Below are 223,721 nucleotides of genomic sequence, written 5' to 3' on the forward strand. Positions count from 1 at the left end.
ACAGTCGCACGGCCGATCCGAAGGTCCTCAGCCACTTCGCTGGTCGGCACGTCTTCGCCCTCGCAGGCCAACACGATCCGCGCTCTCAGCGCCATCGCCGCAGGCAACGAGCGCGAGCGTGCCATCGACGTCAGCTGCGCCCGCTCGTCGTCCGTCAGTGCAATCAGAACTCGCTTGTATGCATTCGCCATCGGCACCCCCAAGGATGCCTCAGCTCATGCAGATTCTGTGCCTACGAATTTATGGGACAGGACACTAGCCCAGCAGTGGACGGCGGCAAATGTGACTTTTCTTAACGCGGCCACTGTCCTACAGCGAGAGCTCGCCCCGGGGCCGACACTGAAGACTTGGTAACCAGTCGCCCCGCGCAACACGGCGCGACAACCCTGACCCGCAAAGTTGAATTCTCCCCAGGAAGCCGAACGGCTTCGGCTCTTCATCTCGCGCATCACCGATTACGCGATCTACATGCTGGCGCCGGACGGCACCGTGGCCAGCTGGAACGCGGGCGCGCAAAGGTTCAAGGGCTATGCCGCCGAGGAGATCATCGGTGAGCACTTTTCGCGCTTCTATACCCAGCAGGACCGCGATGCCGGCGTCCCGGCGAACGCGCTGAAGCAGGCCCGCGAGTCGGGGAAATTCGAGGCGGAAGGCTGGCGCGTCCGCAAGGACGGCACGCAGTTCTGGGCCAGCGTGGTCATCGACCCGATCCGCGACGAGTCGGGCGAGCTGGTGGGATTCGCCAAGGTCACCCGCGACATTTCCGAGAAGCGGGCGGTCCAGGAAGCGCTGCGCGAGAGTGAGCAGCGCTTTCGCATGCTGGTCCAGGGCGTCACCGACTACGCCATCTACATGCTGTCCCCGGCCGGCGAAATCACCAACTGGAACGCCGGCGCCCGCCGGATCAAGCAGTACGAGCAGGACGAAGTTCTCGGCGCGCACTTTTCGAAGTTCTACACGGACGAAGACAGGGAGCGGGGCCTGCCGGCCCACGCGCTGGCGCAGGCGGCCTCCCAGGGGCGCTTCGAAGCCGAAGGCTGGCGGGTCCGCAAGGATGGAACGCGGTTCTGGGCCCACGTCGTCATCGACCCGATCCGCAACGAGGACGGGGAGCTTGTCGGGTTCGCCAAGATCACGCGCGACATCACGGAACGCCTGGAGGCCACGCAGGCACTGGAGAAGGCGCGCGAGGTGCTGTTCCAGTCCCAAAAGCTGGAAGCCATCGGCAAGCTCACCGGCGGCGTGGCGCACGACTTCAACAACCTGCTGAGCGTGATCACCAACGGGCTCGACCTGCTGCGCCCCATCGTGAAAGACCTCGAGGCAGTGAGCCTGATCGACAGCATGTCCAAGGCGGCCATGCGGGGTGCTTCGCTCACGAACCAGCTCCTCACATTCGCGCGCCAGCAGCCGGTGACGCCGGAGCCGCGCGAACTGAACCGGCTGATCGCCGGCTTCGCGCCGGTGCTCCGGCGAGCCGTCAGGAGCTCGGTGAAATTCGAGATCGAGGTGACCGGGGTGCTGCCCGCGGTGATGATCGACGTGGCCTTGTTCGAAGCCGCCCTGCTGAACCTGGTGGTCAACGCGAATGACGCGACCCTGGACGGCGGGAGCATCCGGGTCGCCACGCAAGTGAGCGATTTCGCCAATGGCCAGATCGGATCGCTGCCCGACGGCAGGTATGTCGTCGTCTCCGTGCAGGACACCGGCTCCGGGATGAGCGAGGAGGTGCTGGCCCGCGCGGTCGAACCGTTCTTCACCACGAAGGCGATGGGGAAGGGGACCGGCCTCGGCTTGAGCCAGGTCTACGGCATGGTGCAACAGTTCGGCGGCGAGCTGAAGATCGTCTCCCAGCTCGCCCAGGGCACCACGATCTGCCTGTATTTCCCCGTTTCCTCCGAAGAGGCGCTGCCCGATCCCGCGCCACCCCCAACCGACAAGGTCCTGATCGTCGATGACCAGCCCGACGTGCTGGAGATGGCGTCGGAGATGTTCCGCACCCTCGGGTTCCATGTGATCACCGCGAATTCCGGGCGGCAGGCGCTCGAGGTCCTCACCAGCACCCCGGACATCCACCTGCTGTTTTCCGATGTCGTCATGCCCGGGCTGAGCGGTGTGGAACTGGGCAAGAAAGCCCAGGAGTTGTCGCCCAACACCAGGGTCCTGCTCGCTTCCGGCTACACGACGCCGGCCGGCAGCCTGAAAGGATTCGAGTTCCTGCCCAAACCCTACCGGATCGCGGACATCCTGAAGAAGCTGCGCGCGCTGGGTTAGGGCGTTAAGCTTCCACCATGCTCCGCGCCCTGAAAGACCTTTTCGATTCGATCGCCGCTCCCGCAGCGGGCGCCTCCACGACAGAACACACGCTCGAACTCGCCACGGCGGTGCTGCTTGTGGAGGTGATGCGCGCGGACCCGGCGCTTGGTGCCGAGGAGCGCCTGGCCGTGGTCGAGGCATTGCGCGCGCATTTCCATCTGGCCGAGGATGAGCTCGCTCGGCTGGTGGAGCTCGCGGAAGAGAAAGCCCGCGGCTCCAACGACTTCTTCCAGTTCACGAACGTCATCAACGACCGCTTCAGCCACCCGCAGAAGGTGGGCATGGTCGAAGCGATGTGGCGCGTGGCTTTCGCCGACGGACACCTGGACGCGCACGAGAACCACCTCATCTCCAAGGTGGCGGGTTTGCTGCACGTGACCCACGGCGAGTACATCGCTGCCAAGCTCCACGCTCGCGGCGGCTGAGCTCACATTCATTTACTTCCGTCCGCGTTGACAGGCGCTTTTCTTCGCGCCTATACTGAACCTGTTGGTTAAGTGTACGTCAACCGCGAAGGAAGAAGAGATGGTGCACAAGGGCAGTTGCCACTGCGGGCGCGTCGCGTTCGAGGTGGAGGGCGAGATCGATTCGGGCATGGCGTGCAACTGCTCGATGTGTTCGCGCCGCGGTTCCCTGCTGTGGTTCGTGCCGCGCGAGAAGCTGCGGCTCACCACGCCGGAGAGCGATGCGTCCATCTACATGTTCAACAAGCACGTCATCAAGCACCGCTTCTGTGCGGCCTGCGGCATCCACCCCTTCGGCGAAGGCACGGATCCCAAGGGCAACGCGATGGCGGCCGTCAACCTCCGGTGCATCGAAGGGCTGGACCTGGACCTGGGCCAGGTGCCGGTGACCCATTTCGACGGCCGGTCCATGTAAGGAGAACACCGATGAAATTCAATTCCAACATCGTCCCCTGCCTCTGGTTCGACAGCCAGGCTGAAGAAGCCGCGAAGTTCTATACGGGCATCTTCCCTGATTCGAAGATCGCCGAGATCTCGCGCTACCCCGACGTCGGCCAGGAAGTCCATGGCCAGCCAGCAGGCAAGGTGCTGACCGTCGATTTCGAGCTGGCCGGCCAGCGCTTCACCGCGTTGAACGGCGGGCCGCACTTCAAGTTCAGCGAGGCCATCTCGCTGCAGATCATGGTCGATTCCCAGGCGGAACTCGACAAGTACTGGGATGCACTGCGGTCCGATCCCGCGTCCGAACAGTGCGGCTGGCTCAAGGACAAGTTCGGCCTGTCCTGGCAGGTGGTGCCGACGGCCATGATCGCGATGCTGCAGGACCCGGACAAGGCCAAGGTGAATCGCGCCTTCCAGGCCATGCTGCAGATGAAGAAGCTCGACATCGCGGCGCTGCAGCGCGCCTTCGACGGCAAGTAAGGAGAACACCATGGATCCCGTTGTTCACTTTGAATTTCCGTTCGACGACCGTACGCGCATCGCGAAGTTCTACGAAGCCGCGTTCGGCTGGAAGATGCAGATGCTGGGCGAAGACATGGGCGACTACGTGGTCGTCACCACGGCCGACGAAGATATCAAGGGGGAGGGCACCTTCAAGGGCGCGATCGGTGGCGGCTTCTTCCCGCGCAAGCCGGACTGGCCGGCCCAGTATCCCTCGGTGGTGATCGCGGTGCAGGACATCCAGGCTTCGATGCGCAAGGTGGCGCAGGCCGGCGGCGAGGTCTTCGGGGAGCCGATGATGATCCCCGGCATCGGCGACTACGTGGCTTTCCAGGACACCGAGGGCAACCGCGTCAGCATGCTGCAGCCGCTGCCTCGCCAGTAGCTCAGCTGGAACCCATGGCAGACGCCGCCGTCCTCGACCAGGTCTTCTGGGCGTTGTCCGACCGGACGCGCCGGCAGGTGATCGAGCAGCTGACCAAGGGGCCGACGAGCGTGAGCGAGCTGGCGCAGCCCCACGGCATGTCGCTGCCGGGATTCATGAAGCACCTGAAGGTGCTCGAGGACGCGGGCCTGGTGGTGCGCGCCAAGGAGGGCCGCACCGTGCACTGCGAACTGGCGCCCGCCGCGCTGGAGGATGCCGCCATGTGGCTGGCCCACTACGAACAATTCTGGAACGCGCGGCTCGATGCGCTGGGCCGTTTCCTGTATCACGAAGAGGAGGTCAACCCATGGCCCAGGGCCCCGTCCAGCAGAACGCCGAACTCCGCCTCACGCGCGTCTACCCCGTCCCGGCCGAAAAAGTCTGGCGGGCCTGGACCGACCCGCAAGCGCTGAGCCGCTGGTTCGGCCCCGCGGACACCGAGTCCGTCACGCAAGCGCAGCTCGATGTGCGCGAGGGCGGCACCTACAGCATCCGCTTCCGCACGGCGGACGGCGAGGAACATGGCGTCTCGGGCGTCTACCAGGCGGTGGAGCCGCAGCGCAAGCTGGTCTTCAGCTGGGCCTGGCAGAGCACGCCCGAACGCGTCTCGCGCGTCACCGTGCTGCTGCGCACGGTGCAAGGCGGTACCGAGCTCGACTTCCGCCACGACCGATTCTTCAACGATGAAGCCCGCGTGAACCACGCGCGCGGGTGGACCGGCACTTTCGCCAAGCTCGATGCGTGGATCGGAGAACCCTGAACATGTACGTCGATGGATTCGTGCTGCCCGTCCCGAAGGACAAGCTGGCGGCTTACCGCGCGATCGCCCGCAAGGCGGGCAAGGTCTGGATGGAATACGGGGCCGTCCAGTACGTCGAATGCGTCGAGGACGACGTCAAGCCCGGCAAGTCGACCTCGTTCCCGCAGGCCGTCAAGCTCAAGCCGGGCGAGGTGGTCGTCTTTTCGTACATCGTCTACAAGTCGCGCCGCCAGCGCGACAGCGTGAACGCCAAGGTCATGAAAGACCCGCGGCTGAACGCCATGATGGACCCGAAGGCCATGCCCTTCGACGGCAAGCGCATGTTCTGGGGCGGCTTCAAGCCCATTGTCGAAATGTGACAGGAGTGAGCCCTCGGCATGCGATGGGGTCTTTGAAGGCTGGCTAACATCGCCGGCTTGGCCCGCGGACCCGCGGAGTACGAGCCACATCTCAAAAGGATGACAACGATGAGAAACTTGCAGGCGCCTGGAGGGCGGGGATTCGCATGGATGATCGCGGCGCTGCCGCTGGTGCTGGCGGCATGCGGCAAGAGCCAGGGCGAAGGCGCGCCACCTGGTTTCGGGGGCGGCGCGCCGGCGCAGGTCAACGTGGTGACGGTGCAGCCGCAGACGCTGCCCGTGAGCTTCGAATACACGGGGCAGACGCAGGGCTCGCGCGAGGTCGAGGTGCGTGCCCGCGTCACCGGCATCCTGCTGAAGCGCAACTACGCGGAGGGCTTGCCGGTGAAGGCGGGCCAGTCGCTGTTCTCCATCGATCCGGTGCCGTTCCAGACGGCGCTGGCGCGCGCCGAGGCGGACCAGGCCGCCGTGCAGGCACGGCTCGCCAACGCCAAGCGTTTGCTCGAGCGGATGAAGCCGCTGGCGGACGGCGGCGTGGTGAGCAAACGTGACTACGACGACGCTTTGTCGGCGCACGATGTCGCGGCGGCCGACCTGAAGGCGGCGAACGCGCGAGTCACTGAGGCAAAGCTGAACATCGGCTACACGCACGTCGTCGCGCCCGTGTCCGGGCTCGCAGGTGGTGCAGCCAAGTCCGAGGGCAGCCTGGTGTCCGGCCCCGATGTGCTGCTCACCACGATCGTGCAAACCAATCCCGTCAAAGCGGTGTTCGGCATTCCCGAAGCGGAGCATGCCCGCGTGCAGGCCGACCTGCGCGAACGCAAGTTGTTGCTGCCGCCGGGCGGGATGACGGTGCAGGTGCTCTCGGCCGACGGCACGCCGCTGGCCGGCGGCGGCAAGCTGCAGTTCAGCGAGCCGCAGGTGGACGCGGCCACCGGGACGGTGCGCTCACAAGCCGAACTGCCCAATGCAGACGGCCGCATCAAGCCGGGCCAGTTCGTTCGCGTGCGCCTGAGTGGTGCAACGCGCCCCGATGTGATGCAGGTGCCGCAACGCGCCGTGATGGAGGGGCCTCAGGGCAAGTTCGTCTACGTGGTGGCGCCCAGCGACAAACCCGAGATGAAGGGGGCGACGGTCGCCACCGTGAAGCCGGTGCAGGCCGGCGAATGGGTGGACCTGCCCGATGGGAAGGGCTGGGTGATCCGGCAGGGCCTCGCGCCCGGCGACAAGGTCATCATCGACGGCCTGATGCGCATCGGTCCCGGCGCGCCGGTCCAGATCGCGCAGGCCCCGGCCGCGGCCGCATCCGCGCCTGCCAAACCCGCATCGAAATAGGGAGAGCGCATGTTCTCCCGCTTTTTCATCGACCGCCCGATCTTCGCGGCGGTGCTCTCGATCTTCATCATGATCGCGGGCCTGGCCGCCATGCGCGGCCTGCCCATCGCCCAATACCCCGAGATCGCGCCCCCGGTCGTGACGGTGCAGGCCGTCTACCCCGGCGCCAGCGCGCAGGTGCTCGAACAGACCGTTGCCGCGCCGATCGAGAACGCCATCAACGGCGTCGAGCGCATGCTCTACATGAGCTCCACCTCGGCCGGCAACGGCGTGGTGCAGATCCAGGTGACCTTCGAGATCGGCACCGACGTCAACCAGGCGGCACTCAACGTCAACAACCGCGTGAAGCAGGCCGAAGCCAAGCTGCCGCAGGAAGTGCGCCGGCAGGGCGTGACGGTGGAGAAGGGCTCGTCGTCCTTCCTGCAGGTGCTGGCGTTCTATGCGCCGGACGGCCGCTACGACGACATCTACACCAGCAACTACGTGACACTCAACGTGCTGGACCAGTTGAAGCGGGTGCCGGGCACCACGAACGTGCAGATCTTCGGTGCCAAGGACTACGCGATGCGCGTCTGGCTCAAGCCCGACAAGCTGGCGCAGCTGAAGCTGACCACCTCCGACCTGGCGCGCGCCATCAACGAACAGAACGCGCAGTTCGCGGCCGGCAAGGTGGGGCAGTCGCCCACCGGGGGGCCGCAGGAGCTGGTCTACACGATCATGACACAGGGGCGGCTGTCGGAGCCGGCGCAGTTCGAGGACATCATCCTGCGGTCCAACCCGGATGGCTCCTCGGTGCGCTTGCGCGATGTGGCCCGCGTCGAGCTGGGCGGCAAGGACTACGACTTCATCGGCCGCATCAACGGCAAGCCGGCCACGTTGGTCGGCATCTTCCTGCAGCCGGGGGCCAATGCGCTGGACGTCGCGGGCGAGGTCAAGGCCACGATGCGCGGGCTCGAGAAGCGCTTCCCGGCGGGATTCGCCTATTCCATCCCCTACGACACCACGCGCTTCGTCGAGGTATCGATCCGCGAGGTGCTGATCACCCTGGCCGAAGCCATGGTGCTGGTGTTCCTGGTGGTGTTCGTCTTCCTGCAGAACTGGCGCGCGACACTGATCCCGACCATCGCCGTGCCGGTGTCGCTGATCGGCACCTTCGCCGGGCTGTTGCTGCTCGGCTATTCCATCAACACCCTCACGCTGTTCGGCATGGTGCTGGCCATCGGCATCGTGGTGGACGACGCCATCGTGGTGCTGGAAAACGTCGAGCGGCTGATGCACGAGGAACACATGCCCGCGCGCGAGGCAGCCATCCAGGCCATGAAGGAAGTCACGGGCCCGATCATCGCGATCGTGCTGGTGCTGTGCGCGGTGTTCGTGCCGATCGCCTTCCTGGGCGGGTTGACAGGCGAACTCTATCGCCAGTTCGCGATCACCATCTCGATCGCCGTCGTCATCTCGGGGATCGTCGCGCTGACGCTCACGCCTGCCCTGTGCGTGCTGATCCTGAAGCGCGAGCACAAGGGCGACAGCCGCATCTTCACCCTGTTCAACCGCGGATTCGCCGACGTGACGCGGCGCTACACCGGTGGCGTGGGCTTCATGATCCGGCGCGGCGGCATCGCGCTCGTTCTGTTCGCGGCAATGGTGGCCCTCACCGTGGTTCTCTGGCGCGCCACCCCGGGCTCGCTGGTGCCGGACGAAGACCAGGGCTTCTATATCGCGGCCGTCATCCTGCCGGATGGCGCTTCGTTGCAGCGCACCGACAAGGTGGTCAACGAGGTGCTCGAGATCATCAAGTCGAACCCGAACAACCTGGACGCGGTTTCCTTCGCGGGCTTCGACTTCCTCGGCGGAGGCTTCCGCAACAACGCCGCCACCATCTTCGTCACGCAGAAGCATTGGGACGAGCGCAAGGTGCCGGTGCAGGCCCTGGTGGGTGAGCTGTTCGCGAAGACGGCTGGCGTGAAGGAGGCCCTGGTGCTGGCCTTCAACCCGCCGCCGATCTTCGGCCTGGGCAACGCCGGCGGCTTCGAGTTCTACATCCAGAACCGGGGCGACGGCGGAGCGGCCCGCCTCTCGGAGGTCACGCAGCAGTTCCAGGCCGCGGTCGGGAAGTCCAAGCAGCTGGCGGGGGTGCAGACGCTCTGGCGCGCGGCCTCGCCGCAGCTGTACGTGGACGTGGACCGCGCGCGCGCGAAGGCGTTGGGCGTTCCGGTCGACAGCGTGTTCGACACATTGGCCGCCACGCTGGGCTCCTACTACGTCAACGACTTCAACAAGTTCGGGCGCACCTGGCAGGTGCTGATGTCGGCCGACCCGGCTTACCGCAAGCAGCCGGACGACATCGGCCGCATGTGGGTGCGCTCCGAGCGCGGCGAGATGGTGCCCGTTTCGGCCATCGCGAGCGTGCGTTACTCCGCCGGGCCGGAAACGCTGGACCGGTTCAACAACCTGCCGGCCGTGAAGCTGTTCGGGCAGGGCGCGCCCGGCGTCAGTTCCGGCCAGGCCATCGCGGAGGTCGAGCGCATCGCCGCCGAGACGCTGCCGGCGGATTTCAGCTACGACTGGGGCGGTGCCTCGTACCAGGAGAAGCGCTCCAGCGGCACCTCGGGCATGGCGCTGGCCCTCGGCGCGGTGATGGTGTTCCTGATCCTGTCGGCGCAATACGAGAAATGGTCGCTGCCGTTGTCGGTGTTGCTGGCGTTGCCCTTCGGCACCTTCGGCGCGCTGGCCGCGGTCTGGCTGCGCGGCATGACCAACGACGTCTACTTCCAGATCGGGCTGGTGACGCTGCTCGGGCTGGCGGCCAAGAACGCCATCCTGATCGTGGAATACGCGTCGCTCAAGGTGGGCGAAGGCATGAGCGCATCGGCGGCAGCGCTGGAGGCGGCGCGGCTGCGCTTCCGGCCCATCGTGATGACCTCGCTGGCCTTTATTCTGGGCGTGGCGCCGCTGGCTTTCTCGTCAGGGGCTGGCGCTGGCGCGCGCGTGTCCGTGGGCACGGGCGTGATGGGCGGCATGCTGGCCGCCACCTTCCTGGCGATCTTCTTCGTGCCTTGGTTCTTCCGTGTGCTGGTCGACAAGCGCCTGCGCGAACGGCGCAGCACGGACGAACTGCGCACGGAGGCGCGGCTGGCGCACGAACAGGCCGGGAGTCAGCCGGCCTGATCGCGCGCCTCAGGCGCCGCAGTTAGCTGCGGTTCGGGTTGTTCGGGTAGTCGTCGTCCCGGTTCGACACGCCGTCGCCGTCGCGGTCGCCGTAGGGGCCGTCGCGGCCGCGGTCGTAGCGGTTGGGGATGCCGTCGCCGTCCCGGTCGCGGTCATAGCGGTTGGCGATGCCGTCGCCGTCGCGGTCACCGTTCGGACCGCGGCGTTCCCAGGTGTTGCCGGCGAGATACCACGAGCCGTCAGGGCGCTGGATCCAGCGGGCCTGCTCCCAGATGTAGCCGGGGCGTTCCGACACCCAGTAGCCCGGGCGCCATTCGTAGCGGCCGTTGCGCCACTCGTAGTGGCCAGGGGCCCAGACGTAGCCTTCGCGCACGCCCGGGGCGGCTTCGAAGATTGGCGGCGGCGGCGCCTGCCGGACGACCACGGTGGGGCCGTAAGAGGGCGTGGCCACCACGGCAGGGACGGCCTGGGCCGCGCCCGCCAAGCCCATCAAGGCGCTGGCGGCGACCAGGGGGGCGATCAAGCTGTTGTGTTTCATGGCTGTACTCCTGAAAAGGGGATACCGCCAAAGATGCGGCCGGGCAGGGTGCGCGAGCATCGGCGCAGGGAGCCAAGGCGCGTCGGACGCGGCTTGCAGTCTCCGATGAGCTGGCAAGCCGCGCTAGCTCAGGGCTTTCGGCAATCCGCGGTGCCGCTCGGCTGGCACGGCTGAGCGGTGTGGGCGAGGGCAGGCGCGACTGCGGTCGCGCGGGCCGGCATGGCCGTCAGGTAGAGCGCCGTGACGATGGTCCCCAGGGCCAGCAGCATGGTGCCGAACAGCAGGTACCAGGGCCAGCCCGTGACCGGGTTGAAAAACGTCCACGCAGATTCGTGCCCCGATGCCAGGGGCATGGGCCGGCTTGGCCGCTCCGCGCGCTGGATCCAGCGATCGTGTTCGGCGCGCCGTTCGGCATCCGACAGCACGGCGTAGGCCGCGTTGATGGCCGACATCGCGCGCACCGCGTTGGCATTGCCGGGCATCTTGTCGGGGTGGTACTTCTGGGCGAGTCTTCGGTAGGCGGTGCGTACGCGCTCGGGCGTGGCGTGGCGCTCGACCTGGAGCACGTCGTAGTAGGTCGGATTGGCGGGCTGCCAAGACTGTGAATGAGCCATCAGCTACGAATTTTATAGCTGAGGCGGCTTGATGCGAAGCAGGACCGCGCCCGCGGCGCGGCACCTGTGGGCCGCCCGCGACAGCGCGGTGTCAGGCCAGGCGGTGGCGGAAGAAGGCGGACACCAGCAGATTGGGGACCGCCGTGTGGTCGCGACGCCGCCGTTCCGCGATGGTGCGCGCCTGCGGCGGCAGGTGCGACGTCTCGCTCCGGGCGACCAGGGTTGCCGCGCCGAGCGCCGTCTCCAGCGAGTCGTGGTTTTCACCGGCGAACACCTTGAAAGCGCAGTCGGCTTCCCAGTAGCTCTCGGGCTTGGTCCAGCAGACTTTGGCGTAGCTGCAGAAGCGGTCGCCATCGCCCACCGGGGCGGCGTAAGCCGCGAAGTAGAAGCCGTTGACTGGCCCCCAGATCCGTTCCATGTCGTGCTCCCGAGTACTGCGTGGAGCCAAGTGTGCGGCGTGCCGCAACGCTTGTGGCGTCTGGTTACACGAATGCGCCTGCGTCCTACGGCGATGTCAGCCAGCGACGGGGGGTCGGCTGTCAGACAACAGCGCGCCGTCGCTCGGCCGTTCACGCGGCTTCGAAGTACTCCGGATGCCGCAGCAGGATCGCGTCCAGGAATTCCATGGGCGAATGGATGTGCACGCGCATCGCGGCGCTCGCCGCCGGGGCGTCGCCGGCAGCGATGGCGTCGACGATCAGGCGGTGGTGGTCGACCGCGATCTTGTGGCTGCCCACCGCCGGGATCGCCAGGTGGCGGATGCGATTCATGCCGGTGCGCGCGAGGCGCAGAGCAGTCCAGGCGTGCGGGTGGCCCGCCAGCACCAGGATCCGGTGGTGGAACTCCTCGTCGGTCGAGAGGTGCGTGGCGTAGTCCTTGCGGGCCGATGCGCGCGCCTGCCGCGCGATGATCTCGGCCAGCTGGCGGCGCTCTGCCGGGTCGGCGCCGGCGGCCAGTTCGGCGGCGCGGCATTCGATGGCTTCGCGCACGAAGATGGCATCGGCGATCTTTTCGCGGTTCAGGCGCGCGACGAAGGTGCCGCGCTGCGGCACGGCCTCCAGCAGGCCCTCGACGGCCAGTTGCCGGAACGCGTCGCGCACGGGCGCGCGGCTCACTTGCAGTTCCACCGAGACCGCCTGTTCCGACAAGGCCATGCCCGGCAGGAAGGTGCAGTCGAGGATGGCGCTGCGGAGGGTGTCGTAGACGTCGCGGCCCATCGCACCGCGCGCCTGCGGCACGGCGGCGCGGCCTCGGGCCGCTGCTGCGGTGCTGGCGATCTCGGGGATGTGCGGTCGGGCTCGGGCCATGGGGGAGGGTTTGCGCGAAGTTGCGGTCGCAAGCCCGAAGGCTAACATACTAGAATGTTACCAACCGAGGTTCCCATGACCAAGCGCATCAATCGCCGTGTCGCCGCTGCCGCGGCATTCGCCTGCCTGCTGCCCGCTGCCGCCTGGGCCCAGGCCGATTTCCCGAACAAGCCGCTCAAGCTGATCTCGCCCTTCCCCGCGGGCGGCACCAGCGACGTGATGGCGCGGATGATCGCCGAGGAACTCGGCAAGCAGCTCAAGCAGCCCGTGGTGGTGGAGAACATCGGCGGGGCGGGTGGCGTCATCGGGACCGACCGGGGGCTGAAGGCTGCTGCCGACGGCTACACCCTGATCCAGACCGGGGTGGGCCAGAACGCCGTCGCGCATGGCATCAGCAAGAGCGTGCCCTACGACTCCAACCGCGACTTCATCCACCTGACGCAGGTGCACTCGGGGCCGAATGTGCTGGTCGCGCACCCTTCGGCACCGTTCAACAATTTCCAGGAGTTCCTGGCCTACGGCCGCGCCAACCCCGGCAAGCTGAACTACGGTTATACGCCCGCGGCCTCGGGGCACATGGCGATGGAACTGCTCAAGCAGACCGCCAGCACCTGCGTCGGCGCCCGCAAGGAAAACTGCAAGCCGCTCTTCATGGTCGGCATCCCCTACCGCGGCGGCGGCCCGATGATGGTGGACCTGCTCGGCGGCCAGATCCCGGTCATGTTCATCAACCAGGACGTCGCCTTGCAGCACGTGAAGGCGGGCAAGCTCAAGGCGCTGGCGGTGAGCAGCCTGGCGCGCAACCCGCTGTACCCCGACGTGCCGACGATCCACGAGGCCGGCTTCCCGGGCTTCAGCGCGCTGTCGTGGTCCGGCATCTCGGTCGCCAAAGGCACGCCCAAGCCTGTCGCCGACAAGCTCGAAGCCGCCCTGGTCGCCGCGATGAGCGCACCGGCCATCCGCCAGCGCATGGAGTCGCAGGGCTTCGTCGTCCCGCAGCAGGGCTCGCACGCCTACACCGGCTTCGTGGCGCGGGAGCTGGACCGCTGGCCGCGCGTGATCAAGGTGGCCGGCATCAAGGAAGAATGAAGAAAGAGCCTGTGACACGCAAGAAGTACGAAGACCTGCGCTCCGCGCGCTGGTTCGCCCCCGACGATTTCCGCTCCTTCGGCCACCGGTCACGCGCCATGCAGATGGGCTACGACCACGCCGACTGGACGGGCCGCCCCGTCATCGCCATCCTCAACACCTGGAGCGACATCAACAACTGCCACTCGCACTTCAAGCAGCGGGTGGAGGAAGTGAAGCGCGGCATCCTGCAGTCGGGAGGCTTTCCGCTGGAGCTGCCGGCCATCTCGCTGGCGGAGAACTTCGTCAAGCCGACGACCATGCTCTATCGCAACCTGCTGGCGATCGAGTCGGAGGAACTGCTGCGCAGCCACCCGATCGACGGCGCGGTCCTCATGGGCGGCTGCGACAAGACGACGCCGGGGCTGCTGATGGGGGCCATCAGCATGGGCATTCCCTGCATCTACCTGCCGGCCGGCCCCATGCTGCGCGGCAACTGGAAGGGCAAGGTGCTGGGTTCCGGCTCCGATTCCTTCAAGTACTGGGACGAGCGCCGCGCCGGCAACATCACGCAGGCGCAGTGGATGGAAGTGGAGGGCGGCATCGCGCGCAGCGCCGGCACCTGCATGGTGATGGGGACGGCCGCCACGATGATGGGCATCGCCGAAGCCATGGGCATGACATTGCCCGGCGCATCCAGCATCCCCGCCGTGGACGCGAACCACCAGCGCATGGCCACGCAATGCGGACGCCGCATCGTCGACATGGTGTGGGAAGACCTGACGCCGGCCAGGGTGTTGACGCGCAAGAACTTCGAGAACGCGATCACGGTGGCGATGGCCGAGGGCTGCTCCACCAACGCCATCATTCACCTGGTGGCGATCTCGCGCCGCGCTGGCGAAACCTGCGCCGTATCGCTCGACGACTTCGATGCGTTCTCGCGCAAGGTACCCGTCATCGCCAACATCCGGCCCAGCGGCGACAAGTACCTGATGGAGGATTTCTACTACGCGGGCGGCATGCGCGCGCTGATGAAGAATCTGGCCGATGGCGGCCTGCTGCACCTGGACGCGCTGACGGTCAGCGGCCGCACGGTCGGCGAGAACCTGGAGGGTGCGGAGGTCTACAACGACGACGTGATCCGGCCCTTGTCGAATCCCATCTACCAGGAGGGCGCGCTGGCCGTGCTGCGCGGCAACCTGGCACCCGACGGCGCGGTCATCAAGCCCAGTGCCTGCAGCCCGGATCTTCTGCAGCACACCGGCCCCGCGCTGGTGTTCGACGATTACCCGTCCCTCAAGAAGGCGATCGACGACCCCGATCTCGACGTCACCAGGGACCACGTGATCATCCTGCGCAATGCCGGCCCGCAGGGCGGCCCCGGCATGCCGGAATGGGGCATGGTGCCCATTCCCACCAAGCTGGTGAAACAGGGCGTGCGCGACATGATGCGCATCAGCGACGCGCGCATGAGCGGCACCAGCTATGGCGCCTGCGTGCTGCACGTCTCGCCCGAAGCCTATGTCGGCGGCAACCTCGCGCTGGTGAAAACGGGCGACATGATCACCGTGGACGTGCCGGCGCGCCGCATCCACCTGGAAGTGAGCGACGCGGAACTCGCGAGCCGCCGCGCCGCCTGGACGCCGCCGCCGCGCCGCTTCGAGCGTGGCTATGGCTACATGTTCAGCCAGCACATCCAGCAGGCCCACCAGGGCTGCGACTTCGACTACCTCGAAACTTCCTTCGGCGCGCCGGTCGGCGAACCGGCCATCTACTGAATCCCATGCCGCTCAAACCAGAAACCAAGGCCAAGCTCATGAACGTGAGCACGGCCACCCTCTGCACCGCGTTGTTCAAGCGCGGCCTGCGCAACCAGTTCATCCAGGACGTGCATCCGCTCAATCCCAACCTGCCCAACATGGTGGGCGAGGCGTTCACCCTGCGCTACATCCCCGCGCGGGAGGACCTGAACCCGATCTCGGTGTTCCAGGACCGCCAGCACCCTCAGCGGGCCGCCGTCGAGCAATGCCCGGCGGGCGCGGTGATGGTGTTCGACAGCCGCAAGGACGCCCGGGCCGCGTCGGCGGGGTCCATTCTCATCACGCGCCTGATGGTGCGGGGCTGCGCGGGCGCCGTCACCGATGGCGGCTTCCGCGATTCGCCCGAGATGGCGGGCATGCCGTTTCCGACTTATCACCACCGCCCCAGCGCACCGACCAACTTGACGCTGCACCAGGCGCTGGACATCAACGTCCCCATCGGTTGTGGTGACGTCGCGGTCTTCCCCGGCGATGTGATGGTGGGCGACAAGGAGGGCGTGTTCGTCATTCCGGCACACCTGGCGGACCAGGTCGCCGACGAGGCGGTGGAGATGACCGCCTTCGAGGACTTCGTGACAGCGGAGGTGCTCAAGGGCCGCAGCATCCTGGGCCTCTATCCGGCGACGGACCCGCAGACGCAGGACGACTTCGCGGCTTGGCGCAAGGCCAACGGCCGGTAGCCACCCGACGGGCGCCTGATGCGGCGCGGGCGCACAATGCGGCTCATCCATGAGCATCCGCCCCTGCGCGCTCCCGTCCACCGCGCTGCTGCTGCGCCACCAGCACGCCGGCGCCTATGCGGACTGCTACGCCACCGACATCGCCCGGGCCGTGACGCACGCCGAGTTCGTGGAAGCGTTCTACACCACCCGCCTGTTCAAGGCCGAACGCTTCATCCTGCGGTGGCTGGCGTCCAAGCCTTCCAGCGACGCGCAGGCGCGCCAGCTCGCCGCGGGTGAACGCGACACCTTCGCGGCGTGGACGGTGGAGGGCCGGGCGCCGGGCCAGCTGATGCTGGCGGACTTCAGCGGCCGCACACGGTCCTGGCTGATGGTCGGGCCGGTGGAAGGTGCCGCGGGCACGCGCCTGTATTTCGGCTCCGCCGTGGTTCCCGGGAAGGCCGCTGGCGATGGCGGGCGCGCCCGCATGGGATTCCTCTTCCGCGCCCTCCTCGGGTTCCACAAGTTGTACTCTCGCGCCCTGCTGCGGTCGGCGCGCGCCCGTCTCGCCTCCGGCGGGGGCTAGAGCGCGATCAAGCGGGCGCCCGCATAGGCCAGCAGCACGGACAGCAAGGAGCGGATCAGGCGATCCGGCGCGATGCGCACGAGGCGCGAACCCACCCAGATGCCGGGCAGCGAGCCGATCAGCAAGGTGCCGAGCAGCGCCCAGTCGACCGAGCCGATGGAGGCGTGGCCCAGCCCCGCGACCAGCGTGAGCGGCACGGCATAGGCGATGTCGGCGGCGATGATGCGAGGCAGAGGCAGGGCGGGGTACAGCAGCATCAGCGCCGTGACGCCGATCGCGCCGGCACCCACCGAGGTGAGCGAGACCAGCAGGCCGATGAGCGCGCCGAACAGCACCGGTTGCGCCCAGTGGCGTGGTTTCGTCGCCTTGGCGAGCTCGGCGGCTTCTAGATGGCGCGGTGCCTGCTTGCCCTTGATGGCCTTGTACAGCGTGGCCGCCGCGGTGAGCAGCAGCGCGGCGCCCAGTGTCGTGGTCATCACGGCCTGCACCGCCGCGTTGGCCGGGCCCACCCGATGCAGGATGAAGATCGTGATGAGGGCCGCGGGAATGCTGCCCAGGGAGAGCAGCCCGACGATGGGCCAGTCGATGTGGCGCGAACGGGCCAGGCCGACCGCGCCGCCGAACTTGGTGGCGGCGGCAAACAGCAGGTCGGTGCCGATGGCCAGGTACGGCTTGACGCCGAAGCCGAAGATCAGCAGCGGGGTCATCAGCGAGCCGCCGCCCACGCCGGTCAGCCCGACCACGAGGCCGACGGCGAATCCGGCGAAGACGAAGGCAAAGTCATGCATGCGCGCGACTGTGGGGCCGGCCCCGCCGGAAACCAACCATTTTTTGGTCCGCGCCTTATGCGGATATGCATATGCCCCAGTGCCGGCGCGGGTTGCGCCGGGCGTGCGAGCCGATCCCGGATAAGGCGGTTCCGGCCCTTTCCGGCCGCTTCAGGGCCGCTGTCCGAACTCCGCCAGATCGGCGCGCCAGCGGATCGCCTGCTCCGACAGCGAGAAGCCCAGCCCGGGGCGGTCCGGCACCCACATCCGGCCGTCCTTCAGCTGCAACTGCTCATTGAACAGCGGACCCAGCCATTCGAAGTGCTCCAGCCAGGGTTCGATGCCGTAGGCGGCGGCCAGGTGCAAATGAATCTCCATGGCGAAGTGCGGCGCGAGCTTGCGTTGCTTGAACTCGCCCAGGGCCATGATCTTCAGGAAAGGCGTGATGCCGCCGACGCGCGGCGCGTCGGGCTGGATGAAGTCCGTGCCCGCCATGATGAGGTGGGCGTGCTCTTCGAAGGAGGTCAGCATCTCGCCGGTGGCAATGGCGGTGTCGAAGCGGTCCGCCAGCTGGCCGTGGCCTTCGTGGTCGTGGGCGTCCAGCGGCTCCTCGATCCAGGTGAGGTCGAAGCCTTCGAAGGCGCGGCAGGCCCGCGTGGCTTTCTGCCGGTCCCATTGCTGGTTCGCGTCCACCATCAGGGGGAAACCATCACCGAGCAGCTTGCGCACTTCGCCGACGCGCCGGACATCGATCGACAGGTCGGGCTGGCCCACCTTGATCTTGATGCCGCCGATCCCGGACTCGCGCGACGTCGCGACGTTCTTCAGCACCTGGGGCAGTTCGGTGTGCAGGTAGCCGCCCGAGGTGTTGTAGCACTGCACGGAGTCGCGGTGCGCGCCCAGCAGCTTGGCCAGCGGCAGCTTCGCGCGCTTGGCCTTCAGGTCCCACAGCGCGATGTCGAAAGGAGCGATCGCCTGGGTCGTCATGCCCGCGCGGCCCATGGAGGCGCCGGCCCACTGCAACTGCACGAACAGCTTGCCGATGTCGCTCGGGTCCTGCCCCAGCAGGTTGGGCGCAATCTCCCTGGCATGCGCGAAGACGCCGCGCCCGCCGGCGCGTTTGCTGTAGCCGAAGCCGATGCCCTCGTGGCCGTCGCGCGTGCGGATCTCGCAGAAGACGAAAGCGATCTCGGTCAGCGGCTTCTGCACGCCAGTCAGCACCTTGGCATCGCTCACCGGTGTGGCCAGGGGCAGGTAGATCAGCGAAAGCTGGATCCAGTCGATGCGGTCGGCGCTGTCGGCCGCGGTCCGCGCCCCGGCCCCGACCTGGGCATACGAAACGATGTTGGATTCGACTGCGGCCATTGGGTTGATTTCCTGATTGAGGTCAAACACGCTCGAGAACGGCTTCCCACAGCGCCTTGCTCCTGACGTACTTGCGCGTGACGAAGTGCTGCAGCGAAATCTGCTTCCAGCCCTGGGCGAACAAAGCCTCGGCCGCGGACCGGTCGAAGAAGCGCTTCGGCTGGCCGTCCACCATGAAGAAGTTGGGTTCGATCTCGGGATGCCCCGCCGCGCCGAAATTGCGGTCTTCCGTGGAGTTCAGCCGGCACAGCAGCACCCCGCCCGGGCGCAACACGGCGTGGATGCGAGCCACGATGTCCTGGGTCTGCGCCCAAGGAAAATAGTGCAGCGACAGGCTGGCCACGACCAGGCCCGCGCTCTGGGGCGGCAGGGGCAAAGGCTCCCGGATGTCCCGCTGCTCGAACTTCGCGGACGGCACCCGCAGTTTCGCGACGGCGAGTGCGGCGGCCGACAGGTCGAAAGCCTGCACGCTCAGGCCCGCGCCGGCGAGAACCGCCGTGTCGTCGCCATGGCCGCAGCCGATTTCGAGCACCGGGTGGGCGCCCGCGTGCTCGACGGCCATGGGCAGCCAGCGTGCCAGCCAGGGATCTGCCATCACGGTTCGAAGGGCTCCACCAAGCTGAACCGCGGCATCAGCTGGCCATCGACCACGAGGCTGCCGAAGAACATCGCGTGCGGCCGGACCCACAGGCCGGTCGCGTTGTACAGCGGTCGGTAGACCACCAGCGGCTCGAAGGTCTCGCTGTGCCTGGCAACGCCGAGGACCTCGTACTCGCCGCCCTTGTAGTGGCGGTAGCGGCCAGGGCGTGCTGGCGGAAGCGGAGCAAGTTCTGGCATCAATGACCCGAAGACAGCTTGAGCCCCACGATCCCCGCCACGATGAGGCCGAGGCTCGCGATCCGGCCCGCGGTCGCGGGTTCGCCGAACAGGATGATGCCCAGGATGGCGGTGCCGACGGCACCGACGCCGACCCAGACGGCATAGGAGGTCCCGACCGGCAGCGACTTCATCGCGATGCCCAGCAAGACCACGCTGATGACCATCGCCGCGATGGTGCCGACCGAGGGCCACAACCTGCTGAAACCGTCCGTGTACTTCAGCCCGATGGCCCAGCCGATCTCGAACAGGCCCGCCAGGACCAGAAGCAACCAAGCCATCGATCTATCCGTGTGCATTGAACCAACCGGATTCTCCCGTATCCGACAACACCGCGTCCGGGCCAGAAAAAATCCCTCGGGCCATTGAAGGACCGAGGGATAAGTAGCCGGGAAAGAAACTTGAAAAAGAACCCGGCTCGTCTTGTCTGATTCAGCACATGGCGTGCCAGTTCCTTGCGGGTTTCCCTAGTCGGGCCGCGCGGTCGGTAAAGCGTTTGCCAATACGTGAAAAAGTCACGCGGGTTTCCCGGTGGCGCCACGGGCCGGATTTTGGACTGGCCTCACGAAACCTATCTCTGTAGGATAGCTCTGACAAGCTAGCCCGTTCAGCCAGTGTGCCCCCGGTCCGCCGCTGACCAACTTGTTCACCAATTCCGCCATGTGCCCCTCGCGCATGGCATGCACCCGCAGCAGGTACGCCATGTCAGATTTGTCTGCCCCGAAGGATCCCGCTGAAGGCAGTGCGCCCTCGGCGCCGGGCACGCCCCGTTTGTGGCTCGCCGCCAAGAAGTCCGCCAGCCGTTTTTCGGACTGGTTCGTCATCCAGACCACGGCGGTCAAGCTCATCCTGGCGGCCGTCGCCATCCTCATTCCGCTGACCGGCACCTATTCGTTCGTGCTGTGGCAGCGCCAGGCGGTCGTCGCCGAGCAGGTCAAGGCCATGTCCGCAGGGGGCGAAGCGCTCTGGACGCTCAATGACAAGCTGCCCGTGGTGTTCGGCTCCGGTTCGGTGCTGGGCTTCCTGGACAACCGTCCGGTCGAGCGCATCACCGTCATCTACAAGCCGCTGATGTGGAACGTGTCGGAGCGGATCGTCCTCATCGAGTCGCAGGGCAAGCAGTACGCCTACTACCCCAGCGACATGGAGACCAAGATCTTCGCGGACCGGGCCGTCGCCGCGCCCTGGGGCGGCAAGATGGTGTTCATCCCGCGCTCCGAGCTGACCGCGACCAGCATCGACATGCTCGAAAAGCTCGACGAGCGCTTCTCCGGCGCCCGCCCGCAGTCCGAGAAGGACGGCTGGAAGGCCGGCGTCAGCGGTGCGCTGTCGGCCGCGCTCACGCTGGGCCTGCTGGGGTTCCTGGCGTTCCACCTCAAGGGCCAGTTCAAGACGCTGCGCTTCATCGAGCCGGCCCAGGTGCAGGGCTCCATCGAAGACCTGGTCGGGATGGACGACATCAAGGCCGAGGTCGCCCAGATCAAGGACCAGTACCAGCGCCGCGCCGAATACGCGGAATACGGCATCAACAAGCCGTTCAACGTGATGTTCAGCGGCCCGGCCGGCACCGGCAAGACGAAGCTCGCAAGCTACCTGGCCAAGGAGCTGGGCCTGCCGATCCTGTTCCATTCGGCGGCCAACCTGGAAACCGGGTTCGTGGCGGGCGGCTCCAACACGCTCGCGCGCATCGCCTCCATGGCGAAGCGCCGCAAGCGCTGCATCGTGTTCCTGGACGAAGCGCAGGACCTGTTCATGAAGCGGGGCGGCCATCGCAAGTTCGATGACGACACGCAGAACTCGCTGCTGGCCATCCTGGATGGCGTGCGCACGCGCCACGAGGCCGAGATCATCTGGATCGTCGCCTCCAACTTCAACAGCGAATCGATGGCGATGGACGAGGCGATGCTGCGCCGCTTCCAGATGAAGGTGGACTTCCGCCTGCCGAACAAGGAAGAGCGCCTGGCCATCATCGAGCACTACCTCGAGCAGCGCGCGGGCAAGGTCGCGCACGACATGGACCTGCGCCACCTGGTGGAAATCACGGAAGGCCGCAGCCCGGCGGACCTGGAGACCATCATCAACCAGGCCGGCATCAGCGCGGTGCAGGCCGGGCAGATGATCGACGGCGCCACCCTGATGCAGGCGGCCGAACGCGTGATGGTGGGCAACGTCAACTCGAACACCACCAAGGAACGCGAGCGCGACCGCCGCATCATCGCCATCCACGAATGGGGCCACTTCCTGGTCGATTTCGAGCTGGAGCGCAAGCGCGCCGGTGGCGACTGGGAGAAGCTGCAGGGCGAGATGAAGACCATCAAGATCTCGCTCAAGGCCAACCCGCGCAACAACGCGCTGGGCTTCGTCTTCCACAAGCAGGGCGCGAACCTGCTGAAGACCAAGTCGGACATCGAGCACGACGTGCGCGTGCTGCTGGGCGGCATGGCCAACGAAGAGCTGTTTTTCGGCGAGGAGGGCACCACCAACGGCGCCCACAACGACATCACGCGCGTCACCAAGCTGCTGCACCACGCGGTGGCCGAGATGGGCATGTACCGCAAGACGCGGCTGAACTTCGGCGCGCTGAACGACAGCGGGGCCTCGCGCACGGTCGACGAGGAAACGCGCACCATCATGGAATCGCAGAGCGAGCGGCTCTACGGCGAAACCAAGACCTTGCTGGCGCGCCTGCAGCCTCTCACCGAGCACCTGGCGGGCAAGCTGATGGAAGCCGGGGAGATGAGCCTGAAGGAGGCGCTGTTCGAGATCCGCTCGTTCGAGGCCGCGACCTTCAGCTTCGACACCAGGCTCGGCCTGAACGGCGCCGCGCCGGCCGCCGCCGAACCGGGCACCTCGGCCTGAGCCAGGGGCGTCCGCGCGAAGCGGGCGCCCGTTGGCTGCTTATTTCTTGGCCGAGGCCTTCGGCGCCGCGGCGGGCGCCGCGCCGCCGGAACTGGCCGTCACGCCGAGACGGCGCGCGATGGTTTCCTCCAGCGCACGCACCTTCGGTTCCACCTGCGGCCGGGCGTCGGTGACCAGCTTGTCGGCCAGCACTTTCTGCATGTCGCCGCCGTGCAGCTGGAACTTCACGTAGACCGGGTTCTCCAGCATCGCGAGCACCTGTTTCAGCTCGTCCTCGGTGAACTTCTCTTCGAGCAGCGCACCGACCGTGGTCGGGGCGAGCCGGATGGCGCGGTCGCGCACCAGCGGCACGGTGGACTCCACGTACTTCTTGATGTCTTCCTGGATCTCCAGGGCGACGGCTTCCTGCTTTTCCGGGGCCACCCGTTGCGGCAAAGCCTGGGCAGCGCGGGACCACATCCGTGCGGCCGGTTCTTCGGTGAGCCCGCGGGCCATGGCTTCGATCCCGGGCTGCTGCAGCTTCAGGATCTTGCCGACGAGTTCTTTCTTGGCCGGTGTCGATTGCGCCTGGACCGTGCCGCAGGCGGCGACGATGGCGAGGAGGATCAGGGATTTTTGGAGCATGGGCGATCTTAAACGTTGGACCGCCGACACACCCCGTTACGCCGAGGGTCGCGCGGCCTTGCGGCTGCGCGAAGCCGGTGCCTTTTTCGCCTTCGTGGACGCCGCCCTGGGCTTGGCGGCGGCGACCGGGCGCGCCTTCACGTCGCTGACGTTGCCGCGTCCGCGGCTGGTGGCCTGGTAGTGGTCCCAGGCCTTCTTGGCCAGTCCCGAGCTGATGGCGAATGCGATGAGCTTGCCCAACATGGCGTTTCTCCTTGGTAGTTGTCGCAAGCCTAGCGCCGCGAGTGCCCGCCGGTGTGTAGTCGAGGCCCGATGCGGCGCGCAGGAAGTCCTACATCGGCCAATCGGTTCCCCGGACGAGGCGCGGCTCGCTTGTCCTGCTGTGCCCGGCCGGGCGCCCGCCTACTGTTGATCCAACGGCTAGGAGAGGAAACACACCATGTCCGAAGACGCAAGCAAGAGCAGCAACGAACAACTGCTGATCCACCTGGAGCCCGCCTGGGAGCGCCGCAATTGGTGCAACTGGCTCCACTGCAGCGAGGCCGAGCTGGAGCACGCGGTCACCTACGTCGGCCACGACCCGGACAACGTCCGCCGCTTCCTGCGCCAGGCACGCTAGCCGATCGGCACTGCGCAATCCGCGGGCCACCGCCAAACCGGCTTTGCCAGGCCGCTGGTGGCGCCCCCCCTTGGGGGGAGGCGCCGCAGGCGCTTCGAGGGGGAAAGTTACCCCGGATGTGCACCACTGGGCCTAGACTGGCGTTGCACATTCATGGACCCCACGACCCTGCGTCTCGATGAAGCCAGCGCCCGGCGCCTGGTGCTCGTGCGCGCCATCGACGACGTGGACACGGAGGGCCGGCTGCTCAGCAGCGTCGAGCGCGACCGGCTGGAGCAGGAAGCGCTGGAGGCGAGCCGGGAGTCCTCCCCGCCGTCCAGCCTGGACCGCGCCAGTTACCTGCAACAGCGGGCGCACCGTCTGCTGGCCGCCGTCGAGCACCGGCATCCGCAGCTGACCGCCCTGGAGCAGCCCGGGGCCTGGCGCCGCTGGCTCGCCTGGCTGCTGCCGCTGGCCGCCTGCGTGCTGGGCGCGGCGATCGACCGCATCGACAATCCCCAGCGCGTCAACATGCTCTCGCCGCCGCTGCTCGCGGTGCTTCTTTGGAACCTGCTCGCCTACGCCGGGCTCGTGGTGGCCTGGTTCCTGCCGCGGCGCTGGGCCGAGGCTTCACCGCTGGCGGCGCTGCAGCAGTGGCTGGCGCGCGAACCCCGCATCGGCGCGCGCCCCGGCCGCCTGCGCCGGGACGTCCTGGCGCGCTTCCAGCAGCAATGGCTGCGCACCACGGGTCCCCAGCAGGTGCTGTGGGGCAAGCAGGTCCTCCACGCCACGGCGGCGGGCTGGGCCGTGGGCCTGGCCTTGTCCATTGCACTGGGCGGCGTGGTACGCGAATACCGCGTCGGCTGGGAGAGCACGCTGCTCGAGCTGCACCAGGTGCACACCTTCCTGAGCGTGCTGTTCGCGCCGGTGGTGGCGCTGTTGCCGCTGGAGGGCTTCAGCCTGGCCGACTTGCAGCGCATGCGATTCAGCTCCGGCGCGGCGATCGGCGTCGAGGAAGCCCGGCGCTGGGTCGGCCTGTACCTGGGCCTCCTGTTGCTGGTGGTGGTGCTCCCGCGTGCGGTCCTGGCGGCAGTGGCCGGATGGCGCGCGAGGCGGCTCGGCAGGGCGGTGGCCTTCGACCTGCGGGACCCCTACTTCGTGCAGGTGCTGGCGCGGGTGAGCCCGGCACGCGTGACCGTGGGGGTCCTGGCATTCGACGAGGACGCCCGTGTGCTGCTGTTGCAGGCCATGCGGCAGGCGGCCGGCCGGGTGCCGCCGACGCGGCTGGAGGCGCCCTGGACGGTCCTGGCCACGCCCAAGGGCGATGCCTTGCGCCTGTTCGACATCCCGCTCGGGACGCGGCCGCCCACGCCGGTGGCGCCCGCGCTCGCCAGCGGCCCGAGTCCCGCGCGGGCCTGGCTGCAGGACCTGATGGGGCGCTTCCGCTCGTCCGCGCCGGCGCCCCGCGGCGACGCCCTCACGAGCGCGCTGCAGGAAGCCGACCTCGTCCTGCTGCTGCCCGCGCAGCCCGAGGACCTGCAGGCGGCATCGCGGCTGCTGCATTGGTTGGACCGGCCCGCCCTGGTGCTGGTGGGCGGCGGCGACGAAGGCGCCGACGAGCTGGCCGCCTACCGCGCGGCCGTCCGCCGCGCGGCCCTGCCGGCGGACGTGCTGGCGCTGCGCGATTGCACCGGCAACTGGAGCCGCGACGCCTTGCTGCTCGACGCCATCACCGGGCGGCTGCCGCAGGGCAAGCGGGCGGGGTTCGCGCGCATGGCGGAAGTCTGGAACGAGCGCAACGTGCAGCGGCTCGACGATGCCATGCAGCTCGTGGCCGATCTGCTCCTGCAGGCCGCGCGCGATACGGAGGCGGCAGGCGGCTCGCTGTCGCTGAAGCGGCTGGTGAGCACCGGGGACCGCGAAGCCGGGCAGCGGCTGCGCCAGGCTGCGCAGGACGCCATGGTGCTGCGCCTGCGGGAGGCGGAAGCGACGCACCTGGCCGAGCTGATGCGAATGTACGGCGTCGATGAGGCGCTGCCGACGGCGCCCGCCGCGCTGACCGGCGAGCGCTTCACGGTGCAGGCGCCGCTGGATTCGCCGCAAGCCGGCATGGCGGGCGCCGCGACCGGTGCCGCCATGGGGGCGGGCATCGACCTCGTCACCGGCGGACTGACGCTGGGCGCGGCCACCGCGTTGGGTGCCATGCTGGGTGGCGGCGCCGCCTACGTGGCCGCCGCCTGGCGCAATCGCGGCGGCTCCGCCGGGACCGCACAGGTCCAGCTGAGCGACGAGATGATGCAGTCGCTGGCCGAGGCCGCGCTGCTGCGCTACCTGGCCGTGGTTCACCGCAGCCGCGGTGGACCAGGCCTCGCCGCGGCCACGCCACCGGCGTGGCGCAGCGAGGTGGTCGCGGCGGTGGAAGGCGCGCGCGAGTCGTTCGCGGAATTCTGGCGGCAGGTCCGCGCGTCCGGCGACGCAGCGAGCCTCCGCCAGCCGCTGGCCGCCAAGCTCAATGCGCTGGTGCGGCAGGTCCTCGCGCGCCTCTAGCAACTAATTGGGGTCAGATTCCAATTGTTGGCTCGGCGCGGCCTGCCGGTCCGCGGCCTCGCGCAGCAACTGTTCGACTGCCGCCAAGCCGGCCGGCTTGGTGAGGTGGCGGTCGAAGCCGCTCTCGCGCGAGCGGGCCCGGTCTTCCTTTGTGCCCCAGCCCGTCAGCGCCACCAGGAAAGTGCGGTGCAAGGCGGGCAGGGCGCGCATCCGCTGCGCGACTTCGTAGCCGCTCAGGTCGGGCAGCCCGATGTCGAGGAACACGATGTCGGGTTCCATCTCGCGCGCCAGTGCCAGGCCCTGGGTGCCGTCGTGGGCGATGCGCGTGGCATGCCCTTCCAGTTCCAGCAGCACGCCCAGGCTCTCGGCGGCGTCCACGTTGTCGTCCACGACCAGCACGCGCAAGTTGCGTGCTTCGCCTGCGGGCCGCGCCGACGCCGGCCTTGCGGCGCCGGTGGCGACCCCGGTCTCCAGCAGCGGAAGGCGCACGGTGAAAGAACTGCCCAGCCCCGAGCCAGGGCTCGCCACCGCGACGCTGCCGCCGTGCAGTTCCACCAGGCTGCGCACCAGCGACAGGCCGATGCCGAGCCCGCCCTGGCCGGGCGCCCGGCCGACCTGCGCGAACATCTGGAACACCTGCGTGATCGCCTCCGCCGGGATGCCGATGCCGGTGTCGGTCACCGTCAGCTCGGCCTGCTCGCCGGCATGGCGCACGGTCAGCGAGATCGCGCCGCCAGTCGGGGTGTACTTGGCCGCGTTGTTCAGCAGGTTGCTGACCACCTGCGCGAGGCGCGTCGGGTCGGCATCCATGGCCATCGCTTCCTCGGGCAGGGTCACCGTCAGCCGATGCTGCCCGGCCTCGATCAGCGAGGCGCTGGTTTCCACGGCCGTCGCGACGACGTCCTTCAGGTCCACGCGCTCGCGCCGCAGTTCGACCTTGCCCGTGCTGATGCGCGCCACGTCCAGCAGGTCGTCCACCAGGTGGACCATGTGCTGCACCTGCCGCTCCATCATCTGTCGCGTCCTCTCCACCACTTCGGCCTTGCCGGCCGACAGGCGCATGAGATGCAAACCGTTGCTGAGCGGGGCGAGCGGGTTGCGCAGCTCGTGCGCGAGCGTGGCGAGAAACTCCGTCTTGTGGCGGTCGGCCTGGGCCAGTTCGTCGGCCAGGCGCCGCAAGTCCTGCTCCGCCTTCAGGCGCGCCGTGATGTCGGTGAACAGCACCGCGACGCGATCGCTCCCCGGCCCCCCCAGCCGAGCCGCATACACATCGAACCAGCGCCCCATGGCCTTGGCTTCCTCGACGAAGCGGACCGCCTCGCCGCCGCGTGCGACCTTGTCGTAGATTTCGAACCAGTGCGTCTCATGGCCCGGAACCAGTTCGCAGATGGTCCGGCCGACGACGTCCCGCAGGCCGGTATGCATGCTGAATGCCTCGTTGGCTTCCAGGAACCGGTAGTCATGCGCGACGCCCCGCGGGTCGCGCAGCATCTGGATCAGGCAGAAACCCTCGTCGATCGACTCGAACAGCGTCCGGTAGCGCTCCTCGTTGGCCTGCAGCCGCTGCTGGAAGAGCTTCTGCTCGGTGATGTCCATCGCCGTGCCGATCACCTGCCGCGGCCGCGCGCCATAGGCGGGCTGCAGGCGCCCGCGCAGCTCGAGCCAGCGCAGCGCGCCGTCGGACTTGCGGTGGATGCGGCCCTGGAAGAAGAACGGCGCGCCGGTGCGCAGCGTGTTGCGCGCGGCATCGCGGAACTCCTCCCGGTCGTCGAGGTGGATGAACTCGTTGCGGAACCGCTCGGCGTTGGGCGGCGGCTCGCTGCGCGAGATGCCCATCATGTCCGCGAGCCAGCTGTGCTCCCAGGTCACCTGGTCGCCGTCCGGTTCCCAGACCCACACGCCCAGGCCGCTGGCTTCGGTGGCGAGACGCAGGCGCTCGTCGCGGCTGGCTCGCAATTCCTCCTTGCTGCGATACAGGTCGACGAACACGCCGACCTTGGCCTTGATCACCTCGGAGCGCAGCGGCTTGGCCAGGAAGTCCACCGCGCCCAGCGCGTACGCCGACTTCATCGCTTCGTCCGGGTCATCGCCGGCGGTCACGAACAGGATGGGGGTGGACTGCGAACGCGGGCGCCGGCGGATTTCGCGCGCGACCTCGAAACCGTCCATGCCCGGCATCCGCACATCGAGCAGCACGGCCGCGAAATCCTGCTGCTCGACATGGGCCAGCGCCTCGGTGCCGGACATGGCGCGCACCAGGTTGACACCGAGGCTGTCGAGCACGGCCTCGAGGGCCAGCAGGTTGGCGGGCTGGTCGTCGACGAGCAGAACGTGGGCGGGCAGGGCGGACAAGGGCACGATGTGAGCTGCGTGTGCTTCGGAGTCTAAGCGGCGCCTGCTCGGCCATGGCGGCGCCCGAGCGCGTTGTGGGCCTTGTCCGGCAGAACGCGCGGCGCGGGTCCTACGGCCGAGCCTGGTCGCGGATTCGAAACTGCCGATGGGGCGCTTCCGTCCCGATGCCTTGGAATGTTCCGCCCGGCCCGCGTGCCGGGCATTTTTTGTCCCCCTTCACGCTTCTCCATGAGACTCCGAGCCCGCAACGACATCGAAATCCAGTGCGACGAGCCTTGTCCGCTGGTCGCCATCCTGCGGCCGCGCAGCGGCGCCAACCAGTGGGTGCTGGCGGAGCGCTACGAGATCGCGCCCTGGGTGCCGGCCAGCGAATACATCGACGGCTTCGGCAACCTTTGCCAGCGCTACACCCTGCCGCAGGGCGCTTCACGCGTCAGCGTCGAGTCGGAGGTCGAGGTCGAGGACCAGATCGCCATCGACCGCCATGCGCCGCAGGTCCCGGTCGCGATGCTGCCCGACGAAACGCTGATGTACCTGCTGCAAAGCCGCTACGCGCCCAGCGACAAGATGGAGGAGCGGGCTCGCGCCATCGTCCAGGGCTGTGCACCGGGCTACCCGCAGGCCGAGCGCATCCACGACTGGATCCGCGAGAACCTGGACTACCGCTACGGCGTCAGCAAGGAATCAACCTGCGCGCTCGACACGCTGGAATGCGGCGCCGGCGTCTGCCGCGACTTCGCGCACGTCGGGGTGGCCCTGACGCGCAGCCTGCAGATGCCGGCACGCGTGGTGGTCGGCTACCTGCTCGGACTGGAGCCGATGGACATGCATGCCTGGTACGAGGTGTTCATCGGCGGCCGCTGGTTCGCCTTCGACGCCACGCAGGACGCGCCGCGCGGCGGGCGCGTCCGCGTGGCCCATGGGCGCGACATCGCCGACGTGGCGTTTCTCTCCAACTATGGCCCGCTGGAAATCAAGCGCATGGAAGTGAGCGTGGCGGAAGTCTGACGGCGGCTCCAAGGATGAGCTGACGATCCGGCGTCCGGCGTGCCTTTCGGCTACGCTCCGCAGTGACCACTGCCAGAGATTTCCTTGCCGCCAGAAGCGCTGCCCCTGCCGGGCGGGTTGCCCCCGCCGCTGACCGACCGACCCGCCAAGCCTCCGTCCGAGTCGCTGCACGCGTTGCGCTACCTGGCCTGGCTCTGCGTGATGCTGCCGGTGCTGGCGTATGCCGGCGTGGGCTTCTACCGCTACCACCGGATCGCCGCGGACACGGAACTGCGTCTCGACCGCGCGTTGCGCGTCGCGCACGAGCACGCCCTGAAGGTACTCGACACCAACGACATCCTGCTGGCCCGCGTGATGGATGCGAGCGGGGTCGAGGATGCGGCCAGCCTGCGCGCGCGGGAACCCGCGTTGCACCAGCAGTTGCAGGCCATGTCCCGCAACCGCCCGCAGATCCAGTCGATCTGGATCCGCGACGCATCCGGCGAAGCGGTCGCCACCGACCGCGCCTCCCCGCCGCCGCCCGAGCCGGGCCTCGCGGACCGCGGCGACGTCGGCTGGCACCTCGATCACCCCGGCGGCCTGTTCGTTTCCGACGTCATGGTGGGCGGTGAATCGGGCACGAAGTTCTTCGACATGAGCCGCGGCCGGCGTGACCGCGAAGGCCGGTTCCTCGGCGTGGTGTCGGCGGGCCTGACGCCCGCCTATTTCGAGAAGCTGCACCGCGACCTCGTCGCCGACGAACCGGGCCTCGCGCTGACCATGTTCCGCGAGGATGGGAGCATCCTGTCGCGCTGGCCGCAGCTGCGCAATGGCCCGGGGCGGCTGGCACCGGACAGCCCGGTGATGTCGCGCGTCCGGACCGGAGAAACGGCTGGGGCGGCGCACGGCGTGTCCTCGGTGGACGGGCGCAAGCGGCTGCTGTTCTTCCGCAAGGTGGGCGGCTACCCCATCTACATCGGCACCGGCATGGACACGCGCGAAATCGCCAGGCGCTGGCTGGACGAAATGGCGTGGCTGGCGGCTTTCGGCCTGCCGCCGCTGTTGGGGCTGTACCTGGCGGCGCGAGCCGCGCTGCGGCGAACCCGCGACTCGCTGGAAGCGGCGCAGCAGCTGCACACGGAGACGGTGGCGCGGCGCCGCGTCGAGGAGGCGCTGGTGCAGGCGCAGAAGCTCGAGGCGCTGGGCCGTCTCACCGGCGGCGTCGCGCATGACTTCAACAATGCCCTCATGGTGATCAGCAACAACGTGGCGCTGATGAAGCTCAAGCATCCGGACACGGGCGGGCCGCAGCTGGAATCGATCGGCCGGGCCGTCGGCTCCGCGACCAAGCTCACGCGCCAGCTCCTCGCCTTCTCCCGCCGGCAGGCTTTGGTGCCGCAGGTGCTGCGGTTGCAGGACCAGCTGCCGTTGGTCAAGGATCTGCTGACGCCGGTGCTCGGCAGCCGGGTGGAGCTCGCCGTGGACGTGGCCCCTGACACACAGGCGATCCTGGTCGATCCGGCCGAATTCGAACTGGCGCTGATCAACCTCGCGATCAACGCGCGTGACGCCATGCCCGGCGGCGGCCGCTTCGCGCTGCGAGCGCGCAACACGCACGCCGACCAGTTGCCGCCCCTGCTGCAAGGCGCCATGGTGGTCATCGAGGTCAGCGACAGCGGCACCGGCATCGCGCCGGACGTGCTGGCCAAGGTGTTCGAACCGTTCTTCACCACCAAGCCGGTCGGCGAGGGCACCGGCCTGGGCCTGAGCCAGGTCTACGGCCTGTGCCAGCGCGCCGGTGGCACGGCCACCGTGGACAGCGAATTGGGTGTGGGGACGACGGTTCGGCTCTTCTTCCCGGCGGCCGTCGGCCGCGCCGCCACCGCGGGCGACCGCGGCCCCGCGCTCGAGCGCCACCTCGACCTGACGGTGCTGCTGGCCGAAGACAACGACGACGTCGCGGGCGTGCTGCGCCAGGTGCTCGACGCCATGGGTTGCAAGGTGACCCGCTACCACCGCGCCCAGGCCGCCGCCGACCATCTCGCGGCCTGCGCCCCGAACGAGTTGCCGGACGTGCTGCTCAGCGACGTGGTCATGCCCGGTGAGATGGACGGCATGGCGCTCGCCCTGCAGGTGCGCCGCCGGCATCCCGAGGTGCGCATCGTCCTCATGACCGGCTACGCGGAGCAGCTGGAAGCCATCGCGCAGCAGGGCTTCACGGTGCTGCCCAAACCGTGCTCCGCGGAGATGCTGGCGCAGGCACTGAAAGGCGAATGAACTGAACCTGGACTCGCGAGTTCAAGCGGCCTTCGCCAAGCGGGCGCGCAGCAAAGTGAGGACGGCGGCTTCCTCCGGCTTCAACGACGCCAAGTCCTCGCGCAACTGCTCTTCGACCTGTTCCTTCACTTCGAGCAGGAGTTCGCCCGCCGCGTACGCGCCCAGCACTTCGGGGTGGATGTAGCACTTGCGGCAGATGGTCGGGGTGTTGCCCAGCCGGGCTGAGACCTTCTCGATGGCGGTCCGGACATTCTTCTTCGCGGCCGCCTGGGTGTCGAAGCGCTCGAACTCCTGCAGGGCCAGCGCCGCCAGCACCGTGCCGGCCCAGGTCCGGAAGTCCTTGGCCGTGATGTCCCGCCCCGTCACCTCCTTCAGGTAGGCATTGACGTCCGCCGAACTGATGCTGCGCAGCTCGCCGTCGTCATCCTGGTACTGGAACAGGTCCTGGCCCGGCAGGTCCTGGCAGGCCTTGACGATCTTCGCCACCCGCCGGTCCTTCATCCGCAGCCGCCAGGTCTTGCCGCTCTTGCCCTTGAACTGGAAGCGCAGCTCGGCCCCCTCCACCTTCACGTGCGGATTGCGCAGGGTCGTCAGGCCATAGCTCTTGTTGGTGCGCGCGTAGTCGTCGTTCCCGACGCGGATGAGCGTGGTCTCCAGCAGGTGCACCACGGTCGCCAGCACCTTCTCGCGCGGCAATCCGCGCAAGGCCATGTGGGCGGCGATCTGCCGGCGCAACCCGGGCAGCACCTGCGCGAATTCCAGCATGTGCTCGTATTTCGTGCTCTCGCGCTGCTCGCGGAAATCGGGGTGGTACTTGTACTGCTTGCGGCCGCGCGCATCGCGGCCGGTGGCCTGCAGGTGGCCGTTGGCGCGAGGGCAGATCCAGACGTCAGTCCAGGCCGGAGGAATCGCCAGCTTGCGGATGCGGGCCAGGGTGGCCTCGTCGGTGACCGGCTCCCCGTTGTGCTTGAGGTAGCGAAAGCCTTCGCCCGCCGGCTCGCGCCGCAGGCCGCGCTGCGAATCGCTGGTGTAGGTGAGGCCGGCCGCTTCGGCCGCCTCCCGCGGGTCGTCGAGGGTCTCGGTGGTCGGCATCGGAAGCGATTGTGGACCAGGGGCGCATTCTCAGGTTGACGCTCTGTCCAGTATCCTGGAGACTTGCTCCAGCATGAAGGAGACCACCGCGCCCAACCTGAACGACCGCATCGCGCGGCGCGTGCGGGACTTGCGCTCGGGGCAGGGGCTCTCCCTGGACGCGCTGGCGGCGCATTGCGGAGTCAGCCGCTCGATGATCTCGCTGATCGAGCGCGGGGAGAGCAGCCCCACGGCCGTGCTGCTGGAGAAGCTCGCGGCCGGCCTGAAGGTGCCGCTGGCCTCCCTTTTTGATCCGCCCGAGCCTGCGAACGACCCGGTGTCGCGGCGTGCCGACCAGGTGGCGTGGAAGGACCCCCATTCCGGCTACGTGAGGCGCAACGTCTCGCCCAGCGGTGTGGCGTCGCCGATCCAGATCGTCGAAGTGTCGTTTCCGCCCAAGGCGCGTGTCGCTTATGAGAGCGGCGCGCGCGAACCGCTCTATCACCAGCAGGTCTGGGTGCTCGACGGCGCGATCGAAGTCACCGTCGGGGCCGACGCCCACCGCCTCGGCGCCGGCGATTGCCTGGCGCACGTGCTGGACCGGCCCGTCTCGTACCACAACCCCACCCGAAGGACGGCGCGCTATGCGGTCGTGATCGCCCGATGACCATCATCCAACGCCTGCGTTCCGTCGGCACTGCCCAACTGCAGGGCCTGGCCGACGTGCTGCTCGATTGCGTGGCAGGCGGCGCGTCCGTCAGTTTCATGCACCCCTTGTCGCGGGAGCGCGCGACGGCTTTCTGGGAGCACGTCGCCGCGAGCGCGGCGCGTGGCGAACGCGCGCTGTTCGTGGCCGAAGACGGACAGGGCATCGTCGGCACCGTGCAGCTCATCCTCGAGCAACCGGAGAACCAGCCGCACCGGGCCGACGTGGCCAAGATGCTGGTGCACCGGCGGGGCCGGCGCCAGGGCCTCGGGGCGCTACTGATGGCGGCGGCGGAGGAGGAGGCGCGCGCCCTGGGCAAGACGCTGCTGGTGCTGGACACCGCGAGCGCGGACGCCGGGCGCCTGTACGCGCGCCTCGGCTGGCAGCGCTGCGGCTTGATCCCGGGTTACGCTCTGCTGCCACAAGGCGGCTTGTGCGACACGACCTACTTCTATCGCCAGCTGGCCCGACCAGGAGCTTGACCATGCACCAGGAAGATTTCGACTCCGCGGGAGTCCACCGGTTGCGCGCCGACCTCGCGCTGGCCCTGCGTGCCGCGTCGCACCACGGGCTGTCCGAGGGTGTCTGCAACCACTTCAGCGTGGCGCTGCCGGACGGCTCCGGCCGTTTCCTGCTGAACCCGCGCGGCCTGCTGTGGCGCGAGGTGGGCACCGACGACATCGTGATGGTGGATGGCTCGGGCGAGCGGTTGGCCGGGCGCCACCCGGTGGAGCCGACCGCCATGTTCATCCACGCGGCCGTCCACAACATCTGCCAGCAGGCCTGCGTGCTGCACGTGCACATGCCGTACGCGACCGCCCTGACGTTGACGCAGGACCGGGCGCTGGACCCCACGCTGTCGCAGAACGCCATGCGCTTCGCCGGGCGCATCGCGATCGACGCCAACTACAACGGCCTCGCCCTCGACTCGTCCGAGGGCGAGCGCATCGCCCGCGCGATGGGCGGCAAGGACGTGGCTTTTCTCGGCAACCACGGCGTCATCGTTTGCGGCTCGCGCATCGACTACGCGTACGACGACCTGTACTACCTCGAGCGGGCGTCCATGGTGCAGGTGCTCGCGCAATCGACCGGCCGGCCGCTGAACCCGGTGGACCCCGCGCTGGCGCAGCGGGTGGGCGAACAGACGATGGGCGAACGGTTGCAATCCGAATTGTTCTTTGCCGCGCTGCGCCGGACGTTGTGAGCGCGATCAGGGAATAATCGCGGGTTCACTCCACCACAGAGCTCATCCAATGCGATTGTTTCTCCTCGGCGCCGTGCTGGCCGCCTGCTCCCTGACGGCTTGCGCGCAAACCCCCGCGGCCACGGCCAAGGTGACCACGGGCACCGGCCTGGTCTATGAATCCCTCAAGGAGGGCTCGGGTGCTTCGCCGGCTGCGACCGACACCGTCAAGGTGCACTACCGCGGCACGCTGACGGACGGCAAGGAATTCGACAGCTCCTACAAGCGCGGCGAGCCCATCGAATTCCCGCTGAACCGCGTCATCCCCTGCTGGACGGAAGGCGTGCAGAAGATGAAACCGGGCGGCAAGGCAAAGCTCACCTGCCCGCCGGCGATCGCCTATGGCGAGCGTGGCGCCGGCGGCGTGATTCCGCCGAATGCCACCCTGCAGTTCGAAGTGGAGCTGATTTCGGTCCGCAAGTAGGCGTGCCGCTTGCCTCGTCCTGATGGGCGGCCCAGAATGGGCCCGCACCACAGGAGGGGCAACCATGGGCCACACCGCATTCACCATCAAGGCTTTCGGCATCTACGTCGTCGTGACGGGCCTGGGCCTGCTGCTCGCCCCGAACCTCATGCTTGGCATGCTCGGGGTGCCGGAGGCACGCGAAGTCTGGATCCGCGTCCTGGGCTCGCTGGCAATCGTGGTGGGGTATTACTACATCGCTTGTGCCGCCGGCAATGCGCATGCGTTTTTTCGCGCCACGATTCCCGGCCGCATCGCGTTCTTCGCACTGGGGGTCGGGCTCGTGCTGCTCGCCGGCGCGCCGTGGACGCTGATCCTGTTCGGGCTGGCCGACCTGGCGGGGGCCGCCTGGACCTGGTCCGCGTTGCGCGCCGAAGCCCAGGGGCCGGGAACCGTCCCGGCTTCCTGAACCCGCCGGATCAGGCGGCCAGCGCCGCCGTCGCGTGGTTGGCCGCGACACCAACCTGCGCCTTGATGGCCAGCTCCGCCTGCGCCAGGGCTTTCGCCTTGGCCGCATCGCCCATGGCCACGCCTTCGGCGCGCACGAAGCGCACGTCGGTCACGCCGAAGAAGCCGAAGACCGTCTTCAGGTAGCTCTCCTGGTGGTCCATGGCGGAGCCCGCGGCGCTGGTCGAATACACGCCACCGCGCGTGGAAGCCACGATCACCGTCTTGCCGCCGGCCAGGCCTTGTGGGCCCTTCTCGGTGTACGTGAAGGTGCGGCCGGCTTGCGCGACGCGATCGATCCAGGCCTTGAGCTGGCTGGGCACGGAGAAGTTGTACATCGGGGCGCCCACGACGATCACGTCGGCGGCGAGGAACTGGCTGACCAGGCGCTCAGAGACGGCGTTCTCGCGCTGCTGCGCTTCGCTCAGGCCGGCCGCGTTGGGGCCCAGGCGGAAACCGAGCGAGTCCATGTCCAGGTGCGCGGGCGCGTCGGTGGCGAGATCCAGGTGCTCGACCGTCAGGCCCGGATGCTGGGCCGTCCACTGACGGACGATGTCGCGGGTGAGCTGGCGCGAAACAGACTGGCCGGCGAGCGGGCTGGAATCGATGTGAAGCAGTTTCATGGACCTTTTCTCCTGATGTTTGACCCGATCTGGGCTTGGGAATGATTGTGCGGATAGGTCGATCGATTGATAAGTCGGCAGTTTCAGGTTAGATTGTCCTGCTGATGGAACGAAATACATGCAAGACCTGAACGACCTGCTGTACTTCGCCGAGGTGGTGGACCACGGCGGCTTTGCGGCTGCGGGCCGGGCGCTGGGCATTCCCAAGTCCAAGCTGTCGCGCCGCGTGGCCGAGCTCGAGGCCCGCCTCGGTGTCCGGCTGCTGCAGCGGACGACGCGCAAGCTCTCCCTGACCCAGGCCGGCGAGCAGTACCACCGCCATTGCGTCGCCATGCGCGAACAGGCGGAAGCGGCCGACGAGGCGGTGGCGCGCGTGCAGACCGAGCCGCGCGGCACCGTGCGCGTCACATGCCCCGTCACGCTGGCGCAGAGCACCATCGGCGTGGTCGTGCCACGCTTCCTGGCGCATCATCCGCAGGTGCGCGTCGACATGCTGGTCACCAACCGCGTCGTCGACCTGGTGCAGGAGGGGGTGGACGTCGCGCTGCGCGTGCGTTCGAACCTGGAGGACAGTGGCTCGCTCGTCATCAAGAAGCTGGGCGTGACCAAGGGCCTGCTGGTGGCGAGCCCGCAACTGCTGCAGCGGTTCGGGGCGCCCCAATCCACCGACGATCTGGTGCATCTGCCCACGGTGGCGATGTCCGCGGTCGATGGGCGCGCCGACATCCGCCTCGTGGGGCCCGGCGGTGAGGCGTTCACGCTGGAACATCGCCCGGTCTACACCGCGGACGATCTGCACACCTTGAAGTTCGCCGTCGTCCAAGGCACCGGCATGGGGATGCTTCCCGACTACCTGTGCGGCGATGAACTGCGGCGCCAGGAGCTGGTGCCGGTCTTGCCGGGGTGGGCGCCGCCAGCGGCCATGGTCCTGGCCGCGTTCCCGTCGCGCCGCGGCATGGTCCCCGCGGTGCGGCGCTTCCTGGACTTCCTGGGCGAGAACATCGCCGGCGAACGCGTCGTTTCCCCGGCCGCGGTGTAAGACCGGCAGCATCGCGGCGACCATCCTGTATGAAGCGCATCCTCTTGCTGGCCCTGTCGCACCTCGCGGTGCTTGCGCTCGGGTTCGGATTGGGCATCTATTTCCTGCCGATCCTTTCGGCGCCGCCGCCCCCGAGCCAGACCGAAGTACGAGCCGCGGCGCAAGGCGCCCGCTATCAGGGCGCATTCAAGCGCGACCTGAAGGGCAGCGACCCCTTGCACTGGGGCGAGGGACAGGTCGCGATCAGCGCGTCCGCCGTCACCTTGACGGGCCGGGTCGCGCCGGGCCCCGCCTACAAGCTCTACCTGGTGCCGGAATTCGTGGACACGCACGAGGGCTTCGTGCGGCTGAAAGCACAGTCGCTCCAAGTGGGCGACATCAAGACCTTCGAGAACTTCATCGTGCCGCTGCCGGCCGGCACGCCGGTGGAACGCTACAACACCGTGGTGGTGTGGTGCGAGGCGTTTTCGCAGTTCATCACCGCGGCGAAGTACCGCTGACGGCCCGCGGGCCTGTCCCTACACGCCGAGGTACTGGTCGAGCAGTTGCGGCTGGGCGCGCAGCTCGGCGGAGGTGCCGGCGAAGACCACTTCCCCCTTCACCAGGATGACGTTGCGGTCCGTCACCTGGGTCACGTGCTTCCAGTTCTTGTCGACGATCACGCTGGAAATCCCGCTTTCACGGATCAGCCCGCAGATGCGCCAGATCTCGCGCGCGATCAGGGGGGCGAGGCCTTCGGTGGCCTCGTCGAGGATCAACACGTCCGGGTTGGTCATCAGCGCGCGGCCGATGGTGAGCATCTGCTGCTCGCCGCCCGAGAGTTGCTGGCCGCCGTGGCCCAGGCGCTCTTGCAGTCTCGGAAAGGTCTGGAGGACGCGTTCATACGTCCAGTCGCGCTGGCCACGCGTGCCTGGCCGGGCGGCCATCACCAGGTTCTCCTTCACGCTCAGCGTGCCGAAGATGCCGCGGCCTTCGGGCACGTAGGCCACGCCCAACTGCGCAACCTCGAACGGCGGCCGCCCTACCGTCGGTTTGCCCATGACGTGCACTGTTCCGGCCCGCGGCGGCACCAGGCCCATGAGCGATTTCAGGAGCGTGCTCTTGCCCATGCCGTTGCGGCCCATCAGCCCGATCGTCTCGCCGCGGTCGACGTGGAAATCGACGCCGCGCAACACGTGGCTGGACCCGTAGTAGGTCTGGAGCCCGCGGGCTTCGATGAGGCGGTCAGCCATGGGCCTCCTCCTCGCCCAGATAGGCGGATTGAACGCCCGCATCAGCCCGCACTTCCTGCGGGGTGCCGCTGGCGATCACCTGGCCGTTCACCATCACCGTGAGGTGGTCCGCCAGCGCGAACACGGCGTCCATGTCGTGCTCTACGAGCAGCATCGCGTGGTCTTTCTTCAGCCGCAGCAGCAGCTCGACCATCCGCTCGGCTTCCACGGTGCCCATGCCGGCCAGCGGCTCGTCGAGCAACAACACCTGCGGCTGCGTGGCGAGCGTCATCGCGATCTCCAGCTGGCGCTGTTCGCCGTGGCTGATCGTGCCGGCGATGGCTTCGCGGCGCGGCTGCAGGCCCGCGAGTTCCAGCGCGCGCTCGGCACGCGTGTTGACTTCGCCCACGCTCGCGGCCAGGCGCAGCCAGCGGGCGGCCTGCGGCAGGCGCGACTGCGCGGCCAGGCGCACGTTCTCCCAGACCGTGAAGGGCAGGAAGATGTTGGTCTTCTGGTAGCTGCGTCCCAGGCCCGCGCGCGAGATCTTTTCCGGCGACCAGCCGGTGACGTCGCGGGAGCCCAGTTGCACCTGGCCGGCCGTGGGCCGCAGGTCGCCGGAGAGCAGATTGGTCAGCGTCGATTTGCCGGCGCCGTTGGGGCCGATCACGGCGTGGATGCGATCGCGCCAGAGGTCGAGCGTCACGTCGTTCACGGCGGCCAGGCCACCGAAGCGCTTGGTCAGCTGGCGGGCGCTGAGCAGGACTTCAGCCATCGGCGTCTTTCCGGCGCAGCATGCGTTCGACCAGGCCCAGCAGGCCGCGCGGGGCGAAGGCGACGATCAGCACGATGAAGATGCCCATCCAGAGCTGCCAGTGCTTGCCGGTGTTGAAGCCGCCGATGGCGGGCAGGCCCTTGAACTCGTCGAGCAGCAGCTCGAAGGCGAAGGCACCGACGATCGCGCCCGCGAAGTTGCCCATGCCGCCCAGGATCACCATCATGATCGCGTGCGCGCTCATGTGAAAACCCATCAGCTCCGGGTTCACGAAGCCGGTCTGCGCGCCCCAAAGGTAGCCGGCCAGCCCGGCCAGTCCGCCCGCGAGCGTGAAGGCCGAGAGCTTGTAGCCGAAGGTGCCGTAGCCCATGGCGCGCATGCGGTGCTCGTTCACGCGGATGCCGGCCAGCGCGCGCCCGAACGGGCTGAACAGCAGCCGCCGCAGGAACAGGTAGACCAGCACCAGCATCGCGAGCGTGAAGTAGTAGAAGACGCGCTTGTTCTCCAGGTCGAACAGGCCCGCATTCGGCTTGAAGTTGATGTAGAGCCCGTCGGAGCCGCCCAGCGCCTTGTTGTCGAAGAACAGGAAGAACACCATCTGCGCGAACGCCATGGTGACCATGATGAAGTAGATGCCGTGGGTGCGGACCACGAAGAAGCCGATCACCAGCGCGGCCAGCGCAGATGCGGCCACCGCCGCCGGCAAGGTCCACCACAGGCTGACGGCGCTGCCGGCGGGTGTGAGGAAGGCGAGGGCGTAGCCCGCGAGCCCGAAAAAGGCGGCGTGGCCCAGCGACACGAGGCCGGTCACGCCTTGCAGCAGGTCGAGGCTCATCGCGAAGATCGCGAGGATCATCATGCGCGCGACCATCTGCACGTAGAAGTCGGGTGCGGCGAACGGGAACGCGAGCAGGGCGATGAGCGCCAGGACCAGCGCGACCTGCAATCCGCGCGGCAATCTCTCCAGATGTGACTTCGCGGCGCTCATTGCTTGAACAGCCCCTCAGGCTTCCACAGCAGCACCGCCGCCATCAGCATGTAGACCAGCATGCCCGCCACCTGGGGCAGCAGGACCTTGCCGAAGGTGTCGACCAGCCCGACCAGCAGCGCCGAGATCATCGCGCCGCGCACCGAACCGATCCCGCCGATCACGACCACGACGAAGCACATGATCAGCACCTGCGAACCCATGTTGGGATACACGCTGGAGATCGGCGAGGCGATCATGCCGGCGATGGTGGCCAATCCCACGCCCAACGCGAACACCACCGAGTGGATCAGCTTGATGTTGATGCCCAGCGACTCGGTCATCTCGCGGTTGAAGGCGCCGGCGCGGATCTTCATGCCCAGCCGCGTCTTCGAGATCAGCAGGTACAGGCCCAGCGCGAGCAGCAGGCAGACCCCCGACATGAACAGCCGGTAGACGGGGTAGGAGAGGTTGTCGGTGAGCGGGATCGACGCCGAGAGCAGCTGCGGGATCTGCACGCCATGCACGTCGTCACCCCAGAGGATGGACCGCATCTCCTCGAAGATGTAGATCAGTCCGAAGGTGAGCAGCACCTGGTCGAGGTGGTCGCGCTGGTAGAAGTGGCGGAACAGCACCCGCTCGAGCAGCAGGCCGAACAGGACCGACAGCGCGGTGCCGAGCAGGATGGCGAGCGTCAGGCTGCCTGTCTTCACCGAGAGCGACCAGGCCAGGTAGGCCCCCAGCATGTAGAAGCTGCCATGCGCCAGGTTGACCACGCCCATGATGCCGAAGATCAGCGTCAGGCCGGCGGCCAGCATGAACAGCAGCAGGCCGTACTGCACGCTGTTCAGCAGCTGGATCAGGAAGTTCGCGAGGTCCAAGCGGGCTTTGTGGAAGTGGCTCAAAAAAATGGGAGGCCGAAACCTCCCATGGTGGGGCCGTGAGGGATCAACCGAGCTTGCAGCCTTCGCCGGAATCGGCGAGGGCCTTGGCGGCGATGCCGATCACCTTGTTTTCCTTGTTCTCGACCCGGCGCAGGTAGATGTCCTGCACCGGGTTGTGCGCCTTGCTCATGGTCCACTTGCCGCGCGGGCTGTCGATGGTCTGCGTCTCCAGCGACTTGTACAGCGCCGCCTTGTTCCCGATGTCGCCCTTGACGGCGGCCATGCCCTGCGCGAGCAGCAGGCCGGTGTCGTAACCCTGCACCGCGTACACGTCCGGCTGCGTCTTGAACGTGGTGGCGAACTGCTGGCGGAACTGGCGGTTGCGCGGTGTGTCGAGCGAATCGCTGTAGTGCATCGTGGTCATGATGCCGTCCGCTGCCGGGCCCGCGGCGTCGAGCACGCCCTCGGTCAGGAAGCCCGAACCCCACAGCGGGATGCGGTCCTTGAGGCCGGCCGCCGCGTAGTCGCGGATGAACTTGGCCGCGCCGCCACCGGCGAAGAAGCAGGCCACGGCGTCGGGGCGCAGCGAGGCGATCTCGGTCAGCAGCGCCTGGAATTCGACGTTGGGGAAGGGCAGGCCGAGTTCCTTGACGATGGTGCCGCCGGCAGCGGTGTAGCTCTGCTTGAACCCTTCGAAGGCCTCGTCGCCCGCGGCGTACTTCCAGGTGATCCAGACGGCCTTCTTGTGGCCCTTGTCGAACATCGCCTTGCCCAGCGCCAGCGTGGGCTGGCTGTTGGTGAACGAGGTGCGGAAGACGTTGGGCGCGCACAGCGCGCGGGTGGCGGCGTGGACGCCGGCGTTCGGGATCAGGTTCAGCACGCCGGATTCGCGCGCGACGCGCTGGATGCCCATCTGCACGCCGGAGTGCACGGTGCCGATCAGCACGTCGACCTTGTCGCGCTGGACCAGCCGGTTGGCGTTCTCGACGCCCTTGGACGGCTCGGATTCGTCGTCGACCTTGAACCACTCGATCTCACGCCCGCCGAGCTTGCCGCCCTTCTCGTTGATGGCCATGCGCACGCCGTTCTCGATATTCACGCCGAGCTGGGCGAAGGTGCCGGTGTAGGGCAGCATGAAGCCCACGCGGATGCGGTTCGACTGGGCGCGCACGATTTCGGGGAGCAGCAGGCCGGTGGAGGCCGCACCGACAATGGCGGCGCCACGGGACAGGACGAGACGGCGGGTGGTCATCGGAGGGCTTCCTTCGTTCTTCAGTTGATTCGGTTTAGTTGAGGCCTAAAGCATTTTTACCGCAAGTTCGCGCCCAACGCCACAAGATTAACCCTCACTGGGACATGGCGCGCAGGCGGAACCGCTGGATCTTGCCCGTCGCCGTCTTCGGCAATTCGGCGGCGAACTCGATCCACCGAGGATACTTGTACGGCGCGAGCAGCGACTTCACGTGCGCCTGGAGGTCTTCGGCGCTGGCCTGCTGCCCTGGCTTGAGGACCACGTACGCCTTGGGTTTGATGAGGCCGTCGCTGTCGCTCACGCCGATGACGGCCGCCTCCAGCACCGCCGCATGGGTGGAGAGGCAAGCTTCCACCTCGAAGGGCGACACGTAGATGCCGCCCACCTTGAGCATGTCGTCCGTGCGGCCGCCGTAGGTGTAGTAGCCGTCGCCGTCACGCGTGTACTTGTCGCCGCTGCGGGTCCATTCGCCTGCGAAGGTGGCCTTCGTCTTGGCGCGGTTGTTCCAGTACATGATGGCGGCACTGGGCCCGCGGATCTGCAATTCGCCGATCTCGCCATCGGCGCAGTCAGTTCCGTCGTCGCCGACCACGCGCAGCTCGTAGCCGGGAACGGCCTGGCCCGTCGTGCCGTAGCGCACCTGGCCAGGACGGTTCGACAGGAAGATGTGGAGCATCTCGGTGGAGCCGATGCCGTCGAGGATCTCGCAGCCGAATTCCGCGGTCCAGCGCTTGCCGATGTCGGCGGGCAGCGCTTCACCCGCGCTGGTGCAGATGCGCAGGTTCAGCTCGCTCTTCTTCGGCCGGTTCGCATCCGCGAGCAGGGCGGCATAGAGCGTGGGCACGCCGTAGAAGATGGTGGGCTGAAATTTCTTCAGCACGCCGAAGACGTCCGTCGGTGTCGGCCGCGCGGGCAGCAGCACCGCCGTCGCGCCCACACTCATGGGAAAGGTGAGCGCGTTACCGAGGCCGTAGGCGAAGAACAGCTTGGCGGCCGAATACACCACGTCGTCCTCGCGGACGCCCAGCACCGCCCGGCCATACAGCTCCGCCGTCTGGATGAGGTGGCTGTGCAGGTGCACCGTGCCCTTGGGCGTGCCGGTGGAGCCGCTGGAATAGAGCCAGAAACAGGCGTCGTCGGAACAGGTGCTTGCGACCTGCTGATCGTTGCCGCCCGACGCGATGAGCGACGCGACCGAATGCTCGCCGTCCCCGGCCGCGATGAACATCTGCTTCAGGGTCGAAATCTTGCCGACCAGCGGCTCGAAGGTCGGCAGCAACGGCTTGGAAACGAACAGGGCCTGCGCGCGCGAGTCGCGCAGCATGAACTCGAAGTCCCGGGTGGTCAGCAGCGTGTTGGCGGCCACCGGCACCACGCCGGCCAGCATGCAGCCGAGGAACACCACGGGCCACTCGAGCGTATCGAGCATCGCCAGCAGCACCCGCGATTCGGGCTGGAATCCGCGAGCGCGCAAAGCGTTCGCAAAGCGGTGCGCTTGCTCGGCCAGCTGGCCATAGGTGAGTTGCTCGCCGCTGGCCGCATCAATGAAGGCGGCCTTCTGCGAACGGGCCGCATTGCGCTGCAGGAGATCGTGCGCAGCGTTGTAGTCGCGTGGGATTTCCACGCGAGGTGGGGTGGCGCTGTGGTCGGCGTGGCTCAGGTGCATGCGGCCTCCTCCTCGTTGTCTTAAGCCGCCGTCTTTTCCTTCTGCACCGTTTCCAGCGCCATGGGCAGCCATTCACGGCACCAGGTCGTGCCCAGTTCCTCGGGGAAGGTGCCGGCACTGGCATCGTGGATCCAGATGTCGCCGATGCGCTGCGCGCCCAGGTCGGTGAGGCGCGCGTCGAACTTCTTGCCGCCGAACGCGAAAGTCTGCACGTAGGTGCAGTCACCGAGCGCGATCACGCCGTAGCGCACGTGGCCCAGGAATTTCGGTTGCAGATCCAGCGAGTCGTACAGCACCCGCGCGTTGTCCGGCACGTCGCCGGAACCGTAGGTGGATGTGCAGATGAGATAAAGTGCATCTTCATCGAAGACGTTGATGTCGAGGCCATCCATCAACTGGACTTCGATTTCGTCCACGAGGTCGGCGCAATCCATCTGGATCGCTTGCGCCACATAGTCGGCGGTGCTGGTCATTGTGCCGACGAGGATCTTGAGCTTCATGTGGAGTCCTGATGCAGTAAACTGCTTGACAGTTCGATTTCAGGAAGTATACTGCAATCTTGATCTGGCGCAAGTCCCCGCAAGAAAAACCGGCTTACATCGCATGCAGCAGCTGATGAGTGAGAACGAAGCCCAGGCCACGCTCGCCGAACTCGGCGCACGGGTGCGGGCGTGGCGTGCTCGCCGCGGGATGACGCGCAAGCAGCTGGCTTCGGACTCAGGCCTGTCCGAGCGCTTCCTGGCCGACGTCGAAAGCGGCAAGGGCAACGTCTCCATCAACTCCCTCGCGCTCACCGCCCGCGCGCTGAACATCACCATCCTCGATCTCCTGCAGGACGCGCCGCGTCCGGCGCTGGCACGCGCGCAAGGTCTGCTCACTCGCCTGGACGACTCTCAGCTCGACCAGGCCTATGCGCTGCTGGCGGCCAGCTTCGGATTGGCGGACGCCAAGGGCCGGGAGAAGCGCGTGGCGCTTGTCGGCCTGCGCGGCGCCGGCAAGACGACGCTGGGCGAACAACTGGCCGTGCAGAAGAAAGTCCCCTTCGTCGAGCTCGACCGCGAGATCGAACGCGAGGCCGGCACCAGCATGAACGAGATCCTGCTGCTGCACGGGCAAGCCGGCTATCGCCGCTACGAGCGCCGCGCCCTGCTGCGCATCGCGGAGGAACATGCGGACGGCGTGGTCATGACCACCGGCGGCAGCATCGTGAGCGAACGCGAGACGTTTGATCTGCTGCAAAGCCACTTCCATTGTGTGTGGGTGAAGGCCAGCCCCGAGGAGCACATGAGCCGCGTGGTGGCCCAGGGCGACATGCGGCCCTTCGATGTCACGCGTGGAGCCACCGGCGAGGCGCTGGACGACATCCGCCGCATCCTGGCCAGCCGCGAAGCCCTGTATGCGCGCGCCGATTCCGTGGTGGACACCGCGGCGCGCTCCATCAAGCAATCCCTGAAAGACCTGGAGCGGGCCGTGCCCGCCGCGGGCAAAGACCAAGGAGACCGAACGACATGAATGCCATGACCGAACCCCTGCTGTTCAAGCAGACCCTGGACGGCGAGGAGCGCGAGCTGGTGAGCTTCGCCACGCACCCGTCGCGCTACCGCCACTGGAAGCTGGACGTGCAGGGCGACGTCGCGCGCCTGAAGCTCGACATCGACGAAGACGGGGGTATCAAGCCGGGCTACAAGCTCAAGCTGAACAGCTACGACCTGGGCGTCGACATCGAGCTGCATGACGCCATCAACCGCATCCGCTTCGAGCATCCCGCGGTCAAGGTCGTGGTGTTCGAGAGCGGCAAGGACCGCATCTGGTGCTCCGGCGCCAACATCTACATGCTGGGCCTGTCGACGCACGCCTGGAAGGTGAACTTCTGCAAGTTCACCAACGAGACGCGCAACGGGCTCGAAGACTCCTCGCGCAACGAAGGCCTGAAGTCGGTGGCCGCCGTGACGGGTGCCTGCGCCGGCGGCGGCTACGAGCTGGCCCTGGCCTGCGACCGCATCGTGATGGTGGACGACCGTTCTTCCACCGTGAGCCTGCCCGAAGTGCCGCTGCTGGGCGTTCTGCCCGGCACCGGCGGCCTGACCCGCGTCACCGACAAGCGCAAGGTGCGCCGTGACCTGGCCGACATCTTCTGCACCACCAGCGAAGGCGTGCGTGCCGATCGGGCCAAGGACTGGAAGCTGATCGACGCCTATGCGAAGCCGCAGCAGTTTGGCGCACTGGTTGACCATGAAGTGGACGCGCTGCGCAAGCAGTCGGACCGTGCGGGTCCCGAGCAAGGGATCGCACTCACCAAGGTGGAGGTGACCATCGACGGGCAGGGCTATCACTACGGCACGGTCGACGTGCAGATCGACCGCGCCGCGCGCACCGCGACGGTGACGGTGTCGGCACCGCAGGTCGCGATCGAATCCACGCCCGACGCGATCGTCGCCGCCGGCGCGAATTGGTGGCCGCTGAAACTGGCCCGTGAACTCGACGACGCCATCCTGAACCTGCGCACCAACGAGCTCGAGATCGGCACCTGGGTCATCAAGACGCGTGGCGATGCCAACCGCGTGATGCAGGCCGACGCCGTACTGGAAGCGAACAAGGGCCACTGGCTGGTGCGCGAAACCCTGGGCGCGCTGCGCCGCACGCTGGCCCGCCTGGACGTGACCAGCCGCACGCTGATCGCCCTGGTGGACGACGGCTCCTGCTTCGCCGGGACCTTCTACGAGCTCGCGCTGGCCTGCGACCGCATCTACATGCTGGACCTGCCGGACTCGCCCGATGCCGCACCCGCGCTGCAACTGAACGCGGCCAACTTCGGCCGCTATCCCGCGGTCAACGGCCTCACGCGTTTGCAGACTCGCTTCAACGAAGACGCCGACACCATCGCCCAGTTGCAAGGCCTGCAGGACAGCCCGCTGCGCGCGGACCAGGCGCTGGGACTGGGCCTGGTCACATTGACGCCGGATGACATCGACTGGGACGACGAGATCCGGTTGATGCTGGAGGAGCGCGCCTCCCTGTCGCCCGATGCACTGACGGGCATGGAAGCATCGCTGCGCTTCCCCGGCAAGGAAACGATGGAAACACGTGTGTTCGGCCGGCTCTCGGCCTGGCAGAACTGGATCTTCATCCGGCCGAATGCGGTCGGGGAAGAGGGTGCCCTCAAGCTGTTCGGCACGGGCAAGAAGGCGAAATTTGATTGGAAGAGAATCTGATGACCACCATCGACCTGCAAGCCAAAATCCCCAACAACGTCAGCCTGGGCGACAACCGCCAGCTGCAGCGCGCTCTCGAACACTGGCAGCCCGCCTTCCTGAACTGGTGGGACGAAATGGGCCCGAGCGACTTCAAGGCCAAGGAGGTCTACCTGCGCACCGCCGTCGGCGTGGACGCGCAAGGCTGGGCTCAGTACGGCTACACGCCCATGCCCGACTACCGCTGGGGGATCTTCCTGGCCGACCGCGAGCAGGGCCGCAAGATCGGCTTCGGCGACCACATGGGCGAGGACGTCTGGCAGGACGTGCCCGGCGAATATCGCTCCACGTTCCGGCGGCTGATCGTCACGCAAGGCGACACCGAGCCGGCCTCCGTCGAGCAGCAGCGCCTGCTCGGCCACACCGCGCCTTCGCTGTATGACTTGCGCAACCTGTTCCAGGTGAACGTGGAAGAGGGACGCCACCTCTGGGCCATGGTCTACCTGCTGCACGCCCACTTCGGCCGCGATGGCCGTGAAGAGGCCGAAGAGCTGCTGATGCGCCACAGCGGCGACGCCGACAAGCCGCGCATCCTGGGCACCTTCAACGAGCCGATGGACAACTGGCTGTCGTTCTTCATGTTCACCTACTTCACGGACCGCGACGGCAAGTTCCAGCTCAAGTCGTTCGCCGAGTCGGCATTCGACCCGCTGGCGCGCACCACGCGCTTCATGCTGACCGAGGAAGCGCACCACATGTTCGTGGGCGAGACCGGTGTGGGCCGTGTCATCAAGCGGACGCTGGAAGTGATGAAGGAGCTGGACACCGACGACTGGAAGCGGGTGCGCGAGCACGGCGCGATCGACTTGCCCACCATCCAGAAGTTCATGAACTTCTGGTTCACCAGCTCGCTCGACCTGTTCGGCTCGGAGGCGTCTTCGAACGCGGCCAACTACTTCAGCAACGGCATCAAGGGCCGGCCCGACGAAGCGAAGTTCGCGGACCACGTGGAAGCCGGCACCGAGATGAGCATCCAGGTGCCCGACGGCAAGGGCGGCGTGATGGACCAATCCATCAGCGTGCGCAACGGCATGAACGAAGTGACGCGCCTCGAATACGTGAAGGACTGCAACGTGGGCGTGACGCGCTGGAACATGGCGCTCAAGCGCGCCGGCGTCGATTTCCAGCTGAAGCTGCCTGCCACGCGTTTCCGCCGTGCCGTCGGTGTGTGGGCGGGAATCCCGACCAACCCCGAAGGCATCCCGATCACCCCGGCCGAGTTCGACGCGAAGAAGAACGACTGGTTGCCGACGCCGGATGACACCGCTTTCATCAAGAGCCTGATGCAGCGCGTGACCGAACCCGGCAAGATGGCCGGCTGGATCGCGCCGCCGGACCGCGGGATCAATGCGAATGCGGTGGAGTATGAGTACGTGAAGCTGTAGATCGAATTTCTCCCTCCCCCTCTGGGGGAGGGCTGGGGTGGGGGCACTGCATGTCGCAATCTCGTCGACGCGCGCGCCCCCATCCCGACCTTCCCCCAGAGGGGGAAGGAGGAATTCAAGTCCCGATCATCCCGCCATCTTCCCGCCGTACCACCACCGTCGCCGACCGCGGAATCCCCCCATCCGGCCAGCCCCGCCGGCTCGTCCCGCCGTCGTCGCTCGTCTCCCCCGGATGCTGGATGTTCACGAACAGCGTCCGCCGGTCGGGCGTCAGCACGCAACCCGTCACCTCGCATCCCCGTGGCCCGGTGAGGAAGCGCCGGATGCGTCCCGTGGCCAGGTTCGCGCACAGCAGCTGGTTGTTGCCCAGGCGTGTGAAGTCGCCCTTGTTCATCACCGAACCCGACATGTCGGTCTGGATCCACAACAGCCCACCGCTGTCGAAGTGCAGGCCGTCCGGCGCACCGAACGCATCCGCGTGTGCGGAGGGGTAGCGCGCGCCGGCACCGGCCACTGCCGGGTCGCCTGCGAGCACATACGTGTCCCACTCGAAGGCGCTGGCGCCCGCGTCGCCGCCGTGCTCACGCCACCGGACGATGTGCCCGAAGGCGTTGCGCGCGCGCGGGTTGGCCGCGTCTACGCCCGGCCGGCCCGGATCGCCGCGCTGCGTGTTGTTGCTGAGGGTCACGTAGACCTCGCCGGTCGTCGGGTGCACAGCCACCCACTCGGGCCGGTCCATGGGTGTCGCGCCCGCGGCATCTGCCGCCAGGCGCGCATGGATGCTGGCTTCGGCCGTGGCAGGCAACGCCAGCCACTGACCGCGCCCGCCGCCGTCAAAGCGTGCCGCGTACAGCGTGCCGTGATCCAGCAGGTCGCGGTTGGCCGCGTAGCCGCCCGGCCGCACCGTGTCGCGCGTGACGAACTTGTAGATGGATTCGAAGCGGCTGTCGTCGCCCATGTAGACGGCCACGCGTCCGTCGCGCGTCAACGTGCAGGTCGCGCTTTCCTGACGCTTGCGGCCGAGGGCGGTGCGCTTGACCGGCGTGGATGTTGGATCCATGGGGTCGATCTCCACCACCCAGCCGAAGCGGTTGGCCTCGTTCGGGTGTTTCGACAGGTCGAAGCGCTCGTCGAATTGCCACCACGGCAGCCAGGAGCCGTCGGCGGCCAGGCCGTAGCGGCGCTGCGCGGCATCCGGCCTGAAGCTGCCGGGCGCCGCGCCGAAATGGCCCTGGAAGTTCTCTTCGCAGGTGAGGTAGGTGCCCCAGGGGGTGACGCCCATGGCGCAGTTCTGGAAAGTGCCGAGGACCGAAGCGCCGGACGGGTCGTGCGCGGTCCGCATCCAGGCGTGACCGGCTGCCGGGCCGGCGATCCGCATGGGCGTCGTTCCGTGGATGCGCCGCGCGTACGGCGATGGCCGGATCAGCTCCCATTCGCCTCTGCGCAACGCCACCTCGACGACCGACACGCCCATCGCGAACTGCGACCGGCGCACTTTTTCAACCGTCGCCGGTTCCATCCCGTCGGGGTGCAGCAGCGTCTCGTCCGTGTACTCGTGGTTGAGGACCAGCAGCCCGCGGCTGCCGTCGGCCGAGAGCGGGAAAAAGTGCATGCCATCGTGGTGCATGCCTGCTTGCACGGCCTGGCCGGCGCCTCCCGTTCCGGCGATCCCCAGGGAATCCTCCCACTTCAGGAGGACGGAAGCCCGGTAGCCGGGCGGCACGACGACAGTGTCGGCCGAGGAGGGCGGCACCCCGGCGAAGCCCGGCAGCGCGGTGTCGGGGGTCGCGGTGTTCGGGGGCACAGCGCAGGCCGGCGCCAGCAGCGCCAGCAGCCCGGCGGCACCTGCCTGCAGCACGCCGCGCCGGCCGCCGGAGGCGGGTTCGGTGGGAGACATCGGGGAACAACTAGAATGGCGGCTTCGGAGCGTAGCGCAGTCTGGTAGCGCATCTGGTTTGGGACCAGAGGGTCGTAGGTTCGAATCCTATCGCTCCGACCACTTCGCCGCCTGGCGGCCGAAACGGAGAACAACATGGCAACGCCTGCCCCCGCGCCCGCGGACCCCAACAAAATCAATGTGCAAGACAAGGCCGACCTGGAGTCCTGGGCCAAGGTGTTCGGCGTGACGTTCACGCAGGTGAGAGCCGCCGTGGCCATCGTCGGTCCCAACGCCGAGGCTGTCCGCAAGTACCTGAAGAAGTAGCGGCGGCGGTACCATGGGTCTTCACTCCGAAAGACACCTGTGGCCACCGAACTCCGCGAACTGACCCATGGACAAAGCGCCAACCTGGGCCGCGCACTGGCCGTCGTCGACGACCAGATCAAGCAGGCCAAGGTGCTGATGGAAACGCATTTCCCCGGCACGCCGCACGAAGCGGGTATGGCCATGACGACCGCGATCGTCCAGGCACTGGCCGCCGTGTATGCCGGTCACGCTGCCACCAGCAAGACCTGACCAAGATTTTTTCTGCCCGTAGCTCAGTTGGATAGAGCACCTGCCTTCTAAGCAGGTTGTCGGGGGTTCGATTCCCTCCGGGCAGGCCACATTTGCACCACACGCCCGCGCGTGCCAAGACCTCAAGCGCCTGGCGCCCCCACGTCGTCCGACGCCCCCACCCAGACGGCCGCTTCAGCGGCCTCCGTGAAGGTGCGGAACACCAGGCCGTGCTTCTGCGCCGATTTCTCGCTGGTGCCGCGCCGGCTCGCGGCCGTCACCACCGATGCGGCCCGCTCCAGCTTGCGCAGGCTGTGGGCGGCGTGTGCACCCAGGTGCAGGTGCTGCGTGAAAGAGAGGTCGACCTGCGCCGCGACCAGGATGAAGAGCACCCGCCGGTGACCGTTCATCTCGCAGACCTGCGCCGCCAGGTCGAACATGCCGCACAAGTGCCCCAGGTCCATGGGACCGGCCGCCTCCACGAGGAGATACGTCGGTCCCGGGGTGACCTCGAGGGAGAAGCGCATTTCGTCGTTACCTTTGAAGCCGTGCGCCAAGGCCGAGGGCGTTCACGGCCCGGGCGCGATCACCGCGAAAGGTTAGCACGCGTCGGCCATGGGCCGAAGGCTCAGGAACTGGCGCTGCGCAGGTCGTGCTCGCGCAGCATCACCGGCTCGCGCGAGCCGCTGGCGAGGCGCCGCCGCACCACGGTTTCCAGGTGAGGGAGGTTGTGCCGGAAGGTTTCCATCGCGTCCTCGCCGGGGGTCGCGGGCCGGTAGCTGTAGTGCAGGGTCAACGGGCTGACGCTGGCCCCGACCAGCGCGTCTCCGACCAGCACCCAGAAACGGATGGTGCCCGAGGCTTCATGGAAGACGGCGGGTTCGGAGGTGGAATCGGCGGCGATGGCCCATCGTACAGTGTTGCCACCGCTTGTGCGGCCGTAGGGATGTCAAATGAACAGGGTAGGCGTGCGCGTCGTGGCGTGTGTGCTCGTCGCGTTGCAAATGGTGGCTTGCGCGACCTGGCGGGCCCACCCGCCAGCGTTCGCGCTGCATCGCCAATGGATGGCCGATCCGCCTGGCGTCGAAACCAGTGCGATCCGGACCGCGACGGCTCTCGCGGGGGCGGCTGGGTCCCCATCGCGACTGCTGGCCGCGACGGCCGGGCTTGCCGGCTGGCGCCCGCTGCCACAGTCCTTCCCGGCAACGGCAAGGCCTGCCTGGGTGGCGGCTTGCGGCGCACCCCCGTGGCCTGCGGGTGCCTTCGCGACGGCCGTCGACGAGGTGCTGTCCGCGATCGACGCCGCCGAGCATTCCCGCCGTGCCGCGCTGGGGAACCTGCCTCCGGGCCTGGACGCGCAGATCCTGATGCCCCAGGTGGCGGCCCGGCCGCCAGCGCAGCCCTCCGTGCCCGACTACCGTGCCGCGCTCGGCCGCATCGACCCGGGGCCGTTGCTCGCCGGCATGTTGCGGCTGGTCGCCGCGGTCGAGGCGCTGGATGCGGTCCTGTCCATCCCCATCCAGGTGCCCGCTGTGCGCTGGCAATGCGACACGACACTCGGCGGCCTCCTGATCGACACGACCGGCGCGGACAACGTGCACCTGCTCGCCAATCCCTTGCTCGTGATCGATGTCGGAGGCAACGACCAATACGTGTTCGAGCGCCGCGATACCCACAACCGGATCAGCGTCCTGCTCGACCGTGGAGGCAACGACCGGTATCAAGCCACTGCCCCGGGCAGCGATCCATCCGCCGGCGTGCTCGGCTATGGCGTGCTCTGGGACGCGGGGGGCGACGATCGCTACGAAGCCGGCGACTTCGCGCAGGCCGCGGCCCTGTTCGGCATCGCGCTGTTGCACGACACAGCCGGGGAGGACATCTACACGGCGCGCGGCTTCTCGCAGGCCTTCGCCATCGCGGGCCTCGCCATCCTGCATGACCGGTCCGGGGGCGACCGCTACAGCGCCGCGACGCACGCGCAGGCGAGCGGCGGGCCGGCGGGCGTGGCTTTGCTGCTGGACGCGGCCGGCAACGACCGCTATGCGCTGGTCAACGAGCCGCTGGTGCTGCCGTCGGCGCAATTGCCCGACCGGAACGCCTCGATGGGGCAAGGGGCCGGCCGCGGCCTTGCCATGCCGGCCCACGCCCAGGCCGTCCCCGGCGGCCTCGGCCTCCTGCTCGACCTGTCGGGAGACGACCACTACAGCGGCCAGGTGTTCGCGCAGGGCGTCGGCTACCTGGGTGGCGGCGGCCTGCTGTTCGACGGCGGCGGCAGCGACAGCTTCGACGCCGCCTGGTATTCACTGGGCGCGGCGGCCCACCAGGCGGTGGGCGTGCTGGTGAAGCGCGGCGCGGGCAACGACCGCTACCGGTCCACGCATGCCACCGCGCTGGCGGCCGCGCACGACGGGTCAGTGGCCGTCTTTGCCGACGATGGCGGGGACGACCGTTACGCGCTGGGTGAGTTCGGGCTGGGCGGCGAAAGTGATGGCGGCCGTGCCGTTTTCCGGGACGGCGGCGGCACGGACGTCTACGAGGTGCGCGGCCCTTGCGCGGGCGAGGCCGTCACCGCTGCGCGTACTGGGTCTTCCCGAACAGGACCTCCCGCGCCTTGTCGTCGGTGATCGGCTTGCGCAGGTCCGCCAGCACCTGCACGCCTCGTTGCACGGCCGGCCGGGCGGCGATGGTGTCCAGCCACTTCTTCAAGTGCGGATAGTCCTCGAGGACGATCCCCTGCTTCTCCCAGCTGCGCAGCCAGGGAAAGGTCGCGATGTCGGCGATCGAGTACTCGTCGCCCCCCAGCCAGGCACTCGCGGCCAGGCGCTTGTCGATCACCCGGTACAGCCGCTTCGCTTCGTTGCTGTAGCGGTCGACCGCGTAGGGCAGCTTCTCGGGCGCATACATGCGGAAGTGGTGGGCCTGCCCCAGCATGGGGCCCACCCCGCCCATCTGGAACATCAGCCACTGCAGCACCTCGTAGCGGGCGCGGTCCGAGGCCGGCAGGAAGCGCCCGGTTTTGGCGGCCAGGTAGAGCAGGATGGCCCCGGATTCGAACAGCGAGATCGGTTGGCCATCCGGGCCGGCGGGGTCGACCAGGGCCGGGATCTTGTTGTTGGGGCTGATCGCCAGGAAGTCCGGCTTGAACTGGTCGCCGGCGCCGATGTTCACCGGGATGGCCTCATACGGAAGGCCACATTCCTCCAGCATGATGTGGACCTTGTGGCCGTTGGGTGTGGGCCACGAATACACGGTGATCTTCGACACTGCGCGTTCCTTACGTTTTGAATTGATAATGGCACTTTAGGCCCAGAATCCCGTCCATGTTCGATCGCCTGAAGAAGGCCTTCTCCAAGGAGGCCAAACAGCCGGAAGGACCCTCGTCGCAGCTGACGGCCGGGCCCGCTTCGGAGTGGGCGACCCAGAATGGCGTGACCATGTCTTTCACCGCGCCGGGCGGCAAGGGGCCCACCATGCAGGGCAAGGTGGGCGGCAAGGCATGGCGGATGGAAGTCGGCCGGCCCTCCCGCAACTACATCATGGGCGAAGAACTGCGGGCGCGTGCGGAACTCGGCATCACTGAGGACATGGCCGCGATGGTGATCAGCCGCCCGCTGAAGGACGCGCTGGAAAAGAAGGCCTACAGCATGATCACCGACACGCTGCAGACCACCGCCGACCCCAACCTGCCCGAAGAAATGCGCTGGCTGGCCATGTACGACGAGGTCGGCTGGGACAGCCTGCCGCCGGAGTTCTGGAAGCGCTATGCCATCCTGTCCGACAAGCGCGAGCATGCGCTGGCCTGGATGGACGGCAATTTCGCCGAACTGCTGATGGCCTGGCCTGACCCGGCGCCCACGGCCGAGGTGCCGTTCATCGTCGCCCTGATGCGCGGCAAGTGCTACCTGCGCATGGAGTACCTGCCCCCCGAGAATTCGACGATGGAACACGCCGCGAAGATCTTCACGGCCGCCTGCGAAGGCGCGTTGAACGGCTTTCCTCCCGGCTAGTTGCGCCGCCGTCCCCGCGAACGGGGACGGACTCACGCTTGCGGCGCTCAGCCTCCGCGCGTCACGGCCGGCTCTGCATCACGGCCATAGGCGCCGTACTTGCCCAGCTCCCACTTGGCGATGGCGTTGCGGTGCACTTCGTCCGGGCCGTCCGCGAAGCGCAGCGTGCGTGCATGCGCGTAAGCTGAAGCCAGCGGGAAGTCGTCGCACATGCCGCCGCCGCCGTGCACCTGCATCGCCCAGTCGATCACCTGGCAAGCCATCGTCGGCGCCACCACCTTGATCATCGCGATCTCGGTGCGGGCCACCTTGTTGCCGGCCAGGTCCATGATCCACGCGGCCTTGAGCGTGAGCAGGCGCGCCATGTCGATCTTGCAGCGCGCTTCGGCGATGCGTTCCTGCGTCACCGTCTGCTGCGCCACCGTCTTGCCGAAGGCCGTGCGCGACATCGCGCGGCGGCACATCAGCTCGAGCGCGCGCTCGGCCAGGCCGATCAGGCGCATGCAGTGGTGGATGCGCCCGGGGCCGAGGCGTCCCTGGGCGATCTCAAAGCCTCGGCCTTCGCCCAGCAGGATGTTGCCGGCCGGCACTTTGACGTTCTCGAAGTACATCTCCATGTGGCCGTGCGGCGCGTCGTCGTAGCCCATCACATTCAGCGGCCGCACGATGCGGATGCCAGGCGTGTCCGACGGGATCACGATCATGCTTTGCTGCGAGTGGCGCGGCGCGTCCGGATCGGTCTTGCCCATGGTGATGAACACGTTGCAACGCGGGTCGCCGGCACCGGAGATCCACCACTTGTGGCCATTGACGATGTAGTGGTCGCCCTGCTTTTCGATGCGGGTGCAGATGTTGGTGGCGTCGGATGAGGCGACCTCCGGCTCCGTCATCGCGAAGGCCGAGCGGATCTGGCCTTCGAGCAGGGGCTTCAGCCACCGTGACTTGATCTCGTCGGAGCCGTAGCGCGCCAGGGTCTCCATGTTGCCGGTGTCAGGCGCCGAGCAGTTGAAGACTTCACTCGACCATGGCACTCGGCCCATGATCTCGGCCAGCGGCGCGTATTCCTGGTTGGTCAGGCCCGCGCCCTTGTAGCCCGAGGCATGCGCGCTGTCGACCGGCAGGAACAGGTTCCAGAGGCCCGCTTCACGCGCCTTGGGCTTCAGGTCCTCGATGATCTTCAGGGGCTGCCAGCGGTTGCCGGACTTCGTGTTGGCCGCCTGCTGCGCGTCGTAAGTCGCCTCGCTCGGATAGATGTGGTCGTCCATGAACTTCTGCAGGCGCGCCTGGAGTTCCTTGGTCTTGGGCGAATACTCGAAGTCCATCGTGTGTCTTCCTTTGGTGAAACTGTCGGAATGGGAGAGGTGCCTAAGCCTTTTGGGCGAAGGCCCAGGCCATCTCGGCCATGGGGCGCGCCCCGGCGCCGGATGCGGCGGCCTGGGCGCTGGAGGCGGTGCCGGCTTCCACCCGCTTGGCGATGCCTTGCAGGATGGCGGCGATGCGGAACATGTTGTAGGCCATGTAGAAGTTCCAGTCGGCCTTGAGCTCGTCCACCGTGGCGAGACCGGTGCGGTCGCAATACCGGCGGATGTATTCGTCTTCCGGCGGGATGCCGAGCGCGCGGTGGTCCAGCCCGCCGATGCCGCGCGACATCGCATGCGGGATGTGCCAGGCCATGCAGTGGTAGCTGAAGTCCGCCAGCGGGTGGCCGAGCGTGGAGAGCTCCCAGTCGAGCACGGCGATCACCCGGGGCTCGGTGGCGTGGAACATCAGGTTGTCGAGGCGATAGTCGCCGTGGACGATGGAAACCTTGTTCTCGTCGCGCGCTGCCGCGGGGATGTGCGCGGGCAGCCATTCGACCAGCTTTTCCATTTCGGGGATGGGCTGGCTCATGGGCCCGGCGCCGTCGGCCGAGGCCTTGTACTGCTTGCTCCAGCGGCCGATCTGCCGGTCGAAATAGTTGCCCGGCTTGCCGTAGCCCGCCAGGCCGCGGTCGGCGAACTTCACCGTGTGCAGCGCCGCGATCACGCGGTTCATCTCGTCGTAGATCTCGCCGCGCTGCGCGTTGTCCATGTCCGGCAGCGCCTGGTCCCACAGCACGCGGCCCTGCATGAACTCCATGATGTAGAAGGCGCGCCCGATGACGGATTCGTCCTCGCACAGCGCGTCCATGCGGGGCACGGGAACGCCGGTGCCGGCGAGGCCTTTCATCACCGCGAACTCGCGCTCGACGGCGTGCGCCGAAGGCAGCAGCTTCGCGACCGGCCCAGGCTTGGCCCGCATCACGTAGCTGCGCTCCGGCGTGGTCAGCTTGTAGGTGGGGTTGGACTGGCCGCCCTTGAACATCTCCGCGGTGAGCGGGCCGCGGAAACCCTCGACGTTCTTCTCCATCCAGGCGGTGAGCGCCGGGATGTCGAACAGGTGTTTGTCGGAAACGGGGCGAGTGCCCACGAAATGGTCGTAATTGCTCATGAGTTGTCGGTCTCGATGATGCGCATCAATGCGTCCCGGTTGCGCACCACGAGGCCGCCCGGCTCGATGCGGATCACCTCCTCGCGTTCCATCGACTTCAGCTCCTGGTTCACGCGCTGGCGCGAAGCGCCCAGCAGCTGGGCCAGCTCCTCCTGCGCGAGCTGCAGGCTGATGCGCACCTCGCGCCCGTCGGACAGCGACGGCACGCCGTAGCTGCGCACCAGGTGGATCAATTGCTTGGCCAGCCGGGCGCGCAAGGGGAGGGTGTTCAAGTCTTCGACCAGCCCGAACAGCTGGCGGATGCGCCGGGCCTGCAGCTTCAGCATGGCTTCGTACAGCTCGACGTGCTGGGACAGGATCTTGCGCAGGTCGCCGCGCGACACCGACAGCATGGTCGTCTCGCCATGCGCATAGGCATCGTGCGTGCGCCGGTCGCCGTCGAAGATCGCCACGTCCCCGAACCAGATGCCCGGCTCCACGTAGGTGAAGGTGACCTGCTTGCCCGTGATCGACGTGGAGCTCACCCGCACCGCGCCCCGCGCCACCGCGCTCCATGCCTCGGGCGGATCGCCGCGCGCGCAGATGAGTTCGCCGTCCTTGAAACGGGTGACGTAGGCGCATCGAAGGATGTCGTGCCGCAGGGAGGGAGAGAGGGTGGAGAACCAGCGACCACCGTTGATCGCTGCACGTTCTTCAATGGTAAGAATGGGGTCGTCCATGTTCTGTCCTGTGAGTGACTTTGGCGGCAGGGACATTGTCGCGTCCGGGACCAGCCGAAACCCTCGGGGTTGTCACCTGTGGGGCAGTTCACGGCCCCGATGAGCCGGAGAGGGCTATTCGAAGCGCGGCGGCTTCTTCGCGAGGAACGCTTCGATGCCGATGCCCCCATTGGCATGGTGGAGGTTCTTCACGAAATGCGAGCGCTCGGAGGCCAGCTGCGTGTGCAGCGGAGCCACCGCGGCATCGTTCACGAGCTCCTTCACGCTGGCCAGCGTGTTCGGCGCTCGCTCGTTCAGCTCGGCCGCGAGCTTCAGCGCTTCCTCGAGCGCATGGCCCGAGCGGGTGACTCGATTGACCAGGCCGAACTGCTGCAGCCGGGCCGGGGTGATGCGCTCGGCGCACATGAGCAGGTCGTTCACCAACTGGCGCGGCAGCGCGCGCGTCAAGGCCCAAGTGGCTCCTCCGTCCGGGGACAGGGCCACATTGGAATACGCCATCACGAACACGGCGTCGTCGGAAGCGACGATGAAGTCGCAAGCGAGCGCGAGCGAGAAGCCAGCGCCTGCCGCCGCGCCTTCGACGGCGGCGATCACGGGCTTGGGGAAGGCGCGGATCGCTTCGATCCAGCTGTGCAGCGCTTCGACCGATTCCCACTGCACTTCGGGCGCCCGGGCCCGGTTGTCCAGCAGCCGCTGCAGGTTGCCGCCGGCGCAGAAGTTCTTCCCTTCGCCGGTGATGACGACGCTGCGGACCTCGGGGTTGGCGTCCGCCGCGTTCAGCGCTTCGACCCCGGCCGCATAGATCTCCGGGCCGAGCGCATTGCGGAATTCGGGATTGCTGATGGTCAGCACCATCGTGCGGCCGTTGCTGGCACTCTTGAGTTCGGCGGGCATGGGGGTCAGGCTTCCTCGTGCAAAAGCGACAGGCCGATGGCCCCGCGCCGGCGCAGCCAGGGGCTGGGGCGGTAGCGCGGATCGCCATAGACGGTCTGCATGTTGAACAGGACTTCAAGCATGTTGTCCGGGCCCCAGCGGTTGCCCATGGCGAGCGGCCCCAGCGGGTAGCCCAGGCCCAGCGTCACCGCCGTCTCGAGGTCGGCGGGGGAGCAGACGCCCTGCTGGCACATGTCGGAAGCGATGTTCACGATGGTGGCGACGACGCGCTGGGTGACGAAGCCGGCGGAGTCGCGAATCACGCTGACTGCCTTGCCGTCGCGCGCGAAGAGCGCGTGCGCCGCGTCACGCATGTCGGTGCGCGTGGCGGGGTTGGTGGCGAGCACGCGGCGCTTCGTCGCCGCGTCTTCCACGAGCATGTCGATCCCGATCGTCCTGGCGGGGTCATGCCGGTCGACGACGGCCACCGTCGTGACGTCGAAACCCAGTGGCGCCACCAGCGTCAGGGCGTTCATCGACGGCGACTGCCCGGTCTCGACCTTCGCACCCAGCGCCTTCAGCAACTGGAACAGCTCTGCGCGCCGCGCGGCGCGCGTCGACACCCACACCGGAGGCAGTTCCTCCACCTGGGGCACGGGCGGCTCGGCCGGCACCTGCGCCTTGCCATCGATGTAGCGGTAGAACCCTTCCCCCGCCTTGCGGCCGACCACGCCGCCCGCCGCCCGCTGCGCCGCCAGCGCCGAAGGGCGGTAGCGTGGCTCGTCGTAGTACTGGCGGTAGATCGATTCCATCACGGGATGGGACACGTCCAGCCCCGTCAGGTCCATCAGTTCGAACGGCCCGAGGCGGAAGCCGACCTGGTCCTTCAGGATCCGGTCGATGGTCGCAAAATCGGCCACGCCTTCGGCCACGATCCGCAGGGCCTCGGTGTTGTAGCCGCGGCCGGCGTGGTTGACGATGAAGCCCGGGGTGTCCGCCGCCCGGACGGGCGTGTGGCCCATCTGCCGCGCATAGGCTGCGAGCCCTTCGCACACGGCCGGGTCGGTCTGCAAGCCGGCGATCACCTCGACGACTTTCATCAGTGGGACCGGATTGAAGAAGTGGTAGCCGGCCAGCCGCCGTGGCTCCTTCAAGCCCGCACCGATCGCGGTCACCGACAGCGAAGAGGTATTGGTGGCGAGCACGGCGCCGGGCGCCACGATGGATTCCAGCTCGGCGAACAGCGACTTCTTGGCGTCCAGGTTCTCGACGATCGCTTCGACCACCAGTTCGCAGTCCGCGAGATCCCGCAAGCCGGCGGCCGCGACCAGCCGTTGCTTGCAGGCTGCGCCGGCGGCCGCATCGAGCCGCCCTTTCTCCACCATGCGATCCCACTGGCTTCCGATTTCGGGGAGCGCGCGCTCCAGAGCAGGGCCGTGCGCGTCGAAGAAGCGGACGACGCTGCCGGCCTGCGCGGCGATCTGTGCGATGCCCTTGCCCATGGCCCCGGCGCCGATGACGGCAACCGTGCGGTATCGCGGCCCGGGTCCGGCCTGCGAGGTGTCCTGTGTTTGCATCAGAAGCGATTATGTCCTGCCCTTTCAGGGCCGATCGAGCACTTCCGGCCCTAGAATCCACAGCGTCCATGGTGCAAAAAGTCCGGTTTCGTTGGCTTGTGATGGCGGCAGCGGCCCTGCTGCCCGTCGCGGAGGCATCCGCCCTCACCTTGGGGCGGGCGCGGGGCGCCGTGCTGATCGGCCGTCCGCTGGACCTGGCGATTCCAGTGACCCTGGAGGCCGCCGAGAGCGAAGTCCCCTGCGTCGACGGCGAGGTCTTCTATGGTGACCATCGGGTTGACCAGCGCCTGAACGTGCGTTGGGAACCGGGCCCGGACCGCCAGGGCGTGCTGCGCGTCGGGATTCCCACGCAGGTGGACGAGCCCATGGTCACCCTTTATCTGCGCGTTGGCTGCGTCAGCCGCGTGACGCGCCGCTATGTCCTGCTGGCGGAGTTGCCGCCGGAGCAGGAACCGGCCGTGCCGCTGGTGAACGTTCCGCGCCCGGCGGCCGCGCAGCTTCCGCGCACGCCACCCAGCCCGTCCGGCACGGAGGGCCGTGCACCCGTGGAACGCAGGGGTGGTGCGGGGGCGTCCGCTCCCAGGACGCCGGCCGCGCCACCGATCGATGGGCCCCCGGTCGAGAAGGCCGCCCCTTCACGCGCTCCAGCCGCCGCTGCGGCTCCGCGCGAGCCGACTGCTCGCGAGCAGCGTGCCGCGGCGCGGCGCGAAGCCGCCGCCACTCGGGCGGCCAGCCCGCGGCCGGCCCCGGCCGCGCCGGGGCGGCCCCGCCTGAAACTGGAGCCGCTGGAGTTGATGGCGGAACGCGACCCGACATTGCGGCTCTCGTCCGAACTGCAGCTCCCGCCGAACCCTGATCCCAAGGCACGCACCTGGGCGTCCGCGCTCTGGCAGGCGCTCAGCAAGCCGCCGGAAGAAGCCGCGCAGGAAGCGCAGCGGCTGCAGGCCATCGAGGCCGAGATGAAGTCGCTGCGCGCGCTGACCCAGCAGAATACCGCGGCCCTGAACACCATGGCCGGCCAGGTCGAAAAGGCCCGGAGCGAGCGCAACCAGATCACCATGGTGGCCGCCGGCTTGCTGGCGCTGTTGCTGCTCGCCGGCGCGGCCTTCTGGTGGTTCTGGATGCGCGGCCGGCAGGAAGCGCGCAACCGCTGGTTCGCCGGCGACGACACGGGCCTGGGCGACCTCGCGCCCGCCGAGCCGCCGGCCGCGCCCGATCGCGCCGCCAAGGAGCCCGCGCTGGCCGCGTCGGTGGCAGTCCCTGGGGTCCGTCCAGGCGCTGGCGCCAGCGTCCGGCAGGACCCGGTACGCACCTCGCCCATGGCGGCGGTCCAGTCCGCCGAGGTTTTCCCGGAGATCGAACGGGAGCGCACCATTCCCGTCGAGCATGGAGACTTCCAGGCCAGCCAGGGCGGCAGCATCCGCATGGTTCGGGTCGACGAGCTGATCGACATCCAGGACAAGGCCAACTTCTTCCTGTCGATCGGCCAGCACGACCAGGCGATCGCCGTGCTCGAGGGCCATGTGCACGACCAGGTCGACACCAGCGCGCTCGCCTGGCTGGACCTGCTCGACCTTTACCATTCGCTGGGCCGCCGCGCCGAATTCTCCCGGCTGCGGGCCGAGTTCCGGCAGCAGTTCAACGCGCAGGTGCCGGAGTTCGAGGAGTTCGACCTGCCGAGCGGTGGCCTGGAGGACTACGGCCGCGCGCTGAGCCGCATCGTGGCGCTCTGGCCGTCCGCGCGCGTGCTGGAGGTGATCGAGGAATCCATCTTCCGCAAGCCTGGAGTGGCAGGTGCCGATGCGTTCAGCCTCGAGGCGTACCGCGAGCTGATCCTGCTCTACAACATCGCCCGGGAAGTCATCCCCCAGGAAGACGACGGCGGGCCGGTCAGCCGGCGCGACGGGCCGCTGACCGATTTCAGCCACACCACGCTGGAGTCGCTGAGCTCGCTGGATTCCAACACCCTCGCGGCGAAAGACAAGCTTTTCAAGCCGCCGTCGTCTCCGCGCCTGGGTCTGGACATCGATCTCGACGCGCCGGTCGAGGACGACCCCACGGTCAGTCTGGTGGCGCCCACGCAGTCCGCGGAACTGGAGCCGCTCGATTTCGACACCAGCTGGGACAGCCTGGAGGGGAACACCCTCCCGCCGAAGAACACCTGATCGGCCAGCTCTAGCGGCTGGCGCGCGCGTACCGCGTCGCCAGGGCGCTCGCCGCCATCGCCGCCACCAGGCCCGCGAAAGCCGCCCAGTGCAGCGATTCCATGCCGTGTTCGGCGATCAGCCAGCCGCCACTGGCGGCGCCGATGGCCTGGCCCGCGTACATGGCGGAGGAATTGAGTGCCACGGATGCCGCGGCGAGCGCTGGCGCGATCGCCACGAGCCGCGCCTGCTGGGCGGAGTTCGACGAGAAGCAACCCAGTGCCCACGGCACCGAAATCAGCGCCGCCAGCATCAGCGTCGTGCCCAGGGGAAAGACCAGCAGGCTGACCGCCATGAGCGCGATGCTGATCATCACTGCCCGGTCCACGCCGACACGGTCGACGTGGCGCGACATCAGCACATTGCCCAGCAGGCCGAAGGCGCCGAACCACATGAACAGCAGGCTCAGCTCCGCCGGCGTGATGCCCAGCTTGTACTTGTAGTACGGGGCGAAATAGGAGAACTGCACGAACTGGCCGGCCGCGTAGAGCACCGTCACCAGCACCGTCGTCATCAGCGCCTTGGAGCGGAAGGTTTCCTTCCACGCCGCGAGCGAGAGCGCCGGCGGCTTCACGCCGTCCGGCATGGCGCGCCAGACCCAGATTGCCGCGACCAGGCTGGCGGCACCGATCATGGCGAATGCACTGCGCCAGCCGAAGGTGCCGCCCACCAGCGCGCTCATGGGCATGCCGAGCACCGAGGCGACCGACCAGCCCAGGAAAATGAAGGTGATGGCACGGCCCCGCTGTTCGGGCGGCACCAGCAAGCCGACGCACGCGGCGGCCTGTGGAGTGAAGACGGCGGGCGGCACCAGTGCCAGCACCCGCAGCGCCAGCAGCCAGCCGAAGCTGGGGGCGAACGCACAGGCGAAATGCATCACCGCGTACCAGACCATCGAGAAGACCAGCAGCCGCCGGCGGTCCCAGCCGGCGACGACGGCGGCCAGGGCCGGCGCGCCGATGCACATCAGCACGCCGCCGGCGGTGATCAGCTGGCCGGCCGTCGTCACCGAAACCTGCAGGGACTCGCTGATCTCGTTCAGTGTGCCGGGCACCACCATGACACCGGTGCCGATGACGAAGTTGCCGAACAGCAGCGCCCACATCACCGCGGGGAGGGCGGGTCGGCCGGCAGCGGCTGCTGGCGTGACGGTGGTGGAGTCGGGGGTGGTCAAGCGCGGCGGGGGGTGGGGCCCTAGCGCCGCACCTGCAGCGAGCCGGGGTTGACGATGTGGGTCGGGGTTCCCTTGATGAAGTTGACCACATTCTCGAAGGCCGCGCCGAAGTAGGTCTCGTAGCCTTCCTGCTCCACGTAGCCGATGTGCGGCGTGCAGATGCAGTTCTCCAGCCGCAGCAGGGCATGGCCCTGCAGGATGGGCTCGCTCTCGAAGACGTCCACCGCGGCCAGCCCCGGCCGGCCGCGATTGAGGCCGGCGATCAGCGCGTCCGGCTCGATCAGTTCGGCACGCGACGTGTTCACCAGCAGCGAGGTGGGCTTCATGCGCATCAGGTCGTCCAGCCGCACGATGCCGAACGTTTCCTCGTTCAGCCGCAGGTGCAGGCTGAGCACGTCGCTGTCGGTGAACAGGGCGTCGCGGCTCTCGGCCGCCTCGAAGCCGTCCAGCACGGCCTTGTCGCGCGACGCTTGGCTGCCCCAGACCCACACCCGCATGCCGAACGCCTTGCCGTAGCCGGCCACGAGCTGGCCGATCTTGCCGTAGCCCCAGATCCCCAGGGTCTTGCCGCGCAACACCATGCCCACCCCGAAGTTGGGGGGCATGGAGGCCGACTTCATCCCCGACTGCTGCCAGGCTCCGTGCTTGAGGTTGCTGACGTACTGGGGCAGCCGGCGCATGGCCGTCATGATCAGGGCCCAGGTGAGTTCGGCCGGGGCGACCGGCGAGCCCACGCCCTCGGCCACGGCGATGCCGCGCTCGGTGCAGGCCTCGATGTCGATGTGGGCGCCGACGCGGCCGGTCTGCGAAATGAGCTTCAGCCGCGGCAGCTTCTCCACCAGTTGCCGGCTGATGTGGGTGCGCTCCCGGATCAGCACGATGACGTCGGCGTCGCGCAGCCGGACCGAAAGCTGGCCGATGCCCTTGACCGTGTTGGTGTAGACCTTCGCGGGGTAGGCCTCGAGCTTGGCGGCGCTCCGAAGCTTGCGGACGGCATCCTGGTAATCGTCGAGGATCACGATGTTCATCGACCGGATTGTGCCTCGGGCTTTGCCCCCACTCCGGCAGCGCCACGGCGGGCGGGCTAGCATGCGCGGCCTTGACGTCCCAAACCACCAGGAGACCCGCCATGACGATCACCCTGCATTCGGCCACCGTGCCGGTGTTCAAGAACACCCTGCGCAATCTGAGCTACATCCTCGACAAAGGCGCGGCCCACGCGGAGGAGAAGAAGTTCGATCCGGTGGCGCTGACGACCTTCCGGCTGGCACCGGACATGCTGCCCATGACGCGCCAAGTGCTGATCGCCTGTGACGCGGTCAAGAATGGCGTCGCGCGGGTCTCGGGGGTCGAGGCACCGAAATTCGCCGACGACGAGGCCACGTTCGACGAACTGAAGGCGCGCATCCAGAAGACCCTGGACTACCTGGCTACGGTGCCGGCCAGCGCCCTGGACGGCAAGGAAGACACGGACATCACCTTCCCGATCGGGCGCGACAAGACCCGGACGATGAAGGCGCAGGCGTACCTCCTGACCTGGGTGCTGCCCAACTTCTACTTCCACGTGACGACCACCTACGCCATCCTGCGGCACAACGGCGTGCCGCTGGGCAAGGGCGACTATCTGGCCGGCGCCGCGGCCGCTGCAGCCTGACGTTTCGAAGACGCCCCGGGTAGCCCCGGATGCGTTCAGCGCTGCTGCGCCTCGCGCGCGGCCAGCCGGTCGAGTTCAGCGCAGACATCGGCCATGCGCCCGGAAATGACCATGCGGCCTGCGCCGCCGAGTGCCTGGCTGGGTTCGACGACCCGCACCACACGCAACGGGCGGGCGCGCCGGATGTGCAATGGGGCGGGACGGGCCGCCGGCTGGATGGCGGTGCGCGCCTGGATGCGCGGCGAGGGCGCAGCCTGCGGCTGCGAAATCCAGCTCCACAGCGACTGCAGCGGGCCAAGGAAGTGGGGGACGGACAAAACGGCGAGGGCCATGTGACGACTCCTGAAACAACGGGGTTGCACAGGCAGGATTCGGACGGACCGGCTGCCCCAGGGTGATGGCGCCGCGAATTGCATTGCAGCGCCATACGCCTGCCACCTGGGGCGCACCGGGTGGCTTACATGAGCATGGTGTTGCGGATCAGGCCGACCGCCACGCCTTCGACTTCGAAGGGTTCGCCGGGCTCCACCACGATGGTGGGGTAGTCGGGGTTCTCGGCATGCAGTTCGATCAGGTGCTTGTTGCGCCTGAAGCGCTTGACGGTGACGTCGTCCCCGAGCCTCGCCACGATGATCTGGCCGTTCTTGGCTTCGCGGGTGGACTGCACGGCGAGCAGGTCGCCGTCCATGATGCCGGCATCGCGCATGGACATGCCACGCACCTTGAGCAGGTAGTCGGGCCGGCGGGGGAACATGCTGCCCTCGACGTAGTAGGTCTGGTCGACGTGCTCCTGCGCCAGAATGGGCGAGCCTGCAGCCACGCGGCCGATGAGGGGCAGGGCCAGCTGGGCCAGGCCCTGCAGCGGCAGGGAATATTGCTTGCTGCGTGTTTCGTGGATGGCGCGCAGGGTCTCGGACTTCAGCCGGATGCCGCGCGAGGTGCCGCTGACGAGTTCAATCACGCCCTTGCGGGCCAGCGCTTGCAGGTGCTCTTCAGCCGCGTTGGCGGACTTGAAGCCCAGCTCGGCGGCGATCTCGGCGCGCGTGGGTGGCGCGCCTGTGCGGGCAACGGCGCTCTGGATCAGGTCCAGAATCTGCTGCTGGCGCGGCGTGAGCTTGGGCGTCTCGATCATCGCGGGGTCTCCTGAAGCGGTTTCTGGAACGAACGCACAGAACGGGTGGCGAACAGGCTGTGTTGATATCCAGTAGCTGTATTTTTGAACAGTTTCGATGGGAATGCAAGTGAGCGTTGAAAAAATCGTGGTTCTCGCCACGGGCGGCACGGTGGCGGGCAAGGCTGATTGGGCCGAGGACACCGTCGGCTACCAGGCGGCGCAGCTGGCCGTGGCCGACCTCCTGACCGGCGTGCGCGCACCCGGGGGCCTGGCACTCGCGGCCGAGCAAGTCGCCCAGGTCGACAGCAAGAACATGGAGTTCGCCATTTGGGCACGCCTTGCGGCACGTTGCCAGTTCCAGCTGGCGCAGCCCGACGTCCGGGGGATCGTCATCACGCACGGCACCGACACCATGGAGGAGACGGCCTTCTTCCTGCAGCGTGCGCTGGCGCCGGCGAAGCCGGTGGTGCTGACCGGCGCGATGCGCCCCGTGACGGCGGTGGTGGCCGACGGCCCGCAGAACATCGCCGACGCGCTGGCCGTGGCGGCATCCCCGGGTGCCTCGGGAGTGTGTGTGGCTTTCGCCGGGCTCGTGCACGCGGCACGCGACGTGATGAAGGTGCACAGCTATCGCCTCGACGCTTTCTCGAGCGGCGAGGCCGGGCCGTTGGCGGTGGTGGAGGACGGCCGCGTGCGATCCCTCCGGCCCTGGCCTCGGGACCCGGTCCGGGGACCGGCCGCGTTGGCCGCGAGCTGGCCTCGCGTGGAGATCGTCATGAACTACGCAGGCGCCGGCGGCGCCGTCGTCGATGCGCTGGTGGCCCAGGGCGTCGCCGGCATCGTCGCGGCGGGGACCGGCAACGGCACCCTGCACCGCGACCTGGAAGCCGCCTTGCTGCGCGCGCAGGCCAGGGGCGTCGCGGTGCGCCGCGCGAGCCGCTGCGCCTACGGCCGTGTCATCGCCCATCCCACCGACACGATCCCCCCGACGGAACTGCCGCCCGTGAAGGCCCGCATCGAGCTGCTGCTGGAATTGATGGCCTGATGCTCGCCTGGCTGCCTTCGCACCCGTGGGCGCACCCGGCGCTGGAGGTGGTCCACATCGCGGGCATCGCGCTGTTGCTGGGCAACCTGGTGCTGCTCGAGTTCCGGGTCTTCGGCCGCGGTGCCGAGCTGCCCCTCGCGGCGCTGGCGCGGCTGGCGTTGAGCATCGCGCTTGCCGGCTTCGGCCTGGCCGCGGCGTCAGGCTTGCTGATGTTCGCCAGCCAGGCGGCCGAACTGCTGGCCAACCGCGCCTTCACCCTGAAAATGCTGTTGTTATTGGCGGCGGGCTGTAATGCGGCGTGGTTCCATGGACGCGGCTCGCTGGCCCGCTGCGACGGACTCGCGCGGGCGCAGATGGTCCTGTCCACCGTGATCTGGCTGGGCGTGCTCGTGTGCGGCCGCTGGATCGCCTACTGACTTGTTGTCCCCTGGAGAAACAACCCATGAAACGACGTCCCCTGCTGCTGGCCGGCCTCGCGCTGCCGCTGCTGGCCCGTGCCCACCACGGCTGGAGCAGCTTCGACCAGGACCGGCCGATCTACCTCGAGGGCAAGGCCGCCGCCGTCAAGTGGCGCAATCCGCACGTGGAGCTGATGCTGGAGGTGCCCGCCGACCTGAAGCTTCCGGCCGATCTCGCGCAGCGCAACGTGCCGGCGCAGACCGCGCCGGTCGACGGCAAGGCGCTGCTCGCCAAGGCGGTGCTGCCGCGCCGCAAGGACCGCCGCTGGGAGATCGAGCTCGCGCCGCTCACACGCGTGGAAGCCTGGAAGCTGCCCGAGATCAAGGCTGGCACGTCGATGGGCGTGCTGGGCTTCACCTTCAATGACGAGAAGGGCGAAGCGATCGTGCGGGCCGAGTACGTCTTCGTGGACGGCAAGGCTTACGGGATGCGCTCGGGGCCCGCCTGAGGGGCGACGGCGCGATTCAGCAGTCGGCCAGCGCCTGCACGGCGCGAGCCGTGATGTCGTCGACGCTGCCGATGCCGTCGATCTTGCGGTAGCGCGGCGCCTTCGGGTCCTTCTGGGCCCAGCTCGCGTAGTAGTCCACCAGCGGACGCGTCTGCGCGGCATAGACCTCGAGCCGCTTGCGCACGGTTTCTTCCTTGTCGTCGTCGCGCTGGATCAGCGGTTCGCCGGTCACGTCGTCCAGGCCCGCCACCTTCGGCGGGTTGAACTTGACGTGGTAGGTGCGGCCCGAAGCCGTGTGCGAGCGGCGCCCGCTCATGCGCTCGATGATCGCCTCGAACGGCACGTCGATCTCGAGCACGCAGTCGAGCTGCACGCCGGCGGTCTTCATCGCGTCGGCCTGCGGGATGGTGCGGGGGAAGCCATCGAACAGGAAGCCCTTGGTGCAATCCGGCTGCGCGATGCGTTCCTTCACGAGGCCGATGATGATGTCGTCGCTCACGAGCGCACCCGAATCCATCACCTTCTTGGCGGCCAAGCCGAGCGGCGTGCCGGCCTTCACGGCGGCGCGGAGCATGTCGCCGGTGGAGATCTGCGGGATGCCGTATTTCTGGCACAGGAACGTCGCCTGCGTGCCTTTGCCGGCGCCGGGGGCGCCCAACAGGATCAGTCTCATGGAAATCCTCGGATGATTGAAATACGGGTGGCCGTGCGGTACGGAACGTGCAAGCGGACGTCGGGCCTATTGCCCGGAAGGATAGCACGCAGGTCTTGCGCCCACCCCCGAAACGCCTGCGGCGCTTCCCCCTCAAGGGGGCGCCACCAGCGGCCCGGCAAAGCCGGTTCCGCGGTGGCCCGCGCCTAAGAAAACAGCTTGCGCACCCGTGCCAGATCCTCTGGCGTGTCGATCCCAGGCCCCGGTGCGTCGGGCGTCACATGCACCGCGATCCGGTGGCCATGCCAGAGGGCGCGCAGCTGTTCGAGAGCCTCGCAGTGCTCCACCGGCGCTGGCGGCAGGGCTGGAAATTGGCGCAGGAAGCCCGCGCGGTAGCCGTAGATGCCGACATGCCGCAGCGGCCGCGGCTCGGGGAGGGCGGGCTCCCCCGGCCTCGACCCATCGCGCCACCAGGGAATCGGCGCGCGGCTGAAGTAGAGCGCCAGGCCGTCGGCCTGCAGCACGACTTTCACGACGTTGGGGTTGCGGAATTCGTCCAGGTTCTCGATCGCGTGGGCCGCCGTGCTCATGCTGGCCTGCGGGCGCTGCGCCAGCAGCGCCGCCACCGAGTCGATCAGCGCGGGCGCGATCAGGGGTTCGTCGCCCTGCACGTTGACGACGACATCGTCGCCATCCAGGCCGAGCTGGACGCAGGCCTCGGCGAGCCGGTCGCTGCCGGACGGATGGTCGGCGCGTGTGAGCACCGTCTCGACCCCGTGGTCCGCGCAGGCTCGCACGACTTGTTCGCTGTCGGTGGCGACGACGACGCGGCTGGCCGACGAGGCGCGGGCGCGTTCGGCGACGCGCACCACCATCGGCTTGCCGGCGATGTCGGCCAGCGGCTTGTCGGGCAGCCGCGTGGAGGCGAGGCGCGCCGGGATCAGGACGCAGAAACCCACGGGGTCAGACCAGGGGTGTGCGGGGCGGGAGGCGCTCGAGTTCCTCGTCGCTCAGGGTGCGCGCCTCTTCCTCCAGCATCACGGGGATGCCGTCGCGGATCGGGTAGGCGAGCCGGGCACTGCGCGAGAGGAGTTCCTGCCGGTCGCGGTCGTAGTCGAGCGGGCCCTTGGTGACGGGGCAGACCAGCAGCTCAAGCAGTTTGGGGTCCATGCGCCGATGATAGCTTTGCGTCCAGCCGTGCATCGAACGCCTGCCAGAAGGCGTCTTCGATCTTCACCTCGAGCGGGACGGCCCACGCCCCCGGCTGGTGGCGCCAGAGCTTGACGGCATCCTTCTCGGTGCAGAGCAGCCGGCCGTCGGCGGCGCTGAATGCCTTTTCGTAGTCGTGGTGATCGGGCAGGGCCATGGTGGCCGTCAGCCGCAGACCCCGCGCGAGCAGCATGTTGAAGAACACTTCCGGCCGCGCGATGCCCGCCACCGCCTTCAGCCGCTGGCCGCGCAGGGAGTTCAGCGCGATGCGCTTGCCGTCGGCCCGCACCGCCATGTCCGCCAGGCGGCGCTCGACGCGATAGCCGGAGATGCCCTCCGGGTCGCCGTGGCGCAGCACGAAGTCGACGGGGCGTGGCCAGCCCTCCCGCAGCGGCCCGGCGGGCAGCAGCCATCCATTGCCGATGCCGCGCTCGTCGAACACGCAGATCTCGATGTCGCGCGCCAGCGCGCCGTGCTGCAGGCCGTCGTCGCTCACGATGACCTGCGTGCCCGGATGGTCCCGCAGGAGAGCCCGGGCGGCGTCGGCCCGCCGCGGTGCGACGTAGACGGGCCGGCCGGTGGAGCGATGGATGAGCAGCGGTTCGTCGCCCACCAGCGCCGCCTCGTCGCCGGGCGCGACGGCGCGGCAGTCGTCGTCCCGGCGGCCGTAGCCGCGCGAAACGACACCCGCCGCGATGCCGCGCGCCTGCAGGTGCCCCAGCAAGGCGATCACCACGGGCGTCTTGCCCGCACCACCAGCGATGACGTTGCCGACCACGATCACTGGCGCGCCGACACGATCGGCCCGACGCAGGCCCCAGCGGAACGATGCGCGATGGATGGCCGTCACGGCCCCGTAGAGCAGGGCGACCGGAAAGAGCGCGCGGGACAGCGCCGTGCGCCGCAGCCAGGCGCGCCGGAGCGCCTCGGGCATCTACTTGCCCCCGGCTTGCGCTGACGACTGCGTGGCGAAGGTGATCTGCGTGAGGCCGATGCGGCGCGCCGCTTCCATCACCGTGATCACCGACTGGTGGGTGGCGGTGGCATCCGCGCTGATGATCACCACCGAGTCCTTGCCAGCCTTGGCGGCCTCGGCGATGGCGCTGGCCACCGACTCGGTGTTGCGTCCGGCGACGGGCACCTTGTTGACCATGTACCGGCCGTCGCTCGAGACCGCCACGATCACTTCCTTCGGGTAGTCGCGCTGGCTGTCGGTGTCCGCCACCGGCAGGCGCAGCTGCATCTCGGTGAACTTGCTGTAGGTGGTGGTGAGCATCAGGAAGATCAGCACCACGAGCAGCACGTCGATGAACGGGATCAGGTTGATCTCGGGCTCGTCCTTCTGACGCGGGCGGAAGTTCATCGGGCCAGCCCTCAGCGGCGCAGCGTGTTCAGGTGCCGCACGAAGCGCTCGGCGGCGAGCTCGAGCGTCAGCAGGTAGTCGTCGACCCGCGCCCGGAAATAGCGCCAGAAGATCAGGGCCGGAATCGCCACGATCAGCCCGAAGGCGGTGTTGTAGAGGGCCACCGAGATGCCGTGCGCCAGCTGCGCCGGGTTGCCGCCCGTGGCGCCGGCGGTGGGCGCCTGCGAGCCGAAGATCTCGATCATCCCGATCACGGTGCCGAGCAGGCCGAGCAGCGGCGCGGCTGACGCGATGGTGGCGAGGGCCGAGAGGTAGCGTTCCAGCCGGTGGGCGACGGCGCGGCCGGTGTGCTCCATGGTCGCCCGCAAGTCCACCTCGCTGCAGCGCGGATCGGAGTTCAGGGCACGAAAGCCGCTGGCCAGCACTTCACCGAGCGCGGAGTTCTGTTCCAGCTGCCGCACCACGTCGGCCGAGGGCACGGAATTGCGCGACACCGAAAGGGCCTCGTCCAGCAGGCGGGGCGGGGCGATCTTGGCCTGTTTCAGGCTCAGGAAGCGCTCGATGATCAAGGCCAAAGCCAGGATGGAACAGGCAATGAGCGGCCAGATCGGCCAGCCTGCGGCTTGTATGATCGAAAGCAAGGGGGTTCTCCGCCGTTTTCTTTGGACTGCTGCCGGCCGCCATGCGGCTGGCCGTCGTGCGGCGATTATCAGCGACCCGCGGACTGTCAGACGCCGCCGCGTGGTCGTAGGACGACACTCACAAAAGTTGTGGATAACTTTGTTGAGAAAACCCCCTCCATGCGCCGCGAGGCCGCGCCAATGCTTCACCGTGACAAAACGATGACGAATTGAGCAGGAAAAAATTCAATGAAATCAAACACTTGCTCGGACAAATCTGCGTTCCGGGGACAAACCCGCGGTTGGCGCGCGTGCGCCGCGCCGCTGTGGATGGATCGCGACCCCGAGCGGCCGGCCAAGCCGCGCCATTGCTGATGGACGGACTCCCGTTTCCAGTGCCGGCGCCGCGCATCTGGGCAGTCGGGGCGCTGTGCCGCGCCGTTGCTGATGCGCTGGATGCCCGGTTCAATCCTGTCGCGGTCCGCGGCGAGGTTTCAGGCTTCTCGCGCGCGCCCAGCGGGCATTGCTACTTCACCCTGAAGGATGCGCAAGGGCAGGTGCGGTGCGCCATGTTCCGCAGAGCGGCATCGCTGCTGGGCTTCGTGCCGCGTGACGGTGACCTGGTCGAAGTGCAGGGCCGCCTGGGCGTCTACGAGCAGCGGGGTGATCTGCAACTGGTCGTGGAAAGCCTCGCGCGCGCCGGGCAGGGCGCCCACTTCGAGCAATTTCTGCGGCTGAAGGCCAGGCTGGACGCGGAAGGCCTGTTCGACCCGGGGCGCAAGCGGCCGCTGCCGGCGCTGCCGCGCGCCATCGGCATCGCCACTTCGCTGAACGCCGCTGCCCTGCACGATGTGGTGACTTGCCTGCGGCGCCGCGCACCGCACGTGGCGGTGACGATCGCCCCGGCGGCAGTTCAGGGGCCCCAGGCACCGGGGGAACTTGTGGCCGCACTGGATTCGCTCTACGCCCTGGCCACCCGCGGCCAGGTCGATGTGATCCTGCTGGTGCGGGGCGGCGGCCCCATCGAAGACCTCTGGGCCTTCAATGACGAGCAGCTCGCCCGCGCCATCGTGCGCAGCCCGGTGCCGCTGGTCAGCGGCGTCGGGCATGAAACGGATTTCACCATTGCCGACTTCTGCGCGGACGTCCGTGCGCCCACGCCGACCGCGGCGGCCGAGCTCGCCGCCGCGGCGCGCGACGACTGGGTGTCGGATCTCGCGCAGGCCCGCGACCGCCTCTGGCAAGCCGCGGCGCGCCGCACGGACCGCGCGGGGCAGCGGCTCGACCATGCGGCCGCGCGCCTGGGCCGGCCACTCGCGCGCGCGGCCCAGCAGCGCTCGCGGGTCGACCGCGCGGCCCAGCGGCTGGGCCAGGCGGTGCTTGGCCGGCTGCGGTCGGCCCAAGACGGCATCGCGCGGCGTGGTGCATTCCACGTGCAGGCGATGGCGGGCCGCCGCGCCCAAGCTGCGCAGCGTCTCGACCGGCTCGCACTGCGTCTGCAGCTGCTCGACCCGCGCCTCGTGCTCCAGCGCGGCTATGCATTGCTGACCGATCCGCAGGGACACCCCATCACCAGCGTGGCGCAGACGCACGCGGGGCAGCAGTTGCATGCCGCCCTTGCCGACGGCGAGGTTGCTGTGACGGTTTCGCCCGGCGCCGCCAATCGTCCCTAGAATCCCGGCGTAGGAGATTCTCTGAAAAATTGCTGCGCAATTCTTCAGAGGCTGGTCAGTGTGTCCAGGACCGGCAAAGCCGGATCCTGGACACAGAGGAGACTGTGCTGCGCGATGCTCCGCACAGTCTTCGAGGCGGGCAGCGTAAGCTGCCCGGCCGGGCGAGAACCGCGCGGAATAACATGCAGCGCGGTTTCCCCTTTGGGAAGGATCCGGCTTTGCCGGTCCTTTCCAAACTGATCAACCTCTGAAAAAAGTCGCGCAGCGATCTTTTTTCAGAGAATCTCTAGCCATCCACCCATTTCATAACGAGGAAGAAGAGCCATGGAACACGTCCTGCCCCCGCTGCCCTATCCGATCGATTCGCTCGCGCCGCACTATTCGAAGGAAACCCTCGAATACCACCACGGAAAGCATCACAACGCCTATGTGGTGAACCTGAACAACCTGCAGAAGGGCACCGAGTTCGAGAACATGCCCCTGGAGGACATCATCCGCAAGTCGTCCGGCGGCATCTACAACAACGCGGCCCAGATCTGGAACCACACGTTCTTCTGGAACTGCATGAAGCCCGCGGGCGGCGGCGAGCCCACCGGCGCGCTGGCGCAGGCGATCACGGCCAAGTGGGGTTCGTACGCGGCGTTCAAGGAAGCCTTCGTCAAATCGGCCGTGGGCAACTTCGGGTCGGGCTGGACCTGGCTGGTGAAGAAGCCGGACGGCAGCGTCGACATCGTCAACACCGGCGCGGCCGGCACGCCGCTCACCACCGCCGACAAGGCGCTGATGACGGTGGACGTGTGGGAGCACGCCTATTACATCGACTACCGCAACCTGCGTCCCAAGTTCGTCGAGACCTATCTCGACAAGCTGGTGAACTGGGACTTCGCGGCGAAGAATTTTTAAACGGGCGGAAACAAGGGCCCTGACGGGCCCTTGTCCTTGGGGCGCCGCTGCGCGGCGGGGCCCTAACGGAAAGGCGCTCCACTGAGCTTCGCGCCGGGCTTGATCCCCTTCTTCGCGAACCAGCCCTTGTTCATCTCCAGCACGTAGCGCACGGGCTTGGCCGAGCAATGCGAGTTCAGCGTCTGGGGCGCCATGTCCTCGATGTTGACGATGGTGCCGTCATCGGCCACGAAGGCGGTCGAGAGCGGCAGCAGCGTGTTCTTCATCCAGAAGCACTGCTGGCTCGGCTGTTCGAAAATGAACAGCATGCCTTCGTGCTGCGGCATCTCCTGGCGGTACATCAGGCCGGTCATGCGCTGGTCCGGCGCCGACGCGACTTGTGCGTCAATCTGGTGCATGCCAGCTGCGAGCCTGACCCGGGGCAAGTTCAGCTGCGGCTCCTGGGCAGCAGCCAGGCCGGCGGCCAGGACGGCCGACACGGCGAAGAGGGCGGCGAAGGACGTCTTCATGGATCTCGTTTTCATGGCTCTATTGTGCGGGTGCCATGAAAAATGCCCGCGCTCGGCGGGCATCTGCATGGGCGAAAAACCGTCCGATCAGGACTTCTTTTCTTCCATCTTCTTGGCGTCCTTCTTGGCGGCCTTCTTCGGGGCCTTCTCGGCCTTCTTTTCCGTCTTGGCGGCGGCCTTCTCTTCCTTCTTCTCCATCTTGGCGGCGGCCTTTTCTTCCTTCTTGGCACCCGAGGCACCGGCCATCGGGGCGCCGGCGTGGGAAGCGGCGAAGGCCGTGGAGACGGCGAACAGGGAGGCGACGAGGGCGGCGAGCAGTTTGTTCATGGGGAGTCCTTTCGACGATTGAATCCGGGGATCTGGTGGAATTTCCTCCCGGACAGCCGGAAGGCTCATCCGTAACGGCATGTGTCACCAAATGGTTGACAGGGCCGCTCCCAGGCAAGAATGCCCGCACGCGCGGCGGGCAGCGCGGCCGATGGGCCGCGGCGGTTGACACGCTAGAATTTGCGAGGTTGCCGCCAGGCAAGTTCCCGATCCGCCACGATCCCCCTCCCGGAGACGATTTCCCCCATGTACCAGCACATCAAGGTGCCCGCCGCAGGCCAGAAGATCACCGTCAACGCCGACACGTCCCTGAACGTGCCGGACCAGCCCATCATCCCCTACATCGAGGGTGACGGAACCGGCTTCGACATCACGCCGGTCATGCTGAAGGTGGTGGACGCCGCCGTGGCCAAGTCGTATGGGGGCAAGCGCAAGATCCACTGGATGGAGGTGTATGCCGGCGAGAAGGCGACCAAGGTCTACGGCCCGGACGTCTGGCTGCCCGAGGAAACGCTGCACGCCGTGCGCGACTACGTCGTCTCCATCAAGGGCCCGCTCACCACGCCGGTGGGCGGCGGCATCCGTTCGCTGAACGTGGCGCTGCGCCAGGAGCTGGACCTCTACGTCTGCCTGCGCCCCATCCAGTACTTCAAGGGCGTGCCATCGCCGCTGAAGGAACCGGAGAAGACCAACATGGTGATCTTCCGCGAGAACTCGGAAGACATCTACGCCGGGATCGAATGGGAAGCCGAGAGCGACAAGGCGAAGAAGGTCATCAAGTTCCTGGTCGAGGAAATGGGCGTCAAGAAGATCCGCTTCCCCGACACCTCGGGCATCGGCGTCAAGCCGGTCTCGCGCGAAGGCACCGAGCGCCTGGTGCGCAAGGCGTTCCAGTACGCCATCGACAACGACAAGCCCAGCGTGACGCTCGTGCACAAGGGCAACATCATGAAGTTCACGGAAGGCGGCTTCCGCGACTGGGGCTACGCGCTGGCCCAGAAGGAGTTCGGCGCCGAGCTGATCGACGGCGGCCCGTGGATGAAGTTCAAGAACCCGAAGAGCGGCAAGGAGATCACGGTCAAGGACTCGATCGCCGACGCCTTCCTGCAGCAGATCCTGCTGCGCCCCGCCGAGTACAGCGTGGTGGCCACGCTGAACCTGAACGGCGACTACGTCTCCGACGCGCTGGCGGCGCAGGTGGGCGGCATCGGCATCGCCCCGGGCGCCAACCTGAGCGACACCGTCGCGATGTTCGAGGCGACCCATGGCACGGCGCCCAAGTACGCCGGCAAGGATTACGTGAATCCCGGCTCCGAGATCCTGTCGGCCGAGATGATGCTGCGTCACATGGGCTGGAAGGAAGCCGCCGACCTGATCATCAGCTCCCTCGAGAAGGCCATCCTGTCCAAGAAGGTCACTTACGACTTCGCGCGGCTGATGGAGGGCGCGACCCAGGTGTCGTGCTCGGGCTTCGGCCAGGTGATGATCGACCAGATGTAGCGCTGTTGCAGCGGGCTGGGTCCAAGCCGCCTGAGGGCGGCTTTTTCTTTGCCTGTTTCCTGGCGTATCCCACGCCTTAAAATGTGCCGTCGCATCGTGCGCGCACCCCAACCCCGAAAGACTTCCCGTGGCCGCTGAACGCTCCAAGATCATCTACACCCTGACCGACGAAGCCCCCTATCTGGCGACGCATTCGTTCCTGCCCATCGTGCGCACGTTCGCCGCGGCGGCCGGCATCGAAGTGGTGGAGAGCGACATCTCCGTCGCGGGACGCATCCTGGGCCAGTTCCCGGAGCTGCTGACCGAAGGGCAGCGCGCTCCCGACAACCTGGCTGCCCTCGGCAAGCTGACGCTCAGGCCCGAAGCCAACATCATCAAGTTGCCGAACATCAGCGCCTCGGTGTCGCAGCTGAAGTCGGCCATCAAGGAACTGCAGGAAAAGGGCTACAACATCCCGGACTACCCCGAGAAGGCCGAGACCGACGAGCAGAAGGACATCCGCGCCCGCTACAACAAGTGCATCGGTTCGGCCGTGAACCCGGTGCTGCGCGAAGGCAATTCCGACCGCCGCGCGCCCAAGGCCGTCAAGGAATTCGCGCGCAAGAACCCGCACCGCATGGACGACTGGAGCCAGGCCTCGCGCTCGCACGTTTCGCACATGCACGACGGGGACTTCTACCACGGCGAGAAGTCGATGACGCTGGACCGCGCGCGCAAGGTGAAGATGGAGCTCATCACCAGGAGCGGCAAGACGGTGGTGCTCAAGCCGGAAGTCGCGCTGCTGGACCGCGAGGTGATCGACTCCATGTTCATGAGCAAGAAGGCGCTGGTGGCCTTCTACGAAAAGGAGATCGAGGACGCGCACAAGACCGGCGTGATGTTCTCGCTGCACGTGAAGGCCACCATGATGAAGGTGTCCCACCCCATCGTGTTCGGCCACTGTGTGCGGATCTTCTACCGGGAGGCGTTCGAGAAGCACGCCGCGCTGTTCGAGGAGCTGGGCGTCAACGTCAACAACGGCATGGTCGACCTGTACACCAAGATCGAGGCGCTGCCCCAGAGCAAGCAGGACGAGATCAAGCGCGACCTGCATGCCTGCCACGAGCACCGGCCCGAGCTGGCCATGGTGGATTCGGCCAAGGGCATCACCAATTTCCACTCGCCCAACGACGTGATCGTCGACGCGTCGATGCCCGCCATGATCCGCAACGGCGGCAAGATGTACGGCGCCGACGGCCGCCTGAAGGACGTGAAGGCCGTGATGCCCGAGTCGACCTTCGCCCGCATCTACCAGGAGATCATCAACTTCTGCAAGTGGCACGGCGCGTTCGACCCCAGGACCATGGGCACGGTGCCTAACGTGGGGCTGATGGCGCAGCAGGCCGAGGAATACGGCTCGCACGACAAGACCTTCGAGATCACCGAGGACGGCGTCGCCAACATCACCGACCTGGACACCGGCGAAGTGCTGCTGTCTCAGGTGGTCGAGCAGGGCGACATCTGGCGCATGTGCCAGTGCAAGGACGCCGCCATCCGTGACTGGGTGAAGCTGGCCGTCACGCGCGCCCGCAATTCCGGCATGCCGGTCGTGTTCTGGCTGGACAGCTACCGTCCGCACGAGGCACAGCTGATCCGCAAGGTCAAGATGTACCTGCACGAGCACGACACCACCGGCCTCGACATCCAGATCATGAGCCAGGTACGCGCCATGCGCTACACGCTGGAGCGCGTGATCCGCGGCCAGGACACCATCAGCGCCACCGGCAACATCCTGCGCGACTACCTGACCGACCTGTTCCCCATCATGGAGCTCGGCACCAGCGCCAAGATGCTGTCCATCGTGCCGCTGATGGCCGGTGGCGGCATGTACGAGACCGGCGCCGGCGGCTCCGCTCCCAAGCACGTGCAGCAGCTCGTGGAGGAGAACCACCTGCGCTGGGATTCGCTGGGCGAGTTCCTCGCGCTGGCGGTGAGCCTGGAGGACGAGGGCATCAAGACCGGCAACGCCAAGGCCAAGATCCTCGCCGTGGCGCTCGATGCGGCCACGGGCAAGCTGTTGGACAACAACAAGAGTCCGTCGCCCAAGACCGGCCAGTTGGACAACCGGGGCAGCCAGTTCTACCTCACTCTTTACTGGGCCCAGGCAGTGGCCGAGCAGACGCAGGACAAGGAACTGGCGGCCCGCTTCGCGCCGCTGGCCAAGGCGCTGGCCGAAAACGAGAAGAAGATCGTCGACGAACTCAATGCCGTGCAAGGCCAGCCGGCCGACATCGGCGGCTATTACTTCCCCGACCGGACCAAGGTCGGCGCCGTCATGCGGCCCAGCGCGACGTTCAATGCGGCGCTGGCGGCAGTCCAGGCGGACTAGACGCGCCGAGCGCTGGCCAGCGAAAAGGCCGCCCAGGAGGCGGCCTTTTCGTGCGGATCTGAAGATGGTCCGGCTATTTCGACGCCATGTCCCCATGCCCACCGCTGGCGGCATGAAACTGCGGCGCGCGCACCTTCGGCTGCCGCGGCGGCCGGTCGGCAGCCTGGTTGGGCCCATCGGTCGTGCGGATCGGCCCGGGCTCGGCCTGGATGTTCTGCGCCAGCTGGCCCTTGGGACCTTCCTGGACGTCGAAGCTCACGCGCGAGCCCTGCTTGAGGGTCTTGAAGCCATCCATGGTGATGGCCGAGAAATGCGCGAAAACGTCAGCGCCGCCGCCGTCGGGCTCGATGAACCCGAAGCCCTTGGCGTCGTTGAACCATTTGACTGTGCCGGTCGCCATTTTTTGTGCGTCCCCGTTAAAACCCTCTACCTGAGCGGGAGTGTCGTGGATCGCGCCGGGGCTGTCAATATTTTCACTTACGCCCGCCAATGAAACCCTGCGCGCCGGAACCGGGAATTTGTTTGTCGCTTGAATGTGACGTAACCGCCTCCAATTCACCTCTTGTCGGCGGGCCCACGGTGCGCTGGCTAGAATGAATTTCATGGCCAGCCAGACCCCCATTCCCCCACCCGTCGCGCCCGTGGTGCGCCCGGTGACGCCCGACGACGGCGATTCGGTGGTGGCGGAGCGCAAGGAACAGAAGACCAAGCCGCCGCAGATGCACCAGGTCGTCATGTTGAACGACGACTACACCCCGATGGAGTTCGTGGTCGTCGTGATCCAGGAATTCTTCAACAAGGACCGCGAAAGCGCCACCCAGATCATGCTCAAGATCCACCTGGACGGCAAAGGCATCTGCGGTGTCTATTCGCGCGACGTGGCGGCGACCAAGGTGTTGCAGGTGCAGGAAGCCGCACGGCAGGCGGGGCATCCGCTCCAGTGCCTGAGTGAACCGGTAGACTGAACCCGGCTCGAAGGACTGTGAGAAGGTTTTGAACGTAGTAGCAGCAAGGCAGAAGGAAATCTCATGATTGCCCAGGAATTGGAAGTCAGCCTCCACATGGCGTTCGTGGAAGCGCGTCAGCAGCGCCACGAATTCATCACCGTGGAGCATCTCTTGCTGGCCCTGCTGGACAATCCCAGCGCGGCGGAGGTGCTGCGCGCTTGTTCGGCGAACATCGACGACCTGCGGAAGTCGCTGGCCAACTTCATCAAGGACAACACCCCCCAGGTGGCGGGCACGGACGACGTGGACACCCAGCCGACGCTGGGCTTCCAGCGCGTCATCCAGCGCGCCATCATGCACGTGCAGTCCACCGGCAACGGCAAGAAGGAAGTGACCGGCGCCAACGTGCTGGTCGCGATCTTCGGCGAGAAGGACTCGCACGCCGTGTACTACCTGCACCAGCAGGGGGTGACCCGGCTCGACGTGGTGAACTACATCGCGCACGGCATCAAGAAGAGCGACCCGCCCGAGCCCGCCAAGGGCGGCGAGTCGCAATCGTCCGAGTCGGAAGAGGGCGGCGAGAAGAACGAGAAGGCGTCGCCTCTCGAGCAGTTCACGCAGAACCTGAACCAGGCGGCCAAGGACGGCAAGATCGACCCGCTGATCGGCCGCGAGTACGAGGTCGAGCGCGTGATCCAGATCCTCTGCCGGCGCCGCAAGAACAACCCGCTGCTGGTGGGTGAAGCCGGCGTGGGCAAGACCGCCATCGCCGAGGGCCTGGCCTGGCGCATCGTGCAGAAGGAAGTGCCTGAGATCCTGGCCGACTCCAACGTGTATTCGCTGGACATGGGCGCGCTGCTGGCGGGCACCAAGTACCGCGGCGATTTCGAGCAGCGGCTGAAGGGCGTGCTGCGCTCGCTGAAGGACAAGCCCAACGCGATCCTCTTCATCGACGAGATCCACACGCTGATCGGCGCCGGCGCGGCGTCGGGCGGCACCCTGGACGCCTCCAACCTGCTGAAGCCGGCACTGTCGTCGGGCACCTTGAAGTGCATCGGCGCGACCACCTTCACCGAGTACCGTGGCATCTTCGAAAAGGACGCCGCGCTGTCCCGTCGCTTCCAGAAGGTCGACGTGGTCGAGCCGAGCGTTGCCGAGACCATCGAGATCCTGAAGGGCCTCAAGAGCCGTTTCGAGGAACACCACAGCGTCAAGTACGCCGCCGCCGCCCTGCAGGCCGCCGCGGAACTGAGCGCCAAGTACATCAACGACCGTCACCTGCCCGACAAGGCGATCGACGTGATCGACGAAGCCGGCGCCGCCCAGCGGATCCTGCCCGTCGGCAAGCGCAAGAAGACCATCTCCAAGGCGGAAGTCGAGGAGATCGTGGCCAAGATCGCCCGCATCCCGCCGGCTTCGGTCTCCAACGACGACCGCGGCAAGCTGCAGACGCTCGAACGCGACCTGAAGAGCGTGGTGTTCGGCCAGGACAAGGCGCTCGAAGTGCTGGCCGCCTCCGTGAAGATGGCGCGCAGCGGCCTGGGCCGCGGGGACAAGCCGATCGGTGCCTTCCTGTTCAGCGGCCCGACGGGCGTCGGCAAGACGGAAGCGGCCAAGCAGCTGGCCTACATCATGGGCATCGAGCTGATCCGCTTCGACATGTCGGAATACATGGAGCGCCATGCGGTGTCGCGCCTGATCGGCGCGCCCCCGGGCTACGTCGGCTTCGACCAGGGCGGCTTGCTGACGGAGGCCATCACGAAGAAGCCGCACGCGGTGCTGCTCCTCGACGAAATCGAGAAGGCCCACCCCGACATCTTCAACGTGCTGCTGCAGGTCATGGACCACGGGACATTGACGGACAACAACGGCCGCAAGGCCGACTTCCGCAACATCATCCTGATCATGACGACCAACGCGGGCGCCGAGACGATGAACAAGGCGGTGATCGGCTTCACCAACGAGCGCAGCCCGGGCGACGAGATGGCCGACATCAAGCGCCTGTTCACGCCCGAGTTCCGCAACCGCCTGGACGCCACGGTCAGCTTCAAGCCGCTGGACGAGCAGATCATCCTGCGCGTGGTCGACAAGTTCCTGCTCCAGCTGGAGCAGCAGCTGTCCGAGAAGAAGGTGGAAGTGACCTTCACCGACCAGTTGCGCAAGCACCTGGCCAAGAAGGGCTTCGACCCGCTGATGGGCGCGCGGCCGATGCAGCGCCTGATCCAGGACACCATCCGCCGGGCCCTGGCCGACGAACTGCTGTTCGGGCGCCTGACCGAAGGCGGCCGCCTGACGGTGGACGTCGAACTGAAGACCGACGACAAGGGCGTGGAAACCTCCGAGGTGCTGCTGGACATCCAGCCGCTGCCGAAGAAGGAGGGCAAGGCCAAGCCCGAGCCGGAGGAAATCTCCAGCGAGTGAGGCGCCGCGCCTTGCTCGAAAGCCAGCCCGCCGGGCTGGCTTTTTTTTTGGGATCCACAGCTGGGCCGCACGCCAGCCTTCGCGCGCGCGCATAATCGCAAGGTTCACTGATCGACCATCTCCGATGGCTCCTTGGACTCCAAGGAGTGCTTCAGTGGCCACCAAGAACGGCATGGGTTCGATTCTCCAGAATCACGAGCCGGCCATCCTCGCCAGCTGGGTCGCGTTGCAGCTCGCCGTGACCGGCCGGCACGACCTGCTCGACGAAACCGACCTGCGGGCCCAGTCGCAAAAGTTCATTTCGCTATTCGGCCTGGCCGCCCAGGAGAGTTACGACGAGGACCTCCAGGGCGAACGCTGGGACGACGTCCGCGCGTTGCTCGCCGGCATCTCGAAGAGCCGGGCCGTCGCCGGCTTCACCTCGTCGGAAACGGCGACCTTCGTCTTCTCCCTGAAAAAGCCCTTGTTCGAGGCCTTGCGCAAGACCTATGCCGCGGATGCGCAGCGCCTGAACGAGGAGCTGTGGCTGGCCACCAGCGTGCTCGACAAGCTGGGTCTCGTCACGGTGGAATCGTTCCAGAAGGGCCGCGAGGAAGTCATCACCCGCCAGCAGCAGGAACTGCTCGACCTGTCCACGCCCGTGATCAAGCTGTGGGATGGCATCGTCGCCATGCCGCTGATCGGCACGCTGGACAGCGAACGCACGCAGGTGGTCATGGAAAGCCTGCTGGAAAGCATCGTTGCCAATGAGGCTTCAGTCGCCATCATCGACATCACCGGCGTGCCCACGGTCGACACGCTGGTCGCTCAGCATTTGCTGAAGGCCGTGGCAGCGGCGCGGCTGATGGGCACAGAATGCGTCATCAGCGGCATCCGGCCCCAGATCGCGCAGACCATCGTCCACCTGGGCGTCGACCTGGGTGGCGTCACCACGAAGTCGACGCTGGCCGACGCGCTCAAGATCGCGCTGCGCAAGTGCGACCTGATGATCGCCAAGCGGCCGGCAGTCACGGGGGCCTGAATTTGGAACGCATCCCGATCCTGAAGCTCGGCGATATCCTCCTGGTGACGATCCAGGTGGAACTGCACGACGAACTCGCCATGACGCTGCAGGAGGACCTGACGCAGAAGCTCGCCCGCACGCAGGCCAAGGGCGTCCTGATCGATGTATCCGGGCTCGAGATCCTCGACTCGTTCATCGGCCGCGCGCTGGCGCAGATCGCCGGGATCGCCCGGGTGATGGACGCGACGACGGTGCTCGTGGGGATGCGCCCCGCGGTGGCGATCACGCTGATCGAACTCGGCATGACGCTCTCCGGCATCCGCACCGCGCTGAACGTCGAGCGCGGGATGAAGCTCCTGGCCGAAGCCACCGGCGAGCCGGGAGTGCCGCCATCGCCACCTTGACGGTCGAGCGCTTCGAAATCCGTACACCCGAGCAACTGACCATCGCACGCCGCGCAGTGACGGCATGCGCCACCCGGCTGAATTTTGGCGATGTGGAGCGCACCAAGCTGGTGACGGCGGCCAGCGAATTGGGACGCAACGTCCTGGTTCATGGTGCGGGCGGCACCATGACCATCAGCGAATTGCAACGCGCCGGCCGCACCGGGATCGAGCTGTGCTTCGCCGACCAGGGCCCGGGCATTCCCGACATTGGCCGGGCGATGCAGGACGGCTTCACCACGGCGCGGAGCCTGGGGCTGGGTCTCGGCGGCGCCCGCCGCCTGGTCAATGAATTCGAGATCGTCTCGGAGCCTGGAATGGGCACGAAAGTCACGGTGATCCAGTGGAAACGACGATAGAGGTCACCGAACAGAGCCAGGTGGCGGAAGCCCGGCGCGCAGTCGCCGACCTGGGGGCCGAGGTGGGACTGTCCGCCCATGATCTCGGCCGCGCGGCCCTGGTGGCCACCGAAGCCTGCACGAACCTGGTGAAGTACGGCAGGCAGGGCGTGATGGTGCTGAGCAAGTTCTCCGAGGCCGGCGCGCGCGGGGTGCAGCTGATCGCCATCGACAGTGGGCCGGGGTTCGCGAATTTCGGCGCGTCGGCACGCGACGGCCACTCCACGGGCGGCAGCCTGGGGGTGGGGCTTGGCGCCATCATGCGTTCTTCCGACCTGTTCGATTGCTACACGCGCGAGGGGCAGGGCTCCGCACTGCTGTCGCGCGTCTCCGCCGGCGCCGTCCCGGTGCAGGCCGTGCCCGGTTCGCTGTGGGTCGGCAGCCGGGCCTCGGCCAAGCTGGGCCATGTCGAGAGCGGCGATGCCTGGGGCGTTTTCGATTCGCGGCGGCTGCGGCGCCTGTGCGTGGCCGACGGGCTGGGGCACGGCCCCCTGGCCGCCATCGCGGGCCACGCCGCCATCACCGCGTTCCACGCCGCGGCGCTTCGCGACACGCCCCAGGACATCCTCCAGCAGGCCCATGTGGCCCTCAAATCCACCCGTGGCGCCGTCATGGCCGTTCTGGCCCTCGACACCGAAGCCGGGACGGCGACCTTCTCCGGCGTCGGCAACATCGTCGCCATGCTGCATTCCGAGTCGCGGCAGCAGCACATGGTCTCCACCGAGGGGATCGTCGGTTACAGCGTGCGCGTGTTCCGTTCCCACGAGTACGCGTGGACCCCCGGATCGACGGCGATCCTGGCCAGCGATGGTTTGTCGTCGCGCTGGAACCTGATCCGCTACCCGGGCCTGATGGCGCGGCATCCCGCGCTGATCGCCGCCGTGCTGTACCGCGACTACGCGCGCGACACGGACGACGCCACCGTGGTCGTGGCGAAGGTGGCGCCATGAGGCATCGCATCGTGAGTACCCGCGTGACGGGGCCGGGCATGATCACGGTGCGCGACCGGGCGCGGCAGATGGGCGAGCTTTTCGGGCTTGACGACGTCCAGCGGACCCGCTTTGTCACGGCAGTCTCGGAGATCGCCCGCAACACCGTCCAGTACGCGACGGAAGGCACGGCAACCTTCCTGTTCGATGCCGGAGCCAGCGGGGGCGCGCAGTCGGTCGTCGCGGAGATCCGTGACAGCGGACCTGGCATCAAGGACCTCGCCGCCGTGCTGGCGGGCCGTCCGCGGGCCGACGGTTCCGTGCGCCTGGGCATCGCCGGCAGCCGGCGGCTCGTCGACGCGCTGTCGGTGGAGTGCCCGCCCGAAGGCGGCACGGTGGTCACCATCTCGATGGAGACGCACCGGGGCTTCCGGCGCATCGGCGGCAGCGACCTCGCGGCGCTGATCGACAAGCTGGCGCGTCGCCGGCCGCAGACGCCGCTGGAAGAGCTCGAACACCAGAACCGCGAAATGCTCGAAGCGCTCGATGCCCTGCGGGCGCGCGAGCAGGATCTGCTGCGGCAGGACGAACGCAAAAACCAGTTCCTGAGCACGCTGGCCCATGAGCTGCGCAATCCGATGGCCACGCTGCACATGACGCTGGAGATCCTGCAGCGCATGGAGCTCGAACCCAAGGTGGCGCACCGCCGCGAGGTCATGTCGCGCCAGGTCGACCAGCTGATCAGCCTGGTGGACGACCTGATGGACGCTTCGCGGGTGAGCCAGGGCAAGCTGGACCTGAACCGCAAACGCACGGAGGTGAACGAGCTCGTCGCCGGTGCCCTGGAAATGTCGAGCGCGGCGGTCAGTGCGAAGAACCATACGCTGACCTTCGCCCGCTCCGACGACGATCTCTGGATCCTCGGCGACGCCATGCGGCTGCGCCAGGTCGTCTGCAACCTGGTGCAGAACTCCGCGCGCTACAGCCCGGAGGCGGGGCACATCCGCGTCAGCGTCCGCCGGGAAGACCAGCACGCCGTGATCGACGTGGAGGACAACGGCATCGGCATCGCGGCCGACGTGCTGCCCCATGTGTTCGAACTCTTCGTGCAGGGCGGCCCTGCAGGCAGCAACAGCAGCGCCGGCTTGGGGGTGGGTCTCACGCTGGTCAGGCGCCTGGTCGAAGGGCACGGCGGCAGCGTCTTCGCCGCCAGTGAAGGGCCGGGCCAGGGCAGCAAGTTCTGCGTGACGCTGCCGCTCACCGCGCAGCGCGGGGACGCCTTGCCGGCTTTCCCGGACTGAAACTTGCGAAAGGCGTGTCGCCTTAGCCGGGTCTCGCGCCGGCCAATGCGGCGCGCCCCGCGAAGGCACCGGGCGCATCCGCCCGGCCTTCGATGCGCAGGCCCTCGTTCCACTTCGCCATGCGCTCCGAGCGCGCGAAGGACCCCACCTTCAGCTGCCCGGCGTTCCAGCCGGTCGCCAGGTGCACGATGGTGACGTCCTCTGTTTCGCCCGAGCGGGCGGACACGATGGTGGCGTAGCCCAGCGCCTGCGCCGCCTCCAGCGCAGCCCGGGTTTCGGTCACGGTGCCGGCCTGGTTCGGTTTGATCAGCGCGCAGTTGCAGGCGCCCCGGGCGGCGGCCATGCGGATGCGGCCGCCGTTGGTGACGAGATAGTCGTCGCCAACCACCTGTACGCGGTGGCCGACAGCGCGCGTGAAAGCGATCAAGCCTGCTTCATCGTCCTCGCCCAGCGGATCCTCGATCGAGACGATGGGGTAGTTCTCCACCCAGCCGACCAGCCGTTCGCACAAGGCGTCCGAATCCAGCTCCCGGTTGTCCAGCGCGAGCCGGTAGCGGCCGTTCTTGCCGAATTCCGAGGCCGCGACGTCGAGTGCGATCGACACGTCCTCGCCGGGGACATAGCCGGCTTTCTCGATCGCCGCCACCAGCATGTCGAGCGCGTCTTCATTGCGGGCGAAATCCGGCCACCAGCCGCCCTCGTCCGCCACGCCGGCCAGCGCGCCGCGCGCGGCCATCAGTTCGCCGGCCGCGCGATACACCTCCGCCGTCATCTCCAGCGCTTGCGCGAAGCTGGTGGCGCCGGTCGCGATGATCATGAAGTCCTGGATGTCGACGCGGCGCCCGGCATGCGCGCCGCCGCCGAAGATCTGGATCTGCGGCAAGGGCAGCCGCACGGCGCGGCCCTGCGCGAGATGGCGCCAGAGCGGCATGCGGGCATGCGCCGCGGCGGCCTGCAGCACGGCCAGCGACGTCGCGACCAGCGCGTTGCCACCCAGGCGCGAACGGGTCGGCGTCCCGTCCAGCGCGACCAGGAGGGCGTCGATGCCGGCTTGGTCCGTCACGTCGTGCCCCTGCAGGGCGGGCGCGATCTCGCGGTCGATCCCCGCCACGGCCTGCAGGACGTCGCGCCCACCGAAACGGGGCCCGCCGTCGCGCAACTCCACGGCTTCGCGCGTCCCCATGGAGGCGCCGGCGGGGGCGATGCCCAGGCCCACCGTGCCATCCTCGTTCGTCACTTCCACTTCGACCGTGGGCCGGCCGCGCGAATCCCAGATGCGGCGTGCCGCGATGTGTCGGATCTTCATTCGGTGAATTCCCGCGTCCAGCGGTCCGTGATGGCGTCGAGCCGCCTGGGCGCCTCTTGCAGGAGCGAAATGGCCACGCGCCGCACCGCCGCGCGTTCCGGCTCGTCCAGGTATTCAGCGGGGGACTTGCCGTCGACACGGGCCAGGGTGAGGCCGGGCAGCAGTGTCGCGACTCGTTCTTCCAGGCTGCCGGGCCGCTCCCAGCCTGCGTGCGCGAAGTACGCACCGGTGAAGGCCCGAAAGGCCGCCATCAGTTCCACGCGGTGCCGCGGCAGGTGGGCCGCCTTCAGCAGGAAATGATTCAGGCAGAAGGCCACGTCGAACGCCGGGTCGCCGAACCAGGCGCATTCCGCGTCGAGCAGGACCGGTCCGTTCGGCCCGATCAGGATGTTTTTCGGGCTCACGTCGCCGTGCACGAGCACACGGCGGGTCGCGGCCGTGCGCCCGACCAGTGCATGCAAGTGGCCGGCGAGGGCGGGGTGCGCGCGCGCTGTCTCGACGAGGTAAGGCTCCAGCCGGATCGCATGGAAGTTGGCATCGGTGGCGAAGGCCCGGGCCAGACCCGCATCGTCCGAGGTCGCCGCATGGATGCGCCCGAGGAGATCACCGGCGGCAGACGCGACGCCGGCGTCGACATGCCCGGCCAGCATCTCCGCTTTCCAGTTGCGGTGGTCCGCCCCCAGGAATTCCATGACGAAGCTCTTGCTGGCGTCGTCGGCGCCCAGCACGCTCGGGACCTGGCCCGGCGCAATGGCGTGCACCGCGCGCAGCCAGGCGATCTCGTGGAACACGCGCTCCACGGGCACGTTCCATTCCTTGGCGACCTTGAGGCGGGGCAGGGCCTGCTTGACGCAGTAGCTGCCCGAACGCAGGTCCACGCGATAGATGCCTGACGAGACGCCACCCGTCAGGGCGGTGGCGCTCACGGTTTCGTCCGGCGCCGCCAGCCCGAGCTTGACGAAGATGCTGCGCATCGCCCCGGCGTCGCGGGAAAGGTCCACGTCCATCATTGCGCAGGGATTATCGGAGCTTCCTAGAATGCACCGATGACCACTCCTCTCCAAGTCGCCGTCATGGGCGCCGGCGCCGTCGGCTGCTACTTCGGCGGCATGCTCGCGCGGGCCGGCCACGCCGTCACGCTCGTCGCCAGGCCCCAGCATGTGGAGGCCATCCAGCGCGACGGTCTGCGGATGGAAACGCGGACGTTCGACGAACGCGTGCGACTGCAGGCCAGCACCGAACCGGCGGCGGTGCGCGGCGCCGACCTCGTGCTCTTCTGCGTCAAGTCCACCGACACCGAAACTGCTGGCCGCCTGATTCAGCCCCACCTCGGGCCCGACACGCTCGTGCTGTGCCTGCAGAACGGGGTCGACAACGCCGAGCGCCTGCGCGCGGTGTTGCCCGCGCATGAGGTGGCGGCGGCGGTCGTCTATGTCGGCACTGAAATGGCGGGGCCCGGCCATCTCAAGCATCACGGACGCGGGGAACTGGTGATCGATCCATCGCGCGCCAGCGAGCGGGTGGCGGCCGCTCTCGGCGCCGCCGGCGTGCCGACGGAGATTTCGGCCAACGTGCGCGGGGCGCTCTGGCTGAAGCTGATCCTCAACTGCGCCTACAACGCGGTCTCGGCCATCGCGCAGCGGCCCTATGGCGAGAACGTGGCAAGCGCCGGCATTCCTGAGGTGATGCGCGATGTGGTGAGCGAGTGCCTTGCCGTCGCCGCAGCCGAAGGCGTGCAGGTCCCCGGCGACGTGGACGCCGCCGTCCGCAAGATTGCCGAAAGCATGCCGAGCCAGTTTTCCTCGACCGCGCAGGATCTCGCGCGCGGCAAGCCCAGCGAGATCGACTACCTCAACGGTCACGTCGTGAGGCGCGGTGCAGCCCATGGCATCGCGACACCAGCGAACCGCGTGCTGTGGGCGCTGGTGAAACTGGTGGAAAGCAGGCGCGCAGTCCCGCAGAGCTAGACGCGGGGATCTGGTGATGCAAAGAATTCATCCCGCTGGTCCTGGATAGCTGTCAGCATGGCTTTCCATGGATTCCATGGCAAGGAATCCACATGACCCCATTTCTCTGGTGCGCCATCGGCGCCGCGATCGGCTGGATCGTCGGCACGGTGAGCGGCAAGAGCACCTATGCGAGCCGCGTCGAAGAAGTGCTGGTGGGGGTGTTCGGCGCCTTCATCGGCGGTGAATTCCTCGCGGCCATGGTGCGCGGCTCCAAGGCCGTCGACCCGGGTTTCACCGCCACGGCACTCGCGTTGGCCGTGGTCGGCGCCATCGCGATGCTGGGCCTGCTGGCCGTGATGCGGCGCGCCGTCGGCCCGCTGCGCAACGGCAAGAGCCGCGCGGTCGACCGGCGCTAGCCCAAAAAAAACAGGCCCCGCAGGGCCTGTCTCGTCATTCGGGCAGGGCGCTTACTTGCCGTCCCGGTCCGCATCGCCGGGGATGGCGCGCTCGACGCGGTCCCAGCCGGCGCGCGCGGCGCCCTTGGCTTCTTCCCACGCCAGCCGCGAACTGCCCTTGCTGCGCTCGTATTCGCTGCGCAGCTTGGGCTCATGCGAGTCCCAGGACTCGCCAGAGGCCTTGGCGCGTTCCCAGCCGGTGTAGCCGGTGCGGTAGGCGGGGGCGTAGTCGTCGTACGTATAGCCGGACTTGTAGCCCGGCGTCTTGGTGTAGTTCTCGCGCCAGTAGCTGTCTTCCGCCGTCGGGTTGACGCGCTCGGCCGCGCCCTTGCCGGCCAAGCCGCCGGCCACTGCGCCAGCCGCACCGCCGAGGACCGTGCCCACCGGGCCCGCCATCGAGCCGATGGCCGCGCCTGCTGCGGCACCGGCCGCCGCGCCGGCGCCCACGCCCGCGGGATGCGCGCCGGGGGCGCCGCTGATCGGATCCTTGTTGGAGGGATTCTTGTCTGACATGTTGGAGATCTCCTTGTGGTTGGATGAAGTTCGCGGCTGTTCAGCCTTTTCGAACTCAGGCTGCAGATTGCGGCATCCGGTCCTGCGGCCTTGTCGGAATAAGCCGATCAGCCGGTGTCGCTGCGGACTACGGCGACTGTCCATGCTCGCGCTGCGGGCACGTGCTCCGGCGACAATGCGCGTCCCCGATGAACGACCTTCCGCGCCATCCCGTCCCACGTGCCGCAGCGAGCCGCTGGCTCACCGTCAACGTCGTCGCGCAACTCGCGTTCGGCCTGCTGGCCATGACGATCTGCCTGCCGTCGATGCAGGACTGGCCGGCCACCTTCGGCGCGAGCCAGGCGGCCGTGCAGCTCAGCTTCAGCGGCTACATCGCCGCCTACGGGCTGCTGCAGCTGGTCTATGGCCCTTTGTCCGATCGCCATGGCCGCAAGCCCGTGCTGCTGGTGGGCCTGGCCCTGGGCGTCGCCGGCTCTCTGCTCGCCGCCTTCGCGCCCAACCTCACGATGCTCACCGTGGCGCGGATGATTCAAGGCGCCGGGACGGCCGCGGGCATGGTCATCGGGCGGGCGCTGGTGCAGGACCTGTTCCAGGGCCCCGATCGCACGCGGATGATGGCCTTCGTCGGCATGACCATGGGCCTGTGCCCGCCCGCGGCCACGCTGCTGGGCGGGCAACTGCACGTGCGCCTGGGCTGGCAGGCCAACTTCCTCGTGATGGCGGCGCTGGGAACGGTGCTGTGGATCGCGGCCTGGCGCGGCTTGCCGGATCGCGCGCCGGCGGCGCCGTCCACCGGCCGCGCAGCCTGGCGGGCGCTGCTGTCGGGTTATGGCCGGCTGGCGCGCGAGCCCGCCTTCCTGCTCTTCGTGCTGCTCATGGCCGTGACCACGGCGACGTTCTACACGTTCCTGGGGGGCGCGCCGCTGGTCCTGGGACGCTATGGCGTCACGCCGGAAAGCCTGGGCCTGTACATCATGTGCATCCCGCTGTCGTACATCGTGGGCAACTGGTGCACCACCCGCCTGGTGCGGCGCTGGCCGGACCGCACCATCATGCTGCTCGGACAGGTGGCCACATTGACGGGGCTGGGGCTGCTGCTGGCGCTCGCAGTGGCCGGTATCAACACGCCGCTGTCGCTGGCCCTGCCACTGCTGCTGCTGGGCATCGGCCATGGCCTGCTGGTGCCGCCCACGCTCGCGGGCACCGTGGGCCTGATCCCCGCGCTGGCGGGCTCCGCGGCGGCCGTCGCCGGCGTCACGCAGCAACTGGTGGGTGCATTCGGCGGATACGCGGTGGGCCTGGTGCCGCACGAGGGCGCCGCGAACATGGCGTTGCTGATGCTGATGTGGACCGGCATCGGCCTGGCCGCGCAGGTCGTCTTGTTCCGGTTCTTCCTGCGCAGGACCTGATGCGGCGGCAGCCGGCGCTGGCGCGCCGGGCTGCTCAAGGGGTCGCAGGCTTCGATGCAGCGCGCCGTGGCGCGGCATCCGCCACCACCTGCACGCGGTCGCCTTCGGCGAGCGAGTCGCTCGGGTTGAGCACCAGGGACTCTCCGCCCTGCAGCCCTTCCAGCACCTCCACCGTCTCGCCGTAGTTGCGCCCGAGCCGCACCGATTGCAGCCGGACCACGCCGTTGGCGTCCAGCCGCGCCACCAGCACGCCCTGGCTGCGGAACAGCAGCGCGTTCGCGGGAATGGCGAGCGCGCCGCTGGGCGCGGCAGCCAGTTCGACGTTGGCGAAGGCCCCCGGCAGCAGGACACCGTCCCGGTTGGGCAGGCTGATCTCCACCTGCATCGTGCGGGTGCTGGCATCGATGGAGCCGGCGGTGCGCGCGACTTCGCCTTTGAAGGTGCGGCCGCGCAGTTCCGCCAGCGACACGGTCGCCGGCTGGCCGACACGCACCAGTTGCGCATAGGCCTGCGGCACGTTGACGTAGACGCGCAGCGGGTCGGTCTGCGACAGCAGGAAGAGGGGCTTGTTGCTGTCGATCAGGTCGCCGATGTCGACGTTGCGTCGCGTGATGACGCCGGCGAAGGGTGCCACGACCCGCTTGAAGCTTTCCAGCTGGCGTAGCCGCTCGACGTTCGCGTCCGCCCCCGCCAGGTTGGCGCGCGCCTGGTTGAAGGTGCTGCGGCGCTCGTCCAGCTCCTGCTGGGAGACGGCATCCAGCTTGCGCAGGCCTTCCCAACGGTCGGCGCTGCTCCTGGCGAGTTCGAGGCTGGCCGCGGCCTGCGTGCGGGCCGCGATGGCCTGGGACAGCTGCTGGTCGAGCTCCGGGGTTTCGATCTCGGCGAGCAGCTCGCCCTTGTTCACCCGGCTGCCGATGTCCTTGTGCCAGCGGCGCAGGTAGCCTCCGGCACGCGCGGCCACCGGCGCCTGGACGTAGCCCTGCAGGGAGCCCGGCAGGCTGAGCGTCTGCCCGGTGCCGCCGGCGCGAACGATGGTCGTCCGCACGTACTGCACGGCGCTTTGCGCGGAAGCGGCCTCCAGTGTCTTGGCGTTGTCCATGCGGCTGATGACGGTGCGGGCGCCGCCGAGTGCCAGCAAGACCAGCACGGCGATGGCGGCGATGCGCGTGCGGCGCGCGACGAGCCGGCGCTGGCCCGCGTCGGCGGCGGTGACAGCAACCGCATGCTGGGCTTCGGATCGAACGGGTTCGGACATCTGGATCTCAACCTTCCTGGGGCAGCACGGGAGCGGGCTGCACGGCGGGCGGGCTGGCGCGCCGGGCGCGGCGCAGCAGCCTTTCATGAACTTCGGCGTAGACCACCGGGACAAAGAGCAGGGTGGACACGGTGGCGAACAACAGGCCGCCGATGACCGCGCGGCCCAACGGCGCGTTCTGCTCGCCGCCTTCGCCCAGGCCGAGGGCCATGGGGATCATGCCGATGATCATGGCCAGTGCCGTCATCAGCACCGGCCGGATGCGCGTGGCGCCCGCGGCCAGCGCCGCGGCGAGCGGCGTGTCGCCCAGCTCGCGCTGCTGCCGGGCGAATGCCACCACCAGGATGCTGTTGGCGGTGGCGACGCCCATGGTCATGATGGCGCCCGTGAGCGCCGGCACGCTCAACGTGGTGCCGGTGATGAAGAGCATCCACGCGATGCCCGCCAGCGCCGCCGGCAGTGCCGCGATGATGATGGCCGCGTCGACCCATGACTGGAAGTTCACGACCACGAGCAGGTAGACCAGCACGATCGCCATGGCCAGGCCGATGCCCAGGCCGGTGAACGACGACTGCATGGTCTGCACCTGGCCCCGGATGGCGACCGAATTGCCGCGCTTCAGCTTGGGCCGGATCTCGTCGACGAGCTTCTGCACGCTGCCAGCGACGCTGGCGAGGTCCGTCCCTTGCACGCTGACGTAAACGTCGATGGCGGGGGCAATGTTGTAGCGCGAGACGATCGGCAGCTGGCGCGCCGGCTGCGCTTCCACCACATTCCCCAGCAACTGCGGCGCCACGGTGCCACCCGCGGCGCCCACCGGGATGTTGAGCAACGCATCGATCGAGTCCACCTGGTATTGCGGGCTCTGCACCACGACGTTGTAGACCACACCGTTCTGCGGGTTCAACCAGAAAGCCGGCGCCGTCTGGGAACTGCCGGACAGCGTGATCAGCACGTTCTGCCCGACGTTGGTGGCCGACAGGCCCATCTGCTGCAGCCGCGTGCGGTCCATCTGCAGGTTGATGGCGGGTCCGTCCAGCCGCTGGTGCACGTGCGCATCCACCGCCCCCGGAATCTTGCGGATGGCCTTGGTGAGCTCCGCCGCGAGGGCCGCATTGCCCTGCAGGTCGTTGCCGCTGAACTGCACGTCGATGGCGGCGGGCAGGCCGAAGTTCAGGATCTGCGTGACGATGTCGGCCGGCTGGAAGAAGAACTCGATGCCGGGAAATCGTTTCGGCAGTTCGGCGCGCAGCACCGAGACCCAGTGCTCGCTGGGACGGTGGCCGGGTTTCAGCGACAGCAGGATCTCGCCGTCCAGCGTGCCGATCGTCCCCGCATTGCTGTATGAAAGGTTGATGCCGCTGTTCGGGATGCCGATGTTGTCCAGGATGGTCTGCAGTTCCTCCTTCGGGATCAGCTCGCGGATCACGTTCTCCACCTGGTCGGCCAATCGCGCGGTCTCTTCGATGCGCGTGCCCGTGGGTGCCCGGATGTGCAGTCGAATCTGCCCGGCGTCCACGGTCGGGAAGAAATCGCGGCCCAGGAAGGGCGCCAGCAGGCAGGAGGCGAGGCAGAAGCCCAGGAAGAGGAACGTGAAGCGCAGCCGCTGCGCCAGCAGCACCGAAAGCGCCTGGGCGTATCCGCGGCGCAGCCGTTCGAACTGCGCGTCGAACTTCAGGTAGACGCGCTTCAGCGGCCCGGGCGGCTGCTCGGCGTCGTGCCCCTTCATCATCAGCATCACCAGCGTGGGCACCAGGCTGCGCGAGAGGAAGTACGACGCCACCATGGCGAACACCACCGCCTCCGCCATGGGCACGAAGAGGAAGCGCGCGACACCGGAGAGGAAGAACATCGGCACGAACACGATGCAGATGCACAGCGTCGAGACGAAGGCCGGCACGCCGATCTCGCCCGCGCCGACCTCGATCGCCTCCAGCAGCGGGGTGCCGGCGTGCAGGTGGCGCTCGATGTTCTCGATGGTGACGATCGCCTGGTCCACCAGGATGCCGACCGAGAGCGCCAGCCCGCCCAGCGTCATGATGTTCAGCGTCTCGCCCAGCGCGTAGAGCGCGATGATCGAAGCCAGGATCGACAGCGGAATGGTGATGGCGATGATCAGCGTGCTGCGCCAGTTGCCCAGGAACAGCAGCACCATCGCCGCCGTGAGCAGGGCGGCGATGATCGCCTCGGCGACCACCCCCTTGATCGCCGCCTTCACGAAGATCGACTGGTCGAACAGGGGTTGGACGTTGACCTCCGGCGGCATCTGCTGCGCGGCACGCGGCAGCATCTCGCGGATGTTGTTGACGATGTCGAGCGTGGAGGCGCCGCCGTTCTTCAGCACCGACAGCAGCACGCCCCGCTGGCCGTCCTGCCGCACCACATTGGTCTGCGGCTGGAAGCCGTCGCGCACGTACGCCACCTCGCGCAGGTAGGTGGTGGCGCCGTTCACGGTGCGCACCGGCAGATCGTTGAGCCCCGCGATCGCTTCCGGCGACCCGTTCATGCGCACGGTGTACTCGGTGTCGCCCAGCTTGGCCGTGCCGGACGGCAGGATCAGGTTCTGGGTGTTGACCGCGTTCACCACGTCTGCCGGCGACAGGCCCTTGGCCTGCAGCGCCTGGATGTCCAGGTCGACCGAGATCACCTTCACCTTGCCACCGTAGGGAAAGGGGATGGCGACGCCGGGGATCGTCACGAGCTGCGGCCGCAGGATGTTGACGGCCGCGTCGAACACCGACTGCTCCGGCAGCGTGTTGCTGGACAAGGCGAGCTGCACCACCGGGATGCTGGATGCCGAATACTTGATCACCAGCGGCGGCGTGATGCCCGGCGGCAGCTGCCGCACCTGCACCTGCACGCCTGCGACCACCTGGGCGATGGCCGTCTGGATGTTGGCTTCCGGCTGGAAGAACACCTTGATGATCGAGATGCCCGGCAGCGAGGTCGATTCGATGTGCTCGATGTCGCTGACCAGCGTGGTCAGGCTGCGTTCGCTGGAGGAGGCGATCCGCTGGCCCATCTCCTGCGCCGGCAGGCCGGTGTAGTTCCAGATGATGCTGATCACCGGGATGTTGATCTCGGGAAAGATGTCGGTCGCCATGTTGCGCAGCACCAGGGGCGCAGACAGGACGATCAGCATCGCCATCACGATGAACGTGTAAGGGCGCCGGAGCGCCAGCGAAACCATGGACATCGGGGAGGAACAGCTGTGCGGTGTGACGCGATGATAGGCGAGCGCGGTGAACGGGCGCGCATCTTGCATACGGTATCGCCAGAGAGGCGGGCAGCGTTGGGGCATGCCCGCCCAAGGAAAGTAGTACCTATGTCGGAGATTCCCGCGTCGAGGCCGATGCCGAACGAAGACGATCCCGGGCTGTGGCTCGGGTCATCACCCTTGCTCGACCTCGCCGATCCCAAGCTGCGGTTGCGCGCGCAGGCGCTCACGCAGCTGTGCAAGTCCGAACGAGAGAGGGCGCTGGCCGTGTACCGCTTCGTCAAGCGCATTCCGTTCTCCAGGCCGTTCAAGATGCGGCTGCACACCGCGCGCGAAGTGGTGCAGCAGGACCGTGCCGACTCGGCGGACAAGGCCGCGTTGCTGGTGGCGCTGCTGCGGCTGGCGGAAATCCCCGCTCGGGTGCGCTACCTGACGCTGCGCAGCGAAATGATGCGCGGCTTGGTGGATGGGCCCGACTCGATGCGTCCGGTCGTCGAGGTTTTCCGCGAGCGCCACTGGGTCGGCACCGACACCTACATCTTCGATGCCTCCTACACCGCGGCGGCCCGGACGCGCCTGCGCGCGTACGGCTGGGAACGCGGGTACGGCATGGATGCGGACGGCGACATGCTGTGGGACGGGACGGGCAGCGCCTATGTGGGCAAGTCGCCGCCCAGAGAGGATCCGATGGTGCTGCAGGATCACGGCGTGTTCTGCGACACCCTGGAATTCGTCTCCTCGCCCCAATACCGGGCGGCGCATTCGCGCCTGGGGCGGGCCGTCCAATGGAACATGCTGGCCGCCGGCATGGAACGTGCCATTCGCGAGCTGCGCGAGGACCCGCATGGCCTGGGCGCCCTGCACTTCAGCGGCTGATCTTCAGGGGAGACGATGAAAGCAACCCATGCCCACGTCAAGAGCATCAGTGCCGTGAGACCGCCGGAGCTTCCAGCGGGACCTTTGAGCCCGTCGTTCGTCCTGGAAGCGCAGGCCCGCCTGAGCTGGATGACGGCCAAGCAGCTGCCGCATCTGGCGCAGCTGCGCGAAGCGATGGAACAGCGATCGGCCGCCTGGCAGGGGGCGGCGCTGGAACGCGCGCTCTCCGATCACCTGGCTGCGGTGGCTGCCTTGCGATTCGAACTGCTGATCTCGCCGGGTTTGCGAGCCGGGCCATTGGACCGCGACGAAGCGGCGTTTCGCCTGCAGGTGGCCGTGGTGTCGTCCTGCACCGAAAGCACCTGGGCGGAGACCAAGCGCTTCCTGGAGTGCAGCGGACACAGCGACGAGGCGGCGGACACCTTCTCGGATTTCATCCTCGAGGTCCGCTCGGTGCAGCGCGGCGTGGCCGAACTGCTGCCCCAACTGGAGCAGCTCATGCAGGAACTCCAGGCTCGCGAAGCGGCAGCCGGCAGCGAAATCGGCCGCCAGGCGCTGGCCGAACTCCGGCTCAAGGCGGCCACGGTCATGGAGCGCCTGCAGCAGTTGCGCGTGCTGCACGACGCGGGCTACCAGGTGCAGAAGATCGGTTACCGGCTGGGCGATGAGAGTGCGGCCTGCCGCGGCACCCTGCGCAAGCTGGGCCAGGCCTTGAGTCACGGCCTGCTGGAACGCCTGCGGGGCTTGATCGCGCTCGAACATTTCGCCCCCGGTGAGGAGATGCGCGCGGCGCAGCAGGCGCGCAGCGAACTGCAGGTGCAGCTGGCCGAAGCGATCGACCAGGTGACCCGGTTGCAGGAAGGCCAGCGGGCCTTGGCCAATGCCTTGGCCGGCATGGGCGCGCTGCTGGCGGTGGCTGCCAGCGGCAGCGTGTGGCCATCGCGCGAGCCCTGATCCGCGCGCCGGCCGCCTCAGTCCGCCTTCAAGGCCCGCGGCCGGCCGATCGCATGCCATTCGCCCCAGCCGTCGCCGTTGTCCATTGCTTCGATCAACACCGAGCGGGTCCCGGGGGGCAGCCGCATGAACGGGAATCGCCAGGTTGGCGCGAAGGGCGGCCTGCTGTCCAGAATGACCTTGGACGTCACCGCATCGGAGATGCGGATCGTTTGCCGGTGGACCCTGGGCCCCGTGATGTAAGGCAGGACAAGGAACCTTGAACCTTCGACCGAGACGGTCATGCGCAGCCGGCCCTTCAGCGCGTCGGAGCCCGACCAGGACCCATGGAAATCGCGCGAGCCGTGCGCGTCGTGGGTCACCAAGGCGGCGCCACCGGGCGTCCAGGCGCTTTCGGCCGTCGTCTGGACCAGCGGCAGCACATCGCCCACGCTCTCGGCTGTCACCAGGCCACCGGCCATCTGCCGGCACGCTTCCGCCCCTGGGGGCCGATGGAGGAAGACCGTGGTCGGCGTGAAGTAGACGTGCAGCGTGCTGGGGGGCACATGCGAAAACATGGAGGAGTGCCGCGCCACCTCGCGCAGCCCATCACGTTCGGCCAGCAACTGCCGCAGCCGTGCCGACCGCGCATCCTCGGCCGACAGCAGCTCCACCAGCATGGGGCCATCGCATCGGTGGCCCATCGCCTCGCGAACGTCCTCTTCGTGCTCTGTCCACCGCACCCGCAGGCTCGGAAGCGCAAAGCGCCTTTCGACCGAGGTGCGCAAGGCGGCAAGGCGCTGGGCGGGCTCACCCGGCAATTCGTCGAAGCGCAGGGTGAGCGTCGTCTGCAGGGCAGGAAGCATGACCATCAGCAGCAGGACGGCAGTGAGTCCATGCCGGATCAAGGGCCGGCGGGCGACGGCGCTGCACAGCGACACGAGACCATACGCCGCGAAGATCATGAACAGCGGGATCACGTGGCTCAGGTTGCGTTCGAAGAACGTGGGGTACACCGAGAACTGCACGACGGTGGCCAGTGCCACCATGAAGACGAACAGGGCGCGCAGCTGTCGCCGGCGCGCCGCCACGAGCGCACCGGCGATGGCCAGCGGCAGCAGCCAGCCTGCGGTGGCATGGAAATAGCCGGCGGCGTGGGCCAGCCGGTCCACGACGTCCGCGTCGACCAGGCCATGGGGCCAGTGCCCCGTTCCATACTGGCGGCGCAGGAACTGGATGCCTTCGAGGTACGCGCCGGCGTTCGCGATGGCGTGCGGCGCGCCGGCCAGGAAGCCGAGCAACACGGCCAGCAGCAGCCATTTGCCCTGGTTCCATGCGTTGACCCAGGGCCGCGCCGGCGGGGGATCCCAGGAGACCAGGCTGCGGGTCCCCGTCAGCCCGGGCGACAGGACCAGCAGAGGCAGCAGCAGCACCATCGAGAATTTCGTGGCGATCAGCACGCCGGCAATGAACGCCGCGGCCAGGCTGCCGCCACGAAACGGCGGCCGCTGTGGGGCCAGCAAGCTGACGCAGGCGAGCGTCAGGGCGCTGACGAAGGTCTCGGGCCGGGCATAGAGGCTGTCCTGGTACAGCAATGGGAAGAAGCAGACGAGCAGCGCGGCGCACCACCCGGTGGCCGCGCCGAACAACTGCCGGCCGGCCAGATACGTCAGGCCCACTGTCGCAACGCCGAGCAGGGCGCTCCACGCTCGCAGCCAGTGGAGGGACGTCGAGCCATTCGCGTCCCCCGACCATTCCTTCAGCTGCAGCACGGCCGCGCCCGAGAGGAGGTAGGCGGAAAAGTTGTACTGGGGCTTCCGGAACAATTCGGGGAGGTCGGCCAGCTCCCAGTTGGTGTCGAGGGAACCACTGGCAGCGACCTGCTCGGCGACCTTGATGCTGATGACTTCATCCGGGTGGCCGTAATCGAAGCGCTGTGACTCCAGCCGCAGTGCGGCGGCCAGGAGCAGCAGCAGGACGAGGGCGCCGGCGGCCCATCGGTTCGCGTGCCCCATGTTCATGCGGCGTCCCGGCCGAACGCGTACTCGAGCGCATCCTCGTCATGCAGGAACATGACCAGGTCGCGTGTCGTCTTGCACGTCCAGGTCTGCTGCAGGTGCAACGCAGGCAGGCTGAGCGCGCAAGGGTCGAGCACCGCGTGGCAGGTGCTGCCTTCCCGCCGGGCCGATTCGTAGCGCAGGGCAGCCGGAGGCTGCGGACGTTCGCGCAGCGCGCGCGCCAGCCGATGGCAGGCGCTGTAGTCGGCGCCGTGGCGCAGCAGGTCACGCACGGCCGTCCACGGGGGCAAGGTGAGGTCCAGTTCCGCGCCGGTGAAGCGTGCCTGGAAGAACGTGTGCTCCGTGACGACCTGCGCATCGCGCAGACCGTCGGACTCGACCAGGAACTTCCAGCGCCAGTACGCAAGTTCGGCGGCGACGGTGTGCGGGTCCTCCGCGCCATACCAGATGCCCGGCTGGTGCGGTTCCCGGAAGCGCGAGGCATGGGGAGATGCGTAGCGGAACGGCGTGCCCAGCAGGTAGTGCAGCCCCTGCGCCTCCGGCGGCAAGGGTGGCTTGCTGGTCTCGATCAGCTGTTCCAGCAACTGCTGCTCCGCCAGGTTGTCGACCAGGCGCATCGTGGCCACGCGGTGCTGGGCTTCCACGCCCCGCCACAGCTTGCGGCGGGCCGGGCGTGCCGCGTCCAGCCAGCCATCTTGCCAAGGCGCCGCGCTCACGGTCAGGCGAGTGCGCGGGCGCTGTCGAGGTAGGTGACGACGCGCACCAGCCCTTCGGCGGACTGCACGGCATCGCGCGGGGTGGCATTGAACGCGCGGTTGTGCGAGTTCATCCAGAGCCGGCGATGCTCGTCGCTGTTGCCCACCAGGGCGTCGAGCGAGCGGTAGACGCGGACAATCAATGCGGCGAGTTCAGCCGGCTTGGAGCCGATGTCGAAGGTCTTGGCACCGGCGGACATGCGCGACACGCTGGCTTCGCTCAGCCCCACGGCCCGGGCCAGCACCGCGTTGTTGAGGCCCAGGAGGGCGGCGGCGCGGAAGGTGGCCTTGGTGAGTACCGCGTCGGCGGCCGGCGCGGTTTTGGGCGGTGCGGGTGGGCGGACTGCGGCTCGCATGCGGTCGATCCTGAATTTCTATGGAAAGGATAACATTGAAATATTCCCACTGCAACTCAACGATTCAGCTCAGCAACAGTGGCATCCCGGGGTCGCCCTTCGCCATGGCCCGTCGATACGCGTCGCGTTCGCCGATCCGGCGCAAATACGCCAGGATGGATGGGTAGGGCGCCAGCTCCACCGGGTGGAAGTAGCGCATGGTGGTCAGCGAGAACACGATCATGATGTCCGCGGCGGTGAACTCGGCGCCCGCGAGATAGGGCGCATCCGACAGCCGGCTGTCGACGAACTTCAGCGCGCGCACCAGACGCTCCGCCACGCCCGCCGCGACGGGGTTGCCGGGCGGCAGGTTCAGCCGGCTCTGGATCATGTTGCGGCCCATCACCGCCTGAAAGCTCGCGTTCGCGAAGTGGAACCAGTACAGGTAAGCGGCGAAATCCGGGTGCGAAGGTCCCAGGGCCAGGCGTCCGCCACCGTGCCTGGCGATGATGTAGTCGACGATCGCGCCCGACTCCGCCATCAGCAGGTCGCCATCGGTGATCACCGGGGCCGTGCCCATGGGGTGCAGCGCGCGCAGTTCCGGCGGCGACAATTTCGTGACGGGATCGCGCACATGGTGCTTGAGGTCGTAGGGGATGCCCAGCTCCTCGCAGAGCCAGACGATGCGTTCGGACTGCGACTTGCCGAGGTGGTGGATGGTGAGCATGGCCCGAGTTTCGCAGGTCGCCGCAAGTCCCCCTTGACCTGGAGTGCACTCCAGGAGATTTAATCCGCGACCGGGGCGTTTCCCCCATCGAAAGGACCATCATGAGCAGCACCGAACTCGACACCAACCGCCACACCGCCCTCGAATTCTTCCGCCGTTTCGACGCCGACGACATCCCCGGCGTCCTCGACCTGATGGCGGACGACATCGCCTACTGGCTCGGCGGCAAGCCGGGCACCAATGCGACCGCCGGGCGCGTCCACACCAAGCAGGAGATGGCGGACATCTTCCGCCGCATGACACGGGCGCTGAAGGACGGGCGCCTGCGCATGACGGTGAAGAACACCACCGCCGAGGGCGACCGCGTCGCCGTGGAGGCGGAGTCGTACGGCGAGCTGCTGAACGGCCGCGTCTACAACCAGGAGTACCACGTGGTCATGACGATCCGCAACGGCAAGATCGCCGCCGCCCGCGAATACATGGACACGGCCCACGTCAACGCCGTCTGGTACCAGGCCTGACCATGCCGGCCGCGTCCGCCTCCAGGAAGACGCTGCGGCTGCGCATCGGCGAGCTGGCCGAGCGCACCGGCCGCAGCGCGGACACCATCCGCTGGTACGAGCGGCAAGGCTTGCTGCCGCCGGTGCCGCGGCAGGGCGCGCACCGCGTCTACAGCAAGCGGCACGTGGAATGGCTGGAGCTGATGGAGCGGTTGCGCCGCTCCGGCATGTCGGTGGCGGAGCTGCGCACCTACACGGCCCTGGCGCAACGCGGCGCGGCCACGCTGGAACAGACCCACGCGATGCTCGTGGCCCACCGGGTCAAGGTGGAGGAGCGCATCGCCGAATGGCGCGCCGCGCGCAAGCTGGTGGACGAGAAGATCGCCTTCTACAGCGAGTGGATGGAAACGGGGGAGCGGCCGGGCAAGCGCAACGAGCAGGCTTGAGGGCAGCGAGGTCGTGATGCACCTGGTGGGTGGATGGCCCAAGCTACGCGCGGGGCGGCACAGGCTCGCGCATGAATCCGACAGTGGAAGGGCGCCCCGCCAGGGCCAGCGAGGAAGACAGCTCGGGCGCCTGCGCCAGCAGCCTGCCAGCTCGCCACACCTTCAGCCGATGCGCCCGCAGGCGGATGGCTTCCACCACATCGCGCGCCTGCAGCAGCACGAAGCTCGCATCCTTGCCTTTCCCGATGCCGTAGCCGTCCAGGTGCATCACCTTCGCCGCATTCACCGTCACGGCGTCGAAGCACGCGTGGATGCCGTTGCGGCTGGTCATCTGCGCCACATGCAGCCCCATGTGCGCCACCTCCAGCATGTCGCCGGAGCCCATGCCGTACCAGGGATCCATGACGCAGTCGTGGCCGAAAGCCACGTTGACACCACCGGCCAGCAGCTCCGGCACCCGCGTCATCCCGCGGCGCTTGGGATAGGTGTCGTGCCGGCCCTGCAGCGTGATGTTGATCAGCGGGTTGGCAGTGACGCTGACGCCGCTCTCCGCGATCAGCGGGATCAGCTTGGTCACGTAGTAGTTGTCCATGCTGTGCATGGAGGTGCAGTGCGAGCCGTTGACCCGGCCCTGGAGGCCGAGCCGGTGCGTCTCGAAGGCCAGCGTCTCGATGTGCCGCGACAACGGGTCGTCCGTCTCGTCGCAATGCATGTCCACCAGCTTGCCGCGGCCGGCGGCGGTTTCGCACAGCAGCTTCACGCTGGCCGCGCCTTCGCTCATGGTGCGTTCGAAGTGCGGGATGCCGCCGACCACGTCCACGCCCAGATCGAGTGCCCGCTCGAGATTTTCCACACCGCCCCTGGCGCGCAGCACGCCGTCCTGCGGGAAGGCGACGAGCTGCAGGTCGATGTAGCCGGCCACCCGCTTCTTCACCTCCAGCATCGCCTCCACCGGCAGCATGCTCGGGTCGCTGGTGTCCACGTGGCTGCGGATGGCCAGCAGGCCGCGCGCGACCGCCCAGTCGCAGTACGCCAACGCGCGCGCGATCATGTCCTCGGCTTTCAGCAAGGGCTTGAGCTCGCCCCACAGCGCGATGCCCTCCAGCAGCGTGCCGCTTTCGTTGACGCGCGGCAGGCCGTAGCTGAGCGTGGCGTCCATGTGGAAATGCGGGTCCACGAAGTGGGGTGTCAACAGGAAGCCGTGCGCATCGACGGTCTCTGCGCTTTGCGCGCCGGCGATCGGGCCTTCGGTGATTTCGACGATCTTGCCGGCTTGCACGGCCACGGACATGTTCCTGCGGCCGTCGGGCAGCGTGGCGTCGGAGATCAGCAGGTCGAGCATGGCCGAAGAATACGACGAACGGCCCGCCTCAGCCGCGACGCGCCGGCTGCACCAGCGCCAAACCCACTCCCGCCGCGCAGCAGACCATCGAAGCCCATTGCATCAGCCCCAGCGGTTCGCCATGGACGATGGCGCCGGACACCATGGCCACCACGGGCACCATGACGGAAGACAGCCCGGCGACGTTGGCCGGCAGCAGGCCGACCACGGCGAACCAGGCGGCATTGCCCACCGCCATGGGCACGAGCGTGATCCAGGCGATGACGGCGATGGTCGTGGTGGATGGCATGAACCACGGACCCTCGGCGAATGCAAACGCAGCGATCGTGAGAGGCACGGCTGCGACCAACAACTGCCACCCGGTGAGGACCAGCGACGGCACCGGCACCGGCTTGCGCTTGAGCAGGAGCGTGCCTCCCGCCCATCCCAGGCCGGCGAGCATGCCCAGCGCGAAACCCAGCGGCGCTTTCGCGTACGCACCCAGGCCATTGGCGATCAGGAGCGCCACGCCCAGTCCGCCGATCAGCAGCGCGGCCAGCACCCGCCCGGTCGGACGCTGGTTGAGAAAGAGCCAGGCGATCAAGGCTGCCCACAACGGCATGGTGAAGCCGAGGATGGCCGCCTGCCCGGACGGGATGAGGATCGCCGAATAGGTGCTGGCCACGTTCCAGACCACCAGGTAGGTCACGGTGGCGGCCAGCACGGTACCCCAGTGCGCGCGGGGGATCCGCAGGCTCTCGCCGCGCGCCCGTGCGATGGCCAGCAGCACCAGCCCCGCGCCCACCAGGCTGACCGCGCGAAAGGTCCAGACGGACACTTCGCGCACGGCGATCGGGAACAGGGGCCAGTTGGTCCCCCACACCAGGGTGAGGACGACGACGAGGGGGAGGGCTTTGTTGGCGGACTTGGGGTACGGTTCCATGAACGCCTTGAGAATAGCCGCCCCGCCGTTCGCCTACTTCACTGCCGCTTGCGACTTGCTGTAGACCTCGAGGACCGTGGCGAAGTCGCGCTGGTAGTTGACCGGCACGAAAGTGTCGTTCCCGGGCAGCAGCTTTTGCAGCTGCGCGGGGAACGCATAGCTCATGGAGCACTTCTTCACGCGGGCCTGGACGTCGGCGGGCACGTCCTTGGTCATGATCCAGCTCTCGGTCATGAAGGGCGGACTTTCCCAAAGGGTGCGGACGCTGGAGCCGCGGACCTCACCCTTGACCACCATCCGCGAGAACAGGTCGCTGGCCACGGCGGCGGCGTCGTAGAAGCCGTGCATGACGCCCATGACCGAACGCTCGTGGCCGTTGGAGAACACCACTTCGTAGTTCTTTTCCGGCGTGAGGCCGATGGCCGGGAACAGCGCGCGCGGCGCCAGGTTGCCGGAGTTCGAGGTCGGCGTGGTGTGGGCGATCTTCTTGCCGACCAGGTCGGCTGGCGTCCGGTAGGGGCTGTCGACACGCGAGATCAGGATCAGCTTGTAGCTGTTGGGCTTGCCGGTCGCCTTGTTGCCGGGCACGGCGAACGGTGCCGGCTGGCCGGCGGCCACGATCTGGGGCACCAGCCCGGGATTCACCTGGGCCAGGTGCGCCTTGCCGGACTTGACCGCCTCGATCAGGTCTTTCTCGGGCAGGACGTCGACGTTCGCGGTCTGCTCCAGCGACTCGCCCACCTGGTTGCGCAAGCTGACGTTGGCGCACTGGGCCAGGTGCGAGTAGTAGCCGCCCCAGATGCCCATGGTTTCCTGCTTGGAATAGGTCCTGGGCATGGCCAACACGAGCGGGTAGCGCGCGCCGGCGGCCTTGGGTGCGGTCTCGAAGGACCGGGCCGCGGGCGGAGCGGTATTGCCTTGGGCCAGCGCGCACGGCGCCGCCATGACGCCCAGTGCGGCGGCACTGGCGAGAGCGAATTTCTTCATCTGGGGAAACCTGTCTTGCGAAGTCAAAAAAAGAAGCGGGGCCGTTGCCCCGCAGGCCTCCATTTTGCCTTGCGGACCGGGCAAGCCTTCCAATACATGAGTTGGGCTCAGGAAGACGTTCGTGTTATGCGGCACCGACAACTAGAACAATGCGCCGCCAATCCGGCTCCAGGTCAGCGTTCGCCTTTTCGATAGGGCTTCATCAAGGCCTGCGGATACGCTGCCCGTCGCGCCACCAGCACCAGGGCCAGGATCGACAGCGCATAGGGCAGCATCAGGTAGAGCTGGTAGGGCAGTGCCGCATCCCCCGCCTGCTGCAGGCGCAGTTGCAGGGCGTCAAAGAAGGCGAAGAGCAGGGCGCCCAGCAAGGCCTTGCCAGGTTTCCACGACGCGAACACGACCAATGCCACGCAGATCCAGCCGCGGCCGTTGACCATGTTGAAGTAGAACGAGTTGAAGGCCGACAGCGTGAGGAAGGCGCCGGCCACGCCCATCAAAGCCGAGCCGGCGACGATGGCACCGGTGCGCAGCGCCAGCACCGAGGCACCCTGGCTTTCCGCGGCCTGCGGGTTCTCGCCCACCATCCGGATGGCCAGGCCGAGCGGCGTGCGGTACAGCAGCCAGCCGACAGCGGGCACCAGCAGCAGGGCGAGCAACGTCAGCGGCGTCTGCGCGGCCAGGATGGGAATCCCCAAGGCCTCCATCGGCTGGAAGGGCTGGATCGTGGGCGGTGTGTTGACCTTGGGAAAGCTCACGCGGTAGCCGTAGTAGCTGAGCGAGGTGGCCAGCAGGGTGATGCCGAGGCCGGCTACGTGCTGCGAGAGCGCCAGTGCCACCGTGAGGAATGCATGCAACAGCCCGAACACCGCGCCGGCCAGCATGGCAACCCCCACGCCCACCCAGAGCGGCGCGCCCGCGTACACCGCCAGCCACCCAGCGAAGGCCCCCGCGACCATGATCCCTTCGATGCCGAGGTTCAGCACGCCCGCGCGCTCGCACAGCAGCACGCCGAGCGTCCCGAAGATCAGTGGCGTCGCGATGCGCAGCACCGCCACCCAGAAGGCGGGGTTGGCGAGGATGTCGAGCAGCTCGCTCATTTCCAGCGAACGCGGTACTGTGCCAGCAGCGTTGCCACCAGCACGGAGATCAGCGATGCCGCGACGATCACGTCCGCGATGTAGGTCGGCACGTTGATTGCACGGCTCATCGTGTCGGCGCCTACCAGCACGCCGGCCACGAACACCGATGCGGCCAGCACGCCCAGCGGGTGCAGCCCCGCCAGCATGGCGATCACGATGCCGCTGTAGCCGTAGCCCGGTGACATGTCGAGGGTGACGTAGCCGGTGCGCCCCGCCACCTCGACCGCGCCGGCCAGGCCGGCCAGCGCGCCGGACAGCAATGCGACGCCCACGACGGTGCGCGTGGCCGGCACGCCGGCAAAGGCCGCGGCGCGCGGGTTCGCACCTTGCGCGCGGACGTCGAAGCCGAAAGTGGTGTACTTGAACACCGCCCACAGCAGCACGGACAGTGCGCTCGCGGCGAGCAGCCCGGTGTGCAATCGCGCGCCTTCCACCAGCCTGGCGAGTTCCAGCTCCGGCTTCAGCCCGACGCTCTGGGGCCAGCCCATGGCGGCAGGATCTTTCATCGCCCCGTCCAGCAGGGCCGAGACGCCCAGGAGCACGATGAAGTTGAGCAGGAGGGTGGTGACGACCTCGTCGACTCCCAGCTTCGCTTTCATCAGCGCCGGCCCGAGGAGCAGCAACGCCCCGGCGGCCGCGGCGGCCAGCATCGCCAACCCGAACAGCAGCGCGTTCGGCAGGGCCCAGCCTTCCCCGCCATGCAAGCCGCCGACCGCGACGGCCGCGAGCGCGCCTGCATAGAGCTGGCCCTCGGCGCCGATGTTGAAGAGGCGCGCCTTGAATGCGACGGTCGCCGCCAGGCCGGTCAGGATGAGGGGGGTGGCGCGGGTGAGGGTCTCGGTCCAGGCGAAGACGGAGCCGAATCCGCCCTTCAGCAGGTGGCCCCACGTCGGCCCGACTGGCGCGCCGGCCCACAGGACCAGAAGCGAGCTGACGAGCAGCGTGAAGGCAATGGCACCCAGCGGTGCGAGGGCCATCGCACTGGGCGAGACGACCTGGCGCTTCTCCAGTCTCATGCCGCCCCCGCCATCGCCAAGCCGATTTCTTCGCGCGTCCATTCGCCAGCCGCGCGTGGCGGCGTCAGGCTGCCGGCATGCATCACGGCGATCCGGTCGCCCATGGCCAGGACCTCGTCCAGGTCGTCCGACAGCAGCAGCACCGCGGCACCCGCATCCCGCGCCGCCAGGATCTGCCGCTGCACATAGGCCACCGCGCCGATGTCCAGCCCCCAGGTCGGCTGGTGCGCCACGATCAGTTTCGGGGTCGCGCCGTCCGGTGAGAGCAGGGCGCGGCCCAGGATCAGCTTCTGCATGTTGCCGCCCGACAGCGCGCGTGCGGGGGCATGCACGCCGGCGCCCCGGACGTCGAAGGCGCGCACGATGCGTGCGGCGTGCGCTTGGGCGGCGGCCCTGCGCACGATGGCGCCACGGGCGAATGCCGGGCTGCGCAGGCGCTCGGACACTGCGTTCTCCCAGACCGGAAGGTCGCCAACGATGCCGACCGCATGCCGATCCTCGGGGATGCGGGCCACGCCATGGCGCACCAGCCAGGCCGGCGACGCCTGCAACGGCAAGCCGCCGAGGGTGACCGAACCGGAGCGCGCGCTGCACAATCCACACAGCAAATCCGCCAGTGCCAACTGCCCATTGCCGGAGACGCCGGCGATGGCGGTGATTTCGCCGGCGCGCAGATCGAGCGACACGCCGATCAGCCGCTCGCGGCTGCCCTCGACGCTGACGTTGTGCAGGCTGCAGGCGGCGCCGCCCACGCGGGCCGGCGGCAGGCGCCCGGCCTGTGGCACGTCCTGCCCGACCATCCAGTTGGCCAACTGCGCCTGCGTCGTGTCGCGCGCGGCGGCCTCCGCCACCAGCCGCCCGCCGCGCAGGACGGCCACGCGGTGCGCCACGCGCAGCACTTCGGCCAGCTTGTGGCTGATGAAAATGATGGACAAGCCTTGCGCCACCATCTGGCCCAGTGTGTCGAAGAGCGCCTCGCTTTCCCGTGGCGTCAGCACGGCCGTGGGTTCGTCGAGGATCAGGATGCGGGCGCCCCGGTAAAGCGCTTTGAGGATCTCCACGCGCTGGCGTTCGCCGACGGAGAGCGTACCGACCGCTGCCTCGGGCTGCACGCTCAGGCTGAATCGGCCGGCGACCTCCAGCAGCTTTTGCCGCGCGGCGCCGCGCCGGCTGACGGGCCGCCAGAGCGGCTCGGTCCCCATCAGGACGTTGTCGAGGACGCTCAGGTTGTCGGCCAGGGTGAAGTGCTGGTGCACCATGCCGATGCCCGCGGCCAGTGCCGCCCGCGGCTGGCCCGGCGGCAAGGGCCGGCCGAACACCTCGATGCTGCCTGCATCGGCCGTGTAGTGGCCGAAGAGGATGGAGACGAGCGTGGACTTGCCCGCGCCGTTTTCACCGAGCAGGGCGAGCACTTCGCCAGCCGCCAGGTCCAGCGAGATGCCGTCGTTGGCGGCCAGGGCGCCGAAGCGCTTGGTGATGTTGGCGAGGCGAAGGACCTGGGAGGGGCGGGTCACTTCGTCGTGGCGATCCGTTCGCGGGCCGCCGCGGAACCGGCTTCGCCGGGCCGCTGGCGGCGCCCCCTTGCGCGGGGTCCCCGGGGAATTGCGCAGCAATTTCCTGGGGTGCGTTTGGGGGAGGCGCCGTAGGCGCTTCGGGGGGGAGTCATTTCGCCGTCGACTTGGGCGCCGTGTCGTTCACTTTGACGGTGAACTTGCCCGCCAGGATGTCGGCTTCCTTCGCCTTGACCTTGGTGACGATCTCCGGGGGCACCTTCTTCTCGAACGTGCCCAGCGGCGCGAGTTCGCTGCCCTTGTACTTCATCATGGAGTACTTGCCGTAGTCGTCAGCCTTGAACTTGCCTTCCTTCACGGTCTTGATCGCGAGGTCGACGGTCGGCTCCATGTTCCAGAGGGCGGAGGCGATCACCGTCTCCGGATACTTGTCCTGCGTGTTGATCACGTTGCCGATGGCGAGCTTGCCTTTTTCCTTGGCCGCGTCGGAAACCCCGAAGCGCTCCGCATAGAGGATGTCGGCGCCCTTGTCGATCATGGCGAACGCGGCTTCCTTGGCCTTCGGCGGGTCGAACCAGCTGTTGATGAAGGTCACTGTGAATTCCACCTTGGGGTTCGTCTCCTTCGCGCCCGCCATGAACGCGTGCATCAGGCGGTTGACTTCGGGGATCGGGAAGCCGCCGACCATGCCGATCTTGTTGGTCTTGGTCATGCCGCCGGCGATCATGCCGGTCAGGTAGGCGGGTTCCTGGATGTAGTTGTCGAACACCGCGAAGTTGGGCGCCTGCGGCTTGCCCGAGCTGCCCATCAGGAACGAGACCTTGGGAAAATCCTTGGCGACCTTGCGCGCCGCGGCTTCGACCGCGAACGATTCCCCCAGCACCAGCTGGTTGCCCGCCGTGGCGTATTCGCGCATCACGCGCTCGTAGTCGGCGTTGGCCACGTTTTCACTGGCCTTGTATTCGATCTCGCCGCGGGCTTCGGCGGCCTTCAGCGCCTTGTGGATGCGGCTCACCCACTGCTGCTCGAAGGGCACGGTGTAGATGGCGGCAACCTTCAGCTTGGCCTGGGCAAGCGCCAGGCCGGGGCTGGATACCGCGAGCGCGGCGGTGAGGGCGAGAACGTGGCGGCGGGTCGTGGTCATGGTCGTTGGCTCCTAGTGTTGGGGTCCGGTTCCAGCGTGCAAGCGTCGTGCCAAGCCCGCGCCGCGTCAAGAGGCGGGCGCCAGGTCGAACGCGCGTTCGACCAGCCACCATGTCGCCAGCAGGGCCACGACGAGTGAGCCGGCCTGCAGCACCCCGACGCGATAGAAGCCGGTGGCACGCAGCAGGAAGGCGAATGGCAGGAAGGCGGCAACGATCGCCAGCTGGCCGAGCTCGACACCGACGTTGAACCCGACCAGGGCCAGCACGAGCGCATTTTGCGGCAGCCCGAGGTCGGCCAGAACGGAAGCGAAGCCGAAGCCGTGGATCAGGCCAAAGACGAAAGCCATCACCCAGCGGCGGCGGTCGACCGTCGCCCGCAGGTTGTTCAGGGCGGCCAGCACGACGGAGCCCGCGATGACGGACTCGACCAGGCGCGAGGGCAGGCTGATGACGCCCAGCGCCGCCAGGCTGAGGGTGATCGAATGCGCGACCGTGAAGGCCGTGACCACCTTCAGGACTTCGACGGCGGCCGTGCGCAGGCTGCCCACCGGCTCCCAATGCGACTGGCGCCGGACCAGCACGGCCGGCAGCAGCAAGGCGACGAGGAACAGGATGTGGTCGAAGCCGATCCAGATGTGCCAGACGCCTTCGACGATGTACTGGCGCAAGGTCTCCAGGGCGCTGGGCGCTTTCAGCTGCAGCACCTGCTGCGCGCTCGTGGCGCTGAACACCAGGGCCTGCGGGGTCTCAGCGCCGGGTGCGGACCATTGGACCAGGCCGCGGTGGGTCGGGTCCACGTCGAACAGCAGCGAGTATTTCAGCTCCAGTGGCTCGGCCACTTTCTCGCAGGCGGCGGCCAGCGCCAGTACCGCGTAGGCACCGTCGCTGTGCCTTTCCAGTTGCAGCGGCGCCGACGACGCCAGCGTGCAGGGCTTCCCCTGGGCGGTGAGGACGGCCCGCGCGATCGCATAGGACTGAATGTCGGCCGCCCGTTGCCGCACCTCGCCCCAGGTGAGTTCGCCGTTGCCGTCGCGGTCGAGCTGCAGGACGTAGTCGAGGTCGCGCAGGGCGATGTCCCAGCGGACGGCGACGGTGTTGTCCTGGGTGCGCAGGGTCAGGTAGCTGTCGCTGGGCTTGTGGGCCCAGGAGCAAGGCAACCAGAAGAAGGCAGCGAGCAGCAGCCAAATCCTCGTCATTCCCGCGAAGGCGGGAATCCAGGGCTCCCGGAATTCCAGGGCAGGAAAGCCCTGGATCCCCGCCTTCGCGGGGATGACGGGATGGGGGATCATTTGTCGCCACCCAGTTGCGCCGCAAGTTGCTCCAGCGCCTTGTCCTGGTACCGGTTGCTGCGCAACCACTGAACGGCCGGCTTGGCCGCGGCCGGCTCCTTGGCCGCCAGCGCGGCGCGCATCAGGATTTCCGCGTCGCGCGGTTCTTTCTGCTTCTCGTAGTTGCTGCGCGCCAGCGCCAGGGCGCGCCTGGCGTCGCCTTCGAGATCCAGGGCCCAGCGAGCCGCTTCCTGCTCGTGCAGGCGTTCGCCGCGCTGCTCGGCGGCCTGGAAGCGCGCTTTCAACTGCCCGGTCCACTCCGTCGCCCGTGGATCCCCAGCCGCACGGCCCGCCATCGCCAGGCGCAGCAGCAGGACGTCCGAACGCTCCCAGCCCTCCAGCGCCTTCAGCACTTCCGCCGGCCGACCGCGCAGCAGCAGGAAATCGGCGTACGAGGCCAGCAGGAACTGGTCGGTGATGCGCTGGTCGAGCGCGGTCCGGTAGTGCCGCTCCGCTTCGTCCCAACGCTGCAGGCGGACGGCCATCTCGGCGAGGCGCGTGGATTGCCAGAGCCTGAGTTCGGGCGTCGCGCCCGCCGCCGGGGTCTTGAGGAGCGCCTCATAGGCTTCCTCGAGCCGTCCCGTGCTGGCTTGAACATAGGCAGCGCAGCCTTGCGCGAACAAGGGCGTCGCGACCGCCGCCAGCTTGTCGCACTCAGCCGCCGCCTCGGCGTACCTGGCTTGCACCATGCGGATGGCCGCGCGCCACGAGACGGGGTCGGGAGCAGCGGGATCCAGCGTGCTCGCCTTGTCCAGGCTCGCCAGGGCGCCATCGAAGTCGTGGCTGTATTGCTGCAGCAAGCCGCGCAGCAGCCAGTAGCGGGGCTGGTTGGCCGATGTTTTCTCGAGCGGCGCCAGCGCGGCCGACGCATAGCCGACATAGCGCGGGTCGCCTTGCGCCATGGCGAGATCGAAGTAGCGCTGCGCGATGTCCAGCCGCAGCGTCGCGTCATCGGGCCTGGCCGCCAGTTGCCGCCGCAGCGATTCGACGGTCCGCAATGCCGGGTCGCTGGCGGCCGGCAGCCGCTCCACCACTTCGGCGTCGGACTTTGGCGTGAAAGGCGCGGCGTGGGCGAAGGTCGAGGCCAGCAGCAGGCCGAGGGCAAGACGGCGCATCAAAGGCTATTTGGTCCCGAACATCCGGTCGCCCGCATCGCCCAGCCCCGGCAGGATGTAGCCGTGGTCGTTGAGCTGGCGGTCGATCGCGGCCGTGAAGATCGGCACGTCCGGATGCGCCTGCTGCAAGGCACGCACGCCCTCCGGGCAAGTGAGCAGGCAGACGAACTTGATGGACTTGGGGTTGAGCTCCTTCAGGCGCTCGACCGCGGCGATGGCGGAGTTGCCGGTGGCCAGCATGGGGTCGACCACGATCACGTCGCGCTCGTGCATGTCCTGCGGCATCTTGAAGTAGTACTCCACGGCCGTCAGCGTCTTCGGATCGCGGTACAGGCCGATGTGGCCCACGCGCGCGCCCGGCACCACGCTCAGCATGCCGTCCAGGATGCCGGTGCCCGCGCGCAGGATGGAGACGAAGACCAGCTTCTTGCCGTCGATCACCCTGGCCTGCATCTTCTCCAGCGGCGTCTCGATCTCGACTTCCTGCATCGGCATGTCGCGCGTGACCTCGTAGGCCATCAGCATCGCCAGCTCGTTGAGCAGCCGGCGGAAGCTGTTGGTGCTGGCCTCCTTGTTGCGCATCAGGCTCAGCTTGTGCTGCACCAGCGGGTGGTCGAGCACGTGCACGTTCTTGTTGTCCATGGGTTCCCTCGTCGGCTTGTGATCTAGAAGACGGTGCCGTCGCTCGCCACGCGCAGCGGCGGCAGCCCGCCGCGGTGCCTTTCGGCCAGCGCGCGGCCCGCGGCCCAGGTGCCGCCTTCCAGTACGCAGGCGAGCGGCAGGCGGTTTTCATCCAGGTGCAGTTGCTGGCGTACTTCGCGCGCCAGTTCGTCCAGCAGCGCCACGGTGAGTGCGCGCCATTCGACGATCAGCTCGTCCCCCGGTTGCCAGACTTCGCCCGCCGCGCTCTCGTCGCGCAGGCGCAGCACGCCGCTGTCGAGGAGCAGGCCGCCGTTGCGGTATTCGGGCAGGGCAGTCAACCCGTCGAGCCCGCGCACCTGCACGCCAGCCCATTCGAAGGGTTCCAGCAACGAATAAGTGAGCCACTGCGACAGCTTGTGAAAGGGCACCCAGCCATCGCTCAGGCCTTCGCCGCGCACGGCGGCATGCCGCCAGCAATCGCCGAGCGGAACGCTGGCGATGGCGTTGCTCGCGGGCCAGATGCCCGAGAGCGTCAGCAGCAGCTGCGACAGGATGTCGTGCGCCGCGATGCTCGCCGTCGGCGGGACCTGCGAGCCCCGTGGCGTGACGAGCAGGTCGAACAGGCCCGACGGGCGGCCGTCCGCGCCGAATACCTCGGGCTGTTCGGACATCACCTCGCCAAGCCGGCGCAACAGCACGACGCGGCCTTCCAGGCCCACCAGGGGGTTGCTCTCACTCACCTGGAATGCGGCCCCGAGGCGGTCGGCGACCAACGCGCGCAGGCCTTCGGCGTCCACCTGCAGCGGCCGCGACTTGTCGCTGGAGAACATGCCCGCGGTGAAGGCGTGGAAACTCGCGACGCCCAGGCCCTCGGAGCGGGTGAAGGTTTGGCCGCTGGCAGATTCGACGTATTTCCAGTCGGCGCCCGCGCCCGCGTCGAGCAGCACGCTCACCACCGTCAGGTCGATCATCGAATGCGCCCGGGTCACCGGCTCCGCGTTCGCCAGCAGCTTGTCGAGCTGCGCCTTGCGGTCGACGCCGCCCGCCTCGAAATGGCGCCAGCGGCTGTGGTACGGGATGGCGAGCCGCGGGTAGCGTTTGCGGGTGATCTCCGCGACTTCGCGCGCTGCCGAACCCAGGAAGCCTTCGTCGACGATGAACCAGGCGGATTCCCCATGGCGGGCGCGCGTGAGCAATTGGCGGCAGCGCTCGCGCACGGTCGCGGTGGAACGCAGGGTGGCGGCCGCTTGCGCGGCCTCGTGCTGCGTGCTCACAACTTCCGGCCCTTCGCCAGTTTCAGCGTTTCGGCATCCGGCACCACGCCCGGCGTGAAGTAGCCCGCCGCCTTCTTGGCGTCCATCTCCACCTGGGCGTCGGCGGGGATCAGTTCGTCGGGGATGTTCACGCGCACGCCGACCTCGATGCCGGAGCCGGTGATGGCGTCGTACTTCATGTTGCTCATGGAGACGAGGCGGTGGATCTTCTTCACGCCCAGCCAGTGCAGCACATCGGGCATCAGTTCCTGGAACCGCATGTCCTGCACGCCGGCCACGCATTCCGTGCGCGCGAAGTACTGGTCGGCCGTGTCGCCGCCCACCTGCCGCTTGCGGGCGTTGTAGACCAGGAACTTGGTGACCTCACCCAACGCCCGGCCTTCCTTGCGCGAGTAGGCCACCAGGCCCACGCCCCCGCGCTGCGCGCCCTGGATGCATTCCTCGATGGCATGCGTGAGATAGGGGCGGCAGGTGCAGATGTCGGAGCCGAACACGTCGGAGCCGTTGCATTCGTCGTGCACGCGGGCGGTGAGCTCGATATCGGGATTCGCCAGGTCGCGCGGCTCGCCGAAGATGTAGATCGTCTGGCCGCCGATGGGCGGCAGGAAGACCTCGAGGTCGCTGCGCGTCACGAGCTCGGGGTACATGCCGCCGGTTTCCTCGAACAGCACGCGGCGCAGGTCCGCCTCGCTGCAGCCGAAGCGCTTGGCCACGCCAGGCAGGTACCAGACCGGCTCGATCGCCGCCTTGGTCACCATGGCCGCGCCGCCGGCGGTGAGGAACTTGCCGTCGGCCTTCAGCCGGCCGGACTGCAGCGCCTCGATCACCTCGGGCAGGATCACGTGGGCCTTGGTCACGGCGATGGTCGGGCGGATGTCGTAGCCGGCGGCCAGCTCGCCCGCGAATACTTCGGCGACCGTGGCGCCCCAGGGGTCGAGGCTGACGATCTTGCTCGCGTCCGTCCATTGCGGATAGGGGCCGACCACGTCGGTCGGCGACGTGTTGGTGAGGTCCGCCTTGTGTTCCCGCTTGAGCGCGCCGGCCGCGACGGCGAGCGCGCGGTAGACGCTGTACGAGCCGCTGTGCGTGCCGATGACGTTGCGGTGGCTGCGGTTGGTGGTCGTGCCCACGACCGGGCCGCGCTCGGCCGGCGTGGCCGCGCCCCAGCGGATCGGCAGGGAGCCCTGCAGTCCGGCGTGGGACGTCAGGCGGATGTGGCGGGGGGCCGGAACTTCGGTTGCCATTTCGGGTGCCCTCAAAAACGGCACTCTAACAGGGAGGTCGGGGGTTTCGGGCGGTGCCAGGGGTTGATGGGCTCTCGTAGGCTGGCGGTGAGCTTTCGTAGGCTGGGTTGCGCAAAGCGCACCCCAGCCCTGCGTCATTCCCCGAATTCACCGGGAGCCGAGACAGCTATCCCCCAATCGGCCGGCAACCTCCCGTTCCGCACGAACCGATGGAAGCTCGAATGCGGCCACTCCAACGCCCGCGTGACCATGCCATGTTTCACCGGATTGAAGTGGATGTAGTCGACATGCCGTCCGAAATCCGCATCGTCGCGGACGAGGTGCTCCCAATAGCGGCGTTGCCAGAGGGTGCGCTCGCCCCTGCCACGCATGGCGGAGGCGCACGAGTCCAGTTGGCCGTCCGCCAACAGGCGTTTCGTGAAGCCGCGTTTGATCAGTTGCCAGCGCAGCGGGAAATCAGCGTCGTGCTGCGGTAGTGTCCAAAGCGCGTGGAGATGGTCGGGGAGGACCACCATAGCGTCGATCTGGAACGGATGCGCAGCTTTGACGTGAGTTACGGCTGCCCTCAGCTGGTCGATGTGATCCACGAGGGTGCGCGCACCACGCTCCTGCAGTGTCAATGTGAAAAAGTAGGTCGCGCCGGGAGTGTTCGCGCGGATGTAGCGTCGCATGGCAGTGCAACGCATGAGGCGGATGGTCCGATGACGAGGAAGCTGGGGTGCGCTTCGCGCAACCCAGCCTACGGGCTCACCCCAGCCTACAAGATCAGCCGCCCCCTCAGCGCTTCTTCCCGCCCATGATGCTCCCCAGCACACCGCGCAGGATCTCGCGGCCGACGGTCGTGCCGATGGTGCGGACGGCCGACTTGGCCATGGTCTCGGCCAGGCCTTCGCGCCGGCCGCCGCGGGGACCGGTGGAGCCGAACATCACGTCCTTCAGGCTGCCCATGATCCCGGAGTCGGCATCGGCTGAGCCGGACTTCCCGGCCGCCGCGGTCTCCTGCGCCTCGACGGTGCGTCCCTTGAGCTTCTCGTAGGCGGAGTCGCGGTCCTGCACCTTCTCGTACACCCCCGCCACCAGCGAACCCGCCATCAAGGCCTGGCGCTGCTGCGGCGTGATGGGGCCGAGCTGGCTGCCGGGCGGGTAGACGAAGACCCGCTCGGTGATGCTGGGCCGGCCCTTCGTGTCCAGCAGGCTGACCAGCGCTTCGCCGACCGCCAGCTCGGTGATCGCGGTCTCGATGTCGAGCCCCGGCTTCTGCCGCATCGTCTGCGCCGTCGCCTTCACCGCCTTCTGGTCGCGCGGCGTGAAGGCGCGCAGCGCGTGCTGTACGCGGTTGCCTAGCTGGGCCAGCACGGAATCCGGGATGTCCAGCGGGTTCTGCGTCACGAAATAGACGCCAACGCCCTTGGACCGCACCAGCCGGACCACGAGTTCGATGCGCTCCAGCAGCACCTTGGGTGCCTCGTTGAACAGCAGGTGGGCTTCATCGAAGAAGAAGACCAGCTTGGGCTTCTCGGGGTCGCCGATCTCCGGGAGCTGCTCGAACAGTTCCGACAGCATCCACAGCAGGAAAGTCGCGTAGAGGCGTGGCGAATTCATCAGCTGGTCGGCCGCCAGCACGTTGACCACACCCTTGCCGCCGACCGTCTGCATGAAGTCGTTGATGTCGAGCATCGGCTCGCCGAAGAACTTGTCGCCGCCCTGCGACTCGATCTGCATCAGGCCGCGCTGGATGGCGCCCACGCTGGCGGCGCTGATGTTGCCGTACTGGGTGCGGAACTCGGAAGCGTTGTCGCCCAGGTGCTGCAGCATGGCGCGCAGATCCTTCAGGTCCAGCACGAGCATGCCGTTGTCATCGGCGATCTTGAAGACCAGGTTGAGCACGCCGGCCTGGGTCTCGTTCAGGTCGAGCATCCGGGCCAGCAGCAGCGGCCCCATGTCGGAAACAGTGGCCCGCACCGGGTGGCCCTTCTCACCGAACACATCCCACAGCATCACGGGGCAGGCGGCGGACGCCGGCGCTTCGAGGCCGCGCTCCTTGAGCACGGCGGCCATCTTTTCCGGGATGACGCCGGCCTGGCTGATGCCGGAGAGGTCGCCTTTCACGTCGGCCATGAACACGGGCACGCCGATCTTGCTGAAATTCTCGGCCAGGGTCTGCAGGGTGACCGTCTTGCCGGTGCCGGTGGCGCCGGTGATCAGGCCGTGCCGGTTGGCCAGGCCCGGCAGCAAGTGGGTTTCGACCTTGTCGTTCTTGGCGATCAGCAGCGGTTCGGCCATGGTGAGTCAAAAGTAGAATGCAGGTCTTCATAGAGTACAGCAGAAGAGCTGGCAAGGAACATTCGTGGCGGGACACAGCAAATGGGCGAACATCCAGCACCGCAAGGGCCGCCAGGACGAAAAGCGCGGCAAGGTGTGGACGCGCGTCATCCGTGAAATCATGGTCGCGGCGCGCCAGGGCGGGGGGGATCTCTCCGCCAATCCACGGCTGAGGCTGGCGGTCGCGCAGGCCAAGGCGGCCAACATGCCCGCCGACACCATCAAGCGCAACATCGACAAGGCCACCGGCAACCTCGAAGGCGTGAGCTACGAGGAAATCCGGTACGAGGGCTACGGCATCTCAGGCGCCGCCATCATCATCGACACCATGACGGACAACAAGGTCCGCACCGTGGCCGAAGTGCGGCACGCCTTCAGCAAGTACGGCGGCAGCATGGGAACGGCCGGCTCGGTGGCGTTCCAGTTCAAGCACGTGGGCCAGCTGGTCTTCGCGCCCGGCACCAGCGAGGACAAGGTGATGGAGGTGGCGCTGGAAGCGGGTGCCGAGGACGTCATCACCGATGAGGACGGCGCCATCGAAGTGCTGACGGCCTATGCCGATTTCGAAACGGTCAGGAACGCCCTGGAGGCCGCCGGCCTGAAGCCGGAACTGGCCGAAGTCACCATGCGGCCCGAGAACACGATCGATCTCGCGGGCGATGACGCCGCGAAGATGCAGAAGCTGCTGGACGTGCTGGAAGACCTGGACGACACCCAGGCGGTGTTCCACAACGCATCGCTCTAGCGCATGAACGAGTCTGAAGCGGCGCTCGAACGCATCGAGCAACTGCTGCGCGAAGGCAATGCCCTGCGCAGTGAAGCCATCGCGCTGCAACGCGAGTCCATCGAGATGCAGAGATCGCTGCTGGACGAGCAGCGCGCCCAGATCGCCCGGGCCAGCCAGGTCAACGACGCCGCGCTCGCCGTCAACAGCGGCGCGCTGGCCATCCAGCAGAAGGCGCGCAAGCTGTTCGTCGTCATCATGCCCATCCTCATCCTCCTGATCGGTTACGTGAGCTACCTCCTCTTCTTCCGGCCCTACGCATGAAAGTCCTGGTCATCGGCGGCGGCGGCCGCGAACACGCGCTGGCCTGGAAGCTGGCGCAATCGCCCAAGGTGCAGGCCGTGTACGTGGCGCCCGGCAACGGCGGGACGCTGCTGGACGCGCGGCTGGAAAACGTCCCCATCACCGACCTGCAGCAACTGCGCGACTGGGCTCTGGCGGAGAAGATCGCGCTCACGGTCGTGGGGCCCGAGGCGCCGCTGGCCGCCGGCGTGGTCGACGACTTCCGGGCCCACGGCCTGCGGGTGTTCGGTCCGACGCGGGCGGCGGCGCAGCTGGAAAGCTCGAAGGCGTTCTCCAAGGCCTTCATGCTGCGCCACCAGATCCCCACGGCGGAATACGACACCTTCACCGATGCCGCGGCGGCCCACGCTTACGTGGACCGGAAGGGCGCGCCCATCGTCGTCAAGGCGGACGGCCTGGCGGCAGGCAAGGGCGTGGTGGTGGCCATGACGGCGCAGGAGGCGCACGAGGCCATCGACTTCATGCTGCTGGACAACAAGCTGGGGGTGGCCCACAACGCAGGCGGTGCGCGGGTCGTCATCGAGGAATTCCTGCAGGGCGAGGAAGCCAGCTTCATCGTGCTGTGCGACGGCAAGAACGTCACCGCGCTGGCGACGAGCCAGGACCACAAGCGCCTGCAGGACAACGACGAAGGTCCCAACACGGGTGGCATGGGCGCGTATTCGCCGGCCCCGGTGGTCACCCCCGAAGTGCACGCGCGCGCCATGCGGGAAATCATCCTGCCGACCATCCGCGGCATGGAGAAGGACGGCATTCCCTACACCGGGTTCCTCTACGCCGGGCTGATGATCGACGCGCAAGGGCGGCCGAAGACCCTGGAATTCAACTGCCGCATGGGCGATCCGGAGACCCAGCCCATCATGATGCGGCTGAAGTCGGACCTGTACGACGTGATGATGGCGGCCACCTCCGGTGGCCTCGACCAGCTCGACCTGGATTGGGACCGCCGGGTCGCGCTGGGCGTGGTGATGGCCGCCGCCGGCTACCCGATGGATCCGCGCAAGGGCGACGCCATCACGGGCCTGCCCAAGGAAACGGACGATGCCGTGGTCTTCCATGCCGGCACCGTCGGCAAGGATGGCGCGACGCTCACTGCAGGCGGGCGGGTGTTGTGCGTCACCGCGCTGGCCGAAACCGTCAAGGCGGCGCAGCAGCGCGCCTATGAAGTGCTGGACGGCATCCAGTTCGATGGCGCGCAGTTCCGCCGCGACATCGGCCACAAAGCGATCCGCGGGTGACCATGGCAGCCGCGCCGGTCGATGAGGTCCGCACCTGGCTGGTGGGCCTGCAGCAGCGAATCACGAGAGCGTGCTCCGAGGTCGACGGCCGGGCGTTCGTGGCCGATGCGTGGCGCAAGGATCCGGGCGAGCCCCTGCAGGGCGACGGCGTGACGATGATCCTGGAGGAGGGCGCCGTCTTCGAACGCGCGGGCTGTGGGTTCTCGCACGTGCGCGGGCCGAAGCTGCCACCCTCGGCCACCCAGAACCGGCCCGAACTGGTGGGAGCCGCCTTCGAGGCGCTGGGCGTCTCGCTCGTCTTCCACCCGCGCAATCCTTACGCGCCGACTGTGCACATGAACGTGCGGATGCTGGCGGCGTTGCCACCAGGCGCCGAACCCGTGTTCTGGTTCGGCGGCGGCATGGACCTCACGCCGTACTACGGCTTCGAGGAAGACGCGGTGCACTTCCACACCGTGTGCCGCGACAGCCTCGCGCCGTTCGGTGCCGACAAGTACCCGCGCTTCAAGGCCTGGTGCGACGACTACTTCTTCCTGAAGCATCGCAACGAGCCGCGCGGCATCGGCGGCATCTTCTTCGACGACCATTTCGAGGGCGGTTTCGAGGCGAGCTTCGCAATGCAGCGCGCGGTCGGGGACGCTTTCCTCGACGCTTATCTGCCGATCCTGCGGCGGCGCAAGGACGCCTCCCATGGCGAGCGGGAGCGCGCCCACCAGCTGCTCCGCCGCGGCCGCTATGTGGAGTTCAACCTGGTCTGGGACCGCGGGACCCATTTCGGCCTGCAGTCGGGCGGCCGCACCGAATCCATCCTCATGTCGATGCCGCCGCATGCACGCTGGGCCTACCAGGCGCAGCCGGAACCGGGCAGCGCCGAAGCGCAATTGCTCGAGCGCTTCCTGGTCAAGCGGGACTGGTTGTGAGCGGCACCGCCCCGCGCGTCGGCCTGTTCGGCGGCGCCTTCGACCCGCCGCATGTCGCCCATGTGGCCCTGGCGGAAGCCGCTGTGCGGCAGTTCCAACTCGACGTGCTGTACGTGGTGCCGACCGGCCGTGCCTGGCACAAGGCGCGCAACCTGACCGGCGCCGAGCACCGGCTGACGATGGCCCAGCTGGCATTCAAGCCGGTGACGCGCGCCGTCGTGGATGAGCGCGAGATCCTGCGGCCGGGCCCCACCTACACCATCGACACCCTGCGCGAGCTGGCGCGCGACCTGCCCGGCGCCCGCCTGCACCTGCTGATGGGCGAGGACCAGGCCGCGAGCTTCACCGCCTGGCGCGAGTGGGAAGACATTGCCCGCCTGGCGGAACTCTGCGTCGCGCGCCGCGGCGCGCAGGAAACCGATGGCGTTGCAGCCCTGCGGGCCTTGCCGGGTGCCCGGGTTCACGACCTGCAATTGCCCCGGATGGGGGAAAGCGCCACCGACATCCGCACCAAGCTTGCCGCCGGGCAGGACATCACCCGACTGGTCCCCGCCGGGGTTGCCAGTTATATTGAACGCCATCGCCTTTACCTGACCCCCTGATGACCCAAGAGACCGCCGCGAAGAAAGACACGCAAAAACTCCAGCGCGCCATTGTCGATGGCCTGGAAGATGTCAAAGCCCAGGACATCCAGGTCTTCAACACCGAGCACCTGTCGCCGCTGTTCGAGCGCGTCATCGTCGCGTCCGGCACCTCGAACCGCCAGACCAAGGCGCTCGCGCACAGCGTGATGGATTCGGTGCGGGAGGCCGGCTTTCCCAAGCCCCGCATCGAGGGCGAGGACAACGGTGAATGGATCATCGTCGACTGCGGCGCGGCCGTGGCGCACATCATGCAGCCCGCCATCCGCCAGTACTACCACCTCGAGGAGATCTGGGGCGACAAGCCGGTGCGGCTGCGCCTGGGCGCGGCCAAGCCGGCCATGCCGGTGAAGGAACCCGAGCCGGCGCCGGCGAGAAAACCGACCGCGCCGTCGCTGCGCCGCAGCAGTGCCGCCAAGACGGCCCTGCGCGACGCCGAGCGCGAGGCGCGGGCGGCCAAGGGGGCCCCCGCCAAGAAATCGGCGGGGAAAAAGGCTGCTCCGGGCAAGTCCGGCGCTCCCGTCAAGACGGTGAAGGTCGCGGCCAAGAAGACCACGCCCAAGCGCTCCGCGCCGGCCAAGTCGGCCCCCGCGGCGAAGAAGTCCGCCAAGCCCGCGCCGCGCAAACGCTGAGCATGAAGCTGCTGGTCGTCGCGGTCGGCCAGCGCGTGCCCGACTGGGCGCAGGCGGCCTGGGACGACTACGCGAAGCGCTTCCCGCCGGAGTCCCGGCTGGAACTGAAGGCTGTCAAGACCGAGCCGCGCGGTTCCAAGACCCTGCCCACGCTGCTGGCGGCGGAGCGCGAGCGCATCGCCGCTGCCGTGCCCAAGGGCGCCCGCATCGTGGCGCTGGACGAGCGGGGCACACCCCTGACCACCGTGGCGCTCGCCGCCAAGCTGCAAGCCTGGCAGCTGGAGAACGACGTGGTGGCGCTCGTCATCGGCGGCCCCGACGGCCTGGACCCCGCGTTCAAGCAGGCGGCGCACGAGCGCATCCGCCTGTCCGACCTGACGCTGCCGCACGCGATGGTGCGGGTGCTGCTGGCCGAGCAGCTCTACCGGGCGTGGTCCATCGATGCGAACCATCCTTACCACCGTGAGTAGTCCGGGCTTCCTCTACCTGGCGTCGCAAAGTCCGCGGCGCCGGCAATTGCTGGAGCAGCTCGGCGTGCGGCACGAACTGCTGCTGCCCGGCCCGGACGAGGACAGCGAGGCGCTGGAAGCAGTGCGGCCCGGTGAGGCACCCGCCGCGTATGTGAAGCGCGTGACCGGCCTGAAGCTGGAGGCCGCCGTGGCGCGCCTGGTGCGGCGCGGACTGCCACCGGCACCGGTGCTGTGTTCGGACACCACGGTGGCGCTCGGCCGCGCGATCTACGGCAAGCCGGAGGACGCCAGGGACGCGGCGCGCATGCTGAGCGAACTGTCAGGCCATACCCATCGAGTCCTCACGGCGGTGGCCGTGCAGAGCGGCCGCCGCCGTTTCGACGCATTGAGCGACTCGCGCGTCACCTTCGCCAAGCTAACGCCGGCGCAGATCCGCGGATACATCGCGGGCGGCGAGCCCACCGGCAAGGCGGGTGCCTACGCCGTGCAGGGGACCGCCGCGGCCTTCATCACCCGCATCGCCGGCTCCTACACGGGCATCATGGGCCTGCCCCTGTTCGAGACGGCGCAGCTGCTGCGCAAGGTGGGCGTCCGCTGGGGCTGAGGTATCCTGCGCCGCATGCAACAGGACATCCTGGTCAACTGGTCGCCGCAGGAAACGCGCGTGGCCATCGTCGAGAGCGGCGCCGTGCAGGAGCTGCACGTCGAACGCACGCTGGAGCGCGGGCTGGTCGGCAATGTGTACCTCGGCAAGGTCGCACGCGTGCTGCCGGGCATGCAGTCCGCCTTCATCGACATCGGGCTGGAGCGCGCGGCGTTCCTGCACGTGGCCGACGTCTGGCAGCGCCAGCCCGACGGCGAGCCGCCGGCAGCGGTGCGCAACAGCCAGCCGCAGGTGCCCATCGAGAAACAGGTGTTCGAAGGCCAGGCGCTGATGGTGCAGGTGATCAAGGACCCCATCGGTACCAAGGGCGCGCGCCTGTCCACGCAGATCAGCATCGCCGGGCGCCTGCTCGTCTTCCTGCCGCAGGACGACCATGTGGGTGTGTCGCAGAAGATCCCGAACGACCAGCGCGAGGCCCTGCGCAAGCGGCTCTCGCAATTGATCGGCGCGGCCGGCGGCGGCTTCATCCTGCGGACCAACGGCGAGGACGCGAGCGACGCCGAGCTGGCCGAGGACATCGCGTACCTGCGCAAGACGTGGACGCGCATCCGGGAAGCGTCCACCCGCCTGCCGCCGCCGGCGCTGCTGCACCAGGACCTGAACCTGCTGCAACGCGTGCTGCGCGACCTGGTGACGGAAGAGACGCAGACCATCCGCATCGACTCGCGCGAGCAGTTCCAGCTGCTGTCCGAGTTCGGTGCCGAATTCATGCCGGCCGCCGCGGGGCGGCTGCAGCTGTACAAGGGCGAGCGCCCGATCTTCGACCTGTATTCAGTGGACGAGGAGCTGTCCAAGGCGCTCGGGCGACGGGTCGAACTGAAGTCGGGCGGCTACGTGATCGTGGACCAGACCGAGGCGCTGACGACGATCGACGTCAACACCGGCGGCTTCGTCGGCTCGCGCAATTTCGACGACACGATCTTCAAGACCAACCTCGAGGCGGCCCACGCCATCGCCCGCCAGCTGCGCCTGCGCAACCTGGGCGGCATCATCATCGTGGACTTCATCGACATGCAGCGCGAGGACCACCGCGATGCCGTGCTCGCGGAGTTTCGCAAGCAGCTCGCGCGGGATCGCGTGAAGACGATGGCGGGCGGCTTCTCGAACCTGGGGCTGGTGGAGATGACGCGCAAGCGCACGCGCGATTCGCTGGCGCACCTGCTGTGCGAGCCTTGCACCTGCTGCCAGGGCAAGGGCACCGTGCGCACCGCGCGCACGGTCTGCTACGACATCCTGCGGGAGATCCTGCGCGAGGCGAGGCAGTTCAACCCCCGTGAGTACCGGGTGGTGGCGGCGCCGCAGGTCGTGGAGCTGTTCCTGGACGAGGAGAGCCAGCACCTGGCCGGGCTTTCCGACTTCATCGGGAAACCCATTTCGCTCCAAAGCGAGAGTGCCATGGGCCAAGAGCAGTACGACATCGTGCTGCTGTAGCTGGGGTTCGCCTGCGGGCTCACCGCCAGCCTACATGCGGTCCGTGCGGTCGCGTAGGCTGGGGTGAGCCCGCAGGCGAACCCCAGCACGCTCACCTCCGTGCCAGCAGCTCCAGCGCCTGCGCCGCCACCCGCTCCGGCGTGATCGCCATCAGGCAATCCGCGCGGCTGTCGCGATGATCTTCACAGCCGGCCTTGCCGCAGGGCACGCAGTGCAGCGTCGCTTGCATCAGCGTGACTTGACCGATTGATTGTTTCGGCGCCTGGCGCTGGAAGCGGATCGGCTGCGCGCCGTCCGCCGGCCAAGGCGCCCAGCGCTGCGGATTCGTCGGCCCGAAGATCGCGAGCACGGGCGTGCCGCAGGCGGCGGCCAGGTGCGTCACCGAGGTGTCCGGGCCGATGTAGAGCGCCGCGCCGCGCAGCAGCTCGGCGACCTGGTTGAAATTCAGCACGCCGGCATCCACCAGCTGATCCGGCGGCGCGGCGCCCTCCATCGCCGCCACGGTCTCGCGGTCGCCGGCACCCGGCCCGCCGGTCAGCACGACTTGCCGCCCGGCCAGCGCGAGCAGGCCGATCAGCTCGCGGAAGTGATCCGGCGGCCACTGCTTGTAGCGCCACATCGATGGCGTGTGCACGACCACGTAGCCGGGCGCGAGGCGCTGCCGCAGGGCTTGCGGCAAGGCTTCGCCGGAGGGGCCGACCAGGGCGCTCTCCGGTGCCGCGTGGCCTTGCCACGGTGCAAGCAAGGCCAACCGCTCCCGCACCACATGCACGTCCCCAAGGTCGCCCGCCAGCGGCACCGCGTGGCGCAGCGCCCGCCGCTTCCACCAATGACTGCCGCCACCCGCGGCCAGCAGCCCGGCACGCTCGCGCCCCGCGACCCAGCCGATCAGGTGCGCCCGGTCACCGGGGTCGGCCACCAGGGCCAGGTCGTAGCGGCGCCACAGGCCAGCGAACAGGCGCAGCCACCGCACGGGGCTGGCACGCATCGGCATCGCGATCGTGGTGTGGATATCGGGGTTGCCGCGCAACATGCCCAGCGTGCCTTCCAGCCCCAGCACGTCGATGCGCGCATCGGGCCATTGGCGCCGGGCGGCGCGGATCAGCGGCGTGGTCAGCAGCACGTCGCCGATCTGGCGCGTCACCACCACCAGCACGGAGCGCATGGGACCTTGACCTAGTGATGCAGCCGGCGCACCAGCAGCCAGGCCATCAGGCAGCCGTAGAAGTGGCCTTCGACGTAGTCGAGCAGCAGCGAATTGAACAGGCACCCGGTGGCGAAGGCCAGGGCCACCGAGCCCACCGCGCCGGCCCAGGGGCTGCGGTCTTCGCCTTCGCGCAAGGCTCGCCAGAACGGCCAGGCCAGCCAGAGCATGAACAGCACCAATGCCGGCAGGCCGCCGGCGCCCAGCTGCATGAGGTATTCGTTGTGCGGGTTGTCGGCGGTGCTGCCCAGCACATCGCGCGAACCATTGTGGCGGGGCGCGGAGGCCCTGGCGAACTCCGTCTGGTAGTTCTGCCATCCGGTGCCCAATACCCAGTTCTCGCGCGCGACGATGAGCCCGTTGCGGAACAGCTCGATGCGTGCGCCGGTGGAGCTGTTGGCCACGACCACCCCGTTGTTGGTGGCCTGCGCATCCTTCCAGGTTTCCACCAGGCGGAGGCGGACCGGCTGCGACATGGATGCGACGAAGAGGCCGCCGACCAGGATGGCCATCATGACCGGCAGGCGCCAGCGGTGCGGTGCGGCGCGGTAGGCCGCGCAGCCCAGGAGCACCAGCAGCACGAGGTGGCCAGTCCGGCCCTCCCCCGCGAAGATCACCGTGATGCTCAGGAAAATCGCGGCGCCATAGGCCAGCCACTTGCGCAAGGCGCCCAGCCGGCCATGCTCGAACAGCAGGTAGGCGCAGACGGCCAGCCCGAAACCGGCCGAAATGCGGCGCGAATGCAGGAAGGGCCCGAGTTGCGGGATGAGCGGCGACAGCCAGTGCATCGCCGCGAAGACCAGGGCACCCACCATCAGCCCGCTCGAGAAAGCCTGCGGCCGGCGCGCAATGCGCATCATGGCCCAGAGCAGCGGCAGCATCAGCAGCTCGTGGTAGCGGTTCAGTGCTCCGACGCTCGACCAGGTGAGTCCTTCGCCGATGAAGGTGCGCATGGCGATGTAGGCCAGCAGCACGAGGCCGATGCCCAGGACCGGCTCGCGCCAGGGCTTCAGGCGCCAGATGCGCAGGGGCGAGAGGAAGCACAGACAGAGCAGCGCGAACAGCGAGATGCTGGTGCCGGCCGTGGAGAACAGCAGGAAGAATCCGAGGCAGCCCAGGCCGGTGGTCAGCACGCCTTGGAAGGCGCGCTCGCTCCAGGCGACCGCCGGCCGTCCCACCAGGTCATCTGGCACCACGGCGCTCATTCGGCTTCCCTCCGTCCTGCGGACTTCGGGGCTGAGCGCCTTCGGAGCGGCCGGGCGGCGCTCATTCCAGCGTCCCCTGCGTCTGGTGCAATGCGCGCAGCCGCGCATACAGCCCGCCGCGCGCCAGCAGTTCCGCGTGCGTGCCCAGCTCCGCCAGGCGTCCGTGGTCCAGCACGGCCACGCGGTCGGCGTGCTCGATGGTGGAGAGGCGGTGCGCGATGATCAGCGTGGTGCGGCCCGCCATCAGCCGGCGCAGCGCTTCCTGCACCATGCGCTCGGATTCGTTGTCCAGCGCGGAAGTCGCCTCGTCGAGGATCAACACGGGCGCATCCTTGTAGAGCGCCCGGGCGATGGCCAGGCGTTGCCGCTGGCCGCCGGACAGCGCCGCCGCGTTGTGGCCGACCTGGCTGTCGATGCCCTGGGGCAGTTGCTCGACCAGCTGGCCCAGGTTGGCGGCTTCCAGGGCCCGCTGCACCTTCGCGCGGTCGATCTGGTGGCCCAGGGCCACGTTCGCCGCCAGGGTGTCGTTGAACATCACGACATCCTGGCTGACCATTGCGAACTGGCGGCGAAGCGCGTGTAAATCCCAGTCGGGCAGTTCATGGCCGTCCAGCACCACTGCGCCACCGTTGGGCTCCACGAAACGGGGGAGCAGGTTGGCCAGGGTGGTCTTGCCGGAGCCGGAGGGCCCCACCAGTGCGATCACCTCGCCGGGCGCGACGTCCAGCCACAGGTCTTGCAGCGCGGAGCGGTTGGCGCCCGGGTAGCGCACGGTCACGTTGCGCAGCTCCAGCCGGCCGGTGGCGCGCTCCGGCGCGTAGGTGCCGCCGGCTTCGGCGGGCATGTGCTCCACCAGGTCGAACGAGCGCTCCAGGGCGGCCAGCGCGCGGGTGATGGGGCTGGTGACTTCCGACAGGCGCTTCACCGGCGCGATCAGCATCAGCATGGCCGCGACGAAGGCGGCGAACGCACCGACCGTCATCGCGTCGCCGCTTTGCCAGAGCGCGATGCTGATCACCACCGAGAGGGCCGCGGCCGCGAGCATGTGCATGGTCGGCGTGATCAGCGCCGACGCGACCGCCGATTTCATGGCGAGGCGGCGCAAGGTCAGGCTCAGGGCCCCGAAGCGCTCGGCCTGCGCGGGTTGCGCCGCGTGCAGCCGCACCACGCGGTTGGCCAGCACGTTTTCCTCGACGGCGTACGAGAGTTCGATGGTCGCCGCCTGGCTGCTCTTGGCGAGGCGATAGAGGCGCCGCGAGGCCGTGCGCATCAGCCAGGCGACGGCCGGCGCCATGAGGCCCACGATCAGCGTGAGCTGCCAGTTGAGGTAGATGAGGTAGCCGAGCAGCGCAACCAGCGCCAGGCTGTCCTTGACCAGCGCCGTCAGCGCGTTGACCAGCAGGCTGAAGCCGTTCTGCACCTCATGGACGATGCTGTTGGCGAGCGAGCTGGCGGACTCGCGCGCGAACAGGTCCATGCGCGCGTCGAGCAGCCGGCCGAACAGGGCGCGGCGCAGCGCGAACATGCCCTCGTTGGCGATCTTCGCCAGGGCGACGTCGGCGATGAAGCCGGCGAGGCCACGCAGTCCGAACAGCCCCAGCAATGCCGCCGGTACCAGCCACGGATTGAAGCTGTCCTTGCGGAAGCCTTGATCGAGCAGCGGCTTCAGCAGCGCGGGCACGGCAGGCTCGGTCAGCGCGCCCACCACCGTGGCGGCCAACACGACCAGCCAGATGCGCCGCACGTGCGCGATGTACGGGAACACGCGGCGGATGCGGTCGATCAGGCTGGGATCGGCGCCGCCTGCGGGAACGGCAGCGGCCGGCGCGCTCAGGGTCGTCTCAGGCACGACAGGAGGCGCGGGCATAATCGGAGTTCATGCGTGGATTATCCAGCGAATCCGCAGGCCCCCCGGAAACGCGAAGCGAGCTCAGCGCCATCGTCATCACGCGCAACGAGGAGGCCAACATCGCGGCCTGCCTCGCCTCCCTGGCCTTCGCCGGCGAGGTCATCGTGGTCGACAACGCCAGCACCGACCGCACAGTGGAGATCGCGCGCGCGGCCGGGGCCCAGGTGCACCACACGCCGGACTGGCCCGGCTTCGGTCCGCAGAAGAACCGCGCGCTCGCGCTGGCGACCCGTCCGTGGGTCCTTTCGATCGATGCCGACGAACGTGTAACGCCCACGCTGCGTGACGAAATCCTCGCCGTGGTGCAAGCCCGGACCACAGCGGCCGACGCCTGGGACCTGCCGCGCCGCTCCAGCTACTGCGGCCAGTACATGGCGCACTCGGGCTGGTACCCGGACCGCGTGACGCGCCTGTTCCGCCGCGGCACGGCGCGCTTTTCCGACGACCTGGTGCACGAGCGGCTGCTGCCCACCGGCAGCATCGGCCACCTGCGCCATGACCTCTTGCATGAAAGCATCCCCAGCCTGGAATCGGCCCTGCAGAAGATGGACCGCTACTCCACAGCCGGTGCCGAGCGCATGCTCGCCGAGGGCCGCCGCGGTTCCCCGGGCAAGGCCGTGGCCCACGGGCTGTGGGCGTTCCTGCGGACCTTCGTCCTGCAGCGGGGTTTCCTCGATGGCCGGATGGGCTTCGCGCTGGCCGTCTCCAATGCGGAAGGCACGTACTACCGCTACCTGAAGCTGTGGTTGCTGCAGCGGCGGGCCGGCAACGCGCCGTGAGAACGGGCTACATCGTCCTCACGTACAACCGGCCGGACGCCTTGCTGGCCGTGCTGCGCGGGCTGGCCCCGCAGTGCGGCCCCGGCGACGTCGTGGTGATCGCCGACGATGGCTCACGGCCGGAGAACGTGGCGGCCGTGCGCGCCGGCTTGCCGCGCTTCTCCGCGCGGGTGCTGCATGTCTGGCAGCCCGACGTGGGCTTCACCGCATCGCGTGCGCGCAACCTGGGCGCGGCGCGAGCCGCGGCGGACTATCTCGTCTTCATGGATGGCGACTGCGTGCCCAATCCGCGCTTCGCCGCGCAGCACGCCCAGCTGGCCGAGGCCGGGCATTTCGTCAATGGCAGCCGCGTCCTGCTCAGTCCGAGGCTCACCCAGGAAGCGGTGCAGGGCAAGACCGACCTGGCACGCTTGCGGGCCAGCGACTGGCTGCGCCTGCGGCTCGCGGGCGACGCCAACAAGCTCACCCACCTGTTCGCGTGGCCCGGCGCTCCAGGACGCGTCGAGCGGCGCTTCCACTGGAAAGGCATCCGCAGCTGCAACTTCGCCTTGCACCGCAGCGACTTCGAGGCCGTGAACGGCTTTGACGAGGTCTATGCGGGCTGGGGCCATGAAGACGCGGACCTGGTGCTGCGGCTGCACCACCAGGGCCTGGCGCGCAAAAATGGCTTCCTCGGCACGGAGGTCTACCATCTATGGCACGCCGAGCACAGCCGTTCGGGCGAGGCCGCCAACCGCCAGCGGGTGGCGGACCGCGCGAAAAGCGGCATCATTCGGGCCGAAGTGGGCCTGGCCGAGGCCTTTCACACAACAGAAACGGTCGTGACTGAACTCAACCGATGAAGACACCACTAAGCAGCATGCAACCAACATTTACCGGGCGCCGGCAGGCGCTGGCCGCGCTCGGGGCCCTGGCCGCCGTGCCGGCCCTGGCCCAGTTCCGCGTGGAAGTCACGGGCGTGGGCACGACCCAGTTGCCCATCGCCATCGCGGCGTTCCGTGGGGACGCGGAGGCGCCGCAGAAGATCGGCGCCATTGTCCAGGCCGACCTGGAGCGCAGCGGCCAGTTCCGGCCGGTGGACACCGCCGGCGCCGCGCTGGACGAAACCAGCCGCCCCGACGTGAGTCCGTGGCGCCAGAAGGGCGCGGATTCGCTCGCCGTGGGCAGTGTCAGCCGCCTGGCCGATGGCCGCTACGACGTGCGCTTCCGCCTGTGGGACGTGGTGCGCGGGCAGGACCTGGGCGGCCAGAGCTTCGTGGTGGCCGGAGGCGACCTGCGCCTGGCGGCGCACCGGATCGCCGACATGATCTACGAGAAGCTCACCGGCGAGAAAGGCGTGTTCTCCACCCGCATCGCCTACGTGACCAAGGGCGGTACCCGCTACAACCTGTGGGTGGCGGACGCCGACGGCGAGAACGCGCAATCCGCCCTGGCGAGCCCGGAGCCCATCATTTCGCCGGCCTGGTCGGCCAACGGCGGCCAGCTCGCCTACGTGTCGTTCGAATCACGCAAGCCCGTGGTCTACGTGCACGACGTGTCCACCGGGCAACGCCGGCTGATCGCCAACTTCCGCGGCTCCAACAGCGCGCCGGCCTGGTCGCCCGACGGCCGCACGCTGGCCGTGACGCTCACCCGCGACGGCGGGTCGCAGCTGTACACGATCGCCTCGAGCGGCGGCGAGGCCAAGCGCCTCACACAGTCGGGCAGCATCGACACCGAGCCCCTGTATTCCGCGGACGGCCGCAACATCTATTTCGTGAGCGACCGTGGCGGCGCGCCGCAGATCTACCGCATGGGCGCGGGGGGCGGCGAACCCCAGCGCGTCACCTTTACGGGGAGTTACAACATCTCCCCGGCGCTGAGTCCCGACGGCCGCTGGCTCGCCTATATTTCGCGCATCAGCGGCGCCTTCAAGTTGCAGGTGATGGAACTCGCGAGCGGCAATGTGGTTTCGGTCACCGAGACCACGTCCGACGAGAGTCCGAGCTTCGCGCCGAACGGCCGGCTGATCGTCTATGCCACGCGCCAGAACGGCCGCGAAGCGCTGATGACCACCACCATCGACGGCAAGATCAAGGCGCGCCTGGCGGGGCAGGGCGGTGACATCCGCGAACCCGACTGGGGCCCTTTCCAGCGTTGATGATCCAATCGCTGACATCGCACATCCGTATTCCAGGAGGAAGAAGCAAATGAAGATCCGCATCCTTGCCACCGCGTTGCTGTCGGCCACGCTCATGGCTTGCTCCAGCGGCGTGAAGCTCAACGACGTGCCCGTGGAAGAACGCCAGGGCAGTGCCGTGACGCCCGGCACGGGTGGCGTGCCGGGTGCCGGTGGGCAGAGCCAGGTGGCACCGGTCACGATCGATCCCACGCGCGGCGGCAATGCCGGCCCGGCCAACGTGGCCAGCGTGATCTACTTCGACTACGACAGCTATGTCGTCAAGCCGGAGTTCCAGAACGCGATCCAGGCCCATGCCAATTTCCTGAAGACCAACAACGGCAAGCGGGTCGTGATCGAGGGCCACACCGACGAGCGCGGCGGCCGCGAATACAACCTGGCGCTGGGACAGCGGCGCTCGGAGGCCGTGCGCCGCGCGCTCGGACTGCTCGGCGTGACCGACGCGCAAGTCGAGGCCGTGAGCTTCGGCAAGGAAAAGCCCGCCCAGCCGGGCAGCGATGAATCCGCCTATGCGCGCAATCGCCGCGCCGAATTCGCTTACCGCTAGAGCCACGCCATGAGACAAATCGCCCTGACCGCCTTGCTGGCAGCTTCCGCGTTCGCGGCCCCGATGGCGCGCGCCGCCCTGTTCGAGGACGACGAAGCGCGCCGCGCCATCCTCGATCTGCGCCAGCGGGTCGAGCAGCAGCGCCAGGTGCTGAGCGAAGACCTGCGCCGCGCCAACGAGGAGAACGCGACGCTCCGCCGCAGCATGCTCGACCTGCAGAGCCAGATCGAATCGCTGCGCGGTGAACTCGCGCGCCTGCGCGGGCAGGACGAAACCTTGCTGCGCGAGATTTCCGAACTGCAGCGCCGCCAGAAGGATGTCGCGCAGGGGGTCGAGGAGCGCCTGCGCAAGTTCGAGCCGGTGCAAGTCACGGTCGATGGCCGCGAGTTCGCGGCCGACCCGGCGGAGCAGCGCGAGTTCGAAGCGGCCCTGGGCTCGTTCCGCAAGGGCGAGTTCGTGGCCGCGCAATCGGCCTTCACCGAGTTCATGAAGCGCTATCCGCAAAGCGGTTACCGTGCCACCGCGCTGTTCTGGCTGGGCAACGCGCAGTACGCCAACCGCGACTACCGCGGCGCCATCTCGAACTTCCGCGCGCTGCTGCAGCAAGCTCCGGACCATTCGCGCGCGCCGGAGGCCGTGCTGTCGATCGCCAACTGCCAGATCGAGCTGAAGGACAACGCCAGTGCCCGCCGGACCCTCGACGACCTGGTGAAGGCGTATCCCCAATCGGAAGCGGCCAGTGCGGCCAAGGAAAGGCTCGCGCGCTTGCGGTAAAAGGTGCCGACCTAGAATCGCTCCATGCCCGAGCTGGATGCTCTGGCCGCCAAGGTGCTCCTGGCGGCCTTTTTTCTTGGCTTCGCGTTCGGCGCGATCGCCCAGCGCACGCATTTCTGCACCATGGGCGCCATCGGCGATGTGGTGAACCTGGGTGACGCGACGCGCTTGCGCCAATGGGTGCTGGCCGGCGGGGTGGCCATGATCGGCTTCTGGATGTTGGCCGCGGCGGGCCAGGTCGATCCTGGCAAGACCCTCTACAGCGGCAACCGCTGGCTCTGGCTCTCGGCGACTGCTGGCGGACTGATGTTCGGCTTCGGCATGGTGCTGGCCTCGGGTTGCGGCAGCAAGACGCTGGTGCGCATCGGCAGCGGCAACCTGAAATCCGTCGTGGTGTTCGTTGTGCTGGGGATCTCGGCCTTTGCCACGCTGAAGGGAATCACGGCGGTGGCTCGCGTGGCGACGGTCGACCGGATTGCCGTGGAGTTCGCGCAACCGGCGCTGCTTCCGGCCAGCGTCGCGGCGACCACCGGCTTGTCGATGGCGGCGGCAGGCCTCATCTGTGCGTTGCTCGTCGGCGGCGCCATGGTCGCCTGGGCACTTCTTGGCCGCGGGTTCCGCACCTTCGACAACCTGCTGGCCGGCCTGGGCATCGGCGCCGTCGTGGCAGTGGCATGGTGGGTTTCGGGCCACATGGGCTACGTCGCGGAGCACCCTGAGACGCTGCAAGAGGCCTTCGTCGCGACCAATTCCGGCCGGTCGGAAGCGCTCAGTTTCGTCGCGCCGGTCGCGTACACGCTGGACTGGCTGATGTTCTTCAGTGACAGGAGCAAGCTGTTGACGGTGGGCATCGTCTCCGTGGTCGGCGTCATCGCCGGTTCGGCCGCTGCCGCGCTGCTCGGCCGGACCTTCCGCTGGGAGGGCTTCGGCGGCACAGAGGATGTCGCAAACCACCTGGCAGGGGGCGTCCTGATGGGCGTCGGCGGCGTCACGGCCATGGGTTGCACCATCGGCCAGGGCCTGAGCGGGCTCTCGACCTTGAGTGCCACCAGCGTGACCGCGGTGGCCGCCATCGTGGCGGGGGCGGTCGGCGGCTTCAAGTACCAGCTGTGGCGGCTGGAGGGCGCGCCATGACGCACCTGGACGAAGCGGCGGACCTGCAGCGGCGCTTCGGCGGGCTGGAGCGTCTCTTCGGCATGGACGGCGCGGCGGCGATCCGTGGCGCGCATGTTGCCGTGGCCGGCATCGGCGGCGTGGGCTCCTGGGCCGTGGAAGCGTTGGCCCGCAGCGGCGTGGGCGCGCTGACCCTGATCGACCTGGACCACGTGGCCGAATCGAACATCAACCGGCAGATCCACGCGCTGGAAAGCACCGTCGGCCAGGCGAAGGTATTGGCCATGAAGGAGCGCATCGGGCAGATCCACCCCCACTGCCGCGTGTACGCGGTGGAGGAGTTCGTCGACCCGGAGAACTGGCCAGCCCTCTTGCCGGAGGTGAAAGTGGATGCCGTCATCGACGCCTGCGACCAGGTGAAGGCGAAGGTAGCCATGGCGTCCTGGGCGCTGCGGACGAAAACGCTGTTCATCGCCTGTGGCGCGGCCGGCGGCAAGCGCCTCGCGCACCAGGTCGACATCGACGACCTGGCCGCCACCACGCACGACCCGTTGCTGGCGCAATTGCGCTACCGGCTGCGCAAGTTCGATGGCGCGCCCAAGGCAGGCAAGAAGATCGGCGTGCCCTGCGTCTTCAGCCGCGAACCGGTGGCGCCGCCCGATGCGTCATGCGCCATCGAGGGGGACGGATCGCTCAACTGTCATGGCTATGGCTCGGTCGTCAGCGTGACAGCCACCTTCGGCCAGTGCGCGGCGGGGTGGGTGCTCGATCAGCTCGCGCGGCGCGGCGGGCGCTGAGGCACGGGGCTGTTCAGCGGCCGATGCCGTCGCTGCGCACGCCCGGGATCGAAAACAGGAACTGGGTCAGTTCGCTTTGCCGGCGTGCGCCGGCCTTGGAGAGCAGCACGCGCATCTGCGTGCGGACGGTGAACTCGGTCACGCCGCGGGCCGCCGCGATCTCCTTCACGTTCAGCCCGTCGGCCAGCAGGAAGGCGACCCCCGCTTCACCCGGTGTCAGGCCCAGCACTTCCTGCAACAGCTTCGCCGGTGGCGGCAGTGCCGGCAGGTCCGCGGCATAGACCAGCGCCGCGCCCCCCAGACTGTGCAGCGGGACGACGCGAATGGCCCAGCGCTTCGCGGTGGGACCTGCTCGCTCCTGGAACGCCGCGGCCTTGCGCGCACCCTTGCCGCACGCCTGGGCCAGGGCGGCGGCCAGCCGGGGTTGGCGCGCCGTGCTCACCAGTTGCAGCAGGCCGTTCTTGCTGCGAAGAGGGCCGGCGGGCGCCAGGGAGAGCAAGGCCTCGCCGGCCCGGTTGGTCTGCAGCACGGCCCCCATCGCATCGACCACGAAGGCGGCATGCGACAGCTCATCGAGCGCCGCAGCCGCGAAGGCGCGCTGCTTGCGCAGGCTCTGAAGTTCGGCCGACAACAGCGACGCGCGTTTGACGTGCGGGGCCAGCGCCTCGAAGCGCTGGCGGCAATCTTCTTCGAACGGCAAGGCGTCGCTGCCGCGCTGCAATCCGACGATCACGCAGACCTCGTCGTCACCGTGCACCTTGCCGCCCGCCACCCAGCGGATGCCGTGCTTGAGCGCGTAGTCCTTGACGTATTCGGGGTGCGGCGTGGTTTGCGGGTCGAGCAGGTCGCTGCAATCGATCCACTGGCCCACGGGGGCATCCCGCGATGCGGCGTGGGTCGGATCGAACTGCCAGTAGTACTCGCGGTACAGCAACTGCGTCTCGGGATCCTGGTTCAGCGACCGCATGTCGAGCAGGCTATCGGCGCGCGGCGTGGTCCGCAGCACGCTCACGCCAGGCGTGTCCATCAGCCGGCTGATGGCCTGCAGCGCCGCCGGCCACTGGCCTTCGTCCGTGATGCACTGGTACAGCGCGTCCACGCTTTCGGCGAAATGCTTGTCCTGGAACTGATTCATGCAACAACCTGTTTCCAATTGCAACACGACTGGACAGGTCCGGCATCCCTCTTCCGGTGTAACGGTCCGGGATGCTGCATGCGCGCAACACCGCTGCGCGATTTTTTCCGCTCTGGAATAGTGCCCCGGGGCTGGCTATAATCGCGGGCTTTGCCGCACACGACGCGGTGAAAACCGGCCGGGACGTTAGCTCAGTTGGTAGAGCAGCGGACTTTTAATCCGTTGGTCGCAGGTTCGAATCCTGCACGTCCTACCACTACAGGCCTGTGGTCATTGCTAGAAACTTGATAGCAACTTCTGATCAAAAAACCTCTATGTAGCCACCATGTAGCCAACGGCCGGCTCATGAGACCATCCCTCTTGGAATTCCAGCTTGGTGACAGAGCCTTGCTCCCGAGGTGCGCAGAACCTGAGGGACCGCGATCGAGCTGCGACACGGCTGTGCGCTAGGCGTGGGCCAGGTTGATGGTCGTCCGTGTATTGGTTGCCGGTGCCAGAAGTGATTGCCTTGATTCGGCAGTGATCTCTCTTGGTGGACCGCTGACCGCTGCCGCTGGCAAGTAGTCAATGCTCAGGTCACTCTGTGGCCTCGCGCTCTTCCGACGCGGCCCACCTCGGGAAGGTCGTGGTGTATTCAGATCCATCCGCGCGCGACCGGGAATGCACTTCCTTCGACGACTTCAGCGAGCCGGCTTGTTTCTGGCGCGCAGCGGGTCGCTAGCGATCTGGAGTCCGGGTGCGAGTAGTTTCAAGCCAACTCGCAGTACCGTCGTTGCGCTCCCCAGCTGGCTGCCCTCATATCTCCAAGTCAGCTGGAATATGTAGTCTCCACTCGGGGATGTACTTGAAGTCACCTCTGTGATGGACTAAATAGAATTCGAACTCTCGAGGCAATCGTTTAAGCGCCCGCAGGCTTGCCTGGGAATGACCCGCTTGTTCTAAGCAGTAGCCAACTGATTGGTGATAGGGATAGATGTAGTTGAGCTGCGAGAGCAGGTCCGCCAGTTCTTTCGGTGACGTTTGATCCCGAGCCGCCTTATAGGCATTGATCACTTCTCTCGCGCCACCGCTGTACGCTGGCCGGACAACAATGTCTATCAGAGTTCGTGAAAGGTTGGTAAATCGCAGAGGGGATGCTCCGACTCCGGCAATACTGACTTCCTGTTCAATCACACCAGCCGCACCGGTGTGCATTCCGTTCACGAAGTGAACGCGCGTGTCATCGACGTGGCCAACGCTTTGTGTGACGCGTGGATGCCTCCTGAAAGCAGAATCAATTCGGTGCTGCTGGAGTTCTCCGTCTTGCTGCCGGGGGCGTTGCTCTGTATTCAGATAGATGGCCGCCGGGGAAGTGCTAGACAACTTGTGAAAGTGCAGGGCAGTGGAATGGGTGAAGTAGGAGCTGGGGTGACTTGTCTGAAGTAGTTGGTAGATTGAAGGAGTGTTCCAAGTAAAGATCGAAATTGACGCGTTGCCGCTGTGGCGAGGCAAGGTGATACGTTTAAGCTTGCTGTTCTGCGTCAGGAACTCTATGACGTCACGGGGGGATGCATTGGCTGGAAGCCTCCATGCAACGGCTTTCTCCTCGATTAAGGCAGCAAGCTCCACCGCCCCAAAGGTTCGCTGCGTCGATGCTTCGAAGTGCCGATGCATTGCTGCTTTGGAAACCTTTAGGCGCGCGAGTTTGATGGGGTCTGCAGTTAGGTCCATAGGGTTAGTCTTGAAGGCCCAGCGTGCTGGTATATATACCAGCACGCTGGGCCTTCATGCTAATAAGCATGTACTACTCAAGGCTGCTCGTGGCTCCTTACTCTGACTAATGCTTTTGGGCTGCAATTCGGCTCACCCTCACTGGGTATATATACCCAGTGAGGGTGAGCCGATTAGTAGGCCGAATGGATTATTCGAGACAAGATTCAATTATGCTGTATTTGTCATCAGGTGGGCCACAATCCCCAGGTCCTTTCATTTCAATAGCCTAGACGGTTGATGCTGTATTTGCTATAGTTGGCTGGCGCATTTATTCGTTCCCACGTGAGGAGCGCCATCAAGTTTTCTAGCGCTCCCGGTGGCCCCTTCGGAGTTCAGTGGACATCTGACTTGATAGCAAATGCAGCATCTTTCCGACCTTTCATCACTAGGACGTCAAGTTGCCGAACTTCGCAGGCAAAAAGGACTTACTCAGCGCGAGCTTGGTGCGCTCGCGGGCCTAGCGCAATCAACTCTGGCGAGGTTTGAAACCGGGCAGGTCTCTGAGTTCGGGTCGAGAAAGCTCCTACGACTCCTAGAGCTGCTTGGTCATGGAGTCAGCTTTGTTCCATTGAACACGAGCTTTACTCTGGACGATGCTCTTCGGGAAAAGCAGCTAGAAGCTGAGCGTGCGAGCAAGCTTTGAAACTCACCGTATTTGTTCACGACCAACCAGTAGCGACTCTAGATTCGCCTGACGGGTTCAAGCATGTGCTGACATATCACCCAGAGGTGCCACCAGATCGATTTGTTTCGCTGTTGATGCCGCTCCGAACCGAGTCTTACCTCTACCCGGAACTGCACCCGATCTTTCGCATGAATCTTCCAGAGGGCTTTCTACTCTCCACGCTCCAGGAGCAGCTTGGACCGCACATTGGGGCATCACCGTTGAGTCTCTTGGCGGTTGTGGGGCGAAACTCCATCGGGCGGGTCAAAGTCGCGGCTCCAGATGCTGACCCGAAAGCACCCCCTATGTCGTTTGAAGTCGGTGAAATTCTTCAGGGCGACAATTCAGAAGAGGCCTTCGTAGAACTCGTCAGGCGATACGCAGTGTCCGGAGTTTCCGGGGTTGTACCCAAGTTCCTCGCACCCAATACCTTAGATGAATATGGCAAGGGGACGTTGGCAACAGAAAAGTTCATCGTCAAGGGAACGACTTCGCGGCTTCCGGGCGTTGCTCTAAATGAGCACCTATGCATGGAGGTTGCGCGCGTGGCTGGCATTGAGACCGCCAAAACAGAAGTATCCGACGACGGACAGGCGCTGGTTGTTCACCGATTCGACTACGAAGAGGACGGCGTAACGCGACTGGGCATGGAAGACCTTTGCAGCTTGTTGCTGCTACGACCCGAGCAGAAGTACGAATCTACTTGGGAGCGAGTTGCAAAGCGAATCAAGGAGGTAGTGGTAGACCCAGCTCAACAAAACGCAGCCCTTTCTCGATTGGCTGACCTGCTGTTGTTGACCTATGTGACTAGGAATGCCGATTGCCACACGAAAAATATTGCTCTTCTGTACAAAGGCTCGAGTGAGATTTGGCTCGCGCCCGTGTATGACATGCTCACAATCACCGTCTATGACGACTACGCCAGAAACCCGCCAGGTATGGCCGTGAATGGGCGCAAGACATGGTTGCCGGGAAAGTCGCTCGAACTTTTCTTGGGTCTTTGGTGTGGGCTCAAGCCCGCGGACGTGTACCAGAGAATTGAAAAGATTTCCGACGCGGTGGTCACGATCGCGCCACGCGTCGTCCAAGCCGCCAGAGACTATCCTGCCTTTGGCGCAATCGGGCCTCGAATGCTTCATGCGTGGAATGAAGGTCTAAATTCTCTCAGGCTTCAAAAGACATGGAGCCTGCCCACGCTGTCAGACAAGATTGAAGAAGCTGGATGGGCGGACATTGATCCTCCCAAGCCGCCTAAGCCCAAGAAGATTGGAAGATCGCCGCTACTTGGCGAAAGGTGAATGATCGTGCAGGCGGCGGACCTACAGGGTTTGTCGCGCACGCAGATAGTGATCCACCAGCCTGCGGGCTACGTGCGCTGCCATATCTTCGTTGACGGGACGCTTGCGTTGATAGAACCAATCGAAGATAAGAGTTGTACTGGCGCGATAGTGATAGATGGCGTCCTGCAACTGCCTTGACGCGTGCTCCAGTTCCTGCTCGTCGGCACCAGCGAGCGCACGTGCCCAGACTCGGTCGAACTCCGACCGCAGCTTTTCCTGTTGCGCTGCTATGTCCAGATGCTTACGCGCTTCCCTCAGTGCCCAGTTCAGTGCGGGCATGAGTGCAGCAAGGATCACGACAACATCTTCCACGCCCAGCTTCAGTACCGTCCCCACAAGGAACACACCCACGATCGGAACGACGCCCAGGAACACGAGCCAACCAGAGAAATTCTTGCGCAACGCTGAGTCATACGCTCCATTCAGGCGCTGACAAATCAATCGCCCCACAGCGAGCGGCACCTCGCCGACGCAGACCTCGTACCAAGCGGTGAACTGTCTTTCGCGCTGGGCCTCAAGGGCCTTGACCGAGTGCAGCCGGATGTCCTCTGGTGGCACGGGCTTTTCTGCAACGAACGGATTGGCTGGGAGCTTCAGCACCCCAGTGTCGAATTCCTCGGCAAGCCTGGCTCCCAGCTTGCACAATTTCTTGAGGTACTGGTCGAGGAAGCTGACATCCAACAGCATGGCGATGATCCCCAGCAAGCCAAAGATGGGCTTGTGGTCGATGGAGGCGATCGTGCCGCCGATCGCGATGACGATGGTGGAGACGACATACGACCCTTGCAGCCATTTTGCATGCCGGTACACACGATCGCGAGCCCGGAGCAGATCGATCATCTCCGGTCGATCTTGATCCACGGGGATGTCGTTCATGGTGCCCCGCGGCGGAGCGCTTCCTGCCGCGATTTTCTTAATAGCTGCCATTGAAGACCAGACTCCACTGTCGATTGGCCTCAGGGAAGTCGCGCTTGGCTTCCGCCGCGAGAGCCGAGCGCGCATGCATCTGGGCGAACTGGGCGGCCCGATTCAGCGTCGAGAGCTGGGCGTAGGTTTCATTTGCGGAGATGCGACCTGCGATCCCGCAAGGATCGTGGATGGGGCGACACTCGGTCGCCAGCAGGTGCTCGAAGAAGTCTCTCAGGCAGGTGCCGTAGGTCCTGGCGACGCCTGCAACATCGGTGCTGGCCAAGACCATGTCGATATAGAAGCTGCGAATAGGCAGGGCCTGTTCCCGACCGTGCTTCCACCACTTGAGCAATTGCGACACGCGCCGGAGCTTGCGGCCGCTGCGCTCGTGGGCGACTTCGAAATACTGATCGTGCGCCTGTGGGCTGGTGCGAAGCCAGCCTCCCGTGCCGTCCGGAATGAGGTAGACGGGCCTGCTCTCGGAAAATGAATCGAAGCGCGCCGGAACCACATCCAAGCTCTGACCGGACGAGAAATCCAGCGAGGCAGCCACGATGTCGCGCCTGATCGACGTGTTGGGGAACCGCTCACGCAAGTCGTTGAGGAGGCGATCCAGGATCGTGTCCGAAGACACGAGGCGGCCGCCCCAGAAGAACTCGTCCTTGCGGAACTGCACCATGAAGTCCAGGTCGCTGTAGCGATGCACGGCGGTCTGTCGGGCATGGCTTCCCATGGAAGTGGCGTTCGCAACCTGAAAGGTCTTGGCCAAACGAAGGCGGACCGAACCGCGATGCGACCGGGCGGCGCTAAGCGCGGCCTCTTGAGGCTGGATCCGGCTAGCCAAAGCCTGAAGATTGAATTGGGGCGGGGCCTGAATTCTCATGGAATGACTCCTTCTTCCAACTCCACCGACGCGGCCTGCCGATATCGGCCGTGTCCCCACCGACGTGGCACACGAATTGGGTGGGCGCCGCCCGCCAACCACTTTCCGCCCCGCACCCACTCTTCGTAGTACCAGAGCCACTCGGCCGTCCACGGGATGTAGCTGTCGATCAACTTGTGGCGCGGGTCCCATTCCGCGTTTTTCGGCCACCAGAGGCACAGCAAGAAGCCAGGGCCATCGTGGTCGTAGAGGTGCAGAGGACGCCGCCCGCCGGCGAGTTCCACCAAGTCAGGCTTCATGACGAACATTCGAGGCGTGCGTTCCTCCCCGGGCGTCACCTCCAGAACGCAGTCGTAGAGGCGGCCGTTGTCGCCCGGCGTGATGCTGAAGTGGTAGCGCAGCATCTTGCCGCCGCAGAAGACGACACGAGATCCGGGGATTCCGATCCGGCGCAGTTCCAACGCGCGCTGTGCGAGGGTCGGGACGGGCGGCTTCAGGTAGTGGTTCACCGCGGCGACCCAAAATTGGTGTTCGCCTTGGCGGGCAGGCTAATCAAGGTGCCAGCGGTGGTACCGAACACCACCGAACGGCCCGCCTGGCGAGTCGGCGCCTGGGGCGCAGAGGCCGCGTGCACGGCACTGGCCGCGCGTGAGCCAAATGCGCCTTCCACCAGCCGCTCGGTCTCGACGTTGCCAGCTCGTTGCTCGATGCTGTCGAGCAATGCTCCAATGTCCTCGGAGAAGCGTGAATGCCATTGCTGGAATGCGGCCTGCTTCTGCGGAGTATTCATGGATGCCGCCAGATCGTCCCCAGGTGCGCAGGGATTTGGCAGCTGCCAGCGCTGCCGTCCGCCGCCGAGGTGCTCGCGCTGGAAGCAAAGCGGCATGGTCTCGAAGACGTCGAGCAGCAGGTCCAGCGGCGTGTCGTGCGGCTGCGGGGCGCGCAGGGTATAGGCGGCGGCGGCCAGGGTGGTGAAGAACACCGAAGTGGGTGCAAAGTCCTCCTGCCCGTCCTGCGGCGCGCCGAACATGAGGTTGCGGTGGACCTTCATCAACTGGACAAAGATGCTCAGGAGCCGCTGGGAAACCACGTTTGAATCAGGCAAGGGCGCCACGTCTCCGCGCGCTACCGTCTCGGCAGACAGCGCTTCTTGCAGCACGCGGGTGAACACGGCATGGATCTTTGCAGCGTCATTGAACGCGCGCTCCAGGCCCCGCGGATTGGTCGGGACGTAGAGCTGCAGCGAACGGTCGGGGATCAGGCCATGAGTGTCGCCAGAGGCGACCGCGACGAGGGGGTGCGCGATCACCGGAGCTACGTCCACCCGGACGCCATCGGCGTAGGTAAGGGTGACGCAGCGATCCCACTTGTCGATCAGAAGGTCGTACTGCTTGGCGTAGCGCTCCAGCACCTTGTGAAGATCGTTGATCAGCCGCCGCGCACCTGCCGATCCCGCGTACAGCTGCAGCGCCTCGCTCTTCAAGAGCAGGATGGCGTCGACGTCGTAGCCAAGCTCGCGGACGTGGAGCGGCCGAACCAGCGTTCCGATCTGCCGGCTGCCGTGCCCGTGCACTTCGGTCGTGAGGGCACCGAACTCGGGGGAATTGACCAGGTAGGTGCCGATCGCAGCGTATCGGTCGTCCAGGGACTCCAACTGCTTGTCCGTGGGCACGAAAACGCCCGCAATGACACTGGCCAAACGGAAAAACTGCCCCGAAGCGCGCTCGGAAATGCTGCGGCGCGACGGCGGCAAGGGAAGGCTGTCGCGGTTCATCGCGAGCTCCTTTGCATGGACGCCCATCCATGGAAACCGCAGCCTTCTCTTGTTGGACTCCGCAGGTGCGTATGGCACACTGCAGGTTGTAAATGCGTCTGGCTTTTAGCTAGGCTTCCGAAACCACCAGTGGCGTCCAGCCCTGGTGGTTTCTTTTTTGACCTTTTGACGGGCCAAGGGACCACTATATCTAGGGTCTTGCCTATGTGCAAGACGCTACAGGTAGTGGTTCAGCGTGTATCTCCTGACAAATCCCCGCAACCTGGCGCCATGTCGCCGAGATGCGACGTTCTCAGGCAGTACTGCGAGCATTTTACGCAGATTTGCGCCGAAGTCGCGCAGAAGATGGCAAGCTCGACGCACGGTCCACCGCTAGGAGGGTTTATGCCGCGAAGACTGACGGCCACCGATGTTTGCGCGGTGTCAGGCTACACACGCGATGAATTGCACGCGACGCTCAAAGTGCTGTGGCCATACAGGGAGGAGAAGGCCGCGCCCAGGGTGGCCAGACAATTCACGCCGCACGATTTGGTGGTGCTAAGCGTCACACAAACGCTCGAGAGCCGACTCGGTCTACGGCGCGCGGCGCTATCGGTCTTGGGGGAGCCACTGCGCGCGGCGCTCAGCGGCCCCAAGGAGGCGAGCCGCAAGGCGAGGCTGGTGATCTCGATCGATCCTTCAACGGTGGAGTACCTCGATCGGTCCATTACAGAGAAAGAGGGGCTCGTGGTCGCCTTGGGTCCGATCTTCGAGAAGGTGGACGATTACCTGTCATACGGCGGCCAGGGAATTCTTCCGCTTGCACCTGAGGTCATTTCGTCGCGGGTGCGCAAGGCGAATTAGAGAAGGGGGAGGACCGTGGAAAGAATTTGGATGCTCGTCTTGACCTTTCCGGGCCCATGCCGAGCGCTCGGTGGCGCAGTGGTCAGCGCATCGTTGGCTCTGGGAGGTCTGGGCTGGCAACTCTCCAAGGGCCTTGCGAGGGCGACGCGTATCGGCGCGCGGGCCGACATCGAAACCCCGGGCACGCTCGCATAGGCATACCCCGGCTTTCCGACTTGGTTCATCCCAGAAACTGGGATTGGCTTCTCGCTGATTGCGGCGTCTCTTGTCTTGGGCGCCAGCCTGGCGTACCTCGGAGGTTGGGCGCAGCGCATGACGCGGTGACCTGCATGAATTGGCTGCCGGTCCGACCAACGGAGTACCCATCCGCTGCCGATTACTTACTGATCCGTCAGCGGTCGCGAGTTCTTGCGCACGCGTTGCTCCTCATTTCAGGTCCCGGCCCCGGTGCACCGGGCGGTGTAGCCACGGTGTAGCCAAGCGACCGGGCTATTGACCGTCCTCAGCTCCCCCACGCCACTCCTGCCCAGGCGTGAACTGTTGCCAGTGGACTATCTCCAGCGTGGAATGGCAGCTCAAATCCGGCCAGTGTCCGACGCTGGTGCAGGCCTTGAATGTCGCCAGACACTCCTGGAGCTTGGCTTGGCCATTCTCAAGAAAGGTCGCCCCCGCCACGTGCGTGCAGACTGAGTGCGGCGCCGAGGTCTCCGCGGTGATGAAGACGAAGGGAGGGAACACCGCTGTTCCTTCGAAAGCTGCGCGTGCCAGGCTGTACATGTAAGCCTGCAGGTCATAGCCGAAGTCGATGGCGTCCCGGCAAAAGGCCGTTGCGCTGGCCTGGCGCGTGGTCTTGAGGTCGAAGCTGAAGTCGGGGTGGTAGGCATCGAAGCGGACCCGCAGCCGCAAACCTGTGACCGGCTCGGTGAAGTAGATGCTGCATTCACACATCGACTCCTCAAGAAAGTGCCCGACCCGTCGGCCTCGAAGGCGCGAGTTGGCGACCTTGTCGGCGAGCCGTCTCGCCGCATCGAAGGTCGGTTCATCCACGGCGAGCCGGTGCGCATTGTTGCTCAGGAAGATCTTGAAGTCCCGGTCGCGGCCAGATCCAACGCCAGGGTACACGGCCAGCTCATTCGAGACGTTCTGCGGCTCCAGCAGCAGCATGTGCACGAGGGAGCCAAAATTCTTCGCAGCTGTCGAAGTGCTGGGCTGCACCAGCGACGCCTGAAAGTGGGCAGGCGAGACCAACAAGGGCTTCAGCATCGAACAGCTCAATGCGTCGCGATCGGCGTGGTAGATGCTATTCGGAAGGGTTGGGAACATCACGCTCTGCGACCCACAGCCTTCACGGCTCTCGTAGATTGCGGGGGTGAACTGCGTGAGAGCTGTCACGCCCTCAAAGGCTTCCGCCAGCGATATCCAGGTATCCATTCTTGTGCTCCTTCGAGCTATGGAAGCATGGATCTGTGGTGCGTCAAGAAGCTGTGGCGTCATGTGCGGAGAAGGGAAGACTGAAGCAAGCCGAGTGGGCGGGCCCACCCGGCTTGGCGCGATCTCATTGCAGCAGTCGCCGGATCTCCGCAACGGGCCAGGCGAGCCGCCCGTGCACCAGCACCGGCCGGATAGGACCATTCTGGTAGCAGGCCCAGACCCGGAGCGTTTGGCTCATGCGATTCAAGTAGAAGGCCGCTTGTGCGGTGGGAACGTGGGTCTTGACCTCTTCGGCAAGATGGGGGAAGCGAGGCCTGTTGATGGACACGTCGGGGGTGGAGGAATTCATGATCGATGCCTTTCGAAAAATGGAAGTACGCCGCCGACGATGAGGCGGCATTTGAAGGAGGAGGGTGATTGGGGCTGTTGCCCCGCTGATTTGCTCGAACAGCAGCCGAATGCCGCGTCCATCGTGTGCTTGCGATGCAGGATTCGGCCGACACCGCTTCCTGCATGCTTCTCGAGATGAAGGTACAAGACCTTCTCGCCCCAAAGGCTGGGGCGCATGCGAAATTTAGCGCGTGGTTTCAGTTGGCGCAACCGATCGCGACCAGTCAGCTGCCCCAATGCGGGACAGGGCGTCGGAAGTGAACGGCCGTGGCCATCCTGAGGACAGCTCGGAGATAGGCCAAGTGTTGCACCAGCCCCTCCGGCCGTGGCCATTCCCGGAGCCCGAGCGCGTGGACCTGCTGCTCCAGTAGCGGGTCCAGCTCCCACCCGTCGCGCCAGAACGGAACCTTCAGGTCCGGCCTTGCGTGGCGCAGCTTGTCCTTGAGGAGCTCGCGACCGTAGATCGCGTCGAGAAGCCAGTGCCGGCTGGCGGCGCGGGTCTGTCGCCACCGGGCGCGGCAGGCTGCCTTCTTGTTGGTCATGGATCGGGTCATGTGTCGTTCCTTGTGTTGTTGCCTGACCAGCCTTTCACAAGAGGAGCGGTTGTCAACTCGACTCCATGGAGCAAGCGATCAGCTGTCGCTGTCCGTCAGGAAGAAGAGGAACAGCAAGCCGATCGGCGCCATGAAGATCGCCAGCGTCCAGCAGATCGCCATCGTGATGAGCTTCGTGAACAACATGAGCCCAGCGTTCACCAGGAAGAAGTTGTCGCCGAGGATGAAGTTGATCACGCGTTCATAGGCAAACCGTGCATAGGGGTAGAGCACGCAGTTCCCAATGACGAGCAGGTAGCTTTGCAGCGTCACCTGGTCAATCTTGTTCCTGTGGTCGTAGTAGAGCAGGGCTGGGAAGATGAGCCCGAACACGAGATGCCGAAGGTAGACTGCAACGCCGAGGCCGCCAAGAGTTCTGTAGAAGAGATTGCGCATGCGGTCTTTCGATAGAGTTGCCCCGCGATTGCGGGGTATCAACTCTTCTACCCGCGCGTCTCCGAGTTTCAAGTGCACTCGATCATTTGGACGCTCTCGCCGGCGGAGTACAGATCGCGCCGAGGTCCCAACCCGCCATGCGAGACGCGACGGTACTGGCAACCACTCCGTCATCGCCTGATGGCGGCGTCGCGATGGTGGGACGACGCTCCTCGGGAATCTGAAGTCGCAAGTCACCCCCGACGGCCAGCTGCACTGAGCGGCGGCCGAGATGAATCTCGGCGCCCAGCCGGACCAGGTACAAGACCTCGCGTGACCGCGTCGCCACGTCCAACGACGCGAGCCACTCGTAGACCTCACCCATGCTCGCATCGATGGATACGCGGTGCTGCAGGCGTTTCCCGATGCCGGCGGAAGCCATGCTCGCTACCAGCTCTTGGAGGCCGCAAGGTCGTGCTCCGCCACCACGTGGAAGCCGCGCACGTTCGAGAAAACCGGATCCGCATCGATCCTGGAGATCTTTTTTACCTTCGGCAGGCGCTTGTAGAGGTGGGATGAGAGGACGCCCGCACCGCCGCCGGTGAACAGAATCTGGTCCACGTCATCGACGCTGCCGACCATGGTGAGCATCTGGTCGATCGCCTCGTCCAGGATCTGGTCGACAGCCCTGCGGTACTCGGCCATGGGGTAGTGCTCCCCTTGCACGGCGAAGCTGGGCTTCTGCTCCCGGATGGCCTGGTCGATGCGGTCGATGATGGCCGCTTGGTTCCGCCAACGAGGATTGATGCGGTCGGCAACGGCGTAGGCACAGGCGAGCATCGCCTTGGGGTACGCACCGGAGCGCTCCCAATAGGGCACCGTGCCCTCCGACAGATACCAATCCAGGGTGCCGCCGCCCGGGTCGATCACCATGGTCAGCCCCTGTAGCGGCTTGCCGCCGTTCAGGAAGCCGAAATTGATGATCGCGCCTTGTGGCTGCACGACGACGCGGACCTTCTCGACGACGACACGGCGCTGGTTGCCCTCCGGCCCGATCAGGTGCTCTCCGGCGGCTCGCTGCGCAAGCAATTCGTTCGCCTCAAAGTAGGTGGTGAGTGGCAGGCCAAGCGCCAGCCTGCGAACGACCAGCTCCGTGCCGGCATTGGCGCCATCCGCAATTCGCCAGAGCGCGCCTCGCAGCAGCGCCAGGTACTTGTCGCTGGCGGCATAGTCCTCCGCCACGATGCGGCTTTCCAGGCCGCTACCGCGCTGCGGCGCGCCGGGACCGACGAAGTAGCTAACGCCGTTGACGGGGACCACGCAGCCTTGCGGCTGTTGTTCGTCCTCCGCTTTGCGCGCCGTGCCGGACTTCAACACCGGAGCGACCGAAGGGAAGCTCGCGACTTGGAGCATTCCATCGGCGCCGCCAGATCGCCCGTGCGTGTGCTTCACATTGAAGTAGCCGACATCGATTGCGCGTGCGCCGACCACGACAGGATTTGATTTCATTTGGTGTTCCCCTTGAAGGTCAGATCAGAATCTCGACGCCGTCGAGCGGCCGGCCGGAGCTCCGCCACGGTTCGATGCACACGTTGAAGCCCAGGCTCGTGAAGAGTTCGAGGGACAAATGGGCGTCGATTGCAAATGCGCGCAGGTAATCGTCCTCCTCAGACCCGGACACCTGGTCGGTGTAGCGCACCGCGATCCGCATCGCGCTATCGACTCGCGGCCTCACCCCCTGGGTGCAATGTCCAACGATCCAAGCCTCCGCGATGCCCGCCGCGCGGAAGGAGGTGGCCCTTGCAGACAACTGGCAGAGCCAATCCTTCAGCAACCGAGCGGAGCGTCCGGACTGCACTTTGGCGCTGCCGACGTACGCACAGGCGATCGGAGCGCGCTCGTGGCCCAGTTGGCGGGCGACCTGCGTCAACGCCAGGCGGACGAGTTCAGCGTTCTCTTCGTACTCCGCGCCGGCAACGCGGCCCAGGATCGGCGCAGGCAGGCCGGACACTTGCGTGAAGAGATCGCACGCGAATTGGTGACGCAGTCCGTGCATGGTGATGCCGAGCCCCTTGCGGTGCACCCCATGCTTTCGGACGACGTAGAGCATCCGGTTCTTCATCTCTCGCAGGGTGAATCCGGGGATTCCCAGGCACCGCTTGGGATGCAGACGGGCCAGTTCCTTGGCGCGTTCCAGCACCGCCCGTTGCGTGGCGGCGGTCGCCGGATCGGCGCTGAACATCACGACGCGCTCCTTGCCGCCCTTGGTGCCACGCCACACGATGATGTGGTCGCCCTTGTCGCTGTCCTCCGGGATGATCTGCGTGGACTCGTTGGCCCGCAATGCGAAATGCAGTTGCATGTCGAGTTGGGCACCCACCACCGGTTCCTCGGCACGAATCGCGTCGATGAGCGGGACAGGGTCAACGCCTTGGTGCCGCCAACCTTTCGGGAATTCAGGCAGCAGAGAGCAGCTCCCGGTGCCCGCCGTCACTCCATTGGCGCGCAAGATCTCACGCCAGTCGAATCCCACCGGCACAGCGCCAAACTTGCCCATCAACTCCAGGAAGCGGCGCAGGGTGCTGACGTACTTATGGATGGTCTTCTCTTCCAGCCCTTCGTTTTCCCAGTGTCGGCAAAGTGCGATCACGTGCTTGCGACCCAGCGTGTCGATGTTCTGGATGCCCGCCCGGACCTTCTTCAGGATCAGGATGGCGCGATGGAGCTCATCGCGGTAGTCGCTGAGCGTCTTGTCACTCACCGGCCTCTCTCGGCCGAAGGCCGCAGGGATGCTCGCTTCCCTCAAGATGAAGCTGATCTGGCGGTGCGGATCGCCCGGATGCTGACTCAACGCCTGCCGGACGAAGGGCCGCAGCTTCCCGCCGCCGCGCGCTTTGCGACGGCGCTTGCGGTTGCTCTTCTTGTCGAATTCGTTCTCCATTTGATATCTCTCCTTGCCGCATGGCGGCGTGTCTATGGGTTTCGCCGCCTTGGGGCGGTGCGCTACAAATTTGCCAACGGATGAAGCCTGTTCGTCCAGGAGCTTTAGCAACCAGTCCCGGCATTCGCAGTGGACTGAGCCTGCGACGCCGCCCGCGATGCGGGCTGCCAGCCTGTAAGGGCAAGCGGGTGACCGTCGGATCTGCCGACGGAGCCAAGAGGGTGGCTACCCAGCGGCGTTTGAGACGCCGCTTTCATGCCGACTTCTTCCCGGGCGGACTTCGACGCCTGGGCCATCTGTTTGGGTCGTCACATGGCGGCGCAACTGCGCCGAGCCGCGACATCGCGCGGTGCCATGCGTGCAGCCAAACAGGCTGGAACGAAGTGGATTCACCGTTGCATCAGCAGATGCGGGGCGGGCTTGGCGGCCCGCGGCGGTGACAGGTTGCTTGAGGCCGTACGGCCCCTGATGGATACGCGGAGTTGGACTCCGGCTTGTTGCGCGTGGCTCGAGAGAGCCGGCGGTTGCCTCAAGCGCGCTTTGCGGCAGGTGAGGTGCGTTGATTGCGGGCGCTTGGCCTGCTATTCCCTTGGGGAAGCAGCGCTATTGTGGGTACTGCCCTGGGGCGGCGCAACCGATGGCGACCACGCCGGGCGCGTTTCGCGCATTCATTCAAAACAGAGTGTTCAGAAAGTCCAACTCCAACAATGACTTGCGAGCGGGTTCAACGCTTGAAGCGTGATTGAAGCAACAGTTGAAAGCCAGCCGAAACCGTTTTCGGGCAGGAAGCGTACCGGTTTGAGGAACTACGCGCGACGGTGCTGTTGGTGCGAAGGGCGCTCCGCTCGTGCCACGTGAATGCCACTGAAGGACCGAGCGTCGGCCTGGTGGCACGGACAAGGCGACATTCGTGCCATCAAAGAACGCCCATCTTGATGAGCGATTCGCGAATCGCCCGGATGGTGTCTGTCAGGTCCTGCGCATGGAGCCTGTTCTTCTGGAGGAAGGCCATCCACTGCCGCTGCTTGATGGCGTCGACGGCGAAGGCATCGGCCAATCCCAGGGGTACGCCTTCAGGGAGACGGTACTTGCGGCGCGCAAATGTTGCCTCAATGGCAGTTCGCAGTTGGAACGGCTCGATGTCGCCTTCCGAGAGGAGGATGGACAGGTCGAAGTAGTCTTTCATCCGTGTGTTCGCCATCCCGAGCAAGCAGATGGCATGGAACTTCTCGGCGATGACCGTGTACTTCGGATACGCGCGCAGCAACGGGGCCGGCAAGTCCTGGAGCAACACGGGATAGGTGACGGACTCTGGCCCGGGACTTACTGCATCGCCGAAACCAATGTCGATCTGCAAGGGAATGCGGGCGCTGTCCAGCCTGCCGACCAGGTCGATCCGGACCCCGCCATACCCAGCTTCCTTCCGGATTTCGGCACCCTTCACGGAGACGGGGTCAAGCACCATGCCGTCCGCCACGTCGATTCGGCAAATTTCCTTGAACACGGCAATGGCCGTGGCCGTGTCTGCTGCGCCGAACCCGAGCAGGTCCGCATCCCGGGTGGGGCGCTTGGGCAGGTCGTACCAGAGCGAGAAGAGCAGGGCCCCCTTCAGGAGGTAGTTTCCGGCGTGGGGTGAGACCGAGAGCCGGTACAGCACGCGCTCCAGCCCGAAGTGGGTGAGGACCAGGTTGAAGTCCTGCTTGGTCGCGTCGGCGTGATTCTTCAATTGCGCCCGGATCGACGCTGCGGGGTTCTTGCTCATGCAGTGACGCTCTCGAGATACGGACGGATGACGTTCGAAACGCGGTCGACAGTCGCGTAGTGCCAGAGGTCGTCCATCCGGAATTTGCGTTGGGCCCAGCCTTCGCGCAGCGCCTCCAGTGCCACGTCGATCCCGATCTTGTTGCGGTACTTGAAGCAGTCGGCCACGGTCTTGGCCACGTTGAATACCTGGACCGGAACGCCTTCGATGACGTGGCGTTCGATGCCTTCGGCCAGTGCCGTGCCGGACATGCGGACCGGGCGAAGCGAGGGTTGGTCGATGCGAGGAACGGGCAGATTCTTGGGGATCGCGAGCCAGACTTCGAAGGGAGCCTGGGTGCCGATTCCGTGAAAACGCAGGGCTGAGACAAGGCAGACGACACCTTGGGGGACCCGAAGGGCCACTTCAGCGAGTGACTGGTGTTCCGTGATGGGCTGGTTGGGCAGGCTGTAGACACCCCGACCAACGCGCTTCAGCTTCCCGGCAGTGACAAGGCGGCTGAGAACCGACGTGGGTATCGACGCCGCCATGACATCCCGCGAGCGAAGGAGCGGGCGGCGCCTGGCAAGCCGAAGCAGCGATTGTTCGTGAGTGCGGTGTGCTGGTGCCACGGCGCGTGCCGTTCTTAATTCTATGCCTTTGTTGATAAAAGCATAGCATATGCAACAACTCCACTCAACATTCCAATGGACGAGCCGGACCGTCTGACCGACGCTCTGGAATGCCGCGGAACGTGACTACCGCTTGTCTCTCATACTTCGGCCGTCCCCTGACGCCCGCTCCGATACAAAGCACGGAGCCGAAGCGGTGAGGGCGCTTGGACCAATAGCACCACGGCGCACGACACGGCAAACATCGAACGAGCGGCCCCGGCGCTAGGGCTGCGTCGTCAGATGCCGGACAAAGAAGTCCGCAAGACGGACATTCAGATCGGCGATCGCCTGCTCGCGGTTGAACGAAGGCGGGTCTGCCAAAAGGCGCTCGCCAACGCTACCGCGTTCCAACGGCGGCATGGGGGAGAGCATCGCGCCGTGCCCGCCCTCCGGCAGGTCCATGACCAGCTCACAACGCGGGATGCAAGTCTTGGCGACGCTCTCAACATGAAAGCGAGGAACTTGGTTCACATCCTTTCGCGCGATCACCAGGCCGAGTTTGACGGCGGGCCGGGCCAGAGACTCGAGGATGAAGTCTGCAGCGAAGGGAACCATCGCCACCGTGCTTGTGATGCGCGGGTCGTGATAGTGATGCACAGTCGCGTCGGAAAATCGCCAGTCGATGACACGACGCGCTGCCCAGAGCTTCAGCGGATCGAGGGCGTTACCCTTGAGCAGGGTGATAAACCCGACGCAAGAGGAAAAGTCCTCCTCGATGTTTCGATTGCAATGCGCCTTGAAGCGTTCGTCGGACCACTGCCCCCCGGCCAGCGACAGTGCCGTGTGCCCGCCGGCAGAGCCTCCGAAGACACCCACCGAATCCAGCGAGAGCTGGTTTCCGAGTGCCGCGTATCGACCAACCCGGTCGATCGCCTGTGAGATCTCGAGCGGGCGCTTGCGCCAGCTTACTGGCCCGGGCTCTGAGGGGTCGAGGTAGTTGTCGCCCTGATGCAGTGGAACCGCCACTGTGAACCCACGGCGCACCAAAGCACGTGCAAGGTCGACATGCACCCAGGGGGAGCCTCCAGAACCGTGCGAGATGACCACCAGACGCCCGTTGCCCTTGAGCGGCGCCCCATCAGGAACCCAGGAGAGATTGAATGGTCCCCGGCTGACGGGAACCTCGGCTCCCGAGGCCGGGTAAAACACCGTGGTCGAATGTCCGTCGGACTGTGGCAGCTGCAAGAAGCCCATGCTTGCTACATCCGCTGCCGGTTGCGGATGCCCGACAGAGCAAATGACGAGCGCGAGGACGGCAATCAGGTTCTTCATTCAAAACTCCTTGCTGGATGGGTGCGAGGTGGCGCGAGAGCGCAAGCGTCACTTCGCCTGAACCACCGGACCGGTGAGCGCTCCCAGGAAGGCTGTGAGATCCTGCACATCGGATTCGGACAGCCGGATCGCTTGGCGATCGGCGTGCTTCTCGCCTGGCCGGGCCAGTTCACTGTGGCCGAGCGCCGCCTTGGGCGACGCGGCGTAGTGCCGCACGACCTGCTCCATCGTCGTGAACTGGCCGGCGTGCATGTAGGGCGCGCGCTCCGCCACGTTGCGCAGGCTAGGCGTGCGGAACGCGGCCAGATTGTGCGGGTCGTCAGCGGCAAGGAACTGGAGCTCCCCGCATTGCTCAGGCTTGGCATCGCTATAGCGTCCGAGGCAATTGAATTCGTCCTTCAGCAACTTCTTTACACCGTCAGCGCGGCCGCGGTCGGGCGCGGCCTTGTTCAGCGGCGGCACGCCGGTGTTGTGAAAGGCGTGGTCCGACAGTTGCGGGCCGTTGTGGCAGGTGACGCACTGGCCCTTGTTGAGGAAGAGGCGCAAGCCGCGCACTTCTTGCGGCGCCAACACTTCCTGGCCGCGACCGTCACCGGCGACAGTGGCCTGCGCGTAACGGTCGAAGCGCGATTCGCCATAGGCGAGCGTGCGTTCAAAGGCCGCGATCGCCTTGCCCATGTTCGCGTAGACGCGGTTGATCCCGTCCCGGCTGGGCTCGCTCATGGCGTCCCACGCAGCACGTTCCGCCTCCGTGCCCCCGGGCATGGCGTCCTCCGGGAGCTTGCCTAGTGCCGGCATGGGGCCGAACACCGCCTGGTACTGCTCCTTGTAGTGGGTTTGCACTTGGCGCACGTAGCGCACGCGGTTGCCGCCGTGCTCCGCCGCATCTTCGAGCGGGCCCAGGGCTTGCGACCACAGGCTGTCCTTGCGGCCATCCCAGAAGAGGAAGGGCGAGTGCGCCGCGCCCATCACCGGCATCGTGCGTCGCTTGCCGGTTGCCACGCCCTCACCGAGCGGCTTGCCGTCCTGGAACTGCTTGTCCGCGGAATGGCAGCTTGCGCACGAGACCTGCCCGTTGCGGCTAAGGCGCGTGTCGTTGAAGAGCGCGCGGCCGAACGCGGCGGCATCAGTACGCCGCTCGTAGGCGTTGGAAGGTTCAGGCGAGAGCGGTCCGGCCTCCTTCAGACGCATGGAAGCGATCGTGGACACTTCCTGCGCGGTCCACTTGTCCCGCGCAGGAGCCATGGCGAACTCCGGCGCGGCGACCACGGACATGCCGACAAGGGCCACGAGGACGCCGACAACGGCGAGCGTCTTGCTCATTGCCGCACCGGCGGGTTGTTGACGACGGTGTTGAAGGTGACCTTGTCTGGACCGGACGGACCTTGGATGTCGAGCTTGACCTCCCACCAGCCGGTCATGCTGAACTTCATGCCGTCGAGCTGGTAGGTGCCGTTGCCAAGATCACGCGTCACCCGCGGCTTCGTAGGAAGCCCGTGGCCGTGCTGCGGCATGCCGCCGTCCACGGCGAACTTAGCGCCCGATACCGGTTGGCCCTCTGGTGTGGCGAGCGTCACTTTCCAGCTGTGGATCTGGTTGATCGCCGGGGCCTGCGCCGGCGCCACCAAGCCGACCTTGTAGATGCCTGCGGCCGAACGCTTGTTGAGGGACAGGTCGAGGTCAGCCGGCGTGCTGCAGCCCATGGTGAGCAGGGTGGCGACCGCGAAGGTGGCGGTGGAGACCGTGATGCGCAGTGAATGGCTAAAAAGATGTGACATGGCAGTTGTTTCTATGGTTGAGAATGAAATTGCTTGCAGTGGTCGCGTCACAGCGGCGAGGCCGCCGATCGACTCCACATCTCCAGCGCTGTGTGGGCGCGCTGCGGCGGCCGCTCGATGTGACTGCGCCGCCTCGGTGCCTTGGCACGCGAGCCGGCCTTGACCTCCTTCAACGTGGTCGAACCGACCACAGGCGCAAGTGCCAGGCGTGCGGCAAGCGGGGCCGACAGCTGCGCCAGGATGGGACAGCAGGCGTTGTCATCGCCGGCACACTCCTGCACCAATGCCTCCAGCGTCGTCGCCATCTCGTCAAGTTCTTTCCGACGCTGCTGCAGTTCCAGGAGTTGCGCATGCGCGACTTCCCGGACGGCGCGACTCTCGCGATCGTCGTCCTGCCAAAGCCGCATGAGGGCATCGATCTGCGGGATCGGGAATCCGAGCGCGCGCGCTTGCCGTACGAAACGCAGCATGTCGACCTCGCGCTTGCTGTAGAGCCGGTAGCCCGACTCCGAGCGCTCGGCCTGCGGGATGAGGCCCAGCGATTCGTAGTGGCGAATCATCTTGGGCGTCACGGCGGCCGCTGCCGCGGCTTCACTGATGCTCATGGGGGACATTTGCAGCTCCTTGGAGGCGGATCGCACCTTGAGCCGAACTGTCGCCCGGACGCGCCATGGCTGCAATGACGCGTTCCCCACCTTTTCTGCCACCTTCCGTTGCACTGGCACTCCTGGAGGAGGGCTGGGCTGCATCTTGCGCAGCGGGAGCGGCGTCGCTGGCGGCAGCCTGATGCGTGATGATCATCACGGCCGCCACGACCGAGAGCACGGTCGCGACGGCCGTTCGGTGGAAGGGTGACGAAAGAGGCATGGAAGTCTCCGGGTTTCTCGCTTCAGAAGCCTCGGAGTTTTGGCATTGCCACGATGTCAAGGTCAAGCCCGCGCCGGCGTGGTCAACCGGCTCCGAGAATTGGCAGCCGCTCAGGCTCGAATCGGAGGAGCGAGGCGTGCCAGCTGCGTTCGTCGTGACGATGAACGCACCGGCGGTCGCCGACTTGAAGCGGGGTCAGCCTTCGGCGGAACTGCGACTGCTCATTCGACGGAGTGCCGAAGGCGCCATGCCAAGCAGGCGCGCGAAGCTGCGGCGCATGCGCTCGGTATCGCCGAAGCCGCACTCGGTCGCCACCCGTTGCACCGAAGCCCCACCGCCTTCGAAAGCGGTTCGTGCGGCTTCCACGCGAATCTTCTCGACCGCCTTGGCGGGCGTCACGCCCGTTTCAGCGTGGAAGGCCCGTGCGAAATTGCGGGGGCTCATGCACGCGCGTTCGGCAAGTCCTTCCACGCTGTGCCGCTCGCAGAGGTTGCGGCGAATGTGGTCGAGCACCGGATCGAAGCGGCCCTGTGCAGCGCCTTGCAGCGTGAGCAGCGCCGAGAATTGCGATTGTCCGCCGGGGCGGCGGTAGTACACGACCAGCTCCTGCGCGACTGCGCGCGCGACGCTCTCGCCGACGTCCCGGGCGATCATGGCGAGCGCGAGGTCGATGCCGGCTGTGATGCCCGCGCTGGTCCACGTATCACCGTCCTGTACAAAAATCTTGTCGGCCTCGAGCCTCACTGCCGGGAACAGCGTCTTGAACTGCCCTGTTCGCGACCAATGCGTGGTGGCGGTTCGGCCATCGAGCAGGCCAGCCGCTGCGAGCAGCATGCTGCCAGAGCAAATGCTCGCGATGCGCAGCTTTCGCTGGTGCGCTTTGCGGATGAATCGCAGCAAGGTCGCGTTCCGCATCGCGTCCTCCACACCCGGCCCACCGGAGACCACCAGCGTTCCGCCTTCGCTGTTGCGGGGCAAGCCCCGGGCCATCCACTCGACGCCCGACGAACTGGAAACCAAACCGGGTGCCGCAGCGACGATCCGCACGTCATACGCGTTGGCAGCTTCGAACGCGCCGACGGGCCCGGCGGCGTCGAGCAGCTGGAACCCGGGAAACACGAGGACGTGGATACGGTGGCGCATGGCAGGAATGGTGGGAAATCTGACGTTGTTGCCACAACGTTAGTCCTTGATGCTCTTGGCGTCAACCAACGGGCTTCACCATGAACACGCACCTCCACATCGGATTCCTTCTTTATCCCAACGTCACGCAACTGGACCTCACTGGCCCGGCACAGGTCTTGAGCCGCGTGCCCAGCGCACAGGTCCACCTTGCCTGGAAGACGCGGGATCCCGTGCTGACCGACGTCGGGTTCTCGATCGTTCCGACCACGACGTTCGCCGAATGCCCGAGCCTTGACGTGCTGTGCGTGCCCGGTGGCTTCGGCTTTGCCGATCAGCTGACCGATTCGGACACGCTGGATTTCTTAAGACGCCAGGGCCGCGAGGCGCGCTACGTGACTTCCGTGTGCAACGGTTCGTTGCTGCTGGGTGCAGCAGGCCTTTTGCAAGGCTATCGATCCGCGTGCCACTGGAATTGGCGAAAGTACCTTTCGCGTTTTGGTGCCATTCCCGTTGCAGAGCGCGTTGTACGCGACCGCAACCGTATTTCCGGTGGCGGGGTGACAGCCGGCATCGACTTTGCCTTCGCGCTCGCGGCAGAACTGGCGGGCGAGGACACGGCGCGCATGCTGCAGCTCGCTCTGGAGTACGACCCGCACCCTCCGTTCGACAGCGGCTCACCGGAAAAGGCCGGAGCGCATCGGGTGGAGAAACTGCGGGCTTTGCAAGCCGAGCGAATCCTCCGTGCTGAAGCGCAAATCGAGCTGGCTGCGCTGGTGGCTTGACCTTGACATCGCGGCAAGGCTGACAGTCCAGGGCATGCAAACACGACCCACACGCCTTCGGCACTACGCCTTCGTCGCGCTCTCCATCGCGACCGCTTCGGTCTTCCTGTCAACCGTTGCGACCCATGTGTATGCGATGGATTTCATGCCGCTTGCGTCGCTGAGCCTCCCCGTCCTGGCGGTGTTCTTCACGTTCACCTCGCTGCTCTACATCCGTGGGAACACGATCGCCGCGGGGCGCAGCAAGGTCCGCACGCTGTTCGCCGCCGAAATCTCCATGCAAGCCACCGTGTGCTACCTGACGGGTATCGTGGCGGGCGCCAGCCTGTATGGGTTGTTCCAGATCGCCGATTTCAGTTTCGATTCTTCGCAGCCCACCTGGTCTGGCCTGTGGCTGCTGCTCTTTGCGTTGCCCAGTGCGCTGATGCTGCTTGGTTTGATCAGCCTGCTGCGCGCCGCGTGCTTGATCTCGCCGCAGTTCCTGACCATCGCGAGCCCCTATGAGATTGGGCGCAGGATTCAGAGGCCGCGCGCGGCCGCCTGACAGCCTGATGCCGCGCGTAGGCACCGGTCACGGCCACGGACATCAGCGCGTTGATGTTGAGCTTGCCCCGCAGCAACGCCGCCATGCCCTTCTTGTAGACGTCCAGGCCCGCGAGCCAGATCGCCAAGCCGGCCAGCGCCATCCCAGCTAATCTCCAGGGCAGGGTGTCAGGGGCGATGAACTCAAGCACCTCGGCTGCGACTGCGACGCTAAGCGCCAATCCCATTTGGGCCACGCCAGCGCCAAGCCCGTGGTCATGGTCGTGCAGCCCGTCGCCTTCACCCACGTGCGCACCGGCCGGATCGAGGTTGCCGATCGGTTCAGGATCGAAGTCGGCTTTCCTGATGGCTTCAAGTGCCAGCGGCAAGGCATCGTCTGCGGCGTCAATGCCGAGCGTGCGGGCGGTCAGCTGGAAGTTGAGCGAACGGATGCCCAGCACAGACTGCAGGGCGCGGCGGATCTCCGCCTCCTCCGCGCTGCAGTCCATGGCTGCAACGCGAAATCGGCGACCCGCTGCTTGTGTCGGTAACGCCACGGGGGGACCCATTGCGCATGCGGCTGAGGCGCAGCAGTCCACTTCTTCTGGCAGGGTCTTCGTGTCCATGTCCTACTTGGAAACCCTGAAGCCACATCAGAGTCAAGCTGAGGCGTAAAAATGAAGATTGGAGAGCTGGCCGCCATGGCGGGGACCCAGGTAGAGACGATTCGCTACTGCGAGCGGGAAGGGCTGTTGCCGCTGCCCGGCCGTACGGACTCGAACTACCGCGGCTATGAAGCAAGTCATGCCCAGCTCCTGGCGTTCATCCGGCACTGCCGGTGCCTGGACATGACGCTGGACGAAATCCGCTTCACCACACGGATTCACCCGGCGAAAGCTGCGGCGAGGTCGATCACTTGCTCGACGAACACATCTCCAAAGTCGTGCGACGAATTGCGGAGCTCAAGGCACTGGAGCGGGAGATTCGGTCTCTGCGTGCGGGTTGCTCGGAAGGTGGCATTGCGGCGCAGTGCGGAATACTCGGAGGCCTGGAGAAGGCGGCGAGGAACCATGATCACAGCGCGCCGTCGGCCCACCCGTCGCACTCGCGCGGTGGGCGACGGCACCACCAGGGATAACCGCTCGCTAGGGACTCATATGGCAACCTGACGCCGATGACAAGTGCGATGCCCCCGCATATGGGCCAGTCGTTCCACCAACTCGGGCCCTGCCAGCACTGCCCGAACCGGCATCCGAGCTCCAGCTCTCAAAGCGCCCATTCCCAAAAAAGGTGCTTGACCTTGCCATAGTGGCAGGGTCCACGATGTCGGCATCCCCCAACAGGATACTTTCATGGACCATGCTCGTCACCACCAAGTCGGCCAATCTGGGCGTTCCAGCTGCCGCGAGAGGGCCTCCCTCGCCGAGCCTGAACTCTGTTGCTCTGCGGGCGACCATCCGTCACGCCTTGGCCTACGTCGCCATCGGCACTGAGGGAAACGCCATGCATCTGGATCCGATTCCCTTCAGGCTCGCCCCCGACGCCCGCTCCCGACAGTTGTCGTCGTTCAATGACCGAGCCGAGATTCGCTGGTTTGGATTTCGGGGCCAGTGGGTCGAACCCGGCTGGGCCGAAATCGAGTTCGAACGGATCGAAGCCGGGGCGCTGGGCGGCGGTGGCGTCGATGCCATCAATGGCGGTGTCATCGCCGCCGGCTTCGACGCGGCCTTCGTCTTGGCGGGCTTGGGCCACTACGACTCGAAAGCGGTGGTGACTCTCGAGCTCTCGGTCCAATTCCTGTCGCTCGCGCGCGCCGCCGAGCCTTTGGCGTTTCGGGCGGGAGTGACCAAATCCTCCCGCGGTTTCGCCTTCGCCCAAGGCGCGCTCCTGGCGCGCCGAGGCGGCGCACCTTTCGCGACCGCCTCGGCCATGATCGCCCCGGCCTCGGCCCCACGCGCGGCGGGGTCCTACGCCGCCGAGGTTGCCGACCAAACCGGACGGCGCTAGGATACTGAGTTCAATGTCGCGACTCCGCCTTCTCCTCGCTTGGCTCCTCATGGCCGCGCTTCCCCTCCAGGGGATGGCGGCCGCGTCGATGCTGTTTTGCGGGTCGCAGGCGGCGGCGCGAGTGGCGCAGACGGCCTCCCACCAGGGCCACCACGCCTCCATGAACAAGGCGGGACACGACCACGCCGCGCACGGCCACGCCGCGCCGCAAGTCGAGGCGGCCCAAGTCGAGGCGGCCCAAGCCGACGGCGCCGCGCCCGCCGCCGACAACGGATCCCAACAGAGCCACTCTTGCCCAATCTGCGCCTCCTGCTCGCAAGCGCAGGCGGTCGGCGGATTCTCTTCCCTGCCGCCCGCATTGCCCGCCTCCTCGGCGGAGCCGTCGCAGCCGGCCGTTCGCGTCTCCTCGCAGACGCCGACCCTCCCAGACAAGCCGCCTCGCGCGTGACCTCCGCGCGCCGCCCGGGCTAGCCCCGGGCGCGCCGCCGCATTTCCGACCCCGACCCTGCCCGCGCCGACGCGGACGCAGGCGCGCGCAACGAATCACGCGAGGCTCCATGACACGCAGAACTAGAACCTTCTTGACGGCCGCGGCGCTCGCCGCGAGCTTCCCCCTGGCCGCGCAGCCCGCGAGCCCGCCAAGCGCCGAGGCCGCGCCCTATCGCTCGGCTTTCGAGGGCTACCGGCCTTTCGAGGCCATTGAGATCCAGGACTGGCGCAAGTCCAACGACACCGTCCGCGAGATCGGTGGTTGGCGCGCCTACGCCCGCGAAATCCATGGCGGGACGCAAAGCCAGCCGCAGTCAACGCCGGTTCAGCCTCCAACTCGTCCCGAGGCCTCGGCCTCGGCCCCGGCCGCCGCTCCAGGGGCGCCAGCCGCCCCGGCGCGGCCGGCCAATCCTCACCAGGGGCATCAACGATGAAACGAACATTCACGCTGGTGGCGGCCGCAGCTGCCGTCGTCGTCCTGGCCGGCTGCGCCGCGCCGAACATGCAAGCCGCGATGGGAGAGGCCAACGAGTTGTCCGGCCCGGTCTCCGGCGGGGTCAAAGCCGAGCTCAGGACGGAAGACTCGCAGCGCGAGGCGGCGTCGAAGCTCGCGAATGATCTGCTGGCCAAGCCTTTGACCATGGACGGGGCGGCGCAGCTCGCCCTGTCGAACAGCCCGGCGTTCCAAGCCGCTCTCGCGCAGAGCTGGGGCGAGATCGCCATGGCCCAACAGCGCGGGCTCCCCGGCGGGGTGGTCTTTTCGTTCGAGAGATTGCGCGAGGGCGCGGACCTCGAGCTCGGTCGGCTCCTCTCGGTCGGCCTCTTCGACCTGATTACGCTCCCGCAGCGGAGAGCCGTCTCCAAGATCGAATCCGAGCAAGCGCGCGTGAGGATGGCCGGAGCCGTGGTCGACCAGGTGTCGAACGCCCGCCAGGCATGGGTGAAGGCTGTCGCCGCGCGCGAAATCGAGGTCTACGCGGTCCAGGTCAAGGACGCCGCCGACGCCAGCGCGGACCTCGCGCGTCGTTTGCAGGCCGTGGGCAATTTCACCAAGCTCCAAGCGGCTAGGCAGCACCTGTTCTATGGCGACGCGACCGCGCGCCTGGCCACGGCCAGACAGCAGGCGGTCTCCACTCGGGAGGAGCTAGTCCGCCAACTGGGACTCAGCGACGAGCAGGCGCGCGTCTTGAGGCTTCCCGATCGGCTGCCCGACCTGCCCAAGGCCCCCAGGGGTCCCGAGGTCGTGGCGACGGCGTTGGCCTCTCAGCGCCTCGACGCGCGCCTCGCGCGCTTGGAACTCGAAGCGGCGGGTCGAGGGCGCGGCGTCGACCTGGTGTCCAGTCTGGTGGACGTGGAGCTGGGAGCGCGGCGCGACACGCGCTTCGAAGGCAATGGCGAGAAGTCGACCACCCGCGGCTATGAGCTCGAAATCCGCTTGCCGCTGTTCGACTGGGGGTCCACGCGCCGCGCCGCGCTCGACGCGCGTTCGCTCGCGGCCGCGAACCGCTTTGATGCGGTCGCGCGCTCCGCCGGGTCGCAGGCGCGCGAGAGCTACGCGGCCTACCGGACCGCCTATGACCAGGCGCGGCATCAGCGCGACGAGATGGTTCCGCTGCGCAAGACGATCTCGGAAGAGAACGTGCTTCGCTACAACGGGATGCTCATTGGCGTCTTCGAGCTCTTGGCCGACGCGCGCGAGCAAGTCACCGGCGTCATGACCGCCATCGAGGCGCAACGCGACTTCTGGCTGAGCGATGCCGGCCTCTCATCCACTTTGATCGGCAAGCCGATGGCGGGGGCGTCCAGCTCCACGTCATCCGCTCGCCCGACCACCGGCGGCGGCGACGCCGCCCACTGACAGCGAGGACTCATGCAAAACAATCGACGAAATTTCTTGGCAGGGTTCGGAGCGATCGCCGGCGCCGTCAGCGCCGCGAGCGTGAGCAAGGTGGCCATGGCCGCTTTGCCGGAGCCCGTGATCCAGACGGGGCCGGCGACTGCGGGGCCGCTGCTGCCTGGCACGGGGCGCCCCTACAACCCGGTGGTGACGCTCAATGGGTGGACGTTGCCCTGGCGCATGAACCAAGGAGTGAAGGAGTTCCACCTGGTCGCCGAGCCCGTGGTGCGCGAGATGTCGCCGGGCTTCAAGGCGCACCTGTGGGGCTACAACGGCCAATCTCCTGGTCCCACGATCGAGGTCGTCGAGGGCGACCGCGTGCGGATATTTGTGACCAACAAGCTGCCGGAGCACACCAGCGTGCACTGGCACGGTCAACGCCTGCCCAACGGCATGGACGGGGTCTCGGGACTGACTCAAAAGGCGATTCCCGTCGGCAAGACGTTCGTCTACGAGTTCGTCGCCAGGCGTCCCGGCACCTTCATGTATCACCCGCACGCCGACGAGATGACGCAGATGGCGATGGGGATGATGGGCTTCTGGGTCACGCACCCGAAGGCGAAGCATCCGCTCATTGAGGAGGTCGACCGTGACTTCGTCTTCCTGCTGTCCTCATACGACATCGATCCGGGCGCCTACACGCCCAAGATCATGACGATGACCGACTTCAACCTCTGGGCGTTCAACAGCAGGATCTTTCCCGGCATCGACTCGATGAACGTGAAGCTCGGCGACAAGGTGCGCATCCGCTTCGGCAACCTCACGATGACGAACCACCCGATTCATCTGCATGGCCACGAGTTCATGGTCACCGGCACCGACGGGGGGCCGACGCCCAGGAGCACCCGCTGGATGGAGGTGACCACGGACGTGGCGGTGGGGCAGATGCGGCAAGTCGAATTCTTGGCCGACGAGGAGGGCGACTGGGCCTTCCACTGCCACAAGAGCCACCACACCATGAACGCGATGGGACACGACGTGCCGACCATGATCGGCGTCGACCACCGCGACGTGGCTAAGAAGATCGCCAAGCTCGTGCCCGACTACATGGTCATGGGCGAGCGTGGCATGGCCGACATGGGCGAGATGGAGATGCCGCTGCCGGACAACACCGCTCCGATGATGGGCGGGGTGGGTCCCTTCGGCGGGCTCGAGATGGGCGGGATGTTCACCACCGTCAAAGTGCGCCGCGAGCAGAAGCGCGGCGACTACAAGGACCCCGGGTGGTTCAAGCACCCGCAGGGGACCGTGGCCTATGAGTTCACGGGCCAATTGCCCGAGCCGGCGCGCGCGAGCGCGGCCCCCCAGAAAACGCCTTCCGCGGCCAGCACGCCCGCGGCCAAGGAAGTGGAAGTGCGCGTCCGCAAACCCGCGTCCGGCCACAGCGGCCATTGAAGGAGACCTCCATGAAATCCACTCGAAACGTCTCAGTCGCGGCAGCGCTCGTCGCCGCCGCGCTGATCGGACCTGGAAGCGCCATGGGGCAAAGCAGCGCCCCGTATGCGGGCCAGCAGGAACGCGCGATCAAATCCCTCCCTCAGGCCGAGATCGACGAGCTGCTCGCAGGCCAAGGCATGGGCTTGGCGAAGGCGGCCGAACTCAACGGCTACCCGGGCCCAGCGCACACGCTCGAACACGCCGATGCCTTGCGGCTCACGCCGGAGCAACGCCGGGCGACCGAAACGCTGATGCGCGCGCACAAGGAGAAGGCGCGCGCTCTGGGCGCCGAAGTCGTCGAGGCCGAGCGCGCGCTCGACCACGCGTTCGCCAGCCGCCAGGTGGACGCCGCGCGGTTGTCGACGCTGACGACGGAGGTCGGCTCCAAGCAGGCGCGCCTGAGGGAGGAACACCTGCGAACGCATTTGGAGCAGACGGCGCTGCTCAGCGCCGAGCAGACCCGCAAATACGCTGAACTGCGCGGCTACGCCAGCGCGCCCGCATCGGGCGAGAAGCGCGACGGGCATCACGGCAAACACCACTAGGAGAATCCAATGAAACTCGCAACACATCTCGCCCTGTCCATCGCCATCGCCATCGCCTCCACCGCCGGCTCCGCTTTCGCGCACGAGAAGCACGACGCCAAGAAGGCTTCCGCCGCAGTGAAGAAGGAGCAGAAGCCATGGGGCATCGCGGGCGACGCGAAGGCGGCTCGCCGCACGATCGAAATCGCCATGAGCGACGACATGCGCTTCACGCCCTCGAACATCGAGGTCAAGCAGGGCGAAACGGTGAAGTTCGTCGTGCGCAACAAGGGCAAGGTCCTGCACGAGATGGTCATCGGCGACAAGAAGACGCTCGACGAGCACGCCGCGCTGATGGTCAAGTTCCCGGGCATGGAACACGACGAGCCCTACATGGCCCACGTGGCCGCCGGCAAGGAAGCCTCCCTCATCTGGACCTTCAACAAGCCGGGAAACTTTGACTTCGCCTGCCTGATCGCGGGCCACTACCAGGCGGGCATGGTCGGGAAGATCAAAGTCTCCGCCGCGGGAGCCTCCAAATGATCGGCGCCGTCATCTCCCGCAGGCGCGCCGTCGGCGCGGCTCTGATGCTGGCGTGCGCGCCGGGCGTGGCCCTGGCCGCGTCCCCCGCCAAGGCGGTCCCGGTCGAAGTCTGGAAGGACCCCGAATGCGGCTGCTGCAAGGACTGGATCGCCCACATGGAAGCGAACGGCTTCAAGGTCAAGGTCAACGACACGGGCAACAACGCCGCGCGCGCGCGCCTGGGCATCGACAAGAAGCACGGCTCCTGCCACACGGCGGTCGTGGGCGGCTACGCCCTCGAGGGCCACGTGCCGGCGCGCGAGGTCAAGCGGTTGCTGGCTGAGAAGCCCGCCGCCGTTGGCCTGGCGGTCCCCGGCATGCCCGTGGGCTCGCCGGGCATGGATGGCGCGGTCTACAAGGGCCGCAAAGATTCCTTCGACGTGCTGCTGCTCGCGAAGGACGGAACAAGCAAGGTTTATCAACGTTACGAAGGGAAGAAGTCATGAAACACGTCAAGCAACTCCTCCTGGCCGCGGCTTGCGCCGCAGGCCTCTCCGCCACCGCTTTCGCGCAGCAAACGGCTCTCGCGGATCACGGCGCTCACCAGCCCCAGGGAGCGGCGTCGGCGGCCGCCGCCGACATGTCGGAGGGAGAAGTGCGCAAGGTCGACAAGTCGGCCGGCAAGATCACCGTGAAGCACGGCGAGATCAAGAACCTCGACATGCCGCCTATGACGATGGTCTTCGGCGTCAAAGACGCCGCGATGCTCGACAAGGTCAAGCAGGGCGACAAGGTGCGCTTTCGGGCCGCCAGCCAAGAAGGCAAGTTCACCATCACCGAGATCCAAGCCGCGACTCAGTGATGAGCTCGCCAAAGGCCAAGGCGCGCGACGGATTCTCGCCGCGCGCCCGCGCGCTCGAGAAATAGTTCGACAACCTCTTGACCTTGCCATGGCGTCAAGGTTCAGACTGTCCTTGAAATCAATCTGGAGGGCGACATGCTAGAGCTAAGAGTCCCCGACATGAACTGCGGTGGCTGCGCCAAGTCGGTGGCGCGCGCGTGCGCGGCAGTCGACCCCGCCGCGAAGGTCGAGTTCGATTTGCGCGAAAAAAAGATCAAGATCGACTCGGAGGTCCCGCGCGAGAAGTTCGAACAGGCGCTCGCGGGCGCCGGATTCAAGCCCAGCTGATCTGCGAAGGCGCGGCGCGCGACATCAACCCCTGCAAGGAGATTCTGCCATGGACCAGAAACACGCGGCTCACAAGCCAAGCGGGCGCGAGCCCTCGGGGCAAGGAGCCATGGTCCTCGACCACGCGGCTCATGCCGGCCCCGTGGCGACCGAGAAGCCTCAGGCCTCAACGGTCGCGGTTTACGTCTGCCCCATGCACCCCGAGGCGCGCAGCGGGGAGCCCGGGCGCTGCTCGATCTGCGGCATGGCCTTGCAACTCGAAACTCCGGCCTCGGGCGCGCCCGAGGCTCATGGCCACGAACCTCGCGCACACGGGCCGCCGGGCCCGGCGTCGAGTGGCCAAGAGGGGCATGTAGGCCATGGAGGCCATGCAGGCCATGCGGGCCATGCGGCTTCCGCCGAGCAGGCGCCCGCTGCGCCGGCTCAGGCTGGATCAATCTATGTCTGCCCCATGCATCCGGAGGTGCGTCGCGACGCGCCGGGCCACTGTCCGATTTGCGGCATGGCGTTGGAGCCCGAGATGCCCACCTTGGGCGAGGGCAAGGATCCCGAGCTTGCCGATTTCGAGCGTCGCTTCTGGTGGAGCTTGCCTTTGACGGTTGTGGGCGTTGCGCTTGCGATGTTCGGCCACACGCTCGGCGTGATGGACGGGGGGGCCCAGACCTGGATCGAGCTTGCTCTGGGCGCCCCTGTCGTCCTATGGGCTGGCGCTCCCTTTTTCAAACGCTTCTGGGAGTCGCTGCGCAACCGCAGCCCCAACATGTGGACGCTCATCGGCCTGGGCACCGGCGCCGCGTTCCTCTACAGCCTGGTCGCGACTCTCGCGCCAGGGCTCTTCCCGTCGTCGTTCATGTCGATGGGGCGCGTCTCGGTCTACTTCGAGGCGGCCTCCGCGATCATCTCGCTCACACTGCTGGGCCAGGTTCTGGAGCTCCGCGCGCGCTCGGGCGCAGGGGCGGCCATCAAGGCCCTGTTGGGCCTGGCTCCGAAGACCGCCCGCCGCGTGGAGCCGGACGGATCGGAGGCCGACGTGCCGCTCGCGCACGTCCACCAAGGCGACTTGCTCCGCGTGCGGCCAGGAGAAAAAGTGCCCGTCGACGGCGAAGTCGTGGATGGGAAGAGCTCGGTGGACGAGTCGATGGTCACCGGCGAGCCCATGCCGGTCTCCAAGACCGTCGGCGACAAGCTGATCGGCGCGACGATCAACGCGTCGGGGGCCTTGACGATGCGCGCGGAGAAGGTTGGTTCGGCGACGGTGCTCTCGCAGATCGTGCAGATGGTCGCTCAGGCCCAGCGGTCCAAAGCGCCGATGCAGCGCATGGCGGACGTCGTCGCCGGCTACTTCGTCATCGGTGTCGTCGTCGCCGCGCTGGCCACCTTCTTTGCCTGGGGCATTTGGGGCCCGGAGCCCTCCTGGGTCTACGGACTGATCAACGCGGTGGCCGTGCTCATCATCGCCTGCCCTTGCGCGTTGGGCTTGGCCACTCCGATGTCCGTCATGGTGGCCACCGGCGAAGGCGCCAAGCGCGGCGTGCTGTTCAGGGACGCCTCAGCCATCGAGAACATGCGCAAGGTGGACGTGCTCATCGTTGACAAGACCGGCACGCTCACCGAGGGCAAGCCAGCGTTTCAGAAGGCTGTCGCGGCTCCGGGACTTTCGGAGGACGATGTTCTGCGCTTCGCGGCCAGCCTCGACCAGGGCAGCGAACACCCGCTCGCCCACAGCATCGTCGCAGCCGCCAAGGCCAAGGGGCTGGCGCTCGCGAAGGCCGACGCGTTCGATTCCAGCACCGGCATCGGCGTGACCGGAACGGTCGAAGGCAAGAGCCTGGCGCTGGGCAACACCGCCTTGATGCAGAAGATCGGCGTCGACCTCTCCGCCCTGGCCGCGCAAGGCTCCGAGCTGCGGGAGAGCGGCGCGAGCGTCATGCACTTGGCCATCGACGGGCGCTTCGCAGGGTTGCTCGCCGTGGCCGATCCCGTCAAGGTGACCACGCCCGAGGCGATCGCGCGGCTTCGGGCGCAAGGCGTGCGCCTGGTCATGGCCACGGGCGACGGTTTGGCCACCGCCAAGTCGGTCGCGCGGACGCTTGGCATCGACGAGGTGCATGGCGAGGTCAAGCCCGCCGACAAGCTCGAACTCGCCCGCAAGTTCAAGTCGCAGGGGCTGGTGGTCGCGATGGCCGGCGACGGCATCAACGACGCCCCGGCTCTCGCCGGGGCGGACGTGGGCATCGCCATGGGCGCGGGCACCGACGTGGCCATGCAGAGCGCGCAAGTGACTCTCGTGAAGGGGGACCTGCGGGGCATCGCCGATGCGCGCGACCTCTCGGAAGCTTCGGTGCGCAACATGCGCCAGAACCTGCTCTTCGCCTTCCTCTACAACGCCCTCGGAATCCCGTTGGCGGCCGGCGTTCTCTACCCATGGACCGGCTGGCTGCTCTCGCCGATGCTGGCGGCGTTGGCGATGAGCCTGAGCTCCGTCTCCGTCGTCGGCAACGCTCTGCGCTTGAAGCGTTGGCGCTCCTGAGGTTATGGCAGAGCCCATCTGCGGGAGAAATGAGCGTCTGCGCGGCCGCCTTCGTCGCTCAGTCCTGCATGCGGCGACTCGGTCACGCCTCAATATTCACGATCGGCCAGCCCCAGCGGCTGACCAACGTCGAGTTAACCCAAGGAGTCCGCCATGAAGTTGTTCGCGCACGCTCTTCCCGCCGTCGCTATCTGCCTGGCCTTCATCGCCCCAGCGCAGGCGGCTGACACGGACATGAAGGCAATGATGTAAAAGGGCCACGAGAAGATGATGTCCATGCCGATGTCGGGCAAACCGGACGTCGACTTCGCGATGGCCATGCGCGAGCACCACTTGGGCGCCGTCGAGATGTCCCCGTGGCAGATCGACCACGGCAAGGACGCGAAGATGAAGCAGATGGCCCGCAAGATCATCGCCGATCAGAAGAAGGAGATTGCGCAATTTGATCAGTTCCTCGCCAAGAACGCGCACAGCAAGGGCCACGCCGGACACGCGCCGTCCAAGTAGGCAGGTCCGCGAGGGGGCGCGATCGCGTGCCAAAGGGCGCATAAAGAAATCACTTGACCTTGCCACGATGGCAAGGTTGATACTTTCTTTATAAACCCAGAAAGGTGCCTTCCATGATCACGTTTCACATCCCCGATATGAGCTGCGGAAACTGCGCGAGCGCGATCGCGCGGGCCGTGGCGAGCGTCGACGAGCACGCCCGCCTCGAAGTCAGCATCGCGCAGAAGCTTGTATCGGTGCAAAGCGCCGCAGCGGAAAGCGAGCTTGCCAAAGCCATCCAGGAGGCTGGCGACACCCCTGCAAAGTCGACCGCCTCAGCCTCCCGCGCGGCGCCCGCTTCTGGCGGATGCTGCGGCGGCGTGCGGAAGGCGGCTTCCGCCAACGACGCGCAAGCGGCCCCAGCGCGCCGAAGCTGCTGCTGCGGCTGATGCGGAGGTTTGGATGAGCCATGAGCGGCGCTCATGGCTCGCGCGCTAGGCTTCATCTGCACAAGCAGGCAGGAAAGCTATCAAACCGCGTAGAGATGGCGGCGAACTGCCAAAGACGGCACGTCAGCCTACGCGCCGGGTCTGCCGATGAGCGGACGCGGACGCTTTTAAGAGGGAGGATGTCCAGAGTGGCTGCCCCCGGCGCCGCTCGCTCTCCGACATTGGATTGACCTGGATCAAGTCGGCGCTGCGCCTCTCGGCGCAGCATGGCTCGAACGCCTCTTCAACTAGGAATCGCAATGAAAAACACTCGCCTCATCCCCCTTGCCCTCCTCGCCGCGGCTCTCGCGGCCCCGGGCTACGCCGCCACCACGCCCGACGAGCACGCCGCGCACCAGGCGGCGGCCTCGGCCGAAGGAACTGGAACGGCCAAAACGCATGCGGGCAAGCATGGCGCCCACATGCGAATGATGGACTCGCAGACCGACGCGATGAAGGCCATGCACGAGAAGATGATGGCCGCCAAGACGCCCGAGGAGAAGAGCGCGCTCATGAGCGAGCACATGAAGACCATGGGCGCCGGGATGTCCATGATGAAGGACATGCCCAAGGGGATGGGCGACATGAAGAGCGCCAAGGGCATGGCAGAGTGCCACGCGATGATGGAGAAGCGGATGGCCATGATGGGGGCGGCCATGGACATGATGAGCGACCGGCTTCCGCAGCCGGCCAAGTAAGGAGAGAGCCATGACGCCCGATCCCGCCGCCCCGTCTCCGGGCTCCACCCAGCGCGCGGGGATTGGCGTGTTCTTGCGCTCGCACTACGCCCTCGGCTACCTGGTGCTCGGCGCGCTCGCCACCTATCTGTATTTCAGCGAGCACCGCGCCCATTTTCTTGGCGCGTTGCCGTTCCTGCTGATCCTCGCCTGTCCCTTGATGCATCTGTTCATGCACCGGGGCCACGGAGGACACGGCGGGCGCGGATCTCATGGGGCCCGTCCCCCGGCCGACTACGGAGGTCGGCCATAACCACCGACCGCGGGTCCCTCAAAGCCGCCGAGCTGTTGTCGCTCGCGGGCTTGGCCGCGGCCGGAGCCGGCGGCGCGCTCTTGCTTCAACAGTGGCTGGGGCCTTTCGCAGTTGCGATCTTCGCCGTGGGCCTCATCGCGCACGCCGCGGGGATGTGGAGCAAGCATCGGATCGAGGCTCGAGCGCAAGTTCGAACCGCGGCTTGGGAGCCCATCCTTTACTGGCTGTGCTGGTTGGCCTTGGTCGTCCTCGCCGTCTACCTGCTCGTCCCCAACTTTCGGTAGCGGCATGCGCGGAGGATCAAATGCAGACGAATAGATCCGATGCCGGCCCAATGGCGCGCGGCGGGCGCGGTGAGGAGCTTGCATGACTCGGCTCTCCGGCAAAGTGTTCGCAGTCTGCGGGCTATGGATGGTCCTTTTGGGCGTCTATTTCATCTTCCTGCGGCCCGCTCTCTTGCCGGAGGATCCGCGCTTCATGGGAACTTCGCTCGAGGCGCTGCGCCTGGCCGCTCCTGGGCTCGAGCGTTGGCTTGGCCATGTATTCAACGTGATGGGGGGATTCATGGTCGCGGCCGGCGCCCTCACCGCGCTCGTCGCTTGGCGGTTCCTGGCCGCGCGCGCGCCGGGCGCGCTGCTGGCCATGTCTGTCGCAGGCCTGTTCAGCGTCGCCCTCATGAGCGCGACTAACTTCATGCTGCATTCCGACTTCCGCTGGCTGCTGCTGGCTCCGGCGCTGCTGTGGGCGCTCGGGTTGGGGTGCTACTTGCGCGAACGGCAGACGCCTCGCGAGAGCTGAGCCCGCTTCGCGCGGGACACGTCGGAAATTCGGCGCGGCTTTTTTTGCTGATGGCATCGACTCGCGCCCTTAGGGTCAGTGGCGGTGTTGGTGGTGCGAGTCGGGCGCGTGCGGATGCGCGTGCCGCGCGGGCTCGTGGACGTGCTCGTGGCTGTGCAAGCCCTGCGGCATGGGGTCGTGCCGGTGGCCGTGGTGCCCGTCCTGGTGCGTGTGGGCATGCTCGTGCTCCAACATGTCGTGCTCGTGCTCGTGGCCGTGGCGCTCGAGGAGGTGTAGGGAGACGCCCGCAGCCATCAGCAGCCCGGCCCCCGCCATGAGCAACCCGCCGGAGCGGTCTCCCAAGGCCAGAGCTCCAAGCGCGCCGATGAAGGGGGCGCAGGCGAAGACGGATCCCGTGCGCGCCGCGCCGAAGCTGCGCTGCGCCAGAAGGTAGAAGCGCAGCGAGAGCCCGTAGCCGGTCGCGCCTATCGCCAGCAGGCCCAGGGCGGCTGCGCCGCCGGGAAGAGGCTCGCCAAACGCCACGGCGAGCGCGAGGGTGGCGCTGGCTCCGAACGTGGACTTCGCCATCACCACTTGGCCGGGGTCGCGTTCCGCGAGCGCGCGCGAAGCGGCGTTGTCCGCCCCCCACGCGGCGGTGGCCACGAGCACCGCCAGAAGGCCCGCAAGCTGAGCAGAACCGGCTCCGGCCTGGTCGAGGGCGAGCAGCGCGCCGCCTCCGAGAAGCAGAAGCATCGCGATCCAGACGCGCAGGTCCATCGTCTCCTGGTAAAGCAAACGCGCGAGGACCGCCGTGAAGAGAGCTTCCAGCGTGAGCATGAGCGAGGCCCCCGCGCCGCTCGCCCGCTGCAAGCCCCATGCGAGGGCCACCGGTCCGACCACCGCGCCGAAGAAGGCGACCAGCAGCAGGCGCGGCGCGTCCGAACGCGTGAGCGCGGCTTCGCGCTGAGCGCTCCTGCGAAGGGTCGCTCCCACAAGCGCCGCTCCCGCGTAGAGCAGGCAAGCGGTGGAGAAGGGCCCCAGCCCCTTGCCCAGGAGCTGGAGCAAGGGCGTGGAGAGGCCGAAAAGCGCGGCGGCCAGCAGCGCGAGGAAGCCGCCGGCCCCCGCGGGCCCAAGCCGAGCCACGGCGCTCTTCACAAGGTCACTTCCCGGAGTGGTTCGCGGCCAGCACGTTGCCCGGCGCGCTCAGGAAAACGTATAGCGACTGCTTTTCCTTGTCGGCGGCGGCCGGATTTTTGAAGGTGACTTTCCACTCCTTGCCCTTCTTGCCGTCGACCTGCTCAATTTTCTCGTGCTTCACGCCCTTCCAGGAGGCGTCGAGCTTCCCGCTGGCGACCAGGGCGTCCTTGCGCTGCGCGGCGCACCCGAGGACCGTCTCCTCTTTGGCGGGAGTCGAGCCGTGGAAGTGGCAGGAGCTGCCCTTGTCGGCGAAGGCGGGAGCGGCAAGCGAGAGGGCCGAGGCGGAAGCGATGGCGATAGCGATGGCGATAGCGATGGATTTCATGGTGGTTCCGTTCAGAGAGTTTCAGAGGTTGTCGCGAGTGGGATCGGGCTTGGCGAGGTCCAAGTCTTCGTGGAGGTGCTTGTGCTCCTCTTCGGGGAAGCGAAATCCCCCCGGGTCGGCGTCGTGGGCGTAGCCGTGCAGCTGCATCAGGAGCAGCAGGCCGCCTGCGAACATGAGCGCGGTGTTGGCCGCCACCGCCAGCTTCGGAAAATTCGGGCGCCTGCGCCAAGCCGCGAGGACCACGAGCATCGCCGAGAGCGCGGCGATCTGTCCCACCTCGACCCCGACGTTGAAGCTCAGGATGCGCCCCAGCATGGCCATCTTGTCGTCCCCCAAGGGGAGTTGTTGCAGGCGCGTGGAGAGCCCGAAGCCGTGGATCAGGCCGAAAGCGAACACGGCCGCGACCAGGTTCGGCGACTTCATGTCGAAATGCCGCTGAAATCCCCCGTTGTTGTCGAAGCCCTTGTAGATCACCGTGAGCGCGATCACCGCGTCGACCAGCCAATAGTTCCAGGTGATCCCCCAGAACGTGGCCAATATCAGGGTAATGCAGTGGCCCAACGTGAAGGCGGTGACGAACTTGGCGACGTCCCGGAACTTCGTCAAGAAGAAGACCACCCCGAAGAGGAAGAGCAGGTGGTCGTAGCCGGTGAGCATGTGCTTCGCGCCAAGCACGGCGTATTGCAAGTAGCCGCCAGCGAGCATGGCCTGCTTGTCGGCTTCCGAGATGCCATGGGCGAAGGCTAGCGACGGCGCGATGAACGCGGCGAGCGTGGCCGCGCGAGAGAGGGGGTTCATGGTCTTCCGAAGATGCGTCCAAGGCCGCGGGAGGGTCCGCGGGCTAAGCGACTTGACGCCGCCGTTCTCAGTTCACACGGAGAACGAGCGCGAAGCAAGCCGCGCGGGTCAGGACGCGAGCTTCGGGGGCCTCAGAAGGCCATCTATCGTTGGCGAAGGGCGCTCGCGGGCTTCCCAGTCGGGGGGGCCCTGCGGCAGGGCGAGCGCGGCTCTCGCGGAGGGCGCGGCGGGCGGCGCGGCGGAGTTCGCGCCGTCCAAGTGGACATGGAAGGCGCCGTCGCCCGCCTCGTCGACGTGCATGCCGCCATCATCGTGGTGATGGTGGCCGTCGTCCTGCGCATGCGCGAGGACGTGGCCGAGTTCGCCAAGGGGCGTTCCTGCAAACGACGCGCCCGCGAGCGCCTGGCCGAAGGCGGCCAGGAACGCCAGAAGGAACATCAGCTTGCGCATCACGATCTCATTCTACGGGCCCATGCGCCCGGCCAAGCTCAGCAACATCGGCCTGAGCCCGGGAGTTGTGAGGGGCGCAATGGCTGCGCGACGCGCCGGGCCTGCGCGATCGATGTCGCAGCCTACTTCGCAGCTTGCACGGGCGCCGCGCGCCCTAGGTCTTCAAGGATCGGGCAATCTGGACGGTGGTCGCCCTGGCAGCAGTGGATCAGGTGACCCAGCGTCATGCGCATCGACTCCATCTCCTCGATCTTGCGATCGAGCTCGGCGAGGTGCGCCGCGGCCACCTTCTTCACGCTGGCGCTCGGGCGCCTGCGGTTCTGCCAAAGCGCGACGAGCTCGGCGATCTCGGCCATCGAGAAGCCCAGGTCGCGCGAGCGCTTGATGAAGCGCAGGGTGTGGACCTCGGAGTCGCCGTAGACGCGGTAGCCCGACTCGGTCCGGTGGACCTTGGGGAGCAGGCCCAGCAATTCGTAGTGGCGCGCCATCTTGGCGGTCACTCCCGCCTTCTCGGCGGCTGCGCCAATGTTCATCCCTTCTGCGACGGTCTTCATGAGGCCCTCCCTTTCCAGCGGCGTAGCGTCAAAGCGTTGGCGACCACGCTCACCGACGAGAACGCCATGGCGGCTCCGGCGAGCATGGGGTTGAGCAACCCGAACGCCGCGAGCGGGATTCCAACGATGTTGTAGACGAAAGCCCAGAACAGGCCTTGGCGAATCTTCGCGTAGGTCTTGCGCGAGATCTCGATGGCGTCGGCCACCAGGCGTGGGTCGCCCCGCATCAAGGTGACTCCGGCGGCGTGCATGGCGACCTCAGTGCCAGTGGACATGGAGAATCCCACGTCGGCCGCGGCGAGGGCCGGCGCGTCGTTGATGCCGTCGCCCACCATGGCGACGGCCAGGCCGCCGGATTTGAGCTCGGACACGACCTGCGCTTTGTCGGCCGGCAGGACTTCGGCGCGGACCTCGTCGATGCCCAACGCCTGCGCGGCCACCCGTGCGGCGCCCTTGTTGTCGCCAGTGACCATGACGACCCTGATCCCTTGCTCTCGCAGGCTTTCCACCGCCTCCTTGGCGGTGGCCTTCGCGGCGTCACCGAACGCAAGCAGGCCGATCAGCCGCGCGGGCTGCACGCCCTCGGCCAGCCACGAGACGGTGCGCCCCTCGTCTTCCAACGCGCGCGCGCGCAACGCCAGGGGCGCAAGATCGACGCCCAGCTCTTGCATCCAGCGAGAGCTTCCGAGGCTGAGCGCCTGGCCCTTCACATGGGCCGACATACCGCGGCCTGCGACGGCCTTGGCGCCCTGCACGGGGGCGACGCTCAGCAGGTTCTCCTTGGCAGCGTCCATCACCGCGCGGGCCAAGGGATGCTCGCTTCCGGATTGGACGCTCGCTGCTTGGCGCAAAAGGCCCGTGTGGTCCCCGTCGGCCGCCTCGAAAGCGACCAGGTGCGGCTTGCCTTCCGTGAGAGTGCCCGTCTTGTCAAAGGCGGCGACCTTCACGTTGTGGGCGACTTCCAGCGCCTCGGCGTCCTTGATCAGGATGCCGCGGCGCGCGGCAACGCCGGTGCCGGCCATGATGGCCGTCGGCGTGGCGAGCCCCAGCGCGCAAGGGCAGGCGATCACCAGAACCGCGACGGCGTTGAGGATCGCGCTCTGCCAGTCTCCCGTGGCGAAGCCCCAGCTGAGGAGGGTGAGGAGGGCGATGCCCAGGACCACGGGCACGAAGACCTCGCTCACCTGGTCGACCAGGCGCTGGATGGGAGCCTTCTTGGCCTGCGCGGACTCCACCATTCGCGCGATCCGCGAGAGCGTCGATTCGGCGCCGACGGCGGTGGCGGTGGCCGTGAACAAACCCTCTGCGTTCACTGAGCCGCCGACGACCTTCGCACCGGGAGCTTTCGCCACCGGAAGGCTCTCGCCCGTGATGAGCGATTCGTCGACGTGCGTGGACCCTTCCAGGATCTGGCCGTCCACGGGCACCCGCTCGCCCGGGCGCACGACGATCACGTCGCCGACCTTCACCTGGCCGGCGGGGACCTCGACTTCCTCTTCGCCCCGCCGCACGCGCGCGGTGTCGGGGCGCAGCGCGTTGAGGGCCCGGATCGCTTCGGTGGTCTGGCGCTTGGCACGGTGCTCAAGCCACTTGCCCAAAAGGACCAGCGTGATGACGACCGCGGAGGCCTCGAAGTAGAGATGCGGCGCCTTGCCATGACCCTCGTGGCCGATGCGGGCGATGAGTAGGTAGAGCGAGAGGCCATAACCGGCTGACGTGCCCAGCGCGACAAGCAGGTCCATGTTGCCCGCGCGCGCCTTCACAGCCTTCCAGGCGGAGCGGTAGAAGCGGGCGCCCAACCAGAACTGCACGGGCGTAGCCAGGGCCAGTTGCCACCAGCCGGGGAGGGCGAGGTCCAGCCCGAAGAGCATGCCGAGCATCGGCAGCACCAGAGGCAGGGACAGAGCGGCGGCCACGGCGACTGGCCACCAATCCGGCAGGCCCGCCTTCCCGACTTGCTCTGCCGCGTCAGTCGCCTGCGAAAGTTTCGCCTGATAGCCGGCCTTTTCGACGGCGGCCACGAGCCGCGGCAGCACGTCGTCGACGCGGCCTACGAGCTTGACCTCGGCCTTCTCCGTCGCTAGGTTCACTTCGACAGACACCACTTCCGGCAGCTTTCGCAGTGCCTTCTCGACACGCGCCACGCACGATGCGCAGGTCATGCCTTCGATGGCGAGGCTTACTTGCTCCTCGCGCACCGAGTAGCCCGCCCTCTCCACGGCGGCGCGCAGCGTGGCGAGGTCCACCTGGGGCGAGGCCGCGACGCTAGCGCTCTCGGTGGCAAGGTTCACGCTCGCGCGTTCGACGCCCGGCACCTTGGCAAGCGCCTTCTCGACGCGGCTGACGCATGAGGCGCATGTCATGCCCTCGATCGGCAGCTCGATGCCCAGCTTCTGTAAGTTCATGTCCGCCAGGCTCGCTGGCAGCGTCGTCGTGTTCTGCATGGTTGGCTCCTTGCGCCCGAATTGCCAGGCGAGGGAGGGATGTTCAAGCTTGACATCATGGCAAGGTCAAGCCCCTTCTGTCAGCAAGGTTGGGCGTCGCCCACCTGTTGACTCTGACACGGTGGCAAGGCTGACGATGCAGGCCTTCACCACTTTCTACCGGAGCTTTGCCATGATTGAACTGAACCTTCCCGACATGAGCTGCGGCCACTGTGCCAGCACGGTCACGCAGACCTGCAAGCTCGTGGACCCGGCCGCAAAGGTCGAAGTCGACCTGCACGCCAAGCTGATCAAGATTTCCTCGAACGAAGACCCCAGGAACTTCGCCGAGGCCCTGAACGAAGCCGGCTACCCGCCCGCCGCCTGATGCGGGAGGACCGGCGATGGATCTCGCTTACTTGCCGCCCCTTCCCGTGGGGCTGATCTCAGCTGCGGCGCGCGACCTGGCGTTTCGAGCCAACCAGTTCGTCACTGCCGCTCATCCGCGCTTGCCTGGCTGGCCCGGCGCAGCAGTTTTCGCGGCGGTAGTGGCGGCCTGGCTGATGAACTCGATGGATAGGGGCTGTGGCGAGGCCGGACTCATGGTCGCCGCGTGCTTGGGGAGCTTGGTGGCCACTGCGGTGCTGACGGTCGGGTGGACTTCGGAACCCGAGGAGCTCGAGCGCTGGGCGCTGCGGGCCCTAGTGGCCGCTCTCGGGTCCGCGTTCCCGGTACTGGTCTCCACGTGGCCGCGGTGAAGAAGCGACGAACAGCCGGGCGCCTTACCATTCCGAGTTCTTCTAGTTCGCTTCGACGCGAGAGCTTAGCCGAATAGCATGGGCAAGGCGGACACGAACGCTGCGGCGCCGGCCGCATGGCCCATCGCTCGAGTTCTTCGGCTCCGAGGCCCACCCGGCTGCGTTTGCCGCGGTTGCCACCAGGCTCACCGCGCTAAAGGGCGACGATCGCATCGCCGAAGCACCGGTCCGCGAAGTTGACCAGCCACGCTCCCAGTACGGCCGTGACAACGGTCACGCGAGGCAGGATCGGCAGGCACCGGTGGGCGGCCGCGTCGATATCGAGCGCGCGAAGCGGCAGCGATTGCGAAGCATCCATCGGGGCGACTCCTTGCGTCCGCGAGCCGGGCGCATGACGGCGAGATCTGGGCCCGGATGATCGCGCTTGGAGGGCGACCAAAACAGACAGAGTGCCGACGTTTTCGGACACAATGGCCGCCGATGCGCAGAATCGTATTAACCGGTGTACCGCCGTTCGAGGTGCAGGACCTTGCGGGTCCACTGGAGGTATTCGCCCAGTGCGACTACGAGATCGAACTGGTATCCCCGGAGCGTGATGGCTCGACCGCGATCAATCGAGGGCTGCGCATCACCGGCGGCACCGACTTCCGCACGTTTGATCGTCCCATCGACACGCTCTGGGTGGTGGGCGGACCCGAGGCCCCCTCAGGCCACTACGACCCCGCCTATCTGCGCTGGCTGAAAGAGATGTCGTCGCAGGCGCGTCGCGTCGGCGCGAGCTGCCTCGGCACGTTCGTCCTCGCCGCGTCGGGCGCGCTGGAGGGCCGGCGTGTGGTCACGCACTGGCAGTGGTGCGACCACCTTGCCGAGCGCTACCCACGTGTCCAGCTCGTGCGCAGTTCAATCTTTGTGAAGGACGGCCACATCTATACCTCCGCCGGCATCACCACCGGTATCGACCTTGCACTGCTGTTCGTCGAGGAGGACTTCGGGCCACGTAAGGCCTTCGCGATCGCCCAATGGCTCGTGCTTTTCGTCCGGCGGACCTCGAGCTACGCCCAGATCAGCAAGCTGCTCGCACTGCAGTCTGGCTCGATCAAGCCCTTGGACGACTTGGAGAACTGGATCATCGAGCACCTTGCCGAGGACATCAGCGTCGAGCGCATGGCCGCCAACGTAAACATGAGCGCACGCCAGTTCACGCGCGTCTTTCGCAGCGAGAAGGGCACGACCCCGGCGCGCTTCGTCGAACGTGTTCGCGTCGAGGTGGCACGCAGCCTGCTCGAGGCGTCGGGCGTCGGCGTCAAGTCGGTGGCTGCCAAGTGCGGTTTCGGCAGCGCTGACTCGATGCGGCGTTCGTTTCTGCGTGTGGTGGACACCACGCCCAGTGTGGTCGCGGGAGCGCACCGAAAGTCGGGCACCGGTCGCGGACCGTAAGGACCGCGCCTCGGTACGCAACTTGGCGTAAAGCGTCGGGTAGTCGTCGTTCCCGGCCCGCCGCATTTGGGGAAGATGGGCTCGACGGTTGGCACATTGGCCCAGCCGCAGGCCATCTGGAGCCCACGCCATGAGATCCGCCGCCCATGCCGAGCACCGCGCGAAGCACGCCCACCTACACGGTCGGCATGCCGCATCCCCGCCGGGGCCATTGAAGCGACTGCCGTTCTGTGCCACCTTCACAGCCTCCCGGGCTGTGCCGTCAGCGAGTCTCCTCGGGCCGGGGGCGCTTCACATGCGAACCCTGGCAATGCGAACCTTCTGGCCGAGCCAGCCCGCATTGCGGTGGGAGTCGCCTGCCACCGGCGCATTGCTTGCACTGGCGCCGCTTGTTCCAGGCGCGCTCGCCGCAGCCATCCTGGACACGTTCGCCTGGTGTTATGGCGAGGCGCGTATCACGCTGGCCGTCTGCTTGATCGGCGCGGTTGCTTCAGGCACCTTGCTGCTCTGTTGGACCTTCGACCTCGCAAGCATGAGGCGTTCCATTGCTTATGCGGTCGCAGCGGGCGTCGGCGCCACCGTGCCGCTTCTCCAGTTTGGATAGGAGGCCGCCACGGACCCTCCAACCGACAACTCCCCCAGCCCCGTCTCTTCGCACCCGCAAGCGAAAGAAGCCCGAACCCACCCCGGAAAGACCATGAAAAGCCCCTTCAACTCACCTTTCGCCGCTGTCTTGGCGAGCGCCCTCGTCCTCAGTGCCTCGGCCGTTCTGGCGCAGGCTCCGCCGCTGCCCGCCCCGGAAGCCACGGACCCCGTGAAGCTCGAACTCATGAAGGGGTTTCCGCCCGCTCCTGAAAAGACAGTGAAGCTGTCTTCGGTATTGAAGTTCCCCAACGGGCGCTGGGCCTTCCACCACATGCGCGAACTCGGGCCGACCGCGCAGGTCTGGCGTGGCGACGAGAAGCCTTCGGTTCTGCGCGAATCGTTGCTGGACCTGGGCTCGCTCGGCTTCGAGAGCGACAGGGGCGGCAGGACCACCCTGGCCGATTGGCAGCATGCAACCTTCACCGATGGCCTGCTCGTGTTGCACCGGGGCAAAGTCGTCTACCAGAAGCACTACTCCGGTATGGCCGCCCACCAACCGCACTCGCTGTGGTCGATGAGCAAGTCGTTCACCGGCCTGCTCGCGACGATTCTCATCAAGGAAGGCACGATCGACCCCAACGCCTTGGTGACGAAATACCTCCCCGAGCTGAAGGACAGCGCATGGGCGGACGCCACCGTGCAGCAGACACTCGACATGACCACCGGCGTCGCCTACAGCGAGAACTTCCGCGACCCGAACTCCGGCATCTTTCAGTACCTGCATGCCGCCGGGCTGCTGCCAGCGCCGCCGACGTACGCGGGGCCGCGCACCATCCCCGATTTGCTGGTGACCATCAAGAAGGAGGGTGAGCACGGGGCGGGGTTCAAGTACAAGACCGTCGACACCGAAGTGATGGGCTGGCTGCTGCAGCGCGTCACAGGCAAGAGCTACGCGGCGCTGCTTTCCGAGCGCATCTGGTCGCGCATCGGCGCACAGGATGACGCCTACGTCTGGGCCGACCCAATCGGCACGCAGATCACCAGCGTGGGCTTCAGCGCGACGTTGCGGGACCTCGCACGGGTGGGCGAGATGATGCGTCTGGCGGGCCGCTACAACGGGCACCAGGTCGTCGCGGAAGGCGTCATCGCCGAGATCCGCAAGGGCGGCGACAGCGAGAAGTTCAAGGCCAACGGCCAGGCGATGCGGGCTGGCTACTCGTATCACAACCAGTGGTGGGTTCCGCATGACCGTGACGGCACCTTCGAGATGAAGGGATTGAATGGGCAGCACATGCACATCAATCCGGCGGCCGAACTGGTCATCGTCAAGCTCTCCTCGCACCCGGTGGGAGACACGAGCTTTACGCACAACGCCGACCGCCACGCGTTCGCTGCCATCGCGGCCGCGCTGCGCAGCCACTAACGCGTCCAGCACGCGGCCCGCAAGAGGCGCTTGACCTTCCAAACGTGGCAAGCCCGACAACTGCAACGGAAGCCATTTCGGCTCAGCAAAACCAAGGCGACTCCAGCCGCGAAAGGAAAGTGATGAAAGTCAAACGCGTAACCCTGATCACCGCGGCGATAGGCGTCGCGCTCGCCATCACCGGATGCAAAGAGACGGTGGCGTCTGCCGCCCCGGCAAAGCCACCCGGCGTTCCGGTGGCCGAGGTCATCGTTCGCTCGGTGACACCGTCTGCCGAGTTCACCGGCGCGCTGACCGCAGTCAATCGGGTCGAACTGCGCCCGCGAGTCGCCGGCTACATCCAGCATGTGAGCGTGCCAGAGGGACGCTTCGTCCAGAAGGGTCAGAGGCTCTTTCTCATCGATCCGAGGGTGTTCGAAGCTGCGCTGACCGCCGCGACGGCGCGCCTGCGCGAGGCTGAAGTAGCATCATTGCTCGCCCAGGCAGAGCATGCGCGAGCCGAACAGCTGTTCGCCGAAAAAATTGTTGCTCGTGATCGTCTCGACACGGCCACCGCCTCACTGAATGCGCGCAAAGCACAGGTCGACGCCGCAAGGGCGGCGCTGGATGCGGCGCAATTGGACTTGAGCTTCACGCGCGTCACGGCGCCAATCAGTGGACGTATCGGCCAAGCCCTCGTGACCGAGGGCAACTACGTCGCGAGTGGCGTGACCCCCCTCACGACAATCGTCTCGACCGATCCGCTCCATGTCTATTTCGATGTCGACGAACGCACGTATCTGGGTTCACTCGCCGCAGGCCGAAGGAACGCTGCGCAGGGGTCGCAGGCAGCAAAGGTTAGGGTGGCACTGCTCACCGACAAGACGTACTCGCGGCTCGGCCGTGTCGACTTTGTCTCGAACACCGCCGATCGGGGGACAGGAACGGTGCGTATCCGCGCAGTTGTGGACAACCCAGACGGGCAGTTGACGCCCGGCCTTTTTGCCAAGGTCAAACTGGAGACTGGCGCGCCCAAAGACAGTGTGCTGGTCTCCGATCAATCGATCGGCACCGATCAGGGCCGGCGCTATGTGCTCGTGGTCGGCAAAGACTACAAGACGGAATACCGGCCCGTCGAGCTTGGCCCGGTAGTGGAGGGTTTGCGCGTGATCGAACAAGGTCTGCAGGCCGGCGAACGCATCGTCGTCAAGGGGCTGGTGCGCCCGGGCATGCAGGTCACGCCACAGCCTGCCGCGATTGACGGTGCGCACATGGCGGTGGCGCAAACCTCGGGAGCCGCGCAATGACTTTCCCACGTTTCTTCATCGATCGCCCGATCTTTGCCATCGTCCTGTCGATCCTGATCGTCATCGCAGGAATCGCTGCCTTCTTCCAGTTGCCGCTCAGCGAGTATCCGGCGGTGACGCCACCGACCGTGCAAGTTTCCGCTTCCTACCCGGGCGCCAATCCCAAGGTGATTGCTGAGACGGTGGCAGCGCCACTGGAGCAGGCGATCACCGGGGTCGAGGGCATGCAGTACATGTCGTCGCAATCGGCAACCGATGGCCGGATGGTTCTGACCGTCACTTTCAGGCAGGGAACGAATGCTGATATGGCACAGATCCAGGTGCAAAACCGGGTCTCGCGCGCGCTGCCGCGTCTGCCAGAAGAGGTGCAACGGCAGGGCGTCGTTACGCAGAAGACCTCGCCAGACATCCTGATGGTGGTTCACCTGCTGTCGCCCGACAAGCGCTACGACCCCCTCTACATTTCCAATTACGCCTACCTCCAGGTGCGAGACGAGCTGTCCCGCATCCCCGGAGTCAGCGACGTCCTGGTTTGGGGCGCTGGCGAATACAGCATGCGACTCTGGCTCGATCCGAGCCTGATCGCCGCACGCGGGCTGACGGCTGGCGACGTGATCGCCGCAGTGCGCGAGCAGAACGTGCAGGTGGCAGCCGGTTCCGTTGGCCAGGCGCCCAATTCCAGTGCCGCATTCCAAGTGACGGTGAACACGCTCGGGCGCTTGACCGACGAGAAGCAGTTCGGCGAAATCATCGTCCGCACGGGTGCCGACGGCCAGGTGACACGCTTGCGCGATGTCGCCCGCATCGAGATGGGGGCGGATGCCTACGCACTGCGCAGCCTGCTTGACGGTGAGCCTGCCGTCGCGCTGCAAATCGTTCAGAGCCCGGGCGCCAACGCACTCGACGTTGCGCAGTCCGTTCGAGCCACCATGCAGCGGCTCGAAGGCAGCTTCCCGGCCGGTCTCAGCTCGCGCATCGCGTATGACCCGACGGTCTTTGTTCGTGCCTCGCTGGAGTCGGTGGCAACCACCCTGCTGGAGGCGATCCTTCTCGTCGTGATCGTGGTGGTGCTGTTCCTGCGCAACTGGCGGGCTTCGCTCATCCCCCTCATGGCAGTGCCGGTTTCGCTGATCGGCACTTTCGCCGTGATGCATCTGATGGGCTTCTCGCTCAACACCTTGTCCCTGTTTGGCCTGGTGCTGTCGATCGGCATCGTCGTCGACGACGCCATCGTCGTGGTCGAGAACGTCGAGCGACACATCGAAAATGGGGAGGAGCCGGCTCAAGCCGCCAGGCGCTCCATGGACGAGGTCACCGGTCCGATCATCGCGATCACCTCGGTGCTCGCTGCCGTTTTCATCCCGACCGCCTTCCTGAGTGGTCTGCAGGGCGAGTTCTATCGCCAATTTGCGCTCACGATCGCCATCTCGACCATCCTGTCGGCGGTCAACTCGCTCACGCTCAGCCCGGCGCTTGCAAGTCTCTTGTTGCGACCGCGCGAGGCGGGGATCATGCGTGACCCACGCAGCTTGCGGGGTCGTGCTGATCGCTTGTTTCAGGCGCTTGGCCGTCCGTTCCAGCGTGCACCGGACGCTTACGGCAATACCGTCCGCAAGGTCGTGCGGATCAGCGGCGTGGCGCTGCTGGTTTACGCCGGGCTTCTCGTGCTGACCTTCCTTGGATTCAAGGCCGTTCCGCCAGGCTTTGTGCCAATGCAGGACAAATATTACCTGGTCGGGATCGCCCAGCTACCCAACTCGGCATCGCTGGATCGCACCGACGCCGTCGCCAAGCAGATGTCGAAGATCGCGCTGGCTGAACCTGGCGTCGAAAGCGTCGTGGCGTTCCCTGGACTGTCAATCAACGGCTTCGTCAACGTGCCGAACGCCGCGGTCATGTTCGTCATGCTCGACCCGTTCAAGGATCGCACGACGCCCGATCTCAGCGCGACCGCAATCGCCGGGCGGATGCAAGCCAAGTTCGCCAGTATCCCGGACGGCTTCCTCGGCGTGTTCCCGCCGCCACCAGTGCCCGGCCTTGGCGCGACCGGTGGCTTCAAGATGCTGGTCGAGGACCGAGGCGGCGCCGGGCTCGAAGCCCTGGTCCAGCAGACTCAGATCCTGATGACGAAAGCCACCGAGTCGGGACAGGTCGCCGGGCTTCTAACGAGCCTGGACGTCAATGCACCGCAGCTCGACGTCGCCATCGATCGCACCCAGGCCAAGAGCCAGGGGGTTCGTCTGGCGGATGTATTCGAGTCGCTCCAGGTCTATCTCGGCTCCCTCTATGTCAACGACTTCAACCGCTTCGGCCGCACCTACAAGGTGACGGCTCAAGCCGATGCGGACCACCGGATGCAGGCCGAAGCCATTGGCCGCTTGCAGGTGCGCAACGCCGCGGGGGACATGCTGCCCTTGTCCTCGTTTGTCACGGTCTCGCGGAGTTCCGGTCCAGACCGGGTGATCCACTACAACGGCTACCCCTCGGCCGACATCTCGGGGGGCGCGATGCCGGGGGTTAGTTCGGGGCAAGCCGTTGCGGTCATGGAGCGCCTGGCGAGGGAGGTCCTGCCCGAAGGCATGAGCTTCGAATGGACTGACCTCACTTACCAGCAAAAGCTGGCCGGAGATTCGGCGCTGTTCATCTTCCCGCTGTGCGTGCTGCTCGCCTATCTCATCCTCGCGGCGCAATACAACAGCTTGCTGCTGCCTTTGGCCGTCCTGCTGATCGTGCCGATGTGTCTGCTGAGCGCGATCGTTGGCGTCTGGCTGGTGGGCGGCGACAACAACGTCTTCGTCCAGATCGGGCTCATCGTGCTTGTTGGTTTGGCCGCCAAGAACGCGATCCTCATCGTCGAGTTCGCACGCAACCGCGAATCGCAGGGATCAAGCGCGCTGGATGCGGTCATCGAGGCGTGCCGCCTGCGGCTGCGGCCCATCCTGATGACCTCGCTCGCTTTCATCGCCGGTGTCGTTCCGCTCGTACTGGCCACCGGCGCGGGAGCCGAGATGCGGCAAGCCATGGGAATCGCAGTCTTCGCAGGCATGCTCGGCGTGACGCTGTTCGGCTTGTTCCTGACGCCGGTTTTTTATGTGGTGATGCGCAGCCTGTCGGCCCGCTTCGAGCGGCACAGGCCAAGCGCCACGCCGCGCTTGGAGGTCAGCACGTCATGAGAAATCCCTATCAAGCGATTCTGCCCAGCCTGACTGCGCTCATCCTGGCCGGATGCGCGGCGGTGGGCCCCATCTACTCCCCGCCCTCTCTGCCGTCTCTGCCTTCGTCGCAGTTTCCCGCCAGCTTCGGCGAGTCGCCGGCGGGTCTCGGCTCGGGGGCCGTCGAGGTGGCTTGGTGGCGCGCCTTCGAGGATCCAACGCTGGTCACCCTGATCCAGCGGGCGCTCGCGGCAAACCATGACATCGGCATCGCTGCCGTGCGGCTCGATGAGGCAATGGCGATGCTGGGGGAGAGCCGTCAAGGCTTTCTGCCGACCGGTGGTGCCGGGCTCGGTTACCAGAACCGCCGCTGGAGTGCCATCGAGACGCCGCCTGGCCAGCCGCGTCGGGTCGAAACCTATCGCGGCGCGGTCGACGCATCCTGGGAAATCGATCTCTTTGGCCGTGTGCGGCGGTCGGTGGAGGCCGCTCAGGCGCAAGCGGGCTCCCGCGAAGCGCTGTTGCGCGGTGTGCAGGCTGGCGTCGCTGCCGCGGTGGCCGCCACCTGGTTCGAGCTAGGCGGTATCGAGGCGGAAATCACTGTGGCGGCCGACATCAGCCAGAGCCAGCGCGAAAGCCTGGGCCAAGTCGAACGTCTCGTGCGCGCCGGTTCTGCCAGCGAATTCGACCGCCTGCGTGCCGAGGCCTTGTTGCGCCAAATAGAGGTGACCGTGCCCGAACTGGAGCGGCGCCGGGCGGCCACCGCCAACGCATTGGCCATCCTCCTTGGTGAGGCGCCCCAGACGTTCAAACCGCCCATTGCCACGCCTTCGCATGAAGCGCTGACCGTTCGAACAATCGCCGTGGGCGATCCTGCCGCACTCCTTTCACGACGCGCCGACATTGCGGCGGCTGAACGGACCCTCGCTGCGGCGACTGCCCGGATCGGGGTCGAGACGGCCGGTCTCTACCCTGAGATCCAGGTGCAGGGCTCGATCGGGCTGGTTGCGGGGAGTCTCGGTGCATTGAGTGGCGCTGGAGCGCTGTCCAGCTTCCTCGGCCCGGTCATTCGTTGGTCATTTCTCGATACCGGGCGCGTCCGTGCCCGCATCGCTGCCAGCGAGGCACGTACCAAAGAGGCGCTGATCGCCTACGACCAGACCGTGTTGCGTGCACTCCAGGAAACCGACGATGCCTTCAAGGCCTATGCTGCCGCGGGCAGTACGCTTGGGCTGCGTGTGATTGAGTCAGCGGCAAATCGCGAGGCGGCTCGTCTTGCCCGCGTGCGGTTTTCAGCGGGCGAGGGTATTTACCTGGATGTGCTCGAAGCCGAACGTTCCGACTTTGCAAGCCGGCGTGCACTGGCAGTCGCTCGCACCCACCAGCGGCTTGCCGTTGTCAGCATCTACAAGGCGCTGGGCGGGGGCTGGGAGATCTGCGCGCAGGCGGATGAGGACTGCGGTGGAGCCCACCGCAATTCGAACGTGCGCGTCGTGAAACAAATTTCCCGCGGGCCTTGACATTCCCATGAGGGGAAGCTTGAAACTTCGCTTCGAAACGAAACCCGCAAGCAAGTCCAAGGTTTTCCCGGGTTGATTCGATAAGTCCCATAGGAGAAGAAAGCAATGAATATCGGTCAAGCAGCCAAGATCTCCGGCGTCTCGGCGAAGATGATTCGCTACTACGAAGAGATTGGCTTGATCCCGCAAGCCGTTCGTTCTGATGCAGGCTATCGACACTACAGCTCTCCGGACCTACATAGCCTTCGCTACATCCGTCGCGCACGCGACCTTGGATTTTCTGTTGAACAGATTTCCGAACTACTTGTCTTGTGGCGCGACCGTGACCGCGCGAGCGCCGACGTCAAGGCGATGGCGCTTTCCCACGTCACCGGTCTGAGGGCGAAATTCGCTGAACTGCAAGCGATGGCGCGGACCCTCGAGCAATTGGTCCAGCACTGCCACGGTAATGATCTCCCGGATTGCCCCATCATTGCGGATTTGGCTGAGCCTGCGGCCGCAGCGGTGGCAGAACATTGTTCACAGGCTGCACGTAGGACGCCCCGTTTGGAGTCGACACGCCCGCTTCGTCACGCCATCGCACCGCCACGGTAACTCTTTCGTGAGCTGGGGTAAACGCGTACCCCGCTTTCTCAGCATTCGTTTCTACGCGACCTGGTCTGCCCGGCGTTTTGGACCCCGGCGACGGCATCGGTGTGCGGGGGAGTCGCAGTCGCTGGGTCAATCGCGACCGGTGATTTGACGTCCCTGCGGATCCGGGTTTGCGATCAGGAGGCGTGCATTTGCCGCCATTGTGGAAGTCCGCTATGTTGGTCAGGGTAGACGTTTCCTCCATTCGCCATGGATGATTGATCAAGATGGTCGCCAGGCTCATCGCTTAACGGTAGACGCTTTCTTGTCTGTGCGCTCCAGCTTCCTGTGCAGAACGGTCAACGCGTGACGCTTCTCGGCAAGGTACTCACAAAGCCGGGTTTCGGGGGGCGGCGTGCGTCGCTAAAGCGACTGCGCCCAATGACAGTCGTGCTGCAAAGATATTTCCGCTCGTGTCACCCATCGCTCTGATCAGCCGCGCGTTCGGCAAGGGTAGTGGAGCAGGCAACTGCGCGGCCAATGCTCCTCCGGTACTTGCTCGATGGCGCACTCCAATGCTTGGGAGGTGATGGTTCAGTTTGAACCGGGGCGCATACAAAAGAGTTCTTAGTCTTTTGCGACAGGGCCGGCGCCAAGCTGCATTGCCGCGTGCAATAGCTCGTCGGCCTGTTTGCGCAGTGCCTTGGCGCACCGGGCTCCGGCCCGGCACCGTTGAAGAACGCCAAGTAGGCACCAGAAACGTCCCGTTCGGCTTGGCTGGCTTGGACGTTAGCATCGCGCCACGCGGCGACGGCCGCTCTGAGTTTTTCAGGCATGGGGTAAAGGCTACCTCATTTCCCTGTTCTCTCGCTTGTCAGACTAGGGCTGCTGGGCTGTGGCAATATCGCGCCCATGGAAAATCACGTTGCTGACTGGCTGCGAGTACACCGGCAACTTATCGACGCCGAGACGGCATTCACCGATCTGGCGATCAAGGCCACGGACGGCTCTATCTCATCGCAACAACTCGAGGAAGCCCGTAGTCAACTCATGGCCTTACGCGAGCTGTGCAGCGTGATCTACATCAAGGCCTTCCCCAGCGGGGGTAAGTAGCCCGAACTTTTAGGCGTTGGTTTCGACCATCGCCACCACATCCTCCATGCTCCACAGGAAGTCGGTCACGCGCGCCTCCAACCATTACCTGCTTGGGAAAGAGGTCACGTCCCTGCGATCGCGCGCCGCCTCCCTTCGCCGACGCACACGCGGGACGCAGGGGCCTGCTCTGGCTGGCTAATTCTTCACGTCAGAGCGGTCGGGAAGGTCGGCTGGAATCATGAGGATCCGCGTCGCGCTAGGATTTGAGCAAAGAGGAAGCGAGGGGATCACCGGCAGTTTGACTGCAAGCTCCAGTACCTCTGGCCTGGTCGTGGAAAGCACAACATGGACATGGTGAAGTCCGGGGTACACAGTGCTTGCCCATGGCTCGACTGTGCGCTCCCCATCCAGCTCTGCTGTAGGACAACAGCTCGTCAGCAAGCAGCCAAGTCCTGACTAACGGGCACGACACTCGCTGCACCTTCACCTGTGCGCTGGCCGACGTTTCGTCCGCACTTGTCCTCCGGCCGGACGGTGCACAATGCCCGCGCGGACCAAGCACTGTGCTTTCCGCTCCCGGCAACGATGGGTGATTGCGCATGATTAAGGGAAGACGTTCGTCCAAGATGCAGTACGAAGAGGTTCTCGCTTCGGCCGAGGCGATGCTGGCGGAAGGGAAGCCGCCGAGTGTTCGTGCTTTGCGTGACAGGATCGGCGGATCTCCCAACGACATAGCGCCGCTACTAGCAAAGTGGCGCGCGGAAGGTGGTCAGCAGCGGAGTCTGAAACTTCGCTCCTCAACGAAGCCGCGAGGCAGCGTCTGGGATTTGGGAGATGCCGCCTATTTGGACGCCATCGAGGCGTACTTCATCGATGCCGGGAGCTTGGGTGTGGCAGCTCGGTTAGAGCGAGCCGAAAGCTGCTTGCGCCAAGTTCTCGCTGCACACCGTCTCTCTCATGTTGCCGGCGCAGCTGCATCGAGCAGCAGTGCGCCGCAGAAGGATTCCCGCGTTCAGTGAAGTTCGCGACGGTCGTCGAGCAGGATCTAGGGAGTGAAACGCCACTATGGCCGACTCTTTCCTGCTCGCCCGTATCAGTTGTCCTCACTGCTGAACCGCGACGCCGGCGCTGGCCAGCAGCTCCTGCAACTGCTCGAAGGAAACAGGCTTGACCAGGTGGCCGTTGAAGCCTGCCTGCGCGGTGCGGCGCTTGTCTTCGGGGGTGCCGTAGCCGGTCAGCGCATGCAAATTCGTCGACTCGCCGAACCGCCTACGCCATTCCCGGGCCGTGGCGTAGCCATCCATACCAGGCAAGCCGATGTCGAGCAGGACGATATCCGGCTGGCCCAAGGCTTGTGCAAGTTCGAGCGCATGGGCTCCGTCATGCGCGACCGACACGTCGGCGCCCATGAGCCGCAGGATCTCGGCCAGCGACTGGGCGGCGTCGACGTTATCGTCGACCACCATCACCCTGGCGTGAAGCTGGCCGGATTTGCCTGCTGCGTCTTTCGGGGCGTCGTCCACCGGGGCTGGTATCAGCGGAAGCAGGACGTGAAAAGTGCTTCCCTGGTTCGGGCCCGCGCTTTCCGCGCGAACGGAGCCGCCATGCGAGTCGACCAGCATCCGCACCAGCGTTAGGCCGATGCCCAAGCCGCCCGGTGCGCGGTCCAGGGAACCCGGTACCTGCGTGAACATCTCGAAGATGCTGCCGAGCATCTCCTTCGGAATGCCGACGCCGGTGTCGCTGATGCGGATGCAAGCCTGAGCCCCGTCTTGCAAAACCGCCAGCTCGATCTCACCGCCCGGCGGCGTGTACTTCGCAGCGTTGTTGAGCAGGTTCGAGAATACCTGCGTGAGGCGCACACGGTCGCCGTGCACGTGCAAGGGGGCCGGGGCTTCGACGACGCGCACCCGGTGGCCGCGGCTTTCAACAAGCGGCCGGCTCGCGTCGAGCGAGGCGGCGAGCAGGTCGTCCAGCCGCAGCACTTCGAGGCGCAGCTCGATCAAGCCGCGGCTGACGCGGGAGACGTCCAGCAGGTCATCCACCAAGTGCGTGAGCTGGTGAAGCTGCCGGGTCATGACGGCCAGTTGCCGATCCAGGAGCACGGCATCCCGCTCCGGTGCCCGGCGGATGATCTCGATGGCGCTTGTCATTGGCGCCAGTGGGTTGCGCAGTTCGTGTGCCAGCATCGCCAGGAATTCGTCCTTGCGCTGGTGCTCGGAGCGCAGCTGGTGATTCAATTCGGCCGCAGCGCCTCGCGCGGCGTCAAGGGCCTTGGCGAGCTGGTGTGCCTTCGCCGCCGCTGCGCGCGCATCCGACGCCTCGGCCCGCTCGATCGCCATGGCCTGCTGCGCTCGCAGCACAGCGCAAAGCAGCGGCAGGGCCACCTCGAAATCCTCTGGAAAGGCGATCTTCTTGTCTCCCACCAGAACGAGGGCGCAATGCTCCGTCACGCGCGCATGCGCGACGAATTCTTGTCCTTCGATGTCAACCGCAGCGGCGTGATCGCCTGGTTCACGGCAATCCGCAAGGAACGCGCGCCAGCGCGGGCCGGCGCTCAGCGTCTTGGGCATGCCGGGTGCGGGCAACAGCAACCGGAGTTCCTTGTCCTCAACGTACACGAGCAGGTAGGCGGCACCGAGTGCCCTGGCCAGCTCGCCGGCAGCCTCGGCCCGCCGTGCCTCGTCGCTGAGCGCGTCAATCAGAGACCGGAGAGGGCCGGCCGCCATGCTCACGCCGGAAGCACACAAACCACTGCCGTGCAGTTGTGGAAGCCGCCGAACTGCCCCTCGGCGCGCGCGATCTGGCCGTAGGTGTTGCAACCGACGAAGGCCGCGGGTGCCAGCAGGCTCGCGCAGGCATGCAATTCGTCCTCGAAGGCCCGGCCGAGGCGCAGCCGCGTGGCCACGCAGTCGAAGACGAAGGCTGCGGCCGGCTTTTCTCCGGCAAGCGCGCTCAATGCCGCCGACGTGGCCGTGCGCGCTGCTTGCACGGCGGAATCAGCCGTGGTCTTCATCACGTGGATCACGGAGCCTTCGGGCACCGCCGCGGCACACAGGATCGCGCCGCTTTCGCCGATCGCCAGCGGCACTCGGAGGCGATAGCCCTCATCGGCGCGAATTCCCAGCACGTTGTGCAGGAAGAATGGCATCGGGTCCTGCTCATCGAACGTTTGTCCGCTTCGCTGTGCGTGCTCGCGCAGCGCCTCGACCGCCGGGACCCCGTTGATGCCGATGAGGCGCGTGCCCACAGCTTCGGTCACGCGCAATGCCGGTCCCGCGGGCTCCCAACCATGCGCGACGCCGACGCCAACCGGCTTGCTCGAAAGAATCTCCAGCGCAGAGACGGCATTGTTGTAAGCCTGCGTGCCTGCGAACACGTGCGTCGTGTCGAAGCGTCCGTCGTCGCCCGCTCCGCCGCCGAAGAACCGGTAGTTGCCGCCGGTGGCGAGCGTCAGTTCTTCGACCAACGCATCGGTATGTCCGGCCAGCGCGTCGGTCATGACGAGGGCGCTGCGGTGGGGCAGCGCAGGTTTGGCAGTCCCGCGGAAAGCCTCCACCAGCTGGTGCGCGGCTCCCTTCGCGTCACTGCTCACGCCCTGCCCGAGGCCCACAGCGAATTTGATGTTGGGCGAGCGGATGCCCAATGCAGATACCTGGCCTTCTCCGCGCGACTGGTTCGTGAACTCGCCGGCCGACGACGCGCCGGCAATCACTGTCGTGCCGGCGGCTTCAGCGAGCGCCTTGAGCAGGTTAGGGTAGTCGTGCTGGGCCGACGCGAAAACCACGATCGCATCCGCCGGGGAACCACCGAAGGCGGTGCGGATTTCGGCTCCGAGTTGGCTGCCGGCACGAGCGCTGTCGCGTTGATCGGTGATGGCGATATGGGTCTGGGTCATGGCGTGGCGGCAAGAAAAGAGACGGAAGGCGAATAGTGTCGGTCAGAGCGTTCCGACGCCGTGTAGGAATTGGCTGACGTCATAGGCGGTGGCCTGCAACGGCCTCCGCTCCCGAAAAGTTTGATTCTCCAATTGGACTACTGGACTGACATGGGTGGCGGCTGAGGCGCGCCGCAAGCGGCACGCGAATGACTCACAATGGAGACTCAGGAAATCTTTCGACTGGCTTCGCTACTTCCATGGATCGGCGCAAATTTCTTGCCGCAGGCTGCGCTACTGTCGTGCCGCCCGCATCCTTGGCCCAGGATTGGCCGAATCGGCCTATCAAGTTCGTGGTTCCCTTTCCGCCCGGCGGCGCGGCCGACACCGTTGCGCGTGAGCTTGCGAGCCGCCTGCAGGTGTCGCTGGGAGTCGCCTGTCTTGTCGACAACCGTCCTGGTGCGTCCGGAACGATTGGCGTGGACGCTGTTGTGAATTCACCGGCGGACGGCTATACGCTCCTGAGCCATGTCTCCTCCATCGTCATCCAGCCCCACTTGGCAGCCGCGCGGCACAATGTACTGGCGGAGCTGGCGCCGATCACGCAGACGGTGGCCGGATCCTACGTCCTGGTGGCCCACCCCACATTTCCGGCAAGTGACCTTCAAAGCTTCGTCGCGGTTGTCAAGCGATCCCCCGGCAGATACAGCTATGCCAGCTTCGGCAGTGGGTCTGGCCCGCACTTGGCCATGGAACTGCTCAAGGGACATGCGGGGCTCTTCATTGTCCACGTCCCGTTCCGTGGCGCTGGACCGGCTCTGCAGGAGCTGCTCACCGGCCGGTTGGACATGGCGTTTGAGACCACCTTTGCCGCGCTGCCGCACATCCGTGCCGGCAGGCTAAAGCCGATCGCCCTCGGCGGCTTGTACCCATCAGACGCCTTACCCGGCGTGCAGACCATCGCGACATCGATCTCGGGATTCGATACCGATGGCTGGCAAGGCATGTTCGCTCCGCGAGCAACGCCCGCTCCCGTCGTGAGCCGCTTGGCCGAGCATCTCACCCGCGCCCTGCGCGACCGCGAATTCACTCAAAGGAATTCAGATCTCGGGTTTCGGACGATCGGTAGCTCGCCGGCCAACTTCGCCACGTTCGTCAGGAGCGAATACGAGAAATGGGGTCAGGTCATTCGCGAGCGCGGCATCCGACCTGACTGACCTGCAAATCGCCAATGTCTGACGGATTTCCAGATCGCCCAGTCCGGTATGTTGTCCCGTTTCGTCCGGGCGGCCCGCCAGATGCCATCGGTCGGATCGTCGCGCAGGGCCTCTCATCGTTGTGGAATCAGCCTGTCACCATCGACAACCGGCCTGGCGTCAATGGAAACACGGGCAGCGAGTTCGCGGCGAGCGCCCCGCCCGATGGGCATACGCTGCTGCAGGGGACCAGCGCAACCCACGGATCCAATGTCGTGCTGTTTCCGCTCATGGGCTTCGATCCCTTCAACGACCTCACGCCGGTAGTTCCCCTGATTGAAGGGCCGGTGTTCCTGGCAGTGAGCGCACAGCAACCCTATCAAACGTTTGAGGACCTCGTCGCCTACGCCCGCGCCAAGCCGGGCGAGGTTCGGTTCGCTACTGCGGGGCCTGGTTCGCCTCAACACCTGGCGGGGGAGCTATTCCGAATCCGCGCTGGGGTGGACATCGTGCCAGTCCACTATGCAGGGGCCGCGCAGGCGCTGCGGGCGCTTTTGCAGAACGATGTGGAAATCTACTTCGGATCCGACTTCTCGGCGCACGCAAGCGCTTCCAAAGTGCATCTGCTTGGGGTATCCACACGTTGGCGCTGGCCATCCGCGCCTACCATTCCGACGATGGTAGAACGTGGGATCGCAGACTTCGAGATTCATGGGTGGTTTGGTCTCTTTGCGCCTGCAGGCACGCCGGCCACCACGATCGAGCGCATCAACCAGGATGTGAATCGCGTGCTTGTGCAGGAAGACGTCGCTCGCCGCATCCGCGAATTCGGGTACCGAATCCTCGGTGGAAGCCCGACCGAATTCGCAGCACGGCTGGGGCGAGACCGGAACTATTGGAGCGACCTGGTTCGCCGCAACGGACTCACGCTCGTTTAATCGACCTGCACGGCGAATCGGTGGAGGTTCGAAGCGGCAGCGATGCAAAGGGTGCCCAGTTCGTCGTGAGGCTGCCGACGGTCGAACCGGCGTTCGCAGCCTCACCCCGATCGATGGTCGACGGGTTCGCAAGTACCACAGCGCGCGTCCTCGCGGATGCCGCCCGAACACGCGGAACTCATCACTTCGCATGGACACGAGGTCGAGGTGGCCCACGATGGACCGGAAGCGCTCGGGAAGGCGGCTTCATTCCAACCGGACGTCGCTTTCCTTGACATCGGCTTGCCGGTCATGGACGGGTTTGAATTGGGGCGCCGGCTGGGCGACATGCCCAGTCAAGAGCGTCTGGTGATGGCCGCCGTGACAGCCTATGGTCAGTTGCAGTACACGGAGCGCTTCTCGGAGTGCGGTTTTTCTGCGCACTTGGTCAAGCCAGTGGACATCAATGGTCTCTTTGCCATTGTTGCCCAACGGGCTGAGTTCATACCGTCAACTTAGCTCTGACGCCTTGGACTCCGCAATGGGACAGTGCTTGGCTGGAGCCTGACGATGAATAGCGGTGAGCATCGGGGTTGGTGCTTTCAGACGATGCTTTGTTGGGAGAGCCTTTGGGCGCGTCCCGAAGCTGTGTATAGGGTCCAGGCGCTCTGTGACTCAGCAGAGGACTCAGCCCCTGTCGCGGAAGGAACCACCTTGAGATTTAAGAGAGCAAACAGAAATCTGCGCCCACTTTCGGCTCAACGTGAACATCAACTGTACTAAGCATTTTTCTCAACGGGAAGCGCGTTTTTTGTCCAAGCCTGCCAGCTACCAGGCACATTTGAGACTTCAAACTCGTTGGATTTCAGAATGCTGGCCGCAATCGAAGCGCGATAACCGCTGTCGCAGTAGACGACCACCGGCTTGTTCTTCCTCAGGTCTGAGAGCTTGGCCGGAAGCTCGGGCAGGAAAATGTGGCGTGCGCCTGGCACATGGCCCCTCGCCCATTCCTCCGGAGCGCGGACGTCCACGATGACAGGGCCATCAGGACGGGACGAGAGCGCCGCCAGTTCCGTGACATGCATTTGAGGCAACTGCACGATGCCATAGCCCGCGTTCTCCCAGGCCGATAATCCGCCCGCGAGGTATCCGGCGAACCGAGTGAACCCAGTGCGCGCCAAGTGCTTCAAGACCAGGGACAACTGACTGTCGCTCTCCAACACCAGAAGGAGTCTCTTTTCAGGGTCGATCATCCAGCCGGCCTGAATCGACAGGTGCCCAGTCGCGCCAAAGTTGAGTGCGCCGGCGATGTGGCCGCCTCCAAAGGCGAGCATGTGGCGCGTGTCGACCACGACGACATCCGGCTCGCCGAGCAAACTCTTGAACTCTTTCGGTGGCAAAGCAGGAACCGCAGCGACATCAGCAGGGCGTGGCGGCGCGTCCGTGTTGACGTCTTTCAGCCGCGGGTAGTAGCTCGGTTTCGGCGGCAGGTTTCCCAGCGCCCGTTCCCGGAACTTCGCCTCATTGGGCTGCCGCAGCAACTCGTTGTGCAGGAATTCGTAGCCGATGGTCGAGAGCAGCTTGTCTCCGATGGCTGCGCCACATGGCGAGCCATGCACATGTGTGGGATACACCAGCACGCCTTCGTCCAGTCCACGGAAGAACTCATACAAAGTGTTGAACTGTGCGGACGTCAGCACCTCCGTGTGCTCCGGCCCAAGGAGGTCGGTGCGTCCGGCGGTCTCGACCAGCAGGGAACCGCCAGACAACACGGCGAAGGGCGCGTCCTTCTTGCTGGTCTTGGCCACCAGGAGCGAGATGTGCTCGGGTGTGTGGCCAGGCGTGTGCTTCACCGTCAGCTGTACCGAACCGAGCTCCAGCACGTCCCCGTCATGCACCAAGCGGTGTTCGAACCCGTACGTGGGCGCATCGTGACCGCTGACGCACACCTGCGCACTGCCGGCCGCTGCAGCGAGGGCGCAGGCGCCGCTTACGAAGTCCTCATGGATGTGCGTCTGGACGACGTACTTGATGGCCAAGCCATGTTTGCGTGCGAGCTCAAGGTACTGCTCGACGTCTACTTGGGGGTCCACCACTGCCGCGATGCGGGCGGAGTCATCCCCAATCAGGTAGCTGGCATCGCCCAGCTCCTTCGTCAGCATCTGCTCAAGAACCAAAGCCATGGTGATTCCTTCCTGCTCTCAATTCGGAGAAATCAGCCGCCCCGGCTGAAATCGGTCAAAGCCAAACAAAACGGTGGCCACAAGCGCCGCGGCGACCGGGCCTGCGGCTGGGTGAAGAATGAAGGCGACCACGGGTGCTACCAGCACGAGCTGGCGAAGCCCCCAGCTGTAGAGGACGCCGGCCTTGCGGACGTACAGCGTTCCCGCGGACGTCCACTGCTTCCTGGCTTCGGAGTCCACCGGCATGCCGCCGACGAAGCCGGCGTGGCTGTAGTAGCGCACCGCCATAACTGACGTCACAAGCGACGCGAAGAGGAGCGCGAGCAGCGCAAGCTCCATGGCAAGTCGCGGCGTGAAGTTCGGGAGCGGCGCCGCGCTTATTTCCGCATGAAGTGACGGGACCGCCAGCGTCACGGTTCCCATCAACCCCAGCGCCGCGGTGGACGCGGTGATAGAGGCGGACATCACAGCGTTGCGCAGGGTCTGAACCGCTAGGATTTCTGACCCCTTTTGATTCGAGACGGCGACGAACCAGTCCTCACGGAGGTTCGCGTGCGCGGTGCGCGCCATGCGGTCGGGACGCCGGCGCTGGGCAAGCGCAAGCGAGACCTCGTAGCCGACAAGAACGGCGGCGGTCGCGAAGGCGGCCCACCAACTCAGTGCCACGTCCATGGCCTATGCCGCCGAGGCTTGACGCGCCGGCTTGCGCTCCAGCAGTTCGAAGATGCCCATGCCTACGAGCATGGCCACGACGAACACGACGGCCTTGGCCTCGCCCATGCCTAGTGCCACTACCGCAGGCCCAGGACAGAAGCCGGCCACGCCCCAGCCGATTCCGAACAGCAGACCGCCCCCGACCAGGCGCCGGTCGATGTCACGTGATTTGGGGAGCTTCATCTCAGTGCCCAGGAAGGACTGCGTCCTGCGCTTGGCGACGGCAAAGGAAATGAGGCCAACGCTGATGGCTCCGGCCATGACGAGAGCCAGCGACGGGTCCCAACGACCGGCCAAGTCCAGGAATCCAAGCACCTTGGCAGGGTTGGCCATGCCGGACACGATGAGCCCAACGCCGAACACGAGACCGGCAAGAAGAGAGGTAAAGATGTACATGTGTTTGACTTCAGATTCCGAAGAGGTGCCGGGTGACGTACACGGTCACGAAGCCCGCGCCCATGAAGGCGAGCGTGGCCGCGAGGGAACGCGGGGAGAACCGGGACAGGCCGCACACCCCGTGGCCGCTGGTGCAGCCCGAGCCGTAGCGAGTGCCGATGCCGACGAGGAGGCCTGCCAGGACGAGAGCGCCCGTCCCGGCGTCAATCTGAGGGCGCGGCAAATCCGAGAACAGTGCATAGGCCGAAGGCGCCACGATCAGGCCCAGGATGAATGCCGCTCGCCAAGCGACATCTCCCTTGATGGGCTTGACGAGTCCGCCAAGGACACCACTGATGCCGGCGATGCGCCCATTCAACAAAGCGAACATCGCGGCAGCGATTCCGATGAGCACGCCGCCGGCCAGGGACGACCAGGGGGTGAAAGCGTTCCAGTCAATGGTCATCGTCAGTCCTTGGGACAGTAGAGGCGGTACAGCACCGCCAGGATTTCGAGCAGCGCCGGGTCAGTGACGCGGTAGTAGATGTTCTTGCCTTCGCGGCGCGTATCCACAACGCCTTCGGTCCGCAAGACGCCAAGCTGCTGAGACAAGGTCGGCTGGTGGATGTCCAGAGCCTCCTCCAGCTCGCTGACGCACATCTCGCCTTGAGAGAGTTGGCACAGCAGGAGCAACCGCTGTTCGTTCGCAAGAACCTTCAAGGCGGCAACTGCCTTGCCTGCTGCAGTGCGCAGGATTTCCGGATGGATGACGAGAGTTTTTGGGGCCATGGTTCGCTCGGTATCTTGACATCAGTATATCAAACTATATAATCAAAGTCAATATACCGAATGAGCGTTTCATGGGCCGTACCACCATCCAACCCTTCTTTGATCCGAAGACCTGGACCATCTCGTATGTGATTGCGGATGCCGCAACCAGGCAGGCGGCGGTCATCGACCCCGTGCTCGACTACGACTTCAAGTCCGGGCACACGGACACGCGGTCAGCCGACGCAGTGCTGACCCATGTTCAAGCGCAGGGGATGACCGTTCAATGGATCCTGGAGACCCATGCACATGCAGACCACCTCTCGGGCGCTCGGTACATCCAGGAGCGGGCCGGCGGGAAAATCGCCATCGGAGAGCGAATCCGCGAGGTGCAGGCCACGTTCAAGAAGCTCTACAACCTCGAGCGTTCGTTCCTGCCGGACGGGAGCCAGTTCGACCACCTGTTCAAGGACGGGGAAGTCTTCAAGATTGGAGAAGTGGAAGCGACAGCCATCCTCGTGCCCGGCCACACGCCGGCAGACCTGGCTTACCTCGTGGACGGTGCCGTCTTCGTCGGCGACACCCTGTTCATGCCCGACGTTGGAACGGCGCGCGCCGACTTCCCCGGTGGAGATGCTCACGCGCTGTATTGGTCGATCCGGAGATTGCTCGACCTGCCAGCCGACACCCGGGTGTTCGTGTGCCATGACTACCCGCCCAAGGGGCGGGAAGTGCGGTGGGAGACGACGGTCGCGGAGCAGCGGGCTGCCAACATCCACGTCCGGGATGGCACCACCGAGGACGAGTTCGTGGCCATGCGGAAGGCTCGGGATGCGACGCTCGAAGTGCCGATGCTCATTCTTCCTTCGATGCAGGTGAACGTCCGCGCCGGCCAATTGCCCCCCAAGGACGCAAACGGGGTGGCCTACCTGCGCATCCCGTTGAACATGCTGCCGAAGGGCGAGCAGTAGGGGCCGGGCTCGCAAATCGGCTCGCCCAGACTGTTCGGGATCACCGAGGCAACCCGAGAGTATTCGCCGGGCGCCACGCCCGACTCGGTTCACGTTTCAACTGCGGTTCTCGAGAGTGGCGGCCATGAAGCGCGCGCTTCCGAAGCCGAAAATGCTGGTACGGACGCGCAACAAGATGCGCTCGCCGTCTGCTCGCGTGCCGGTCGCGTCCTGGCCTGAGCCATCCCGCTCCTCGCCTTGCAGTTCTACCAATTCCCGGAACGCGCGGCCGATCAAGGCCCCATCGGAGTAGCCAAGGATCCTGTGGCATTGCGCGTTGGCTGCCCGCACCAGCAGATCGCCATCAACGATCAGCATTGCCTGCGCCGTCGCTTCGATGACGCCAGCCAGCTCCACTGCCTTGCGATTTGACAGTTCCTCCACGGCAGATTCCAGATCGGCCTGTGCTTGCTGCAGTTCGGCGGACACAAGATTCAGTCCAAGCCGGACCTGGGCGGCTTCCTTGAACACCATTTTTTTCGCGTCAAGGATCATGCCCGCGCCCGACTTTGATCGCCGAACCCGCTAGATCGCTCAGGCTGCCAGAAATTCTTCGGCTGAGACGGGTTACCACAAAGAGGGCCACTGCCAGGACGCAAGCCAGTACAGCGGCGACGATGGCGCTCGCTCTTCTGGCGGCACCGATGAACTCCTCGTCGGGTATTCCAACGGCAACCACGAACCGAGAGCGAACCGACGTGGCGTAGAAGGCACGAACGATCGTCCCATCCTTCGTGGTCCCACGCAGCGAGCCTTCCGGCTTGGTCGCAATAGCTCGACGCAGATCATCCGTAGCTGGCTGGCCGATGAACTCATCGCGGCGAGGTTGACGAGCCAGAATCGTTCCGGATCGGTCGAGAACCGAGACCGTCCACCCGGCACACTTGTGACCCAGTCAGCACCAAGGGCAAACGCGTCCATCTCGCGACGGCCCCGAACTGCTGCTGGAGGAAGTTCAGTGCCGGGCGGCCTCAGGGTGTTCAGGACTTGAGCGCCTTCGGCACCGTCGAACACCAGAATATTGACGGCAATGGGATTCTTGCGGAGAAATTCCAGCGACTGGGCATGAAACGTCACCCAGTCCTGGTTGGCCAAGGCGGGCGAAGTACTGAGCGCGTCGAGTGCGAATTTGGATTGCAAGAGGCGTTCGTCGACACCAGAGCTCAGGGCCCGGACGGCCGCGACGGTGGACCTTTCCGTCCGCTCCACGGATTGCTCATAGCCGTACCAGACCAAGCCGAACGCCAGGATGGCGGACGGCAGGAGCGTGGCGGATATGATGACCGCCAGCAGGCGACCAATGGAATGCAGCGGGAGTGTCAACTGGGGTTCCGGAGCTGAATTGCATCGGGTGCCGCACGCCTCGAGCAAGGGACCACGAGTCAGTCATCCGTGGCTTGTGCGACTCATTCTAAAGTCTGGCGCAACGAGCACAATCAAGACCGTTCTTGACTGAATCAGTCTGACCTCAGCCAGTGCGGTGCGACGCTCATTTGCGAATTCTTACCCCTTCATCTGGCTGAAGGGCTCGGCGTTTCCCGGTCTGCGGGTGCGTCGCCGATACCGACGCACCGCTTTGCAGCAATGGGTCGCAATGGGATGCACTAAAATTTAGCTCTCCGGGCTGGGTACTTTCACGAGGAGCCAAGACAACGCCTGCTCTTCCGACTCGAAGACACGCAGATCAAGCCCGCCCTCCCTGGCGGGCCGTTCGCTATTTCTGGTCTTGCGGCCGACGGGGACGACCGACGCGATCCGATGGAGATGGTTCAGCTTCGTCGCCGCGGCCTGGCCCAAAGCAAACTGATCAGTAAAGCTCTGCAGTGTGCTGATGCCCCGCAGATCAACGAGAAGTTTCTGGATTCCTGCGCATTCGATCGCAATCACCTCAAGCGCAGACAAAACATGGCCGAGCTGAGGAGTGCCAACCAGACGCACGACGGCGTGCGTGTCATGGTGTTCCCAATTGAGTTCGAGCGACATTGCAATACTGTGCCATGAACGAGCGGAATGGGGGCCTGTTCCCAGGCCGAGGTCCCTACGGACGCACTTGCCATTCAACGTGGGCTTTGATTGCAAGGAGAGAGCGCTGTTCGGCGGCGTACTCGCGGGCGTTTCCTCGTGCTACGGCTTTGCCTTCAGCTTCTTAGACGCGGAGCGAGGAGGCTTCGGCGAGGTCTGCGCGGCGGCAGATTTCCCGATGTCCCAGACACTGCTCGCGCTCGGGACCACTCGTCTCGGCGGCGGTGCGCACTTCTTCGTACTGCATCGGATTCGCGCGTCTGGCACGTGACATGCGGAGATTTTAGACGCGCCACTTGAGCCTGAGATTGGCCGGGTCATGCGCCTTCGCCCGCGCCAACGTCAGCGCAACGGGATGGAACTCAGTAGGTTTCGCAACGCATCCACTTCGATTGGCTTGACCACGTGCCTGTCGAACCCCGCATCCCGGGAACGCAGCAAATCCTGTTGCTGCCCCCAGCCGGTGAGCGCAACCATCATGCGCTGAGGGCCACCTGGCTGCGCGCGAATCTGGCGCGCCGCCTCGTAGCCGTTCAGGTGCGGCATGCCGATGTCGAGAATGACCAGTTCGGGATCGAACGCAGGCGTTTCCCGGACCGCCGTCCGGCCGTCGAACACGAGCTTCACATGATGGCCCAGCATCTCGAGGAGCATGCCCATGGTCGACGCCGCATCGGTGTTGTCATCCGCCACAAGCACACGCAGCGTCCGCTGGCGAGGCTGGACGCCCGCGAGGCCTTGCACCGGCGGGATGGGTCCGGCAGACAAGGGCAACCGCACTTCGAACTCGCTGCCTTGGCCAGGGCCTGGGCTGGAGGCGCTGATGGTGCCACCATGCATCTGGATCAGCCGCTGGGTCAGCGACAGCCCGATCCCCAGCCCACCGCGAGAGCGCGACAAGGCGGATTCTGCCTGGGAGAACATTTCGAACACCTTCTCGAGGTGGTCGGCGGCGATACCGATGCCGGTGTCGGCGAATCGGACGAGTGCCTCATTTTGCTCACGCTTGACGGACACGTCGATCCGGCCGCCATCCTCGGTGTACTTCACGGCGTTGTTCAAGAGGTTGACAAACGCCTGCGTCAACCGTGTGCGATCCGCTTCCACGGTCAAGCTCGCATCTGGCAAGTGGGCCACCAGCTCGTGTCGCGACGCGTCGGCAGCGGGTCGAACGCTTTCTATCGCGTCAGCCAGTACTTCCCGGATGGACAGCGCCTCCGGGCGGAGTTCGATTCGGCCGCGGTTGATGCGGCTCACGTCCATCAGGTCATCGATCAGGCGGCTGAGAGCCGTGGCCTGGCGGTCCAGCAGTCCGGTTGCCCACCGCACGCGGTCCGGTTGTTCCGGGTCTCGCTTGAGGATTTCGACGGCATTGCGCACGGGCGCCAGAGGATTGCGGAGCTCATGCGCCAGGGTAGCGAGGAATTCGTCCTTGCGGGTATCCACCTCGCGCAATTGGGCCTCCCGTTGCGCCAAAGCATCCTGCGCGCGCTTGCGATCGGTAATGTCCGTGAACAACAAAGCGACCTGCTGTAGGTGCTGGTCTCCGATCCGCAGGGCAAACGTGTCGAACCAGCGGCCCATCGACTTCGAATGGCTTTGAAAGCGGATCGGCTCGCCGGTCATCGCCACGCGTGCGTAGGTTTCGATGTACGCCTCCTCGATGTCGGGGACGACCTCCCGGATCGTGCGGCCCACGGCCCCGGCGAGGCCGGACTGCCGCTCAAACGCCGGGTTGGCTTCGATGAACCGGTAGTCGCAGGGGCGCCCCTGACCGTCAAAGAGGACTTCCAGGATGCAGAAGCCCTCGTCGATGGACTGGAACAAGGTGCGATAGCGCTGCGCCGCGTGAGCCAGTTGCCGTTGCGCGTGCTTGCGCTCCGTCACTTCAAGGAACAGAACGGAAAACCGCTCTGCGCCGATCCGCTGCGCCCGCGCCTCATACCACCGGTTGTTCAGTGCCGGAACGTGCAACTCGAACTCTGCCGGCTCGCCAGTCGCGAGCACGCGCGCGTAGGTTTCGACCAGGTCGCGCGGGGCTCCAGGTATGGCTTGCGTGAGGGTTTTGCCGACTGCCTCCGCGGGTGAGATGCCGGTCAGGCGCTCGAAGGCCGGATTGACCTGGAGGAAAACGAAATCGTGCATGACGCCCAATGGATCGCGGATGGCCTCCGCGACGAAGAATCCCTCCGCCATCTGCTCGAACAAGCCCCGCCAGCGGGATTCGCTCGCTCGCAACGCCTCTTCAGCGCGACCGCGTTCAATCAATTCGCGGGTGCGCTCTGCGACTTCATTCATCAAGCCGATCTCGACCGGGCTCCAGCGCCGCGCTTCGCGTTGATTCAGGTAGACGATGGTGCGCAGGCGGCCGGCCTTGAAGAGCGGAACGACAAGGATGGCCCTGGTGTCCACTTCGTGCGAGGTACGAACGGTCGTCGCCTCATTCGTCAGGGCATCCTCCCGCACATTCTCGATGGCGATCGTGTCGCCCGCCCGCAGCCTCGCGATCACCTGGGGGCCGAAAGCGCTGGCGGGGAACCTGCCAAGCAAAGGCGGGACACCATTGGCGGTCCAGCAGACGTCGTAGTCGATCACGTCCAGTTGCTCGTCCACGTGCCCATAGCCGACGCGTCCCACACCAAAATGGTTCCCGAGCATCCGGCTGACTTGTTCGAGGATCGCGTCAGTGGATCCCCCGCGCCGCAACTCGTCAGTGAGCCTGAGCAAGAATGACTGACGCGCCTCGGAAGCACGCAGCGCGCGGACGAGTTCCGAGTTCTGGATGGCCACGGCGGCGCGCGCCGCCAGGTCGCCGGCGAGCTCCAGATCCCGCTGCGAGTAGACGCGGGCAGATTCCGCGGAGACGAAAGTGACCACGCCCAGCACACCTCGCGCCCCGATCAGCGGAACGCCCATGTAGGAATGCAGGCCCAGCGAGCGTGCATTGCGCAAGTGCTCTTCGTCCCGCGCCGAAAGCTCCAGCAAGTCGTCGGGGATCGATTCGAGCAGTTCGGGTCGCCCGGTCCGCACCACGTTCCAGGCGCCGACGGGAGCGTTGCGTTCCGGGGGCCAGCGGCGGTGAAGCTCCTGCGCCAGCGCCACCTTCTGCGGATCGATGTGGGCAACGGCGAGCCGACGAAGGTTTCCCGCGTCGTCCAGCATGTCCACCGCGCACCAATCGGCGAAGTGCGGGACCGCCATTGCGGCGACGCGTCTCAGGGTTTCCTCATAGTCGACGGAACGAGCCAGCTCCGCGCTGACCTGGGCCATGAACCGCAGGTCGGCCTCCTCCTGCTTCCGTTCGTCCACGAGCGTGCAAACGCCAGTGATCTCAGCAGGCTTGCCGGAGGCATCGAATGTCGTGCGTCCGATGCCCTCGAGCCAATGCACGGAACCATCAGGCCAGACAACGCGGTACTGCACCTTGTGGCTTCCGGTCGCGATGGAGGTGGCAAAGGCCTGCTGCACGATGGGTCGGTCCGGCGGATGAACCAGGGAAAGGTAGTCAGCGGGCGCGTCCGTGCCTTCGCGCAGCCCGTGAAGGGCGAACATCGCCGGGGCCCACCACCGCTCCCGGGTCTGCAGATTGCTGTGCCATGCGGCGGCGCTGCCGGCGGTCAGGGCGGCTTGCAGCCGCGCGTGCGAGACATCGTTGGCTGTGAAACCCTGCGTCGAAACGCCTGCGCCGGGCCATGCGGCAAGTAAATCTGGGGGGCCGGAATCGGACATCCTATGCTTCCCCGGTCGGCAGCTGTCCGTTCCGGCTGAGCTGCAAGGCGGCGATGGCCGCGACCACTTCCGCCGGGTTCAGGGGCTTTGCCAGATGGAGGTCGTAGCCCGCATCGTGCGCCCGCTGCCGATCCTCGGGTCGCACGAAGGCGGTCATCGCGATGGCTGGAATCGCCCGAAGCGGGTTTTGCTTGTCGCCGCGGATCGAGCGAATCAACTGGTAGCCATCCACCTCGGGCATGCCGATGTCGGAGAGCAGAACAGCCGGCTGGAACTGCGCGAGGATGGCCAGAGCGCGGCGTGCGCCGTCGGCTGTCTGCACGGTGGCGCCGTGATCCTGCAGCACCTGGGCGAGCAACTCGCGAGAGTCGGCTTCATCTTCGACCACCAGCACTTTCAGGCCCGCGAGGTTGGTGTCATCGGTTTTCGGCGTGGGCTCGCCGGCGACCGGAGAACTCATGCTCTCGAGGATCGGCAGGCGAACCTCGAAGCGGGAGCCCCGGCCTTCCCCGGCACTGTGCGCGCGGACGGATCCGCCGTGCTGGGAGACGAGATGGCGCACGATGGAAAGACCCAGACCCAGTCCGCCGAATCGGCGCGTCGTGGAACTGTCGCCCTGCCGGAAGCGTTCAAAGATGGTCTCCAGCACCTCGGCGCGAATGCCGGCGCCCGAATCCTCGACCGAAATGACCGCCCAATCGCCTTCCTGCCGAACCCGCACATGGACCCTCCCCCCGGGTGGGGTGAACTTGGATGCGTTCGACAGCAGGTTCCACACGACCTGCTGCAGCCGCGACGCATCCCCGGCCACGAGGCCCGCGCTTTCAAAGTCCTGCGAGAGCTCCACCTCTTTCGCGGCGAGCGCCGGCCGGATCATGTCGATGGCCGCCTGCACAAAAGCGACGGGCGAGACAGGCTGCCGGTCGATCACCAGCTTGCCTGCGCGGATCCGGCTGATGTCGAGAAGGTCTTCGATCAGCTGCACCTGAGCCTTCGTGCTTCGGTCAATGACTTCCACTCCCTTCAGCAGTTCAGGCTGGCTTGCGCCAAGTTTCGCTCGCAGGATGTGGACCCAGCCCGTGATGGCTGACAGCGGCGTCCTCAACTCATGCGACAGGGTCGCCAAAAACTCCTCCTTCATCGAGTTCGCGCGCTCGGCTTCCATCCGTGCCGAGCGTTCGCTCTCCAGCAATTGGCGCCGCTCCTCGGCGAGCTTCTGCGACTGCTCGTACAAGCGTGCGTTGTCGATCGCGATGGCCGCCTGACTCGCGATACCGACGGTGAGGCGCTCGCTGCGGCTGTTGAAGACACCGGGCTCCGGATGGCCGAAGAACAGTCCACCGATGGGTTCTCCCGAGCGGGAAATGACCGGAACGGCCAGATAACTCCTGACGGGCAAGTGATTCCGGGGCATTCCGTGATGCGGGGCCCATTGGCCATAGCGCGGATCCAGCAGCACGTCGTCGATGCGCACCGGCGGTTCGCCGCGGAAGGTCGGAGCGAACATCGGCGTCGGCCGAGGATGGCCAAATTGTTCGAAGGCTTCACGCGGCGCGCCGGACAGGGTGTACAGCACGTACGCCTCGCCGTCCTCGGCGACGCCGTTGTAGAAGAAGGCGCCGAACTTCGCGCCTGTCAGCTCCGTCGCCGCGTCCGTCACGCGCTGGAGGACCGTCTGGATGTCGAGCTCGCGCGTCAAGGTGTCCCCAGTGCGGTTCAGGATTTCCAGCAGCCGAGCCTCCTCGCGATTGGCGGACGCCGCGCGAATCCGCTCCAGCGATTCCCAGCAACGGGCGACGACGGTCTGCACCAGCTCGATTTCCGCCGGGGTCCATCGGCGGGGCGTGGACTGGTGCACTGCCATGGCCGCGACCAGCCGCCCGCGCTTGTGCAAGGGCACGCAGACGACCGATCGAATCTGCGTCGACCGGAACGCAGACAAGTCGGTGCCGGCCGTCAAGGGGTCCGTGTCCACATCGAAGTTCACGTACGGCTCGCCGGCGCGCATGAGCTCAAGCACGCGGCTGCCGAAGTCGGCGAACCGGTACTGGCCAACGATGCTCGCCACGCCATCCACGAAGTCTCCAAGCAGGTCGAACCGGTCTTCGTCTTCGCGAACGCTCGCATAGGCGCATCGGCTCGCCGCAAGGTGCCTGCCGAGCATCTCGGCTGTCACCCGCATCGCCGCCTGAGGGTCTTCGAGATCACGCAGCGACTGCGAGAGGTCGTCCAGGAACCTGAGACGCCGCTCGTTGAGGACGCGGGCAGTTGTCTCCGCAAATGTCACCATGACGCCGCTGGGCCGGCCGGAATCATCCTTGACCGGGCTGTAGGAAAAGTTGAAGTAGCAATCCTCCGGGTAACCGAAACGCTCGATCGTGAGCTTGAAGTCGTCGAAGCCGACCGGCTTTCCGTCGAGGACTCCTGCCCACATGGGACCGATGGTTGGCCAGATTTCGTCCCAGGTTTCCGGCGTGGGCCGCCCCAGGGCGGCGGGATGCTTGTTGCCGAGGATCGGTCGATAGGCATCGTTGTAGAACTGCGTGAGCCCGTCGCCCCATGCGATGTACATCGGCAGTTGGCATTGCAGCAGCGCGGCAACGAGAGTCCTGAGACTGGCTGGCCAGGTGTGAGGGGCCCCGACTTGCGTCGTGCTCCAGTCGTGCGCCCGCATCAGGGCGCCAAGCTCGCCGCCGTCCTGCAGGAAGTAAGGAGCGTCGTTGGTTGGGGTCAAGGCAAACTGCTCCTGCGATGGCGGCAGTCTAGCGGGGTCGAGCCGCCTCGTGGGGACGCAGGATTACCATTCAGTATGGATGAGCTGACGGCCGATGCCGCGGCTCGAAGGAGCCGGTGCGGGTTGCGCGCGCTACGGAGAGCGAGAAGGTTCCTGGAATTCTGAAGTAGCGACCAATGTCATCACGCCGCGCAAGCGGATCGGCACTTTCAACGGCCCTTTGATGACGTGCACCATGTCGTGCAGGACGACGACGCGTCCATCGGCGCACGTCGCGCGATACTGGAAGTCATGATCGCGTCCCTTGGCGGTGGCGAGCGCGCAGAATGCAACTGCGTTCGTCTGATCGTCAGGATGCACCACCGAATGCGCCCAGAATCCGAGTTCCAACCAGCGCGACACGGGATATCCCAGCACATCCTCCGCGCATTTGCTGACATAGGTGAACTGGAACGTGTCCGGATCGCCTTCCCAGACGATGACCGGCGGATCGAACAGCGCCAACGCGCGCTGCTCAACGTCAGCGATGCTGCCGGCGGATGAACCGAAGACATCCGCAAGGGTGCGCTGCAATCGCGCGTCAACCTCCGCAATGTCGGTTTTCATTCCGGGAGCGTACAACGTTTCGACCAGCTTGTGGGGCTGCCAAGCCCTCTACGAGCGCGACCCAAATGGCGCGAGATCCGCTCTGGTGCGGGATAGTCCCTAATACCGAAGGCGACAACTGCTGCCATTCTGCATCCGTTGCGTCGCAAGAAGCCACATGCCTTCGCCCGGAACTGGGGCCACGAGCATTTCGCAGTCTTTGAACCGGAGCGCGAAGCTTCGTCCAAGCGAACTCTGCGCCAAATTGGGGGCAGGGTAGGCGTACTTGTGTTGGCCGCCGCCCTGCACGGAAACGTGACAGCGGACACGATCCCGACAGTGCGCGCTGAAGGCCATGCGTGGTCCTCGGCACGAGCGGGCCACCGCGTACCGCTAGCCGATTGGCCCGTCTACGGCCAGTTTCCAACCTTCCTGCCCCCGATGATCAAACGACATTTGGATCTGAAGATCGTCGTCGAGGACACTGCAACCTCGAATGCGCATGTGGCGGCATGGCCGCGCTCGCGCCACGACGAGGTGAAACTGAGGCAGGCCAACCTCTCCGGCGTGGTGATCGGCATGGGCCTGATGACCCTGGTGATCTGCCTGATCTCCGCATTCACCCAGCGCACCCGCTCCTCCGGACTGGGTGTCGCGTATGCCGCCATCGCCGTTCTGACCGTCATCGCCTTTGATGACTATGGCGCAAGCTGGCTCTATCCCGACTGGCCTCGGCTGAACGACGACTCGAAGGTTGTTTTCCCCGTGCTGCTGACCGCAATTCTGTTCTGGTGGATGTTGCGTCAGTTCGACCGGCTGCCGCCTGGGCGTTGGCGCGACCGCAGCGTGTCGACGGTGATTGCGCTGGCTCTGCTCGTCATCGCTTTTGGCGTCCAGGAGACGCTGCTCCCCTGGCGCTGGCCCCTGCTGGCCGGCTTCGTGTGCGTCTGCGTCGCCGCCATGGTAGCGATGTGGATCGTCAGCTGGCTTCGCGGAGGGCGCTATCTGGCCTGGCTTGCCAGTGCGCTGGCGCTATTCGCCGCATCCTTGGTGGTCGCGTTTGCCGACGGGGTTGTCTGGAACGGGCTGGAGATGAAGTCCGCGGGGGCGGGATGCGCGCTGTTCGGCAGCGTCCTCGTCCTGCGCCACGCCCAGTTCCAGCGGCTTCGCTATGGCCGTGACGCGCTCGGCGTCGAGGCGCGGCGGGGCACGCGCGATCGCCTCACAGCTCTGCTCTCCTACCGCGGTCTGCATCAAGAGTGTCAACGAATGCAGTTGCGTCTGGGCGCCGGCGATCATCAGACACTTTGTGCGCTGCTGCTGGTCTTATGCAACGCGGACCGAACCGGCGAGAGCCTGGGCTTCGAGCTCACGGACGAGGTTCTGCTGCAGCTTGCATCGGCCATGCAGGCGGCGCTTGGTGAGGACTGGTCCATCGCCCGGCTGAGCAAAGGGCACTTCGCGGCGCTTGCTGTCGTCAGTCAGGCCGAGCGCGAAGGCGTGGCCGTGGCCGCGAGCCGACTGCTGGCCGCGTGTGCCCGGGTCACAAGCCCGCTGGACGTTGTAGGCGATCTGGACTTGCGAATCGCGTACCAATGCGGGCTCGGTTTGGGCACGGACCTCTCGCACGTTCTGAGCGAGATGGATGATTGTGGCCGCGCGCTGCAAGGCGGCAAGCGGATCATCGAAGTCGTGCCGTCCCATTGATCACCAGCGTGAACGGAAGGACAGCGAGGGCGAGAATTCCGTGCATGGCATCTGAGGGCGCCGGTCGGTCAAACCTCTTGTTTCCACAGAGTCGATTCGAACAGGGAATTGGTCGGCTCTGCCGAGATCCGATATGCTGGCGCTCGGCTTGAGGGAACTCGACCCCTGAGAACGTCAAAAACTCCTGAACAGGTTTTGCGGCCCCAGAGGGACCCTTCCAAGAAAAATCAACAACTTGCGCAAGCGCAGCGAAGCTACGAACCAACGGGTCGTGCCGTAGGCCGTTCCAGCTTCCTGTGCAATACAGTCAATGCGTGACGCTTCTCTGCCAAGTATTCGTGCGCGTCATAGTGCGTCGCCTGGACTCCGCTGATTCCGTGCGACTGAAGCTGGCCTCGGATATGCAAGGGGATGCCTGCCGCAGCCAGCAAGGTCTCCACACCAGAGCGAACTCTCTTGAGCTGGAATCCATCGATCCCCGCGCTCTTGCCAATCTCTCCTGCCCATGCTGAGAGGCTGGTCGGATGCATTGGCGTAATACCACCGTCCGTGCTGAAGATGAAGCCCTCAGTGGACAGCATCTTGAGCTCCTTCCGGATTGCCCCCGTCAGCGGAATTAAATGTTCACGGGCTTCGTCGCGATTCCCCTTGCCATCCCACAGGCGAAGCCGATCGTCGCTGAGGTCTCGCTCGGCGGTGGCCCGCATTAGCTGTGCGGCTCTTTGTGCACCCGTCAGCAGGTGCACGCGAAGCGCAGCACCGGCCGTGCTCGGATCCGTCTTCAGCGCGGCCCAGTACCTGAGGATTTCAGTTTCTGACAGCGGGCGCTTGTCCGGCCTGGTCTTGATCGGTGCGGTGCTGGCGACAGGGTTGTCGGTGATGCCGAAGGCCACAAAAGACGCAGGCAGCGTAGAGTCGGAGTCGGCGCGGCTTGCCCGCGTATAGGCAGCCCGCAAATAGGCTCTGAACTTGCGCGCCGTGGTCTTCTTCCCGGCTTCCACAAGCCTGCGCTGGACGGCGACGATGCTGGCCTTGCTCACCTCGGAGGCCACTGTCTCAGCCAGGTCAGGGAAGGGGTCGAGCAGATGGTTGTCGAAAATGCCCTCCGCATCCCGCCATGACGACTTACCCTCGCTCTTCAAGTAACTGCAGTAGGTCGAACAGAGCTTTCTCAGCGTCTGCTCCCGCATTCCTTCGGCCACTTCCATCCGCTTGGCTTCGGCTGCCCGTCGTTCCGCCTCTTGCCTCTCCAGCTCGCGAGGATCCTTTCCCGTGTCGACCAGCACTCGCAGCCTGTTGGCCTCGGTGCGCGCATCCTCGATGGACCAGGACCGCACATCGCCAATGGTTCGCCGAATGGTGTCTCGGCCAAGTTTGGCTTCAAATACGAAGGACTTGGCGCCAGCGCCGGTCACCCGAACGCGCAGACCTGGGGCCTTCCGGTCTCGAAGGAACGCCTGGGATTTGTCGGCAGGGCAATGCAGGCGCGCAATCAGGCCGGCCGTGAGCTCGTGGCTGCTTGCGAGATCGATGGGTGTATCGTGTCGTGGGCGCATATCCGTTGGTCCAGAAAGTCCGGTTCCATGTAGCCACCATGTAGCCACTTTTCAGATATTTTGCCCCATCTCGATCAACCCGAAAAGCGATCAAAGCCATCCTAAGTCATTGATTCATAAGGGGTTTGTCCAACCGAATCGAATCTGGCAGAATTCAGATCAACGTAGGAAGATCAGGACTTTTAATCCGTTGGTCGCAGGTTCGAATCCTGCACGTCCTACCAACAAAATCCGAAGGGATCGATCAGAAATGATCGGTCCCTTTTTCGTTGCCTTCGATATTTGCATGCGAGCCGTACGCCCCCCGCTGCCCACCCCTTCGCCGCTGGGTAAAGCCTGCGGCGCCCGTGAGCTAGTGCCGCTTTGGCGCATGGCGTGGAGCGGCGTGGCGGTGAGGGACGTCCCGTCCGCCCATAGACTTGCCGCATGGAGCTTCCAAGCCCATCGATGGACGAGCTGATCGCCACCGCGCGACGTGCAGCCGCCATGGCGGAGGAAAAGTACGCCGCTTTCCTGGCGGCGTGCGGCAATGACGGCGACCTCGCCCAGGTGGATGGAGCGCGGGTGGATATGGAGGCACATTGCGATCTGTGCGAAGCCGTGACCAGCCGACTGATGGAGGCGCTGCAACGCCTCGTGGTTCCGCTTGGGCGCTCGCCACAGTAGCGCCCCGCACCCGCTGGGGCATGCACAATCCGTCCCCATGCTCCAAGACTACGACCCCGACGATCTGCAAGTCCGCGTGGCCGAACTGATGGTGGCGACGGCCGATGAATCGGATGCCCACCTCGACGGTTGCATCCACGACGTCCTCAAGCTGCTGCGCGCCAAGATGAAGATGGACGTCGTCTTCGTCTCCGAATTCACGGGCGGCCAGCGGGTGTTCCGGCAGGTCGAGCAAGGTCCCGAGGCGTTGCTCGCCGAGGGTGCCGGAGACCCCATCGAGGAGAGCTGGTGCCAGCGCGTCGTCGATGGCCGCCTGCCTGAATTCATCGCGGATGCCAAGCCGCTCCAAGCCGCTGGCGTGGCGCCCGCCACGCCGTTTTCCATCGGCACGCACATCAGCACGCCGGTGAAGCTGCCGAACGGTGAGCTCTACGGCACCTTGTGCTGTTTCAGCTTCGCGCCCGAGGGTGATGCAAGCGAAGCCGATCTGCGCAAGCTGCGCTACACGGCGGAACTGACCGGCCAGCGGCTGCAGGCTTCACGGCAACGCGCCCTGGATGCACTTTCGCTCCAGCCGTTGGCCGAAGGCAGACTCAAGCGTCCGAGCTGATCACCGTGGGCGAGGGCGCCGGCAACAGCAGGTCGGCCTGCTTGCACACCAGCACGCAGTCGCGGATGTGCTCCTCACCCAGGTAGCGGATCGCCGTGTAGCCGATCAGTGCGGCAAGCGCCTGGCCGGCCAGCGGCACGTACTTGGCCGCCTGCTTGGCGGTCATCCGCGCGCCCACGGCCGCCGCGACGCGGATCACGAGTTCACGGGTGATGAACTTTCCGATCACCATCGACCCCACCACGCTCACCGCCTTCTGCACCTGCTCGCGCTTGTGCTTCGGCAGCCGCTCCACCTGTTCCGCGGTCAAGCCGAATTCCGCGCTGATGGCCGGCAGCAGTTTCGACAGCAGCGCGGCATCCACCAGCCAGTCGAGCCCCGGGACGGGCACCGCACTCGCGGCGGCGCCCATCATCGCGCGCTTGTTCAGCAACTTGCGGGCGCGGCGCACGGCCTCCTGCATCTGCGGGTTGCCGGCGGCGAGTTGGAGGGCGGTGGGCATGATGCGAAGCTCAGGGCGCAGTCATCATAGACAAAGTCAGCCGGTGGCGGCAGCGGCCGTCTCGATGTCGCCGGAGAGCGCCAGCCAGCGTTCCTCCAGCGCGTCCAGCTCGTCGGTGATGGCCTTGAGGCGCCTCCCGGCGTCCGCCATGTCTTGCGCGGCCAAGGTCCCGTTCAGCTTTTCCTCGACGCCGGCCTTCTCCTGCTGCAGCGAAGCCATGCGGCGCTCCGCCTGCTCCAGCTCCTTCTTCAACGGCTTCAAGCGCGCCGCCAATTGCTGGCGCTGCTGGGCCTGGGCCTTGCGCTGCTCCTGAGGATTGCCGCGGGGCTCGGCCGGTGGTGGCGGGGCGACGGCGGCTGCTGGGAGCGCACCAGATGGCGCGCCACCTTTGGCAACCTGATCCCGGAGCCGCTTGGCTTCGTCCAGCAGGTACTTCTGGTAATCGTCCAGGTCCCCATCGAACGGGCCGATGACGCCCCGCCCGACCAGCCAGAACTCGTCGCACACCGCGCGCAGCAGTGCACGGTCGTGGCTGACCAGCATGACGGTGCCCTCGAACTCGTTCAGAGCCATGCCCAACGCTTCGCGCGTGTTCAGGTCGAGGTGGTTGGTGGGCTCGTCCAGCAGCAGCAGGTTGGGGCGCTGCCAGACGATCATGGCCAGCACCAGCCGCGCCTTCTCGCCGCCGCTCATCGTGCCGACTGCCTGCTGCACCATGTCGCCGCTGAAGAGGAACTGGCCGAGGAAATTGCGCAGGTCCTGTTCGCGCGAAGACTGCCCGAGCGCCGCGCCGGTGTCACGCGCCAGGCGGATCATGTGCTCCAGCGGCGTGTCCTGCGGGCGCAGCACGTCGAGCTCCTGCTGCGCGAAGTAGCCGATGGCCAGGCCCTTGCCTTCGGTGATGTTGCCCGCCATGGGCGGCATGGTCCGGGCGATGGTCTTCACCAGCGTCGACTTGCCCTGGCCGTTGGCGCCCAGGATGCCGATGCGCTGGCCCGCCATCACCGACCGGTTCACGCCGCTCAGGATGACGTTGTCTTCGCCGTAGCCGAACGCCGCGTCGCTGATCGCCAGCATGGGGTTCGGCAGGTTGGCCGGCTCCTTGAACTCGAAGGTGAACTCCGCGTTCGCCAGCACCGGCGCGATCTTCTCCATGCGCTCCAGCGCCTTGACGCGGCTTTGCGCCTGCTTGGCCTTGCTGGCCTTGGCCTTGAAGCGGTCGATGAACTTCTGCAGGTGGGCGATCTTGTCCTTCTGCTTGGAGAAGGCGGCCGACTGCTGCTCCAGCTGCTGCGCGCGCAACAGCTCGAAGCCGCTGTAGTTGCTGCCATAGCGCGTGAGCTGCTGCTGCTCGATGTGCAGAGTGACGCCCGTGACGGCGTCGAGGAATTCGCGGTCGTGGCTGATGATGATCAGCGTGCCGGCATAGCGCTGCAGCCAGCCTTCCAGCCAGACCAGGGCATCCAGGTCCAGGTGGTTGGTGGGTTCGTCCAGCAGGAGCAGGTCGGACGGGCTCATCAGCGCCCGTGCCAGCTGCAGGCGCATCCGCCAGCCGCCGGAGAAGCTGTTCACCGGCTGGTCGAGTTCGTGCGGGCGGAAACCCAGCCCGAGGATCAGCGACTGGGCCCGGGGCCCGGCGTCGTGCTCTCCGGCATCTGCCAGGTCGGAATGGGCATGCGCGATCGCGTAGCCGTCGCCGCTTTCCTCCGCGCGCGTGAGTTCATCGCGCAGCGCCATCAGGCGCGTGTCGCCGGCGAGCACGAAGGCGGTGGCCGCCTCGTCTGTCTCCGGCATGTTCTGCGCGACTTCGGCCTTCTGCCAGTGCGCCGGCAGCGAGAAGTCGCCGGCGTCCTCGTGCAGGGTGCCGTTCAGCAACGCGAACAGAGTGGACTTGCCCGCACCGTTGCGGCCGACCAGGCCGACCTTCTCGCCGGGGTTGATGGTGACCGAAACGCGATCGAGCAGCACCTTGGCGCCGCGGCGCAAGGTGACGTTGCGCAGCTGGATCACTTGTTGCCCAGCTTCGAGAAGGCCTGCTCGAAGTCGGCCAGCAGGTCGGCTTCGGCCTCGATGCCCACCGACACGCGGATCAGCGAGTCGGCGATCTGCATGCTCTGGCGCATCTGCTCGCCCATCTCCCAGAAGATGGTCCGGGCGGCCGGCAGGGCCAGCGTGCGGTTGTCGCCGAGGTGGCTCGACTTGATGACGAGTTCCAGCGCGTTCAGCACGTCGAACGGGTCGACACCGTCCACCGTTTCGAAGCTGAACAGCGCGCCGTAGCCGCTGAACAGGTCCGTGGCCCGCCCATGCTGGTCGTGGCTCTTCAATCCCGGGTAGTGCACGGCCGACACCAAGGGCGCGGCCTCCAGCCAGCGCGCCAGTGCCATGGCGTTGCCGCAGGCGCGCTCCATGCGCAGCGTGAGCGTTTCGGCGCCGGTTGCGATGCGATGGCCGTGCTCCGCGCTGAGCGTGCCGCCCAGGTCGCGCAAACCCTTCTTGCGGATCTGCAGCAGGCCCCAGTTCGCCTGGGCCCCCTTGCGATAGGCCGGCAGCAGGTTGGGGTACGCAGCCCAGTCATACAGCCCGGTGTCGCTCACCGAGCCGCCCAGGGCGTTGCCGTGGCCGCAGATCGCCTTGGAGAGCGAATGGATGACGAGTGACGCGCCCACGGCCTTGGGCCTGAACAGCCGCGGCGTGGTCAGTGTGTTGTCGACGATGTAGACGATCTGGCGCGCCGTGCACAGCTGGCCGATGCCGGCCAGGTCGGCCACCTGGGTGCGCGGGTTGGCGATGGTTTCCACGAACACCATGCGCGTCTCGGGGCGCAGCGCCTGTTCGACGTTCGCGGCATCGGTGGCGTCGACCAGGGTCACTTCGCAGCCCAGCTGGGTGAGGGTGCTGAACCAGCTGGCCGTGTTGCCGAACAGGAAGCGGCTTGCCACCACATGGTCGCCACGCTGGAGCAGCGCCGTCATGGTGGAAATGATCGCGGCCATGCCGGAGGCGAAGCTCACCGTGCCGACGGCGTCTTCCATCAGGGTGATCTTGGCTTCCAGCGCGGCGGTGGTCGGGTTGCCCTGGCGGCCGTAGACGTAGCCGCTCTTGTCGCCCTGGAACACGGCGGTGAGGTCTTCGGCACGCTCGTAGCCGTAGCCGGTCGCGATATGGAGGGGCTTGTGCGTGGCGCCATGCTCGGCGCCGGCAGCGCGGTCGGCGTGCAGGATGCGGGTGGAGATATCGCGGGTCATTGCCGCGATTTTCTCATCCCTGCGAGAGCAGCGCCTCCCGGGTCAGCAAGAGAACCTGATCCTCCCCGGCGCTGGTCTCCAGCCAGACGGCTTCCAGCTGGGGAAAAGCGGCCTCGAAGTGGTCCCGTTCATTGCCGATCTCCAGCACCAGTACCGCGTCCGGGCCCATGCGCGACGGCGCGTCCCGCAGCAGCCCGCGGATGAAATCCATGCCGTCCGGCCCGCCGGCGAGGGCCAGGCGAGGTTCGGCCAGGTACTCCGGCGGCAGCGCGCCCATGCTGCCTTCGCTCACGTAGGGCGGGTTGCACAGGATCAGGTCGTAGGGACCGGGCAGGGCCTGCAGGCCGTCCGACGGATGGACGGAGATCCGTTCCTCCAGTCCGTGTTTGCCCACATTGATCCGCGCCACCTCGAGGGCGTCCAGCGAGATGTCCGCCGCATCGACCAGCACGTCGGGGTAGGCCATGGCGGCCAGCACCGCCAGGCTGCCATTGCCGGTGCACAGGTCCAGCACCTGCCGCGTGCGGTCCGAGAGCCATGGGTCGATGCTGCCGTCGGCCAGCAACTCGGCGATGAAGCTGCGCGGGACGATGACGCGCTCGTCCACGTAGAAAGGCACGCCTTGCAGCCAGGCTTCGCGGGTCAGGTAGGCCGCCGGCTGGCGAGTGGCGATCCGTTTGTCGAGCAGTGCCTCCACGGCCGTCTGCTCCGCCGGGGTGACCGGGCGGCGTGCGTGGTCGTCCAGGCGATCGATCGGCAGCTGCAGCATCCACAGCACCAGCCAGGCTGCTTCATCGAACGCATCCACGGTGCCGTGGCCGAAGGACACGCCCGCGGCTGCGAGGCGCTCCGCCCCCGCTTCAACCAGCTCCAGCAGGTTCACGTCGCCGCCTGCGCGTCCAGGTTTTCCAGCACGCGCCGGTAGATGTTCTTCAGCGGCTCGATGTCCGCCACCCGCACGTGCTCGTCGATCTTGTGGATGCTGGCATTGAGCGGTCCGAACTCGATCACCTGCGGGCAGATGCGCGAGATGAAGCGGCCGTCGCTGGTGCCGCCGGTGGTGGAGAGCTCGGTCTCGAGGCCGGTTTCGTCGCGGATGGCGGCCTGTACGGCGCCCACCAGTTCGCCGGGCGTGGTCAGGAAGGGCTGGCCACCGACCGTCCAGGCCAGCTCGTAGTCGAGCGCATGGCGGTCGAGGATGTCATGCACGCGCTTCTGCAGGTCTTCGGCCGTGCTGACGCTCGCGAAGCGGAAGTTGAAATCCACCACCACCGTGCCCGGGATGATGTTGCCCGCGCCGGTGCCGCCGTGGATGTTGCTGATCTGCCAGCTGGTGGGCGGGAAGTAGTCGTTGCCCCAATCCCATTCGGTGGTCGCCATCTCATCGAGGGCGGGCAGCACCAGGTGGATGGGGTTCTTCGCGAGCTGGGGGTAGGCGATGTGGCCCTGGATGCCCTTGACCGTCAACTTGCCGGTCAGGCTGCCGCGCCGCCCGTTCTTGATCATGTCGCCCAGGCGCTCCACCGAAGTGGGCTCGCCAACGATGCAGTAGTCCAGCTGTTCGCCGCGTTCCTGCAGCCGCTGGCACACCACCACCGTGCCATCGACGCTGGGGCCCTCTTCGTCGGAGGTGAGCAGCAGGGCGATGGACAGGGCGGGATCGGGTTTTGCAGCCAGGAATTCTTCCACCGCGACCGTGAAGGCGGCGATCGAAGTCTTCATGTCCGCGGCGCCGCGCCCGTAGAGCAGGCCATCACGATGGCTGGGCACGAAGGGGTCGCTGTGCCACTGTTCCAATGGCCCGGTCGGCACCACGTCGGTGTGGCCCGCGAAGACCAGCGTGCGCGCGCCGCGGCCGGGTCGCCTGGCCCAGAGATTCGTGACCCGGAAACCGTCCGGGCCGCTCAGCATGGTTTCGCAGGCGAACCCGAGGGGCGCGAGACGCCCCGCCAAGATGGACTGGCACTCGCCGTCAGCCGGCGTGACGGTGCGCTGGGAGATGAGTTGTTCGGTAAGGCGAAGGGCGCTCGACATCCCGCTAGTGTTTCACGTCCAGCGTGATTTCGGTGAAGGAGGGTTCGTCGTCGACCTCTTCCTCCGCCTGCTGGTTGGGGTTGTTCCCCGTCGAGGTGTTCTGCAGCCGCCATTGCAGGTTGGTCGGCGAATCGGCGTAGGCCAGGCCTTCCTTCTTGTCGACGGTACCTTCCATGATCAGGCGGGCGATGTCCGCCTCGAAAGTCTGCGAGCCTTCGGCCATCGACTGCTCCATGGCCTCTTTCACGCCCGAGAAGTCGCCTTTCTCGATCAGGTCGGCCACCAGCTTGGTGTTCAGCATCACCTCCACCGCCGGGGCGCGGCCCCCGCTCACGGTGCGCAGCAGGCGCTGCGACACCACAGCCTTGAGTGCCGCGGCCAGGTCACCCAGCATGGTGGGACGCACCTCGACGGGGTAGAACGACAAGATGCGGTTCAGGGCCTGGTAACTGTTGTTCGCGTGCATCGTCGCCAGGCACAGGTGGCCCGACTGGGCGTAGGCGATGGCGGCGGACATGGTCTCGCGGTCGCGGATTTCACCGACCAGGATGACGTCGGGGGCCTGCCGCAGGGCGTTCTTCAAGGCGGTCTGCATCGACTGCGTGTCGCTGCCGACCTCCCGCTGGTTCACCACGCACTTCTTGTTGCGGAACAGGAATTCGACCGGGTCCTCGATGGTGAGGATGTGGCCAGCCATGTTCTCGTTGCGGTGGTCCATCATCGAAGCAAGCGTGGTGCTCTTGCCGGCGCCGGTGGAGCCCACCATCAGCAGCAGGCCGCGCTTGGCCATGATCAGTTCGGCCAGGATCATGGGCACGGACAGCGAGCCCAGCGGCGGGATGTCGGTCGCGATGTACCGGATGACGGCGGCGATGGTGCCGCGCTGCCGCATGGCGGAGAAGCGGAAGTTGCCGGCGCCCTCGACGGCGTGGGCCATGTTCAGCTCGCCGGTCTGGTCGAGTTCCTCGATGCGGTGGGCCGG

Annotated in this window: 227 protein-coding genes, 3 tRNA genes and 4 pseudogenes (1 of these 234 running past the window's edge); 116 read left to right on the plus strand and 118 right to left on the minus strand. The window is 66.6% G+C overall.

Annotated features, from left to right (window positions below):
- Positions 1–197, minus strand: a pseudogene (locus FN976_RS29210) (IS630 family transposase); the annotation flags it as partial.
- Between the two features lie 202 nt (positions 198–399).
- Here FN976_RS29210 and FN976_RS16180 point away from each other — a divergent pair.
- The 10 genes from FN976_RS16180 to FN976_RS16225 all read left to right on the plus strand — a co-directional run bounded on the left by FN976_RS16180 (position 400) and on the right by FN976_RS16225 (position 9,768).
- Positions 400–2,274 carry a hybrid sensor histidine kinase/response regulator gene (locus FN976_RS16180; protein ID WP_255440491.1) on the plus strand — a complete coding sequence of 625 codons (1,875 nt, stop codon included), beginning with the start codon at positions 400–402 and terminating at the stop codon, positions 2,272–2,274.
- A gap of 17 nt (positions 2,275–2,291) precedes the next feature.
- Positions 2,292–2,741 (plus strand): tellurite resistance TerB family protein, encoded by a 450-nt coding sequence (locus FN976_RS16185; RefSeq protein WP_145894087.1) that lies wholly within the window; start codon positions 2,292–2,294, stop codon positions 2,739–2,741.
- A gap of 100 nt (positions 2,742–2,841) precedes the next feature.
- On the plus strand, positions 2,842–3,195 hold the full coding sequence (locus tag FN976_RS16190; protein ID WP_145894088.1) for a GFA family protein: 354 nt from the start codon (positions 2,842–2,844) through the stop codon (positions 3,193–3,195).
- Between the two features lie 11 nt (positions 3,196–3,206).
- Positions 3,207–3,701, plus strand: coding sequence for a VOC family protein (locus FN976_RS16195; RefSeq protein ID WP_145894089.1), 495 nt, complete (start codon positions 3,207–3,209; stop codon positions 3,699–3,701).
- Between the two features lie 10 nt (positions 3,702–3,711).
- Entirely contained in the window at positions 3,712–4,107 is a 396-nt protein-coding gene (locus tag FN976_RS16200; RefSeq protein WP_145894090.1) for a VOC family protein, read from the plus strand.
- Between the two features lie 14 nt (positions 4,108–4,121).
- Positions 4,122–4,559 carry an ArsR/SmtB family transcription factor gene (locus FN976_RS16205; RefSeq protein ID WP_145894091.1) on the plus strand — a complete coding sequence of 146 codons (438 nt, stop codon included), beginning with the start codon at positions 4,122–4,124 and terminating at the stop codon, positions 4,557–4,559.
- Entirely contained in the window at positions 4,454–4,906 is a 453-nt protein-coding gene (locus FN976_RS16210) for an SRPBCC family protein (protein ID WP_145894092.1), read from the plus strand. Before FN976_RS16205 ends, FN976_RS16210 begins: the two co-directional genes overlap by 106 nt.
- Positions 4,903–5,265 carry a DUF1428 domain-containing protein gene (locus FN976_RS16215; RefSeq protein WP_145894341.1) on the plus strand — a complete coding sequence of 121 codons (363 nt, stop codon included), beginning with the start codon at positions 4,903–4,905 and terminating at the stop codon, positions 5,263–5,265. Before FN976_RS16210 ends, FN976_RS16215 begins: the two co-directional genes overlap by 4 nt.
- A 108-nt stretch (positions 5,266–5,373) precedes the next feature.
- Positions 5,374–6,600: an efflux RND transporter periplasmic adaptor subunit gene (locus FN976_RS16220; protein WP_222432829.1), complete on the plus strand. Its 1,227-nt coding sequence runs from the start codon at positions 5,374–5,376 to the stop codon at positions 6,598–6,600.
- A gap of 9 nt (positions 6,601–6,609) precedes the next feature.
- Positions 6,610–9,768, plus strand: coding sequence for an efflux RND transporter permease subunit (locus FN976_RS16225; RefSeq protein WP_145894093.1), 3,159 nt, complete (start codon positions 6,610–6,612; stop codon positions 9,766–9,768).
- Between the two features lie 22 nt (positions 9,769–9,790).
- Here FN976_RS16225 and FN976_RS16230 read toward each other — a convergent pair whose 3' ends face one another.
- The 4 genes from FN976_RS16230 to FN976_RS16245 all read right to left on the minus strand — a co-directional run bounded on the left by FN976_RS16230 (position 9,791) and on the right by FN976_RS16245 (position 12,227).
- Positions 9,791–10,306, minus strand: a complete 516-nt coding sequence (locus tag FN976_RS16230; RefSeq protein WP_145894094.1) for a YXWGXW repeat-containing protein — start codon at positions 10,304–10,306, stop codon at positions 9,791–9,793.
- A 128-nt stretch (positions 10,307–10,434) separates the two neighbouring features.
- Complete coding sequence (locus tag FN976_RS16235; RefSeq protein ID WP_145894095.1) at positions 10,435–10,920, minus strand: J domain-containing protein; 486 nt, start codon at positions 10,918–10,920, stop codon at positions 10,435–10,437.
- A 91-nt stretch (positions 10,921–11,011) separates the two neighbouring features.
- Positions 11,012–11,338 carry a hypothetical protein gene (locus tag FN976_RS16240; RefSeq protein ID WP_145894096.1) on the minus strand — a complete coding sequence of 109 codons (327 nt, stop codon included), beginning with the start codon at positions 11,336–11,338 and terminating at the stop codon, positions 11,012–11,014.
- Positions 11,339–11,489: 151 nt separating this feature from the next.
- Complete coding sequence (locus FN976_RS16245; protein WP_186510923.1) at positions 11,490–12,227, minus strand: GntR family transcriptional regulator; 738 nt, start codon at positions 12,225–12,227, stop codon at positions 11,490–11,492.
- A gap of 75 nt (positions 12,228–12,302) precedes the next feature.
- Here FN976_RS16245 and FN976_RS16250 point away from each other — a divergent pair, with 75 nt between their 5' ends.
- The 4 genes from FN976_RS16250 to FN976_RS16265 are packed head-to-tail and all read left to right on the plus strand — an operon-like array spanning position 12,303 to position 16,360.
- Positions 12,303–13,316: a Bug family tripartite tricarboxylate transporter substrate binding protein gene (locus FN976_RS16250; RefSeq protein WP_145894098.1), complete on the plus strand. Its 1,014-nt coding sequence runs from the start codon at positions 12,303–12,305 to the stop codon at positions 13,314–13,316.
- The gene (gene araD, locus FN976_RS16255; RefSeq protein WP_145894099.1) at positions 13,313–15,073 is read left to right on the plus strand and encodes an L-arabinonate dehydratase; all 1,761 of its coding nucleotides are present in this window, start codon (positions 13,313–13,315) and stop codon (positions 15,071–15,073) included. The genes FN976_RS16250 and araD overlap by 4 nt, the downstream gene beginning before the upstream one ends.
- 5 nt (positions 15,074–15,078) lie before the next feature.
- Positions 15,079–15,795: a ribonuclease activity regulator RraA gene (locus FN976_RS16260; RefSeq protein ID WP_145894100.1), complete on the plus strand. Its 717-nt coding sequence runs from the start codon at positions 15,079–15,081 to the stop codon at positions 15,793–15,795.
- 49 nt (positions 15,796–15,844) lie between these two features.
- Positions 15,845–16,360 (plus strand): hypothetical protein, encoded by a 516-nt coding sequence (locus tag FN976_RS16265; protein ID WP_222432830.1) that lies wholly within the window; start codon positions 15,845–15,847, stop codon positions 16,358–16,360.
- Here FN976_RS16265 and FN976_RS16270 read toward each other — a convergent pair.
- The 5 genes from FN976_RS16270 to sugE form a co-directional block, all read right to left on the minus strand.
- Entirely contained in the window at positions 16,357–17,148 is a 792-nt protein-coding gene (locus tag FN976_RS16270) for a sulfite exporter TauE/SafE family protein (RefSeq protein WP_145894101.1), read from the minus strand. The genes FN976_RS16265 and FN976_RS16270 overlap by 4 nt on opposite strands.
- A gap of 150 nt (positions 17,149–17,298) precedes the next feature.
- Positions 17,299–18,492: an L-talarate/galactarate dehydratase gene (locus tag FN976_RS16275; protein WP_145894102.1), complete on the minus strand. Its 1,194-nt coding sequence runs from the start codon at positions 18,490–18,492 to the stop codon at positions 17,299–17,301.
- A 22-nt stretch (positions 18,493–18,514) separates the two neighbouring features.
- Positions 18,515–19,087 carry a class I SAM-dependent methyltransferase gene (locus tag FN976_RS16280; RefSeq protein ID WP_255440495.1) on the minus strand — a complete coding sequence of 191 codons (573 nt, stop codon included), beginning with the start codon at positions 19,085–19,087 and terminating at the stop codon, positions 18,515–18,517.
- Positions 19,087–19,329 (minus strand): DUF1653 domain-containing protein, encoded by a 243-nt coding sequence (locus tag FN976_RS16285; protein ID WP_145894104.1) that lies wholly within the window; start codon positions 19,327–19,329, stop codon positions 19,087–19,089. The genes FN976_RS16280 and FN976_RS16285 overlap by 1 nt, the downstream gene beginning before the upstream one ends.
- Entirely contained in the window at positions 19,329–19,649 is a 321-nt protein-coding gene (gene sugE, locus FN976_RS16290; RefSeq protein WP_145894105.1) for a quaternary ammonium compound efflux SMR transporter SugE, read from the minus strand. The genes FN976_RS16285 and sugE overlap by 1 nt, the downstream gene beginning before the upstream one ends.
- Before the next feature lie 421 nt (positions 19,650–20,070).
- On the opposite strand from sugE, the gene FN976_RS16295 reads away from it, so the two are divergent.
- Positions 20,071–22,227 carry an AAA family ATPase gene (locus FN976_RS16295; RefSeq protein ID WP_145894106.1) on the plus strand — a complete coding sequence of 719 codons (2,157 nt, stop codon included), beginning with the start codon at positions 20,071–20,073 and terminating at the stop codon, positions 22,225–22,227.
- Positions 22,228–22,266: 39 nt separating this feature from the next.
- On the opposite strand, the gene FN976_RS16300 is transcribed toward FN976_RS16295, so the two are convergent.
- Complete coding sequence (locus FN976_RS16300) at positions 22,267–22,851, minus strand: DUF2059 domain-containing protein (RefSeq protein ID WP_145894107.1); 585 nt, start codon at positions 22,849–22,851, stop codon at positions 22,267–22,269.
- A gap of 36 nt (positions 22,852–22,887) precedes the next feature.
- Positions 22,888–23,094: a hypothetical protein gene (locus FN976_RS16305; RefSeq protein ID WP_145894108.1), complete on the minus strand. Its 207-nt coding sequence runs from the start codon at positions 23,092–23,094 to the stop codon at positions 22,888–22,890.
- A 196-nt stretch (positions 23,095–23,290) separates the two neighbouring features.
- Between FN976_RS16305 and FN976_RS16310 the strand changes: the two genes are divergently transcribed.
- Complete coding sequence (locus FN976_RS16310; RefSeq protein ID WP_145894109.1) at positions 23,291–23,470, plus strand: DUF3606 domain-containing protein; 180 nt, start codon at positions 23,291–23,293, stop codon at positions 23,468–23,470.
- Between the two features lie 153 nt (positions 23,471–23,623).
- Entirely contained in the window at positions 23,624–25,996 is a 2,373-nt protein-coding gene (locus FN976_RS29215) for a DUF3482 domain-containing protein (protein WP_145894110.1), read from the plus strand.
- A 3-nt stretch (positions 25,997–25,999) separates the two neighbouring features.
- Here the strand turns inward: FN976_RS29215 and FN976_RS16320 are convergent, their stop codons facing one another.
- Positions 26,000–28,354: a hybrid sensor histidine kinase/response regulator gene (locus FN976_RS16320; protein WP_255440496.1), complete on the minus strand. Its 2,355-nt coding sequence runs from the start codon at positions 28,352–28,354 to the stop codon at positions 26,000–26,002.
- Between the two features lie 222 nt (positions 28,355–28,576).
- Between FN976_RS16320 and FN976_RS16325 the strand changes: the two genes are divergently transcribed.
- Both FN976_RS16325 and FN976_RS16330 read left to right on the plus strand, forming a co-directional pair.
- The gene (locus FN976_RS16325) at positions 28,577–29,356 is read left to right on the plus strand and encodes a transglutaminase domain-containing protein (protein ID WP_145894112.1); all 780 of its coding nucleotides are present in this window, start codon (positions 28,577–28,579) and stop codon (positions 29,354–29,356) included.
- An 84-nt stretch (positions 29,357–29,440) separates the two neighbouring features.
- Positions 29,441–31,612, plus strand: coding sequence for a hybrid sensor histidine kinase/response regulator (locus tag FN976_RS16330; RefSeq protein ID WP_255440497.1), 2,172 nt, complete (start codon positions 29,441–29,443; stop codon positions 31,610–31,612).
- A gap of 21 nt (positions 31,613–31,633) precedes the next feature.
- Here FN976_RS16330 and FN976_RS16335 read toward each other — a convergent pair whose 3' ends face one another.
- Entirely contained in the window at positions 31,634–32,704 is a 1,071-nt protein-coding gene (locus FN976_RS16335) for a DNA topoisomerase IB (RefSeq protein ID WP_145894113.1), read from the minus strand.
- A gap of 73 nt (positions 32,705–32,777) precedes the next feature.
- Between FN976_RS16335 and FN976_RS16340 the strand changes: the two genes are divergently transcribed.
- From FN976_RS16340 to FN976_RS16360, 5 genes are all read left to right on the plus strand, one after another.
- Positions 32,778–33,350: a helix-turn-helix domain-containing protein gene (locus tag FN976_RS16340; RefSeq protein ID WP_145894114.1), complete on the plus strand. Its 573-nt coding sequence runs from the start codon at positions 32,778–32,780 to the stop codon at positions 33,348–33,350.
- Positions 33,347–33,871, plus strand: a complete 525-nt coding sequence (locus tag FN976_RS16345; protein ID WP_145894115.1) for a GNAT family N-acetyltransferase — start codon at positions 33,347–33,349, stop codon at positions 33,869–33,871. Before FN976_RS16340 ends, FN976_RS16345 begins: the two co-directional genes overlap by 4 nt.
- Positions 33,872–33,873: 2 nt before the next feature.
- The gene (locus tag FN976_RS16350) at positions 33,874–34,593 is read left to right on the plus strand and encodes an aldolase (RefSeq protein WP_145894116.1); all 720 of its coding nucleotides are present in this window, start codon (positions 33,874–33,876) and stop codon (positions 34,591–34,593) included.
- Between the two features lie 49 nt (positions 34,594–34,642).
- On the plus strand, positions 34,643–35,056 hold the full coding sequence (locus tag FN976_RS16355; RefSeq protein ID WP_145894117.1) for an FKBP-type peptidyl-prolyl cis-trans isomerase: 414 nt from the start codon (positions 34,643–34,645) through the stop codon (positions 35,054–35,056).
- Between the two features lie 64 nt (positions 35,057–35,120).
- Positions 35,121–35,504 carry a hypothetical protein gene (locus tag FN976_RS16360; protein WP_145894118.1) on the plus strand — a complete coding sequence of 128 codons (384 nt, stop codon included), beginning with the start codon at positions 35,121–35,123 and terminating at the stop codon, positions 35,502–35,504.
- Positions 35,505–35,514: 10 nt separating this feature from the next.
- Here FN976_RS16360 and FN976_RS16365 read toward each other — a convergent pair whose 3' ends face one another.
- A complete protein-coding gene (locus FN976_RS16365) occupies positions 35,515–36,165 on the minus strand; it encodes an FMN-dependent NADH-azoreductase (protein WP_145894119.1) in 651 nt (216 codons plus the stop codon).
- A 118-nt stretch (positions 36,166–36,283) separates the two neighbouring features.
- On the opposite strand from FN976_RS16365, the gene FN976_RS16370 reads away from it, so the two are divergent.
- Both FN976_RS16370 and FN976_RS16375 read left to right on the plus strand, forming a co-directional pair.
- The gene (locus FN976_RS16370; RefSeq protein ID WP_145894120.1) at positions 36,284–37,204 is read left to right on the plus strand and encodes a LysR substrate-binding domain-containing protein; all 921 of its coding nucleotides are present in this window, start codon (positions 36,284–36,286) and stop codon (positions 37,202–37,204) included.
- A 29-nt stretch (positions 37,205–37,233) separates the two neighbouring features.
- Positions 37,234–37,704 carry a DM13 domain-containing protein gene (locus tag FN976_RS16375; protein ID WP_145894121.1) on the plus strand — a complete coding sequence of 157 codons (471 nt, stop codon included), beginning with the start codon at positions 37,234–37,236 and terminating at the stop codon, positions 37,702–37,704.
- A gap of 18 nt (positions 37,705–37,722) precedes the next feature.
- Here the strand turns inward: FN976_RS16375 and FN976_RS16380 are convergent, their stop codons facing one another.
- The 7 genes from FN976_RS16380 to FN976_RS16410 all read right to left on the minus strand — a co-directional run bounded on the left by FN976_RS16380 (position 37,723) and on the right by FN976_RS16410 (position 44,456).
- Positions 37,723–38,436 carry an ABC transporter ATP-binding protein gene (locus tag FN976_RS16380; protein WP_145894122.1) on the minus strand — a complete coding sequence of 238 codons (714 nt, stop codon included), beginning with the start codon at positions 38,434–38,436 and terminating at the stop codon, positions 37,723–37,725.
- Entirely contained in the window at positions 38,429–39,187 is a 759-nt protein-coding gene (locus FN976_RS16385; RefSeq protein WP_145894123.1) for an ABC transporter ATP-binding protein, read from the minus strand. Before FN976_RS16385 ends, FN976_RS16380 begins: the two co-directional genes overlap by 8 nt.
- Positions 39,180–40,175, minus strand: coding sequence for a branched-chain amino acid ABC transporter permease (locus FN976_RS16390; protein WP_145894124.1), 996 nt, complete (start codon positions 40,173–40,175; stop codon positions 39,180–39,182). Before FN976_RS16390 ends, FN976_RS16385 begins: the two co-directional genes overlap by 8 nt.
- On the minus strand, positions 40,172–41,035 hold the full coding sequence (locus FN976_RS16395; protein WP_145894125.1) for a branched-chain amino acid ABC transporter permease: 864 nt from the start codon (positions 41,033–41,035) through the stop codon (positions 40,172–40,174). The genes FN976_RS16390 and FN976_RS16395 overlap by 4 nt, the downstream gene beginning before the upstream one ends.
- A 67-nt stretch (positions 41,036–41,102) precedes the next feature.
- Positions 41,103–42,290 carry an ABC transporter substrate-binding protein gene (locus FN976_RS16400; RefSeq protein WP_145894126.1) on the minus strand — a complete coding sequence of 396 codons (1,188 nt, stop codon included), beginning with the start codon at positions 42,288–42,290 and terminating at the stop codon, positions 41,103–41,105.
- Between the two features lie 94 nt (positions 42,291–42,384).
- Positions 42,385–43,956, minus strand: coding sequence for a benzoate-CoA ligase family protein (locus FN976_RS16405; protein WP_145894127.1), 1,572 nt, complete (start codon positions 43,954–43,956; stop codon positions 42,385–42,387).
- Positions 43,957–43,976: 20 nt separating this feature from the next.
- On the minus strand, positions 43,977–44,456 hold the full coding sequence (locus tag FN976_RS16410) for a flavodoxin domain-containing protein (RefSeq protein ID WP_145894128.1): 480 nt from the start codon (positions 44,454–44,456) through the stop codon (positions 43,977–43,979).
- A gap of 115 nt (positions 44,457–44,571) precedes the next feature.
- Between FN976_RS16410 and FN976_RS16415 the strand changes: the two genes are divergently transcribed.
- The 3 genes from FN976_RS16415 to boxB are packed head-to-tail and all read left to right on the plus strand — an operon-like array spanning position 44,572 to position 48,592.
- On the plus strand, positions 44,572–45,468 hold the full coding sequence (locus FN976_RS16415; protein ID WP_145894129.1) for a helix-turn-helix transcriptional regulator: 897 nt from the start codon (positions 44,572–44,574) through the stop codon (positions 45,466–45,468).
- Positions 45,469–45,473: 5 nt separating this feature from the next.
- Positions 45,474–47,168, plus strand: a complete 1,695-nt coding sequence (gene boxC, locus FN976_RS16420; RefSeq protein WP_432417871.1) for a 2,3-epoxybenzoyl-CoA dihydrolase — start codon at positions 45,474–45,476, stop codon at positions 47,166–47,168.
- Positions 47,168–48,592 (plus strand): benzoyl-CoA 2,3-epoxidase subunit BoxB, encoded by a 1,425-nt coding sequence (gene boxB, locus FN976_RS16425; protein ID WP_145894131.1) that lies wholly within the window; start codon positions 47,168–47,170, stop codon positions 48,590–48,592. Before boxC ends, boxB begins: the two co-directional genes overlap by 1 nt.
- A gap of 115 nt (positions 48,593–48,707) precedes the next feature.
- Here the strand turns inward: boxB and FN976_RS16430 are convergent, their stop codons facing one another.
- Complete coding sequence (locus FN976_RS16430) at positions 48,708–50,489, minus strand: PhoX family protein (protein WP_145894132.1); 1,782 nt, start codon at positions 50,487–50,489, stop codon at positions 48,708–48,710.
- Between the two features lie 25 nt (positions 50,490–50,514).
- Between FN976_RS16430 and FN976_RS16435 the strand changes: the two genes are divergently transcribed.
- The 4 genes from FN976_RS16435 to FN976_RS16450 all read left to right on the plus strand — a co-directional run bounded on the left by FN976_RS16435 (position 50,515) and on the right by FN976_RS16450 (position 51,136).
- Positions 50,515–50,591, plus strand: a tRNA-Pro gene (locus FN976_RS16435).
- A gap of 33 nt (positions 50,592–50,624) precedes the next feature.
- Complete coding sequence (locus tag FN976_RS16440; protein ID WP_145894133.1) at positions 50,625–50,795, plus strand: DUF3606 domain-containing protein; 171 nt, start codon at positions 50,625–50,627, stop codon at positions 50,793–50,795.
- Positions 50,796–50,834: 39 nt separating this feature from the next.
- Positions 50,835–51,047 carry a hypothetical protein gene (locus FN976_RS16445; protein ID WP_145894134.1) on the plus strand — a complete coding sequence of 71 codons (213 nt, stop codon included), beginning with the start codon at positions 50,835–50,837 and terminating at the stop codon, positions 51,045–51,047.
- 12 nt (positions 51,048–51,059) lie between these two features.
- Positions 51,060–51,136, plus strand: a tRNA-Arg gene (locus tag FN976_RS16450).
- 33 nt (positions 51,137–51,169) lie between these two features.
- Here the strand turns inward: FN976_RS16450 and FN976_RS16455 are convergent.
- Complete coding sequence (locus tag FN976_RS16455) at positions 51,170–51,553, minus strand: hypothetical protein (protein ID WP_145894135.1); 384 nt, start codon at positions 51,551–51,553, stop codon at positions 51,170–51,172.
- A gap of 101 nt (positions 51,554–51,654) precedes the next feature.
- Positions 51,655–51,864 (minus strand): hypothetical protein, encoded by a 210-nt coding sequence (locus tag FN976_RS16460; RefSeq protein ID WP_349291383.1) that lies wholly within the window; start codon positions 51,862–51,864, stop codon positions 51,655–51,657.
- 115 nt (positions 51,865–51,979) lie between these two features.
- On the opposite strand from FN976_RS16460, the gene FN976_RS16465 reads away from it, so the two are divergent.
- Positions 51,980–53,650 (plus strand): hypothetical protein, encoded by a 1,671-nt coding sequence (locus FN976_RS16465; protein ID WP_145894137.1) that lies wholly within the window; start codon positions 51,980–51,982, stop codon positions 53,648–53,650.
- Here the strand turns inward: FN976_RS16465 and FN976_RS16470 are convergent.
- On the minus strand, positions 53,592–54,290 hold the full coding sequence (locus tag FN976_RS16470; RefSeq protein ID WP_255440499.1) for a glutathione binding-like protein: 699 nt from the start codon (positions 54,288–54,290) through the stop codon (positions 53,592–53,594). The genes FN976_RS16465 and FN976_RS16470 overlap by 59 nt on opposite strands.
- Before the next feature lie 56 nt (positions 54,291–54,346).
- Between FN976_RS16470 and FN976_RS16475 the strand changes: the two genes are divergently transcribed.
- The gene (locus FN976_RS16475; RefSeq protein WP_255440500.1) at positions 54,347–55,033 is read left to right on the plus strand and encodes a hypothetical protein; all 687 of its coding nucleotides are present in this window, start codon (positions 54,347–54,349) and stop codon (positions 55,031–55,033) included.
- A gap of 47 nt (positions 55,034–55,080) precedes the next feature.
- Here the strand turns inward: FN976_RS16475 and FN976_RS16480 are convergent, their stop codons facing one another.
- From FN976_RS16480 to FN976_RS16500, 5 genes are all read right to left on the minus strand, one after another.
- Positions 55,081–56,355 carry an acyl-CoA dehydrogenase family protein gene (locus FN976_RS16480; RefSeq protein WP_145894139.1) on the minus strand — a complete coding sequence of 425 codons (1,275 nt, stop codon included), beginning with the start codon at positions 56,353–56,355 and terminating at the stop codon, positions 55,081–55,083.
- A gap of 43 nt (positions 56,356–56,398) precedes the next feature.
- A complete protein-coding gene (locus FN976_RS16485) occupies positions 56,399–57,502 on the minus strand; it encodes a phosphotransferase family protein (RefSeq protein ID WP_145894140.1) in 1,104 nt (367 codons plus the stop codon).
- Positions 57,499–58,221: a Crp/Fnr family transcriptional regulator gene (locus tag FN976_RS16490; protein WP_145894141.1), complete on the minus strand. Its 723-nt coding sequence runs from the start codon at positions 58,219–58,221 to the stop codon at positions 57,499–57,501. Before FN976_RS16490 ends, FN976_RS16485 begins: the two co-directional genes overlap by 4 nt.
- Positions 58,222–58,335: 114 nt before the next feature.
- Positions 58,336–59,115, minus strand: a complete 780-nt coding sequence (locus FN976_RS16495) for an oxepin-CoA hydrolase, alternative type (protein ID WP_145894142.1) — start codon at positions 59,113–59,115, stop codon at positions 58,336–58,338.
- Between the two features lie 5 nt (positions 59,116–59,120).
- Complete coding sequence (locus FN976_RS16500) at positions 59,121–60,671, minus strand: 3-hydroxyacyl-CoA dehydrogenase (protein WP_145894143.1); 1,551 nt, start codon at positions 60,669–60,671, stop codon at positions 59,121–59,123.
- Between the two features lie 101 nt (positions 60,672–60,772).
- Here FN976_RS16500 and FN976_RS16505 point away from each other — a divergent pair, with 101 nt between their 5' ends.
- A complete protein-coding gene (locus FN976_RS16505; protein WP_186510924.1) occupies positions 60,773–62,836 on the plus strand; it encodes a type IV pilus assembly protein FimV in 2,064 nt (687 codons plus the stop codon).
- Between the two features lie 10 nt (positions 62,837–62,846).
- Here FN976_RS16505 and FN976_RS16510 read toward each other — a convergent pair whose 3' ends face one another.
- Together FN976_RS16510 and FN976_RS16515 are read right to left on the minus strand one after the other, a co-directional pair.
- Positions 62,847–64,049 (minus strand): MFS transporter, encoded by a 1,203-nt coding sequence (locus tag FN976_RS16510; RefSeq protein WP_349291384.1) that lies wholly within the window; start codon positions 64,047–64,049, stop codon positions 62,847–62,849.
- Positions 64,050–64,069: 20 nt separating this feature from the next.
- Positions 64,070–65,077 carry a D-2-hydroxyacid dehydrogenase family protein gene (locus FN976_RS16515; RefSeq protein ID WP_145894145.1) on the minus strand — a complete coding sequence of 336 codons (1,008 nt, stop codon included), beginning with the start codon at positions 65,075–65,077 and terminating at the stop codon, positions 64,070–64,072.
- Positions 65,078–65,178: 101 nt separating this feature from the next.
- Between FN976_RS16515 and FN976_RS16520 the strand changes: the two genes are divergently transcribed.
- Positions 65,179–65,703 carry a DUF1993 domain-containing protein gene (locus FN976_RS16520; protein ID WP_145894146.1) on the plus strand — a complete coding sequence of 175 codons (525 nt, stop codon included), beginning with the start codon at positions 65,179–65,181 and terminating at the stop codon, positions 65,701–65,703.
- 35 nt (positions 65,704–65,738) lie between these two features.
- Here the strand turns inward: FN976_RS16520 and FN976_RS16525 are convergent, their stop codons facing one another.
- Both FN976_RS16525 and lexA read right to left on the minus strand, forming a co-directional pair.
- The gene (locus tag FN976_RS16525; RefSeq protein ID WP_145894147.1) at positions 65,739–66,035 is read right to left on the minus strand and encodes a hypothetical protein; all 297 of its coding nucleotides are present in this window, start codon (positions 66,033–66,035) and stop codon (positions 65,739–65,741) included.
- Between the two features lie 125 nt (positions 66,036–66,160).
- Positions 66,161–66,835 (minus strand): transcriptional repressor LexA, encoded by a 675-nt coding sequence (gene lexA, locus FN976_RS16530; protein WP_145894148.1) that lies wholly within the window; start codon positions 66,833–66,835, stop codon positions 66,161–66,163.
- Between the two features lie 103 nt (positions 66,836–66,938).
- Between lexA and FN976_RS16535 the strand changes: the two genes are divergently transcribed.
- From FN976_RS16535 to FN976_RS16545, 3 genes are read left to right on the plus strand one after another with little or no spacing between them, the layout of a single operon-like run.
- Positions 66,939–67,862, plus strand: coding sequence for an asparaginase (locus FN976_RS16535; protein WP_145894149.1), 924 nt, complete (start codon positions 66,939–66,941; stop codon positions 67,860–67,862).
- The gene (locus FN976_RS16540) at positions 67,862–68,278 is read left to right on the plus strand and encodes a hypothetical protein (protein ID WP_145894150.1); all 417 of its coding nucleotides are present in this window, start codon (positions 67,862–67,864) and stop codon (positions 68,276–68,278) included. Before FN976_RS16535 ends, FN976_RS16540 begins: the two co-directional genes overlap by 1 nt.
- A 26-nt stretch (positions 68,279–68,304) precedes the next feature.
- On the plus strand, positions 68,305–68,769 hold the full coding sequence (locus FN976_RS16545; RefSeq protein ID WP_145894151.1) for a DUF6152 family protein: 465 nt from the start codon (positions 68,305–68,307) through the stop codon (positions 68,767–68,769).
- Between the two features lie 16 nt (positions 68,770–68,785).
- On the opposite strand, the gene adk is transcribed toward FN976_RS16545, so the two are convergent.
- From adk to FN976_RS16575, 6 genes are all read right to left on the minus strand, one after another.
- Positions 68,786–69,442, minus strand: a complete 657-nt coding sequence (gene adk, locus FN976_RS16550; protein WP_145894152.1) for an adenylate kinase — start codon at positions 69,440–69,442, stop codon at positions 68,786–68,788.
- Positions 69,443–69,627: 185 nt separating this feature from the next.
- Positions 69,628–70,380, minus strand: coding sequence for a 3-deoxy-manno-octulosonate cytidylyltransferase (gene kdsB, locus FN976_RS16555; RefSeq protein WP_145894153.1), 753 nt, complete (start codon positions 70,378–70,380; stop codon positions 69,628–69,630).
- A 4-nt stretch (positions 70,381–70,384) separates the two neighbouring features.
- Entirely contained in the window at positions 70,385–70,591 is a 207-nt protein-coding gene (locus FN976_RS16560; RefSeq protein ID WP_145894154.1) for a Trm112 family protein, read from the minus strand.
- Positions 70,572–71,564, minus strand: a complete 993-nt coding sequence (gene lpxK, locus FN976_RS16565; RefSeq protein ID WP_145894155.1) for a tetraacyldisaccharide 4'-kinase — start codon at positions 71,562–71,564, stop codon at positions 70,572–70,574. The genes FN976_RS16560 and lpxK overlap by 20 nt, the downstream gene beginning before the upstream one ends.
- A complete protein-coding gene (locus FN976_RS16570; protein ID WP_145894156.1) occupies positions 71,565–71,993 on the minus strand; it encodes an ExbD/TolR family protein in 429 nt (142 codons plus the stop codon).
- An 11-nt stretch (positions 71,994–72,004) separates the two neighbouring features.
- Positions 72,005–72,634 carry a MotA/TolQ/ExbB proton channel family protein gene (locus FN976_RS16575; protein WP_145894157.1) on the minus strand — a complete coding sequence of 210 codons (630 nt, stop codon included), beginning with the start codon at positions 72,632–72,634 and terminating at the stop codon, positions 72,005–72,007.
- A gap of 353 nt (positions 72,635–72,987) precedes the next feature.
- On the opposite strand from FN976_RS16575, the gene xseA reads away from it, so the two are divergent.
- Both xseA and FN976_RS16585 read left to right on the plus strand, forming a co-directional pair.
- Positions 72,988–74,286 carry an exodeoxyribonuclease VII large subunit gene (xseA, locus tag FN976_RS16580; protein WP_145894158.1) on the plus strand — a complete coding sequence of 433 codons (1,299 nt, stop codon included), beginning with the start codon at positions 72,988–72,990 and terminating at the stop codon, positions 74,284–74,286.
- Positions 74,287–74,610: 324 nt separating this feature from the next.
- Positions 74,611–75,189 (plus strand): superoxide dismutase, encoded by a 579-nt coding sequence (locus tag FN976_RS16585; protein WP_145894159.1) that lies wholly within the window; start codon positions 74,611–74,613, stop codon positions 75,187–75,189.
- Between the two features lie 62 nt (positions 75,190–75,251).
- On the opposite strand, the gene FN976_RS16590 is transcribed toward FN976_RS16585, so the two are convergent.
- A complete protein-coding gene (locus tag FN976_RS16590; RefSeq protein WP_432417872.1) occupies positions 75,252–75,698 on the minus strand; it encodes a DUF192 domain-containing protein in 447 nt (148 codons plus the stop codon).
- A gap of 87 nt (positions 75,699–75,785) precedes the next feature.
- Positions 75,786–76,025, minus strand: a complete 240-nt coding sequence (locus FN976_RS16595; RefSeq protein WP_145894161.1) for a hypothetical protein — start codon at positions 76,023–76,025, stop codon at positions 75,786–75,788.
- 246 nt (positions 76,026–76,271) lie between these two features.
- On the opposite strand from FN976_RS16595, the gene icd reads away from it, so the two are divergent.
- Together icd and FN976_RS16605 are read left to right on the plus strand one after the other, a co-directional pair.
- Positions 76,272–77,525: an NADP-dependent isocitrate dehydrogenase gene (gene icd / locus FN976_RS16600; RefSeq protein ID WP_145894162.1), complete on the plus strand. Its 1,254-nt coding sequence runs from the start codon at positions 76,272–76,274 to the stop codon at positions 77,523–77,525.
- A 127-nt stretch (positions 77,526–77,652) separates the two neighbouring features.
- Positions 77,653–79,893: an NADP-dependent isocitrate dehydrogenase gene (locus FN976_RS16605; protein ID WP_145894163.1), complete on the plus strand. Its 2,241-nt coding sequence runs from the start codon at positions 77,653–77,655 to the stop codon at positions 79,891–79,893.
- 202 nt (positions 79,894–80,095) lie between these two features.
- Here the strand turns inward: FN976_RS16605 and FN976_RS29515 are convergent.
- Positions 80,096–80,293: pseudogene (locus tag FN976_RS29515) on the minus strand (cold-shock protein); the annotation flags it as partial.
- A gap of 202 nt (positions 80,294–80,495) precedes the next feature.
- Here FN976_RS29515 and clpS point away from each other — a divergent pair.
- From clpS to FN976_RS16645, 7 genes are all read left to right on the plus strand, one after another.
- Positions 80,496–80,858 (plus strand): ATP-dependent Clp protease adapter ClpS, encoded by a 363-nt coding sequence (clpS, locus tag FN976_RS16615; RefSeq protein WP_255440503.1) that lies wholly within the window; start codon positions 80,496–80,498, stop codon positions 80,856–80,858.
- Positions 80,859–80,921: 63 nt separating this feature from the next.
- A complete protein-coding gene (gene clpA / locus FN976_RS16620; RefSeq protein ID WP_145894166.1) occupies positions 80,922–83,261 on the plus strand; it encodes an ATP-dependent Clp protease ATP-binding subunit ClpA in 2,340 nt (779 codons plus the stop codon).
- Between the two features lie 154 nt (positions 83,262–83,415).
- On the plus strand, positions 83,416–84,282 hold the full coding sequence (locus FN976_RS16625) for an STAS domain-containing protein (RefSeq protein ID WP_255440504.1): 867 nt from the start codon (positions 83,416–83,418) through the stop codon (positions 84,280–84,282).
- Between the two features lie 2 nt (positions 84,283–84,284).
- A complete protein-coding gene (locus FN976_RS16630) occupies positions 84,285–84,668 on the plus strand; it encodes an STAS domain-containing protein (protein ID WP_145894168.1) in 384 nt (127 codons plus the stop codon).
- Positions 84,665–85,066 carry an anti-sigma regulatory factor gene (locus tag FN976_RS16635; RefSeq protein ID WP_255440505.1) on the plus strand — a complete coding sequence of 134 codons (402 nt, stop codon included), beginning with the start codon at positions 84,665–84,667 and terminating at the stop codon, positions 85,064–85,066. Before FN976_RS16630 ends, FN976_RS16635 begins: the two co-directional genes overlap by 4 nt.
- Positions 85,051–86,055 carry a SpoIIE family protein phosphatase gene (locus FN976_RS16640; RefSeq protein ID WP_145894169.1) on the plus strand — a complete coding sequence of 335 codons (1,005 nt, stop codon included), beginning with the start codon at positions 85,051–85,053 and terminating at the stop codon, positions 86,053–86,055. The genes FN976_RS16635 and FN976_RS16640 overlap by 16 nt, the downstream gene beginning before the upstream one ends.
- On the plus strand, positions 86,052–87,335 hold the full coding sequence (locus FN976_RS16645) for an ATP-binding protein (protein WP_145894170.1): 1,284 nt from the start codon (positions 86,052–86,054) through the stop codon (positions 87,333–87,335). Before FN976_RS16640 ends, FN976_RS16645 begins: the two co-directional genes overlap by 4 nt.
- Before the next feature lie 22 nt (positions 87,336–87,357).
- On the opposite strand, the gene eno is transcribed toward FN976_RS16645, so the two are convergent.
- Complete coding sequence (eno, locus tag FN976_RS16650) at positions 87,358–88,641, minus strand: phosphopyruvate hydratase (protein ID WP_145894171.1); 1,284 nt, start codon at positions 88,639–88,641, stop codon at positions 87,358–87,360.
- Positions 88,638–89,651, minus strand: coding sequence for a phosphotransferase (locus tag FN976_RS16655; protein ID WP_222432831.1), 1,014 nt, complete (start codon positions 89,649–89,651; stop codon positions 88,638–88,640). Before FN976_RS16655 ends, eno begins: the two co-directional genes overlap by 4 nt.
- A gap of 36 nt (positions 89,652–89,687) precedes the next feature.
- Between FN976_RS16655 and FN976_RS16660 the strand changes: the two genes are divergently transcribed.
- Entirely contained in the window at positions 89,688–90,608 is a 921-nt protein-coding gene (locus tag FN976_RS16660; protein ID WP_145894172.1) for a ketopantoate reductase family protein, read from the plus strand.
- A 92-nt stretch (positions 90,609–90,700) separates the two neighbouring features.
- Positions 90,701–91,006 (plus strand): hypothetical protein, encoded by a 306-nt coding sequence (locus tag FN976_RS16665; RefSeq protein ID WP_145894173.1) that lies wholly within the window; start codon positions 90,701–90,703, stop codon positions 91,004–91,006.
- A gap of 51 nt (positions 91,007–91,057) precedes the next feature.
- On the opposite strand, the gene FN976_RS16670 is transcribed toward FN976_RS16665, so the two are convergent.
- Positions 91,058–91,558, minus strand: coding sequence for a hypothetical protein (locus FN976_RS16670; RefSeq protein WP_145894174.1), 501 nt, complete (start codon positions 91,556–91,558; stop codon positions 91,058–91,060).
- A 188-nt stretch (positions 91,559–91,746) separates the two neighbouring features.
- On the opposite strand from FN976_RS16670, the gene FN976_RS16675 reads away from it, so the two are divergent.
- On the plus strand, positions 91,747–92,967 hold the full coding sequence (locus tag FN976_RS16675) for a multidrug effflux MFS transporter (RefSeq protein ID WP_186510925.1): 1,221 nt from the start codon (positions 91,747–91,749) through the stop codon (positions 92,965–92,967).
- 34 nt (positions 92,968–93,001) lie between these two features.
- Here FN976_RS16675 and FN976_RS16680 read toward each other — a convergent pair whose 3' ends face one another.
- Together FN976_RS16680 and FN976_RS16685 are read right to left on the minus strand one after the other, a co-directional pair.
- Complete coding sequence (locus tag FN976_RS16680) at positions 93,002–94,222, minus strand: efflux RND transporter periplasmic adaptor subunit (protein WP_145894176.1); 1,221 nt, start codon at positions 94,220–94,222, stop codon at positions 93,002–93,004.
- A 7-nt stretch (positions 94,223–94,229) separates the two neighbouring features.
- Positions 94,230–97,418, minus strand: coding sequence for an efflux RND transporter permease subunit (locus FN976_RS16685; protein WP_145894177.1), 3,189 nt, complete (start codon positions 97,416–97,418; stop codon positions 94,230–94,232).
- 129 nt (positions 97,419–97,547) lie between these two features.
- On the opposite strand from FN976_RS16685, the gene FN976_RS16690 reads away from it, so the two are divergent.
- Positions 97,548–98,315 carry a transglutaminase domain-containing protein gene (locus FN976_RS16690; RefSeq protein ID WP_186510926.1) on the plus strand — a complete coding sequence of 256 codons (768 nt, stop codon included), beginning with the start codon at positions 97,548–97,550 and terminating at the stop codon, positions 98,313–98,315.
- Between the two features lie 15 nt (positions 98,316–98,330).
- Positions 98,331–99,269: a hypothetical protein gene (locus FN976_RS16695; RefSeq protein ID WP_145894179.1), complete on the plus strand. Its 939-nt coding sequence runs from the start codon at positions 98,331–98,333 to the stop codon at positions 99,267–99,269.
- Positions 99,270–99,286: 17 nt separating this feature from the next.
- Here the strand turns inward: FN976_RS16695 and FN976_RS16700 are convergent, their stop codons facing one another.
- From FN976_RS16700 to FN976_RS16715, 4 genes are all read right to left on the minus strand, one after another.
- Positions 99,287–101,269 (minus strand): ArnT family glycosyltransferase, encoded by a 1,983-nt coding sequence (locus FN976_RS16700; protein ID WP_145894180.1) that lies wholly within the window; start codon positions 101,267–101,269, stop codon positions 99,287–99,289.
- Positions 101,266–101,982 carry an RES family NAD+ phosphorylase gene (locus FN976_RS16705; RefSeq protein WP_255440508.1) on the minus strand — a complete coding sequence of 239 codons (717 nt, stop codon included), beginning with the start codon at positions 101,980–101,982 and terminating at the stop codon, positions 101,266–101,268. Before FN976_RS16705 ends, FN976_RS16700 begins: the two co-directional genes overlap by 4 nt.
- Positions 101,983–101,984: 2 nt before the next feature.
- Complete coding sequence (locus FN976_RS16710) at positions 101,985–102,377, minus strand: MbcA/ParS/Xre antitoxin family protein (RefSeq protein ID WP_145894181.1); 393 nt, start codon at positions 102,375–102,377, stop codon at positions 101,985–101,987.
- Between the two features lie 64 nt (positions 102,378–102,441).
- Positions 102,442–103,083: a glutathione S-transferase family protein gene (locus FN976_RS16715; RefSeq protein ID WP_145894182.1), complete on the minus strand. Its 642-nt coding sequence runs from the start codon at positions 103,081–103,083 to the stop codon at positions 102,442–102,444.
- 101 nt (positions 103,084–103,184) lie between these two features.
- Between FN976_RS16715 and FN976_RS16720 the strand changes: the two genes are divergently transcribed.
- Positions 103,185–103,604, plus strand: a complete 420-nt coding sequence (locus FN976_RS16720) for a nuclear transport factor 2 family protein (RefSeq protein ID WP_145894183.1) — start codon at positions 103,185–103,187, stop codon at positions 103,602–103,604.
- A gap of 2 nt (positions 103,605–103,606) precedes the next feature.
- Positions 103,607–104,029 (plus strand): MerR family transcriptional regulator, encoded by a 423-nt coding sequence (locus FN976_RS16725; RefSeq protein ID WP_145894184.1) that lies wholly within the window; start codon positions 103,607–103,609, stop codon positions 104,027–104,029.
- Positions 104,030–104,072: 43 nt separating this feature from the next.
- Here FN976_RS16725 and FN976_RS16730 read toward each other — a convergent pair whose 3' ends face one another.
- From FN976_RS16730 to FN976_RS16800, 14 genes are all read right to left on the minus strand, one after another.
- Entirely contained in the window at positions 104,073–105,371 is a 1,299-nt protein-coding gene (locus FN976_RS16730; protein WP_145894185.1) for an amidohydrolase family protein, read from the minus strand.
- A 28-nt stretch (positions 105,372–105,399) separates the two neighbouring features.
- On the minus strand, positions 105,400–106,293 hold the full coding sequence (locus FN976_RS16735) for a DMT family transporter (protein ID WP_145894186.1): 894 nt from the start codon (positions 106,291–106,293) through the stop codon (positions 105,400–105,402).
- Positions 106,294–106,326: 33 nt separating this feature from the next.
- Complete coding sequence (gene phnD, locus FN976_RS16740; protein WP_255440509.1) at positions 106,327–107,280, minus strand: phosphate/phosphite/phosphonate ABC transporter substrate-binding protein; 954 nt, start codon at positions 107,278–107,280, stop codon at positions 106,327–106,329.
- A 173-nt stretch (positions 107,281–107,453) separates the two neighbouring features.
- The gene (locus FN976_RS16745; RefSeq protein ID WP_145894187.1) at positions 107,454–108,377 is read right to left on the minus strand and encodes an ABC transporter permease; all 924 of its coding nucleotides are present in this window, start codon (positions 108,375–108,377) and stop codon (positions 107,454–107,456) included.
- Positions 108,374–109,435, minus strand: coding sequence for an ABC transporter permease (locus tag FN976_RS16750; protein WP_145894188.1), 1,062 nt, complete (start codon positions 109,433–109,435; stop codon positions 108,374–108,376). The genes FN976_RS16745 and FN976_RS16750 overlap by 4 nt, the downstream gene beginning before the upstream one ends.
- Entirely contained in the window at positions 109,432–110,949 is a 1,518-nt protein-coding gene (locus FN976_RS16755) for an ABC transporter ATP-binding protein (protein ID WP_145894189.1), read from the minus strand. The genes FN976_RS16750 and FN976_RS16755 overlap by 4 nt, the downstream gene beginning before the upstream one ends.
- Positions 110,950–111,097: 148 nt before the next feature.
- Positions 111,098–112,090, minus strand: coding sequence for a BMP family protein (locus FN976_RS16760; RefSeq protein WP_145894190.1), 993 nt, complete (start codon positions 112,088–112,090; stop codon positions 111,098–111,100).
- Positions 112,091–112,156: 66 nt separating this feature from the next.
- Entirely contained in the window at positions 112,157–113,380 is a 1,224-nt protein-coding gene (locus tag FN976_RS16765; protein ID WP_349291385.1) for a HupE/UreJ family protein, read from the minus strand.
- Positions 113,377–114,534: a tetratricopeptide repeat protein gene (locus FN976_RS16775; RefSeq protein ID WP_145894193.1), complete on the minus strand. Its 1,158-nt coding sequence runs from the start codon at positions 114,532–114,534 to the stop codon at positions 113,377–113,379. Before FN976_RS16775 ends, FN976_RS16765 begins: the two co-directional genes overlap by 4 nt.
- A gap of 6 nt (positions 114,535–114,540) precedes the next feature.
- Positions 114,541–115,176 carry a uracil phosphoribosyltransferase gene (gene upp, locus FN976_RS16780; RefSeq protein ID WP_145894194.1) on the minus strand — a complete coding sequence of 212 codons (636 nt, stop codon included), beginning with the start codon at positions 115,174–115,176 and terminating at the stop codon, positions 114,541–114,543.
- Between the two features lie 23 nt (positions 115,177–115,199).
- On the minus strand, positions 115,200–116,450 hold the full coding sequence (locus FN976_RS16785) for a URC4/urg3 family protein (RefSeq protein ID WP_145894195.1): 1,251 nt from the start codon (positions 116,448–116,450) through the stop codon (positions 115,200–115,202).
- Positions 116,447–117,694, minus strand: coding sequence for a GTP cyclohydrolase II (locus FN976_RS16790; RefSeq protein ID WP_145894196.1), 1,248 nt, complete (start codon positions 117,692–117,694; stop codon positions 116,447–116,449). The genes FN976_RS16785 and FN976_RS16790 overlap by 4 nt, the downstream gene beginning before the upstream one ends.
- A gap of 134 nt (positions 117,695–117,828) precedes the next feature.
- Positions 117,829–118,365, minus strand: coding sequence for an REP-associated tyrosine transposase (locus FN976_RS16795; RefSeq protein ID WP_145894197.1), 537 nt, complete (start codon positions 118,363–118,365; stop codon positions 117,829–117,831).
- 106 nt (positions 118,366–118,471) lie between these two features.
- A complete protein-coding gene (locus tag FN976_RS16800; protein ID WP_145894198.1) occupies positions 118,472–119,977 on the minus strand; it encodes a helicase HerA-like C-terminal domain-containing protein in 1,506 nt (501 codons plus the stop codon).
- 64 nt (positions 119,978–120,041) lie between these two features.
- Between FN976_RS16800 and FN976_RS16805 the strand changes: the two genes are divergently transcribed.
- Genes FN976_RS16805 through rng form a run of 9 tightly spaced genes read left to right on the plus strand, consistent with a single transcriptional unit; the run spans position 120,042 to position 127,099 of the window.
- On the plus strand, positions 120,042–120,761 hold the full coding sequence (locus tag FN976_RS16805; RefSeq protein ID WP_145894199.1) for a YebC/PmpR family DNA-binding transcriptional regulator: 720 nt from the start codon (positions 120,042–120,044) through the stop codon (positions 120,759–120,761).
- A 3-nt stretch (positions 120,762–120,764) separates the two neighbouring features.
- On the plus strand, positions 120,765–121,064 hold the full coding sequence (locus FN976_RS16810; RefSeq protein ID WP_145894200.1) for a hypothetical protein: 300 nt from the start codon (positions 120,765–120,767) through the stop codon (positions 121,062–121,064).
- Positions 121,061–122,341 carry a phosphoribosylamine--glycine ligase gene (gene purD, locus FN976_RS16815; protein WP_145894201.1) on the plus strand — a complete coding sequence of 427 codons (1,281 nt, stop codon included), beginning with the start codon at positions 121,061–121,063 and terminating at the stop codon, positions 122,339–122,341. Before FN976_RS16810 ends, purD begins: the two co-directional genes overlap by 4 nt.
- A gap of 2 nt (positions 122,342–122,343) precedes the next feature.
- A complete protein-coding gene (hemF, locus tag FN976_RS16820; protein WP_145894351.1) occupies positions 122,344–123,261 on the plus strand; it encodes an oxygen-dependent coproporphyrinogen oxidase in 918 nt (305 codons plus the stop codon).
- Positions 123,258–123,863, plus strand: a complete 606-nt coding sequence (gene nadD / locus FN976_RS16825; protein WP_349291386.1) for a nicotinate-nucleotide adenylyltransferase — start codon at positions 123,258–123,260, stop codon at positions 123,861–123,863. The genes hemF and nadD overlap by 4 nt, the downstream gene beginning before the upstream one ends.
- Entirely contained in the window at positions 123,863–124,534 is a 672-nt protein-coding gene (gene rsfS, locus FN976_RS16830; protein ID WP_145894202.1) for a ribosome silencing factor, read from the plus strand. Before nadD ends, rsfS begins: the two co-directional genes overlap by 1 nt.
- A gap of 2 nt (positions 124,535–124,536) precedes the next feature.
- Positions 124,537–125,004 (plus strand): 23S rRNA (pseudouridine(1915)-N(3))-methyltransferase RlmH, encoded by a 468-nt coding sequence (gene rlmH, locus FN976_RS16835; protein WP_145894203.1) that lies wholly within the window; start codon positions 124,537–124,539, stop codon positions 125,002–125,004.
- Complete coding sequence (locus FN976_RS16840) at positions 124,997–125,608, plus strand: Maf family protein (protein ID WP_255440511.1); 612 nt, start codon at positions 124,997–124,999, stop codon at positions 125,606–125,608. Before rlmH ends, FN976_RS16840 begins: the two co-directional genes overlap by 8 nt.
- Before the next feature lie 15 nt (positions 125,609–125,623).
- Positions 125,624–127,099, plus strand: a complete 1,476-nt coding sequence (rng, locus tag FN976_RS16845; RefSeq protein WP_145894205.1) for a ribonuclease G — start codon at positions 125,624–125,626, stop codon at positions 127,097–127,099.
- A 91-nt stretch (positions 127,100–127,190) separates the two neighbouring features.
- Here the strand turns inward: rng and FN976_RS16850 are convergent, their stop codons facing one another.
- The 3 genes from FN976_RS16850 to msbA all read right to left on the minus strand — a co-directional run bounded on the left by FN976_RS16850 (position 127,191) and on the right by msbA (position 131,375).
- On the minus strand, positions 127,191–128,264 hold the full coding sequence (locus FN976_RS16850; RefSeq protein WP_145894206.1) for a glycosyltransferase family 9 protein: 1,074 nt from the start codon (positions 128,262–128,264) through the stop codon (positions 127,191–127,193).
- An 11-nt stretch (positions 128,265–128,275) separates the two neighbouring features.
- On the minus strand, positions 128,276–129,508 hold the full coding sequence (locus tag FN976_RS16855; protein WP_186510927.1) for an O-antigen ligase family protein: 1,233 nt from the start codon (positions 129,506–129,508) through the stop codon (positions 128,276–128,278).
- 61 nt (positions 129,509–129,569) lie between these two features.
- Positions 129,570–131,375, minus strand: a complete 1,806-nt coding sequence (gene msbA / locus FN976_RS16860) for a lipid A export permease/ATP-binding protein MsbA (RefSeq protein ID WP_145894208.1) — start codon at positions 131,373–131,375, stop codon at positions 129,570–129,572.
- 11 nt (positions 131,376–131,386) lie between these two features.
- On the opposite strand from msbA, the gene FN976_RS16865 reads away from it, so the two are divergent.
- Genes FN976_RS16865 through FN976_RS16895 form a run of 7 tightly spaced genes read left to right on the plus strand, consistent with a single transcriptional unit; the run spans position 131,387 to position 137,606 of the window.
- On the plus strand, positions 131,387–132,196 hold the full coding sequence (locus FN976_RS16865; protein WP_145894209.1) for a glycosyltransferase family 2 protein: 810 nt from the start codon (positions 131,387–131,389) through the stop codon (positions 132,194–132,196).
- A complete protein-coding gene (locus FN976_RS16870; RefSeq protein ID WP_145894210.1) occupies positions 132,193–133,038 on the plus strand; it encodes a glycosyltransferase family 2 protein in 846 nt (281 codons plus the stop codon). The genes FN976_RS16865 and FN976_RS16870 overlap by 4 nt, the downstream gene beginning before the upstream one ends.
- Positions 133,039–133,055: 17 nt before the next feature.
- Positions 133,056–134,336, plus strand: coding sequence for a Tol-Pal system beta propeller repeat protein TolB (gene tolB, locus FN976_RS16875; protein ID WP_255440513.1), 1,281 nt, complete (start codon positions 133,056–133,058; stop codon positions 134,334–134,336).
- A 49-nt stretch (positions 134,337–134,385) separates the two neighbouring features.
- Positions 134,386–134,922, plus strand: a complete 537-nt coding sequence (gene pal / locus FN976_RS16880) for a peptidoglycan-associated lipoprotein Pal (RefSeq protein WP_145894212.1) — start codon at positions 134,386–134,388, stop codon at positions 134,920–134,922.
- Between the two features lie 9 nt (positions 134,923–134,931).
- On the plus strand, positions 134,932–135,696 hold the full coding sequence (ybgF, locus tag FN976_RS16885; RefSeq protein ID WP_145894213.1) for a tol-pal system protein YbgF: 765 nt from the start codon (positions 134,932–134,934) through the stop codon (positions 135,694–135,696).
- A 24-nt stretch (positions 135,697–135,720) separates the two neighbouring features.
- A complete protein-coding gene (locus tag FN976_RS16890) occupies positions 135,721–136,830 on the plus strand; it encodes a YeeE/YedE family protein (protein WP_145894214.1) in 1,110 nt (369 codons plus the stop codon).
- A complete protein-coding gene (locus tag FN976_RS16895; protein WP_145894215.1) occupies positions 136,827–137,606 on the plus strand; it encodes a tRNA threonylcarbamoyladenosine dehydratase in 780 nt (259 codons plus the stop codon). Before FN976_RS16890 ends, FN976_RS16895 begins: the two co-directional genes overlap by 4 nt.
- A 13-nt stretch (positions 137,607–137,619) precedes the next feature.
- Here the strand turns inward: FN976_RS16895 and FN976_RS16900 are convergent, their stop codons facing one another.
- Complete coding sequence (locus FN976_RS16900) at positions 137,620–138,741, minus strand: helix-turn-helix transcriptional regulator (protein WP_145894216.1); 1,122 nt, start codon at positions 138,739–138,741, stop codon at positions 137,620–137,622.
- Between the two features lie 180 nt (positions 138,742–138,921).
- On the opposite strand from FN976_RS16900, the gene FN976_RS16905 reads away from it, so the two are divergent.
- Positions 138,922–138,997, plus strand: a tRNA-Lys gene (locus FN976_RS16905).
- 539 nt (positions 138,998–139,536) lie between these two features.
- Here the strand turns inward: FN976_RS16905 and FN976_RS16910 are convergent.
- A complete protein-coding gene (locus FN976_RS16910) occupies positions 139,537–140,451 on the minus strand; it encodes a hypothetical protein (RefSeq protein ID WP_145894217.1) in 915 nt (304 codons plus the stop codon).
- Between the two features lie 400 nt (positions 140,452–140,851).
- Between FN976_RS16910 and FN976_RS29785 the strand changes: the two genes are divergently transcribed.
- Both FN976_RS29785 and FN976_RS16920 read left to right on the plus strand, forming a co-directional pair.
- Positions 140,852–141,136, plus strand: coding sequence for a helix-turn-helix domain-containing protein (locus FN976_RS29785; RefSeq protein WP_145894218.1), 285 nt, complete (start codon positions 140,852–140,854; stop codon positions 141,134–141,136).
- Positions 141,133–142,455: a type II toxin-antitoxin system HipA family toxin gene (locus tag FN976_RS16920; RefSeq protein ID WP_145894219.1), complete on the plus strand. Its 1,323-nt coding sequence runs from the start codon at positions 141,133–141,135 to the stop codon at positions 142,453–142,455. The genes FN976_RS29785 and FN976_RS16920 overlap by 4 nt, the downstream gene beginning before the upstream one ends.
- A 21-nt stretch (positions 142,456–142,476) precedes the next feature.
- Here FN976_RS16920 and FN976_RS16925 read toward each other — a convergent pair whose 3' ends face one another.
- Genes FN976_RS16925 through FN976_RS16940 form a run of 4 tightly spaced genes read right to left on the minus strand, consistent with a single transcriptional unit; the run spans position 142,477 to position 146,063 of the window.
- The gene (locus FN976_RS16925) at positions 142,477–143,373 is read right to left on the minus strand and encodes an S-4TM family putative pore-forming effector (RefSeq protein ID WP_145894220.1); all 897 of its coding nucleotides are present in this window, start codon (positions 143,371–143,373) and stop codon (positions 142,477–142,479) included.
- A gap of 37 nt (positions 143,374–143,410) precedes the next feature.
- Positions 143,411–144,289, minus strand: a complete 879-nt coding sequence (locus FN976_RS16930) for a nucleotidyltransferase domain-containing protein (RefSeq protein ID WP_145894221.1) — start codon at positions 144,287–144,289, stop codon at positions 143,411–143,413.
- On the minus strand, positions 144,286–144,798 hold the full coding sequence (locus FN976_RS16935; RefSeq protein ID WP_145894222.1) for a type II CBASS E2 protein: 513 nt from the start codon (positions 144,796–144,798) through the stop codon (positions 144,286–144,288). Before FN976_RS16935 ends, FN976_RS16930 begins: the two co-directional genes overlap by 4 nt.
- A complete protein-coding gene (locus FN976_RS16940; protein WP_145894223.1) occupies positions 144,795–146,063 on the minus strand; it encodes a nucleotidyltransferase domain-containing protein in 1,269 nt (422 codons plus the stop codon). Before FN976_RS16940 ends, FN976_RS16935 begins: the two co-directional genes overlap by 4 nt.
- Positions 146,064–146,447: 384 nt before the next feature.
- On the opposite strand from FN976_RS16940, the gene FN976_RS16945 reads away from it, so the two are divergent.
- Positions 146,448–146,906, plus strand: coding sequence for a hypothetical protein (locus FN976_RS16945; RefSeq protein ID WP_145894224.1), 459 nt, complete (start codon positions 146,448–146,450; stop codon positions 146,904–146,906).
- 489 nt (positions 146,907–147,395) lie between these two features.
- Here the strand turns inward: FN976_RS16945 and FN976_RS16950 are convergent, their stop codons facing one another.
- From FN976_RS16950 to FN976_RS17015, 14 genes are all read right to left on the minus strand, one after another.
- Entirely contained in the window at positions 147,396–148,337 is a 942-nt protein-coding gene (locus tag FN976_RS16950; protein ID WP_186510928.1) for a PD-(D/E)XK nuclease-like domain-containing protein, read from the minus strand.
- Positions 148,338–148,461: 124 nt separating this feature from the next.
- On the minus strand, positions 148,462–148,686 hold the full coding sequence (locus tag FN976_RS16955) for a DNA-binding protein (RefSeq protein WP_222432832.1): 225 nt from the start codon (positions 148,684–148,686) through the stop codon (positions 148,462–148,464).
- Between the two features lie 265 nt (positions 148,687–148,951).
- Positions 148,952–149,269 carry a hypothetical protein gene (locus FN976_RS16960; protein WP_145894226.1) on the minus strand — a complete coding sequence of 106 codons (318 nt, stop codon included), beginning with the start codon at positions 149,267–149,269 and terminating at the stop codon, positions 148,952–148,954.
- Between the two features lie 90 nt (positions 149,270–149,359).
- Positions 149,360–149,716: a hypothetical protein gene (locus FN976_RS16965; protein WP_145894227.1), complete on the minus strand. Its 357-nt coding sequence runs from the start codon at positions 149,714–149,716 to the stop codon at positions 149,360–149,362.
- Between the two features lie 82 nt (positions 149,717–149,798).
- Positions 149,799–150,137: a hypothetical protein gene (locus FN976_RS16970; RefSeq protein WP_145894228.1), complete on the minus strand. Its 339-nt coding sequence runs from the start codon at positions 150,135–150,137 to the stop codon at positions 149,799–149,801.
- Between the two features lie 5 nt (positions 150,138–150,142).
- Positions 150,143–151,186, minus strand: coding sequence for a ParM/StbA family protein (locus tag FN976_RS16975; RefSeq protein ID WP_145894229.1), 1,044 nt, complete (start codon positions 151,184–151,186; stop codon positions 150,143–150,145).
- A gap of 37 nt (positions 151,187–151,223) precedes the next feature.
- Positions 151,224–152,636: a site-specific integrase gene (locus FN976_RS16980; protein ID WP_145894230.1), complete on the minus strand. Its 1,413-nt coding sequence runs from the start codon at positions 152,634–152,636 to the stop codon at positions 151,224–151,226.
- A 916-nt stretch (positions 152,637–153,552) separates the two neighbouring features.
- Positions 153,553–154,398 carry a nucleotidyl transferase AbiEii/AbiGii toxin family protein gene (locus FN976_RS16985; protein ID WP_145894231.1) on the minus strand — a complete coding sequence of 282 codons (846 nt, stop codon included), beginning with the start codon at positions 154,396–154,398 and terminating at the stop codon, positions 153,553–153,555.
- A complete protein-coding gene (locus FN976_RS16990; RefSeq protein WP_145894232.1) occupies positions 154,395–155,009 on the minus strand; it encodes a type IV toxin-antitoxin system AbiEi family antitoxin domain-containing protein in 615 nt (204 codons plus the stop codon). The genes FN976_RS16985 and FN976_RS16990 overlap by 4 nt, the downstream gene beginning before the upstream one ends.
- Positions 155,010–155,273: 264 nt before the next feature.
- Entirely contained in the window at positions 155,274–156,323 is a 1,050-nt protein-coding gene (locus FN976_RS16995) for an alpha/beta hydrolase family protein (protein ID WP_255440518.1), read from the minus strand.
- A gap of 48 nt (positions 156,324–156,371) precedes the next feature.
- A complete protein-coding gene (locus tag FN976_RS17000; protein ID WP_145894233.1) occupies positions 156,372–157,646 on the minus strand; it encodes a cytochrome-c peroxidase in 1,275 nt (424 codons plus the stop codon).
- Entirely contained in the window at positions 157,643–158,101 is a 459-nt protein-coding gene (locus FN976_RS17005; protein WP_145894234.1) for a FixH family protein, read from the minus strand. The genes FN976_RS17000 and FN976_RS17005 overlap by 4 nt, the downstream gene beginning before the upstream one ends.
- Before the next feature lie 47 nt (positions 158,102–158,148).
- On the minus strand, positions 158,149–158,715 hold the full coding sequence (locus FN976_RS17010; RefSeq protein WP_349291387.1) for a MerR family transcriptional regulator: 567 nt from the start codon (positions 158,713–158,715) through the stop codon (positions 158,149–158,151).
- A 448-nt stretch (positions 158,716–159,163) separates the two neighbouring features.
- Positions 159,164–160,111, minus strand: coding sequence for a GlxA family transcriptional regulator (locus tag FN976_RS17015; protein WP_145894236.1), 948 nt, complete (start codon positions 160,109–160,111; stop codon positions 159,164–159,166).
- Between the two features lie 80 nt (positions 160,112–160,191).
- Here FN976_RS17015 and FN976_RS17020 point away from each other — a divergent pair, with 80 nt between their 5' ends.
- Together FN976_RS17020 and FN976_RS17025 are read left to right on the plus strand one after the other, a co-directional pair.
- Positions 160,192–160,875 carry a DJ-1/PfpI family protein gene (locus FN976_RS17020; RefSeq protein ID WP_145894237.1) on the plus strand — a complete coding sequence of 228 codons (684 nt, stop codon included), beginning with the start codon at positions 160,192–160,194 and terminating at the stop codon, positions 160,873–160,875.
- Positions 160,835–161,419 carry a hypothetical protein gene (locus FN976_RS17025; protein WP_145894238.1) on the plus strand — a complete coding sequence of 195 codons (585 nt, stop codon included), beginning with the start codon at positions 160,835–160,837 and terminating at the stop codon, positions 161,417–161,419. The genes FN976_RS17020 and FN976_RS17025 overlap by 41 nt, the downstream gene beginning before the upstream one ends.
- Here FN976_RS17025 and FN976_RS17030 read toward each other — a convergent pair.
- Positions 161,316–162,023, minus strand: a complete 708-nt coding sequence (locus tag FN976_RS17030; RefSeq protein WP_145894239.1) for a cation transporter — start codon at positions 162,021–162,023, stop codon at positions 161,316–161,318. The two genes, FN976_RS17025 and FN976_RS17030, sit on opposite strands and share 104 nt — an antisense overlap.
- 75 nt (positions 162,024–162,098) lie before the next feature.
- Here FN976_RS17030 and FN976_RS29790 point away from each other — a divergent pair.
- From FN976_RS29790 to FN976_RS17115, 18 genes and pseudogenes are all read left to right on the plus strand, one after another.
- Positions 162,099–162,206 (plus strand): annotated as a pseudogene (locus FN976_RS29790) (MerR family DNA-binding transcriptional regulator); the annotation flags it as partial.
- Between the two features lie 29 nt (positions 162,207–162,235).
- Positions 162,236–162,535 carry a MerR family DNA-binding protein gene (locus FN976_RS17035; RefSeq protein WP_432417873.1) on the plus strand — a complete coding sequence of 100 codons (300 nt, stop codon included), beginning with the start codon at positions 162,236–162,238 and terminating at the stop codon, positions 162,533–162,535.
- Positions 162,536–162,756: 221 nt separating this feature from the next.
- The gene (locus FN976_RS17040) at positions 162,757–163,404 is read left to right on the plus strand and encodes a PaaI family thioesterase (RefSeq protein WP_222432833.1); all 648 of its coding nucleotides are present in this window, start codon (positions 162,757–162,759) and stop codon (positions 163,402–163,404) included.
- A 49-nt stretch (positions 163,405–163,453) separates the two neighbouring features.
- A complete protein-coding gene (locus FN976_RS17045) occupies positions 163,454–163,852 on the plus strand; it encodes a hypothetical protein (protein ID WP_145894241.1) in 399 nt (132 codons plus the stop codon).
- Between the two features lie 109 nt (positions 163,853–163,961).
- Positions 163,962–164,327, plus strand: a complete 366-nt coding sequence (locus FN976_RS17050; protein ID WP_186510930.1) for a hypothetical protein — start codon at positions 163,962–163,964, stop codon at positions 164,325–164,327.
- The gene (locus FN976_RS17055) at positions 164,324–165,751 is read left to right on the plus strand and encodes a TolC family protein (protein WP_145894243.1); all 1,428 of its coding nucleotides are present in this window, start codon (positions 164,324–164,326) and stop codon (positions 165,749–165,751) included. Before FN976_RS17050 ends, FN976_RS17055 begins: the two co-directional genes overlap by 4 nt.
- 12 nt (positions 165,752–165,763) lie before the next feature.
- Positions 165,764–167,185 (plus strand): multicopper oxidase family protein, encoded by a 1,422-nt coding sequence (locus FN976_RS17060; protein ID WP_145894244.1) that lies wholly within the window; start codon positions 165,764–165,766, stop codon positions 167,183–167,185.
- An 11-nt stretch (positions 167,186–167,196) separates the two neighbouring features.
- Positions 167,197–167,772 (plus strand): Spy/CpxP family protein refolding chaperone, encoded by a 576-nt coding sequence (locus FN976_RS17065; protein ID WP_145894245.1) that lies wholly within the window; start codon positions 167,197–167,199, stop codon positions 167,770–167,772.
- A gap of 9 nt (positions 167,773–167,781) precedes the next feature.
- The gene (locus tag FN976_RS17070) at positions 167,782–168,294 is read left to right on the plus strand and encodes a cupredoxin domain-containing protein (RefSeq protein ID WP_145894246.1); all 513 of its coding nucleotides are present in this window, start codon (positions 167,782–167,784) and stop codon (positions 168,292–168,294) included.
- The gene (locus tag FN976_RS17075; RefSeq protein WP_186510931.1) at positions 168,291–168,779 is read left to right on the plus strand and encodes a DUF411 domain-containing protein; all 489 of its coding nucleotides are present in this window, start codon (positions 168,291–168,293) and stop codon (positions 168,777–168,779) included. The genes FN976_RS17070 and FN976_RS17075 overlap by 4 nt, the downstream gene beginning before the upstream one ends.
- Positions 168,776–169,135: a copper-binding protein gene (locus tag FN976_RS17080; RefSeq protein ID WP_145894247.1), complete on the plus strand. Its 360-nt coding sequence runs from the start codon at positions 168,776–168,778 to the stop codon at positions 169,133–169,135. The genes FN976_RS17075 and FN976_RS17080 overlap by 4 nt, the downstream gene beginning before the upstream one ends.
- A 135-nt stretch (positions 169,136–169,270) precedes the next feature.
- Positions 169,271–169,462, plus strand: a complete 192-nt coding sequence (locus FN976_RS17085; protein ID WP_145894248.1) for a heavy-metal-associated domain-containing protein — start codon at positions 169,271–169,273, stop codon at positions 169,460–169,462.
- A gap of 109 nt (positions 169,463–169,571) precedes the next feature.
- The gene (locus FN976_RS17090; RefSeq protein WP_145894356.1) at positions 169,572–171,992 is read left to right on the plus strand and encodes a copper-transporting P-type ATPase; all 2,421 of its coding nucleotides are present in this window, start codon (positions 169,572–169,574) and stop codon (positions 171,990–171,992) included.
- 276 nt (positions 171,993–172,268) lie between these two features.
- On the plus strand, positions 172,269–172,499 hold the full coding sequence (locus tag FN976_RS17095) for a DUF305 domain-containing protein (RefSeq protein ID WP_255440521.1): 231 nt from the start codon (positions 172,269–172,271) through the stop codon (positions 172,497–172,499).
- Between the two features lie 113 nt (positions 172,500–172,612).
- Positions 172,613–172,927, plus strand: coding sequence for a heavy-metal-associated domain-containing protein (locus FN976_RS17100; protein WP_145894249.1), 315 nt, complete (start codon positions 172,613–172,615; stop codon positions 172,925–172,927).
- Between the two features lie 299 nt (positions 172,928–173,226).
- The gene (locus FN976_RS29520; RefSeq protein ID WP_186510932.1) at positions 173,227–173,664 is read left to right on the plus strand and encodes a hypothetical protein; all 438 of its coding nucleotides are present in this window, start codon (positions 173,227–173,229) and stop codon (positions 173,662–173,664) included.
- Between the two features lie 10 nt (positions 173,665–173,674).
- The gene (locus FN976_RS17110) at positions 173,675–173,956 is read left to right on the plus strand and encodes a DUF2933 domain-containing protein (RefSeq protein ID WP_145894250.1); all 282 of its coding nucleotides are present in this window, start codon (positions 173,675–173,677) and stop codon (positions 173,954–173,956) included.
- Positions 173,957–174,322: 366 nt separating this feature from the next.
- The gene (locus FN976_RS17115; protein ID WP_145894251.1) at positions 174,323–174,754 is read left to right on the plus strand and encodes a hypothetical protein; all 432 of its coding nucleotides are present in this window, start codon (positions 174,323–174,325) and stop codon (positions 174,752–174,754) included.
- Between the two features lie 75 nt (positions 174,755–174,829).
- Here the strand turns inward: FN976_RS17115 and FN976_RS17120 are convergent, their stop codons facing one another.
- From FN976_RS17120 to FN976_RS17145, 6 genes are all read right to left on the minus strand, one after another.
- A complete protein-coding gene (locus FN976_RS17120) occupies positions 174,830–175,876 on the minus strand; it encodes a DMT family transporter (protein WP_145894252.1) in 1,047 nt (348 codons plus the stop codon).
- Positions 175,877–175,892: 16 nt separating this feature from the next.
- Entirely contained in the window at positions 175,893–176,255 is a 363-nt protein-coding gene (locus tag FN976_RS17125; protein WP_145894253.1) for a DUF6488 family protein, read from the minus strand.
- A 21-nt stretch (positions 176,256–176,276) separates the two neighbouring features.
- Entirely contained in the window at positions 176,277–177,053 is a 777-nt protein-coding gene (locus tag FN976_RS17130; RefSeq protein WP_145894254.1) for a HupE/UreJ family protein, read from the minus strand.
- Between the two features lie 108 nt (positions 177,054–177,161).
- Positions 177,162–177,503 carry a hypothetical protein gene (locus FN976_RS17135; RefSeq protein ID WP_186510933.1) on the minus strand — a complete coding sequence of 114 codons (342 nt, stop codon included), beginning with the start codon at positions 177,501–177,503 and terminating at the stop codon, positions 177,162–177,164.
- A 122-nt stretch (positions 177,504–177,625) separates the two neighbouring features.
- Positions 177,626–178,057, minus strand: coding sequence for a Cu(I)-responsive transcriptional regulator (gene cueR, locus FN976_RS17140; RefSeq protein WP_145894256.1), 432 nt, complete (start codon positions 178,055–178,057; stop codon positions 177,626–177,628).
- Positions 178,054–180,501 carry a heavy metal translocating P-type ATPase gene (locus FN976_RS17145; RefSeq protein WP_145894257.1) on the minus strand — a complete coding sequence of 816 codons (2,448 nt, stop codon included), beginning with the start codon at positions 180,499–180,501 and terminating at the stop codon, positions 178,054–178,056. Before FN976_RS17145 ends, cueR (FN976_RS17140) begins: the two co-directional genes overlap by 4 nt.
- A gap of 172 nt (positions 180,502–180,673) precedes the next feature.
- On the opposite strand from FN976_RS17145, the gene FN976_RS17150 reads away from it, so the two are divergent.
- A complete protein-coding gene (locus FN976_RS17150; RefSeq protein WP_145894258.1) occupies positions 180,674–180,868 on the plus strand; it encodes a heavy-metal-associated domain-containing protein in 195 nt (64 codons plus the stop codon).
- A 563-nt stretch (positions 180,869–181,431) separates the two neighbouring features.
- On the opposite strand, the gene FN976_RS28910 is transcribed toward FN976_RS17150, so the two are convergent.
- Positions 181,432–181,596 (minus strand): hypothetical protein, encoded by a 165-nt coding sequence (locus FN976_RS28910; protein ID WP_186510934.1) that lies wholly within the window; start codon positions 181,594–181,596, stop codon positions 181,432–181,434.
- Positions 181,597–181,718: 122 nt separating this feature from the next.
- Between FN976_RS28910 and FN976_RS17155 the strand changes: the two genes are divergently transcribed.
- The 9 genes and pseudogenes from FN976_RS17155 (at position 181,719) to FN976_RS17195 (ending at position 193,325) form a co-directional block, all read left to right on the plus strand.
- The gene (locus FN976_RS17155) at positions 181,719–182,675 is read left to right on the plus strand and encodes a GlxA family transcriptional regulator (RefSeq protein WP_186510935.1); all 957 of its coding nucleotides are present in this window, start codon (positions 181,719–181,721) and stop codon (positions 182,673–182,675) included.
- Positions 182,676–182,970: 295 nt separating this feature from the next.
- Entirely contained in the window at positions 182,971–183,279 is a 309-nt protein-coding gene (locus tag FN976_RS17160; RefSeq protein WP_145894260.1) for a hypothetical protein, read from the plus strand.
- 93 nt (positions 183,280–183,372) lie between these two features.
- Positions 183,373–184,683, plus strand: coding sequence for a serine hydrolase domain-containing protein (locus FN976_RS17165; RefSeq protein WP_145894261.1), 1,311 nt, complete (start codon positions 183,373–183,375; stop codon positions 184,681–184,683).
- A 122-nt stretch (positions 184,684–184,805) separates the two neighbouring features.
- Positions 184,806–185,969 carry an efflux RND transporter periplasmic adaptor subunit gene (locus FN976_RS17170; protein ID WP_145894262.1) on the plus strand — a complete coding sequence of 388 codons (1,164 nt, stop codon included), beginning with the start codon at positions 184,806–184,808 and terminating at the stop codon, positions 185,967–185,969.
- The gene (locus FN976_RS17175; protein WP_145894263.1) at positions 185,966–189,142 is read left to right on the plus strand and encodes an efflux RND transporter permease subunit; all 3,177 of its coding nucleotides are present in this window, start codon (positions 185,966–185,968) and stop codon (positions 189,140–189,142) included. The genes FN976_RS17170 and FN976_RS17175 overlap by 4 nt, the downstream gene beginning before the upstream one ends.
- Positions 189,139–190,641, plus strand: a complete 1,503-nt coding sequence (locus tag FN976_RS17180; protein ID WP_145894264.1) for an efflux transporter outer membrane subunit — start codon at positions 189,139–189,141, stop codon at positions 190,639–190,641. Before FN976_RS17175 ends, FN976_RS17180 begins: the two co-directional genes overlap by 4 nt.
- A 105-nt stretch (positions 190,642–190,746) precedes the next feature.
- A pseudogene (gene cueR / locus FN976_RS17185) lies at positions 190,747–191,127 on the plus strand (Cu(I)-responsive transcriptional regulator); the annotation flags it as partial.
- A gap of 996 nt (positions 191,128–192,123) precedes the next feature.
- On the plus strand, positions 192,124–192,324 hold the full coding sequence (locus FN976_RS17190; RefSeq protein WP_145894266.1) for a hypothetical protein: 201 nt from the start codon (positions 192,124–192,126) through the stop codon (positions 192,322–192,324).
- A 581-nt stretch (positions 192,325–192,905) separates the two neighbouring features.
- Positions 192,906–193,325, plus strand: a complete 420-nt coding sequence (locus tag FN976_RS17195) for a DNA-binding protein (RefSeq protein WP_255440538.1) — start codon at positions 192,906–192,908, stop codon at positions 193,323–193,325.
- A gap of 84 nt (positions 193,326–193,409) precedes the next feature.
- Here the strand turns inward: FN976_RS17195 and FN976_RS17200 are convergent, their stop codons facing one another.
- Together FN976_RS17200 and FN976_RS17205 are read right to left on the minus strand one after the other, a co-directional pair.
- Complete coding sequence (locus tag FN976_RS17200; RefSeq protein WP_222432834.1) at positions 193,410–195,035, minus strand: hybrid sensor histidine kinase/response regulator; 1,626 nt, start codon at positions 195,033–195,035, stop codon at positions 193,410–193,412.
- Between the two features lie 2 nt (positions 195,036–195,037).
- The gene (locus FN976_RS17205; protein ID WP_145894269.1) at positions 195,038–196,204 is read right to left on the minus strand and encodes an FIST signal transduction protein; all 1,167 of its coding nucleotides are present in this window, start codon (positions 196,202–196,204) and stop codon (positions 195,038–195,040) included.
- A 239-nt stretch (positions 196,205–196,443) separates the two neighbouring features.
- On the opposite strand from FN976_RS17205, the gene FN976_RS17210 reads away from it, so the two are divergent.
- From FN976_RS17210 to FN976_RS17220, 3 genes are all read left to right on the plus strand, one after another.
- On the plus strand, positions 196,444–197,400 hold the full coding sequence (locus FN976_RS17210; RefSeq protein ID WP_186510936.1) for a Bug family tripartite tricarboxylate transporter substrate binding protein: 957 nt from the start codon (positions 196,444–196,446) through the stop codon (positions 197,398–197,400).
- 14 nt (positions 197,401–197,414) lie between these two features.
- Entirely contained in the window at positions 197,415–198,317 is a 903-nt protein-coding gene (locus FN976_RS17215) for a Bug family tripartite tricarboxylate transporter substrate binding protein (protein WP_145894271.1), read from the plus strand.
- A gap of 156 nt (positions 198,318–198,473) precedes the next feature.
- Positions 198,474–198,815 (plus strand): response regulator, encoded by a 342-nt coding sequence (locus tag FN976_RS17220; protein ID WP_145894272.1) that lies wholly within the window; start codon positions 198,474–198,476, stop codon positions 198,813–198,815.
- Positions 198,816–199,075: 260 nt separating this feature from the next.
- On the opposite strand, the gene FN976_RS17225 is transcribed toward FN976_RS17220, so the two are convergent.
- The 5 genes from FN976_RS17225 to FN976_RS17245 are packed head-to-tail and all read right to left on the minus strand — an operon-like array spanning position 199,076 to position 202,357.
- Complete coding sequence (locus FN976_RS17225; protein WP_145894273.1) at positions 199,076–200,479, minus strand: MBL fold metallo-hydrolase; 1,404 nt, start codon at positions 200,477–200,479, stop codon at positions 199,076–199,078.
- Between the two features lie 18 nt (positions 200,480–200,497).
- Entirely contained in the window at positions 200,498–201,151 is a 654-nt protein-coding gene (locus FN976_RS17230; protein ID WP_145894274.1) for a DUF599 domain-containing protein, read from the minus strand.
- 3 nt (positions 201,152–201,154) lie between these two features.
- Positions 201,155–201,589, minus strand: coding sequence for a YeeE/YedE family protein (locus FN976_RS17235; protein ID WP_145894275.1), 435 nt, complete (start codon positions 201,587–201,589; stop codon positions 201,155–201,157).
- Between the two features lie 10 nt (positions 201,590–201,599).
- On the minus strand, positions 201,600–202,034 hold the full coding sequence (locus FN976_RS17240; RefSeq protein ID WP_145894276.1) for a YeeE/YedE family protein: 435 nt from the start codon (positions 202,032–202,034) through the stop codon (positions 201,600–201,602).
- A gap of 2 nt (positions 202,035–202,036) precedes the next feature.
- Positions 202,037–202,357 (minus strand): ArsR/SmtB family transcription factor, encoded by a 321-nt coding sequence (locus FN976_RS17245; protein WP_145894277.1) that lies wholly within the window; start codon positions 202,355–202,357, stop codon positions 202,037–202,039.
- Positions 202,358–202,428: 71 nt separating this feature from the next.
- On the opposite strand from FN976_RS17245, the gene FN976_RS17250 reads away from it, so the two are divergent.
- A complete protein-coding gene (locus tag FN976_RS17250; RefSeq protein ID WP_145894278.1) occupies positions 202,429–203,307 on the plus strand; it encodes an MBL fold metallo-hydrolase in 879 nt (292 codons plus the stop codon).
- A gap of 96 nt (positions 203,308–203,403) precedes the next feature.
- Here the strand turns inward: FN976_RS17250 and FN976_RS17255 are convergent, their stop codons facing one another.
- The 3 genes from FN976_RS17255 to FN976_RS17265 form a co-directional block, all read right to left on the minus strand.
- On the minus strand, positions 203,404–203,841 hold the full coding sequence (locus FN976_RS17255) for a PAS domain-containing protein (protein WP_145894279.1): 438 nt from the start codon (positions 203,839–203,841) through the stop codon (positions 203,404–203,406).
- A 72-nt stretch (positions 203,842–203,913) separates the two neighbouring features.
- Positions 203,914–204,669, minus strand: a complete 756-nt coding sequence (locus FN976_RS17260) for a hypothetical protein (RefSeq protein WP_145894280.1) — start codon at positions 204,667–204,669, stop codon at positions 203,914–203,916.
- Positions 204,670–204,957: 288 nt separating this feature from the next.
- A complete protein-coding gene (locus FN976_RS17265; protein WP_145894281.1) occupies positions 204,958–205,329 on the minus strand; it encodes a hypothetical protein in 372 nt (123 codons plus the stop codon).
- Positions 205,330–205,396: 67 nt separating this feature from the next.
- Here FN976_RS17265 and FN976_RS17270 point away from each other — a divergent pair, with 67 nt between their 5' ends.
- Entirely contained in the window at positions 205,397–205,639 is a 243-nt protein-coding gene (locus FN976_RS17270; RefSeq protein WP_145894282.1) for a hypothetical protein, read from the plus strand.
- A gap of 71 nt (positions 205,640–205,710) precedes the next feature.
- Here FN976_RS17270 and FN976_RS17275 read toward each other — a convergent pair whose 3' ends face one another.
- The 3 genes from FN976_RS17275 to FN976_RS17285 form a co-directional block, all read right to left on the minus strand.
- Positions 205,711–209,097, minus strand: a complete 3,387-nt coding sequence (locus FN976_RS17275; protein WP_145894283.1) for an ATP-binding protein — start codon at positions 209,095–209,097, stop codon at positions 205,711–205,713.
- A 1-nt stretch (position 209,098) separates the two neighbouring features.
- Positions 209,099–211,831, minus strand: coding sequence for a GAF domain-containing protein (locus FN976_RS17280; protein ID WP_145894284.1), 2,733 nt, complete (start codon positions 211,829–211,831; stop codon positions 209,099–209,101).
- A gap of 132 nt (positions 211,832–211,963) precedes the next feature.
- Positions 211,964–212,437, minus strand: coding sequence for a PAS domain-containing protein (locus FN976_RS17285; protein ID WP_145894285.1), 474 nt, complete (start codon positions 212,435–212,437; stop codon positions 211,964–211,966).
- A gap of 270 nt (positions 212,438–212,707) precedes the next feature.
- On the opposite strand from FN976_RS17285, the gene FN976_RS17290 reads away from it, so the two are divergent.
- Positions 212,708–214,123 carry a 7TM diverse intracellular signaling domain-containing protein gene (locus tag FN976_RS17290; protein WP_145894286.1) on the plus strand — a complete coding sequence of 472 codons (1,416 nt, stop codon included), beginning with the start codon at positions 212,708–212,710 and terminating at the stop codon, positions 214,121–214,123.
- A 254-nt stretch (positions 214,124–214,377) separates the two neighbouring features.
- On the opposite strand, the gene FN976_RS17295 is transcribed toward FN976_RS17290, so the two are convergent.
- Complete coding sequence (locus FN976_RS17295; protein ID WP_145894287.1) at positions 214,378–215,679, minus strand: tyrosine-type recombinase/integrase; 1,302 nt, start codon at positions 215,677–215,679, stop codon at positions 214,378–214,380.
- Positions 215,680–216,126: 447 nt separating this feature from the next.
- On the opposite strand from FN976_RS17295, the gene FN976_RS17305 reads away from it, so the two are divergent.
- The gene (locus FN976_RS17305; protein WP_145894288.1) at positions 216,127–216,345 is read left to right on the plus strand and encodes a hypothetical protein; all 219 of its coding nucleotides are present in this window, start codon (positions 216,127–216,129) and stop codon (positions 216,343–216,345) included.
- A 37-nt stretch (positions 216,346–216,382) separates the two neighbouring features.
- On the plus strand, positions 216,383–216,955 hold the full coding sequence (locus FN976_RS17310) for a GAF domain-containing protein (RefSeq protein WP_186510937.1): 573 nt from the start codon (positions 216,383–216,385) through the stop codon (positions 216,953–216,955).
- On the opposite strand, the gene FN976_RS17315 is transcribed toward FN976_RS17310, so the two are convergent.
- The 6 genes in view from FN976_RS17315 to FN976_RS17340 are tightly spaced (at most 36 nt apart) and all read right to left on the minus strand, a layout consistent with a single transcriptional unit that may run on beyond the window.
- Positions 216,939–217,457, minus strand: coding sequence for a hypothetical protein (locus tag FN976_RS17315; protein WP_145894289.1), 519 nt, complete (start codon positions 217,455–217,457; stop codon positions 216,939–216,941). The genes FN976_RS17310 and FN976_RS17315 overlap by 17 nt on opposite strands.
- A gap of 36 nt (positions 217,458–217,493) precedes the next feature.
- A complete protein-coding gene (locus FN976_RS17320) occupies positions 217,494–219,467 on the minus strand; it encodes an ABC-F family ATP-binding cassette domain-containing protein (protein ID WP_145894290.1) in 1,974 nt (657 codons plus the stop codon).
- On the minus strand, positions 219,464–220,705 hold the full coding sequence (locus tag FN976_RS17325) for a cystathionine gamma-synthase family protein (RefSeq protein ID WP_145894291.1): 1,242 nt from the start codon (positions 220,703–220,705) through the stop codon (positions 219,464–219,466). Before FN976_RS17325 ends, FN976_RS17320 begins: the two co-directional genes overlap by 4 nt.
- Before the next feature lie 13 nt (positions 220,706–220,718).
- Positions 220,719–221,588, minus strand: coding sequence for a 50S ribosomal protein L3 N(5)-glutamine methyltransferase (prmB, locus tag FN976_RS17330; protein ID WP_145894292.1), 870 nt, complete (start codon positions 221,586–221,588; stop codon positions 220,719–220,721).
- Positions 221,585–222,739, minus strand: coding sequence for a succinyl-diaminopimelate desuccinylase (gene dapE / locus FN976_RS17335; protein WP_145894293.1), 1,155 nt, complete (start codon positions 222,737–222,739; stop codon positions 221,585–221,587). The genes prmB and dapE overlap by 4 nt, the downstream gene beginning before the upstream one ends.
- A 4-nt stretch (positions 222,740–222,743) precedes the next feature.
- Positions 222,744–223,721, minus strand: partial view of a PilT/PilU family type 4a pilus ATPase gene (locus FN976_RS17340; RefSeq protein ID WP_145894294.1) — the 3' portion only. 168 nt of this gene lie beyond the right edge of the window; 978 of the gene's 1,146 nt are visible here — the last part of the coding sequence; the start codon falls outside the window, past its right edge — the gene reads right to left on this strand; the stop codon is at positions 222,744–222,746.

Origin of the sequence: Caenimonas sedimenti (assembly GCF_007833165.1) — a bacterium.
GTDB classification, from domain to species: Bacteria; Pseudomonadota; Gammaproteobacteria; order Burkholderiales; family Burkholderiaceae_C; genus Ramlibacter; species Ramlibacter sedimenti.

Coding starts and splice junctions, on each gene's coding strand:
- FN976_RS16185 (WP_145894087.1), top strand. CDS start 2,292: ATGCTCCGCGCCCTGAAAGACCTTTTCGATTCGATCGCCGCTCCCGCA.
- FN976_RS16190 (WP_145894088.1), top strand. CDS start 2,842: ATGGTGCACAAGGGCAGTTGCCACTGCGGGCGCGTCGCGTTCGAGGTG.
- FN976_RS16195 (WP_145894089.1), top strand. CDS start 3,207: ATGAAATTCAATTCCAACATCGTCCCCTGCCTCTGGTTCGACAGCCAG.
- FN976_RS16200 (WP_145894090.1), top strand. CDS start 3,712: ATGGATCCCGTTGTTCACTTTGAATTTCCGTTCGACGACCGTACGCGC.
- FN976_RS16205 (WP_145894091.1), top strand. CDS start 4,122: ATGGCAGACGCCGCCGTCCTCGACCAGGTCTTCTGGGCGTTGTCCGAC.
- FN976_RS16210 (WP_145894092.1), top strand. CDS start 4,454: ATGGCCCAGGGCCCCGTCCAGCAGAACGCCGAACTCCGCCTCACGCGC.
- FN976_RS16220 (WP_222432829.1), top strand. CDS start 5,374: ATGAGAAACTTGCAGGCGCCTGGAGGGCGGGGATTCGCATGGATGATC.
- FN976_RS16225 (WP_145894093.1), top strand. CDS start 6,610: ATGTTCTCCCGCTTTTTCATCGACCGCCCGATCTTCGCGGCGGTGCTC.
- FN976_RS16230 (WP_145894094.1), bottom strand. CDS start 10,306: ATGAAACACAACAGCTTGATCGCCCCCCTGGTCGCCGCCAGCGCCTTG.
- FN976_RS16235 (WP_145894095.1), bottom strand. CDS start 10,920: ATGGCTCATTCACAGTCTTGGCAGCCCGCCAATCCGACCTACTACGAC.
- FN976_RS16240 (WP_145894096.1), bottom strand. CDS start 11,338: ATGGAACGGATCTGGGGGCCAGTCAACGGCTTCTACTTCGCGGCTTAC.
- FN976_RS16245 (WP_186510923.1), bottom strand. CDS start 12,227: ATGGCCCGAGCCCGACCGCACATCCCCGAGATCGCCAGCACCGCAGCA.
- FN976_RS16250 (WP_145894098.1), top strand. CDS start 12,303: ATGACCAAGCGCATCAATCGCCGTGTCGCCGCTGCCGCGGCATTCGCC.
- araD (WP_145894099.1), top strand. CDS start 13,313: ATGAAGAAAGAGCCTGTGACACGCAAGAAGTACGAAGACCTGCGCTCC.
- FN976_RS16260 (WP_145894100.1), top strand. CDS start 15,079: ATGCCGCTCAAACCAGAAACCAAGGCCAAGCTCATGAACGTGAGCACG.
- FN976_RS16265 (WP_222432830.1), top strand. CDS start 15,845: ATGAGCATCCGCCCCTGCGCGCTCCCGTCCACCGCGCTGCTGCTGCGC.
- FN976_RS16270 (WP_145894101.1), bottom strand. CDS start 17,148: ATGCATGACTTTGCCTTCGTCTTCGCCGGATTCGCCGTCGGCCTCGTG.
- FN976_RS16275 (WP_145894102.1), bottom strand. CDS start 18,492: ATGGCCGCAGTCGAATCCAACATCGTTTCGTATGCCCAGGTCGGGGCC.
- FN976_RS16280 (WP_255440495.1), bottom strand. CDS start 19,087: ATGGCAGATCCCTGGCTGGCACGCTGGCTGCCCATGGCCGTCGAGCAC.
- FN976_RS16285 (WP_145894104.1), bottom strand. CDS start 19,329: ATGCCAGAACTTGCTCCGCTTCCGCCAGCACGCCCTGGCCGCTACCGC.
- sugE (WP_145894105.1), bottom strand. CDS start 19,649: ATGGCTTGGTTGCTTCTGGTCCTGGCGGGCCTGTTCGAGATCGGCTGG.
- FN976_RS16295 (WP_145894106.1), top strand. CDS start 20,071: ATGTCAGATTTGTCTGCCCCGAAGGATCCCGCTGAAGGCAGTGCGCCC.
- FN976_RS16300 (WP_145894107.1), bottom strand. CDS start 22,851: ATGCTCCAAAAATCCCTGATCCTCCTCGCCATCGTCGCCGCCTGCGGC.
- FN976_RS16305 (WP_145894108.1), bottom strand. CDS start 23,094: ATGTTGGGCAAGCTCATCGCATTCGCCATCAGCTCGGGACTGGCCAAG.
- FN976_RS16310 (WP_145894109.1), top strand. CDS start 23,291: ATGTCCGAAGACGCAAGCAAGAGCAGCAACGAACAACTGCTGATCCAC.
- FN976_RS29215 (WP_145894110.1), top strand. CDS start 23,624: ATGGACCCCACGACCCTGCGTCTCGATGAAGCCAGCGCCCGGCGCCTG.
- FN976_RS16325 (WP_145894112.1), top strand. CDS start 28,577: ATGAGACTCCGAGCCCGCAACGACATCGAAATCCAGTGCGACGAGCCT.
- FN976_RS16335 (WP_145894113.1), bottom strand. CDS start 32,704: ATGCCGACCACCGAGACCCTCGACGACCCGCGGGAGGCGGCCGAAGCG.
- FN976_RS16340 (WP_145894114.1), top strand. CDS start 32,778: ATGAAGGAGACCACCGCGCCCAACCTGAACGACCGCATCGCGCGGCGC.
- FN976_RS16345 (WP_145894115.1), top strand. CDS start 33,347: ATGACCATCATCCAACGCCTGCGTTCCGTCGGCACTGCCCAACTGCAG.
- FN976_RS16350 (WP_145894116.1), top strand. CDS start 33,874: ATGCACCAGGAAGATTTCGACTCCGCGGGAGTCCACCGGTTGCGCGCC.
- FN976_RS16355 (WP_145894117.1), top strand. CDS start 34,643: ATGCGATTGTTTCTCCTCGGCGCCGTGCTGGCCGCCTGCTCCCTGACG.
- FN976_RS16360 (WP_145894118.1), top strand. CDS start 35,121: ATGGGCCACACCGCATTCACCATCAAGGCTTTCGGCATCTACGTCGTC.
- FN976_RS16365 (WP_145894119.1), bottom strand. CDS start 36,165: ATGAAACTGCTTCACATCGATTCCAGCCCGCTCGCCGGCCAGTCTGTT.
- FN976_RS16370 (WP_145894120.1), top strand. CDS start 36,284: ATGCAAGACCTGAACGACCTGCTGTACTTCGCCGAGGTGGTGGACCAC.
- FN976_RS16375 (WP_145894121.1), top strand. CDS start 37,234: ATGAAGCGCATCCTCTTGCTGGCCCTGTCGCACCTCGCGGTGCTTGCG.
- FN976_RS16380 (WP_145894122.1), bottom strand. CDS start 38,436: ATGGCTGACCGCCTCATCGAAGCCCGCGGGCTCCAGACCTACTACGGG.
- FN976_RS16385 (WP_145894123.1), bottom strand. CDS start 39,187: ATGGCTGAAGTCCTGCTCAGCGCCCGCCAGCTGACCAAGCGCTTCGGT.
- FN976_RS16390 (WP_145894124.1), bottom strand. CDS start 40,175: ATGAGCGCCGCGAAGTCACATCTGGAGAGATTGCCGCGCGGATTGCAG.
- FN976_RS16400 (WP_145894126.1), bottom strand. CDS start 42,290: ATGACCACCCGCCGTCTCGTCCTGTCCCGTGGCGCCGCCATTGTCGGT.
- FN976_RS16405 (WP_145894127.1), bottom strand. CDS start 43,956: ATGCACCTGAGCCACGCCGACCACAGCGCCACCCCACCTCGCGTGGAA.
- FN976_RS16410 (WP_145894128.1), bottom strand. CDS start 44,456: ATGAAGCTCAAGATCCTCGTCGGCACAATGACCAGCACCGCCGACTAT.
- FN976_RS16415 (WP_145894129.1), top strand. CDS start 44,572: ATGAGTGAGAACGAAGCCCAGGCCACGCTCGCCGAACTCGGCGCACGG.
- boxC (WP_432417871.1), top strand. CDS start 45,474: ATGACCGAACCCCTGCTGTTCAAGCAGACCCTGGACGGCGAGGAGCGC.
- boxB (WP_145894131.1), top strand. CDS start 47,168: ATGACCACCATCGACCTGCAAGCCAAAATCCCCAACAACGTCAGCCTG.
- FN976_RS16430 (WP_145894132.1), bottom strand. CDS start 50,489: ATGTCTCCCACCGAACCCGCCTCCGGCGGCCGGCGCGGCGTGCTGCAG.
- FN976_RS16440 (WP_145894133.1), top strand. CDS start 50,625: ATGGCAACGCCTGCCCCCGCGCCCGCGGACCCCAACAAAATCAATGTG.
- FN976_RS16455 (WP_145894135.1), bottom strand. CDS start 51,553: ATGCGCTTCTCCCTCGAGGTCACCCCGGGACCGACGTATCTCCTCGTG.
- FN976_RS16465 (WP_145894137.1), top strand. CDS start 51,980: ATGAACAGGGTAGGCGTGCGCGTCGTGGCGTGTGTGCTCGTCGCGTTG.
- FN976_RS16475 (WP_255440500.1), top strand. CDS start 54,347: ATGTTCGATCGCCTGAAGAAGGCCTTCTCCAAGGAGGCCAAACAGCCG.
- FN976_RS16480 (WP_145894139.1), bottom strand. CDS start 56,355: ATGGACTTCGAGTATTCGCCCAAGACCAAGGAACTCCAGGCGCGCCTG.
- FN976_RS16485 (WP_145894140.1), bottom strand. CDS start 57,502: ATGAGCAATTACGACCATTTCGTGGGCACTCGCCCCGTTTCCGACAAA.
- FN976_RS16490 (WP_145894141.1), bottom strand. CDS start 58,221: ATGGACGACCCCATTCTTACCATTGAAGAACGTGCAGCGATCAACGGT.
- FN976_RS16495 (WP_145894142.1), bottom strand. CDS start 59,115: ATGCCCGCCGAACTCAAGAGTGCCAGCAACGGCCGCACGATGGTGCTG.
- FN976_RS16500 (WP_145894143.1), bottom strand. CDS start 60,671: ATGCAAACACAGGACACCTCGCAGGCCGGACCCGGGCCGCGATACCGC.
- FN976_RS16505 (WP_186510924.1), top strand. CDS start 60,773: ATGGCGGCAGCGGCCCTGCTGCCCGTCGCGGAGGCATCCGCCCTCACC.
- FN976_RS16515 (WP_145894145.1), bottom strand. CDS start 65,077: ATGAACATCGTGATCCTCGACGATTACCAGGATGCCGTCCGCAAGCTT.
- FN976_RS16520 (WP_145894146.1), top strand. CDS start 65,179: ATGACGATCACCCTGCATTCGGCCACCGTGCCGGTGTTCAAGAACACC.
- FN976_RS16525 (WP_145894147.1), bottom strand. CDS start 66,035: ATGGCCCTCGCCGTTTTGTCCGTCCCCCACTTCCTTGGCCCGCTGCAG.
- lexA (WP_145894148.1), bottom strand. CDS start 66,835: ATGATCGAGACGCCCAAGCTCACGCCGCGCCAGCAGCAGATTCTGGAC.
- FN976_RS16535 (WP_145894149.1), top strand. CDS start 66,939: ATGCAAGTGAGCGTTGAAAAAATCGTGGTTCTCGCCACGGGCGGCACG.
- FN976_RS16540 (WP_145894150.1), top strand. CDS start 67,862: ATGCTCGCCTGGCTGCCTTCGCACCCGTGGGCGCACCCGGCGCTGGAG.
- FN976_RS16545 (WP_145894151.1), top strand. CDS start 68,305: ATGAAACGACGTCCCCTGCTGCTGGCCGGCCTCGCGCTGCCGCTGCTG.
- adk (WP_145894152.1), bottom strand. CDS start 69,442: ATGAGACTGATCCTGTTGGGCGCCCCCGGCGCCGGCAAAGGCACGCAG.
- FN976_RS16560 (WP_145894154.1), bottom strand. CDS start 70,591: ATGGACCCCAAACTGCTTGAGCTGCTGGTCTGCCCCGTCACCAAGGGC.
- lpxK (WP_145894155.1), bottom strand. CDS start 71,564: ATGCCCGAGGCGCTCCGGCGCGCCTGGCTGCGGCGCACGGCGCTGTCC.
- FN976_RS16570 (WP_145894156.1), bottom strand. CDS start 71,993: ATGAACTTCCGCCCGCGTCAGAAGGACGAGCCCGAGATCAACCTGATC.
- xseA (WP_145894158.1), top strand. CDS start 72,988: ATGGACGGACTCCCGTTTCCAGTGCCGGCGCCGCGCATCTGGGCAGTC.
- FN976_RS16585 (WP_145894159.1), top strand. CDS start 74,611: ATGGAACACGTCCTGCCCCCGCTGCCCTATCCGATCGATTCGCTCGCG.
- FN976_RS16590 (WP_432417872.1), bottom strand. CDS start 75,698: ATGAAGACGTCCTTCGCCGCCCTCTTCGCCGTGTCGGCCGTCCTGGCC.
- FN976_RS16595 (WP_145894161.1), bottom strand. CDS start 76,025: ATGAACAAACTGCTCGCCGCCCTCGTCGCCTCCCTGTTCGCCGTCTCC.
- icd (WP_145894162.1), top strand. CDS start 76,272: ATGTACCAGCACATCAAGGTGCCCGCCGCAGGCCAGAAGATCACCGTC.
- clpS (WP_255440503.1), top strand. CDS start 80,496: ATGGCCAGCCAGACCCCCATTCCCCCACCCGTCGCGCCCGTGGTGCGC.
- clpA (WP_145894166.1), top strand. CDS start 80,922: ATGATTGCCCAGGAATTGGAAGTCAGCCTCCACATGGCGTTCGTGGAA.
- FN976_RS16645 (WP_145894170.1), top strand. CDS start 86,052: ATGAGGCATCGCATCGTGAGTACCCGCGTGACGGGGCCGGGCATGATC.
- eno (WP_145894171.1), bottom strand. CDS start 88,641: ATGAAGATCCGACACATCGCGGCACGCCGCATCTGGGATTCGCGCGGC.
- FN976_RS16655 (WP_222432831.1), bottom strand. CDS start 89,651: ATGATGGACGTGGACCTTTCCCGCGACGCCGGGGCGATGCGCAGCATC.
- FN976_RS16660 (WP_145894172.1), top strand. CDS start 89,688: ATGACCACTCCTCTCCAAGTCGCCGTCATGGGCGCCGGCGCCGTCGGC.
- FN976_RS16665 (WP_145894173.1), top strand. CDS start 90,701: ATGACCCCATTTCTCTGGTGCGCCATCGGCGCCGCGATCGGCTGGATC.
- FN976_RS16670 (WP_145894174.1), bottom strand. CDS start 91,558: ATGTCAGACAAGAATCCCTCCAACAAGGATCCGATCAGCGGCGCCCCC.
- FN976_RS16675 (WP_186510925.1), top strand. CDS start 91,747: ATGAACGACCTTCCGCGCCATCCCGTCCCACGTGCCGCAGCGAGCCGC.
- FN976_RS16680 (WP_145894176.1), bottom strand. CDS start 94,222: ATGTCCGAACCCGTTCGATCCGAAGCCCAGCATGCGGTTGCTGTCACC.
- FN976_RS16685 (WP_145894177.1), bottom strand. CDS start 97,418: ATGTCCATGGTTTCGCTGGCGCTCCGGCGCCCTTACACGTTCATCGTG.
- FN976_RS16690 (WP_186510926.1), top strand. CDS start 97,548: ATGTCGGAGATTCCCGCGTCGAGGCCGATGCCGAACGAAGACGATCCC.
- FN976_RS16695 (WP_145894179.1), top strand. CDS start 98,331: ATGAAAGCAACCCATGCCCACGTCAAGAGCATCAGTGCCGTGAGACCG.
- FN976_RS16700 (WP_145894180.1), bottom strand. CDS start 101,269: ATGAACATGGGGCACGCGAACCGATGGGCCGCCGGCGCCCTCGTCCTG.
- FN976_RS16710 (WP_145894181.1), bottom strand. CDS start 102,377: ATGCGAGCCGCAGTCCGCCCACCCGCACCGCCCAAAACCGCGCCGGCC.
- FN976_RS16715 (WP_145894182.1), bottom strand. CDS start 103,083: ATGCTCACCATCCACCACCTCGGCAAGTCGCAGTCCGAACGCATCGTC.
- FN976_RS16720 (WP_145894183.1), top strand. CDS start 103,185: ATGAGCAGCACCGAACTCGACACCAACCGCCACACCGCCCTCGAATTC.
- FN976_RS16725 (WP_145894184.1), top strand. CDS start 103,607: ATGCCGGCCGCGTCCGCCTCCAGGAAGACGCTGCGGCTGCGCATCGGC.
- FN976_RS16730 (WP_145894185.1), bottom strand. CDS start 105,371: ATGCTCGACCTGCTGATCTCCGACGCCACGCTGCCCGACGGCCGCAGG.
- FN976_RS16735 (WP_145894186.1), bottom strand. CDS start 106,293: ATGGAACCGTACCCCAAGTCCGCCAACAAAGCCCTCCCCCTCGTCGTC.
- phnD (WP_255440509.1), bottom strand. CDS start 107,280: ATGAAGAAATTCGCTCTCGCCAGTGCCGCCGCACTGGGCGTCATGGCG.
- FN976_RS16745 (WP_145894187.1), bottom strand. CDS start 108,377: ATGAGCGAGCTGCTCGACATCCTCGCCAACCCCGCCTTCTGGGTGGCG.
- FN976_RS16750 (WP_145894188.1), bottom strand. CDS start 109,435: ATGAGACTGGAGAAGCGCCAGGTCGTCTCGCCCAGTGCGATGGCCCTC.
- FN976_RS16760 (WP_145894190.1), bottom strand. CDS start 112,090: ATGACCACGACCCGCCGCCACGTTCTCGCCCTCACCGCCGCGCTCGCG.
- FN976_RS16765 (WP_349291385.1), bottom strand. CDS start 113,380: ATGATCCCCCATCCCGTCATCCCCGCGAAGGCGGGGATCCAGGGCTTT.
- FN976_RS16775 (WP_145894193.1), bottom strand. CDS start 114,534: ATGCGCCGTCTTGCCCTCGGCCTGCTGCTGGCCTCGACCTTCGCCCAC.
- upp (WP_145894194.1), bottom strand. CDS start 115,176: ATGGACAACAAGAACGTGCACGTGCTCGACCACCCGCTGGTGCAGCAC.
- FN976_RS16790 (WP_145894196.1), bottom strand. CDS start 117,694: ATGGCAACCGAAGTTCCGGCCCCCCGCCACATCCGCCTGACGTCCCAC.
- FN976_RS16795 (WP_145894197.1), bottom strand. CDS start 118,365: ATGCGACGCTACATCCGCGCGAACACTCCCGGCGCGACCTACTTTTTC.
- FN976_RS16800 (WP_145894198.1), bottom strand. CDS start 119,977: ATGGCCGAACCGCTGCTGATCGCCAAGAACGACAAGGTCGAAACCCAC.
- FN976_RS16810 (WP_145894200.1), top strand. CDS start 120,765: ATGAACGAGTCTGAAGCGGCGCTCGAACGCATCGAGCAACTGCTGCGC.
- purD (WP_145894201.1), top strand. CDS start 121,061: ATGAAAGTCCTGGTCATCGGCGGCGGCGGCCGCGAACACGCGCTGGCC.
- hemF (WP_145894351.1), top strand. CDS start 122,344: ATGGCAGCCGCGCCGGTCGATGAGGTCCGCACCTGGCTGGTGGGCCTG.
- rsfS (WP_145894202.1), top strand. CDS start 123,863: ATGACCCAAGAGACCGCCGCGAAGAAAGACACGCAAAAACTCCAGCGC.
- rlmH (WP_145894203.1), top strand. CDS start 124,537: ATGAAGCTGCTGGTCGTCGCGGTCGGCCAGCGCGTGCCCGACTGGGCG.
- rng (WP_145894205.1), top strand. CDS start 125,624: ATGCAACAGGACATCCTGGTCAACTGGTCGCCGCAGGAAACGCGCGTG.
- FN976_RS16850 (WP_145894206.1), bottom strand. CDS start 128,264: ATGCGCTCCGTGCTGGTGGTGGTGACGCGCCAGATCGGCGACGTGCTG.
- FN976_RS16855 (WP_186510927.1), bottom strand. CDS start 129,508: ATGAGCGCCGTGGTGCCAGATGACCTGGTGGGACGGCCGGCGGTCGCC.
- msbA (WP_145894208.1), bottom strand. CDS start 131,375: ATGCCCGCGCCTCCTGTCGTGCCTGAGACGACCCTGAGCGCGCCGGCC.
- FN976_RS16865 (WP_145894209.1), top strand. CDS start 131,387: ATGCGTGGATTATCCAGCGAATCCGCAGGCCCCCCGGAAACGCGAAGC.
- tolB (WP_255440513.1), top strand. CDS start 133,056: ATGCAACCAACATTTACCGGGCGCCGGCAGGCGCTGGCCGCGCTCGGG.
- pal (WP_145894212.1), top strand. CDS start 134,386: ATGAAGATCCGCATCCTTGCCACCGCGTTGCTGTCGGCCACGCTCATG.
- ybgF (WP_145894213.1), top strand. CDS start 134,932: ATGAGACAAATCGCCCTGACCGCCTTGCTGGCAGCTTCCGCGTTCGCG.
- FN976_RS16890 (WP_145894214.1), top strand. CDS start 135,721: ATGCCCGAGCTGGATGCTCTGGCCGCCAAGGTGCTCCTGGCGGCCTTT.
- FN976_RS16895 (WP_145894215.1), top strand. CDS start 136,827: ATGACGCACCTGGACGAAGCGGCGGACCTGCAGCGGCGCTTCGGCGGG.
- FN976_RS16900 (WP_145894216.1), bottom strand. CDS start 138,741: ATGAATCAGTTCCAGGACAAGCATTTCGCCGAAAGCGTGGACGCGCTG.
- FN976_RS16910 (WP_145894217.1), bottom strand. CDS start 140,451: ATGGACCTAACTGCAGACCCCATCAAACTCGCGCGCCTAAAGGTTTCC.
- FN976_RS29785 (WP_145894218.1), top strand. CDS start 140,852: ATGCAGCATCTTTCCGACCTTTCATCACTAGGACGTCAAGTTGCCGAA.
- FN976_RS16925 (WP_145894220.1), bottom strand. CDS start 143,373: ATGAACGACATCCCCGTGGATCAAGATCGACCGGAGATGATCGATCTG.
- FN976_RS16930 (WP_145894221.1), bottom strand. CDS start 144,289: ATGAGAATTCAGGCCCCGCCCCAATTCAATCTTCAGGCTTTGGCTAGC.
- FN976_RS16940 (WP_145894223.1), bottom strand. CDS start 146,063: ATGAACCGCGACAGCCTTCCCTTGCCGCCGTCGCGCCGCAGCATTTCC.
- FN976_RS16945 (WP_145894224.1), top strand. CDS start 146,448: ATGCCGCGAAGACTGACGGCCACCGATGTTTGCGCGGTGTCAGGCTAC.
- FN976_RS16950 (WP_186510928.1), bottom strand. CDS start 148,337: ATGGATACCTGGATATCGCTGGCGGAAGCCTTTGAGGGCGTGACAGCT.
- FN976_RS16955 (WP_222432832.1), bottom strand. CDS start 148,686: ATGAATTCCTCCACCCCCGACGTGTCCATCAACAGGCCTCGCTTCCCC.
- FN976_RS16960 (WP_145894226.1), bottom strand. CDS start 149,269: ATGACCAACAAGAAGGCAGCCTGCCGCGCCCGGTGGCGACAGACCCGC.
- FN976_RS16965 (WP_145894227.1), bottom strand. CDS start 149,716: ATGCGCAATCTCTTCTACAGAACTCTTGGCGGCCTCGGCGTTGCAGTC.
- FN976_RS16970 (WP_145894228.1), bottom strand. CDS start 150,137: ATGGCTTCCGCCGGCATCGGGAAACGCCTGCAGCACCGCGTATCCATC.
- FN976_RS16980 (WP_145894230.1), bottom strand. CDS start 152,636: ATGGAGAACGAATTCGACAAGAAGAGCAACCGCAAGCGCCGTCGCAAA.
- FN976_RS16985 (WP_145894231.1), bottom strand. CDS start 154,398: ATGAGCAAGAACCCCGCAGCGTCGATCCGGGCGCAATTGAAGAATCAC.
- FN976_RS16995 (WP_255440518.1), bottom strand. CDS start 156,323: ATGAAGAACCTGATTGCCGTCCTCGCGCTCGTCATTTGCTCTGTCGGG.
- FN976_RS17000 (WP_145894233.1), bottom strand. CDS start 157,646: ATGAGCAAGACGCTCGCCGTTGTCGGCGTCCTCGTGGCCCTTGTCGGC.
- FN976_RS17005 (WP_145894234.1), bottom strand. CDS start 158,101: ATGTCACATCTTTTTAGCCATTCACTGCGCATCACGGTCTCCACCGCC.
- FN976_RS17010 (WP_349291387.1), bottom strand. CDS start 158,715: ATGTCCCCCATGAGCATCAGTGAAGCCGCGGCAGCGGCCGCCGTGACG.
- FN976_RS17015 (WP_145894236.1), bottom strand. CDS start 160,111: ATGCGCCACCGTATCCACGTCCTCGTGTTTCCCGGGTTCCAGCTGCTC.
- FN976_RS17020 (WP_145894237.1), top strand. CDS start 160,192: ATGAACACGCACCTCCACATCGGATTCCTTCTTTATCCCAACGTCACG.
- FN976_RS17030 (WP_145894239.1), bottom strand. CDS start 162,023: ATGGACACGAAGACCCTGCCAGAAGAAGTGGACTGCTGCGCCTCAGCC.
- FN976_RS17040 (WP_222432833.1), top strand. CDS start 162,757: ATGCTCGTCACCACCAAGTCGGCCAATCTGGGCGTTCCAGCTGCCGCG.
- FN976_RS17045 (WP_145894241.1), top strand. CDS start 163,454: ATGGCCGCGCTTCCCCTCCAGGGGATGGCGGCCGCGTCGATGCTGTTT.
- FN976_RS17050 (WP_186510930.1), top strand. CDS start 163,962: ATGACACGCAGAACTAGAACCTTCTTGACGGCCGCGGCGCTCGCCGCG.
- FN976_RS17055 (WP_145894243.1), top strand. CDS start 164,324: ATGAAACGAACATTCACGCTGGTGGCGGCCGCAGCTGCCGTCGTCGTC.
- FN976_RS17060 (WP_145894244.1), top strand. CDS start 165,764: ATGCAAAACAATCGACGAAATTTCTTGGCAGGGTTCGGAGCGATCGCC.
- FN976_RS17065 (WP_145894245.1), top strand. CDS start 167,197: ATGAAATCCACTCGAAACGTCTCAGTCGCGGCAGCGCTCGTCGCCGCC.
- FN976_RS17070 (WP_145894246.1), top strand. CDS start 167,782: ATGAAACTCGCAACACATCTCGCCCTGTCCATCGCCATCGCCATCGCC.
- FN976_RS17075 (WP_186510931.1), top strand. CDS start 168,291: ATGATCGGCGCCGTCATCTCCCGCAGGCGCGCCGTCGGCGCGGCTCTG.
- FN976_RS17080 (WP_145894247.1), top strand. CDS start 168,776: ATGAAACACGTCAAGCAACTCCTCCTGGCCGCGGCTTGCGCCGCAGGC.
- FN976_RS17085 (WP_145894248.1), top strand. CDS start 169,271: ATGCTAGAGCTAAGAGTCCCCGACATGAACTGCGGTGGCTGCGCCAAG.
- FN976_RS17090 (WP_145894356.1), top strand. CDS start 169,572: ATGGTCCTCGACCACGCGGCTCATGCCGGCCCCGTGGCGACCGAGAAG.
- FN976_RS17095 (WP_255440521.1), top strand. CDS start 172,269: ATGCCGATGTCGGGCAAACCGGACGTCGACTTCGCGATGGCCATGCGC.
- FN976_RS17100 (WP_145894249.1), top strand. CDS start 172,613: ATGATCACGTTTCACATCCCCGATATGAGCTGCGGAAACTGCGCGAGC.
- FN976_RS29520 (WP_186510932.1), top strand. CDS start 173,227: ATGAAAAACACTCGCCTCATCCCCCTTGCCCTCCTCGCCGCGGCTCTC.
- FN976_RS17110 (WP_145894250.1), top strand. CDS start 173,675: ATGACGCCCGATCCCGCCGCCCCGTCTCCGGGCTCCACCCAGCGCGCG.
- FN976_RS17115 (WP_145894251.1), top strand. CDS start 174,323: ATGACTCGGCTCTCCGGCAAAGTGTTCGCAGTCTGCGGGCTATGGATG.
- FN976_RS17125 (WP_145894253.1), bottom strand. CDS start 176,255: ATGAAATCCATCGCTATCGCCATCGCTATCGCCATCGCTTCCGCCTCG.
- FN976_RS17130 (WP_145894254.1), bottom strand. CDS start 177,053: ATGAACCCCCTCTCTCGCGCGGCCACGCTCGCCGCGTTCATCGCGCCG.
- FN976_RS17135 (WP_186510933.1), bottom strand. CDS start 177,503: ATGCGCAAGCTGATGTTCCTTCTGGCGTTCCTGGCCGCCTTCGGCCAG.
- cueR (WP_145894256.1), bottom strand. CDS start 178,057: ATGAAGACCGTCGCAGAAGGGATGAACATTGGCGCAGCCGCCGAGAAG.
- FN976_RS17145 (WP_145894257.1), bottom strand. CDS start 180,501: ATGCAGAACACGACGACGCTGCCAGCGAGCCTGGCGGACATGAACTTA.
- FN976_RS17150 (WP_145894258.1), top strand. CDS start 180,674: ATGATTGAACTGAACCTTCCCGACATGAGCTGCGGCCACTGTGCCAGC.
- FN976_RS28910 (WP_186510934.1), bottom strand. CDS start 181,596: ATGGATGCTTCGCAATCGCTGCCGCTTCGCGCGCTCGATATCGACGCG.
- FN976_RS17155 (WP_186510935.1), top strand. CDS start 181,719: ATGCGCAGAATCGTATTAACCGGTGTACCGCCGTTCGAGGTGCAGGAC.
- FN976_RS17160 (WP_145894260.1), top strand. CDS start 182,971: ATGCGAACCCTGGCAATGCGAACCTTCTGGCCGAGCCAGCCCGCATTG.
- FN976_RS17165 (WP_145894261.1), top strand. CDS start 183,373: ATGAAAAGCCCCTTCAACTCACCTTTCGCCGCTGTCTTGGCGAGCGCC.
- FN976_RS17170 (WP_145894262.1), top strand. CDS start 184,806: ATGAAAGTCAAACGCGTAACCCTGATCACCGCGGCGATAGGCGTCGCG.
- FN976_RS17175 (WP_145894263.1), top strand. CDS start 185,966: ATGACTTTCCCACGTTTCTTCATCGATCGCCCGATCTTTGCCATCGTC.
- FN976_RS17180 (WP_145894264.1), top strand. CDS start 189,139: ATGAGAAATCCCTATCAAGCGATTCTGCCCAGCCTGACTGCGCTCATC.
- FN976_RS17190 (WP_145894266.1), top strand. CDS start 192,124: ATGGAAAATCACGTTGCTGACTGGCTGCGAGTACACCGGCAACTTATC.
- FN976_RS17195 (WP_255440538.1), top strand. CDS start 192,906: ATGATTAAGGGAAGACGTTCGTCCAAGATGCAGTACGAAGAGGTTCTC.
- FN976_RS17200 (WP_222432834.1), bottom strand. CDS start 195,035: ATGGCGGCCGGCCCTCTCCGGTCTCTGATTGACGCGCTCAGCGACGAG.
- FN976_RS17205 (WP_145894269.1), bottom strand. CDS start 196,204: ATGACCCAGACCCATATCGCCATCACCGATCAACGCGACAGCGCTCGT.
- FN976_RS17210 (WP_186510936.1), top strand. CDS start 196,444: ATGGATCGGCGCAAATTTCTTGCCGCAGGCTGCGCTACTGTCGTGCCG.
- FN976_RS17215 (WP_145894271.1), top strand. CDS start 197,415: ATGTCTGACGGATTTCCAGATCGCCCAGTCCGGTATGTTGTCCCGTTT.
- FN976_RS17220 (WP_145894272.1), top strand. CDS start 198,474: ATGCCGCCCGAACACGCGGAACTCATCACTTCGCATGGACACGAGGTC.
- FN976_RS17225 (WP_145894273.1), bottom strand. CDS start 200,479: ATGGCTTTGGTTCTTGAGCAGATGCTGACGAAGGAGCTGGGCGATGCC.
- FN976_RS17230 (WP_145894274.1), bottom strand. CDS start 201,151: ATGGACGTGGCACTGAGTTGGTGGGCCGCCTTCGCGACCGCCGCCGTT.
- FN976_RS17235 (WP_145894275.1), bottom strand. CDS start 201,589: ATGTACATCTTTACCTCTCTTCTTGCCGGTCTCGTGTTCGGCGTTGGG.
- FN976_RS17240 (WP_145894276.1), bottom strand. CDS start 202,034: ATGACCATTGACTGGAACGCTTTCACCCCCTGGTCGTCCCTGGCCGGC.
- FN976_RS17245 (WP_145894277.1), bottom strand. CDS start 202,357: ATGGCCCCAAAAACTCTCGTCATCCATCCGGAAATCCTGCGCACTGCA.
- FN976_RS17250 (WP_145894278.1), top strand. CDS start 202,429: ATGGGCCGTACCACCATCCAACCCTTCTTTGATCCGAAGACCTGGACC.
- FN976_RS17255 (WP_145894279.1), bottom strand. CDS start 203,841: ATGATCCTTGACGCGAAAAAAATGGTGTTCAAGGAAGCCGCCCAGGTC.
- FN976_RS17265 (WP_145894281.1), bottom strand. CDS start 205,329: ATGTCGCTCGAACTCAATTGGGAACACCATGACACGCACGCCGTCGTG.
- FN976_RS17275 (WP_145894283.1), bottom strand. CDS start 209,097: ATGTCCGATTCCGGCCCCCCAGATTTACTTGCCGCATGGCCCGGCGCA.
- FN976_RS17285 (WP_145894285.1), bottom strand. CDS start 212,437: ATGAAAACCGACATTGCGGAGGTTGACGCGCGATTGCAGCGCACCCTT.
- FN976_RS17295 (WP_145894287.1), bottom strand. CDS start 215,679: ATGCGCCCACGACACGATACACCCATCGATCTCGCAAGCAGCCACGAG.
- FN976_RS17305 (WP_145894288.1), top strand. CDS start 216,127: ATGGACGAGCTGATCGCCACCGCGCGACGTGCAGCCGCCATGGCGGAG.
- FN976_RS17310 (WP_186510937.1), top strand. CDS start 216,383: ATGCTCCAAGACTACGACCCCGACGATCTGCAAGTCCGCGTGGCCGAA.
- FN976_RS17315 (WP_145894289.1), bottom strand. CDS start 217,457: ATGCCCACCGCCCTCCAACTCGCCGCCGGCAACCCGCAGATGCAGGAG.
- FN976_RS17325 (WP_145894291.1), bottom strand. CDS start 220,705: ATGACCCGCGATATCTCCACCCGCATCCTGCACGCCGACCGCGCTGCC.
- dapE (WP_145894293.1), bottom strand. CDS start 222,739: ATGTCGAGCGCCCTTCGCCTTACCGAACAACTCATCTCCCAGCGCACC.